Consider the following 228288-nt stretch of genomic DNA (forward strand, 5'->3'; position numbering starts at 1 on the left):
GGGGGGGAAGGAGCTTGTCGTGGCCAGCGCCGGGGGCGGCAAGGTCGGCGGCGAACTGCTCGCCGCGCTGCTCGCCGCGGCACGGGATTCGCCGCGCCTTTCCCGGGCGGCCGTGCGCGTCTTTTCCGGGCCGTTTTGCCCGGACGACGTTTTCGCCGGGCTTGTCGCGGCCGCGGAGATGCTGCCCGATGCGCGCGTGGCCCGGTTCGCCGACGCCTTTCCCGATGTCCTGGCCGCCTGCGACCTGTCCGTGAGCCTTGCCGGTTACAACACCGTCATGGCGCTGCTCGCCGCCGGGGCGCGGGGGCTGGTCCTGCCTTTCGACCAGAACCGGGAGCAGCGCATGCGGGCGGAGAGGCTTGCCGAACTGGGGCTCCTCGGCATGCTGGCGCCGGACGCGCTTGCCCCGGCGGTCCTTGCCGCGCGCTGCGTCGCCGCCCTGGACGCGCCGCGCCCGCCCAAGGCGGCCATCGACCTGGGCGGCGCGCGGGGCACGGCGGCGATCCTGGCCTCGTTTTAAACGCGGCGAAACAGCGCGTCCCCGGAAACGATCCTGCCTCCCGCGTCGCGGAAGAAATCGTACATCCCGTCAAGCCTGAAGCCGAATGCCTTGAGAAACGCCTCCAGTTCCGGCAGCAGCGCCTGCCCGGCGTAGAGCGGCAGCAGCGCCGCCTCGGCGACAACGACCGAAACGCCCGGGAGGAGCTTCGTCGCGCCGCGAAGCGCCGGCAGTTCGTAGCCCTGCAGGTCGAGCTTGATCACGTCCGCGCAGGCAAGCACCGTGTCCAGGCGCGCCACCGCCACCTGTTCCGTGTCCGTGACCGCAAGGGCCTCCCCGGCGTATTTGCCGAGGATGCCGGTCGGCGGCAGCAGCGAGGACAGCGTCGGCCGGTTCATGACGGCAAGGGGCAGCATGGTTTCCGTTTCACCCAGAGCCAGGGCGTGGGCGCGCACCCGGACGTCCCCGGCAAAGCGCTTGGCGAGCTTGCGGACCAGCCGCGTCTGGGGCTCGAAGGCTTCCACGCGCGCCTGGGGGAACGCCGCAAGGAGCCGGGCCGCCACATTGCCCTTGTTGGCACCGCCGTCCACGATCACGGGCGCGTGGGGCAGGGGCAGCGCCTCCAGACGCAACAGCCAGCCTTCTCGGGTCATGAAGCCTGTCCCGGCCCGGGCAGGGCGGCCGCTTCGTCTTCCCCGGCGTCCTCTTCCTCGGCGTCGCCCTCGAACGGGGGCAGGGGTTCGCTTAGCGGCCCGAGCGGCAGCTGGACCGTGAAGGCCGCCTCTTTGCCGATCTGGGAAAAGGTCAGGGCGCCGCCCATGTTTTTGACGATGCGGTAGGAAAGCGGCAGCCCCATGCGCTCGTCGCCCTCCTGGAAGGGCAGGAAGAGCAGATCCGGTTCGCGCACCGGCAGGGAGGTGGTGAAGGCCACGTCGAGGTGGGCGAAACGGGCGTGGCGCGAGGAGGCGATTTCCACCCGGCCGCCCTCGGGCAGGTTGCGGGCGGCGAAGCGTACGAGGCTCGTGACCACCTGCGTGAGCAGTTCCGGGTCGAGCTGGAGTTCCGGCAGGGCCGGGGCCAGGTGCGTGCGCGCCGAAATGTCCCGGGTGGAGAATTCCGGGGCCAGGAATTCCAGGGCGGCGGTGACGATGGCGCTTAAGGCGCACTGGCGCGGCCGCAGGTCCACGGGGTGCAGGTAGGTGCTGATGCGGTTGAGGATGTCCTCCAGGCGGCGGGCCTCGGCCAGGATGATGGCCGCCTCGCGACTTTCCGGCATGCGGGCTTGCAGGCGGTGGGCGAAGCCGGCGATGGAGAAAAGCGGGTTCCTGATCTCGTGGGCCACTTCGGCGGAGATCGCGCCCAGGGTCTTGAGCTTTTCCTCCTGCACCACGAAACGCTCGAGCTCCACCCGGTCGGTGATGTCCACCACGATGCCTTCGATGGAGGCGGCCTCGCCGCCTTGCGTCGGCCGCGCCGAGGGGATGGCCCGCAGCAGGGCGTGGATGGTGGCCCCGTTTTTGTGCACGAACCGGCATTCCTCGGTGCGCGCGCGCTCCCTCGAGCTGAAGCCGCGGCGGCACAGGGCGCGCACGCGCTCGCGGTCCTCGGGATGGACGCAGGAAAAAAACCAGTCCTGCGCGGTGAGCGCCTCGCCCCGGGAATAGCCGAGCAGCTGGCGGCAGAACTTGTTTATAAACGCCAGGTTGCCTGCGGCGTCCAGCACGAACACGAGCAGCGGCAGGTTCTGCACGAGGTTGAAATAGCGTTTTTCGGCCAGGCGCACGGCGCGGGACAGGTGCTCGCGTTCGAGCACCGCCTCCAGGGCGTGGTCGAGCAGGTCGAAGCTCACGATGGGTTTTTGCAGGTAGTCGGCCGCGCCCATGCGGAAGGCGCGGACCACGCCCGCGATCTCGTCCTGGCCCGAAATGATGATCACCGGCGGCGGCTCGCCGCCCTCGCGCCCGAGCGCGGCCAGCACCTCGAAGCCGTCGAGCCCCGGCAGGCGCAGGTCCAGGAGCACGGCGTCGGGTTTTTCGCCGGCCACGAGCGAAAGCCCCGTGCGGCCGTCCGCGGCTTCGACCGTCGCATATCCCGATCCGGCCAGCCAGAGCACCAATGCCCGGCGGACGTCGGCATCGTCCTCGACGACGAGAATTTTGGCTTTTTTGTCGGACATGGCAGGACTCCCGGGAAGACGGGTTGCGGTCGAGCCTACTCCAATCGGGCGCGTATCGCCAGGGGCGGCGTTCGGCGGGGCGGTCATTTTTTGTTGTTGCAAAAGTGTCAACTTCCATCTAGGGGGAATTTTCGTCGTGCCGTCCTCGCGGAGCGGGCCGATACGCCGCAAGGCGTTTCGGACCACCCCGTCCGGGCGGATGGAGACACGGCGCGGCTGTGGCGCGATCGACAAAATCGTTACGAGAGGGGGAAACTCATGAACGCGGCGGATACCGCCTTTGTGCTCATTTCGGCTGCCCTGGTCATGCTCATGACCCCGGGCCTGGCCCTGTTTTACGGCGGCATGGTCCGGGGCAAGAACATCCTCGGCACGCTCATGCACTCCAACATTCTGCTCGGCACCGTCACCATCCTGTGGGCCATCGTCGGCTACTCGTTGGCGTTCGGCGGTGACATCGGCGGCTTCATCGGCAACCTGGACTTCATGTTCCTCAAGGGCGTCGGCACGGCGGCCAAGGAAGGCGTGGACAACATCCCGCACCTGGCCTTCATGATCTTCCAGTGCATGTTCGCCGTCATCACGCCGGCGCTCATCACCGGCGCGTTCGCCGAGCGCATCAAATTTTCCGGATTCGTCCTTTTCACCTGCCTCTGGCTGATCGTGGTCTACTGCCCCATGGCCCACTGGGTCTGGGGCGGCGGCTGGATGGCCAAGATGGGTGCGCTGGACTTCGCCGGCGGCGCGGTGGTCCACATGAGCTCCGGCGCGTCCGCCCTGGCCGCCGCGCTCTACCTGGGCCGTCGCCACGGCTACGGCAAGCAGGCGTTCATTCCGCACAACCTGCCCCTGACCATCCTCGGCGCGGGCCTGCTCTGGTTCGGCTGGTTCGGCTTCAACGCCGGCAGCGCCCTGGCCGCCAACGGCCTGGCCGCCTCGGCCTTCGTCACCACCCACCTCGCCGCCGCGGCCGCGGCCGTCAGCTGGATCGTGGTGGAGTGGCTGCACCGCGGCAAGCCGACCACGCTCGGCATGGCTTCCGGCGCGGTGGCCGGGCTCGTGGCCATCACCCCGGCGGCGGGCTTCGTCGAGCCCATGCCGGCCATCCTCATGGGCCTGGTCGCCGGCGCGCTGTGCTACGGCGGCGTGCTCATGAAGGGCGTGTTCAAGTACGACGACTCCCTGGACGTGGTCGGCATCCACGGCCTCGGCGGCACCTTCGGCGCCCTGGCCACGGGTCTTTTCGCCACCACGGCCGTCAACGACGCCGGGGCCAACGGCCTGTTCTACGGCAACCCCGGACAGTTGTGGATCCAGTTCGTGTCCGTGGTCGCCACCTGGGCGTTCTGCTTCGTCATGTCCCTGATCCTCTTTAAAGTCGTGGACTTGATGGTCGGTATTCGGGTAAGCCAGGACGACGAGAACAAGGGTCTCGACGTCAGCCAGCACAGCGAAGTCGGCTACCAGCTCTAACGAGGGGAGAAGGAGCGCGCCATGAAGAAGATCGAAGTCATCACCCGGCCTTACAAGCTGGACGAGATCAAGGAAAAGCTCACGAGCATCGGCATCAAGGGCATGACCGTCTCCGAGGTCAAGGGCTTCGGCCGGCAGCGCGGCCACACAGAGGTCTACCGCGGCGCCGAGTACCAGGTCGATTTCGTGCCCAAGGTCAAGATGGAGCTGATCGTCGAGGACGGCGTGGCCGCCGAGGTCATCCGCGCCATCCAGGCCGCCGCCCAGACCGGCGAAGTGGGCGACGGAAAGATCTTCGTCTCCACCATCGACGAGGTCATCCGCATCCGTACCGGCGAAACCGGCAACGCGGCCGTCTAGCCGGGCGGCGGGGAATCTTCCCCGGCCCCGTCAATCCCTCACACGTCGCCGGGGAGGAGAGCGGATACGCGCGCTCCTCCCCGGTTTTGCGTTCGCGCCACAGGAGAACGGCATGGTCCCAGCCGAAAGGCCCCAAAGCGCGGCCCGTCTCGTCGAGGGCAAGGCCCTGCTGGATACGGCCCTGGCCGACGGCAACGTGGATGTGGCCTATGTGCGCGCCCTGTCCGACGTCTACGACCGCTATTTTCGCGAACGGCTGGCCGAGTTCGAGGAGGACGGCGCGGTGCGCCCCACATTCGCCCTGGTCGCCGTGGGCGGCTATGGCCGCCGGGAGCTGTGCCCGGCCTCGGACATCGACGTGCTCGTGGTCTACGGCGGCGAGGCCCCGGGCGACGCCGCCGAGCTGGCCCGGTTCCTCTTTTTCCCCTTGTGGGACCTGGGCGTGGACCTCGGCCACGGGGTGCGCGCGATCAGCGAATGCCTGGAGCTTGCGCGCAGGGACCAGCAGGTGCTGGCGTCGTTTCTCGACATGCGCGTGGTGGCCGGCGAAACGGCCGTGGGCGAGGGGCTGCTCGACCGGTTGCGCCGGGACGTCTTTCCCGCCTGCGCCGCGGATTTCGCCCGCTGGCTCGACGCGGCCAACGCCGTGCGCAAGCACAACTACGGCGACGCCGGCGGCATGCTCGAACCGGACCTCAAAAACGGCCTCGGGGGCCTACGCGACGCGCATCAGGTCCGCTGGCTTCTGGCCCTGGACCCGGGCCGCGACGGCGACGCGCGGGTGCTCGCCAGGGAGCTCGCCGCCCTGGAAGCCGACGCCGCCTTCGTGCTCACGGCGCGCATGCACCTGCACCGCCTGTGCGGCCGCAAGAGCGACAAGCTTTATTTCGAGTTCCAGGAGCGCCTGGCCGAGGCCATGGGTTTCGGCCCACGGGGCGACCGGGCCGGGGTGGAGCGCTTCCTCTCGCGGCTGCTGCGCCGCATGGCCGACATCAAGGCCCTGCGCGCCTCGGCCTGGCCGCTTCTGGCCGGGGCCGTGGGCGCGGTGGACCTGGACGCCCCGGCCGTGCCCCTGTCCGGCGGCGTGGAGCGGGCCGCCGAGGGCATCCGTTTTTCCCCGGGGCTTTCCGACGCGGCGGCCATGGAGGCCGTCTTCGACCTGCTCGGCGCAGGCGCCGCGACCGGCGTGCCCCCCTCCCACGAAACCATGCGCCGCCTGCGCTCCCTGGCCGTCGCCCTCGGGAGGCTGGCCGACGTGTCGCCGCGCACGGCGCGGCGTCTCTACGAGGGACTTGGCGCGGTGATGCTCGCCGACACCACGGGCGCGGCCATGGACGCGGTCATGTCCTCGGGGCTCCTTCGCGCCTTGCTGCCGGAATTCGCCCGCGTCGAGGACATCGTTTCCTTCGACATCTACCACGTCCATCCCGTGGGCCGGCACAGCCTGGAGGCGGTGCGCCTGCTTGCCGCGCTGCGCGCCGGCGAGGGCGATGCGCGGTTTCGCGCGCTCCTTGCCGGCCTGCCCCGGCCCGAACTCGTCTTCTGGGGAACGCTGCTGCACGACGTGGGCAAGGGCCTTGGCGGCGGGCACGCCGAAAAGGGCGCGGCCCTGGCCGAGGAGATGCTCTCCCGCCTGTCCGCGCCGCCCGAGGCCCGGCAGGCCGTGGCCGCGCTCGTGCGCGAACACCTGCTTTTGCCCGAGACGGCCACGGGCCGCGACCTGGCCGACCCCGACGTGGTCGCCCGGGTCGCCTCGCGCGCGGCCACGGTGGAACTGCTCGACATGCTGGCGCTCATCGCCCGCTGCGACGGCCTGGCCACCGGGCCGCAGGCCTGGACCGCCTGGAAGGAGACCCTCGTCCTCGACCTCTACGCCAAGGTGCGCACGGCCATCGAGCAGGGTCGGCTTTTCGACCGCGACGACGCCCGGGTCATGCTCGCCACGCGCGAACGGCTGCGCGAGGCGGCCAAGGGCCGCCTGGACCCCGAGGCCCTGGAACGGGCCATCCTGGCCATGCCGCCGCGCTATCTGGTCGTGGAGAGCCCGGAGACCATTCTCGCCCACCTGGAACTCCTGACCCGGCTCGACGCCGCGGCGGCCGAGGAGCGGCGCATGCGCCCGAGCCCCCGGGAAGGGCAGGGCGGCCGCGACGTGGTGGCGCTTGCCCACGAGGCCCTGCCCGGCGGCGAAGGCTTCGCCGTCACCGTGGTGGCGCGGCGGGTGCGGGCGCTCTTCGCCACCGTGGCCGGCGTGCTCGCCCTGCACGACCTCTCCATCCACGACGCGGACGTGTTCGTCTTAAACGACGGCGCGACCATCCTCTCCCTGCGTACGGCCAACCCCCCCGACGTGCTCTACGCCGACGAGGTCTTCGCCCGGGTGCAGCGGGCCATCCGCTACGCCCTGACCGGCAAGCTCTTCCTGGCCTACCGTCTGGCCCGGAAGCGGGCGTCGCTGCTTTTCGGCCCCACGGTCTCCGGACCGCGCACGCCGCCGGCCATCGTGCTGGACAACCGCGCCTCGGACCTCTTTACGGTGATCGAGGTGACCTGCGACGACCGGGTGGGCCTTTTATACGACATCGCCCGCACGCTCTACGAGCTGCGCCTGGAAACGCACCTGGCCAAGGTGATGACGCCGGCCGGCCGGGTGCGTGACGTGTTTTACGTGCGCGGCTACGACGGCCGACGCGTGGAGGACCCCGAGCAGGTGCGGGAAATCAAGGCGGCGTTGCTCCACCGGCTGGCCGATGATCTGTGCGTGTTGCACTGACCGTATGACCGGGCTCGCGCGGCGCGGCGCAATGCTTTCTGCGTCGCCCGCGCTTGACGCCGGCCGTCAATGCGGCGATATATTGGACATCCGCGCCGCGCCGTGATGCCATGAAGCGGCCGGCAAGGAGTTTTCATGACGGACCGCGACGCCACGCCCCTTACGCCGCGCATCGGCGAGCCTGCCCCGGACTTCGAGGCGGAAACCACCCACGGCATCCTGCGCCTGGAGGATTTCCGGGAAAGCTGGCTGGTGCTCTTCTCCCACCCTGCGGACTTCACTCCCGTGTGCGCGACCGAACTCATCGCCTTCGCCGGGGCGCGCGAAAAGCTGCGCGCCATGCGCTGCGAACTGCTGGGCCTGTCCGTGGACTCCGTTTTTTCCCACATCGCCTGGGTGCGTTCCCTCGAATCCAGGTTCGCCGTGACCATCGACTTTCCCCTGGTGGCCGACGTCACCGGAGAGATGGCCCGGCGCTACGGCATGCTCATGTCCGCCGAATCCCCCAACGAACCGGTCCGCATGACCTATGTCATCGACGACCGCGGCATCGTGCGGGCGTTTTCGGCCTACCCCATGACCACGGGGCGGGACGTGGGCGAAATCGTGCGCCTGGTGGCCGCGTTGCAGGCCACCGACGCCCATGGGGTCGCCACCCCTGCCGGCTGGAAGCCGGGCGAGCCGGTGCTCGCTCCGCCGCCGCGCACGCAGGCCATGGCCGAGGAAAGGGCCAAGGCGGGCGGTGCGGCCTGTCCGGATTGGTATTTTTGCAAAAAGGAGACTTCATGACTTCCGATGCCCGCATCGATGCGGACGAAAGCATTGCTGCGATAAAGCCCGACGGAGCCCTGACCCAGACCGCCAAGGACATCCTGCGCGCCTGTGATCCGCCGGCCACGGAAGAAGACATCAGCCGGGCCCTGGTGCGCCACTTTTCCCAGGTGCAGCCCATGGTGCGCGACATGGTGAACCTGGGGCTGCTCGAAGAGGTCGAAGGCCGCCTCGCCCCGACGGAACTGGCCTTGGAGAAGTTGTCCCGGTAGCGCGGGTGCGCTGCCGGGAAACCGCAAGGAGGGAGACGCCGCGGCTCTCCCGACGCCCTTTACGGCCGGGGATTGGGGTATTATGTACCCCTGGCGCATCGCGGCGGACACCGGGCCGCGGCGCGCCGGGAGGTTGGGTCATGTCCATGGATCGGCCGGGGACGGCTCCCACGCCGCAGGTGACGGACATCTGCGCCCGTTGCGCCGCCGCCGGCCCCACCTGTTGCGAGTTGACCCCGGGCCACGAGGACCAGTGCTTCCCCGTTTCCGAGTCGGAGCGGCACCGCATCGTCGAACATGCGGGCCTTTCGCGCGGGGCCTTCACCGCGGAGCCCAACAGCGCCGCATTCCTGTCCGGCATGCACCGCCTGTTTCCCCGGGAACGCCAGGCCGTGGAAGCGCTTTTCCCGGCGGGCGGCCGCCATCTGCGCCTGTCGGTTTCGCCGGCCGGGCGTTGCGTGTTTTTGCGTTCCGACGGCTGCGCCTTGCCAAGGCAGGCGCGGCCGTATTATTGCCGCCTCTTCCCGTTCTGGATGGCCTCGGACAGGGTGTCGGGCTTTGCCGCCGCGACCTGCCTGGTCCATCGGGAAGGCCGCACCGTGACCGGGATGCTCGCCTTGCTTGACGTCACCGAAGCCCAGGTACGGGACTTGCATGGTCGGCTGCGGCTGGCCTGGGGCCTGCCGCCCAAGGAAGGCATGCCCGCCGTCACTCCCCCCCCAGCGAGATTTGGCACGTGAAAAAGCTTCTTATCCTTTTTGTCATTTTGCTCGTCATCGGTGGTCTCTCCGGTGCGGCCGGGCTCGTGGGCCTGTATTACTGGGCTTCGAGCGATTTGCCGAGCTTTCGGAAAATTACCGATTACCGTCCGCCGCTCGTCACCACCATCTACACCCGCGACAACAAGGTGCTGGGCTACCTCTATTCCGAAAAGCGCTTCCTGGTGACGCTTTCGGAAATGCCGGATTTTCTGCCCAAGGCCTTTCTCGCCGCCGAGGACTCCACCTTCTACCAGCACGAGGGCGTGGACATCTCGGCCATCGTGCGCGCCATGATCAAGAACCTCCAGCGCGGCGGCATCAAGCAGGGCGGCTCCACCATCACCCAGCAGATCATCAAGCGGCTGCTGCTGTCGTCCGAAAAAAGCTACAAGCGCAAGGTCAAGGAAGCGATCCTGGCCTATCGCCTGGAGAAATACCTGACCAAGGACGAGATCCTCACTATCTACCTCAACCAGATCTACCTGGGCTCCCGGGCCTACGGCGTGGAAGCCGCGGCGCGGACCTATTTCGGCGTCCACGTGGGCGATCTGACCATCGCCCAGGCGGCGCTTTTGGCCGGCCTGCCGCAAGCGCCCACGCGCTACAGCCCGTTCCGCGATTTCCAGTCGGCGAAGAACCGTCAGAAATACGTTCTCGGGCGTATGCTCGCCCAGGGCTGGATCACGCAGGCCCAGCACGACGCGGCCGTGGCCGAGCCGCTGGTGTTCAAAAGCATGCCCGACCCGTCGTGGGAGGTGGCCCCGTTCTATTTGGAAGAGGTGCGCCGGGAGCTTATCGACCGCTTCGGCGAGGACCAGGTCTACAACGGCGGTCTGCACGTGCACACGGCCGTGGACCTCAAGCACCAGGAGGCGGCCGAGCGGGCTCTGCGCGAGGGGCTCGTCGCCTCGGAGAAGCGCCGGGGATACAAGCCTACCCTGGAGAAACTCGACAAGGACAAATACGACGATTTCTACGCCCACAGCAACGTGCCCGAGTCCCTGCTCGTGCCCGGGCGCTGGGTCAAGGCGCTGGTGCAGGAGGTTTCCGGCCAGGGCGCGGTGGTGCGCTTCGGCGACAAGTACGGTTTCATCCCGGCCGAGGAGATGAGCTTCGCCAAGGGCAAGGTTGAGCCCGGCGACCTCGTCTGGGCCTCGGTGCTGGCCGTGCCGGAAAAACCCGGCGCGGAAAAGCCTGCGGCGCAGAAAGCCGCCGAGGCCCCCGCTTCCGGCAAGGGCAAGGGCGGCAAGGCGCAGGCCGCGGCCCCCGCGCCCCAGCCGGTGAAATCCGGCCGGCCCATGTGGAAGCTCGCCATGCAGCTCGAACCGCGCATCGAGGGGGCCATCGTGTCCATGGACCCGCGCACGGGCGAGGTGCTGGCCTGCGTCGGCGGCTTCTCCTTCGAGAAAAGCCAGTTCAACCGCGCGACCCAGTCCTTCCGCCAGCCCGGGTCCTCGTTCAAGCCCATCGTCTATTCCGTGGCCATGGACAATGGCATGACACCGGCCACGGTGGTCATGGACGGCCCCTTTTCCTACCGCGATCCCTGGAGCGGCCAGGTCTGGTCGCCGGGCAACTACGAAGGCGACTACGGCGGCCCCATGACCATCCGCTCGGCCCTGGCCAAGTCCAAAAATCTGGTTACGGTGCGCGTGGCGCAGCAGGTGGGCATGAAGAAGATCGTGGAGCGGGCGCGCGAGCTCGGGCTTCGCGGCGAATTCGTGCCGTACCTGCCCGTGAGCCTGGGCGCGGTGGCCGTCAATCTCCTGGACATGGTGCAGGCCTATTCCGCCTTCGCCCGCGACGGCTCCACGATCAAGCCCCGCTTCGTGCTGGACGTCAAAAGTCCCTGGGGCGAGGAGATCTTCGTCAACAAGCCCGAGATCAAGCAGGTGATTTCGCCGCAGACCGCCTACATCATGGACTGCCTGCTCAAGGAGGTCGTGCGCGCCGGCACGGCCACCGCGGTCAAGGTGCTGGGGCGGCCGCTGGCCGGCAAGACCGGCACCACCAACGATTTCCAGGACGCCTGGTTCATGGGTTTTTCGCCGTATCTGCTCTCCGGCTGCTACATCGGCTTCGACCAGCCCAAGCCCATGGGCAAGGGCGAAACCGGTGGCCGGGCGGCTCTGCCCATTTGGCTCTCCTACCGCAAGGCCGTGGAGGACGATTACCCGGTGGAGGACTTCTCGCGGCCGCCGGGCATCGCCATGGGCACGGTGGACGGGGTGCCGATGGCTTTCAAGGAAGGCACCGAGCGCGGCTCCATGGCGATCATGGACGAGGAGCAGGAAAAGGCTTTCTTCACCGACCCCAACGCGCCGCTCGGCAAGGGCGAGGACCTGCTCAAGCAGATGTTCTAGCCACTCCCGCAATAAAACGGCCCGCGTCGCCATCGGCGACGCGGGCCGTTCGCTTTTTTTCTGGGAAAATTGTCCGGTCGCAGAGCGGCGTTCGCGCCGCGCCCGACGCTGCACGGGCGGGCATGCACGGGGCGCGACGGGCTTGTGCCCTGGCACGCGCGTGCCCGGAGCCCATGGTGTGGAAAACACGAAGCCGTGGGTTGCTAAATGCGACGGTTTGCTTTCGCTGCAAAAGCAACGAAGTGATTTTTTGAAAAATGTAATGGAATAAGCGGCAGGGTCAGGCGGGATTGGCGCTTGAATGGCGATATGATTTCTTGCGCGTTGTTTGGATGCGATGTGAAGGTTGAATTGTAAAAATAAATATTGTCTCGGTATTGCTTAAGCAGTGCCTGGAAGTGCGCGGGTTATGCTTTGGTGACGTTATTTGTTGCAAAAGGTTACGGCGTAAAATTATTATTTTAACCATAAACTCCCTGGGCAGGCGTCCGATAAGGGCGGCAATGGTGCACGAAACCAAAGGAGAGACGCCATGTCCACGGACCTGATCAGCCTTAATTATTCTTCTACCAATACCCTTTCCACCCTGACCGGAAGCTCGACCACGTCGAGCACGAGTGCCTCGTCGGATTCGGATTCCACCGCGCTTACGATTTCCGGCGACGAGAAGAACTTTTCCAAGGGCGCGCAGACGATGCAAAAGCTCAACGATCTGGCAAGCTCTGACCCGGAGAAGTTCAAGGAAGCGGCCCAGAAGATTTCCGACAGTTTGAGTGAAGCCGCCAGCAATTCCTCGGATTCCAACGAGGCGAAGATGTACAGCGACATGGCCGACAAGTTCGCCGAGGCCGCCAAGTCCGGCAACATGTCGTCCCTGAAGCCGTCCCAGCCACCGAGCGGCACGGGAGCCCAGTCCGCCGCCGCCCAGGCCTACGGCAACACGGCGCAACAGTCTTCCGGCAGCAATCCCATGGAAAAGATGGACAGCATCATTTCCAGCGCCCTGTCCGGCATCAGCGCGAGCGAAGCCTAGTTTTTCACCTCCGTGCGCTTTCCTGCGGGCCGGCCGGCCCGCAGGAAAGCGCACGGCCGTCTGTACGCCCTGCGCCAATGCCGCCTCTCTCCTCTCGCCCGTTACACCCCTTGCCCCCTTTGAGGAGGTCCAGGAGGGGGGCATCCCCTCCTGGCCGCCGGAGGCATCTTCTCTTCCCCCTCTTCCTTTCCCCCTTCTCCTCTCTCCCCTACACGCCTTCCTGGTCCTTGCGGCGGCCGGGGGCGGTGTTTTCGAGACTGAGGCTCGCTGCGGGCGGGTAGCGGCCGGCCAGCACGCGCATGTCGGCCAGGTAGCGGCGGAAGCTGCTTAAATAAAACGCCAGGGCCGGCGCGAAGTTGCGGCCGACGAGGCCGTCGATGAGCAGGCGGCTGATCTCTTTTTCCCGCCGCAGCACGTCCTGGGAGAGCAGGAAGACGCGGCGTTCCTCCTGGCTCATGCCGCGCATGGTCTTGGCGAGCACAGGCCGCGCCTGGGGCTGGCACATCCAGAAATAGAGGAAATCCAGAGCGTTGACGATGACCACTTTCTCCAGGTCGGCCCGGCGCTGGCGCAGGTCGGCCATGAGCGCCTTGGGCGTCTCGAGCAGGCTTGCCGCGTCCGCGTCGGGGTAGGCGCGTTCGATCTGCGCCTGGGCCTCGTAGAGTTGGCGGCATTTGTCGCGGTAGTCGCGGATGCGCATGCGCTCGTAGCGCGCCCGGTCGGCCAGGCCCTCGATGCCGGCGGCCACGCAGTCCGAGGCGAACTTCGAGATGATGGCGGCGAAGGGCTCCAGCGCGGTTTCCGGCGATGCCGCGCCGGCGGCGCGAAGGGCCAGGGCCAGGCCGTGGTTGATGCCGAGGGCCAGGGGAATCGAGAGGATGGTGCGGAAGAGATTGCCGACGGCCGCGGCCGTGGGTAGGCCGCGGTAGAGGTTGTGGCTGGCCAGGTAGAGGCCGTTGGCCAGGGCCATGATCGTGAAAAGCGCCAGGGGATTGGTTGCGGTGGTGATGCCGAGCGCCTGTTCGAGCAGCAGCTTGCGCGTGAGGATGTCGAGCAGGGGCACGGAAAAGCCGGTGAAAAAAAGCGAATCCGCGATGCGGTCGATGCTCACGTGATCGCGCAGCGCAACCAGCGAGCCGTGCCGCCGGCCGCCGCAGCCGATGGCGGCCTGGACCACGTTTCTTAGCCCCGTGATGCCGAACCAGATGCAAGCGCCGCCGTAGGCCAGCACCCACCAGGAATTGACCGAGGCGAAGGACGCGGCGGCCACGCCGAAGCCGACCAGGATCTTGAGCGCGTTCTTGATGTTGCCGCTGACGTAGCGCAGCCGCAGCCGGGGGCGGGCCGTGGCCGCGTGGAGCCTGTCCGCGGTCTTGTCCTGGATGCCGCCCAGGGTGTGGATGTTGGCCGTCTCCGGCGTCGCCTTGTAGTAGCGGCGCGCCGTCCACGACAGCCGCCAGTGGTAGCCGGCCATGCGCAGGCCGGGCAGTTCGCGCAGGCGGCGCAACAGCCGCGTGCACGGCCCCGGGCCGAAGGCGTCGGGCAGGGCGGACAGGCGAGGGGTCACGGCCATGCCCACGGAGATGGACCGGCGCAGGCTTTCCTGCGGGGCCTTGGCGCGCCGGGCCAGATGCGCCAGGGCGCGCGCGGGCAGGGTGTCGGCCACCACCAGCCCCATGCCGTGGCAGGAGGTGGAGCGGCCCGTGGAATCCGAGCCCAGGCATGCGCCAAGCGGGGCCTGGCGGTAGATGTCGCAAAGGGCCGCCGCCTCCTGGCGCAAGGTCAGGAGCCGGTCGGCCGTGTCCTCGTCGCCTGCGTTGCGGGACCTTGCGGCAAGCAGCACGAGCAGGCGCTTGACCGCGGACACGTCGCCGGCGCTGAGGCCCGTCAGCACCTCCAGGGCGATGTCCGTGCCCTGCCCCGTGATCTCGAAGATGCGCAGGTTGAAGATTTCCAGGTGCGTGATCGCGCCCTTGCAGGCGAAAAGGGCGAGCAGCATGTCGGCCGGGGCCATTTCCGCCGCAACGAGGGTCAGGCGGTTGGGGCGGTGGAGCCGGGTCAGGCGTCTGGCCACAACGGCCGGCGGCTGCGACAGGCGTTCGGGCAGGGTCTCCCCGGGCGCGGCGGCGTCGGGTGGCGTGATGTCGGGATTGGCCGTGCGCGACAGGCAGCCACCGAGCAGGGCTTCGACCTCCAGGGCGTCGCAGGCGGCGTCCAGGGCCAGGCGCTGCGGCGCATCCGGAGGCGCGTCCGCAAGGGCTGTGGCCTGCGCCTCGAGCAGCGGCAGGGCCAATTCGTGGATGTAGCGCGCCAGATGGTAGACGCTCGGCTGGCCCGCGCCCACGAAGCGCAGGAAGGCCTCGGGATCGAGCGGCGGCAGGTTGAGGCCCGTGGCCTCGCGTAGCGCCTGACGGTGCCGGTCGTTGACCGCGTCGAGCAGCCTCAGGGCGTTGTCGCGCCAGCGCGCCGACGCGGCGCGCCCTTCCTCCATGAACCGGCGCACCTCGGGCCGGCCCAGGAAGGCCGCGAAGCTCCACGGCTCGGAAAGCCCGAGCGGCGTCCACAGGAGCTTGACCGGACGGCCGTCCTGGCGGGCCATGCATTCGATGGCGATGTCCGCCTCGATGCCCATGATGGCCGCCGCTTCCAGCAGCTCGGCCGCCGTGTCCTTGCCCACGAAATGGTAGTGGACCACGGTGAGGCGGCGGATGCCCTTGATCCAGGCGTCCATGACGAGGTGCGTGGGCGATTTGCGGCCCTTGGTGTTGGCGTCGTGGACGTGGTCGTCGAAGGCGAGCTGGTTTTGCGCCTCGGGCATCTCCAGCAGGTGGCGCTCGGCGAGCAGGCGGCGCACCACGCGGGGCTTGCCGGTCACGGCGGCGCGAAAGTCGTGGGCCAGTTCCAGGCGGCGGCGCGTGTCGCTCCGGGCGCGCACGAGATCCTTCATGATCTGGAGCAGCACCCGGGCCGTGTTTTTCTCCAGGCCCGATTCGGCCGTGGCCAGCACCTCGTCGCGCAGGGAGCGCAGGGCGGAAAGCCGGCTCTCCACCTGCCCCGCGTCCAGGGAGCCGAGCAGGCGCGCCGTGGCGTAGGCGATGCGCAGCTCGCGCGGGGCGGCCATCTCCTTGATGCCGTGGGGGTGGAGGTAGGGGGCGAGCAGCCGCCGCATGCTCGAGGAAGGATGCCCCAGCACGTCGTCCACGAGATCGAGCAGCGCCCTGTCGCGCCGGTCGAAATGCAGGCGGCCGGACAGGCCGTCCGGAGAGGGACGGGGAGTGGCCGTCTCGGGAGCCTGCGGGGGCGTGGGGGCCGTTTCCGGCTGTTCATTGGGGGAGGGCATAACTCTTTCGTATGTTACGAAAAAAAGGACTCCTTGGGAAGGGGAGCGCTGCTTCGCGCCGTGTCTTTCCGGGCGGGCCTTGGCCTTGGTGCGCGGTTTTGGTAATGAAGAATGCGCGCGGCCAGGGCATCGGCCGTGCGAGGGAGGCACGATGGGCAAACGCAAGGTTCCCGCTGCGGCGCTCGAATTGGCGCTCGAGGCGGCGGGTGAGGTGCGGCGGCTGGAGGCCGAGGCTTCGCGGGCGCTGCATGAAGAGGGCGACACCGCCGCGCACCGGGCGCGGTTGACGGAAAAATGCCTGGCCCTGGAGGCCTTGCCCGAGGAAACGGCGGGCGTGCTTAAGGGCAGCGACGCCGATGGCGCGGCGGCCTTTGCCGCGGGGCTCGAGGATTTCGCGCGCCGGGCCGGCATGGCGCTTTCCCTGGAAAGCATTTTTTTCATGGGCGCGCTGCTGTACCCGGAGGATTATCAGGACGGTGACCGCAACGACCTGGAACGGTTCCTTGACCGTTTCGAGGCGGCATAAGGACCAACCATGCAGGTTTTCACGCCCATTGCCATCAACGGCATGCGCAGCGCCAACCGTTTTGTCCGCTCGGCCACGGCCGAGGGCCTGGCCGCGCCCGACGGCGCGGTCACCGACCGCCTGGAGGCGGCCATGGCGGCCCTGGCCAAGGGCGGGGTGGGGCTCATCATTTCCGGCCACGCCTATGTGGAAAAACGCGGCCAGGCCGGCGTCGGCCAGATGGGCGTGCACGTCGCCGCCATGGAGGCGGGTGTGGCCAGGCTTGCGCGCTGCGTGCATGCCAACGGCGGCCGGTTCGTGGTACAGTTGGCCCATGCCGGCGGCCGGGCCAACCCGGCCCTGTCCGGGGAGCCGGCAGTGGGGCCGTCGGAAAGCGCGGGCGACGCCGCGGCCGGCATCGCGCCCTCCGCGGCCATGACCGCCGAGGACCTCGCCCGCCTCCAGGCGGCGTTCGGCGCGGCGGCCGCGCTTTGCCGCGACGCGGGCGCGGACGGCGTGCAGATCCATGCCGCCCACGGCTACGGCATAAGCCAGTTCCTCTCCCCGCGCACCAACCGCCGCAGCGGCGCCTACGGCGGCTCGCTGGAAAACCGGGCGCGGCTTTTGCTCGAAACCGTGAGCGCGATCCGGGGCCGGGTGGGGCGGGACTTTCCGCTCCTGGTCAAGCTCAACAGCGAGGATTTCATCGAGGGAGGCATGACCGCCGCGGAAAGCCGGCAGGTCGCGCTCTGGCTCGAGGCGGCCGGCGTGGACGCGTTGGAGCTTTCCGGCGGCGTGCTCGACGGCGGCAAACTCTCGCCCATCCGGCCGGGCAAGATCGCCATCCCGGACGGCGAGGCCTGGTACAGGGATTCGGCCAAGGCGCTCAAGGCGCAGGGCCTCTCCATCCCGCTTTTGCTCGTCGGCGGCGTGCGCAGCCTGGAAACCGCCGAGGACCTCGTGGCCTCGGGCACGGCCGACATGGTCGCCCTGTCGCGGCCGTTGATCCGCGAACCGGGCCTCGTGGCGCGCTGGCAATCCGGCGACGCGGCCCCGTCGGCCTGCGTCAGCGACAATCTCTGCTTCGTGCCCCTGCGCAAGGGCGAGGGCCTCTCCTGCCTGACCGAAGCCCGCCAGAAACGCCGCGCCGCGGCGCGCGAGAGGTAGGGGAGAGGAGAGGGGGAGAAGAATGCCTCCGGCGGCCAGGAGGGGGTGCCCCCCTCCTGGACCTCCTCAAAGGGGGGAGGCAGGGGTGTATGAAAGGGAAAGAGGCCGAGGGGAAATCAAGCGTCAGTCGGCTTCGTCCTGGATGAAGGCGATGGTCTTTTCAGGCAGGGCCTTTTGCACACTGCCGTCGCCCAGGGCGGCCAGATCCTCGGTAATGGTGAGCATGAACTGCGTGAAGCGGGCCTGCTTGTGCACGCGCTCCCTGGCATCGGGGCTGTGCCAGGCCTCCTTGAGCAGTTCCGCGGCGTGGTGGTGGATCATCAGCGCCAGCGGCCTGGGCATCGTGGCGTAATATTCCAGCATGTTGGCCTTCATCTCGTCGATGCTCGAGAGGAATTCGGCGAACTGCTCGGTCTGGCGCTCCTCTTCCATCTGCGTGCGCTTGCACTCCTCGCGAAAGCGGATTTCCATGATTTCCAGGCGCCTTTTGAGCTCGGCCGCGGCCACGAGCTTTTCCTCCTTGAGCCGGTCGAGCTCGGGCTGGTTCTCGCGCTGCCAGCTCGCGGTTTCGCCGCGGAAGGCGTTGATGAGCCTGGAAAAAAACTGCCCGATATTCTCAGGAAACGCCATGCCTACCTCGTTTGTTCGAAAAAGAGATCCATCACCAGCGGAACCTGCCCCGGGTCGGCGTCGGCAAGATACCGGTGCAGGGCCAGCAGGCCGTCGAAATCCACGACGGTGACGGTCTTTTCGATGAAGACCGACGTGCGCTGGTGCATGTAGGGAGTCATACGCAATTTGTTGGCTTCGAGCTGCTCGCGCACGATGACGGCCAGTTCGCGAATGTTGTCTCGCTGGAGCACGAGGGCCAGTTTGCGGCGTTTGGCCTGGCCCCGCGCAACAATGGCCTCGCGGATGCGCCGGTGTTTTTCCTCGCGGCGGGAAACGCGCGACTTTTTCCGGGAAAGATACACGTAAAGCCCGAGAACCGCGAGCAGGGCCGGACCGTACAGGGCTGCCACGGAAAAGGAGAAGAAGACAAGGGACATCTGGGCGGGATGGGGCGACATCTGGCGTGGCTACGTATCCGGGCAGTTGGCGGAAAAGAGGTCGCGTTGCGCGGGAACAGCCGGTGCGCAGTGCGGGCGTGCCGGCGGAAGGGGAGGGAGGAACGCGATGCGTCGCGGGAGCGCTTGTACCGTCATGACCATCATGCCGCCCGGCAAGGCCGTACGCGGAAAAAGCGTCCCGGCGTCCCGACAGCCTCGTTTTGACCTGTTAGGGGAAAGCGGCAGCGGCGTCAAGTCGGCGCGATTTTTGCAACGCTCTGGAATCACAGGCGTTACGTATATCGAATGCAACTCCCGGACGATCCGTCCGCCGGCTTCCCCCTCTTTGTCGCCCGCTCAAGCGCCGCCTGCAGCGTCGCCACGTCCACGGGCTTGGACACGTAATCGTCGATGCCGGCGGCAAGGAAGCGGTCCCTGTCCCCGCGCATGGCGTAGGCGGTCAGGGCGATGACGGGCACGCCGGCGTTGCGGTGCTCCGGAGGCAGATTGCGGATGGCCCGCGTCGCTTCCAGGCCGTCCATGACCGGCATCTGCACGTCCATGAGCACGCAGTCGACGTCCTGCTCGTCGAGGCGTTGCAGGGCTTCCTTGCCGTCCCGCGCGCACGTGACGCTGTAGCCCAGTTTTTCCAGCAGGAACTTGCCGGCGACGAGGCTGATCTCGTCGTCCTCGGCCATGAGGATGCGCGGCGGGCATGCCTTCGTGTCCCCGGCGACGGCTGCGGCGACGGCCGTCGCGGCGGCCGAAGCGGGATTGGGGAGGTGCAGGGGCAGGGAAACGTAGATCGTCGTCCCCGAACCCGGGGTGCTGTCGATGGCGATTTCGCCGTGCATGAGCCCGACGAGTTTGTGCACGATGGAAAGGCCGAGCCCCGCGCCCTGGAAGCGACGGGTAAACGAGTTTTCGACCTGGGAAAAGGGGGCGAAGATGTCCGTGATTTCCGCGTCGGAAAGGCCGATGCCCGTGTCGCTGATGCGAAAAAGCGTCCGAATCTCGCGGTCGCGGGGGCGGCAGGAAAGAGAAATTTCGATGGCCACGCCGCCGGATTCCGTAAACTTGATGGCGTTGCCGACGAGGTTGAACAGGACCTGAAGGATGCGGGCCTCGTCGCCGACGCACGTTTCCGGCAGGGCGGGGTCGATGGCGAAGGTCAGGGCGAGGTTTTTTTCCGCGGCCTTGGGCGTGAAGAGCTCGAGAATGGCCGTGCGCAGTTCCGCGACGGCGAATTCCCCGTCCACGATCCGCATCTTGCCCGCTTCCACCCGGGAAATATCGAGGATGTCCGAAAGCAGGCGCGTGAGGCGATTGGTCGATTTGATGGTCGCCGCGACGTATTCCTGTTGTTCCGGCGTAAGCGTCGTGCTTTCGAGCAGGTGCAGCATGCCGAGCATGCCGGAAAGCGGCGTGCGGATCTCATGGCTCATGTTGGCCAGGAACGCGGATTTGGAGCGGCTGGCCGCCTCGGCCTGGCTTTTGGCCTCGCGCAGGCTGTGTTCGGCCTCCAGGCGTTCGGTGATGTCCGTGTAGACGCCGAGTACGCCGGTGACCCGGCCGGAGGCGTCCTTCATGGGCAGCTTCGCGGTATCCAGCCAGATCTGCCCGCCGTCGGGCTTGCGCAGCTGTTCCACAATGTGCGCTTTGGGTCGCCCCGAGGCCATGACCGCCTGGTCGTCGGCCAGGAAGCCCGCCGTCTGTTCGGATGTCCAGGGCAGGTCGCGGTCGGTCTTGCCGACGATGTTCTGCGGGAAGGCGATGCCCGCGTCCCGGGCGAATGCGGCGTTGCAGCCCCGATAGACGGAAGCCGCGTCCTTCCAGAAAATGGATTGGGGGACGGCGTCGAGGATTTCCTGCAACAATCGCTTGTTGTCGCTGAGGTCCGCATAGGCCGTTTTGAGCGCGAGCAGCATGCGGTTGACGGACTCGACGATGTTGTCGATCTCGTCGTCGTAGTGCGCAGTTCTCTCGACGCGCAGGGGAGGGGCGTCCGTGCCCGGCGCGACCGCGCGGAAATAGCGGTCGATGGCGCCAAGCGGGGTGGCGACCATGTGCTTGAAGAAATGGAAGGTCACAAAGGACACGAGCGCCACGATGGCGAGGGAGGCGGCGAAGTTGCCGAAAGCCTTGCCGGCCGCGTCCGCAAGGAGAAACGACGTGTCCGCCTGCACGATGAGGCTCCCCAGGCGTTGCTCGCCCGTGGGCCCGGCATGGAGGATGGGGATTTCCGTCGTGAAGGCGTGGCCTTCCTGCTTCGTTCCCGCCTCCAGGGCAGGTTGCCCGTCCGCGTATACGGCGGCGAAGATGATCCGGCGGTAGTGGAGGATGCCTTCGAGCTGGGCGGAGAGCGTCTCGTTGTTGAAGTCCCAAAGCGATTCGCTGATGCCCGGGACCTGCGTCGTTTCGATCAGCTTGAGCGTCCGCCTGGTGGCGTCGAGTTCGTCCTTGTAGGAGAGCACGGCCTGGATGGCGGCCAAGGCCAGCGCCAGGGCCAGGCTTAAGAGCACAACCTGCCGCAACAGCCGGCGGCTGATGCTGTTGGTCCTGGGAGAGAGCTCTACGTGTGTGTCCATGGCGCGCGCCGCGGGTTACTCATGATCGGCAGGGGGGTGCTCCGCATAATGCCGCAAATACTTGCGCAGGAGCCGTTCCGGGACGCCTTGGGCGTCGAGCTCCTCAAGCCTTGCGCTTAGCCGTTCGAGCAGCGGCAGGCACGGGGAGCGCAGGCTGAAGCCGAAATGGATGTCCTGCTCGGAAATCGGGGGCGACAGGGCGACGACGGGATGCGCGAAGCGGTGCGTGGCCTGGTAGGCCTGGCCGGCGTAGAGGCTGGTGACGAAGTAGTCGATCCTGCCGGAATCGAGCTTGCGGAAGTTTTCCTCCATGCTGGGCGCTTCCTCGACGTGCAGCTGCGCGCGCATGTAGGCGTCGAAGCCGCCGCCGAAGGTGTCGCCGAGGCTCACGCCGCCGGTCTTGTCCCTGAGGTCGTCCCATTTTTCGTAGGGAAAGCGCCGGTCCGCCCGGACGAACGCCACGATGGGGTTGGGAAAGGCGCGGTGGCTGGTGAAGCGCAGGTATTGCGACCTCTCGGGCGTGATGCGCAGGCTCGCCAGCAGGTCGATCTTGCCTTCGCCGGCGAGAAGCAGGGCCCGTTTCCAGGGCAGGACCACGGGCTTTAAGCGCACGCCCTCGGGCGCGGCCATTTCCAGCAGTTCGATGGTGGCCCCGGCATAGGTCGCCTCGCCGATGGACCAGTCGTAGGGCGGGTAGTGCGGATTGGTCGCATAGACGAGCTCCTGGCACGCCGGGGCGTCGGCGTCCGGCGGCGTCGCCTCGGCGGCGCACTGCGCCACGGCATGGAAAATACCGAGCAGCAGGCAGCAAAACATCTGGAGGGCGATGTTTTTCATGATGCAATACGCTAGCATGGATCGCCAGGATGTTGCCAGTACTTCGAATGGGGAACGAGGAAATTCGAATGGATACGTGTGGGGATTGGTGGGGGACGCCAACCGGCGGATTTTCATGGCGTCCGGGACCGTGTGCGGCCCCGGACGCCTGGAGCGTCTAGAGGGAGTTGCGGAAAATGCGGGCAATGAGTTCTTCGCTGACCGGTACGGGGGCCAGGGGGAAGAGCATTTTGGACAGCGACGAGGCCATGGCCGTTTGCGTCAGTGCCGGGATATCGGCCTCGCTATAGTATGCGGCCATGGATGTGGCCTGCCCGACGCCATGGCACCATTGGCGCAACTTGCCGACGACGAAGTCCGTTTCGCCCGGCACGCCCTTGAGGCCGGGAATGATCGGCGCGAACAAGTCGGCCACGACTTCCGGCACGGCCGGATAGATTTCCTGGACCATGGCCGGCATGAGGATGCCCAGGCCGTCGCCGTGGGTGACGGCGGCGTTGAGGGTGCTCATGGCGTGCTCCATGGCGTGGGTGATGTGGAGCAGTCCCAGGTCGAAGCTGATGCCGGCGATGGCCGAGGCGTACATGAGCCAGTAGCGGGCGGTGAGGTTGCCCGGTTCCACGATGGCCGTGGGCAGGTAGGTGGCGACGAGGCGGATGGCGTCGCGGGCCAGGCCGATGGAATAGGGCGTGGTGGTGATGGTGGTGGCCGCTTCCAGGGCGTGGTTGACGGCGTCGATGGAGGTGGAGATCGTCTGCTTGGTCGGCATGGTCGCCGTCAGCGCCGGGTCCTCGATGGTGAAGGTCGCGTAGATGTGCGGCGAGTTGATGGCCGGCTTGTCCTCGCCATCGGACTGGGCCACGGCGAAGGCGTCGCATTCCGAGCCCGTGCCGTGGGAGGTGTTGATCAGCACCAGGGGCAGCGCGCCGGTGATGGGCTCGCCTTTCTCATAGAAGTCCACGGACTTCTTGCCGGGATGCTGCATGAGCACCGCGGCGGTCTTGGCGGTGTCCATGGCGCTGCCGCCGCCGATGGCGAGGATGGCCCCCGCGCCGAAGTCCAGGCCCATGGCCGCGGCTTCCTCGCAGTTGGCGTAGGTGGGGTTGGGGCGGACCTTGTCGTAATGTTTCCAGGCGACGTGGGCGTCGAGCGCCGGCTTGACGGTCTTCCAGGCGCCGCTTGCCGTGTAGGCGACGGCGTCGGTGACCACGAGCACCTTGCCCGTGCCCTTGGCGGCGAGCCCGGCCAGGATGTCGCCGACCTTGCCCACGGCCCCCACGCCGAAGTAGGTGGTGGGACGCGTGGGTTGCAGGACGAACACTTTGCGAATATCGATCTTCTTTTCCCAGTCAGCCATGCCGGTCCTCCTTGTGGAGCATTGTTGCGCCATGCGGCTGCGCGAGAGACCCCCTCTGCCAATAGACGCGAAGCCGCGTCATCATGCCTACATCGTTGTGGTATGAACCATGAGTTTGGGAAAGGGTAGCATGTGGCGGCGGGTTTGCAAGGGACAATTTGTCCCCGGGCCGCCGCCCGGCGCGCCGCAGTTCAGTACTTGCGCAGCTCGAACAGCTTTTTCGTCTGCGTCGAGACGATGTGGAAGTACTTGTCCTGGGGAATGAAGATGTAGGGCACGTCCTCGGCGCGGCGGAAGAGGAAATCCGAAAGGATCATGCGGTTGACCGCCTGGTGGCCGATGATCATGATGTGCTCGGAATTGCCGCTTAGGTAGATCGCCTTCTTGATGCCCCGGTAGACCCGGCCGGCCATGGTCGCGTAGCCCTCGCCGCCGGGGTAGACGAAGTTGTACTTGTTGCGGGCGCGCGCCGCGAAAAGATCCGGCATGTCCCGCTCGATTTCCGCATAGGACATGCCCTCGCAGGCACCCACGGCGATCTCGTCGAATTCCGGGAAGGCGTGGTGGATGGTCGTGCCCTTGCGCGTTTCCAGGAGCGGCTCGGCCATTTCCAGGGTGCGCGTGAGCGTGCTCGTGAAGATGTAGGGCAGCGGCGTGCCGATGAAATGGCGCGACAGCGCCCAGGCCTGTCTGCGCCCCTTTTCCGTGAGGCTCGCGTTGCCGCCCACGCGGTCCTTGACGTTGTATTCGCTCTCGGCGTGGCGCACGAGAAAGAGGTTCTTGATCCAGTCGGACATGAGCAGGTCGCGGATGCGGCCGTAGTAGGGGACGTCGCCGGAGACGTGCTCGGCGAGGATGCGGTTGTTGAGCGTATCCAGGCGCACGAGGTCGCGCACCTCGTGCGGCGGCTCGTAGATGTGGCGGTAGTAGCCGATGCGGGTGACGAAGCTGGCCTTGGCCTCGGCTTCGCTCAGGTCGGCGAATTCCGGCAGCCGGGTCTTGCGCGCCACGGACAGGGCGAGGAGTTCCGGGTCGTCGTTGATGCACTCGACGAAGAGCACCGGGTGGTTGGGGAGCTGCTCGCGCAGGGTCTCGCGGCGTTTGCGCGAGACGTTGGTCGCATCCAGGATGGCGATGTCGCCGTCCGCGGAAAGGAAGGCCTTGGCCTCGGCGAAGTTGACGGCGGCGATGCGTTCGCGAAGCGCCACCGCCTGGGCGTTGGACGGGTCGTAGAAGCCGGGGTGGGAGGTGTTGCCGGGGATCATGCGCCGGCGCACGTCACCGTTGTTGAAGATGCCGACCTTGATGTCGTCTTTTTCCAGGTTTTCCTTGATTTTGGCGGCGATGGTGGACTTGCCCATGGCCGGCAAACCCACCATGGCGATGTAGAGCTTGCGCGGCCGGGCCATGCGAATATCCTGTCCTTGGCGAGAGGTTGCTGCGGCTATCGGTTCTACTACTGGCGCATTGTTACTGTTTCCACGAAAAATGGCGACGTCTTTTTCATGGGAGGCGGCGTGAGCTTCGCTTCCCATGGAAAAGACGTCGCCATTTTCAACAAAACGCATGAACCGAAGCGGTTGCCTTCGGAGAAGGCCGGTCCGTTCCTGGAGGATACGGCGCTAGAGCAGCCCGACTTCCCAGTTGAAATGGCTGGTGCGCTCCCGCCTGGTTATGTCCTTGGGCAGCGGCTCGCGCAGGTCGGCGAACACGATATAGCCCGCCTTCTCCAGGGCGTCGCGGTGTTTGTAGAGGTCCATTTCCCAGTTGGCGTAGAGCCAGTAGGTGCGGTCGTATTTGACCGCCCACAGCCCTTCTTCCTTGGGGCTGATCACCGGCATGCAGGTCTTGACCTCGCCCGAGAGCACGCGGGAAAGCCCGAGCGGCCACGCGCCCTTGTACACGACGCCAAGGGGCAGCGGCGAAAGGGCCGGCAGCGCGAGCAGGTCCTCGCCGGAAAGCTCGGGCGTGACGAACGCGCCGGCAAAGCCCAGACGCGCCAGCTCGCCCAGGGCCAGCGGGTTGGCGATGTTGCAGAACGGCCCGGCCCAGAAATCGACGCCCTTGCCGCCCTTGGGGAAAAGCCCGGTCTGCCAGGGCGCGCCGAGCACGAAGCGCTTGCCCCCGCGCGAGACGATGGCCGCAATCAGGCTCACGAATTCGCTTTCCTCGTCGGGCCAGACGACCGGCGGCAGCCACCACCAGACCGTGGCCGCGCGCTGCAACGGCAGGTTGTGCGCCCGCTTGGTGGAGACCCAGACGCCGAAGGGGCCTTTTTCCTTGCGCATGTCCGGGTGCCGCCAGACGCTTATGGCAAGGGGCTCGACCCGGCCGGCCTTGCGGGGCTTGGGCAGCGCGGGCGAAAACTCCACAGGCTTGGCTTCGCGCTCGGGAATCTTGGCCAGCGCCGACTCCAGGGGGCCGATCTTGTCCATGAGCCCGCGTTCGCGGCGGTCGATGAGAAAGGCCGGCATGCCCGATTCCGGGCGCGGGCCGTCGGCGAAGGTGAGCGTCAGGCGGCCGCCCTTGGGCACGGCGCGCGTGACCTTGACCACGCGGTGCCCGGGCTCGTCCTCGACGCCCAGGCGCACGAGGTCGCCGGGCAGCAGCGACACCCGGGCCGAAAGGTTCCACTGGCCGGGCTTGGCGCCGCGCGTCAGCTTGCCGGCGGGCATGCCGGAGCCGGTGCGCTCCTTGGTGTCGACGGGGTTTTTCGGGCGCTGGGACAGGAAATTGTAGTTCGTGGTCGCCCGGCCGAGCGACTGCTCCAGGAAGCTCGCGGCCATCTTCTTGGCCGAGGCGTCGTCCGGGGCGTCGCGCAAAAGCTTGTAGGCGGCCACGGCGTGGTAGACGTAGTGCGGCCCCTTCTTGCGGCCCTCGATCTTCCAGGCCGTGATCTGCGGAATGGTGAGCAGCGCCTTGGTCAGCACGTCGAGGCTCAGGTCCTGGCAGGAGAAGTAGCGGCCCTTGACGCCGCGGTGCTCGTAGAGGCGGCGGCAGGGCTGGACGCAGCGGCCGCGCAGCCCGGACTTGCCGCCGAGGAAGCTGCTCCAGTAGCAGCGGCCCGAGACGTTGTAGCACAGCGCCCCGTGCACGAAGGCCTCGAGGGAGAGGCCCTCGGGCGCGGCCTCGGCCATCTCGCGCATCTCGTCCACGGACAGTTCGCGCGGCAGCACCGCCCGGGCGAAGGAGAGCCCCGGCAGCATGGCAAGGCCGGTGGGGCTCGACACGTTGGCCAGGGTGGAGAGGTGCAGCTCGCCCTTGTACCCGGCCTGGCGGGCGATCGCGGCCACGCCGAGGTCCTGGACGATGAGCGCTTCCGGGCCGACGTCGGCCACGAGGCGTTTCACCAGCCGGCCGGCCTTTTCGGCCTCGTCGGGTTTCAAAAGCGTATTGACGGCGACGTAGGTGCGCACGCCCCTGCCCCGGGCCAGTTCGGCCAGGGCGGCAAGCTCCGAGATGGAGAAATTGCGGGCCAGCATGCGGGCGGAAAAATGTTTGAGGCCGCAGTAGACGGCGTCGGCTCCGGCGGCCAGGGCCGCCAGAAAGGAATAGGGGTCCCCCGCAGGGGCCAGGATTTCAGGCTTTTTCGCCTCGGTCATAGGGATACTCGTTTGCAGGAATTTCGGCGGGAGATGCCGCGAGGCAGTTAAGATACGTCAATCCCGACCGGGAGGGAATCCTTTTTTCGCCAGCCTGCCGGCAGGCTTCCAGGGCCGCATGCCAAACCCGTTACCATATTGCAACAGTTCGGGTTTGGTGCGATGGTTCCCGGATACACTTTTCGCTGGAGGGCGGGCCGTGAAGCTGGTCACCGAGCAAATGGAGCAGTATCTGTCGGGCGGGGCCTGGATTCGCAAGATTTTCGAACAGGGCCTGGAACTGAAAAAACAATTCGGCGAAGACGCGGTCTGCGACTTCTCCCTCGGCAACCCCGACCTGCCGCCGCCGCCCGTGGTCGGCGAGTGCCTGGCCGAACTGTCCGGCCAGATGGACAGGCCCTTCGCCCTGGGCTACATGCCGAACCCCGGCTACCCCGAGGTGCGCGCCGCCCTGGCCGAACACCTGAGCAAGGAGCAGGGCGTGGCCGTGGCCCCGGGCGACCTGCTGCTCACGTGCGGCGCGGCCGGCGGCATCAACGTCTTTTTCCGCGCCGTGCTCACCCCCGGCGACGTGGTCCTCTGCCCCTCGCCCTATTTCGTGGAATACGCCTTCTACGCCGCCAACCACGGCGCGATCCTGACGCCCGTGCCGACGAAGCCCGACACTTTCGACCTGGACATCCCGGCCATGGAGGCGGCCATCACCGACCGCACCATGGTCGTCATGATCAATTCGCCCAACAACCCCACGGGCCAGATCTATTCCGTCGAAACCCTCAAGGAGCTCGCGGCCATGCTCACGCGCGTGAGCGCCGGCCGGGAGCGCCCCATCTACCTCCTTGCCGACGAGCCGTACCGCTTCCTGGCCTACGACGGCGCGGTCGTACCCTCGGTGCTGCCGCTTTATCCCTATTCCCTGGTCATCGGCTCCTTTTCGAAAAACCTGTCCCTGCCCGGCGAGCGCGTGGGCTATGTCGTGGTTTCGCCGGACATGCCCGGCCGGGAAAAGCTCGTCGCCGGCATGGTCTTCGCCAACCGCATCATGGGCTTCGTCAACGCGCCGGCCGTGGGGCAGGCGCTGTTGCTGCGCGCCCTGGGCCAGGACGTGGACCGGGAAATCTATGCGCGGCGACGCGCGGCCATGGCCCGGGTGCTGACCAACGCGGGGTATGAATTTTTCATGCCGCGCGGCGCATTTTATTTCTTCCCCAAATCGCCCGATCCCGACGAAGTGGCCTTTGTTTCGCGGCTGGCCGAGGAGCGGGTGCTGGCCGTGCCGGGACGGGGATTCGGCCTGCCGGGCCATTTCAGGCTGGCATTTTGCGTGGACGAGGCCGTCATCGACCGGTCCGAGGCGGGCTTTCGGCGCGCCAACGGCCGATAAGGCGTCCGATAAATAACTGTTGACAGGGACAGGGCGCGGGATTAACTCCCGCCCATCAACACCCGGCTAAATCTTTGTCACCGTCTCCGAGGATCTTTGCGTTTGCCAAGCTCCCGCGACCCTGAAGAATTAGCCAAATAACAGTCTGGAGCTTTAGCAGATGTCCAAGAAACTCTATGTCGGCAACCTTCCTTTCTCCACCAACGAAGACGAAATCCGCGACCTGTTTTCCGCCTACGGCGACGTGCAGTCGGTCAACCTGATCGTTGATCGCGAGACCGGCCGCCTCCGCGGCTTCGGCTTCGTGGAGATGACCACCGAAGGCGCCGACGCCGCCATGGAAGCCCTCAACGGCAAGGCTTTCGGCGGCCGCGACCTGCGCATCAACGAGGCGCAGGAGCGTCAGCCCCGCACCGGCGGCGGCTACGGCGGCGGTGCCCGTCGCAACAGCTGGTAGACCCCGGTCTGCCGGCGCCCCACCGACGTCAAGGCCCCGTCCCTGCGGACGGGGCCTTTTTTTCCCGTTCCGGCGTGCCGGGACGTCGTGTCTTGACGTCTTGCCGATTGGCGGTTAAGTAGTCAAACTTTGCCCTTTACAGAGGTACCCTGGGACCATGTTCGACAACCTGACCGACAGACTCGAAGACGTCTTCCGCAAGATCAGAGGCCATGCCCGTCTGACCGAGGAGAACGTCCAGACCGCCCTGCGCGAGGTGCGTCTGGCGCTGCTCGAGGCCGACGTCAATTTCAAGGTCGTCAAGGATTTCGTCGACCGCGTCCGCGAACGGGCCATGGGCCAGGACGTCCTCAAGAGCCTGACCCCGGGCCAGCAGGTGGTCAAGATCGTCCACGACGAACTCGTGGAACTCCTCGGCGGCCAGGCCCAGGAACTCGACCTGTCCGCTTCGCCCGCCGTCATCATGGTCGTGGGCCTGCAGGGCTCGGGCAAGACCACCACCAGCGCCAAGCTCGCGCTCAAGCTGCGGCGGGAACTGCGGCGCAAACCCTACCTCGTCCCGGCCGACGTCTACCGCCCGGCGGCCATCGACCAGCTGCACAAGCTCGCGAGCCAGCTCGACATCGAAGCCTATCCGTCCACGCCGGACATGAACCCCGTGGACATCTGCGCGAATGCCCTGGAAGAGGCGAGGCGCACCGGCCACGACGTGGTGCTGCTCGACACCGCCGGCCGGCTGCACATCGACGAAACCCTGATGGACGAGCTCGCCGCGATCAAGGACAAGACCCATCCGGGCGAGATCCTCTTCGTCGCCGACGCCATGACCGGCCAGGACGCCGTGACCGTGGCCGCGGCCTTCGACGACCGCCTCGACGTGACGGGCGTGGTGCTCACCAAGATGGACGGCGACGCCCGGGGCGGCGCGGCGCTTTCCGTGCGCCAGGTCACGGGCAAGGCCATCAAGCTCGTGGGCACGGGCGAGAAACTTTCGGACCTGGAAATTTTCCATCCCGACCGGGCCGCCTCGCGCATCCTCGGCATGGGCGACATCCTCACGCTCATCGAGAAGGCGCAGACCGACGTGGACGCCGAGGAAGCGGCGGCCATGGAGAAGAAACTGCGCAAGGCGCAGTTCACCCTGGACGACTTCCGCACGCAGATGCGGCGCATCAAGAAGCTCGGCTCCATCGAGGGCCTGCTCAAGATGATTCCGGGCATGTCGCAGATCAGAAAACAGCTCGGCGAAGTGCAGATGCCGGAAAAGGAGATGGCCCGGGTCGAGGCTATCATCAATTCCATGACCAAGGCCGAGCGCGCCACGCCCAAGATCATCAATGTCAGCCGCAAGGAACGCATCGCCAGGGGCTCGGGCACGACGGTGCTGGAAGTCGGGCAGCTGCTTAAAAATTTCACCCAGATGCAAAAGATGATGCAGCGCATGATGGGCGGCAAGGGCATGCCCTCCATGCCCAAGATGCCGCCTGGCATGAAGATGCCGGGCGGTATGCCCGGCGGGATGCCGCAGATGCCTCCCGGCATGGGCGGCATGGATGGCATGCCCCCGGGCGGCGGCGTGCCGGCCGACCCCGAGGCGGTGAAGGCTGCCCGCGCCGCGGCAAAGGCCGCGGCCAAGAAGAAGAAGGATCAACGGAAGAAACGGAAAAAGCGCTAGGCGCAAGCATCCGCGCTTTCCACAACAACGATCACGCATCGCAATAAAGGGAGATACGTCATGGCCATGAAACTGCGTCTGACCCGCATGGGTTCCAAGAAGCGCCCGTTTTACCGCATCGTCGCCATGGACTCCGCCACCCGCCGTGACGGCCGGGCGTTGGAGTACCTCGGGCATTACAACCCCATGGTTGACCCGGCGGAAATAAAAGTGGATAGTGAAAAAGTGCGGTTCTGGCTTGAGCGCGGCGCCAAGCCCACGGATACCGTGCGCGCCCTGCTGCAGAAGGCTGGCGTCTAACGCCACCGGCTTTCACCGCTTTGAAGGAGAGGTCCGGGCCGGTTGCCGCGACGTCGCCGCGTTCGTCCCCGGGTACGGCCCGGGGGCAATCCGGAAACGGAGGCGGAAGTCCTTCGCTTACTCTTACGGTTGGCCTGAGGAGGTGCGTATGTTGAAGGACTTGATCGAGTACATGGCCAAATCCCTGGTGGACAACCCGGAACAGGTGCAGGTCTCGGAAATCGAAGGGGAGCAGACCTCGGTCATCGAACTCAAGGTGGCCAAGGAAGACCTCGGCAAGGTCATCGGCAAACAAGGCCGGACCGCCCGGGCCATGCGCACCATCCTCGGCGCGGCCTCCACAAAGGCCCGCAAGCGGTCGGTTCTGGAGATCCTCGAATAGCCCGGTCGGAAATTCCGGTCGGCAGCCGTTGACCTAGCCCCGCATGGCCGAGGAAAAATACATCATCGTGGGCGATGTCGTCCGTGCCCACGGCATCCGGGGGGAAGTCTGCATCGACAGTCATGCCGACTCCCCCTCGTATTTCGCGCGGGGCGCCGTGGTGCGCCTGTCGCCTGCGCAGGCCCCGGCGCGCGGCCGCGACTTCACCGTGCGCGCCGCACGCATCCACAAGGAACGTTTCCTCGTCACCTTCGACGGCGTCCCGGACCGCAACGCGGCAGAGGCCCTGCGCGGTCTTGTCGTATGCGTGCCGGCCGCGAAGCTCGACCCGCCCGATCCCGACGAAGTCTTTCTGCACGAACTGCTCGGCCTGCGCGTGCGCCTGGCCTCGTCCGCGCCGGCCGATCCCGACTTCGGCGTCATAGACGACGTGCGCGATGCCGGGGGGGCGGAGTTGTGGGTCATCCGCGACGCCGCCGGCAACGAAATCCTCTTCCCCGCCGCGGATGCCCTGGTTCCGGAAATCGACCTCGACGCGGGCTTCGTGGTCATCGACCCGCCGCCGGGTCTGCTCGAACTCTACCAGGGCGGCTGACGCGCCGCCGACCGGGCGGATTCGCCGGCCGCGGGGCATTGCCGCTGCCGCGCATGACCTGTCATTCGGGGCGTCCCGCAAGTCTTGCGGCGCGCTAGCGCGACGGCAGGGCCTGCAACGCCAGTTCGCGTTTCTTCACGAAATCGAGCATCGCCGCCTGATAGACGGCCTGGTCGGGGCACGGGCCCTGTCTTTGGGCTTTCATGGCCTCCTGCAGGCGCATGTACGCCTTGACCCAGGCGATCTCTTCCTTCTTGAGCGCCGCCCGGCGATCCTCGGAATAGGCGTGCATGAGTTCCCTGAAACGGGCGTTGAGTGCCTCGTCCCAGTGCTTGAGCCGGGCCGCGAGGCAGGCCGCGTGGTCGCAGGGGGTCTTCGCACCCTGCAGGCACAGCGCGGCGTCGTCTTCGCTGACCCGGGCCGGTCCGGCGGGCGTGGGCACGGCATTTTCCGGCGGCGCGTTCTCCCGGCCGGCAGCCAGGGCGGCCGCGGCGGGAAGCTTGTTTTCCACGAGCGCGTCCGTGGCGATGACCTGTTGCACGTCCTTGACCAGCGTCGGCGCCAGGGCGGCGAGCTTTGTGCCGAGGGCCTTGGCGGTGAGGCCGCTTGCCGTCCTGGCGTCCATGCCGGCCATGAGGGCGTCATAAGCCGTTTCCAGGGCCAGGGAGCCGCGCGAGTCCGCATCCGCCGCGCTTGCGGGGGCGGGGAGCTTGGCCAGGCGCGCCTTGTAGAAATCGGGAAATTCGCCGGCGCGGTCCGCCCGCCATCGGCCGCCGTCGAAGACAAGCTGGCGGGCGAGCCAGGGCGCGTTGGCATGGAAGATGGCGAACGACGGTCCGTTTCCGTCCGGGGCGTAGCCCTCGAAGGGCCAGCTGCCGCAAAGGATGCGGCCGTCGTCTTCGAAGAAGCCCGCGTCGAATTCGCCGCGCCGGCCGCTGTCGAGGGTCGTGACCAGCTGGCAGCGCCCGTCCGCGTCGAGGGTGAGAAAGGCGTAGCTGTAGCAGCAGCCCGTGGCCCCTCCGGAAAAGGACGTGACGACGAGCGTCGTCATACCCGGCCGGGGGAAGTTCTCCCGGATCGCCACGTCGTCGGCGTCGCTGACAAGAGCCTTGCCGTCCAGGGAAACCCGATAGACGGACTGGCCTTCCTTGATGTCCTCGCCCGGGTACGCTTCGATGGCCAGGTCATGGACACGGGCCTTGCCGCCCGAAACCGTGATGCCGGGCACCGCCTTGCGTGCGTAGGCGTCAAGGGGCACGGCCTGGGCCGCCAGGGTCGTCCCGGGCAGGGACAGGCCGCTGAGAAGGACGGCGAGGGCATGCAGCAGGAAGCTGCGCGCGTGCAGGAAAATGCGCTTTCGGGGCCGGGCCATGGTGCCTCCTTTGCAGGACGAAGCGGACGGCGGCTCGAGCCTGCCGCGGCATGCCGAACCAAGTCGCGAGGATTGTTTTGGGAAGCCAGGGAAAAGTCAAGTCTGCGCGTCCCGTGGGCGCACAATAAAAAAGCCCGGCCGGAGCCGGGCTTTTTGCATTCCGTGGAGAAGGCGTTGCCTACTGACAAAGCTTTTCCTTCTTGGCGCTGTCGAGGAGTTCGCAGTCGCCGAGCGTGCAGGCCTTCTGGTAGTCCTGGCACATGGGGCCGTACTGCTTGAGGTGCAGATAGGTGAAGCCGCGCCCCTTGTAGTAGTCGGCTTCCTTGGGCCCGAAGCCGATGGCCTTGTTGAAGTCCTCGATGGCCAGCTGGTACTTCTCGGTCCGGGTGCGGCTTAAGCCCCGCATGGAGTAGGCCAGGGCGAAATTGGGGTTGCGTTCGATGGCCTTGGTGTAGTCGTCGATGGCCTTGTTGTACTGCTTGAGGTAGTAGTTGGCGTGGCCCCGGCTGGCGAAGTAGTCGGCGCGGTTGGGGTTGAGCTTGATGGCCTTGTCGAAGCTCTCCACGGCCTTCTGGAACTTGTTCTGCTTGCCGAATTCGATGCCCTTCTCGAAGGCGGCCTCGGCGTCGGCGGTCTCCCGGTTTTCGGGCAGGGTCGGCGTGGCGGCTTCGGGAGCGGGCTTGGCCACGGGGCGCGCCGGCGCGGCAGCGGGTTCCTCGGCCACGGGCGCGGGAACCTGGCGCTCCGGGGCTTCCTCGACAGGCTCGGCCTTGCCCTTGGCCAGGGGTACGGTCAGCTTCTGCCCGGAGTGCAGCTTTTTGCCCATGTCGGGATTGAGGCGGGCGAGTTCCTTGGCGCTGATGTGGAACTTGCGGGCCACGGAATCCACCGTGTCCTTGCGGTGGGCGGTGTAGGTCGTGGTGGCGGATTCGGGCTCCGCGACCTTGTGGGACGTTTTGGCCTGCGGCTTTTCCGCGGGTTCGGCCTTGGCCGGGGCGGCGCCGCCGGGCAGGGCGAGTTCCTGGCCCACGCCCAGGCGGTTGGCCTTGAGGCCCTTGTTGGCCTTGAGCAGATCGTCCACGGACACGCCGTGCTTGCTTGCGATGCTCCCGAGGGTGTCGCCCTTTTTGATGGTGTAGTGGCCGCCGGACTTCGCGGGTTGGGACTTGGCTTCCTTTTCCTGCTTGCGGTCCCGGGACTCGGCGGCGCGTTCCTTGGGCGAGGCCGCTTCGGATTTCTTGTCGGCCTTTTCCTTTTTCGCGTCCTTGGATTTTTCGGCCTTGGCCGGAGCGCTGCCGGGGATGGTCAGCGATTCGCCGACCTTCATTTTGCTGGGCTTGAGGCCCTTGTTGGCCTTGAGCAGGTCGTCCACGGAGATGTTGTGCTTCTTGGCTATGGACAGCGGCGTGTCGCCGGCTTGCACGGTGTAGGCCCTGGCGGAATCGGGGCAGGCGGTGGCGATCAGGCTCAGGGAGATAAAGGTTAGCAGAAGGCGAGACAAACGAGGCATAGCACCACCTTAGCGCTGACAGGTTATGAGCGGAGCCGGATGGCGGGTACGAAGCCGAAGGTTTTTATGTAGACCAGCTTGGACGATGGGGCAATGTTTTTCGGAAGTTGAAAAATTACAAGATGATGAAATGTTTGTTCATGTTTGAGCGGCGTTGCTGGCGAAAGTCGTCCGCGTTGCCGGAGGAGCCGGACGTTGCGGACGCCGCGGGGCCTGCGTCCCTCCGCAGCGTCGCGCCCTCGATGTCTGTGCAAAGCTGTTGCACAAAAAGACTCGCCGCGAAGCGGACAGAAAGAGGGCCCCAACGCCCAAAATCCTGAGGAGGGAGTCCAGAAGGCGACATCCCCTTGGCTGCCGGAGGCGACGACGCCAGCCACCACCCTGCACCTGCTCAGGCGACGGGACGGGGTGTGAAAAAGCGCAGGCGCAGGGCGTTGGTGACTACCGTGAACGAGGACAGCGCCATGGCCGCGCCGGCGATCATGGGGTTGAGCGTCGGGCCGCCGAAGATGTGGAGCACGCCCGCGGCCACGGGGATGCCGATGGTGTTGAAGGCGAACGCCCAGAAGAGGTTCTGCTTGATGTTTGCCATGACCGCCCGGGACAGGGACAGAGCGGCCGGCACCCCGCGCAGGTCGTTTCGCATGAGCACCACGTCGCAGGACTCCACGGCCACGTCGATGCCCGAGCCCATGGCCATGCCGAGGTCAGCGGCCGCCAGGGCCGGGGCGTCGTTGATGCCGTCGCCGACCATGGCCGTCTTGCGCCCGGAGCGCATGAACCGGCCGACTTCCTCGGCCTTGCGCTCGGGCAGCACCCGGGCGATCACCTGGGCGATGCCGAGCCTGCGCGCCACGGCCTTGGCCGTGCGCGCGTCGTCGCCGGTAAGCATGGCCACTTCCACGCCGTCGCGGGCCAGGGCCGCGACCACGGCCGCGGCTTCTTCGCGCGGCGTGTCGGCCACGGCGAGCACGCCCGCGAGCGCGCCGTCCACGGCCACGCGCACCGGCGTCTTGCCCTCGTCGGCCAGGCGCGCCTCGTCCGCGTCGGCGGCGGTGCCGGCGAAAACGCCCTGGGCGGCGAGAAAGGCCGCCGTGCCGACCAGCACGTCGCGGCCGCCGATGCGCGCGGCCACGCCCTTGCCCGGATGGGCCTCGAAGCGTTCGGGCGCGGGCAGGGCCAGGCCCTTGTCACGCGCCGCCGCGACCACGGCCTGGGCCAGCGGATGCTCCGAGCGCGCCTCGGCCGCCGCGGCCAGGGGCAGCAGGTCCGCCTCCGGGAAGCCCTCGGCCGCGATCGCGTCGGTCAGTTCCGGCCGGCCGTGGGTCAGGGTGCCGGTCTTGTCGAAGACGATGACGCGCACGTCGCCGGCGGTCTGGAGCGCCGCGCCGGATTTGACCAGGATGCCCAGGCGCGCGCCGCGCCCCATGCCGACCATGATCGAGGTCGGCACGGCGAGTCCCATGGCGCAGGGGCAGGCGATGACCATGACGGCCACGAAGATGCGCAGCGAAAAGGAAAAGCCGGCATGGCCGAGGAAATACCAGCCGAGCCCCGCGACCACGGCCGCGGCCATGACCGCCGGCACGAAATAGAAGCTCACGGTGTCGGCCAGGTTGGCGATGGGCGCCTTGGAGCCTTGCGCCTGACGCACGAGCGCCACGATGCGCGCAAGGGTCGTGTCCGCGCCCACGCGCGTGGCGCGCATGACGAGCGCGCCGGTGGTGTTTTGCGTGCCACCGGAAAGCGCGTCCCCCGGTTTCTTGGCCACGGGGATCGGTTCGCCCGTGAGCATGGACTCGTCCACGCGGGAGTCCCCCTCGACCACCGCGCCGTCCACGGGCACGCGTTCGCCGGGCCTTACGAGCAGCGCGTCCCCGACCTCGACCTCGTCGAGGGGCACGGTCTCCTGCGCGTCGCCGCGCACGAGGGTGGCCGTGTCCGGGGCCAGGCGCATGAGCGCGGCGATGGCCCCGGAGGTCTTGAACTTGGCCGAGGCCTCCAGGTACTTGCCGAGGCTGATCATGGCGAGCAGTACGCCGGCGGATTCGAAATAGAGGTCCATGGCCCGCCCGGCCGGGTTCGAGCCGGCCAGCAGCAGGCCCAGGTTGACCAGGCTGTAGGCCAGGGCTGCGCCCGTGCCCATGGCCACGAGGCTGTCCATGTTCGGCCCGCCGCGCAAAAGCGCCGGGATGCCGTCGAGGTAGAAGCGCCGGCCGATCCAGACGATGGGAAGCGTAAGCGCCAGTTGGGTGAGGGCATAGGTCGCCGGGGCGCTGTCCGGGTGCAGGAAAGAGGGCAGGGGCAGGCCGAGCATGTGGCCCATGGACAGGGTCAAAAGCAGCGCGCCGAGGACCATGGCCGGGATCAGTGCGCGTTTTTGCGCGGCGAGCGTTTGCAGCGCCTGTTTCTGGCGCGCGGCGAAGGCCCCGCCGCCGTCCTTGGCGGGCGACGCGCTAAAGCCCAGATCCGCGATGGCTTCCCGCAGCTTGCGCCGGGAAAGGAGCGCCGGGTCGAAGGTGAACACTCCCGTTGCGTCGGCCAGGTTGACCGAGGCCGAAACCATGCCCGGCAGCTTTCCGGTCACGCGCTCGATGCGTGAGGAGCAGGCCGCGCAGTGCATGCCGGAGATGTCGAGTTCCACCGTGGCGTTTTCCGGCGCGGGAGCCCCCAGGGAAAACCCCAGGTCCGCCACCCGCCCGCCGATGTCGTCGAGGCTGACGGTTTGCGGGTCGTAGCGCAGACGCAACGACTCGTCGGCCAGGTTGACGGAGGCCTCGGCCACGCCGGGGACGCGCGAGAGCACGCGCTCGATGCGGCTCGAGCATGCGGCGCAGTGCATGCCGGAAACGGGAAGCAGCACGGAAGTGGGGGGGGCATCGGATTTTGCCATGCCGCCAGTGATAATCATTTTCGACAAGGATGCAACCGTATCGCGGCCCTGGAGGCGGGCGAGGCTGGCAATCGGGGGCCTTTGCGAGTATGCATGGAAAAAGAGACGGCAAAGGAGCCCCGGGCATGCAATCCGACGAAATGGCTTCCTTTTGGGAAGCCCAAGGCCGTGAGCCGAACAGGTGGGAGCGGCTTCGCGACGTGTTCGAGAAGCTGCGCATGGTGCTCGACATGCCCGCGCTGTGTCCCGGCGGCAGCGGCGATCTGTTGGAACAGCTGGAACAACGCCTGCTCGAGGCCGGACAGCTGTTTCCCGAGCCGGATTGGCTGTCCGTGGATACGGCTGCTCCCGAAGGGATAGAGACGTATTGCGCGAATCATGTGGGCGCGGCGCTTTCGATACTGCTTCGCGCCGTGGAAACGCTGGCCGAGCGGCACGCGGGGGAAGCCGCCGCCTGCCCGGGCGCGGGCGGGGAGACGCCGCGCTCCTAGGACGCGAAAACGCTCCGACCACGGCCCGGGGGGCTGCGGAGGCGGCTGCAAAACGTCCGCCAGAGGCCTGATATTACACGAAAAAGGGGTTATGCTTTCGCATAACCCCTTGAAATGTCTGGTCGGGATGAGAGGATTCGAACCTCCGACTTCTGCGTCCCGAACGCAGCGCTCTAGCCAGACTGAGCCACATCCCGACGTGGAGAAAAGGCTTTTAGAGCATCGGGCGGGCTTTGGCAAGCACTAATCTCGGTTGTCAGAACGGCCGGAGTCATCTAATCATGTTCGACGGCACGGGCCGACCGGAAAACCGCCGCCTTGGCGGGACGCCGGGGCAGGCCGACAGCCCGTCAGGAGACATGCGTGATCAAGGTAGTGGTGGTCGATGATTCGGCCTTCATGCGCAAGGCCCTTGCGGCCATGCTGGGCAAGGACCCGGAAATAGAGGTCGTGGCCACGGCCCGCGACGGCGAGGAGGGGCTGGAGATGATCCGCCGCCACCAGCCCGACGTGGTCACGATGGATATCGAGATGCCGCGCATGGACGGGCTCACGGCCCTGCGGCACGTGATGATGGAGATGCCGCGCCCGGTGCTCATGGTCAGCTCCCTGACCACCGAAGGGGCGGAGGCGACGCTCAAGGCCATGGAGCTCGGGGCCGTGGACTTCATCCCCAAACAGCTTTCCAAGGTGTCGCTGGACATCGTCAAAATCGAGGACGAACTGCGGGCCAAGGTCAAGACCATCGCCCGCCGCCGCATGAGCCACCTCGCGCGGGCGCCCCTGTCCGGCCGGACCCGGCCGGCACCGGCCCCATCGGCGGGGGGCGTTTCCGCCGCCGGCGAGCGGCCCGCGCGCCCGGCCCGTCCCTCGGGCACGCAGTGCCGGGACCTCGTGGCCATCGGCGTCTCCACGGGCGGCCCGCCGGCGGTCCAGAAAATGCTTTCCGCGCTGCCCCAGGATTTCCCGGCCGGCATCCTCATCGCCCAGCATATGCCCGCCGCCTTCACCGGCCCCTTTGCCAAACGACTTGACGGCGTGTGCCGCATCACGGTCAAGGAGGCGGAGGACGGCGAACGGTTGCAGCACGGTGTGGCCTACGTGGCCCCGGGCGGGCGGCATTTGCGCATCGACCAGAAGGTCAGCCGCATCGACGTGCGGGTGGTCGACGAACCCCGGGAAGCCTTGTACAAGCCGTCGGCTTCCGTATTGTTCGATGCCGTGGCCGCGGGCGTGGGCCGGCGGGCGCTCGGGGTGGTGCTCACGGGCATGGGCAGCGACGGCCTGGAAGGCATGCGCACGCTCAAGGCCAAGGGCGGCCGCGCCCTGGCCCAGTCCGACTCCACCTGCGTGGTCTACGGCATGCCCAAGGCCATCGTGGACGCGGGGCTTGCCGACGAAATCGTGGATATCGACGACATGGGCGAAGCCATCCTCCAAAACCTCTACAAGTGACCGGCCCGCGGGCCGGGTGAGGACGCGGCATGGTGGACTGCAACGAACTTTGCCGGAGACTGGGCAGCGACGACACGGACGTGCTGCGCGACGCCGCGTACGAGGCCGGCGAGAACGGCTGCGTGGAAGCCGTGGGCCTGCTGGCGGGGCTTTTGTGCTCGCGCAACATGGGCGTGCAGGAGGCGGCCGACCGGGCCTTGCGCAAGATCGGCGGCAAGGAGGTCGTGGACGCGGTCAAGCCGCTTCTGCGCTCCGACGACGCGCCGACGCGCAACGCCTCCATGGATATCCTGCGTGCCGTGGGCGCCCAGGACTTCCCCACGCTGATCGCACTGCTGCACGACGCCGACCCGGACATCCGCATTTTCGCGTCGGACATCCTGGGCTCCACGGACTCCAGGCTGGCCGTCGCGCCCCTGTGCGAGGCGCTGCTCAAGGACCACGAGGTCAACGTCCGCTACCAGGCGGCGGTGAGCCTCGGCGAGTTGGCCTTCGCCGACGCCGCCGCATGCCTGGGCAAGGCGCTCGACGACGACGAGTGGGTGCAGTTCGCGGTCATCGAGGCCCTGGCCAAGATCCGCGACGCCTCCTCGGTGGGGGCGCTGGTCAAGGCCCTGGACAAGAGCTCCGACCTCGTGGCCTCCATGATCGTGGACGCCCTGGGCGAGATCGGCAACATCAAGGCCGTGACCATGCTGCTCAAGCGCATGGACGCCTCGCCCGAGGTGTTGCGCAACAAGATCGTCAAGGCCGTGGTGCGCATCCTCGGCGGCAAGGCGCTGAGCCTGCTGTCGCCGGCCGAGCGCGAGCGTTTCCGCGACTACCTGCTCGCGGCGCTCGGCGACGACGAGGAGGACGTGCAGGACGCGGCCGTGTCCGGGCTCGGATCCGTGGGCGGCGAGGCCGCGGCCGCGGCGGTGCTCGCCCATGCCGCCCATCTCGACCGGGAGCGGCATCCGGAGCGCTACGAACACGCCGTTGCCGCGTTGCGCGAGATCGGGCTGACCGAGGCCCTGGGCCGGGCGCTGCGCGAGGGCGGCGACGCCAAGCGGCTGGCGGCCCTGGACGTGCTCGCGGGCCTGCCCTGCCCGGACTGCGCCGGGCTCATCATGGACGCCTTTCCCGAGCTGCCGGACGGGGCGCGCCCCCTGGCGGCCAAGGCCCTGGCGGGCATCGCCGGGGAAGAGGCCAGGGACTTTTTCATGACGTTGCTCGACGGCGACGACGAGGCGCTGCTGCTCGAAGCCGTGGCCTTCCTAGGTGGCAAGCTGCGGCTTGCGGATGCCGGCGAGGCGATTTTCGGCCTGCTCAGCCATCCCTCCGACGCGGTCAAGGAGGCGGCGCTCGACGCCTGCGTGTCCATCGGAGGCGCGGGGCTCGACGCCCGCTTCCGTGAACTTTTCGCGAGCGAGGAGCCCATGGACCGGCTCATGGCCGTGTACGCCCTGGGCAAGATGGGCGTGCGCGATCACATGGACGTCATCCGGGCCGCCCTGGCCGACGAGGTGCCCGACATCCGCAAGATCGCCCTGGAGGCCCTGGCCGAGATGTGCGGCCACGAGGAGGGCGGGCTGCCGCTGATCGTGGCCGGGCTTTCCGACGAGAACCGCGACGTGCGTCTGGCCGTGGTGGAGCTTTTGGGCGGCTGCGACAGCGACAAGGTCTATCCGTACCTGGAGCAGGCCCTGGCCGACCCCGACGACTGGGTGCGCATCCGGGCCCTGGAGGCGATAGGCAACCGCGGCGAGCGCGACGCCGTGCCGCGGTTGCTCGAACTGGCCGGGGAACCAAGCAAGCTCGTGGCGCTCAAGGCCGTGGAAGTGCTCGGCGAACTGGGCGGGCCGCAGGCGTTCGAAGGGCTCCTGCGGTTCGGCGGCGGCGACGACCCGGAACTTGTCGACGCCGCGGAAGCGGCCATCGCCAGGCTGCGGGACGAGCAAGGGGAGCGCTAGTCCATGACCTCGCTTTTTTCCAAGACCATTTCGCTGCGCAAGGATCTCAAGATCAGCGACGCGGAATTCGCCCAGTTGCGGGACTTCATTTATGCCCAGTCCGGCATCTATGTGGCCGACAACCGCAAGTACCTGGTCGAGAACCGCCTCGCGACGCGGCTGAAGGAACTCAACCTCAAGAGTTTCTCCGAGTACCACGCGTTCCTGCAATACGACGCCGGCCGCCGCCAGGAGCTCAACCGGCTGTTCGAGGTCATCACCACCAACGAGACGAGTTTTTATCGCAACCCGCCGCAGCTCAAGGTTTTCCAGGACATGGTGCTCAAGGACGTCCTGGACAAGCTGCGGGCCGCGCGGCAGAAACGGCTGCGCATCTGGTCCGCGGGCTGCTCCACCGGCGAGGAGCCCTACACCATCGCCATCATCCTTCACGAAGTGCTGCGCACGGAACTGGCCACCTGGGACATCCGCATCACGGCCAACGACCTCTCCGAAGCCGTGCTGGCCCAGGCCAAGGAAGGCGTCTACACCGACTACAGCCTGCGCACCACGCCCAAGGAGATCGTGCCCCGCTATTTCACGCCGGACGGCCCGAATTTCAAGATCAAACCCGAGGTCAAGCGGCTGGTCTCGTTTGGCCAGATCAACCTGAGCGACCGTATGATGCTCAAGCGCGTGGAGCGCTCGCACATCGTCTTTTGCCGCAACGTGATCATCTATTTCGATGACGAGATGAAGAAGAACGTCATCACGGCCTTTTACGACAACCTGCTCCCCGGCGGCCAACTGCTCATCGGCCACTCGGAATCCTTGCACAACATCTCCCGGGCCTTTCGTCCGAAGCATTATCCCGGCGCCATCATCTACGGCAAGGAGGAGTGAGGGGACATGACGGCGGACGTCGATGACGGGACACACAGGCGTTGACGCCACGCGTACTGGCCATAGCGAACCAGAAGGGCGGGGTGGGCAAGACCACCACGGCCCTGTCCCTGGCGGCAGCGCTGGCCATGACGGGCCGGCGGATCCTGGTCATGGACCTCGATCCCCACGGCTGCGCCTCGGCGCATGTGGGCATCTTTCCCGAGGCCGTGGCCGCTTCGTCGGCGGAAGTGTTTTGGGCCGCGTCTCCCGGGGCCGTGCCCTGGGAACGCGTGGTGACGCGGCCGGAGAAGGCGGCGTTCGATCTGGCTCCGAGCCATGCCCGGCTGGCGGACATGGAATGGGACCTGCGGGAACGCAAGGGGAAAGGCGTGCTGCTGCGTGAAGCTCTGGCGTCGGGACCGGCGTACGACCATGTGCTGCTCGACTGCCCGCCCCATACCGGGGTGGTGCTGGTCAACGCCCTGGTGGCCGCGGACCTGTGCGTGATCCCCATCCAGACGGATTTTTTGGCCCTGCACGGCGTACGCAACCTTTTCGACACCATGCGCGCGCTCAACGCCGCGCTGCCGCGCCCGGTGCCCTTCCGCGCCCTGGCCACCATGTGCGACCGGCGCGCCAGGGCCTGCCGACGGGTGCTCGCGCTTTTGCGCGAGAAATTCGTCGGCCGCATGTTCGAGACGATCATCGGCCTGGATACCAAGTTCCGCGAGGCCAGCGCCGCCGGGTGCGTCATCCAGGACATCGCCCCGGACAGCCGCGGCGCGCGCGAGTACGATGCCCTGGCCCAAGAGGTGCTTTCTCTGTGAGCCCGACCCTGGAAGAATACTTCAAGGACTCCGTGTCCCTGCCCGAACCGCATGCCGGCGGCTTCACCGATGCGGAGCGGACTTTTCTCACGCGCTACGTGGGCGCGGATTTCGAGGCCGTCCTCGCCCGGGAAGGGCTGTCCCGGCCGTCGGCCGTCACCTCGGTCACCGGGCTCCTGCCGCCGCCCGCCGCGTCCGGCAACGGGAGCGCGCCGGCCGCGCCCCGGACCGATGCCGCCGACGCTGCGCCCGCGCCCGCGTCCGTGGACGAGGAAGCCGCCCTGGAAGAAGCGATGCACGAGGCCCGGGAGCTCAAGCTCGTCGGCTTCCGGCTGGCCGGCCAGGAACTGGCCGTGCCCATCGCCCGGGTGCAGGAGGTGCTGCGGGCCATGCCCGTCACCCGCCTGCCTGCCGCGCCGCCCCACGTGAAGGGCATGCTCAACCTGCGCGGCCGGGTCGTGCCCATGATCGATCTGGCCGGCATCATGGATTTTTCCGGTGCGCGCGGCGAGGACCGCTTCATCATCGTGTGCCGCTGCCGCGGGATGCTCGTGGGGCTGCTCGTGGAGGCGCTGACCACGATGCACCAGGCACGGGGGGAGGATGTGGAGTGGGGCCTCGAGGCCCGGGCGGGCGTGGCTTCGGAAATGGTTTCCGGACTGCTCAAGGTCGGCGACCTGCTCGTGGCCATCCTCTCCGTTGACAGTCTTTTTCAAAAGGTTTTGAAGAGTTGAGGAGGTAGGTCGATGCCCAAGCATATCCTCATCGTGGATGACTCCAAGACCGTGCGCAACCTTGTGGCGTTCATCATGCGCAAGGAAGGGTTCAAGGTGACCGCCGCCGAGGACGGCCTGGACGGGCTGGAGAAGCTGTACACCGATCCGCAGGTGGATCTCATCATCACCGACATCAATATGCCGCGCATGGATGGCATCACCTTCATCAAGACCGTGCGCGAACAGGACGCCTACCGCGATACGCCGATCGTCGTGCTTTCCACCGAGGGCGAGGAGCGCGATATCCATGCCGGCCTTTCCATCGGGGCCAATCTGTACATGGTCAAGCCCGCCCAACCCGAAGTGATGGTGCGCAACGTCAAGATGCTGCTGGGATAGGACGCGAACGCCGTCGACAGCCGCGAGGTGCTTTGATGAGCCAGGATTTCATGGATCCGGAACTTTTCGCCGATTTCATCGTGGAGGCCAGGGAGCATCTCGAAACCATCGAGCCCAACCTCCTCGAGCTGGAGCGCAACCCGGGAAACTTGAGCCTCCTCAACGACATTTTCCGGCCCATGCACTCCCTCAAGGGAGCCTCGGGATTCCTCGGCTTAAACGCCATCAACGGCCTGGCCCACAAGGCGGAAAACATCCTCGACGAGCTGCGCAAGGGCAACATCCCCGTCAACCCCGAGATCATGGACGTGATCCTCGCGGCCACGGACCTCCTGCGCACCATGATCGAGAACCTCGAGCAGACCGGCGGCGAGGGCGAGGTGGACACCGCCCCGGTCATCGCCCGCATCGCCGCCCAGCTCGAAGGCAGCGGGCCAGCCACCCCGGCCGCGCCGCCGGTCACCGGAGCCGGGGATTTCCCGGCCGAGGACACGCTGCCGCCGCCCGATCCCGCGCCCGTGGCCGCGCCCGAACCGGAACCCGAACCCGCGCCCGCCGCCGCAGCGCCCACCCATTCCCAGGCCGCGGCCAAGATCGCCCGGATTTTCGAGGAACTGCCGCCGTTTGCGCCCGAAGCCTACGCGCTGACCTCCATCGGCGAAGGCCATATGGCCGATTTTCTGGAAGAAGCCCGGGAAATCATCGAACGCCTCAACGCCGCGCTGCTCGAACTCGAATCCGCGGGCGACGGCCGTTCGGAAAGCATCAACGACATCTTCCGCTATTTCCACAACCTCAAGGGCAACAGCGGCATCATCGGCCACAAGGAGCTCAACAGCCTCACCCACGAGGCCGAAACCCTGCTCAACCGCGTGCGCAAGGGCGAAATCACGGCCACACCGGCCATGGTGGACCTGCTGCTCGCCGTCGTCGATCAGGTCGAAGCCCTGGTCAGCCACATCGAGCCGGCCACGAGCGTGGCCACGCCCCAGGACATCCGCCCCCTCGTCGCCCGCCTCAAGCAGGCGAGCGAAGACGGCGTGGTGGCCGAACCCGAGCCGGAATCGCACGCCGAGCCGGAACCGAAACCCGAACCCGAGCCGGAACAGGAGCCCGAACCCGTCGCGGCATCGGAACCCGAGCCCGAGCCACAGCCCGCTCCCGAGCCCGAACCGAAATCCGCGCCGCAACCCGGACCTGCCGGCGAGGAGCCAAGACCCGGCACGGGCTACGACCCCGAAGACGTGGCCGTCTTCGAGTCCACCATCGACCAGCAGATCGTCTACATGAGCCAGGCCCTCGCCGGGCTGGCCGAGAATCCCGAATCCAAGGACATGGTGGACGGCCTCTACAGGGCCCTGGTCACCATCCAGAATTCCTCGGGCTACATGGGCTTGGCCGACCTCAAGGTCCAGGCCGAACGCACCGCCGGCATCGTGGACCAGGCCCGCAAACAGGGCATCTCCTTCGAACTGCTCGTGGACATGTTGCGCCAGGAATGCTCCATCCTGACCGACATGCTCACCGCCGCCATGGCCACCCTGCGCTCGGGCAAGGCCGCCAAGGCCCCGGCCGCCGTCTCCCTGCCCGAAGCCCCCAAAGCGGTCGCCCCGGCCCCCGAACCCGCGCCCAAACCGGAACCGAAGCCCGCGTCCAAGCCCGAACCGGTACCCGCGCCCAAGCCGGAGCCCAAGCCGGAACCGAAGCCTGCGCCCAAACCCGCACCGGTGTCCAAGCCCGCACCGGCTCCCAAGCCCGCCCCCGCGCCCAAGCCCGAAGCCAAGCCCGCCGCAGAGCCCGCCGCCGATGCCGGCAAGCCCAAGGTTTCGGCCACCATCCGCGTGGACCACGAAAAGCTCGACCACCTGATGAACCTGATCGGCGAGCTCATCATCAACCGCAACCGCTTCGCCATGCTCGCCCGGTCCCTGGAAGAGGGCAAAAACGACGTGGCCCATATCGGCCAGCAGCTCACCGAGACGACCTATTCGATGGCGCGCATCTCCGACGACCTGCAAGACACCATCATGAAGGTGCGCATGGTCCCGGTCTCGACCGTTTTTTCCCGCTTTCCGCGCCTCGTGCGCGACCTCTCGCGCAAGTCCGGCAAGGAAGTGCACCTCATCACCGAAGGCGAGGAGACCGAACTCGACAAGTCCGTGGTCGAAGTCATCGGCGACCCGCTCGTGCACCTCATCCGCAACTCCGTGGACCACGGCATCGAAACCGAAGCCGAACGCGTGGCCGCTGGCAAGCCGCCCGTCGGACGCGTCTGGCTGCGCGCCTACCACCGCGGCAACTCCGTGGCCATCGAGATCGAGGACGACGGCAAGGGCATCGACCCGGTGAAAATGCGCGAAGTGGCCGTCAAGAAAAACCTCATGACCCCCGAAGAGGCCAAGGCCCTCGATGACCGCGACGCCATCGACATCATCTTCATGCCGGGATTTTCCTCCGCAGAAAAAATCACCGACATCTCCGGTCGCGGCGTCGGCATGGACGTCGTGCGTACCAACATCAAAAACCTCAAGGGCACGGTCAACGTGACCAGCGAAGTGGGCAAGGGCACCAAGTTCACCCTGGCCCTGCCGCTCACCCTCGCCATCATCGACGCCCTCATGGTCGTGGTCGCCGGCCAGACCTACGCCCTGCCCCTCGACTCCGTCTCCGAAACCACGAAAATCGAACTGAAGCGCATGACCGAGGTCAACAAGCGTAAATGCGTCACCTTGCGCGGCGAAGTGCTCGGCATCGTGGAACTCGCCGAAGTCCTCGACCTGTCCATGGAACAGGGCGACCGCGACATCGTCCCCATCGTCATTCTCCAGGACAACGAACGCCGCCTCGGCCTTATCGTCGACCGGCTGCTCGAACGCCAGGAAATCGTCATCAAACCGCTCGGCACCTATCTCTCGGAATTCGATATGCGCGGCATCTCCGGCGCGACCATCATGGGCGACGGTTCCGTCGTGCTCATCCTCGATCCGCACGAGATATACATGATGTCCACCCCCGGCGGCCGCTCCAAGGCGTAGCGGAGGGGAGAGCGGAGGAAGACGGGAAGATGCCTCCGGCGGCCAGGAGGGGGTGCCCCCCCCCGGCCGCCGGAGGCATCTTCCGCTTTCGCTTGCGCCTCTTTTCCGACATCCTCCGTTCCCGCCTTTGCTCCGTAACCGCTTTTCATGTAGGGGGGAGGCATGAACAGGAGAGGAGTCCCGTGACGGAGCACGCCTGTAACGCCGCCGCGCGACCGAACGACCGCGTCGCTGCGCTGATGCGCTGTTTCGCCTTGTCGCGTCTGGTGACGGAGTCGCTGGAGCTTTCCGAGGTGCTCGAGCGCATCATGACCACCTCGCGCCAGGCCCTTTGCGCCGAGGCGGCGAGCCTGTTGCTGGTGGACGAGGCTCCGGGCCCGGGCCAGGGCGAGCTCATTTTCACCGTGGCCCAGGGGCCGGCCTGCGGCGACCTGCGCACGGGCTTCCGGCTTGCGCCGGGCGAGGGCGTGGCCGGCTGGGTGGCGCAGGAGGCCGAGCCCGTGCTGCTTGTCGACGTCTATACCGACCCGCGTTTCAATCCCGAGGTGGACCGGCTTACGGGGTATCGCACGCGGACCATGGCCTGCGTGCCGCTGCTCTATCGCGGCCGGGTCATCGGCGTGGCGCAGTGCATCAACAAGGAAGACGGCGGGGTGTTTACCGCCGACGACATCGAGGTGTTTTCGCTTTTGGCCGCGCAGGCCGCCGTGGCCATCGTCAATGCGCGGCTGCACGGCGAAGCGCTCGCCAAGCAGCGCATGGACTTTGAAATGGAGTTGGCGGCCGGGGTGCAACAGAGCCTGTTGCCGCGCGGCTTGCCGCCCGTGCCCGGGTTCGAGGTGGCCGGGTTGACGCTTCCCTGCGACGCCACGGGCGGGGATTATTATGATTTTTTGCACCCCGACGGCGCGCAGGGCGGGAAGACGCTGCTTGCGGCCGTGGGCGACGTGACCGGGCACGGCATCCAGGCGGCGCTGCTCATGACAACGGTGCGGGCTTTTTTGCGCGCGCGGCTTCTTGCCCCGGGCGAACCGGCGGCCATCGTCAGCGACGTCAACCGGCTGTTGACCGAGGACATGGGCGACAGCGGCCGGTTCATGACCCTTTTCCTGCTGGAGCTTGACGGCGCGCGCCGTACGATGCGTTATGTCCGGGCCGGGCACGACCCGGCCCTGCTGTACGACCCTGCGGTGGATAGGTTTACGGAACTGGCCGGCCGGGGGATTCCCCTTGGGATCGACGCCTGCTGGCGTTATGAAGCCCATGTTCTGCCGCGGCTGCCCGCCGGAGCGATTCTGGCGCTCGGCACCGACGGCATCTGGGAGGCCCGGGGGCCGGACGGCGGGATGTACGGCAAAGAGCGGCTCAAAAGCGCCGTTCGCGCCGCCGCCTCCCGCGACGCCGCCGGTATCGTCAGGGCCGTCCTGGACGATCTCGAGACATTTCTGGCCGGCGAGGCGCGTCATGACGACGTGACCCTCGTCGTGGTCAAAGCGTCGGCGCTGGTCGGCGAAAAGGAGGATGCATGACATACGGGAAGAAGCTGGCCCTGGCTTTGGCGCTCGGACTGGCCCTTGGCGGTTGCAGCAAGGAGGACCCCCAGTCCTTCGAGAAGGTCGATCACAACAAGGACGGCAAGGTCATTTTCGAGGAGCTCATCGTGGTCTTTCCGGACCTGACGGTGGAGGAGTTCCTGGCCGCCGACGCCGATCACAACGAATCCCTGGACGCCAAGGAATACCAGCGGCTGCGCGAAGCCCGGGCCGCCGGCAAGAAGCTCGACGCCAGTTCCGCGCCGCCCGCGTCCGCCGCCCCGGCCAAGGCCCCGGAAGCGGCCAAGCCCGCTGCGCCGGAAAAGGCCCCCGAGCCGGCAAAGGCTCCCGAACCCGCCGCCCCGGCCAAGGCCCCGGAGAATGCGCCCGCCGCCGCTGCGGCCGCGCCGCCTGCCGTCCCGGCTCCCGCCCAGGCCCCGGCTCCCGCACAAGCCCCGGCGACCGACCAGCCGGCCGAGGTCGTGGAAACCGTGGAAGTGGGCACCGTTTCGCCGCCGCCCGCCCAGGAGCCCGCCCAACAGACCTACACCGTGGCCCGGGGTGACAGCCTGACGCGCATCGCCAAGAAGTTCGGCGTGTCCGCCAAGGACATCATGGCCGCCAACAACATGAAGAACGCCGACCACCTCGAAGCCGGCGCGGAGATCGTCATTCCCGGCAAGGCCGGGGCCGCTCCCGCGGCCGCAGCGGCCACACCGCCGGCCGTGGCGGACCTCGTGAAGGGCTTTTTCGAGAAAAGCGTTTCCGGCGACGTCAACGGCCTGCTCGACTATTACGGCGAACGCGTGGACTATTACAAGAAAGGAAAGAGCGGCAAGGACATCGTGCGCCAGGACAAGGCGGACTATTTCCAGCGCTGGCCCGAACGCACCTATACGCCCAAGCCCGTGTCCGTGGAAAAAATGCCGAACGGCGACCTGCGCGTTACGGTGCCGACGACGTTTTCCGTCAAGAACGGTGGCAAGAGCGTTCGCGGGCAGGCGAAGTTCACGTTCCTGCTGCGTCCGGCCGGCACGGGTTACCGCATTGTCGGCGAGCAAAGTGTGGTGACGGAAAAGCAGTGACCTGCATGAAGTGAGAGCGTATGCAGAAAGCCGGAAGGTGTCGCCTTTCGGCTTTTTTGCGTTCCAAGCGCTCGCGGAGAGAGACCGTGCTGCGAAAAGTCCAGGTCGCCGAACTTGCCGTCGGCATGTACGTGATGGACACGGGCCTGTCCTGGCTCGAATATCCCTACCTGTACAGCCGCGAAGGCGTGATCGAGAACGCCGGGACGTTGCGTGAGATCGTCGAGGCCGGATACGAGGAAGCCTTCGTCGACACCGAGAAGGGGGCTTTCGGCTCGGCCCGGGCGGCGCTGGACAGCCGGCTGGCCGCGCCCCTGGGGGCTGCCGCGACCGCGTCCGGGGATGCGCCTGCGCCGCGCACGTCCGGGGCCCCGCCTGCGCCGCGCACGTCCGGGGCCCCGCCTGCGCCCGGGAAGTCCGGGGAGCAGATACCCCTGGCCCAGGGGCTGGCCGAAGCCAAGACCCTTTACCGGGACTGCCTGGCCATCGCCCGCGACGTGCTGCGCGAGGTGCGAAATGGCGGCGAGGTCAATGTCGCCGCTTCCGAAACCCTCATCGACGACGTCATCACCAGCGCCGTGCACAACCGCGACGCCCTGGTGGCCCTGGCCAAGTTGCGCGTGCACGATGCCTACACCTTCACACACGGCGTCAACGTGGCCGTGCTCGCCGTGGCTTTTGGCGCGGCGCTCGGCATCTCGCCGCAGGGGCTCAAGCAATTGGGCCTGGCCGGGCTTTTTCACGACCTGGGCAAGACCGGCGTGCCCGACGCCATCCTCAACAAGCCCGGCCCGCTCTCGGCCCAGGAGTTCGAGCGCATCCGCGAACACCCGGCCCACGGCTGCCGCCTGCTGGCCGGGAGGGGGTTGCCGGAAGCGGTGCTGCGCGGCGTGGGCGAGCACCACGAGAAAGCGGACGGCTCGGGCTATCCGCGGGGGCTCGTGGGCGAGGACATCCATCCCTTCGGCCGCGTCCTCGGCGTGGCCGACGTCTTCGACGCCCTGACCAGCCGCCGCTCCTACAAGGAAGCCATGCTGCCCACACGGGCGCTCGGCGTGCTCTACGGCATGCGCGGACGGGATTTCCCCGCGCAGTTGGTCGAACGCTTCATCAAGTTCCTGGGGCCGTACCCCGTGGGCAGCTTCGTGCGCCTGGCAAGCGGCGAATACGGCTTCGTGCGCCGGGGCAATCCCGGCCGGCCGCTTTTTCCCGAACTGCTCCTGGTTCTCGACGCCTCGGGGCGGCCGTGCTCCCAACGGCCGCTCGACCTGGGGGGCTGGCAGGAGGGCGGGCCCTCCATCGCCCAGGCCCTGGACCCGGAAGCCTTCGGCCTGGACCCGCTGGACTTTCTTTCGCAGCCCGGTCCCGAAGACGCTTCGCGCTGACGGGGTATCGGCCGTGAGAAGGCGGATGCCGCGCGACGCGACGCGGGGCAGGCGGCAGGTTTTTCCTGGAATCATTCTTGCTATGTCCCTGGCGGCCACAGGAGGGCGTCATGGACATCACCACAAGCTACGACAGCCTGAACCGGCAGCTCACCATCACCCAGGGCGCGACCGCCGGCATCGCCGCGGGGTCGGCCTCCGGCAACACGACCACCAGCGACACGTCGAGTTCGAGCAAGGCCGACGCAGCCACCTGGTCGAGCATCGCCAAGGCCCTGTCCCAGAGCGATTCGGACTACATCAGCCCGATCCTTTCGCTCAAGAGCCAAAACGAAGCCCTGCAGCAGCAGCTGACCCAGACGCTCGCCAGCAAGTTCGAGGAACTCGGCATCGATACGAGTCAGGCCATCACCCTCAAGCTCGGCAGCGACGGCAAGGTGACGGTGGCCAACGACCACCCGGACAAGGACGCCATCGAATCGCTTTTCGCCGACACCGACGTCCTCACCGAGGCCTTCACGTCCCTGGCCCAAAATAGCGCCTCGCTCCAGAACATGACCGCAAGCCAGGCCAATGCCCGCCTGCGCACGAACGGCTACGCCGCCTACCTCAATCAGCTCAACAGCGACGTCGATGCCTCCGATTTCACCATGAGCTTCCTCGGCGACGCCGTGGCCACTACCTTCGGCTGATCCGTCAGCCCGTGGCGACAAGCCACGTCAGCGTGCCCTGCGGCCGCACCAGGGATGCCGGCACGTCCGGGTCCGTCGCGTCGGCCAGGGCCCTTTCCAGCGCTTTTTCCTTGCCCTTGGCCGCCGCCAGGAAAAGCACCCGGTGCGCCGCGTTTACAAGCGGCAGGGTGAAGGTCAGCCGCGGCACGTGGGGCTCGACCGCGGTCGGCGCGGGCACGGCCGCAACAAGCTTGCGCGTTTCGGCAAGCGCCGGGCTGCCCGGAAAAAGCGACGCCGTGTGCCCGTCCGGGCCCATGCCGAGCAGGATCAGATCGAATCGGGGGATTTCCCCCGGCTCCGCGCCGAGGGCCTCGCGGATTTCCGCCTCGTAGGTCTCGGCGGCAAGCTCCGCAGGCCGGATCTCCACGGGCATGGGCCGGATGTTGCCCACGGGAACGGGCGTTGGCGTGAAGAGGATGGGAGCCACCGTGCCGAAGGTGTTGCGCCGGTCCGCCACGGGCACGAGCCGTTCGTCGCCGAAGAAGAACAGCGTGGCTTCAAACGGCGCGCCGTAGCCTTCCCGCGCCATGGCGGCGTAGAGCGTAAGCGGCGAGGAGCCGCCGGAAAGCGCCACGGCGAAACGGCCGCGCTGCGCCATGGCCTCGCGCGCGGCCACGCGCACGACGTCGAGCGCCGCGGCGGTCAGGGCGTCCATGCCGGCGAAGCGGCGGATGTCCCGGTTCATGGCGTCAGCCCGTGGCCGGTCAACAGCTTGCCCGCCTCCTGCGGCCCCCAGGTGCCGGCCTTGTAGAGGAAAAGCCGCCCGGGATCGGGATCGCCGAGCATGGGCGCCAGGAACTTCCAGCACAGCTCCACCCCGTCCTGACGCCAGAAAAGCGTCTGGTCGCCGAGCATGCAGTCCAGCAGCACCTTGGCGTAGGCCGGCAGCTGCGGTCCTTCGTACCCCTGGTAATAGTTGAAGTTCATGGTCACAGAGCGCAGGCACATCGGCCCCGGGGCCTTGGCCTGGAAGGTCAGGCTCACCTGCTCGTCGGGTTGGATGCGCAGCGTGAGGCGGTTGGCCTTGATGTGGTCGCCGAAGATTTCCCGGAACATGGAGAAGGGCACGGGCTTGAACTGCACTGCGATCTCCGTGCGCTTCTCCGGCAGGCGCTTGCCCGAGATCATGTAAAACGGCACGCCCTGCCAGCGCCAGTTGTCCACGTAGACCTTCATGGCCGCAAACGTGGGGGTCAGCGACTCGCCGGGCACGCCTTCCTCGTCGAGGTAGGCCGGGGCCTTGACCCCGGCGCACACGCCCGAGGCGTACTGGCCGAGCACCAGGTTTTCGGCTAGGTCGGCGGTGCTGAAGGGGCGCAGCGCCCGGAAGACCTTGGTCTTCTCGTCGCGCACGAGCTCGGCCTCGAAAAGCGAGGGCGGTTCGATGGCGCAAAGCGACAGCAGCTGCATCATGTGGTTCTGGAACATGTCGCGCAGCACGCCGAAGTGGTCGTAGTAGGAGGCGCGGTGCTCGACGCCGATGGATTCCGCGGCGAGGATGCTTACGTAATCCACGTAGCGGCGGTTCCAGATCGGCTCGAAGATGGCGTTGGCGAAGCGCAGCATGAGGATGTTCTGCACGGTCTCCTTGGCCAGGTAGTGGTCGATGCGGAAGATCTGGTGTTCGGAGAAGCGGGTGTGCAGGGCCTGTTCCAGGACCCGCGCCGTGGACAGGTCGCGGCCGAAGGGCTTTTCGATGACCAGGCGCGCGTGGCCCTTGGTTTCGTCGGCCAGTCCCGCCATGGCCAGGTTGACCGCGATATCCTCGTAGGCCGTGGGCGGCACGGCGAGGTAGAAGATGCGGTTGCCGCCGAGGTTTTTTTCCGCGGCCAGGGCGTCCAGCGCCGCGCCCAGCGCCGTGAACGAGGCCGGGTCGTCGTAGTGGACGCGGATGTAGGACATGCGCGGGGCGAGGCCCTCCCAGGTTTTGGGCTCCACGCCGCCGAATGCCTCCAGGGCGGCGCGCATGCGCTCGCGGAAGGTGTCGTCGTTTAAGTCCGTGCGGCTGGCCCCGACGATGGCGAAGTTTTCGGGCATGTTGCCGCCGGCGTAAAGCGCGGCCAGGGCCGGCAGGAGCATGCGGCCGGCGAGGTCGCCCGTGACGCCGAAGATGACGATGGTCACCGGCTCCTCGACCTGGTCGAAGCGGCAGGTCGCGTCCGGCGCGGGGTTTTTCGGGCGGCCGAGCACCACCTCGGCCAGGGCCGGATCCTGGGCGTCAGCCATCAGCCTTCCCTCCTTTTCACGGCGTGGCCGCCGAACTGGTTGCGCAGGGCCGCGAGCACCCTGTCCTGGAAGGAGTTGTCCTGGCGCGAGCGGAAGCGCTCGAAAAGCGACAGGGTGATGACCGGGGCGGACACGGCCGTTTCCACGGCGGCAGCAACCGTCCAGCGGCCCTCGCCGGAATCGTCCACGTAGGGCTTGAGGCTCTCCAGGCGCGGGTCCTCGGTGAAGGCGCGCTGGGCCAGTTCGAGCAGCCACGAGCGCACCACCGAGCCGTGGTTCCACAGGTCGCAGATGGCCGGGAAGTCGAGCTTGTCCCCGAACTGTGAGGCGGCCAGGATCTCGAAGCCCTCGGCGTAGGCCTGCATCATGCCGTATTCGATGCCGTTGTGGACCATCTTGGTGAAGTGCCCGGAGCCGATGGGACCGGTGTGCAGGTTGCCGCCCGGGCCGGTCAGCACGTCCAGGGCGGGTTTGATGGGCGCGACCACCTCGGGTTCGCCGCCGATCATGATGCAGTAGCCTTCGGCCAGGCCCCAGATGCCGCCGCTGACGCCGGCGTCGCAGTAGCGGATGCCGCGCTTGCCCGCGGCCTCGTGACGGCGCAGGTCGTCGCGGTACATGGTGTTGCCTCCGTCGACGATAGTGTCGCCGGGGGCGAGCAGGGGCAGCAGTTCCTCGATATGCTCGTCGGTCGGCGCGCCGGCCGGGAGCATGAGCCAGACGACGCGCGGGGCGGGCAGGGCCGCGACCAGGGCGGCCAGGGTTTCGGCCGCGCTGGCTGTTGCGCCTTCCTCGGCCGCGAAGTCCTTGGCTTTTTGTACGGTGCGGTTGTAGGCCACGACCTCGATGCCGCCCCGGGCCAGGCGCCGGGCCATGTTGAGCCCCATGCGACCGAGGCCGATCATACCGATTTTCATGACGTTTCTCCGCGAGTGGTTGGGCCCTTGCGGGCGTTTCGGGCGCGCCGCGCCCGGGCCAGGGCGACGGCCTTTCTGGCCGCCAGGGGAAAGACACCGAGCAGCGCGAAGGATACGAGCAGCGTCGGGGAGACGATGCCGGCCAGGGAATCCAGCCGGCCGAGCTGGGCCCCGGCGTTGACGTAGACGACCGTGCCCGGGAGCATGCCGAGCTGGGACACGGCGTAGAAGGTTTTTAGCGGCATGGCGGTAAGCCCCATGGCCGCGTTGACCACGAAAAAGGGGAACAGCGGGATCAGGCGCAGCGTGAAGAGGTAGAACGCGCCTTCGCGGCGGATGCCGTCGTCGATGGCCTTGAGCTTGCCGGTCAGCCGGCGGGCGATGGCCTGGCGAAAGAGCGTGCGCGCCAGGGCGCAGGCCGCCGTGGCCCCGATGGTGCTGGCGAAGGAGACGACAAGAAGCGTGGTCCAGAAACCGAACAGCGCGCCGCCGGCGAGCGTCAGCACCGTGGCCCCGGGCAGGCTCAGGGCGGCCACGAGCACGTAGAGCGCGAAATAGCCGGCAAGAAACCGCGCCGGCGCGGCGGCGTAGGCCGTGGCCAGCGCCTCGCGCGACTGCTTGAGAAAGGACAGCGTCAGGTACTTGTCGAAGCCGAAGCCGAAGAACGCGGCCACCAGGGCCAGCGCCATGGCCACGAGCAGGATCTTGCCCAGGGTGCCGCGCGTCATGCGCATTTCTCCTCGGAATAGCGGTCGATGTAGGCGTCCACGTCGAATTTGCGCCGGCAGCCGCGTTCGTTCATGTAGCGCACCTGCCCGAACACGGGTCTCTTCGCCCAGGGGCGGTCGTGCAGGCCGCCCACGGACCAGAGCACGCCCGTGACGCCGCTTGGGTCGCGGCCGTCCAGGGCGTAGCGGTCGTTGAGCGCAAGGGCCGTGGCAAGCGCCTGCCGGGGCGTGGGCGACCATTCCAGGATCTTTTTCGCCCAGTACATGCGCATGTAGCCGTGCAGGCGGCCGGTGCGCGTCAATTGGCGCTGGGCGGCGTTCCACAGGGCGCTGTGCGTGCGCGCTTCCTCGAATTCGCGCGGCGCGTAGCTTGCGGGCCGCGCGTCGCCGGCATGGGCGGCCAGGGTTTTTCGCGCCCAGTCCGGGAGCGCCTCGTAGAGGTCGCCCCGGGGCGCGTAAAATTGGAAATTTTCCGCAAGCTCCCGGCGCACCACCAGTTCCTCGAGAAAGGCGTCCGCGCCTTCGGGCGCGCCCGGCCTGGCGTCACGGGCGTCCAGGGCCGCGCGCTGGGGCGCGAGCTGGCCGAAGTGGAAATAGGGCGAAAGCCCGGACGTGGCCCCGGCGTTGGGGTCGTTGCGCCGCGCGGCGTATTCGGGAAGCGTGTCGCGCAAAAACGCCCGCAGGCGCTCGCGTGCGGCGGCCGCGCCCGGGACGATGTCCGGCACGGGCCTGACTGCCGGATCGGCCGTGACGGTCGCGGCGGCGGCGGTCCAGTCCACGGGCGCGAAGCCTGCGAGGTTGGTTGCCGGAAACACGGGCAATTCGGGAAAGGGCGTGAGGAATTCGGGCAGCAGGCGGTGGATTTTCGGGCGCAGTGTGGCCGCGGCGTACTCGCGTTTGCCCGAGGCACGGCGGCAGGGCACCACGTTGTGGGCGTCCACCTCGGTCAGCGCGCAGACGCCCGATGCGGTCACGGCGGCCAGCCAGTCGCCTTTGACCGGCATGGGGTCGAAGTCCGTCACGCACGCGCCGGCTTTTCTCTCCCGGAGAAACACCGGTACCACGACCGCCGGGTCGCCCGGCAGCAGCACGAGGGGGATGTGCGCCGCGCGAAGGCCGGCCTCGGTCTCGGCCAGGCCGCGCAGCATGAAGTCGTAGTGGCGCAGGGTCGCCCCGGGAAAGGTCGGGGCCAGGGCGAAGGCGACGCAAAGCGGTGCGCCGGATTCCCGCGCAAGGTCCGCGGCGGCGAGCAGCGCCCAGTTGTCCGCGGCGCGCTGGTCGCGGTGCATCCAATAGACGACCGGCCCGGACTGCCGGGGCGCGGCGGCGGCAAGGGGCGTCACGCGGGCGGGATGGACCAGCATTTAGCCGTTGTAGGCCGCCGGCCGGTTCAAGGCAAGCCGCAAGTGTTTTTCGCCTTGCCTTGCCCCGGGCGCGGCTTTCGACGTAGAAAGGGGACAGTCGCCCTGGTCGCCACCGGTTGGCGGCCCATCTCAAAGCGGAGGGTTTCTCACCATGTCTGAACTGCTGTTGGCCCTTTTGGCCGCCGTCGCGGTCGCGGCGGCGCTGCTGGCCGGTCCCGCGAACGCGCAGGCCTGCACCCGGGCCGTCTACCTCGGCGAGGACGGCGTCGTCATCACCGGACGCACCATGGACTGGTCGGAGGACATTCGGTCCAACCTCTGGGCCTTTCCCCGCGGCATGCAGCGGGACGGGGCGGCCGGGCCGCATTCCGTGACCTGGACCTCGAAATACGGCAGCATCATCGCCTCGGGCTACGACGTGGGCACCGCCGACGGCCTCAACGAAAAGGGGCTGGCGGCCAATCTGCTCTATCTGGCCGAGTCCGACTACGGCACGCCCGGCCCGGGTGACAAGCTCCTCAACATCGGGGCCTGGGCGCAATACGCCCTGGACAATTACGCCACCGTGGCCGAGGCCGTCGCGGCGCTGTCCCAAAACCCTTTTGTCGTGGTCGCCCCGCACCTGCCAAACGGCAAGGCGTCCACCCTGCACCTGTCGCTTTCGGACGCGGGCGGCGATTCGGCCATCTTCGAATACGTCGCCGGCAAGCTCGTCATCCACCACGACAGGAAATACCAGGTGATGACCAACTCGCCGACGTTCGACCAGCAGCTGGCGCTCGACGCCTACTGGAACACCGTGGGCGGCGGCTTTCTGCCGGGCACGTCCCGGGCGGCGGACCGCTTCGTGCGCACGTCGTATTATCTCGCCACCCTGCCCCGCACGGGCGATGCGAAACTGGCCCTGGCCGGCGTCGCGGGACTTATGCGCAGCGTGTCCGTGCCGCTCGGGGTCTCCTCCCCGGGCGAGCCCAACATCTCGCCCACGCGCTGGCGGACCTTCAGCGACCAGAAAGACCTGATCTACTTTTTCGACAGCGCCATGAGCCCGTCGCTGTTCTGGGTCGAACTGGCGCGCCTGGATTTCTCGGCTGGCGCGCCGGTCAAGAAGCTGCCGCTGACGGACGGTGGGTATTTCGCCGGCGACGCGGCGGACAAGTTCGTCGCGGCCCCTCCCTTTGCCGTCCTGCCCTACGACGGCAAATAGGCCACCCGGAGCCCGCAACGCAAACGGCCCGCCGACGCGCATCCGGGCGTCGGCGGGCCGTTTGCCCTGGAGCGGGGGCGGGTCAGGCTTTCTTGACCTCTTCCCACAGGGCGTTTTTGGCCGCCATGTCCAGGGCGTCGAGGGACAGGCCGCGCTCCCGGGCCAGGCGTTCCATGGCCTTGTAACGGGTAAGGAACTTGTTGTTGGCCACATCCAGGCAGGCGTTGGCCTTGAGCCCCAGCCGCCGGCCGTATTCGGTCAGGGTGAAGAGGTAGTCGCCGAATTCCTCGGCCATGGCGTCGGCGTCGCCCGAGGCGACCGCCGCCTCGAATTCGCCGCGTTCGGCGTCGAGCCCGGCCTTCATGGCCGCGTCCGTCTCCCAGGTGAAGCCCGAGCGCGCCGCTTTGGAGTGGATGCGGTAGGCTTTCAAAAGCGAAGGCAGGCCCTTGGGCAGCGAGGCGTACAGTCCGGTGTCCTTGTCTTTTTCCGCCCGCTTGATGCGCTCCCAGTTGCGCAGCAGTTCCTCGCGGTCCGCGACCTTGAGGTCGCCGAAGACGTGGGGGTGGCGGCGGATCATCTTGGCCGCGGCCGTATCCAGGGCCTCGGCCAGGGAGAACTCCTCGCGCTTTCGGGACAACGTGGCCACGAAGAGCAGCAGGAACATGACGTCGCCGAGTTCCTCGGCCGTGCCCGGCGCGTCGCCGGAGCGGATGCAGTCCACGAGTTCGAAGGATTCCTCGATGATGTAATCGCACAGGGTTTCGGGCGTTTGCGCCTTGTCCCAGGGGCAGCCTTCCGGTCCGAGCAGGGTGTCGAGGACGTCTTGCAGTTTTGCCAGGGCCTCGGCCGGGGAATTCGCGTTCATGGTTTCTTCTCGGTGTTCTCGGCCTTCGCGGCCGTCTTGTCGGGGGAAGCGGCCTTGGGCTTCCCGCCGGTTGCGGCGTGGTGTTGCTCCTTGGCCGGATCGGCCTTGGCGCTCTTGGCCGCGGTCTTGTTGTCCGCCTGGGGTTTTGGGGCGTCGGCCTTGCCTTTTTCCGGGGGCGTCTTGGCCTGTCCAGACTTCTTGTCGTTTTCGGGTTTCTTTTCGGTTTCTGGCTTGGCGGGCTCGGCCGGTTTTTTCTCGGGCGCGCCTTTTTTCTCCGTGGCCGCCTTGACCGGATCGGTCGCGTCCTTGTGGCTGAATTTGCGCAGCTTCTCGTTGATGTCCGGGGGGATGTAGCGGGAGAGTTTGGCGCTTACGCGGTCGAGCACCGGCACGAGCAGGGACCCTTTCAGGAAATCGGGATGCGGCGAGGCGAGGTGGATGAGAAAAAGCAGCGCGGCCGTCAGGACCACGCCCTTGGCCACGCCGAAAGCGCCGCCGAAAAAGCGGTCCGCCCACTGCGTCATGGTGATCTTGACCATGCCCGACACGGCCAGCGCCAGAAACCAGACGCCGAGCAGCGCGACCGTGAAGATGAGCAGGTACGCGGCGGTGCCGGCGTAGTTGCCGGAGATGTATTCGGTCAGGTGCGGGGCCAGGGTCTTGTGGTAGGCCCCGGCGCAGTAGAATCCGAGCACGATGGCCGCCAGCGACCCGGCCTCCTTGACCAGCCCGCGCAGATAGCCCCGGATGCCGAAATAGAGCCAGATGATGGCGAGCGAAAGGTCGGCGATGTTGAGCGTGGGCATGGAACTCCGGGGGGTTGCGGTTGGCGGATCGCGCCGTGCGCCTCCAGGTCTTAGCAAATGGCTCCCCAAAAACCAAGGGAACGCCCCGGAGCCTCCCCGGCCGGGTTGTGGCGCGGCGGCGAAGCGGGTACGACAGCCGAAAACACAGGATGGACGCATGGAAAAGCCGCTTCTCCCCGTGGACATCGACGCGTTTCTGGCCAAGCGCGTGCTCGGACAGCCGGACCTGCTGCGGCGCATCAGCGTTTCGCTCTACAAGCACATCCACGGCCTGCCCGCGCCGAACGTCCTGCTTATCGGCAATTCCGGCACGGGCAAGACCACGCTCATGCGGGCCGTCACCGATTTCTACGAAGCGCATCAGGAGCTCGCGCGGTTTCGGGTCATGGTCATCATCAACGCCAACACGCTGTCTGCCGAGATCGAAGGCGAGGACCGCACCACGCGGCTTTTCCGCAAGCTCGAGGCCCAGGCCAAGGTGCTCTTCGGTTCGGCGCTCTCGGCCAAGGAGCTGGTCGATTACCTGGAAAACGCCACGGTGTGCGTGGACGAGGTGGACAAGATTTCGGGCCGGGTGTCGGGCAAGCCCAATGTGGAGGGCATCACAACGCAGTATGCGCTGCTCACGCTGCTTGAGGGCGAGAAATTCCTCTACCGCGCCAAAGTCGTGGAGGACGGACGCGAAGTGGAGGCGGAACTGACTCTCGACACGGGCCGGCTGCTTTTCGTCTGCGGCGGGGCGTTCGAGGAGCTCTACGACCAGGTGTACGCCTGCCTGGTCAACCGCCGGGACGACAGGCGTCTCAAGGAAGTGTCCGAGGTGGAGCGCAAGGCCGACGGCACGGTGTCCGTGCGCACGGTGACGAAGTTCAAGCTGCGCGACTACCTGCGCCTGGGCGACCTGTTCGCCTACGGCATGATGCCGCAGTTCGTTTCGCGCTTCGGCTCCATCGCCATGCTCGACGACCTGGGCAAGGAAGAGCTGCTCCAGATCTTTTTGAGCGCCCCCAATTCGCCCCTGCGCCTGTGCGTGGACTATTTCTGCCACATGGGCATCACGCTGCGCCTGACCAAGGAAGCGGCCGTGGCCGTCGCCGAGGCCGCGGCGAAAAACAGCCGCATCGGCGCGCGGGCGCTGCGTGAAATCTTCAACGGCCTCATCGCGCCCCACGAGTTCGATCCCTACCATTCGCCGCTGTTGCAGCAAACCGAGACAGGGCCGTCCCTCGTCCTCGACGCCCAGACCGTGACCCAGTACCTGACGCGCATGGATTAGGCCCTGTGGGCAGAGACGACGCTTCGGCGGGGCGGGCGCGGGTCGGCTCGGGAGGGGAGGGAATGCGACGGCGTGACCGGCGGGTCAGCGCCGCACGGGCAGGGGGCCTGGGCGCGTGGGTCGGGCGCGCACGAGCAGGTCCTCGCCGCACCGGCTTGCCTCCAGCAGGCGGAAGGACGCGGCGTCGGCCATGTGGGCGATATCCCGGCCGCGGAAGGCGGGCAGGGCTTCGGCGTCGCCGAGGATCTTGGGCGCGTAGAAAAGGGCCAGTTCGTCGGCCAGCCCCTGGGTCAGCAGGCTGCCGGCCAGGCCGCCGCCGCCCTCGCACAGCACGGTGTAGACGTTCGCTTGCTCGCGCAACCGGACCAGCCCCGGCAGCAGGTCCAGGGAGCCGTCCTCGTGTTCGGGCAGGCCCCAGACGCGGATGCCCAGTTCGGCCAGCCGCTCGGCGGCCACGCCCTTGACGTTGGGCATGCCCGTGAGCAGTACGAGGTCCCCGGGCCGGTCGGTCAAGAGATGCAGCGGCGCTTCGGCCGCGGGCAGCCGCCGGGTCACGACCACGGCCAGGGGTTGCGGATTACCCGCCAGGGGACCTTCCACGCTTCGGTGGGTGAGGCGCGGGTTGTCGGTGTAGAGCGTGCCGCCGCCGACCATGACGGCCTGGGACGCGGCGCGCATGACATGGACCCGGGCCCGCGACGTCTCGCCGCTGACCCAGGACGAGTCGCCCAGGCGCGTGGCGATGTGCCCGTCGAGGGTCAGGGCCAGCTTGAGCGTGACAAAGGGCCGGCCGCCCGTCTTCCAGACCACGAAATCGGCGATGGCGTCGCGGCATTCCTGCTCGAGCACGCCCACGGCCACGTCCACGCCGCCGGCGCGCAGCAGCTCCGCGCCGCCGCCGGCCACGGGATTGGGGTCCAGGCAGCCGATCACCACCCGGGACACGCCCGATTCCAGCAACGTGCGCGAGCACGGCGGCGTCTTGCCAAAATGGTTGCACGGCTCGAGTGTCACGTACATCGTCGCCCCGGCCGGATCGATGCCGGCGGCCTCGGCCGCGCGCAGGCATTCCACCTCGGCGTGGGGGCCGCCGAAGACCTTGTGCCAGCCCTCGGCCAAAATCTTGCCGTCGCGCACGAGCACCGCGCCGACCCGAGGATTGGGCGTGACGCTTCCCCGGCCGCGTTCGGCCAACTCCAGGGCCCTGGCCATGAACTCCGCATCAGACGGCATGTTCGCCCTCCAGCAGGTCGAAGCCGATGCCCGCTTCGGCGATCATCTTGGCCGAGAGGGGATCGGGATAGCCCTGGCTGAAATAGATGTGGTTGACCTGGCAGTTGATGAGCATCTTCGTGCAGATCAGGCACGGCTGGGTGGTGCAGTAGATGTCCGCGCCGACGATGGGCACGCCGTGCAGGGCGCACTGGATGATGACGTTCTGCTCGGCGTGCAGGCCCCGGCACAGTTCGTGGCGTTCGCCCGAGGGAATGCCGAGCTCCTCGCGCAGGCAGCCGATGTCCAGGCAGTGGGCGGTGCCCGAGGGGGAGCCGTTGTAGCCCGTGGCCAGGATGCGGCGATCCCTGACCGCCACGGCCCCGACCTTGCGGCGGCGGCAGGTGCTGCGCTCGGCCACGAGGTAGGCGATGCGCATGAAGTAATCGGGCCAGGGCAGGCGTTTGTCCATGACGGCTCCATCAAGATGAATCGGCGATGGGCGCAGAGTGGACCATGCCCGCGGCGGCGTCAAGGCGGGGCGTGGGCAGGGCGGGAGGCATCTTCATCCTTCCTCCTGCATCCCTCGTCTGCGTCCCCGTCCCCGCTACTGACCGCCGATGATCCGCATGATGTCCGCGGGCGGCCGGTTGTTTTCCAGGGACAGTTCCCCGAAGGTCATGTCGCCGAAGGCGGTGATGCGGTGCCTGCCCAGGCGTTGCACGGCCACGGACAGAGGAATGTCGTATTCGCGGCAGAAGGTTTGCAGCATCATTTTCTCAAGGCCTGGCGGCGGCGTGGCCGGCAGGACGGCGGTTTGCGGCGCGGGGGCCTGCTGCGGCGGCTGGAAAGGCTGGGCACCCTGGTACGGCTGGCCGGAGGGCGGGGAGTAGGGCGCGGCCGGTTGCGCGCCGTGGCCGTATGCGGGCACGGGCTGCGCGGGCTGGCCGGGTTGTTGCGGTGTCTGGGCCGGGGCGGCCTGCGGCGCGGGGGGGACGGGCTGGATGACGACGGGCGCTTGCGCGGCCGGGGCTGCGGGCGTGGCGGCTTGCGGCGCGGGTGTCGGGGCCGGCTGCTGGGGGGCCGGTTCCACGGGCGTGACGGGCTGGGCCGGTTCGACGACCACGGCCGTGGCCGGTTTTTCGCCGCGCAGGGCTTCGTAGACGGCGATGGGCAGCACGCCGTTGGCCTTGGCGACCTCGGTCAGGGTCTGGGCCGGCTGGGCCTTGAGGCCGGCGGCCTGGAGGCGGTCCAGGACGTCGGCCTGCTTGAGGCCGTACTCCTCGCAGATGTCCGAGAGCTTGCGCCGACCGAGCCCGGGCGGCGGGTCCTTGGGCAGGCCGGCGGAGGCGGCCGCGCCGCCCGAGGGTTCCATGACCATCTTGAGGGCTTCGAACACGCCGGCCGGGGCCACGCCGTTTTGGCGGGCGATTTCGGCCAGTGTGAGGTCGGCGTTGTCGGCCTTGATGTTTTTTAGCCGCAACAGGGCGAGCGCCTTGTCGCCGTCCATGCCCATGCGCCGGGCGAGGTCGGCCAGGGTGGAGCGCTCGGCCAGGGCGAAGGGCGGTTCGCCGTAGGTCTCGACGGCGCGCGTCTTGAGGTAGCCCGAGAAGGCCACGAGCTGGCGCACGGGCGGCAGTCCGGACAGGGCCCAGACGAAGACGGCCACGGTCAGCAGGAATCCGGCGAAGAAGGGACGCGTGAAGACGACCACGATGCCGTCGTCGTCGCGCAGATGGTCGAGCAGGCTGTCCCAGTTGCAGCCGAGGTGCACGAGGCTTGTGACGCAAAAAAGCATGCCCATGCCCAGATGCGCGCCTTGCCAGCGCGCCAGCGAAAGCCCGAGGAAGGTCCAATTGGACCAGGACGCCACGCGGTCGGCAGGAGCGACGTAGACGACCAGGGCGGTCAGCATCGTCAGGAAAAGGGAGAAGAAAAGGACCAGGGAGACGATTTTCTTGAGCATCCGGGACTCCATCCCCGGCGCGGCGGCCGGGCATGTCAGGTTGCCCGCCCTCTAGCATGCCTTGGCCGCTTTGCCCATCCCCGGCGGGGGCGCTTCCCGAACGGACGCGGCCCTGTTGACGCCGCATCCCAAAGACGCTACCTCCCGGCCCCAAGGCCGGCGGCATCCGCCGGCGACTGCCAAGGAGCATACGATGCGAGAGAAGATCGAAGCCGCGCTGGGCAAGATCCGGCCTTCCCTGCAAGCCGACGGCGGCGACGTGGAGCTGGTCGAGGTGACGGCCGGCGGCATTGTCCGGGTGCGCCTGACCGGGGCCTGCAAGGGCTGCCCCATGTCGCAGATGACGCTCAAAAGCGGCGTCGAGCGCATCCTCAAGCAGGAAGTGGCCGGCGTCAAGGCCGTGGAATCGGTCTAGACGCCCGCAAGCGTCGCCGATCCCGCCGCCGCCCGCATCCGCCGCGGCGCGCCGGCCCGTTTTTCCCGCCCTTTTCCGGGAGTTCCTTGCGGGACTCCCGTTTTCGCCTTGGAGCCCGACATGAGCACCATCGTCACCCGCTTCGCCCCGAGCCCGACCGGCTACCTGCACATCGGCGGCGCGCGCACGGCCATCTTCAACTGGCTGCTGGCCCGCCACCTCGGCGGCAAGTTTCTGCTGCGCATCGAGGACACGGACCTCGTGCGCTCCAACGCCGACATGACCCAGTCGATCCTGGACGCCATGGAATGGCTGGGGCTTTCCCACGACGGCGAGATCACCTACCAGAGCAAGCGGTTCGACATTTATAATGAATATATCGACAAACTCCTGGCCAGCGGCAACGCCTACTGGTGCTCGTGCACGCCCGAGGAAGTGGAGGCCATGCGCGAGGAAGCGCGGGCCAAGGGGCTCAAGCCCAAGTATTCGGGCCGCTGCCGCGAGGCCGGCCTGGGGCCGGGCCCCGGGCGCGTGGTGCGGCTCAAGGCCCCGGTGACCGGGGCCACGGTGGTGGACGACATGGTCAAGGGCTCGGTGTCGGTCGACAATGCCGAGCTCGACGACATGGTGCTGCGCCGCACGGACGGCTCGCCCACCTACAACCTGGCCGTGGTGGTGGACGACGCCACCATGGGCGTGACGCACATCATCCGCGGCGACGACCACTTGAACAACACGCCGCGCCAGATCCTGATCTACAAGGCCCTGGGTTTTCCCCTGCCCAAGTTCGGCCATGTGCCCATGATCCTCGGCCCGGACAAGAAAAAGCTCTCCAAGCGCCACGGGGCCACGGCGGTCATGGAGTACGAGACCGAGGGTTTCTTGCCCGAGGCCATGTTAAACGGCCTCGTGCGCCTGGGCTGGGCCAGCGGCGACCAGGAGATTTTTTCGCGCGAGGAGCTGGTCCGGCTCTTTTCCACGGAGAACCTGGGCAGCTCGGCGGCGGTCTTCGACAAGGCCAAGCTCCTGTGGCTCAACGCCCACTACATCAAGGAGAGCCCGGCGTCGCGGCTGGCGGTGCTTGTCAACGCGTTCCTCGAGCGCAAGGGCTATCCGCCCCAGGATCTGGAATACCTCGCCAAGGTCGTGCCGCTGCTCCAGCCGCGCGCCCAGACCGTCGCCGAAATGGCCGAGAAGACGGAATGCTTCGTCACGCGCACGGACGACCTCGTCTACGACATGGCGGCGGTCAAGAAGTTCTTCACCGATGAGGTGCGCGGGCACTTGGAGGCCGTGCGGGGGATCCTGGAAGGCCTTGCGGCCTTCGACCAGGCGTCCATGGAGCAGGCGGTGCACGCCTACATCGAGGAAAAGGGCATCAAATTCAAGCTGCTGGCCCAGCCGGTGCGCGTGGCGATCACCGGCGGCACGGCGAGCCCGGGCCTGTTCGAGACCATGGAGGTCATGGGCAGGCGGCGGGTGCTGGCGCGCATCGACCGGGCGCTGGCGCTGTAATCGCGACAACGGTGAGCAAGCCCCCGACTGCGGCGCAGGATGCGCGGCAACCGGGGGCTTTTCATTTGCCCCCATCCAAGGGCCGGCCACGTCACGGTGCGACGGCCGCCGTCAGGAAGGGCTTTATAATAGGGGCTACTTCCCTCCGCTGATGATCGCCCTGGCCCGGTCCTGCTGGTTGGGCGACAGGTCCGGGGGCACGCGTTCCCGGCCCAGGGCCGCAAGCACCATGTGGCGCGCGCAATTGGCGTTGTCGCCGCGACAGAACCGCTTTTTCAGGGAATTGGCCGCGGTGGGCATGTTTTGCAACTTGTCGTTGAAAAACAGGCAGCCGGCCAGGCATTCGCAATCCGCCATGGAATCCTCCCGAGCTTTGGTTACAGACTGCATCCCTATGAAACCCCGGACGTATAGCTGACGGTAACACATCTGGCATGTATTGCAACGCCTTATGACAACCCTCGTGCGCACGGTGCCGCCGTTGTGTCGCCGCCGATCCCGACGTTCCCTCTTCCCGCAGCGGGAACGCCGGTGCTATCCTGCTGACAACACGGCGCGCCCGCGCCGCAACCGGAGTCCGTATGTCTTCCGTATTGCTCGAACTGGCCGCCGTACTGGCGCTCATTCTCGTCAACGGCTTTTTCGCCATGGCCGAAATGGCGCTTGTGGCCGCGCGCAAGCCGCGTCTGACCGCACTGGCCGAGGCCGGCAGCGCACGGGCAAAACTGTGCCTGCGCCTGCTCGCCGCGCCCGAAACCTTTCTTTCCGCCGTGCAGATCGGCATCACCCTGGCCGGGGTGCTGGCCAGCGCCTACGGCGGCGCGACGCTCGCCGCCGAACTGGCCGCGTACCTCCACACCGTCCCGCTCCTTGCGCCCTACGCCCACGCCCTGTCCCTGGCCGCGGTGGTGGTCCCCATCGCCGTGGCCACGCTCGTGCTCGGGGAGCTCGTGCCCAAGCGCCTGGGGCTTTCCCGTCCGGAACCGCTGGCCATGGCCGCCGCACCGGTCATGCACGGGCTCATGTACATCAGCCGCCCCCTGGTTTGGGCCTTGGGGCTGGCCACGCAGGGGCTGTTGCGCCTTTTCGGCCTGGGGCACGGTGGCGAGGCGGCCGTGACCGAGGAGGACATCCGGGGGCTTTTGCGCGAAGGCGCGCTGCACGGGGCCATCGAGCACGCCGAGCGCGACATCATGGAGCGGCTCTTGCGCGTGACCGACCGGCCGCTCGACGTCATCATGACGCACCGTTCGCGCATCGATTGCATCGACGCCGACGCCGACGAGGAGGCAATCACGCGCGTGATGCTCGAAAGCCCGCACACGCGCTTTCCGGTGGTGCGCGGCGATTTCCACGAAGTGCTCGGCATCGTGCGCGCCAAGGACGTGCTGGCCGAGCGCCTGCGCAGCGGCGCGATCGACCTCAAGGCGCACCTGACGCCGCCGGTCTTTTTGCCCGAGACCATGCGCGGCCTGGACATCCTGTCGCGGTTTCGCCAGTCGCCGCGCGTCCATCTGGCGCTGGTCGTGGACGAATACGGCGACGTGGTCGGCATGGTCACGGCGGCGGACGTGTTCGAGGACCTGGTTGGCGACCTGCCGGGGCTGGCGGGCTATGACGAGCCTTCGGTGGTGCGGCGGGCGGACGGATCGTTTTTCATCGATGCGGCCACGCCCATGGACGAGGTGGCGGCGGCGCTGTCGCTGCCCGCGCCCTGGCCGGTGGAATTCGCGGGCGCGACCCTGGCCGGCTTTCTGCTCTCCCGCCTGGGCCGCATCCCGGCCATAGGCGACACGCTCACGGCCCACGGCGCGACCTTCGAGATCGCCGACATGGACGGCCGGCGCATCGACCGGGTGCTGGTGGCGCCGCAACCGGCCGGGGAAGCGGCGGACTAGCGGGAATTCGGGAAGGGGACAGGGAGCGGAGAAGCTCCGAGAGCACAAAAGAAAAGGGCGATGCGCCACGGCGCGTCGCCCTCCACAACAACAGGAAAAGGGAAAAATTAAGCGGTTTTCGCGACCGGCTTGGTCACCGCGCCGGAGCGCAGGCAACGGGTGCACACGGTCATGGTGGTCACTTCGCCGGACGGCAGCTGGGCGCGGACCTTGACCAGGTTGGGCTCGAAGCGGCGCTTGGTCTTGTTGTTGGCGTGGCTGACATTGTTGCCGGTCTGGGGCTTCTTGCCGCAATGCTCGCAAATCTTGGCCATTTTGAGGTTCCTCCCGGAAACATGATTCGCGTCGCCCGCCCGCCGGATGGGGGTTTTCGGACCGGCGGCGGCCGCGCGTTTTTCGCAGTGACGCAAAGAATTTTGTGAGGTACATGGGAAGGGGAGCCTTGGCAAGCTTTTTCTTGACAACGCCCGGGGCTCGGACTAGCACTCACTGTCTCGCGAGGAACCCCATGCCCGAACTTTGGCTCGACATCACCGACATCCCGGCCGAGGGCCGGGAGTTTTCGTTTTCCGACCAGGCCATCTGGACCGGGCCCGTCGCGGAATTCTCCCTGGGCCACGTCCTGGACGCGCCGGGACTGGGCATCGAGGCCGCGTTTTCCGTGCTGCCGCAAGGCCGGGGCGCGCTCGTGCGCGGGAAGATCTCCGGCAAGGTCGTGGTTCCCTGCGACCGCTGCGCCGAGGACGTGACGCTTGCCGTGGACAGCGATTTCGAGCTGTTCGAGGAAGCGCCCCTTGAAGGCGAGGAGGCGATGGAACCGGGGCTGTTGCGCCGCCGGGGCAAGGTGCTGGAACTGGACGTGGGCAGCCTTTTGTGGGAACAATATCTGCTTGCCTTGCCGGTGAAGCCGCTTTGCGACGAAAACTGCCCGGGCCTTTGCCCGCGTTGCGGCGCGCCGCTGCGCGACGGCCCCTGCGGTTGCGCCGAGGAATCCGGCGACCCCAGGCTCGCCGTGCTCAAAAATTTGAAGGTCCCGCGCGGCTCCAACTGAAGCGGCCTTGCCGCCAAGTTGCCGCGCGATCGTCGATACCTGACCGTAAACCCTTTAGCGAGGTAATCGCCATGGCCGTCCCCAATAGAAAAATCTCCAAGTCCCGCAAAGGCATGCGCCGCGCCCACGACCACGTGCCGGTTCCCGCCGTGGTTCTTTGCTCCTGCGGCGAGCCCACGCTGCCCCACCGCATCTGCCCGAGCTGCGGCACCTACCGCGGGCGTCAGATGCTGCGGAAGGACGATGACGAATAGAAAGCCGCGCATCGCCGTGGACGCCATGGGCGGGGACTTCGGTCCCCACGTGGTCGTTCCCGGCGCGTTGCACGCCGCCAGGACCGGCAAGGCCGAGGTCATCCTGGTCGGCGACCAGGACGCCATCGCGGCCCAGCTGGCGCGCTACGACGCCAAGGGGTTGCCGGTGTCCGTGGTCCACGCCTCCCAGGTCGTGGAGATGGAGGAAAAACCTTCCGAGGCGCTACGCCGCAAGAAGGATTCCTCCATCCAGGTGGCCTGCAACCTCGTGCGCGACGGCGAGGCCGACGGCGTCATCTCCGCCGGCCATTCCGGCGCCACGCTGGCCTGCGCCATGTTCACCATCGGCCGCGCCCCGGGTGTGGACCGGCCGGCCATCGCCACGTTCATGCCCACGGAGAAGTCCCACTGCGTCATTATCGACGTCGGGGCCAACGTGGACTGCAAGCCGTTCCACCTGCTCCAGTTCGGCGTCATGGCCTCGGTTCTGGCCGAGACCATGCTCGGACGGGAAAACCCCGCCGTGGCGCTGCTGTCCAACGGGGAAGAATCGGGCAAGGGCAACCTGCTGGTCAAGGAGACCTTCGACCTGCTGCGCCTGTCCTCGCTCAACTTCGTCGGCAATATCGAAGGCCGCGACCTCTTCACCGGGAACGTGGACGTGGTCGTGTGCGACGGTTTTGTCGGCAACGTGGTGGTCAAGCAGGCCGAGGGTCTGGCCTCGTCGCTGGGGCGCCTGCTCAAGGGCGAACTGCGTCGCGGCTTTTTCGGCAAGATCGGCACCATGCTGGCCTTAAACGCCCTCAAACGCTTCTCGCGCCTGGTGGACTACGCCGAATACGGCGGCGCGCCGCTGCTGGGGCTCAAAGGCATCTGCCTGATCTGCCACGGCGCTTCCAACAGCAAGGCCATGTCCAGCGCCGTGCGCATGGCCGCGCGGTTCGTGGACATGGAAGCCAACACCCACCTGTCCGAAGCCGTGGCCAAAAACATCGACCTGGCGGGCCCACGCCGGCACGCCGTCAACGAACAGCGCTGACGCGCCAACCTTCCCCCACTGCATGAAACACGAAGCCTACATACGCGGCATCGGCTACTATGCACCCGAAAAGGTGCTCACCAACGCCGACCTGGAAAAGATCGTCGAGACCTCCGACGAGTGGATCACCACCCGTACCGGCATCAAGGAACGCCACATCGCCGCGCCCGGAGAAGCCGTCAGCGACATGTCCGCCGCCGCCGCCAAGGCCGCCCTGGTCGACGCGGGCATGGACGCCGACGAACTCACACACATTTTTCTCTACACCGTCACCCCCGACTTCTACACCCCGTCGGCCGCCTGCCTGATGGAAGAAAAGCTCGGCATCCGGCACAAGGTCGTGCAGGACGTAAACGCCGCCTGCACCGGCTACATCTATGGTCTGGAGATGGCCCGGGCCGTCCTCGCCCTGCACCCCGAGGCGAAGGTGCTCGTGGCCGCGGCCGAGGTACTGACCTCGCGCACCAACTGGGCCGACCGCCGTACCTGCGTGCTTTTCGGCGACGCCGCGGCCGCGGCCGTGGTCACTTCCGAGGAATCCGGAGCCCAGGCCCGGATCATGGACACCCGCCTGTCGAGCGACGGTTCGCTTGGCCACCTGCTCACCATCAAGGGCGGCGGCTCCGGACACCCCTACAAGCTCGGCGACGCCGTGGACGAGGATTTCTTTTTGCAGATGAACGGCCCCGAGGTCTTCAAGCATGCCGTGCGCTCCATGGCCGCCATCTGCGAGGAGCTCATGACCGCGCAAGGCCTCGGCAACGATGACATCGTGCTTTTCATTCCGCATCAGGCGAACTGGCGCATCATGGAAGCCGTGGCGAAAAAGCTTTCCCTGCCCGTGGATAAGGTCATGTCCACCGTGGCTCGCTTCGGCAACACCTCGGCGTCCACGGTCGGCATCGCCCTGGTCGAGGCGCGCACCGCAGGACGCCTTCCCGCCGGCGGCAAGGTCCTGCTCGGCGCGTTCGGCGGCGGCTTCACCTGGGGTTCGGCCCTGCTCCAGTTCTAGGGGTGGCGCCGGAAAATACGGCAGGATTTTTCGGTAGGAAACTTCACGGATTGGACCGTGGGCGGAGACGGTCCGCTGCCGTTTTCGGCCACGGGCCAGGGTCCCGGGCGGAAATCGCATTTGCCGAGGCGAACCGTTTCGGCTAGGGTGTCGCCCTGCCCGCCCCCGGGCGGGCCCGCAGCGCCCCCCGGACCTCGCGAAACTTTCCCGGCAGCGCGCGCCGGAACCGTAGAAAAGCGCGACAAGGAGCTTGCTCATGCGTACGGCCTTGGTCACCGGCGGGTCTCGCGGCATCGGCGCGGCCGTTTCCAAACGGCTTGCCGCCGACGGCTTCGACGTGGTCCTGACCTACGTCAGCAAGCCCGACGCGGCTGCGGCCGTGGCCGAGGGCATCACCGCCTCGGGCGGCTCGGCCCGGGCGCTGGCGCTCGACACTTCCGATCCGGCCGCCGTGGCCGCCTTTTTCGCGGAGCACCTCAAGGGCGCGGACCTGCACGTGCTGGTCAACAACGCCGGCATCACCCGCGACGGGCTGATCGCGCGCATGAAGGACGAGGATTTCGCCGCCGTCATCAATGTCAACCTCGTCGGCGCGTTCACCTGCCTGCGCGAGGCGGCGAAAATCATGATGAAGCGCCGCGCCGGGCGCATCGTCAACATCACCTCCGTGGTCGGCCAGTCCGGCAACGCCGGCCAGGCCAACTACGCCGCGGCCAAGGCGGGACTGATCGGGCTCACCAAGTCCGCCGCCCTGGAGCTGGCTTCCCGCAACATCACGGTCAACGCCGTGGCCCCGGGCTACGTGGAGACCGACATGACCGCCGGCCTTGCCGACGCCGTCAAGACGGCGTTCGCCGAGCGCATCCCCCTCAAGCGCGCCTGCTCCCCCGAGGAGATCGCCGCGGCCGTCGGGTATCTCGCCGGCGACGCGGCCGGGTACGTCACCGGTCAGGTGCTCGGGGTCAACGGCGGCATGTACATGTAATCGCAACACCACTCGGAATATAAATACGCCCACCCTTTGGAGGAAACCATGTCAGTCGCGGAAAAAGTCAAAGAAATCATCGTGGATCAGCTCGGCGTGGACGCCGGAGAGGTCAACCCCGAAGCCAAGTTCGTCGACGATCTGGGCGCGGACTCCCTGGACCTGACCGAGCTCATCATGGCCATGGAAGAGGAGTTCGGCGTCGAGATCTCCGACGAGGACGCCCAGCAGATCCAGAAAGTCCAGGACGCGATCTCCTTTATCGAAAAGAAAAAGGGCGAGTAGCCCAAAACGCCCTGCCGGTCCCGGGCGCAGCGCGTCTTCGCCCGGGACCGCGGACGGAAGCGCCATGACCTTACACCGGGTAGTCGTCACCGGCCTTGCGGCCATCACCCCCATTGGCAACGATCTGGCTTCGAGCTGGACCAATCTCGTGGCCGGCGTCTCTGGCGCGGGCCCCATCACCCGCTTCGACGCCGCTGCGTTCGACACGCGCTTCGCCTGCGAGGTCAAGAACTTCGACGAGAAGCCGTATGTCGCGGCCAAGCTCGCCAAGCGCCTGGACCGTTTCACCATCTTCGCCGTCTCCGCCGCCATGATGCTCATGGAGGACGCCGGCTGGAAGATTCCCCCCGAGGAGGCGGCGGACGTCGCCGTCATCATCGGCTGTGGCCTGGGCGGCCTCGAGACCCTCGAAGCAACCCATACCAAGCTGCTGGCCCAAGGGCCTTCGCGGGTGTCGCCCTTTTTCATCCCGACCATGATCGCCAATATGGCCGCGGGCCAGGTGTCCATCGCCGTCGGGGCCAAGGGCCCCAACCTGTGCACGACCTCGGCCTGCGCATCGGGCCAGCACGGCATCGGCTGCGCCTACACGGACATCAAGCTGGGCCGGTCCACGGCCGCCATCTGCGGCGGCGTGGAATCGACCATCACGCCCCTGGCCGTGGGCGGCTTCAATGCCCTCAAGGCCCTGTCCACGCGCAACGACGAGCCGCAGAAGGCCTCGCGCCCCTTCGACGCCGACCGCGACGGCTTCGTCATCGGCGAGGGTTGCGGCCTGCTGCTGCTCGAATCCCTGGAACACGCCAAGGCGCGCGGCGCGCGCATCTACGCCGAGGTGGCGGGCTACGGCGCTTCGGGCGACGCCTTCCACATGACCGCGCCCCCCGAGGACGGCGAAGGCATGGCCCTGGCCATGCGGGCCGCCCTGCGCGAGGCCGGCATGGCTCCCGAGGAACTCGTCCACATCAACGCCCACGGCACGTCCACGGCCCTTAACGACGCCTGCGAGACGATGGCGATCAAGACGGTGCTTGGCGGGCACGCCAAAAACGTGATCCTCACGGCCAACAAGTCCATGATCGGGCACTGCCTGGGCGCGGCCGGCGGCATCGAGTCGGCCATGAGCGTCAAGACCATCGCCGAGGGCATCATTCCGCCCACGATCAACCTGGACAACCAGGACCCGGCCTGCGACCTGGACTGCACCCCCAATGCGGCCCGCAAGGTCGCCGTGCCAAACGTCCTGTGCAACTCCTTCGGTTTTGGCGGCACCAACGCCTGCATGCTGTACAAGGCGTACGCCGAATAGGTTTCGGCCGGGACGGCCCGGCGCGCAAGGCAATCATCAACAGGGGGGGCGACCGGTAACGGTTTTCCCCCCCTTGCGCTTTACGAGGTTTTCCCATGGAAGAACTGCTTATTTCCGATCCCGAAGTCGGGCGCGCCGTGTGCCTGGAGATCGAACGCCAGACCGGCAAGCTCGAGATGATCGCCTCCGAGAACTTCGTGTCCGTGGCCGTGCGCCAGGCGCAGGGCAGCGTGCTCACGCACAAGTACGCCGAGGGCTATCCCGGCAAGCGCTACTACGGCGGTTGCGAGTACGTGGACCTGGCCGAGAACCTCGCGCGCGATCGCGTAAAGACGCTGTTCGGCTGCGAGTACGCCAACGTCCAGCCCCATTCCGGCTCCCAGGCCAACATGGCGGTCTATTTCGCGGCCCTCAAACCCGGCGACACGCTGCTCGGCCTCGACCTTTCCCACGGCGGCCACCTGACCCACGGCTCGCCGGTCAACTTTTCGGGCCGCCTCTACAACATCGTGTTCTACCACGTGAAAAAAGAGACCGGCACCATCGACTACGAGGAAGTGGAGCGCCTGGCCAAGGAGCACAAACCCGCGGCCATCGTGGCCGGAGCCAGCGCCTATCCGCGCATCATCGACTTCCCGCGTTTTCGGGCCATCGCCGACGAGGTCGGGGCCAAGCTTATCGTGGACATGGCCCACATCGCCGGCCTCGTCGCGACCGGCCACCACCCCTCGCCGATCCCCCACGCGCACTTTACGACCTCGACCACGCACAAGACCCTGCGCGGCCCGCGCGGCGGCCTGATCCTCTCTTCCGAGGAGTTCGGCAAGTCGCTCAATTCGCAGATTTTCCCGGGCATGCAGGGTGGCCCGCTCATGCACGTCATCGCGGCCAAGGCCGTGGCCTTCGGCGAGGCGCTCAAACCCGCGTTCAAGACCTACCAGGGCCAGGTGATCAAGAACTGCCAGGTGCTGGCCAAGGGCCTGCTCGACGCGGGCTACGACCTGGTTTCCGGCGGCACGGACAACCACCTCGTGCTGGTGGACCTGACGAAAAAGGACGTGACCGGCAAGGACGCCGAGCACGCCCTGGACGAGGCCGGCATCACGGTCAACAAGAACACGGTGCCTTTCGAGACGCGTTCGCCGTTCGTCACGTCGGGCGTGCGCATCGGCACGGCGGCGCTGACCACGCGCGGCATGGTCGAGGCGGACATCGAAAAGATCGTCGGCTGGATCGACGCGGCCATCAAGTCCACGACCAACGAGACCAGGCTCGGCGAAATCCGCAAGGACGTCGAGCGCTTCGCCAAGAGCTTCCCGCTGTTCGCCTGGTAGAGCGGATCGGGGCGATGCCACCGGTTCGTATGGATACCTATCGGGCCGCGAGACGCCAGCGTCTCGCGGCCCGATGCGTTTGCGGCCCTGACCGCGTTCCCAAGCGACATGCTGGCCTTGCTGAAAGCCTAAGCGGCTGTAATCCGCTCCCTCGTCGTGCCGATATGCCCCCTGTTGCAGGAAAGAACAATATGTGCAATGCTACCTGGATATGACTCCGACAGCGAAGCCGGAATCCGAAATCCCGGGCCGTAGTATATGGTTGCGCCCCGAAGCCGATTCCCCTTTATTCGTCAACATTTCTTTCTCCCCCTTCCCGGTCCGTGGCCTCTTCGCAGTCCGCGACCACGCCTTCTACGATTCCGTGCGGGAAACCCTGCACCAGCAATAAGCGCCGGCATGTCCATCAAGGCCAAACTCCTGGCGCTTCTGATCGCGCCCATCATTGTCCTTTCCGCCATCCATATCCTGGAATTGCAGCGTGTGATTTCCGGGTTGGCGGAAACCCTGGCCGCCCACAAGGAACAGGCCATGGCCGCCGTCGCCCACAATATCGAGGGCGCGATCGTCTCGACAAACCGCATCACGTTAAACCTCGCACACCCCAAGGAGATCGCGCACGCCGTGCAGGCGGCGGACAACGAGGTGCTCTACGACTGGAGCCATTCCTTCACCGCCCAGGGCGCGACCGTCCTTTTTGCCGACGCGCGGGGCATGGTGCTCTCCCGGGCCCCGGCCGAATTCCGTTTCGGCGACGATATTTCCCGGTCCGCGTGGTTCGCGCGGGCGCTGCGCGACGGCGCGTTCGTCGGCCTGGCCGAGATGGACGGCGCGCTGCACCTCGTCAGCGCGCGCTGCGTGCGCAAATACGACGACCTGCCCGTGGGCGTCGTCGCCGCGTCCGTGCCGCTCACCCCGCAGTGGCTCTCGCAATTCACCGACGACCGGCAGGTCCTGCGCGTGGTCGCCGCGGGCCGCAGCATCCAGAACGCGCCGACGCCGCCCGGCAACGCGGACTTTTTTCGCCTCGACGTCGCCGCAGCAGGATTCGCCGACCCGGACGCCTTTTCCGTGGCATTCCTTCCCGATCCCCAATACCGGCAACTGGTGGCGCTCAAACACGCCACCCTTATGACCGGATGCCTCACGGCCGTTGTCACCATCGTGGCCCTTGCCTTGCTGCTCGCCAGCCAGTTGCGCCCCTACGCGGCCATCGTTGCGAGCCTGCGGGACTACGCCCGCAACGCGGCCAGCCTCGAAACCGTACGCGAACGCCTGACGCGCCTGACCCCCGCCCGCCGCAACGAACTGCACGACATCATCGACGCCCTGGTCCGCATGATCGACGCCGTGCGCACCCAGCTCGACCGCGTGCGCGCCTACGCCGGGCAGCTCGAAACCCTGGCCGCAACCGACGCCCTGACCGGTCTGCACAACCGTATGTCCATAAGTGCCATCCTCCAGGCTGAAAAAAAGGACTTCGACGCGCATGGCATCCCCCTCACCGTGCTCATGCTGGACATCGATTCCTTCAAGGCCATCAACGACACCCACGGCCACCAGACGGGCGACGCGGCGCTCATGATCGTGGCCAAGGCCCTTCGCGGCGCGAGCCGCAAACAGGATAGCGTGGGGAGATGGGGCGGGGAGGAATTCCTGCTCGTCGCGCCGGGCATCGACGCCGCGGCGGCTCCGGCCCTGGCCGAACGGCTGCGTGCCGCCGTCGCGGCCGAGGACTATCCCGACGGGCTGCGCGTCACGGCGAGCATCGGCGTGACGCAGTCCCGGCCGGGCGACACCGTCGACACGCTCATCGGCCGGGCCGATGCGGCGCTGTACCAGGCCAAGGCCGACGGGCGAAACACCGTGCGCGAGAGGTGACCCCGCGGCGTCAGACGCAACAACTCCTCCCGCAGCGTACTGCCTGCGGGAGGTCTGCGACAGCGTACATGCCGCCCTTGCCGGCGGCGGGAGAGGTTATTGCACGAACGGACTGCCGAAGCCCGTGCTGTCCAGGGGCTGCGGCTGGGTGCCGTCGCCGAAGCCGAGTCCCAGGCCAAGACCTGTTTCCGTGCCGTCGCCCAGGCAAGACCCGGACAAAAGACCCTGCCCGCCCTGCGAAGCCTCGTCGCCGTCCATCCACCACGCGCCCGTACCATAGCCGTTACCTGCAAAGGCGAAGCCGGCCAGCAACACAAAAGCCGCCAACATCGTTCCCATCACATTCTTTTTCACAATCCCTCCTTTGCCAAATCGTACACACCGTAAAGCAAAAGAGGTGCCAGCTACAACAGGTCATTTATTTCTTGTGGTTAGCGCCAGACAGTCATGCCGCCATGGTTATTTTTCATACGCAACGCGTAGGATGCTGCTAATTTTTTGTACAACTGTATTGTTTTAATATTTCCATTAATTTAGTATACAATAGATGCCGTGTCTTTCACGCGGCAAAACCGCCATTTTAGATCGAAGCCCTATGAACCTGTCGTCCGACAACGACAGGTCCCGCCGCCCGAGTCATGCCTGGTCGGACTTTCCGGATGCCCCGGTCGGATCGAGGTTTTCCTGAAAGAGCGTGAGCAGATCGGTGAGGGTTCTCTGCACGGCGCTTCCCGCTTTTTGCGCGGCGGCGTTCCAGCGGGCGTCGGCCTCGACGAGCGTTTCCGACAGCTTGGCGTGGGTGTTGCGCACGGCATGGCCGGAGCCGGACGACGCGTCGACGTGGGTCTTGGTGCTGGTGACGCCGCGCGCGTCGTCTTCGGCGGATTCCCGCATTTCCACGGCGGACTGCGCCACGAGACGGCCGTCCTGGTACGTTTCCACACGGTGGCTGGTGCTGCGCAGATACTTCGGGTCCTTGTCCTCGGACAGGCCCGTCAGGGTGTGAAACCCGGTCGTGTCGGGAAGGGTGTTCTCTTCCACCGTTTCGGTGTCCACTTCCCGCAGGGCCACCTTGCCGTCCTTGTAGAGGGTATCCTCCCAGCTGACGCTGCCAGGAACAGCCCCGGCCCGACTGCGGGTAAAGGCCTGGGCCGGGTCATATCCGCCCGCGGCGATGTCGGTCAGCGCCGCGCTGAGCAAGGATCCCGATTCCGCGACGCGCCCGCCTTGCCCGTCGCCGAGCAGCGACTGCGCATCGAGAGGCGTCGTTGCGCCATAGCGCCCTTCGGACAGGGAAAGCGTCCCGAGCATGTCCGGGTGTTCGCCAAGGCCTCGGCCCTTTGCCTGCTTCTGGAGGATTTCGGCGCTGCTGTGCCTGACAAGCTGCCCGTTGTCGTACCAGCTGGCCTCGAACTGCTGTTGCTCGAACGTGCCTTCCTTGAAGGAATCCCGAAAGGACGCCTGGAAGGTAACATTGCCCGCATCGTCGTACATCTCCTGCGTGATGGAGAATTCCGTCTGCCGCGAAAGTTCGACCGTGTCGTGTGCCTCGATGCCGTTTCGCATTTCGCTGCCGCGATTGGTCCTGTTCTCGGTCGTAACCGCGTGGGCGATGGAGGTCTTGCGGAAGAGCTTTCCCCCTGCGCCGTATTCGATGATGTCGCCGACATAATCGCTCGCCAGGTCGTCCCGCGTGAGCGTCCCGGCGAGTTCGTCCAGGCTCTGCGCGTCGCTGACGTCCTTGCCGTTGACGATGTCGGAGGAGGTATAGCTCGCCTTGACGGACATGGAATCGTGCAGTTCCTTCGAGACTTCGCCGTCCTTGTACCATGCGATGTCGCGGCGCAGGTACGCATGGCTGGTCGTGCCTGCGTCGCCGGAGGCGGCGAGTTCGGAATGGACGCGCCGGGTCAGTTCTCCGCGCTTGTCGTATTCCTCGATGTCCTTGACGACGCCGCCGGCGGCGATGCTGCCCGTTTCTTTGCGCACGAGTCTGTTGCCGTCGTATTCCAGAATCTCCATCTTGTTGCCGTCGATGGCGGTCGTCTGCTTATGCCCGTTTTTCAGGGTCACGGTACCGGCCTCAAGGCCGTATCGCGTCAGCCAGAGGCTTTCGCCGGCCTCATCCTCCGGCTGCGTGGAAAGGGTCTCGTCGGTTACGCGCGCATTGCTTTTGGCCACAGCCTCTTCAGAAAACGAAACCGTGTCGCCCGTCGCGGCGGCGGAGGCCGCGGAGCCTGCATGCAGTCCTGCGGAAAAAGGCACAGTGGACGCCTTCAATAACGACGTTGCAATGCCCTGGAACATGCTGCCCTCCAGGAATCAATAATTGGACGCGCCATTCTATACTATCGGCTATGCGAAGCGAATCTTTAGCAATATGTTGCATAAATCACGAGTTCATTATGACTGTGAGATTCCGGCATGTTGCAAAAATAGATTCCCCCACCTCAGCCCCGCAGGTGCGACAGGCCTGCGAGGTTGGAATCGGTCGCACGACCGTACCCTCACCCGCCTCCCATCCTCCCGAATCACCATCGAGGGGGCCGCGGGGCAGCATGCCCCCGGAGGAAACATGCAAGGCATCTTCCTCTCTTCTCCCCCCTTCCTCCTTACGCCTTCACCCGGGGCAGGCGGGCGAGGGTAGCGGCGAGGGCGGCGGCTTCCACGGGTTTGGCAAGGTAGTCGTCCATGCCGGCGGCGAGAAAGCGTTCGCGGTCGCCGGCCATGGCGTGGGCGGTCAGTGCGATGACGGGGGTGCGGGCCTTGTTGCCGTGGATCGCGGGGTCGCGCAGCAGGGCAAGGGTTTCGAGGCCGTCCATGCCGGGCATCTGGATGTCGAGGAACACGGCGTCGAAGGGTTCGCTGGCGAAGATTTCCAGGGCATCCGTACCGGCGGCGGCTTCCACGACGACATGGCCTTGTTTGCGCAGGAGCGTGCCGACGGCGAGGCGGTTGATGCGTTCGTCTTCGACGAGCAGCAACCGCAGTCCCGGGGTGACGGATTGCGGCGTCAGCGGCTCGAGGTTGGCCGTTTCGGGGTCGGCTTTGGCGAGAGGCAGGGAGCATAGGATGCAGGTGCCGACGCCGGGTTCGCTGTCGATCCAGATGCTGCCACCCATGAGGTGCACGAGACGGTCCACGATGGAGAGCCCGAGGCCGGCCCCCTGGTGAGGGCGGGTATTGGAGGCGTCCACCTGGGTGAAGGTGTCGAAAACGGCGTCGAGCTTGTCGCGGGGGATGCCGATACCGGAATCGCTGACGCCGAAGACGAGGCGGAGCTTGTCCTGATCCTCAAGAGGGTAGCAGGCGGCTTCGAGGCCGATGCCGCCGCATTCGGTGAATTTGATGGCATTGCCCACGAGGTTGAGCAGGATCTGGCGGATGCGCCCCTCGTCGCCGCGCAGGCGAAGGGGGACGTTGGGGGCGACGGCAATGCCGAGGGAGAGACCGCGTTGTTCCAGGGCCACGGCGAAGATGCTTTGGATGGAGGCGAGGAGCGCACGCGGGGCGAAGGGGGCGATTTCGAGGTTCAGCTTGCCGGATTCGACGCGCGAGAGGTCGAGGATGTCGGTGAGCAGGCGTGTGAGGCGGCGGCCCGAGTCCAGGGCCGTGGCCACGCAGTCTCGCTGCTCTTCATCGAGGGTGGTGTCTTCGAGGATTTGCAGCATGCCGAGCAGGCCGTTTAAGGGCGTGCGGATTTCGTGGCTCATGTTGGCGAGGAATTCGCTTTTGGCTTTGTTGGCGGATTCCGCGGCGGCCTTGGCGCCGGCGAGGCGCGTTTCGGAAAGGCGCAGGGACTCTTCGGCGTGTTTGCGTTCCGTGATGTTGGTGAACATGCCGACCGAGCCGGCAAAACGGCCCGAGGCGTCGTATTCGCTACTGACGGCGATGAGCATCCAGATTTCCGCGCCAGTCGTGCTTTTGAGCCGCCGCTCGTAGAGTCCGCCGCCGGGAGGCAGGGCTTCGCGGCGCAGCATGGCGCGGTGGAGTGCGGCGTCCTCGGCGAAGAGGAAATCGGTGACGGAGCGGCCGGCCAGCTCTTCGGGCGTCGCGCCGAGCATCACGGCCATGACCGCGTTGACGTAGGTCGTGCGCCAGTTGGCGTCCACGGCCCAGATGCCTTCGTTGGCGGTTTCCACGATGCGGCGGTAACGGCTTTCGCTTTGGGCCAGCGCCCGTTCCGCTTGCTTGCGGTTGGTGATGTCGCGGATGACGCCGACCACGTGCCTGTTGCCCGCGCCGTCGATGTGGAGGGTTTTACGCGTCATGAAGGTGCGCCGGCGGTCGCTGGCGTCGTAGGCCGTTTCCTCGGCCACGTCCTCGTAGCCGCAGGCCAGGGTCATGGCGTCGTTTTTGAGCGAGGCCGCGCCGTGCCGGCCCGGGAAGACCTCCTCGGCATCCCGGCCGAGGATTTCCTGGCGCGCGCGGCCGGCCAGCATGCACAGGGCGTCGTTGACGCGCACGAACCGGCCGTCGGGACCTTTGACGTAAAAGGGGTCGGGCATGGTTTCGACGATGCGTGAAAGCAGGGGATCCTCGTCGCGGTCGCGATGGGAGGCGCGTCGCTTCATGGCGAGGAAGGCGGATAGCAGCAGGAGCAGGAAGGCGATGCACGTCGTCGCGAGGAGGAGGGCGTTCATGGCGGCGGCTCCAACGGCTCCTTGCGCGCTCGCTACGGAGCGCCGGGAACAGCCATGCCGTTTCCGGCGGCCATGGCTGTCACAATGGGGCGTGGAAACACGACGCCCTGTCAAGCCTAAGGGAAGTTTTGCCGTCTGACAAGGTCGCAGCCCCTGTCGTCCCGCACTGGCGTGCCCGTGGGAGCGCGGCGGATGGCGCGCCGGCCCGGAACGCCTCGTCCGCGACCGCCGCGGCAGGGGCGGATGCCTTGCGGACCGCAGCCCGGCGGGTGCGTGGCCGTCGTAGCGTCTGGCCGCGCCGGGTTCAGCCCAGGGCGGCCAGGGTCTTTTCGATGGGACGGCGTTCGGGCACCACGGGCAGGGGAGCCTTGCCGTCGCGCACCGCGGCCGAGACGTAGAGGCCGCAGAAACAGGCGCCGAACTCGGCCACGTCCGCGTCCCGGTACTGGCAGGGGCAGACCACGTCCCGGTCCAGCTCGAATTTCCCGGCGGCGAGCCGGCACGGGCAGGCCATATAGCCGTAGCGCTCCTTGTTGACGAGCAGGTTGCCGAGCAGGTCGAGGGTCATGCCCATGTCCGGGTTGAAGGAATGCCCCTTGGCTTCCTGGAGGGGGCGCAGGGTGTCGTAGAGCGCCTGCGCGTTCATTTCTTCTCGCATTGGTCGATCGCCTGCTCGATCTCGTCCTGGCGGAAGCCCACGATGACCTTGTTGCCGATGACGATGGTGGGGAAGGACAGGGCGGGATTGAGCTTGCGCACGATGTCCATGACCTGCGCGCGCTCCTCGCCGGAGAGGAAGTCGACGTGGACGCAGTCGTAGGGGATCTTGTGTTCTTCCAGATATTCCTTGGCGTGCTTGCAGTGCACGCAGGTGGACAGGGCGTAGACTTTGATGTCCGAACTCATGGGGCGCTCCTTGAATAATGTTAGCGCGGCAGGGAAGCGACTCCGTTTCGTATTCCTTTTTCCAGCCTGCCGGTCAAGTGCGAAAGGGGCCAGGTGAGCAGCAGGTAGAGCAGGGCCAGGGGCAGGTAGGCCTCGAAGGTCCGGTAGGTGGTGGCGTTGACCACTTCCGCCGCCTTGGTCAGTTCCCGGACGCTGATGACCGACAGCAGCGAGGAATCCTTGATGCAGGAGACGAACTGGCCCGTGACCGGGGGCACGATGCGCCGCAGCGCCTGGGGGAAGACGACATAGAAAAGCGCCTGCCGCCTGGTCAGCCCCGAGGAGAGCGCCGTCTCCCACTGGCCCCGGTCCACGGACTCCACCCCGGCCCGGACCATCTCGGAGATGTAGGCCCCGGAGAAGAACCCGAGCGCCGCCGTGCCGATCACGTAAGGGCTGTCCAGGTGTACGACCACGCCGACGCAGAAGTAGAAGATGAGGATCTGCACGAGCAGCGGCGTGCCGCGAAAGGCTCCGACGTAGAGTCCGGCCAGTTCCGTGAGCCAGACGTTGCCCGAGACCGAAGCCAGGCCCGAAGCCAGGCCGCAGGCCAGCCCCAGGGCGATGGCCCCCACGGACACGGCGAGCGTCATGCAAAATCCCGCCAGGAAGATGTCGCGGTAGGCCCAGACTGCGTCGAAGTCCCAGTGGTAGCGGATGTGCGCGAGAACGTACCACAATGCGCCGCCAAGAACCGCGAGCAGGAGCAGGCGGACCGCCCGCGGCGAGGGCGGCCGCCTCATTTGACGAACCGGTCCGCCGGAAAGACCAGGACGTAGGGCATGCGTTCGCCGAAATCGGCGGCGAGGCGCGCGGCGATGTCCTTGGAAAAGTCCCGCGCCGCCGTGACCAGGTAGACGATGTTGCCCTGGGTTTCGAGCTGGCCCTGTTCGTTCTTCCAGCCGCCGTCGCCCGCGCCGAGGCGCGTGTAGCCGCCGTAGGATTCGGTCAGCCAGGCCTCCAGGGCCGGGAGTTTCGCCGCGGCATCGCCGCCGCCCGGCAGGTCCGTCGGCACCGCGAACAGGTGGGCGAAAACCTGTTTGGTTTCGGCTTGCGCCGCGCCGGACAGGCAGGCGGCGGCCAGCAGCAGGCAGCACAGCAGGCGCATCGTGCGTCGCGTCATGGTCTCTTCTCCCCTGTCCGCCGCCGGGACGGCCGGCTGTCTCCGCAAGCGCCACGGACGGGCGCGCGGATCGCGCTGTCGCGCCGGGCATTCCCGGTGATCGCGCGGCCGTCGGCGGCGGGTTGCGGGCCTGCGCCGCGCCCGTGCCCCCGTGTTCGCGGCGGCCCGGGCGCATGCCGCTATTTGCCCAGGATATCCTTGAAATACTTGGCGCGCAGCGTTTCCAGCGTGCCATCGGCCCTGATCGTTGCCAGATACATTTCCAGCCACTGCCACCAGTCGAAATCGCCTTTCTGCAAGGCGATGCAGTAGGGTTCGTAGGTGAACGGCGTGAGAAGCGCCTTGGTGGTCTCGGCATTCTGCTTCTGGTGCTTGGCGATGGAGATCTGGTCGTAGAAGAAGGCGTCGGCCCGGCCGGCGGCCACTTCCTGCACGCAGGCGGTCTCTTCCTTGTAGCGGTTGATGGTCGCCTTGGGGAAGCGCTTGCTGGCCACGAGATCGGCGGTGGTGCCGGTCTTGACCGCGAGCACGCGCCCGGGCGCGTTGAGCTGCTCCACGTCCGTGACGTCGGCCGCCTTTTTGACGCTAAGGAGCGTGCACAGGCCGGTGGTGAAGTAGGGGGAGGTGAAGGTGATGGACTTGGCCCGCTCGAGGGTGCCGGTGATGCCGGAGATGATGAGGTCGATCTTGCCGGCGCTTAAGGCCGGGATCAGCCCGGTCCACTCCATGTCCTTGATTTCCAGCTTGACCCCGAGCCGGTCGGCCAGGGTCTGGGCGATCTCCACGTCGTAGCCGACGGGCTTGCCCTGTTCGTCCACGTACTCGAAGGGCCAGAATTTGAGTTCCATGCCCACGACGAGGGTGCCGCGCTCAACGATTTTGCGCAGGTTGCTGCCCTCGTAAATGTCGAAAGGCGTCGTGGCGGCGGACGACGTGCCGCAGCACATCGTCAGCGCCACGAAGGCGAGGCTCACGATGCGGATGAAACGGACCATGGGGCTTCCTCCTTGCGAAACGGGGTTGCGATTCGTGCAAAGCCTACCCCATCGCGACTGGCACGGCCACCAAAAATGCGCGTTGGCCGGTACCTAGGCCCGCTCTGCCGCGGCCCGACCCGAGGCGAAGGCCCAGTGGAGGTTGAACCCGCCCAGGCGGCCGGTCACGTCGAGGAGCTCGCCGATGACGAAAAGTCCCGGGACGGCGGTTGCCTCCATGGTCTTGGAGGAGATGGCGGCCGTGTCCACGCCGCCGCAGGTCACTTCCGCCTTGGCGTAGCCCGCGGCCGCGGCCGGGGTGAAGGGAAAGGCGCGCAGGGTGGCGGCAAGCTCCCGCCGGGGCTCCGCGGCAAGTCCGGCCACGGGTCCGGCGAGCCCCAGGCGGGCGCAAAGCGCCGTCGCCAGCCGCCGGGGCAGGTGGCGGGCCAGGGCGTTTTTCACCTCCTGCTTCCCGGTCCCGGCGAGGATGGCGGCGATGTCGCGCCCGGGCAGGAGGTCGATGGCCAGGGCCTGGCCCTCGCGCCAGAAAAGCGAGGCGTCGAGGATCACCGGGCCGGAGAGTCCCTGGTGGGTGAAGAGCATGTCCCCGGACAGGGCGCACGGTCCGCCGACGGCCACGGGCAGGGACACGCCGGCCATGTCGCGGCAGAGAGGCAGGTCGCCTGGGCCGGCCAGAAGCGGCGTGAGCCCGGGGCGCAGGGGCGTGACCGCAAGGCCCAGGCGCGCGGCCAGGGCGTAGCCGAAGCCCGTTGCGCCAAGCCCGGGCCAGGACTTCCCGCCGAGCGCCAGCACCAGGGAGGCGCAGGCAATGGGGCCGGTGCCGGTTTCCACGATGAAGCCGCCTGCCTCCCGGCGCGCGCCGGTCACGGTCGCGCCAAGGCGCAGGCGCGCCCCGGCCTCCTCGGCCTGGCGCAGGAGGAAACGGGCCATGGCCGGCGCGCCGTCGCGGCAAAAGACCTTGCCGCCCGCCTCGACGACCGTGGCCACGCCCGCGCCGTGCAGGCGCGCGCGCAGAGCGTCCGGCGTCAAACGCGCCAGGGCGGATTTGACGAAATGGGGGTTGGCGCAGACGTAGTCCGTGGCGGCGACGTCGGTGTTGGTGACGTTTGCGCGCCCGCCGCCCGAGGCGAGCACTTTTCGCGCGGCCTTGGCCCCGTGGTCGAGCACGACGACCGTGCGCCCGCGCGCGGCGCAGGCGGCGGCGCAGAATAGCCCCGAGGCCCCCGCGCCTATAATGACGACATCGACGTGCATTGCTTCCTCAATATGGGGGGGTGAGAGTGGGGGGGAAGGACGCCTCCGGCGGCCAAAGGGCTTGCGTCCTCCGGACTCCTTTTATGGAGTGCACGGGAACGCTTCGCCGGATTTTCGTAGGGATGTTCATGGTCGCGTTGTCATGGAAAAGGCATGGTGTTGCAGCGTACCGGCAGCGATGCGGTTTCGCCGACAGGGAAAAGGCCTATTGCGGCCCCAGAGCCATCCAGGTGTCGAGCGTCTCCAGGAGACGGCGCTTGGCGATGGGCTTGACCTGGAAATCGTCGCAGCCGGCGGCCAGGCTCTTTTGGCGGTGCTCCTCGAAGGCGTGGGCGGTCAGGGCGACGACGGGGACGCGCGGCCGGCCGCGCTCGTCTTCCAGGCGGCGCAGGGCCTCGGTTGTCTCGTAGCCGTCCATGCCGGGCATTTCCATGTCCATGAGCACGACGTCGTAGGGGCGCTCGCGCAACAGCGTGAGCCCGGCCTCGCCGCTCGGGGCCCAGGTCAGGTCGTAGGGCGTACCGTCGAGCATGAGCCGGATGACCTCGGCGTTGCCCGGGCTGTCCTCGATCAGGAGCACCGCGCCCCGGCGCGTCGACGGGAACGCGGCGACGCGCGCGTCGCCTGCGGGAGCGGCGGCCGCGGCCGCACGCAGGGGCAGGGTGACGGTAAAAAGCGAGCCTCCCCCGGGCCGGCTGTCCACACGCAGGCGGCCGCCCATGAGATCCACGAGTTTTTTGCAGATGGCCAGCCCCAGGCCCACGCCGCCGAATTTGCGGCCGGTCCCGGCATCGACCTGGGTGAAGCGCTCGAAAATGACCTCGCGCTTGTCGAGGGGGATGCCGATACCGGTGTCGCGCACGGCCAGACGCAGGAGCGGACCGGACGCGGGGTCTTCCTCACGCCCGAGTTCCAGGGCGACGCCGCCGGTTTGCGTGAATTTGATCGCGTTGCCGAGCAGGTTGACGAGCACCTGGCGCACGCGGTCGGGGCTTACGATCAGGCGCGGCGGCAGTTCCGCCTGGATGTCGAGGGTGATGTCGAGGCCCTTGCGCGCCGCGTCGGGCCGCAGCATCTCCACGAGGTCGGCGGCGAGCGCGGCCACGTCGCAGGGCTTCTCCTCCATGATGAACCCGCCGGCCTCGATCTGCGACAGGTCCAGGATGTCGCCCAGAAGGCCCATGAGGTTCGTGCCTGCGATCTTGATCGCGGCGAGGGCGCGGGTCGCCTCCGGGGGCAGGTCGGCCGCGGCGAGGGTGGCGGTCATGCCGAGGATGGTGTTCATGGGCGTGCGGATCTCGTGGCTTATGGTGGAGAGGAATTCGCTCTTGGCGCGGTTGGCGGCCTCGGCCGCGTCCTTGGCGCGGCGCAGGGCCTGTTCCATGGCCTTGCGCTCGGTGATGTCCACGAGCACGCACAGGATGCAGGGTTCGCCGCCCGTCTGGATGGGCACGGCCGAGAGCAGGGTGACGACGAGGGTGCCGTTTTTATGGCGCAGCGCCGCTTCCTTGGCCACGATGGCGCCGGTGCCCGTCAGTTCCTCCACGAAGGCCTGCCGCTCCTGCGGCGAGGGCCACAGGTCGATCTCGAGGCTCGAGCGCCCGACGACGTCGCTTGCGCGGTAGCCGAACATCCGTGCGCCGGCTTCGTTGGCGTCCACAATGCGGCCGTCGCGTCGGGATGAGACCGTGATGCCGACCAGGGCGTAACGGAAGATTTTCGCGAGCAGGTCCTGGCTTTCGCGCAGGGCGTCCTCGTCCCTCTTGCGGTCGGTGATGTCGGTGATGCCGCCGGCCATGCGCACCACGCGGCCGGAGGCGTCGGCGAGCCCCGCGCCGCGCTCGCTGATCCAGCGGAATGCGCCGTCGGTGTGGCGCAGGCGGTACTGCGCCGTGTAGGCGGCGGCTTCGCCGTCCGCGCAACGCTTGTGCGCGCGGATGGCGGCTTCGGCGTCGTCCGGGTGCAGTCGGGTGGTCCAGGCTTCGGGACGCAGCGGCGCGTTGCCTGGGGGCAGGCCCAGGATTTCGCGGTAGCGCGGGGAGAAATAGACCGTATCGGTTCGCAGGTCCCAGTCCCAGACGCCGTCGTTGGTGCCCCGCACCACGAGGGCATAGCGGGCTTCGCTGGCGGCCAGGGCCTCCTCGGCCTGCTTGCGTTCGGTGATGTCCGCGCCGACGCATAGAAACGCTTCCCCGCCTCCTTGCGTCGTGGCCAGCTGGCGTATGGTCCAGGCGATCCAGACGCGGTGCCCTTCGGGACCTTGGTGCCGCCTGTCCAGGGTGCCCGCGCCGCCCGGGTCGTCGGCGATGCCGGAAAGGATTTCGCGCCAGGGCGCTTGCGGGGGCTGCGCCGCCGGGTCGTCGAACAGGCCGAGGTCGCGGCCGAGCAGGCGCGGCTGGGGCTGGCCGAACACGCGCTGGGCGAAGGAGTTGCAATACACCACGCGCCCCAGGACATCGAGGCGCACGATGACCACGCCTGCGCTTTCCACCAGTTCGCGGTAGCGCTCCTCGCTCTGGCGCACGGCGGCGAGCAGTTCGTTGAGGGTTCCGGTCTGGCGGCGCACGACGCGGCGCAGCCAGGCGGCGGCGGCGAAAAAGAACGCGGCGGCGAACCCGAGCCCTGCCACGGCCCAGAGGGCGTGGCGCAGTCCCTTGGACGGAAAGAGCTTTTCCCCGCGCCATTTGTCTTCGATGGCGGCGTACTGTCCGGGGGTGATGCGGGAAAATCCGTCTTCCACGAAGCGCAGCAACTCCTCGTCGCCCTTGCGCACCGCCCGGTGGAACTGGCCGGAATAGAGCACGAAGGCCAGGCGGAAGTCGCCGGCCAGGCCGAACTTGTAGAGGTAATAGAGGGCCGGGGGCCGGTCCACGCAAAAGACCTTGACCTTGCCGTCGCCGGCGGCGCGCACCACGGCCTCGTAGCCCTCGAAAGGAAGCAGCGGCCCGACGCCCTGGGCGGTCAGGCGCGCGACGCTGGCGTCGCCCTGCTTGACGCCCACGGCGAACCCGCGCAGCGAAGCGGCGTCGCGGATGCCGCCAAGGTCTTTATGCACGAAGACCGGGACTTCGATGGTGGCGTAGGGCTTTGAAAAAAGGTAATATTTCCGTCTCTCCGCATTTTCGAACAAGGTGTCGATGACGTCGGCCTTGCCGCGCAACATGAGATCCTGGGCCGCGTTCCAGTCCTGGAGGATGAAGGTCACGGGCACGCCGGTGACCCGCTCCCACAGCTGCCAGGTGTCGATGAGGATGCCCTGGGGCGCGCCTTGCGGGGTTTGGAACACGTAGGGCGGGTAGTCGCGATCGAGGACCACGGACAGGGTCTTGGGCGGCGTGGGGGGCGTCGTCGCGGGGGAGTTCTGGGCCGGGGCGGAGCCGGCGAGGAGGCACAGGGCCGCAAGCACGGCCAGGAGAAGGCCGCCCGCCGGGAGGCAACGCCGCAAACGTGCGTGTGTGCGGGACGCGATGCCGGGCATGGGGCGCAACCGGACCATCCGCTAACGCAGGCCGGAGTTGTGGTGTCGGAAGCGGGCCTGTCGGCGCGCACCGCGCGAAGCGGGGACGCGTTCGACGGATGCGAACTGGCTGGCCCGGCGTGCGAAGTCGCGGCAGGAGTCGGTCACGAAAAAATCCTCGGCGGTTTTTTGCATAGGTCCGCACGGCGGCACGGTCTGGCGTGCTTACGGTCGGAACACGCGTTTTTCACCTATACCCCCGAGCCCCGGCAAGGGGCAAGGGCTCCCTGCCTCCGCCGGGGACAGGAATATTCCATGAAAACGCAGGGGCATCTTTTCTTCCTTCCTTGGTCACGCTATCCTGCGTTTATACCAGGAGTCGAGATACCGTCACGGTGTGTCCGCCGACGTGCACTGTCTCGTCCTGAAACGGTTCCATTGGCTGGTTGTGTCGCAAGGTGAAGTCCGCGCGATGCAGCGTCGGTGCAAGCGTCAACAAGAAGGGGAAAGCAATGCCGCCATCCAGGACAAGGACACTGTTCGGCCGATTGGGGTTCCGGCTCGGCGCCAGCTACGCCATCCTCGTCGTCGCCATCGCCGTGGTCGGGTATACGGGCTATTACGCCGCGCGCACCATCAGCGACAACCTGGACACGCTTTTTACCCGCTTCCTGCCAAGCGTCGATTTCCTGATCGAGGCCGACCGCGATCTGCACCAGCTGCTTGTGGCCGAGCGGACCATGATGTTCACGCCCCCTGGCAGCGAGGCCTTCAAGGCCCTCGAGGACAGCTATGCGCAGAACCTCAAGCAGGCCAAGGACCGTTTCGGCTCGTTTACGGCCCTGGCCACCACGCCCGAGGAAAAGCAGCTCGCCGGCCAGTTCGAGCAGGCGCTGCGCCAGTGGGAGGGAACCTCGGGCAAGGTCGTCAAGGAGCGCCAGCTGGGCACGGACGAGGCGACCGCGGCGGCCATGGCCCTGACCAAGGGCGAGGCCAACGAGAAGTTCGAGTTCGCCCGGGGATTCATCAACAAGCTGACGGAAGTGGAGCTCGGCTACGCGGACGCGAAGAACAAGCAGTCCGCCGCGCTCTATGCGCAGTCGCGCCTGATCATCATGGGGCTCACCACCGCCATGGCCTTTTTCGCGGTGCTCACGGGCTGGCTGATCGTGCGCGGCGTGCGCAGGAGCCTCGGCGGCGAGCCCGACGAGATCGCGGCCATCGCCCGGCGCGTGGCCGTGGGCGACCTCGCTCTCGAGTTCCATGAATCCGCGCACCCGCAAAGCATCTACGAGGCCATGCGGGCCATGGTCCGGTCCTCGGCCGAGGTGGTCACGGCCGTCACCAAACTGGCCCAGGGCGACCTCGAGGTCATCGTCGCCGCCCGCTCGGACGCGGACGCGCTCATGCGCGCCCTGGCCACCCTCATCGCGGCGGAAAAAAACATCGCGGACATGGCCGGCAAGCTGGCCATCGGCAACCTCGACGTGACCGTGGCCAAACGCTCGGAAGGCGACGTGCTGCTGGCTTCGATCGAACGGCTGGTCGCGGCGGAAAAACACGTGGCGGCCATCATGGAGCGCCTCAGCCAGGGCGATCTGACCTTCCGCGTGCGCGCCCGCGACGCCGCGGACACGCTTATGCAGTCCCTGGACGCCATGATCGCCAAGGTCGGCGGCGTGATCCGCGAGGTGCAGGGCGGCTCGATCAACGTGGCCTCGGGCAGCGAGGAGCTGAGCGCCTCGTCGTCATCCCTGTCCCAGGGATCCACCGAACAGGCCGCGGCCATCGAGGAATCCTCGTCGGCCATGGAGGAAATGGCCGCGAGCATCGGCCAGACCGCTGACAACGCCAAACAGACCGAAGCCATCGCCGTCAAGGCCGCCAAGGACGCCCAGTCCTCGGGTGAGGCCGTGGTCCAGACCGTGTCCGCCATGAAGGCCATCACCGGCAAGATCTCCATCATCGAGGAGATAGCCCGGCAGACGGACCTGCTGGCCCTCAATGCCGCCGTGGAGGCCGCCCGGGCCGGTGAGCACGGGCGCGGTTTCGCCGTGGTCGCAAGCGAGGTGCGCAAGCTCGCCGAGCGCAGCCAGGCCGCGGCCTCGGAAATCACGAACCTGGCCGCCACCTCCACGGACATCGCGGAAAAGGCCGGGCACCTGCTCGAGCGGCTCGTGCCGGACATCCAGCGCACGGCGGACCTCGTCCAGGAAATCAACGCCGCAAGCCAGGAGCAGAGCCAGGGCGCAAGCCAGGTCAACCAGGCCCTGCAGCAGCTCGACCAGGTGATCCAGCAAAACGCGGCCGCGGCGGAGGAAATCGCCTCCACCTCGGAGGAACTTTCGGCGCAAGCCGCGCAGTTGCAGCAGACGAGCGCCTTTTTTCAGCTGCCCTCCGAAGCGGGGGAGGGGATGTCGCCGCGGGCCATGCCGTCGCGCCGGGGCGGCGGCGCGTCCCTGCCGGGCCGCCGCGCGCTTCCCGGGCAGCCGGGCGCGGGCGGACCCGGCACGATCATCCGCATGGAGGACGACGAGAAAGGGGATTTCGAGGCGTATTAGTCCCGGCGGCGCGGGACCTGCCGGGGAGCCGCCGCTTCGCCGGCACGAAAAAACGCAGGCGCGGTCCGTCGGGGAGACGGGCCGCGCCTTTTGGCGTCGAGGACGCCGGAGGCGCTCAGGACTCCAGGTTGCCGGCGGCGTCGCGGTAAAAGCCGATGTGTCCGTTCGTGGCGATGCCGTGTCGCCTCATGTATTCCTGGCATTGGAGGAGCTTTTCGTTGCCAAGGACGCGCCATTGCCTGCTGGCGGCCAGGGACTGCCCGGGCGTGTCGCTGATGTGCTGGAAGTGGAACACGTTGCAGCCATATTCTTCGTGGGAAATACGCAGCGTGTCGTACAGGGTGGCGACGGTCAATTGCATCAGTACGACCGAGCAGCCGTACTTGAAGTCGGGATAGGCCGTGGCCGCCAGCTGCTGGACGGTACGGAGGTTTTTGTCCGCGACGGCGAAATCGAAGCCGCGGATGATCTTATGGATCGTCCGGTCGATGGAGTCGATGGAGAAAAGCACTTGGTTGTGGGCTTCCATGACCGCCCGCCAGAGCTTTTCCGGGACGCGCAGGCTGCCGGCCGTGGTCGTCGTGGTGATCGCGTCGTGGCCTTTGGGACGGTGTTCCTTAAGCAACCGCAGGAAGTCCCGCAGCTGCGGGTAGAGGAACAGTTCGCCGAAGCAGTTGCTGTTGACGATGTCGGCTTTCGGGAAATGGTGGACGGCGAATTCCCGGCAATAGTCCAGGGGCAGGCGGTCGGCGTGCCGCTTCCGGTTTACCCCTTCGTACTTCCTGGCGATGCCGCACATGAAGCAGTGCAGGTTGCACTGGTCCGTCAGGCCGAAGGAGATGACGGGGATTCTCTCCTGGCGCACGGGAAGGGACTGGCGCTTGTGCTGCCGGACTTCCGTATTGCGCAAGGTGCCATGGAAGACGCAGCCGGTGCATATGCCGAATTCGAAGCTGTTGTTGAGGTTCTCGCGGTATTGCAGGACCGTCGGGTTGTTCCAGAGGTCCTTTATCTCGGACGGGTCACGTATCTTTCCGACAGGCGGGCCGCCGCAACATATCGTATATTCGCCGTTGGGAAAGACGACGAGCTCCTCCCAGGGCTTGGTGCACAAATTGACGTATGACCGGTGCTGCATGCTGGTTGACGGCGGGGTTCGAAGTTGCGCGGACACGGGAACGGATGGCGCTTGCCGGATACACGCCACACCGTTGCGGTTGTCAAGGGTATTGCCGCGCGGACGGCTTGCGCTTCGCCCCTGCGGCGGCCGGCTTATTTGCCCTTGCTGGCCTTGATCGCTTCCTCGAGTTCCTCGAAGCTCGGGCGCTTGTGGATGGGGATGGCGCGGCGGCCGGCCTCCAGGGCCACGGGCGGCGGGTTGCCTCCGACGAAGGCGGTCAGCGACGCCTTGGCCACGAGCAGGATGGCTTCGGTTTCCTTGGCCCGGTGCTCGATGTTGGTGGCGATGGGCGCGACGAAGCCGTAGGCGGCCAGAACGCCCAGGAATGTGCCGACCAGGGCCGCGCCGATGCTGTGGCCGAGCACTTCGGCCGGCTCGTTGATCTTGCCCATGGTCAAAACGACGCCGAGCACGCAGGCGACGATGCCAAGCCCCGGCAGGGCGTCCGCGGTCTTGGAAATGGCGTGGGACGGGACGAGCGCCTCGTGGACCGTGGCCTCGATGTCCGCGTCCATGATGGTCTCGAATTCGTGGGCCTCGATGTTGACCGTGGAGAAGATGCGCATGGTGTCGCAGATAAACGACAGCACTTCATGGTTCTTCTTGTTTTTGGCGAAGTTGCTGAAGATCGGGCTTTCCGCCGGCCGCTCCACGTCTTTTTCGATGGCGACCAGGCCCTCGCGGCGGATTTTCATGTACAGCCCCGAGAGCGTGGTCAGAAGCTCCAGATAATAGGGCTTGCTCGTGATCATGCTGCCGAAGATGGAGAGCGCCCCCTTGAAGGTGGCGCCGAGCACGTCCTTGGGCGCGCTGATGACGAGCTGCCCCAGCGCGCCGCCGAGGATCATGAGCATTTCCGGGGGGGCGGCCGAGATGAGCAGGTCGAAGTTGCCCTTCTCCAGGATGAATCCGGCCAGGATGCAGCCGATGACGATGACGAAGCCGATAATCGCGAACATAGCCTTGCCGGGAGCCGCCGCAGCCTAGAACTGGCTGTCGGTCGACTTGTCGTAGAGGTTGTTTATCTCCTGCTCCAGGACGTCGCCCACGTTCGGGGTCTTGGGCGTGACCACGGCGCCGCCCGAGCCCTGCTCCGCGCCGCCGGCCGGCTTTTCGCCGGGCTTCGGCTGGCGGTAGAGCAGGAGGCTGATGCGCCTGTTGCGCGGATCGTACATGTTGCCGGGCACGTAGGGCCGCGTGTCGGCGAACCCCGTCACCGCGGCCACCTGGTCCGGGGAGAGCCCCTGCTGGATCATCAGCCGCCGCGCCGCGAGCGCCCGGCCGGCCGAAAGGTCCCAGTTGGTGTAGGTCCCGGAATAGCGGTAGGCGTCGGTGTGCCCCTCGATGGCCACCTTGACCCCTTCCTTGCGGATCACGTCCGTGACCGCGGCCAGGATGCGCTGGGCGTCCGGGGTCAACGTCACGCCGCCGAGGTCGAAAAGCGGCCGCTCGGCCTTGTCCATGATCTCGATGCGCACACGGTCTTTTTCCTGGGTGACCGACACCTGGCCGGCCAGCTCCGGCACGGCTTTGGTCAGGGCCGCCTCGACCTGCTGTTCCAGGGCCTTGGCCTGTGCTTCGGCCGCCGCCTTGGCTTCCGCCGCGTCCTTGGCGTCGGGATGGCGGCCGCCGTCGAGGTCGCCCGTGCCCTGGCCCTTGCCGCCCGTAGGGGCCTTGCCGCCGCGGTCGATGGCCACGTCGGGCCGTTCGTCCTGGCTGCCGACGATGGCCCCGGGCGGCCCCAGGCCGCCGGAGTCGAGAAGCTGCGCCGAAGGGCCGGGATTTTGGAACAGGCTGAAGTCGTTGAAGTAGGCGGCGAGCTGTTCCTTCTTTTCCTGGGGTGTCATGTTGAGCAGCCACATGAGCAGGAAAAAGGCCATCATGGCCGTGACGAGGTCGGCGTAGGCGACCTTCCACGAACCGCCGTGGGCGCCGCCGGCGACCTTCTTCACGCGCTTGATGATGATGTTGGCCTTGTGCCCCTGTTCCGCCATGGCTCCTCCGCCCTGTGCCTATCGGCCGGAAAGCCGGCCGGTTTAGGGAGACGGGCGTGTTTTGCGTTAGTTACGCATCCACGGGACAAAGGGCAACAGGAAGCGGCGGGACGGTTGCGCGCATGGAACACGAAAAGGGCGAAGGGAGGACTCCCTTCGCCCGGGTGCGGCTGCGTGACCGGAACCGTGGGGCACGGCGTCCGACAAAAAACTACTGCGTGGTGTCGGAAGGCGCGGGAATGACCAGGATGCGGGTCTTGACCTTCTTGTTGCGCATGTACTTCTCGAACTTGACCACGCCGTCGACCAGGGCGAACAGCGTGTAGTCGCGGCCCATGCCCACGCCCTCGCCGGGGTGGAATTTGGTGCCGAGCTGACGCACGAGGATGTTGCCGGCCAGGACCTGCTGCCCGCCGAAGCGTTTGACCCCGCGCCGCTGCCCGGCGCTGTCGCGGCCGTTTCTGGAACTGCCGCCCGCTTTCTTATGTGCCATGTCGGGACTCCTTCAAAATCTTGCTAGGCCTGGATGGACTTGACCTTAAGCTGGGTATAGCTCTGGCGATGGCCCTGCTTCTTGTGCGAATCCTGCCGCCGGCGCTTGTGGAAGACCATGATCTTCTTGCCTTTGACGTGACCGGCCACTTCGCAGGCCACGGTCGCGCCGGAGACGAAGGGCGCGCCGACCTTGACCTCGGGGCCGCCGACGAGCAGCACCTTGTCGAGCACGTATTCCGAGCCGGCCTCGGCGGACAGAAGGTCCACGGTGATGGTGGCCCCTTCCTGGACCTTGTATTGCTTGCCGCCAGCCAAAATGATTGCGTACATGGATATGACCTCCGATAGGGAAGAGGCGTCATTTACTCCGACGGGGCTTCGGAGTCAAGCGCTTTTTCTTCGTCGCAAGCCGCTCCGGCGGCCCGGCGCGCCAGGCGTGCGCGCAGCACGTCGAGCACCGAAATGTCCACGCGCAGGTTGCCGCGCCCCCGGCCGAGCTCCACGTCGGGCTTGGCCGCGCCGTGGAAGTCCGAGCCGCCCGTGACGGCGAGGCCGAAACGCCTGGAGAGCGCCAGGTATTCCAGGGTCTGCGCCTGGGAATGTTCGGTGTAGAGCGCCTCGATGGCGTCGAGGCCCGCGTCGCGGTAGCGGCCGACGGTTTCGGTCAGCGCCGCGCCGGCCAGGCCCAGCATGTAGGGGTGGGCCAGGGCGGCCAGGCCCCCTTCGTCGTGAATGAGCGCCACGGCCCGCTCGAAGGTGAGCTTGTCCTTGGGCACGTAGGCGCGGCCGTGCGCGCCGAGGTAGCGGCTGAACGCCTCCTTGAAGCTCGTGACCGCGCCCATGGCCAGCATGGCCTGGGCGATGTGCGGCCGGCCCACCGCCCCCTTGGCAAGGGCGGTGACGGCCTTATATTCGAGGGGCACGCCCAGGGCGCGCAGCTTGTCGAGGATCAGCCGGTTGCGGTTGTGGCGGCGTTCGCGCAGGTAGGCCAGGGCTTCGGCCAGGGGGCCGGGGCGTTCGGGCAGGAAAAGCCCGAGCAGGTGCACGCTGCGTTCGCCGTCGGCCACGGAGAGCTCCACCCCGGCGATCACGTCGATGTCGTGGGCCTGCCCCGCGGCGCGGGCCTCGGGCAGTCCGTCCAGGGTGTCGTGGTCGGTGAGCGCCAGGGCGGCGAGGCCTTTTTTCGCGGCCATGTCCACGAGTTCGCCCGGGGACAGGCTGCCGTCGGAAGCCGTGGAATGCGTGTGCAGGTCGATAAGCGCCATGGGGACAAGCCTAGCGCGCCGGGCGCGGCTTGTCGAACCCCCATGCGGGCCTTTCTTGCGCGCCGGCCGCGATTTGGCTATCACATGTCCACAGTGACGCAACCAAGGAGACCCTTCGTGACCATCCATCCCGATCTGCTCGCCATCCTGGCCTGTCCCAAATGTAAGGGCGAACTGAGCAAACCCGCCGCGGGCGAAGGGCTTGCCTGTCCGGCCTGCGGCGTGGTCTATCCCGTGCGCGACGACATCCCCATCATGCTCGTGGAAGAGGCCGTTCCGGCCGCGGACTGGGACGCCGGCAAGCGTTCGGTCAAGGAGTAGGCGCTACTTTCGCGCCAAGGAGCCGCGCATGGCCAAACTGCATTGGACGCCGTGGATGGCGTTGTCGGAGCTGGCCCAGGAGGCGGAGCATCTGATCGCCGAGGGCGGTCTCGCCCACGACACGGGCTACGCCTGGCAGCCCGTGGCGGATGTGCTGGAGACGGCGGCGGCTTTCCGCCTCACCCTGGAACTGCCGGGCGTGGCCCGGGAGGACGTGCACATAGAGGCCCGGGGCCGCGCGCTCGTGGTTTCGGGCCTGCGCCGCTTCGTCCGGGAGCCGGGCGGGGTGTACCAGGCCGTGGAACGTTCCCACGGCCCGTTCGCCAGGCGCTTCGACCTGCCCAAGGGCGTTTCGCGCGCCGAGATCACCGCGGTGATGAAGGACGGCCTGCTCGTGGTGGTCGTACCCAAGCTCGGCCCGGAACGCCTGCGCCGCCGCATCCCCATCAGCTGACGGGCACCGCCCGTTTTCCCCTTACTTCTTCCCCAAAAGGAGACGCGACATGGGACGTCTCGGCCTGTGGGCCTTGTGCTGGCTGCTGCTTTGCTGCACGCCGCTTTCCGTATTTGCCGCCGCCGGACGCGAGGTCCGTATGACGCCCGTGGTCACTGCCGTGCGCGCCGTGGCCCCGGCCGTGGTCAACATCACCTCAGCGCGCACCGTGGAACGCCGCGCCGGGCGGGGACCGTTTTTCGACGACGAATTCTTCCGCCAGTTCTTCGGCCCGGGATTCGCCCCGGGGCCTGCCGCGCCCCAGCGCGAAACCCAGGAAAGCCTGGGCTCCGGGGTCATCATCGACGGGGCCAAGGGGCTCGTGCTCACCAACGCCCACGTCATCGCCGGCGGCGCGGCCATCACGGCGCGGCTCCTCGACGGCCGCGAGCTGCCCGCGAGCCTGGTCGGCTCGGACCCGGACTTCGACGTGGCCGTGCTGCGCCTGGAAACCGGCGGCAAGCCCCTGCCCCAGGCGGCCATGGGCGATTCGTCGGACATCATGATCGGCGAGACGGCCATCGCCATCGGCAACCCCTTCGGCTACACCAACACCGTGACCACGGGCGTCGTTTCCGCCGTGGGCCGCTCGCTCAAGCACGAAGGCGGGGCCTACGCGGGCCTCATCCAGACCGACGCGGCCATCAACCCCGGCAACAGCGGCGGGCCGCTGGTCAACCTCGCCGGCGAGGTCATCGGCATCAACATGGCCATCCAGGCCCAGGCGCAGGGCATCGGCTTCGCCATCCCCATCGACAAGGCGCGGCGCGTGGTGGCGCAGATCGTTTCCGGCGGCGGCGTGACCCCGGCCTGGCTCGGGCTTTCCGGCCAGGACGTGGACGCCCGCACGGCCCGCTACTTTCACCTGGACCGGCCGCGCGGGGTGCTGGTGACCGAGGTGGCGGCGGGGTCGGCCGCGGCCAAGGCCGGACTGCGGCCGGGGGACCTCATGCTTGGCGTCGGCAACACCGATCTCGACGACAAGGACCAGCTCCTGGGCGTGCTGCGCACCTCGCCCGTGGGCGAACCCCTGGCGCTGCGCCTGCGCCGCGGCGGGGAGGACCTGAGCGTCACGGCCGTGCCCACGGCGTTTGCCGACAAGGAAGCGGCGGAAGTGGCCGGGAAGCGCTGGGGCTTGAGCGTGGCCTTTTCCCGGGACGCGGCGACCGTGGCCGGGGTGACGCCGGGCTCGCCGGCGGCGCGGCTCGGCATCCGGGCCGGGGACGTGCTCGTCCAGATCGGCGGCGAAAAGCTCAAGGGACAAAAGGACTTCACCCGCGCCGTCTACCTCAGCCGCATGCACCGCACGGTGCTCGTCATGATCGAGCGCGGCGGCCGTGGCTACTACGCCCGCATGGGCGTGGACTGAACCGGCGGGACGCAAGGGGCAAAAAAGCCGGGTGCGGCGGCCATCCGCCGGCCCGGCGACGCTGGGAGCCCCGGCTCGCGCGAGGCTCCCTAGCCTCCTGTGCGCAACAGGTGCAGTTCGCCGTTTCCGGCCGGGGCGGGGCAATTGCGCTTGGCGGCCGTGCCCGTGAAGTCCTGCATGTAGCGCCAGACCTCCTCCAGGGAGACGTGGGAGCGCAGGTAGTCCTCGCACTTGGAGAAGCTGTAGTGGTGGGCGAGGCTCCTGCCGAGCACCGCCACCTTCATCTTGCCCGCGGCCAGGGCCAGGTTGAAGGCCTTTTCGTCGGTGGTGGGCTGGCCGGCCGTGGGCGCGGTGGGGAAGGGCAGCACCCGGCGCATGATGCGGCCGTCGAAGATGACGCAGTTGATGGTCAGGTAGCCGACGTAGCCGTATTTGGCCGGCGCTTCGCGCAGGTAGACCTCGGCCAGGTTCTCGTACAGGAGCTTTTCCCACATCCAGCGGTGGTAGACCCAGTTCTCCTCGATGGGAGGGCCGGAATACATCTGACGTTCCGAGGGGTAGGCCACGCGCAGGAAGCGGTTGAGCACGTGGCGGCCGGGCGGGCTTATTGGCACGAGCGGCATGACCAGCGGCACGTCGGGGCGGTCGGCGTGATCCAGGTAGCCGTCCACCAGGTGTTCGAGCCAGTGGGGCGTGACGAAGAGGTCCTCGTCGATCTTGATGACCACGTCGTCGATGTGCGCGCCGAGGATTTCGTTTTGCGCGGCGTGCACGGCCGGCACAAGGCCGCGCGGCCCCCTTTCGACCAGCGTGGCGTTGGCGTGGCGGGCCACGAAGTGCTTGGCCACGGCCGCATGGTCGGGACTCACGGCATTGGCGAGCACGTAGATGTGCTTGAGGCGCGAAAAGTCCGTGAACCGTTCCAGGCAGCGTATGCAGATCAGGAAGCAGTCGAGTCTGTGCGAGGTGAGCAACAGCAGAACCGGCCGAATGTCTCCGCGACGCGGGCGTAGATAGGTCAACTTGCCCATGGCCGTCCCTGGCTTTCAGGCATCCCTGCGTAAAAGGTTAAACTCCGCCTACATCCCCCTCTTCGGCAAATCGCTCCAGGAACTTTAGTCCCGAAATTGTTTTTTTTCTTCTTTTTTTCAAAGGGGATAGAGAGACGAAACAGCCGCGTCCAGGTTACATGCCCCTGCCGCGCCCCTGCGCGAGGCAAAAAAAACGGCATATCCGATTGCCGGATGCAAGCGGGCGGGCACCGCCGGGCGGCGGCGGAGCCCGCTTTCCCCCGTCGCGGAGGCCCTCCCTTGACACGCCGTCACGCCGGGGCTAAGCCTGCGTATGCCTTCGGAGGCGTATTTTCGTTTTGTCCTGCTATGTTAGGTGGATGGGACAAAAGCTTCCGACAGGCGACGTGCGGAGGTTCGCTATGGGATACAAAGTGATCGTCGACGCGCAGAAGTGCATCGGCGACGGCGAATGCGTGGATGTGTGCCCGGTGGAAGTCTATGCGCTGCGCGACGGCAAGGCCGTGGCCGTGAACATGGAGGAATGCCTGGGCTGCGAATCCTGCGTCGAGGTCTGCGACCAGGATGCCATCGTCGTCGAAGAAGAGTAGATATTTCAAAATATTAACCGGCAGCGGGAGCGGGCGGTCGCCGTCCGCTCCCGCTGCCGTCTCCGGCCCGGGCCGCTTGACCCTGCGCGGGGCCGCGTCATGGGGGGCGGGCAGGGCCGGTCGCGGAGTCCTTCGATGCCCCCGGATTTTTCCCCTGCTTTCGCCCGCTACGAAGCCATCGCCGCCGAGGCCGACGCCGTCTTCGCCAAGGTTGCCGCCGCCTGTCCGGGCATGGTGACCTGCGGCCAGGGGTGCAGCGACTGCTGCCACGCCCTGTTCGACCTGACCTTCATCGAGGCGCTGTACCTCAACCACCGCTTCAACGAGGCTTTTCCTCCGGGCCCGGCGCGTGACGCCATCCTGGAGCGGGCCAACGCCGCCGACCGCGAGCACTACAAGCTCAAGCGCAAGGCCTTTCGCGCCAGCCAGAACGGCGTGTCCACGGCCGAGATCCTGGCCGACATCGCCCGCGAGCGCATCCGCTGCCCCCTGCTCGGCGAGGACGACCGCTGCGTGCTCTACGCCTTCCGGCCCGTGACCTGCCGTCTCTACGGCGTGCCCCAGGAAGTCGGCGGCGAAACCCACATCTGCGGCAAGGCCGGCTTCGAGCCGGGCGGGCGCTATCCCACGGTCAAGATCGAAAAGCTCCAGGACCGGCTCATGGAGCTGTCCCAGGAGGTCGTTGCCGCGCTGCCCACCAAGCAGCCGCTCATGGGCGACATCCTCGTGCCGGTGTCCCTGGCGCTGATCACCGACTATGACGACGAATACCTCGGCATCTTCACCGAGGACGACCTCGTGCGGTTGCCGCCTGCGCCGGCCACGCCGCCGGCTGCGCCCCTCGGCGCGTCTTGCGGCTCCTGCGGCGAGCAGGCCGGCTCTTCCGCCTGCGCCTCGTGCGCCAGCGGACAGACCACCTGGGTGCTGCCCGGCCCGGACGGCGCTCCTGGCGACGACGACAAATAAGGAGGCGCGCGTGGCCCATTCCCCCGAGGAACTGGCGCAGCTTAAGCGCGCCATCTACGAAAAGCTCAAGCCGCGCCGCCGGCGTTTCATCGACAAGATGGGCTACGACGCCTGGGACCCGTTCCAGGAGCCCAACGATCCGCTGGACATGCGCGAGGACGCCTCGCGCCGCACCAGCCAGCAGCTGGTCGCGGAATTCCTGGCGACCCAGCCCGGGGCTTCGAGCGAATTCGGCAAGGGCGCCTGGGAAGTGTGCGCGGGCGTCATGAGCGGTTCGGAAAAGCACCGGGGCATGTACGCCTTCTGCAAATGGTACAAGGAACTGCTGGCCCGGGAAGGCATCGACGCCGAACTCGGCCCGACCAAATAAGCCCGCGAGGAGCATGCATGGAATCGAGCTATACCGCACAGACCCCCGACGAGTTCATCGCCGAACTGAAAAAACGCCTGTCGCAGAATCCCGGCTGCGGCGTGTCCCACTACAACCTGGGCACGGCCTACGTGGCCAAGGGCCGGTTCATCGAGGCCGAGGCGGAATTCCTCCAGGCCGTGGAATGCTCGCCGAACCTGGCCGAGGCCTACGTGCAGCTCGGCGGCCTGGCCATGAACAAGGGCAACATGGACGGCTGCCTGGAGTGGAACGAGAAGGCCAGCCGCGCCAGGCCCCTGTTCGCCGTGCCGTTCGGCAACATCGGCTTCGTGCACATGCAGCGCGGCGAGCTGGACAAGGCCGAAAAATCCTTGCGCCGGGCCATCAAGATCGACCCCAAGTACGTGCAGGCCATGGCCACCCTCGGCAACTGCCTGTTCATGAAGGGCGAGCTCGATACGGCGGAGTTCCACAGCACCAAGGCGCTCGAGGTCGAGCCCATGTTCGGCCCGGCCATGAACACCCTGGCCCTGATCGCCATGGAGCGTGGCGATTTCGCCAAGGCCAAGGAACTCGTCGCGCGCGCCCGGGAGACCGGCTTCGAGCCCCATCCCGACATGGTCCGCGAAATCGAGGCCGCCCTGGCCAAGTAGACGGGGGGAGGAATCGGGGCTCCGCCCCGGGCCCCGCCGGGGGGCATGATGCCCCCCGGACCCCCTCGAAAGGGAAGGAAGGTGGGCGTTATGCCGTCACGCAGGCACTTGCTCGGGGAGATGCGCGACGTTTTGCGCGGGGACGGCCGCGAGGCGGCCCTGGCCGCCTTGGCCGCCACGCCGGCCAAGACGCGCCTGGGACCGCTTTTTTCGCTGCTGCTCGACAGGGATTCGCTCGTGCGCTGGCGCGCCGTCACGGCCTTCGGCGCGGCCATGGCGGAGATCGCCGCCGCGCGCCTGGAAGACGCCCGCGACGTCTGGCGCAACCTCATGTGGCGCGTCAACGAGGAGTCGGGCAACATCGCCTGGGGCATCCCCGAGTGCATGGGCGAGACCCTGGCCGTGTGCCCGCCGCTTGCCCGCGAGTTCCACCGCATTCTCCTTTCCTACGTGCAGGACCTGTCCGGGGACTGCACCTTCATCGACCACGCGCCGCTGCGGCGCGGAGCCTGGTGGGCCATCGCCCGCCTGGCCGGGGCCGCGCCCGAGCTGTGCGCGCCGGCCCTGCCCGAAATCGTCGCGGCGCTTGGCGACTGCGACCCCGCCGCGCGCGGCCTGGCCTGCCTGGCTGTGGCTCGCATGAGGCCCGATCCCTCGCGCACGCTGCTGGATGCGCTCACCGCCCTGGCCGGGGATAGGGCCGCATTCGACCGCTACGACGGCTGGGCGCTTGCCTCCGCCACCGTGGCGGACGTGGCCGCGCAGGCCCTGGCCGCGTGTCGCAGCTGCATGTAACCGCCTGTTCACATCCCGCGACCTCCCTTGCAGCAAACGGGGACACCGTCCCCTTGGAGGTTCGCCATGCGCGCCACACCCTTTCTCACCGTATTGCTCATTCTCGCCGTGCTCGCCCTGGCGGCGGCCACGGGCCATGCCGCCGACGTCTCCACCGGAGCGGCCGATTCTCCCGAACACCAAGTGGACGCCTACCTGCGCGACTTGAGCGCGCATATTGCGCTTTCGCCCGAAGAAACGGCCGCCATGCGGCCGATCCTGATCGTCCAGGCGGCGAAACGGCAGGATCTGGCCCGGGCGCGGCTGGCCGCCAACCCCGGCATGGCCGGCATGCTCGCCCTGCGCGAGGACATGCGCGCCGTGACCCGGGAAACCGACGAAAAGCTGGCCGCCGTATTGTCCCCGGAAAGAATGGAACAGTTGCGCAACGACCGCGCGGCGCGCCTCGCCGCCTCCCGCGCGCAGGCCCGGCAACTGGCCGAGGTCCGGCCCGCCGACTGACCCCCATAAAGCTCTCCAGGCTCACGTCCCTCCCCTCAAGGCAGGGCGCGGCTTCCCCCCCCCGGCCGCGCCCTTTTTTATTGCGCGGGAAGGGGGGAATGAGGGGGGAGGGGAAGATGCCTCCGGCAGCCATGAGGGACCGAGGGTCCCTCATGGACCACCCCGAGAGGGGGAGATGGTGGGGTGGGTGGGAATATTTTTGGTGGGAAACAAGGGTGTTGCTGAGGAGATTGGGAAAAGGAACAGGGAAAAGTCGATTTTGTGCTTGACCGAAAAACTAAAAGGATTAAATTTGTCCTACATCAATGCACGCACCATATGCCGCGGCAGCGACCGCACGATGGAGGAATTGCCATGCAGACGCAGACGCCGATCGATTTGTCCGGACTGGTCATCGACTGGAACATGACGCCCGAGGACGCCGTGACCCTGTATCTGGAATGGGGCAACAACTCCTGGCATGCCGAGCATAAGCCCGTGACTTCGAAGAACGATTTCGCCACCTATTTCGTGGTCAACACGTGGTCGGGCCGGCCGGAACTGTCGCTTGTGCGGCGCAATTCCGAAGACTGCGTGGAACTGGCTTCCTTCGATCTGCCGGAGGATCTGGCCCGGGCGTTCATGGAGGAAAACGGCGGCAACAAGGGCGTCTACGCGCCGAACGACGCCATCAAGAAGTGGCTGCAGGACACGCAGTTCAACTAGAATTTCCCGCAAACCCTCACACAACCCCCGCACCAGACCCCTCACGCCATGGCGCGGCCCCGGGTGGATAGGCCCCGGAGCCGCGCCTTTCTTTTCGGTGCCGCACGGCCTTGCCCTTGCCCGGCGAAGCTGCGAAAATGCCCCCATGCTCCTTGCCGTCGTCGCCGACATCCACGCCAACCTCGAAGCCCTGGACGCCGTTTTGGCCGACATCGACGCGCTCGCGCCGACGGCGGTGGTGAGCCTCGGCGACAACATCGGCTACGGTCCCGATCCGGTCCTGGTGCTTGCGCGGCTCGCCGCGCGGGGCATCCCGAGCGTGCGCGGCAACCACGAATGGGCCGTGGCCGACCCGGCGCGCGAGCGGCTTTTCAATCCGCAGTCCCGCGAGGCGCTGTGGCGCACGCGCGAACTGCTGCCGCCGGAGCTCCTCGCCCGCGTGGCCGCCTATCCGACATCGCTTTCGCTATACGGCTGCCGGTTCGTCCACGGGCTGCCACCCAACGACACGGCCACCTACCTGTTCGAGGCCGGCGACGTGACGTTGCGCCGGGCGTTTGCCCGCACGGCCGAGCGGATTTCGTTCGTGGGGCACACCCACATGCTGGAGGCCGCGGCGCTGCGCGGCCGCGACGTCCTGCGCTACGAATTGGGCCTTGGCGACAATCCCCTGGACGCGCGCGAGCGCCACATCGTCAACGTCGGCTCCGTGGGCCAGCCCCGCGACGGCGACACGCGCGCCAAGTACGGCCTCTATGACGACGCGCGCGGCGTGCTGACCATTCGCGCCGTGCCCTACGACGCGAAGGCAACGGCCGCCAAGATTGTCGCGCGCGGCCTGCCGCGCCGCTACGCCGACAGGCTGCTGTGAGTACGGCTACCCCTAACCCCGTTGAAAGTTTTTGAAAGGTGGTCCGGGGGGAAATTTTTTTCAAAAAGTTTCCCCCGGCCGCCGGAGGCGACTCCCTCTATGCGTACCATCGGCAAGTATCCGCTGCTCGGCGTTCTCGGACGGGGCGGCATGGGCGCGGTGTTCAAGGCGCAGGTGCCGGTCGTCGGGCGCATCGTCGCCCTGAAGCTCCTGCGCCCGAGCGAGTTGACGCTCGGGCTGTGGGGCCGCGAGCGCGTGGTGCGGGCCTTTCGCGAGGAGGCCGCGCGCCTGGGCGGGCTGCGCCACGAGAACGTGGTCGGTGTGTTCGATTATGGCGAGATCGGCGACTGGCCCTATTTCGTCATGGACTTTTACGGCGAATCCCTGGGTTCGATCATCGGCGAGACGTACCGGGTGGAGGCGCGAAGCCGCCGCCTGCCCGTGCCGCGCGCCGCGGGCTACGCCGCGCAGCTGCTTGCCGGGCTCGCGCGGCTGCACCATGCCGGCATCGTCCACCGCGACGTCAAGCCCTTCAACCTGCTCGTCACCGACCGCGACGTGGTGAAAATCACCGACCTCGGCCTCTCCAAGGCCCGGGGCGAGCGCTTCGACGGTCCAACCAACCTCAAGGTGGGTTCGCCGTATTACGCCGCGCCCGAGCAGGAGGACGACCCCGACGCCGCAGACGCGCGGGCCGACCTGTTCGCCGCCGGGGTGACGTTTTTCCGCATGCTGACCGGTCGGCTGCCCGAGCCGGGCACGGACGCCGTGGACGATCCGGCCGTAGCCGCCGGGGAGGTGTTCGACGGCTTTTTCGCCAAAGCGCTTGCCGTTTCGCCCAAGGCCCGTTTCGCAAGCGCCCGGGAGATGGCCGAGGCCCTGGCGGCCTGCCGCCGGGAATGGGAGCGGCGTCTCGCCGGGGTGTGCGCCGGCCTGGGAGAGGCCCTTGCCGCGCCGCACACGCCGCCCGGGGCGGCGCATCCGCGCCGCGCGCCCGTGCGGGTCGGGCTGCATCAGGCCAGGGCGGCTTTCGGGCTCGACGCGTTGTGGCGGCCGGCGGCCTACTGGCCGGCGCGGCTTGCAGACGAAGGTGGGGAGACGCTGTGCGACCCCGCCACGGGCCTGTGCTGGCTGCGCGAGGCCACGCCCTATGCCGTGACCTGGCAGGAGGCCCGCGCGTACGTGGAAGCGCTTAACGCCGCGTCCCACGGCGGGCACGCCGACTGGCGGCTGCCGACCGTGGCCGAACTCGTGACGTTGCTGCGGCCCGAGCCCACGGGCGAGGGCTATTGCCAGCCCGCGTCGCTGACCCAGCCCGTGCGCCGCGTCTGGAGCGCGGATACGGCCAACTACGCCAGCGCCTACACGGCGGATGTGGAGCTCGGCTACGTGACCCGGGCGGATTTCTGCTGCCCGGTGGCGGCGCGGGCCGTGCGCGCGGCGTGAGGCCTTTCCGCTACAGCGGGCATTTCCCCTTGGCCGGGAGCTTGTTGCCGGTCAGGCGCTTGTAGAGCGCCTCCTCCACGGGCTTGTCTCCGAACCTGGCGAGTTCGATCTCGGCGCGCGCCGCGCCGCGGTGCCCGCCGGCCGAACCGATGTCGCCGAACATCTTGGCGGCCATGGTGCCCATGTTGCGGCCGATGCCGTCGCCGCGGAAAATCACCACCACCTGTTTTTTGACGATGCCCGAGAGCATGTTCCAGGACAGGCCGTGCACGCGGGTGAAGAAATCCGCCAGCATGACCAGGATGTCGGCGCTCTCCAGGCTGTCCATGTATACGAACAGGCCCCTGTTGCCGACGAAGCGCATCTTGCGGAAGGCCTTGGAGAAGAATTTCAGCCAGCGGCGATGGTATTCGCTGTGGATGATCTTGCGCACGAGCACCATGTCGCCGAATTTCGTGAGGTAGCTGAAGGCCTTGACGTCGGCCTCGATGAAGTGGCGCTCGAAGCTCTGGGTGTCGGCCTTGATGCCGTAGACCAGCGCCGTGGCCAGGAGTTTCCCCGGCCGGATATTCATGTTGTAGAGGTATTCCGTGAGGATGGTGCTCACCGAACCGTAATCGGGCCGGATGTCCACGAACGAGGCCGTCACCGGGCTGTCGGGTTTGATCGGATGGTGGTCGATGACGATGCTGAACGAACAGGCCTTGAAACCGGGATGGTGGTGGGGCTGGGAATCGACCATGGCGAAATGGTCGTAATGCGCCCGGATTTCGTCGGTAAGCGGCTGGGTGGGGATGCGCAGAAAACGCATCATGGCCAGGTTGTCCGGCCGCTTGACCTCGTTGACGTGGGCGATGCCGACCTCGGCCACCCGGTGGACCATGATGCGCCGCAGGGCCATGGCCGAGGCCATGGCGTCGGGGTCGGCGTTTATGACGATGAGCCACTTGTCCTCGCGCCCGAGCATCTGGGCCAGGCGCGTGGTTTCCAGGGTCAGCTTGCGAAAATAGCTCATGAGGCGGTTCCCTTGAGCGGCATGGCGCATCCGGCGACGACGAGGCGCACATCTCCGGCCAGGCCGGCCACGGCCTGGTTGCAGGTTCCAAGCAGGTCGGCGAAGCGGCGCATGGCGGCGCTTGCGCCGATCCCTCCCAATCCGACTTCGGTGCTCACCACGATCAGTTCCGGCCCGTCCGCGGCGGCGTAAGCGGCCATTCCCGTAGTAAGGATTGCAGCGGGCGGTTGCATTACGGTTTTGCCATGGCAGGCGAAAAGCCAAAAGTCCAGGCTGTCGAAGAGCAACGTGCCCCCGCGCGCAGCCTCGGCGCAAAGGACATCCATGGCCGTGATGCCGGCCTCGATGACGGCCACGCCTGCCGGGCGGGCGCGCTTGTGCGCGGCGATGCGCTCGCGAAAAGCGAAGTCGAGCGCCCGGCCCGTGGCCAGTACGCGGTGCGGGGCTTTCCCGGCCAGGAGCAGCCGTTCGGCCAGGGCCGATTTCCCGCTGCGCACGCCGCCGAGCAGCAGTCGGATCACGAGTCCTCCGCCGGGCAGGCGTGCGGGGCGTCCCGGCCCGTGGCCACGGCGTCGAGGACGTGCAGGCTTTCCATGAACGGCGCCGGGGCGAAGACCTCGACCACCACGGTCTCAGGGCGCAGGTTGCCGAGCATCCACACGAGCGCGTCCCGGCCTTCCGGCGCGAGGCAGCCGAGCGCGCGGTGGACGTGGCTGCGGCCCGGCGGCGGCCCCTCGGCCCCGAAGGGCGAATAGACGTGGAGCATGCGGGTGCGCCGCGCAAGTTCCGGGTCGCCCGTGGGCAGGGCGTGGCCCATGGCCAGCATGTGGCCGAGGTCGATGCAGACGGAACAGCCCGTGGCCGCGGCCATGCCCAGGACGTCGGCCGGGGACGCGTCCTCGGTATTTTCCAGGAGCACGGTTGCCGGGTCGCGGCCCGTGTCCGCCAGGGCGGCGAGGAAGGCTTCCAGGGCGGCAAGCGTCGCCGGCGGATGGAGCACCATGCCCCAGGGCCGCAGCCGCGCCGTTTTTTGCAGGAGCGGCTCCATGGCGAAAAACGCGGCGTCGCCGCCGTGGGCGAAGGGCAGGTCCAGGGGCAGATGCAGGTGGTAGCGCAGGCCGTAGTCCTTTTTGGGCAGGTCGTCCGGACCGTAGGCCAGGCAGCTTTCGAGTTCGAGCAGATACAGGCCCACTTCGTCCACGCTGCGGGAGAGCAGGCGGCAGTTGGCGGCGGCGGTGTCCGGCCAGACGCAGCTCGGGGCCGCGACGCGCCAGGGAACGGAAGGATTGCTTTTTTTTAACATACCAAAATCGTTTGAAATAAAAGTTGCGATGGGAATCTTGAGGAAAGGCTCAGTCGGGAGTAAGGAATGCCGGTTGTCGGGAATTCAGGGCGATATTTTCAGGTCGCCGGTTTTGTCGCCGGGTACTCCCGGCAGTGAGAAGTGGTAGCGTCATGCGACAAATTCGTAATTTCATGCAGCATTTTTTCAATCCGCTGCACGTGTATTGCCGACTCAAGGACATGGGCGTCAAGACGCCCACGGCCCACAAGATGAGCAAAGCCTACGAGCGCTATCTTTGGCGCTTCATCTGGTAGGTTCCTCGACCCCGAACAGCGGCAGCTGCCGCGCCTGGCTGACGGTGCGGGCCACCAGGGCCGAGCGCCGAACCCCTCCGAGATCAAGGTTCTCCAGAAAGCGCGAGCGTTTGAGCATGAGCCGGCGGCCGAACAGGTCGCGGCGCACGGCGTGGGACAGGTACAGCCGGTGTTTGGCCCGGGTGATGCCCACATAAAGCAGGCGTCGCTCCTCGTCCTCGTCCATCTGCCCTGCCAGATGCCCGGGTTTGCCCGTGAGGAAGTCCGTGCCGGCGAACGGCAGGATGCCGTCCTCCAGGGCCGGCAGGAACACCGCTGCGAATTCCAGGCCCTTGGCCGCGTGCAGGGTCATGATGCGGACCTTTTCGGCGCGTTTGCCCACGAGTTCCAGTTCGGTCTCGCCGGCGACGAAGTTGAGCAGGCCCGCCCAGCCGCCGTGGGCGTCGAAGGCCCGGCACAGGGCGCGAAATTCCGGCCCCTGCCAGAACAGCCTGTCGAAGGGCGGGATGTCGCCGAGGAAGGCGGATAGCCCAAGAGGCCCCTGGGCCAGCACCCGGTCCGGCAGGGTCGGGGGCTTTTGCGCGTCGTCCGGCAGGGGCAGCCCCAGCAGCCGGCCGGCCGCGGCCAGGAGCAGGCGCACGCGCGGCTCGTTGAAAAAGGCGTCGGCCTCGGGCGCGGCGCAGGGGATGCCGAAGCGTTCGAGGCTCTTGCGGATGGGCACGATGAGCGCGGAGACGCGCACCAGCACGGCGATGTCCGCCGGGGAAAGGGTCTCGGCCGCGAGGTCCCGGGCCAGGGTGAGCGAGGTGCCGCCCAAGAGCGCGCTGATGCGCTCGCCCATCCAGCCGGCTTCGCCCGCGGCGGTCGGGGCCTCGAACAGCTGGATCTCCGTGGTCGCGGTGGTGTCGCGGCTGACGCGCGACACGAGCGGCGCGCGGCCCGGAAACAGGCCGGCGGCGAGGGTCAGGACCGGCTGGGTGGAGCGGTAGTTCTCCGCAAGCGTGGTCGTGGCGAGGTCCGGCCAAAACGCCGCGAGTTCCGCCTGCGCCGCGCCCGTGGCCCCGCGAAAGCCGTAGATGGCCTGGTCCGGGTCGCCGATGGCGAACAGGCTCGCGCGGTTTTCACCAACGAGCGCCGCGACCACGGCCAGTTGCAGGGCGCTCAGGTCCTGCACCTCGTCCACGAGCACGTGGGAATAGGGCGGGCGCAGGCCGCCGGCGGCGAGCTTTTCCAGCCAGAATTCGAGCAGGTCGGTAAAATCGAGCAGGTCCCAGTCGGCCTTTTGCCGGGCGTAGCGCGCGGCGTAGAGTCCGGGGCCGACGGTTACGGCGTCGGGTGGGGCTTGACGCCGTTCCCGGGCCAGGGACAGGTCGCGCCAGGCACTTTTGCACTTCGCGCCGGCAAGTTCGGGATTGGCCGCGGCGAAAAGCCGCCTGGCCGCGTCTTCGGAAAGCAGCACCGGCTCCTGGCCGCCGGTCTGCGTCCAGGCCTCGAGCGCCAGGGCATGCAGGGTGTCGGCCCGGGGCAGATGTGTCGCGGCAGCCGCGCCGTCGCCGAGGCGCTGGCGCAGTTCCTCGGCCGCGCGGCGGGTGAAGGTCACGGCCAGGATGTCGCCGGCCGGGATGCCGGCGGCAAGCAGGGCGCGGATTTTGGCGAGCAGCGTATGGGTCTTGCCCGTGCCCGGACCGGCCACCACGAGCACGTGGCGGCTGCCGTTCTCGATGGCCGCCTGTTGCGCGGGATTGAGCCGGCGCGGCGCGGGCGCATCATCCTGCGCGGGCCGGGGCGCAGCGGGGGGAGGCTCGGCGGGCGGGTCGTCGCCTGCGGCGGGTTCGCGCGCCTTGGCCGCCTTGGCCGGCGGCGGCACGGCGAGGTAGCGGCCGCTTTTGAGCTCGCGCTGCTCCTGGGGCGTAAAAACCGAAATGCGGCCGTACTGGCCGTCGAAGCCGGGCCGCCGCAGCACGCGGCCGGCGCGCATGCGCGCCACGGCCTCGCCGAGGATGGCGTCCACGCGGCCGATTTCCTCGACAGGCGCGTCGCGCAGCACCGTAAGCTCCGCGCCGAAACGGGCGAGCAGCCGGGCGACGAGGCCGTGCGCCTTGGCCGTTTTCGGCCCCACGCCCATGACCTCGCCGGCGAGTTCGTCCAAGGGGATCAGCGACGTGAAGCCGGGCATGCCCTCGGGCCGCGCCGGTTCGTCGCGGTCGGCGAGCTCCAGCACCCGGTGCAGCACGCCGAGCGTGAGTTGCTTGCCGCACACCGGGCACAGCCCGCCGCGCGCCTTGGCCTCGGCCGGCTCCATGACCACGCCGCATTCGCGGTGGCCGTCCAAGTGGTATTTGCCCTCTTCCGGAAAAAACTCCACCGTGCCGCAGAATTTCGGCCCCACGCCCTGGCCGCGCAGCGCCCGGTAGATGCCCTCGTAGGAGGGGTCGCCGGAAAAGAGGTTGCATTCGCGGCCGAGCTTTTCCCCGGAGTGGGCGTCGGAATTGGAGATGAGCCGGAAGCGGTCCAGGGCGGACAGCGTCCAGTTCATTTCCGGGTCGGACGACAGCCCGGTTTCCAGGGCGAAAATTTCCTTGGCAAGCGACCCGTAGCATTCCTCTACCGAGTCGAAGCCGGATTTGGAGCCGAACAGCGAAAACCACGGCGTCCAGATATGGGCCGGCACGAGGTAGGCCAGGGGATCGGTCTCGAGCACCATTTCCAGCAGGTGGCGGCTGTCGAGGCCGAGGATCGGCCGGCCGTCCGAGGCGAGGTTGCCCACCTTGGCCAGCTTGCGGTTGAGGCTTTCGGCGGCCGCGAACGTGGGCACGTAGACGAGATTGTGGACTTTGCGGACCTTGCCGCCACGTTTGTAGATGGAGCTGATTTCCGCCGAGAGCAGGAAGCGTACGCGCCCGCTCGGGGCGGCGTCGGGCAGCCAGGGGAGTTCCCGGCCGAGGTGGGTCGGGTCTTTGAGGCGAAAGAGCCCCGAAGCGTCCGGGGCGAGGGCTTCCTCGAGTTCGCCGAGCCAGCCCGGGTGGGTGAAGTCCCCCGTGGCCACGACGGTAAGTCCTTTGATTTCGCCCCAGGCGGCGAGGTTGCGCGGCGTGAGCCCCTTGCTCGTGGCCCGGGAATAGCGGGAATGGATATGCAAATCGGCGAGATACTGCTCCATGGCCTTTCGCATACAGGGACTTTGCAGGCGCGGCAAGGCCCGAAGCCGACGCGGGCGTACCGTGGACCGTATCCCTTGTGTCTGCGGCGCGTTAGAGCCGCAATTTGCGCTTGATGGCGTCGCAGGCCGATTGCGGGAAAAATTTCTCCATGCGGCGCGGGACGTCGAGGAGCATGCCTTTGCTGAAGAAGCGCACGATTTCGAAATGTTTGCCGTCGATGGCGGCTGCGACCGCCGCGCCTTCCTCGATCTCGCGTCCGCCGGCGCATACGCGCATTCAGAGGTAGTATCCGGGGAAGCCGATGCCTGCCTGCGTCGGGCCATCGCGGAGAAAATCGTATTGTACGGTGACCGGCTGTCCTTTCATGTCCGCGAAATAGGTCTGCGCATCTCGCGTGGGTAAGGCATCGAAGTCGGCTTCGTTTGGGGTGTTCGCCGCAACGTGCGCGAGGCCGATGAGAACCAAAAGGAGCAGCGGTAGGACAGTGAAAATGGCGAAGGTGAGAGCGGCGGCATGGATGCGCTGCATACGCAGCTCGGTGAAGAATCGCAGCGAATGGTAGCAAGGGTACTGGGCGTTGTCGCATGCGGCAAGGCCGGTATCCGGCTTGGTTCCGCAAAAAATACGGTCCCGAAAGCGCACTGCCGCTTCCGGGGCCGTACACTTTCGGCGTCGCTAGGGCGCTGCCGGCGCGGCGGCCTGGCGGATGGCGGCGTAGACCGCGACCGGGGTCTTGCCGTTTTTCTCGGCGATGGCCTTGAGCGTCTCGCCCGGCGCGGCCGCGATGCCCTGCTCCGCCAGGGCGGCGACGACGGCGCTCGGGGAAAGGCCGTAGCGGCGGCACAGCTCTTCCAGGGCAAGGCTGCCGGTGCCGGGCGGCGGGGTTTGCGGCAATTCCCCGGACGACGTCGCCGGAAGCACGCGGGCGAGGATGCGCTGGGGCGAGGTGTGGCGGCTGCGGGCCAGGGTGAGCAGGGTCGCGTCGGGCGCGGCGTCGGAAAAGCCGGCTTGCCGCAGGGCGGCGACGAGGGCCTCGGGCGTCATGCCCACGGCCGGGGCGAGCAGGGTCAGCGGCGCGAGCTCGGCATGGCCGAAGGGCGGTTCGCCGTGGGCGCGCGCGGCGCGGTCCTTGAAATACGTGCCGCCGTCGAGCACCCAGGAGAAGGGCGGCGTCAGACCGAGCGTCCCCAGGGCCGTGAGGGCGACGATTGCAAACGCCGCGGCCGAGGCCGGCGTGACCAGTACGAGGTGGCGCGCCCGGCTGCAATAGGCCAGGATGGCCTTCCAGTTGTAGTACGCGTGCAGCGCAAGCGAAAGGAGGAACAGGAAGCCGAGGTTGATGTGCAAATTGCCCCACTGCGTCTTGTCCATGCCCCAGAGCGTCCAGTCCGACCAGTAGGCGACACGCCCTTGCGGGGCGATGTAGAGGATGATGCTCGTGACGGCCGTCAGGATAAAGGACAGGAAGGCGACGAGGGAAGTGATTTTGCGGGTCATGGCTTCTCCGTTGGGCGCAATGTTTACGACAATCGCCGCAGGATCTGGCTTTTGCATGTCGCGTCGCGGGCAAGATCGCCAAGTATGCGCAGTCCCGCGGAAGCGCTTGCGCGCAGTGCGTCAAGCTACAACCGGGCCAAAACGTGCATACGGTGTTGGCCGGTTTTTACAAGGCGCACCAGGCGTGAGGCGCATTTTTTCCATACGCCTGTATGGAAAAAATGCGTATTCCAGAGCGGAACACGAGAGAATGCGGGGCAGGGCGGCGGCGCAAAAAAGGGGGGACGCTTTCGCGCCCCCCCTTTGGCAATCGAACGATTGCGCGGATGCTTATTTGGCGGATTCGCCGGAAGCAGCGCCGTGCATCTTGATCTCGACCTTCTCGGTGAGGCCTTCATAGTACTTGCGCAGGATGACCAGGACTTCTTCGCGACCGAAGTGATCCGGGATCTCGCCGCCCTCGGACAGCATCTTGCGCAGCTTGGTGCCGGACAGGATGACGCGGTCTTCCTTGGTGTGCGGGCAGGTGCGCAGGGAGGCCATGCCGTCGCACTTGTAGCAGTAGAAGGTCCAGTCGATCTTCAGCGGCTGGCAGAGCAGGGCCTTGCCGGGAGCGGGGCAAGCCTCGTTGACGTAGGGAATGCGGTCGAAGATTTCCTGGGCTTCGAACATGCCGTAGAAGTCGCCGACGCCGGCGTGGTCACGGCCGATGATCATCTTGTTGACGCCGTAGTTCTGGCGGAAGGTGGCGTGCAGCAGGCCTTCGCGGGGACCGGCGTAACGCATGTCGAGGGGGTAGCCGCCCTGGACCACGTTCTTTTCCACGAAGTAGTGCTTGACCAGGGTGTCGATGCACTCGACGCGGACCTCGGCCGGGATGTCGCCGGGCTTCAGGTTGCCGATCAGGGAGTGGATGATGACGCCGTCGCACACTTCGATGGCGATCTTGCACAGGTACTCGTGGGAGCGGTGCATGGGGTTGCGCAGCTGCAGAGCGGCGACGTTGGCCCAGCCACGCTCGTCGAAGATGGCGCGGGTTTCGGCCGGGCGCAGGTAGACACCCTTGTACTTGGTCGGATACTCGCCCTCGGACAGGACGTTGACCGGACCGGCGAGGCAGACGTCCTTGCGGGCCATGACCATCTTGACGCCCGGGTGGTCCTCAAGGGCGACCTTCCAGAACTTGTCGTCGGCGGAGTCGTCGCCGGCGCCTTTGTAGACCAGCTCGGATTCCCACTTCTTGTCGGCTTCGGTCAGCTCGAACTTCTCCGTCACCTTCATGGTGGCGTAGACTTCGCCGTTGCGCTCGAGGGTGATCTCCTCGCCTTCCTTGATCCCGGCGGCTTCTTCCTTGGTCACCGCCAGCACGACGGGAACCGGCCAGAAGGTGCCGTCGGCCAGGGTCATCTTCTCGACGACGCTCTTCCAATCGGCCTTGGTCATGAAGCCGTCCAGGGGCGAGAAGCCGCCGATGCCGATCATGATCAGGTCGCCCTTTTCCTGGGCGGTGATCTGCACTTTCTTGAGGCCGGCGGCCTTCTTCAGCTCGGCTTCCTTGGCAGCGCCCTCGAGCAGGCGAATGACCAGACCTTTGCCTCCATGCGGCGGAACCAATTTGGACATGTAGCGCCTCCTTACCGGTGATTTTGTTGGAGTTTCCGCGTATCACCTGGGTGGTCGGATGCTATCCGGAGCCGACCGTCCCCATGAATGGAGCCGGTATACACCAGGGCCAGGGGAATACCAAGTGAAAAATGTATCAAACCCCACGAAATTGTCCCCCGCCCGCCGCTCCACGGGGCGATTTTCGTGTCCGGCCCCGCCGCGCGACGCCTCGCATTGACCTCGGCGCTTCCTTCCATTATGTGCGTTGCCGACTCCAAGCGGCGTTTCGCCAAAGGCTCCCCCACGAATGGATATCTCTCGCATCAGAAATTTCAGCATCATCGCCCATATCGACCACGGCAAGTCGACGCTCGCCGATCGCATCCTCGAACTGACCGGCGTCATCACCGCCCGTGAGATGCGCGAGCAGTACCTCGACCGCATGGATCTCGAACGCGAACGCGGCATCACCATCAAGGCGCAGACCGTCCGCATTCCTTATAAGGCTGCCGACGGACGCGAATACATTTTAAATTTGATCGACACCCCGGGCCACGTGGACTTCTCCTACGAGGTCTCGCGCAGCCTCGCCGCCTGCGAGGGCGCGTTGCTCGTGGTCGACGCCACGCAGGGCGTGGAGGCGCAGACGCTCGCCAACGTCTTTCTCGCCCTGGACAACGACCTCGAGATCATCCCGGTCCTCAACAAGATCGACCTGCCGAGCGCCGATCCCGAAGCGGTCAAGGCCGAAATCGAGGAGGCCATCGGCCTGCCCTGCGCCGACGCCGTGTCCGTCTCGGCCAAGACCGGGATCAACGTCGGGGCCGTGCTCGAACAGATCATCGCGAAGATTCCCCCGCCCAAGGGGCACGCTGACGCGCCGCTCAAGGCCCTGATCGTCGATTCCTACTACGACTCCTACCAGGGCGTGGTGGTCCTTTTCCGGGTCATGGACGGCACGGTGCGGCTGGGACAGCGCATCCGCATGATGTCCAACGGCGTGGAATTCGAGGTCATCCGCCTGGGCGCCTTTTCCCCCGGCCCCGTGGATATCGCCTCCTTCGGCCCGGGCGAGGCCGGTTTCCTGTGCGCCAACATCAAGACCCTGACCGACGCCCGCGTGGGTGACACCGTCACGTCCGCCGAGTCGCCCGCCGCCGAGGCCCTGCCGGGCTTCAAGGAAATCAAGCCCATGGTCTTTTGCGGCCTCTACCCGGTGGACGCCGCCGAATACGAGGTTTTGAAAACCGCCCTGGAGAAGTTGCGCTTAAACGACGCCGCCTTCACCTACGAGCCCGAGACCTCCCAGGCGCTGGGGTTCGGCTTCCGCTGCGGCTTTCTGGGCCTGCTCCACATGGAGATCATCCAGGAGCGTCTGGAGCGGGAATTCGGGGCCAACCTCATCGCCACCGCGCCCTCGGTCATCTACAAGGTCGAGACGCTCGCCGGGAAGACCATTTCCATCGACAATCCGAGCAAGCTGCCGAAGACGCAGGAGATCGTCGCGCTCTACGAACCCTATGCGCGCCTCGAGATCCACACCCCCAACGAGTACGTCGGCGGCGTGTTCAAGCTGTGCGAGGAAAAGCGCGGCATCCAGAAGGACGTGCGCTACCTGACCGCCACGCGCGTCATCATTACCTACGAACTGCCGTTTTCCGAGATCGTCTACGACTTCTTCGACCGGCTCAAGTCCGCCACGCGCGGCTACGCCTCCCTCGACTACGAGATCATCGACTACCGCGCCTCGGACCTCGTCAAGCTCGACATCATGATCAACGGCGATCCCGTGGACGCGCTGGCCGTCATCGTGCACCGCGACAACGCCTACCATTACGGCCGCGCCCTGGCCCTCAAGCTCAAGCGCGTCATCCCGCGCCAGCTCTTCGAAGTGATCATCCAGGCCGCCATCGGCACGAAAATCATCGCCCGGGAGCGCAACGCGCCCATGGGCAAGAACGTCACCGCCAAATGCTACGGCGGCGACATCACGCGCAAGCGCAAACTCCTGGAAAAGCAGAAGGAAGGCAAGAAGCGCATGAAGCGCATGGGCAACGTCGAACTGCCCCAGGAAGCCTTTCTCGCGGCGCTCAAGGCCGGGGACGACTAGCCGCCCCGTTTCGCCAACTCCCAACCCGCCGCCACGGCCGCGCCCCGCGCGGACCCCCGCGCCACGCCGTCCGGCCGATCCAAACGACAAGGAAACCACGCCCATGAATCCGAGATGGCAAAAAATGCTGCTGGAATATCTGGAGGCCCTGGCCGTCGCCCTGGTGCTCGCCTTCGTCATCCGTACCTTCGTGGTCCAGGCCTTCAAGATTCCCTCGGGCTCCATGCTCGACACGCTGCTGATCGGCGACCACCTGTTGGTCAACAAGTTCCTCTATGGCACCCGCATCCCCTTCACCGACAAGGTGATTTTGCCCATCGAGGAGCCGGCCGACGGCGACGTCATCGTCTTCGAGTTTCCCGAGGACACCTCCAAGGACTTCATCAAGCGCATCATCGGCGCGCCCGGCGACGTGCTGGAGATGAAGGACAAGGTCGTCTACCGCAACGGGCAAAAGCTCGACGAGCCCTACGTCAAGCACACCGACCCCAACATCCAGGCGCGCCGCGACAACTTCGGCCCCATCACCGTGCCGCCGGGCAAGTACTTCGCCATGGGCGACAACCGCGACGAATCCTACGACTCTCGTTTCTGGGGCTTCGTGGACAAGGACAAGATCCGCGGCAAGGCCTGGGTCATCTACTGGTCCTGGGACGGCCCCGCCGACATCCGCTGGAGCCGCATCGGCAATTTGGTGCGATAGAGACGGCGGGGGCAAGATGCCTCCGGCGGCCAGGAGGGGCAGCGGCCCCTCCTGGACCTCCCGAAAGGGGAAAGCATTCTAGGCGGCCGCAAGGGCCATGGAGAACGTGGATGACCGCGAGAAGCTGGCCCTGGCTGGCGTTGACGGTCGCCACGCTTTTTTTTACGGCCGGCTTGTGGCACCTGCACCTGCCGGCGGCGCTTCTCGTCGGGCCGATGCTCGCAGGCATCGGCGTCGCGCTTTCCGGCGGCGGCATCTCCTTGCCGCGTCCTCCCTACATCCTGGCCCAGGCCGTGGTCGGCTGCTACATCTCCCGGGCCGCCACGCCGGACATCGTGCCGTCCTTCGCCCGGGGCTGGCCGCTTTTCCTGGCCGTGGTCCTGGCCACCATCGCGGCAAGCGGCGCGCTCGGCTGGCTGCTCTACCGCCACCGCGTCATGCCCGAGACCACGGGCATCTGGGGCACCTCGCCCGGCGGGGCCACGGCCATGGTCGTCATGGCCGAGGCCAACGGCGCGGACGTGCGCCTGGTCGCCTTCATGCAGTACCTGCGCGTCATCTGCGTGGCCCTGGCCGCGTCGCTGGTCGCGCATTTCTGGCAGGGCGGCGAACCCGTGTGGGTGGAGGCGGTCTGGTTCCCGGCCCCGGTCTGGGACACGACCCTGCCCACGCTCGGACTCGTGGCGCTTGGCGCATGGGTGGGGCTGAAGACCCGCATCCCTTCCGGGGCCATGCTCGCGCCGATGTTCGTCGGCGGCGCGCTGCACCTGTCCGGCCTCGCCGTCGCCGACGTGCCGGCCTGGCTGCTCGCCGCGACCTACGCCGCCATCGGCTGGCGCATCGGCCTGGGGTTCACCCGGCGCGTGGCCTTCCACGCCGCGCGTTCCCTGCCGGCCATCCTCGCCAGCATTCTGGCGCTCATGGCCTTTTGCGGCCTGCTCGCTTGGATCGTGGTCCGTTTCGCCGGCGTTGGCGCGCTCACCGCCTATCTCGCTACCTGCCCGGGCGGCATGGACACCGTGGCCATCATCGCCGCCACGAGCCCCGTGGACCTCTCCTTCGTCATGACCTTGCAGACGGTGCGCTTTTTTCTCGTGACCCTGCTCGCCCCGCCCATGGCGCGGTTCCTGGCGGCCAAGGCCGCCCGGCGCGCCTAAAGGGGACCGCGCACTCCCGCCCGCCCCCCCCCCCCCCCCCCCCCCCCCCCCCCCCCCCCCGGGGGGGGGGGGGGGGGGGGGAGGACCCCCCCCCGGCCGCCGGAAGCCTCTTCCTCGGAGGCATCTTCCCCTTGACAACCACCCTGGCCCCCGGTAATTTTCACGTCAGAGAACTTCGGAGGAATCCTTGCCATGCCTGCTTCCATGACCAGCGCCATGCTATCCCTGTCCTTCGCGAAGAGCGCGGTCGTAGTAGGCGTCGCCATAGCGGCGCCTTAGCGGGGATTCTTTAGTTTAGAATTTTTCAAAGCCCCCGCCGGCGCGCCGGCGGGGGCTTTTTGCGTTCTCCGCCGCGCGTCCGGGGCACACTGACGGAGGTCAGCCATGATTGAGACGACCGGAGCGCGCATCATCGCGCAGAGCATCGTGCGCCATGGCATCGATGTGGTGACGGGCATCCCGGGCGGGGCCAACCTGCCGCTTTTCGACGCCATTGCCGAAACCCCCGTCCGCATCGTGCTGGCCCGCCACGAGCAGGGGGCGGGGTTCATCAGCCAGGGCATGGCCCGGGTGACGGGCAGGCCGCAGGTCTGTCTGGCCACGTCGGGCCCCGGCGCGATGAACCTGCTGACGGCCATCGCCGACGCCAAGGCCGATTCCGTGCCGTTGGTGTGCATCACGGGCCAGGTGCCGCGCGGGCTGATCGGCACGGACGCCTTCCAGGAAGTGGATGTGTACGGCCTGACGATCCCCATCGCCAAACACAACATGCTGGCGCGCCGGGCGTCGGATCTGCCGCGCATGATGACCGAGGCGTTTCGCATCGCGGCGTCGGGGCGGCCGGGACCGGTGGTCATCGACGTGCCGCGTGACGTGCAGACCGAGGCGGTGACGCTCGAGGCCTGGCCTGAGCCGGCGCGGACCGAGGCGTCGTCCATGCCGCATCCGGCGGAACTGGCCAAGGCGGCGGCGCTGCTGGCGGGCAGCGAGCGGCCGGTGCTTTTGTGCGGCGGCGGCGCGGCGCGCGGCGGCGCGGGTGCGGCTGTGCTCGCGCTTGCCGAGGCGCTCGACGCGCCCGTGGTGACGACGCTGATGGGCCTTGGGCTTTTGCCCCACGACCATCCGCGAAACGCCGGCATGGTGGGCATGCACGGCCGGCCGGCGGTCAACCATGCGCTTGACGGCTGCGATCTGCTCGTGGCCATCGGCGCGCGTTTCGACGACCGGGCCACGGGCGACGCCAAGCGTTTCTGCCCCGGCGCGGCGGTGGTGCACATCGACATCGACCCGGCCGAACACCACAAGAACCGCCGCGCCCACGTGGCCCTGGCCGGCGATGCGGCGCGGGTGCTGGACGCCTTGCTGCCGCTGGTGCCGGCGCGGCGGCGGCCCGACTGGGACGGCCATCGCGCGGCCCTGCGGCGCGAGCACGCCTTTCTGCCGCCGGGGCTTGGCGATCCGAAAAGCCCGTACGGCATGCTGGTGGCGGCGGCGGAACTGCTTGGCCCCGACGCCCTCGTGACCACGGACGTGGGCCAGAACCAGATGCGCGCGGCCCAGGTCTGGCCCTGCCGCAGGCCCGGGAGGTTCCTCACCTCCGGGGGGCTTGGCACCATGGGCTTCGGGTTGCCTGCGGCCATCGGCGCGGCGCTCGCCGCGCCGGGCACGCCGGTCGCCTGCGTCACGGGCGACGGCGGACTGCTCATGAACATCCAGGAAATGGCGACGCTTGCCGAGCTCGGGCTGCCGGTCAAGATCCTGCTCATGGACAACGGCGTGCTCGGGCTCGTGCGGCAGCAGCAGGCGTTTTTCGTGGGGGGCCGCTACACCGCCTCGACGTTCGGGGCCCGGCCCGATTTTCCGGCCCTGGCCGCGGCGTTCGGCATGGCCTGCGTGGACCTCGATCATTGCCGCGATGCCCGGGGCGCGCTGGCCGCCGCCTTGCGCGCGCCCGGCCCGGCCCTGGTGCGCCTGGCCGTGGACCCCGACGCCCACGTCTATCCCATGGTGCCGCCCGGCGCCGCCAACAACGAAATGATCCTGGAGGGAAGCCATGCAAAAGCGTAGCGCGCAACCGAGCGGAGCCGCGGCCGGGGCCGTGTTGGAACTTTTCGCCACGGACGCCATGGATGCCGTGCGCCATGTGGCCGCCTGCCTGGCCAGGCGTTCCCATGCGCTGCTCGGACTGTTGTGCCTGCCGGGCACGGACGGGGAAGGGCGGCTGCTCGTCGCCCTTCCCGACGACGGACGCATCCCGCGGCTGCTGGTCGAACTGGGGGCCCTGCCCGGAGTGCGCGAGGCGCGGCGCGGCGCGGGGGATTGCCTCGGCTGCTTCGGCCTTGCCGCGACGGGGCTTGCCGCCTGAAAGAGGTTTACGGGTCGCATACCCATGCGCTATGAATCCGGGGCTGCGTTTTTGCCGGGAGGTTTCGTTTGTGAACGCCGGATTCGTACCCTTGTTGCCGGCCGAGCGCCTGCCTTTGGATACCGTGAAGCGTCAGGCGTCGCTTTTCGCCGCGAGCCCGGCGGCGGGCGTGCTCGATCGCCTGCCGCTCGGCGTCGCGGTGTGCAACAGCGCGCGCCAGATTGTCTATTCCAACGAAAAGTTTCGTGAGCTTGCGTCCCTGGAGTGCGAAAGCGCGCTGCTCGTGGGCAAGCGTCTTGGCGAAGCCTTGTCGTGCCTGGGCGCGGGCCTGGAGGTGGGAGGCTGCGGCACGAGCGAATTGTGCCGTTCGTGCGGCATGGCCAAGGCGCTGCTTGCGTCCCTGACCCAGCCGGGCATGACCCACGGCGAATGCTCCGTGGCGCGCCAGGGGAACAACAAGCTGGAGAGCCTGGATTTCCGCATCTGGATCTGGGCCATGGCCTATGGCGGGGAGTCGTTTCACGCCGCCATCCTCACCGACATCCGGGCCGAGAAGCGTCTGGCGCTCATGGAGCGCATCTTCTACCACGACATCCTCAACATGGTCTCGGGCATGCGCGGCATCTGCGAGCTGATGCGCGAGGAAGAGGAGTGCGCGCGCAACGCCGAGCTGGAACTGCTCACTTTCGCCGCCGAGCGCATCAACGACCTCATCCTGTCGCAGCGCGACTTCAGCCTGGCCGAGCACGGCGAGTACGACGTCGCGTCCAACAAAATGGGCACGCTGTCGCTTTTATCCGACGTCACCGGACTCATGCGCCGCGAGCCTTCCGCCCGGGGCAAGAACCTCGTCATCGACGGCGACAGCGCCGACGTCTTTTTCATCTCGGACCGCAAGCTCGTCACGCGCATCCTGGTCAACATGCAAAAAAACGCCCTGGAGGCCACCAAGGCCGGCGAGACGGTCACGGTCGGCTGCGACCAGGATGGCGGATTCGTGCGGTTTTGGGTGCGCAATCCCGGGCTCGTGCCTGACGAAGCCCGGCCGCAGATTTTCCGTCGCGCCTTTTCCACCAAGGGCGTGGGCCGGGGCCTTGGCACCTACGGCATGAAGCTTTTCGCCGAGAACTACCTCGACGGCGAAGTCGGCTTTACGAGCGACGCGGCTTCGGGAACCATGTTTTTCGTGCGCCTGCCGGCGGCGAACAAGGCCTAGCGCCGCATTTCCCTACGTCGGCCTGCGGGGCGCGGCTCACTCACTACACGCGCCGCCGTCCCCCCTTTCGGGAGGTCCAGGAGGGGCAGTGCCCCTCCTGGCCGCCGGAGGCATTTCTTTCTTCCTCTCCCTTCACAGCTACGGCGTCGTCCCGGCGGCCGCGAGCAGGTCGCGGTAGGCGCCGGCGATGCGCGCGTCCGGGTCGAGGCCCAGCCGGGCGCAGAGGCCTTCGGCGATGGCTTCGCCCTGCGCCGCGCTCTGGCCTTCCCGCAGCAGCACTTCCAGTTCCAGGAAATCGCCGAGCCCCGTAACGCGATCCAGATGGATGCGCGTCTGGCCGCAAAGCAGGAGCAGGCGGCGCTTGATCACCCGTCCCGTGACGCCGAGCGCCTGCGCCAGCACCTCGCGCAGCGTGGCCGGGTCGGGCGTTTCGAAAATGGTGTAGTCGCTTTGCTTGGGGCCGGTCGTGTCGGGGCGGGTATAGTGAATGAGCTGGCCCGTGCCGTCGCCGAGCACGCGCAGCTTGAGCCGGCCGTCCCGGCAGGTGAAAAAAGTGTCGTCCTGGAGAATTTCCACCGGCGGCCCGTCGGCGAGCGCCCGGGCGGGGCCGAGCAGCGCCTCCACGCTCGGGATGCGGGCCTTGATCTCGATGTTTCGCGCCATGGGTCGTTTCCGCGGGGATGTCGCCTGGTCATCCGGCGGCCCGGTTTGCGGCGGGCCGCCGGAGGGGCGGGTCGCCCTAGAAACCGGGCATCTCGGCGAAGAGCTTGACGCTCATGGGTTCGGCCAGGAGTTCGGACGCCTTGGCCTTGAAGCCGTTTAAGTGCGGGGTGTCGAGGTGGCTGGCCAGCAGTTCCTTGCTCTGCCAGGCCTCGATCAGGACGAATTCCCCGGGGCGCGCCGCGGCCTCGTAGAGGTCGTAGGCGATGTAGCCGGGGTCTTTTTGCGTGGGCGCGACGAGGGCCGTCAGGGCGGTTTTGAGTTCCGCCTCTTTTCCGGGCTTGGCCACGAATTTGGCCACCACGTTGACGATGCCGTCTGCCATGGGCATTGCTCCTTCGTTGGGGTTTGCCGCAAGGATGATCCGGGCTAGGATGTTTCGGCGGCAAGGTCAACGCATGTCGGAAAAAAGGATGACAAAGGCGTAACCGTCGGCGCTCCTCCCGGGAAAGTATTGACCGGTCTGGGGATCGTCCATAAATTCACTTTGAACGCGTTCGCGAAAGGCGGTCTGATGACGGGCAACGGTCGCGAGGACGAAACCCGGATGCGGCTTCTCGACGCCGCCGGTGAAATCTTCTCCAGCAAGGGCTACCAGGCCGCCACGGTCCGCGAGATCACCAAGTTGGCCAAGGCCAATCTGGCCGCCATCCACTACCATTTCGGCAGCAAGGACCGCCTCTACCAGGCCGTGCTCGAGCACGCCCACCGCGAGGCGAGCCGCCGCTTCCCGCCGGACCTGGGTCTTGCGCCCGGTGCCGACGCCAAGGCGCGGCTTTACGCTTACGTCCGCGCCCTGCTGCTGCGCCTCGAGGACAAGAGCCGCCATGCCTGGCTCTCGCGGCTCATGGCCCGGGAAATGGCCGAGCCGTCGCCAAACCTGACCCTTGTCGTGGAGCGCTGCCTGGCTCCGGCGAACGTGGTCTTGTGGGGTATCGTGGCCGAACTGCTGGGCCCGGACGCCGATCCGCTCGCCGTGGCGCGCCATTCCCAGAGCATCGTCGGCCAGTGCCGCCATTTCGTCCTGGACCGGCCGGTGCTCTCCCGCCTCTATCCCGACTGCGATCCCGGCCAGGGCGGCGTGGACGCCGTGGCCCTGCATATTGTCCGGTTTTCCCTGGCCGCCCTCGGTTGCGCGGGCGGCCGGGACTACCGACCCCCGAACCTTGTATCCGGAAGTGGAGACGCCTCGTGAGCCGCATGTCGTTTACGCGCGCCGTCGTCCTGGCGCTTTCCGCGTTTGTGCTCTGGTCCTGCGGCGAAAGCGGCGACAAGGGCCGCAAGGGTGCCGCCCGTCCCGTGCCGGTCGTGGCCGTGCCGGCGAAAACCGAAACCCTGCCGCTGGTCGTGCGCGCCGTGGGCAATGTCGAGCCCATCGCCTCGGTCGCGGTCAAGCCGCAGGTGGGCGGGGCCATCGTCGCCCAGCTCGTGCGCGACGGGGCCGACGTGGCCAAGGGCGACCTGCTTTTCCGCATCGACCCCCGGCCGTACGAACTGGCCATCCGCGAATCCCTGGCCAAGCTCGACCGCGACAAGGCCCTGCTCGTCAAAGCCGAGGAAGACCTCAAGCGCTACGCCGAACTCAAGGCCAAAAACGTCGTGGCCCAAGGCCAGTATGACGAGACCTACTCCCAGGCCAAGACCCTGGAAGGCACCATCCGCCTCAACGAGGCGAACCTGGCCCGCTCCCGCCTGGACCTCGAATACACCGACATCCGCGCCCCAATCGCCGGCCGGGTCGGGTCCGTGCTGCTGACCGTCGGCAATGTGGTCAAGGCCAACGACGACCGGGTCATGTGCGTCATCAATCAGATAAGCCCCATCTTCATCTCCTTTTCCGTGCCCGAGCGCTACCTGCCGGCCATCCGCGCCCAGGTGGCCAAGGGCGGGCTGACCGTGACGGCCACCGCAGCCGGCGAGGAGAGCTTCCCGCCCGTGTCCGCCGCGCTTGCCTCGGTGGACAACGCCGTGGATTCCAAGACCGGCTCCATCCGTCTCAAGGCCATTTCCCAAAACGCCGACCACCGCCTCTGGCCCGGCCAGTTCGTGCGCGTGGGGCTCAACCTTGCAACCATTGCCGACGCCGTGGTCATTCCCACCCGGGCCGTCATGGACGGGCTCAAGGGACCCTATGTGTATGTGGTCGGGCCCGACGGCGTGGTGGACGCGCGCGTCATTACGTCCGGGGCCATCGTGGACGACCAGACGGTCGTGGAAAAGGGTCTCGCCGCCGGGGAAATGGTGGTGGTGGACGGCCAGGTGCGCCTGTCCCCCGGGGCCAGGGCCGAGGTCAAGCAGCCGGCGGGCGGGGCCGCGCCAAAGGACGCCGCGGCCAAGGCCAAGGCGGAGGCGGCGCAGTGAACCCGGCCGCGATTTTCATCACCCGGCCCGTCATGACCACCCTGGTCATGGCCGCGCTGCTCATCTTCGGCGTCATGGCCTACCTGAAACTGCCTGTTTCGGATCTGCCCAACGTCGATTTCCCCACCATCGAAGTCCGCGTCTCCCTGCCCGGGGCCAGCCCCGAGACCATGGCCAGCGCCGTGGCCAACCCGCTGGAAAAGCAGTTCTCCACCATCGCCGGCCTCGATTCCATGACGTCGATCAACTCCGTGGGTTCGACGCGCATCACCCTGCAGTTCGCCCTCGACCGCAACATCGACGCCGCGGCCCTGGACGTGCAGTCGGCCATGACCACCGCCGGCAAGGATCTGCCCGACGACCTGCCGTCGCCGCCGTACTTCCGCAAGGTCAACCCGGCCGACGCGCCCATCCTCTACCTCGCCATCTCCTCCGAGGTCATGCGCCTGTCCGACGTGGACGAATACGCCGAGAACATGATGGCCCAGCGCATCTCCATGGTGCCCGGCGTGGCGCAGGTCTCGGTCTACGGCTCGAAGAAGTACGCCGTGCGCATCCAGCTCGACCCCGAGGCCATGGCCGCCAAGGGCATCGGCGTGGACGAGGCGTCCGAGGCGGTCGCCAAGGGCAATGTCAACCTGCCCGTGGGCACGGTGTCCGGCCCGTCCAAGGAATACACCGTGCGCTCGAGCGGCAAGCTGCTCTCGGCCGCGGGCTACAAGCCGCTCATCGTCGCCTGGAGAAACGGCTCGCCGGTGCGGTTGTCGGAAATCGCCAATGTCACGGACTCCGTGGAGGAGACCCGGCGCTTCAATTGGTTTTCCGGCACCCCGGGCCTCGTGCTCGCCATCCAGCGCCAGCCCGGCACCAACACCGTGGAGGTGGTGGACGCCGTCAAGAGCCTGCTGCCACGCTTCCAGGCCCAACTGCCGGCCTCGGTCTCGCTCAAGGTGCTCTACGACCGCTCCGTGTCCATCCGCGAATCCGTGGCCGACGTGAAGTTCACCCTCGTGCTCACGGTGTGCCTCGTGATCATGGTCATCTTCCTTTTCCTGCGCAACATCCCGGCCACGGTCATCCCGAGCCTGGCGCTGCCCATGTCCGTGGTCGGCACCTTCGCCGCCGTGTACGTGCTGGGGTTCAGCCTCGACAACATCTCGCTCATGGCGCTCACGCTCTCCGTCGGCTTCGTCGTGGACGACGCCATCGTCATGCTCGAAAACATCGTGCGCCACATGGAGATGGGCAAAACGCCCCTGGCCGCGGCCATGGAAGGCTCGCGGGAGATCAGCTTCACCATCGTCTCCATGACCATCTCGCTCGCCGCCGTCTTTCTGCCGGTCTTTTTCATGGGCGGCATCGTGGGGCGGCTTTTCCACGAATTCGCCGTGACAATCATGGTCGCCATCCTCATCTCCGGCTTCGTGTCCATCTCGCTCACCCCCATGCTGTGCAACCTGGTGCTTTCGCCCCACGCGCACGTGCGCCACGGCGCGCTCTACAACGCCGTCGAACGGGGTTTCGACGGCCTGCGCGATTTCTACGAAACCACGCTGCGCCTGGTGCTCAGGCACCATTTTCTGACCTTTTGCGTCTCCGTGGCGCTGCTGTTCGTGACGGTCTGGCTCTTCCGGATCATCCCCAAGGGTTTTCTGCCGAGCGAGGACACGGGCCAGCTTCTCGTCACCACCGAAGCCGAGGAAGGCGTCGCGTTTTCGGCCATGATGGAGCGGCAAAAGCGGCTCAACGACGTGCTCCTCAAAGACCCGGATGTGGAGGAGTTCATGTCCGTGGTCGGTTCCGGCGGCCCCAACAACACCAACAACAACGGCCGCATGATGCTTTCCCTGAGGCCCCTGCACGAACGCAAGGACAGCGCGGATGCCGTCATGCAGCGGTTGCGCCGCGAGTTCGCCGAGGTGCCGGGGCTGCGCTCCTACCTGCAAAACCCGCCGCCCATCCGCATCGGCGGCCGGGCGAGCAAGGGCCAGTACCAGTTCACGTTGCAGGGGCCGGACACGGAAGAACTGTTCCGGGCCTCGGCCGCCTTTGAACAGAAAATGCGCGATGTCCCCGGCATCCAGGACGTGACATCGGATTTGCAGATAAAAAACCCCGAACTGCGCATCGACATCGACCGCGACAAGGCCTCGGCGCTCGGCATTTCGGCCTACCAGATTGAAAACGCCCTGGCCACGTCCTACGGCAACAGACAGATCTCGACGATCTACGCCACCGACGACACCTACCAGGTCATCATGGAGCTGGCCCCGCAGTATCAGGCCAATCCCGAGGCGTTGGCGCTCCTTTATGTGCGCTCCGCCGACGGCCAGCTCGTGCCCCTCGATACGCTCATTAAACGCGAAGTCGCCGTGGGGCCGCTTTCCGTGAACCATTCCGGGCAGTCGCCCGCAGTGACCATTTCCTTCAACCTGCGCCCGGGCGCGTCGCTCGGCAACGTGGTCGCGGCCGTGGAGGAGCTGGCGCGCCGGGAGCTGCCCGGCTCCCTCTACACGAGCTTCCAGGGCGAGGCGCAGGCGTTCCAGAGTTCGCTCACGGGCCTGTCGCTTCTGCTCGGCATGGCCGTGCTCGTGATCTACATCGTGCTCGGCATCCTCTACGAGAGCTTCATCCACCCGCTGACGATCCTCTCGGGCCTGCCTTCGGCCGGCGTCGGCGCGCTGGCCACGCTCATGCTCTTCGGCATGGACCTCAACATCTACGGCTTCGTCGGCATCATCATGCTGATCGGCATCGTCAAAAAAAACGCCATCATGATGATCGACTTCGCCCTGGAGGCCCAGCGCGGCCAGGGCCTGCCCGCGCGGCAGGCCATCTTCGACGGCGCGGTCACGCGTTTTCGCCCGATCATGATGACGACCATGGCGGCGCTCATGGGCACATTGCCCATCGCCCTGGGGTTCGGGGCCGGCGCGGCGGCGCGGCGGCCGCTCGGCCTTTGCGTGGTGGGCGGGCTCGTGGTGTCGCAGTTGCTCACGCTCTATTTCACGCCGGTCTACTACATCTACCTCGACGGCCTGCAGGACTGGCTCAAGCGGCGTTTGGGCCGGCGCGAGGCAAAGGCGGCGCGGGCGACATAGGGCGCCTGGGCGGGGGGTGAAATGGCCGTAGATATCATGCTTGTTGCGGCCGTTGCGCTCGGCGTCGGGATCGTCTTGTGGCTGGTGTTGCGCCGGGAGCGCGAATCGCCTCCCGAGTGGCGCGCCCCTGCCGGTTTCGGGGCCGATGCGCCCGAGACTCCCTCCGTTGCGGCGTACGGAGGCGCGGAGCAGTTCGAGGCCCGGCGATCGGCCGCCGCGCTCGATGCGTTGCTTCGCGAGGAGGATGCCGAGGCCCCCGGCGCGCCGGAACTCTTTGCCCTGCCGGGGCCGCCGTTGCCGCCACAGCTGGTCGCGGGACTCAAGCGCCTTTCGGCGGGAGCCGCCGGCGGCGAGGCGCTGCGCCGCCTGCAGAACCCTGACGTCAGCGCCCTGCAGCTTGCCGACGCCATCGCCGCCGATCCCGTGCTCACGGGCCATGTCCTCAAAATCGCCAACAGCCCGCTTTTCGGCCTGCGCGCCTCGGTGTCGAGCCTGCAGCAGGCCATCGGGACCATGGGTTTGACCAACCTGCGCATGCTCCTTTTCAGCGAGCTGCTGGAAAGCGCCGGAGCCAGGGCCGGGCTGGCCGCACCCCTGCGGCGGGAACTCTGGCCCCATCTCGGGGCCACGGCCGTGCTCGCGCGCCACATCGCCCCGGCCTTCCCCGGCCTGGACGCCGGAGCGCTCTTCACGGCCGGCATCCTCCACGACATCGGCCGGCTGGCGCTTTACGGCCCGGGCGATACGGCCTTTCTGGACGATCTCCGCGCGGAGACGGCGCGGTTCGGCGTCAACCATGCCGTGGCCGGCGGCGTCGCCTGCCGGGCGTTCGAACTGCCGCAAAGCCTGTGCGAAGGCGTGCGTCTGCACCATGTCGCGTTTTTCGTGGAGATGGAGGACCTGGACGCCGCCGTGGACGACATCCGGCTGGCCCTGGCCCTTGGCCTGGCCGACCGGCCCATTCTCTGGGAGAAGGCGGCGGGGGCATCCTGGACGAAGCGCCCCGGGAAACGATACCGCCCGTACTGGCGTCCTACCGTTTCCTCGTCCGTCCGGCGGTGTTGGGGAGTTGCCTGCGGGATCCCCGGCTCTACGCGGACCTTGCGCGCACGGACTCCCTGTTGCGCATGGGCACGCTCTGAAAAGCGCTTTTGCCGCAGGGGCGGTGGCGCGTCAGGGCAGGGCGGACAGGACTCCGGGGAAAAAGATCGCCGTGAGCCCGGCCAAAAGGCCGGTTGCGGCCATGATCGATGCGGCGAAGGCCCCGACGAGCATGAACTTGTGGCGCAGGGCGTTTTCCTGGGGCATGACCACGGCCGCGAAAAGCAGGGTGAGCAGGCTCCCCGTGCCGTAGAGGGCCACGGCGATGCTCAGGCGCGCGGACAGTTCGCCCACGAGCGGCAACAGCCCCACCACGATCCAGCCCATGGCGGCCAGGGCCAGGACCTGCCCGACGAAAGTCACGCGGGCCGCGAGGCGCAGGGTGAAGTTGTAATAGTCGCGGCCGAAATCGTCCTTGTTGCGCCGCCAGACCAGCCAGGCCCCGGTGTAGGCCCCGGCGAGGCTCAGCGACAGGGCGACGCCCTCGGCCAGGAAGCGCCAGAACAAGGAATTGCCGGGCGGCAGGAGAAAAAGCGCGTCCGCCGGGGCGGGCAGGCGCAGGGACAGGGGGCGCAGCATGGCGAGCCCCGCGTAGAAGGCGAGCCACAGGCAGGCCGTGGCGGCGAAGCCGATGCCGCCGTGCAGGGTTTTTTGCGTCTTGAGCCGCTGCCACAGCCCCCGGTAGCTCAAAAAGACCGCCGCGCCGGCCAGGATAGGCGCGGCAAGGGCGGCGGCGGGCCAGGGGATGGCGAGGAAGTACGGGGCCGCCGCAGGCGCAAGGCCATGAAGGGCGGCCAGGGCGGCGCACAGGACCACGAAAACCCACAGCCCCCCGAGCAGGGCGAAGGTCGCGGACTGCTGGCCGAATTTGTCGATGAAGATCTTGAGCCGCTTGACCTTGGCCAGGCCTGCGGCAGCGGTGATGGTGGGCACGCCGGCCACGGCCAGTGCCAGGCCGAGATGCGCGGCGCAAAGGATCATGACCGCCCAGAAAGCGGCGATGCGGGTGGCCTCGGGCATGGGGAGCATTCTCCTTGGGTCCACGGGGTTGGCGGCAAGGGCGCAGGACGCCTTGCCGACGGTTTTTGCCCTAATTCGGCCGTGGATGCAACAAAGCGGCCGCGCGCGGCGAGAGAGCGAGAATCGGCTTGCGCAAACAGGCCCGCTGACGTAATCTCGTTGGAAGTTGAAAGAGTTGGCATACGCTTCCACACCTTGGCGTCCATGATGGGAAAACGGCTCCATACTGCGGCGGTCCTTTGCCTCACCTGCCTGCTTTGCGCATGCGGGCCGGGCAATACGTTGCGCACGCCAAGCAGCGGCAGCGATGACTTTCGCCTCAAGGGCGTGGAATCCAACCTGGAGAAAACCCAGGACGAACTGAAGGAACTCAAGCGTCAGCAAGGGCAAAACGAGGCCGCCCTGGCCCGGTTGCAGCGCCAGGTCGGCGCGTTGGCCGCGGCGCTCAAGGCCAAGGGCCTGCCCGTTGCGGCCACGGAGCCCCAGGGCAGCGCCCTGGGCGTGGGGTTCGCCCACCCCGGCGCGACGGTCGGAGCCGAAACGCCGCCTGCCCCGGCCGGAGAGCCCGCGCAACCGCCGCAACTCGCGCAACCGCCCGAACCGCCCGTTGCCTCCCGGCCCGAGCCTCCCGCTGCGCCGCCCACCGGACCGGAAGCGGTGCACGGCATCCCCATGCCGGCGCCCGCCGTGCGCAGCGCCGAAGCGCCCCCCGCCGCCGCGCGGGCGCAAGCCGCGCCCGTGCCGCCCAGGGACCGGCGCGCCATGGGCCGTGTCGCCCCGGCCACGCCCGAGGCGGCCATCGCCGCCGACCGCGCCGCCACGCCGCCCGCCCCGTCCGGGCCGTCCGCCACGGCCGCGCCGACGCCGTCGCCCGAAACTGCGGCGACGCCCGCTTCTGCCGAAACGCCACCAGCCGCGGCCAAGGCCGAGGCCGGCAAGGGCGGCCGTCCGGGAAGCCCGGCCGAAACCGCTTCCCCGGCCGAGAAAGAAGAATACAACCTGGCCCTGCAACAGGCGATCAACGGCAACGCCAAGGCGGCCAAGGCCGCTTTCGAGGCGTTCGCGACGGCCCATCCGACGAGCCCGCTCGCCCCGAGCGCCCTCTACTGGATCGGGGAGAGCGCCTACGCCGCCGGCGATTACAAGACGGCCACGGCGGATTTCGACAAGGTGGCCAAGGGCTGGCCCGGGCACAGCAAGGCCGCCGATGCCCTGTACAAGATGGCCATGGCCCAGGAAAAGGCCGGCGACGTCCCCGCCGCCCGGGTCACGCTCGAACGTTATCTCAAGGACTATCCCGACGCGGAGCTGGCCTCCGTGGTGCGCCAGAAACTGCAAACCCTGCCCAAATGACCACGGATGCCGTCGCCCCGCCCCCTGTCGCACCGGTCGGCCCTGTCGGCTGGACGGGCGATGCGGCCTTTCTGGCCGAACTCGAAGCCAGCCTGCGCCTGCGTCATGCCCCGGGCATCGGCCCCCGGACCTGGAAGCGCATTTTCGAGCGCTACGATTCGGCCGTGGCCGCCCTGGACGATGTCCGTTCCTTCGGTCCGCAGGGCCTTTGCGACGACGCGGCCGCCGGAGCCCTCGCCCGCGGCGCGTCCACGCCTGCGGCGCGGCGCGAAATGGAGGCGGCGGCCCAAAAGGGCCTGCTCCCCATTCCCTATTTCCATCCCGCCTATCCGGCGCGGCTGCGCGAACTGCCCGACCCGCCGGCGGCGCTTTACGTCGTCGGCGACGCGCGCCTGCTCTCCGGGCCGTGCGTGGCCATGGTCGGGGCCAGGCAGTGCTCGCGCTACGGCTTCGCCCAGGCCCACGAGATCGCCGCCGGGCTGGCCGCGGCCGGCATCACCGTGGTTTCGGGGCTGGCCTTCGGCATCGATCGCCAGGCGCACCTGGGCGGCCTGACCGGCCCCGGACGTTCCCTTGCCGTGTGCGGCACGGGGCTCGACCTGGTCTATCCCGACGCCAACCTGGACGTGTGGCGCGCGCTTGCCGCCTCCGGCGCGGTGGTCAGCGAATTCGCGCCCGGCACGCCGCCCCAGGCGCAGAATTTCCCCATCCGCAACCGCATCATCGCCGGGCTGTCCCTGGGCGTCCTGGTCGTGGAGGCGGCGGCCCGTTCGGGCAGCCTCATCACCGCGCGGGCGGCCCTGGAGCAGGGCCGCGAAGTGTTCGCCATGCCCGGGCCCGTGAATCTGCCGAGCTTCGCCGGCTGCCATGCGCTGCTCGCCCAGGGCGCGCGGCTGGTGCAGACGGCGGACGACATCGTGGCCGCCCTGTCCCGGGAGCTCGCCGGCTTCGTGGCCGCGCCCCGGGCCGCGCCGCCCGTGGCCGTACGGCCGGCGGCCCGCCCCGCAAGCGGCTCCCCGCCGTCCGCGCCGCCGCCTCGCCCCCCGAAAGAGCCCTCGCCGCCGCAAGCGTCCGCGCCGCCGCCGGACGCCTCCGACCTGGGGGGGCTGGAGGCCGACGTGTTCGCCCTGCTCGGCGAGTCCGGCCGGCTGCACATCGACGCGCTGACCACGCGCCTGTCCGCCGCATCCGGTGCGGTAAGCCGCGCCCTGGTCCTTTTGGAACTCAAGGGACTTGTGCGGAAATTGCCGGGCATGTACTACACGAGGGACGCGTAAGGACAGGCAGCCCATGCAGAAAATCCCCCTCGACCTGGCGCGGCCGGGCATGATCCTGGCCAAGCCCGTGGCCCGGCCAGACGGTATCGCCGTGGCCGCGGCCGGCTCCGAACTTTCCGAAAGCCTGCTCGACCGCTTCGACTCCATGGGCGTGACCCACCTCGTGGTCGAGGGCGAGCCCGTGGCCCTGGACGGGCCGGCCGGTTCCTCGTCCTTCGACAAGCGCCTGGAGCGGCTGGACTACCTTTTCCGCAAATTTCCCGACGACAAGTGGATGGTCCAGATCCGCCGGCTGCTCGACCACTATTTCCGCATGAAGGCCGCGGCCAGCGCGGCCATGGTCGAGGCGGCCAAGGCTGCCAAGGTCGCCGCCGCGGCAGCAGCCGAAGCCGAGGCCGCCCAAGGGCCGCAAGGGGTCGAAGCGCCGGCCAAGGCCAGGGAGGCCGGACGATGAGCGAGGACCTGCGCACCGAGCGCAAGAACCGCATCCTGGCCGTGCGCGACCTGCCGACCCTGCCCAAGGTTCTCGACGAGGTCAGCAAGCTCGTCGAGCGCCCGGATTCCACCACCGAACAGGTGGCCAAGCTCATCAGCATGGACCAGGTGCTCTCGGCCAAGGTCCTCAAGATGGTCAACTCGCCGGTCTACGGCTTTCCCGGCCGCATCAGTTCCATCGGCCACGCCCTCGTGCTGCTCGGGTTCAACGTCCTGCGTTCGATTATCGTGTCCACCTCGGTCTTCGAGGTCATGACCGAGAACATGGTCGGGCTGTGGGAGCACAGCCTCGGCTGCGCCATGGCCTGCGGCGCCACGGCGCGCATGCTCGGCTTCAAGGACGCCGAGGAATATTCCGTGGCCGGGCTGCTCCACGACCTCGGCAAGGTCGTGGCCACGGTGCAACTGCCCGACCTCAAGCTCGAAATCGAGCGCGTGGTCACCGCGCGCGACCTTTTCTACCTCGAAGCCGAACGCGAGGTGCTGGGTTTCGGCCACGACCGCATCAACGCCTGGCTCGCCGACCACTGGAAGCTGCCGGCCAACATCAAGGAGGGGCTTTCCTACCATCACAAGCCCCATCTTGCTTCGCTGTATCCCGAGATGGCGAGCGTCGTGCATCTGGGCGATTTTCTGGTGCGCTCCTTCGAGTACGGCTTTTCCGGCGACGTCGGCGTGACCTACCTGCGCCCGGAAGCCCTGAAAGTCCTCAAGATCAAGCCGGCGGATTTTGAAAAGCTCCTGGACCAGTTATGCGGCCAGTTCGTGGAGATCGCCGACCTGTCCTTCGCCTGAGCCCATGCCCGAACGCCCTCTTTGCCTGTTCACCAGGCCCCAAAAAATCATGGTCCTCAGCCCCGGAGAGGAGTTGGCCGCGCTTTTCGCCGTCGCCTTTTCCCCGGCCGAGGTCGAGGTCATGGCCCTTGCGCGCGGTCGCGGGGCCGTGGAGACGCTTTTCATCGACCCGCCCGACCTGCTGGTGGTGGACGCCGCCCTTGCCGACCTCCCGGGGCTCGAACTCGTCGCCATGGTCAAAAGCGAAAACGTCTACCGCCAGTTGCCCGTGGCCTTCGTCATGGACGAGGCGGCGCTCGTCGAGGACATCGACTGGTGTGCGGCCGAGGTGGACGAGCTGCTGACCCGCCCCCTGACCGCGCCCATGCTGCGCGCCCGCATCAGCCTGACCCTGGCCCGGGCCTCGCGTTCACTGGACGCCAACCCCCTGACCAAGTTGCCGGGCAACACCTCCATCATCGGCCGCATCCAGGAGCGCATCGAGCGCAAGGAGGATTTCGCGCTGGCCTACGCCGACCTCGACTATTTCAAGTCCTTCAATGACAAGTACGGCTTTTCCCGGGGCGACGAGGTGCTCATGATGACGGCGCGCATCATCGTCAACACCGTGCGCGCCGTGGGCGGGGCCAAGGCCTTTGTCGGACACGTGGGCGGCGACGATTTCGTCTTCATCCTGCCTGTCGACCAGGTGGAAGCGGCCTGCCAGGCCGTGGTGCGGAGCTTCGACGACATCGTGCCGCATTTCTACGACGCCGACGACCGCGAGCGCGGCTTCATCCAGTCCGTGGACCGCGAAGGCAACCGCCGTTCCTTTCCGCTCATGGCCATTTCCATCGCCGTGATCTTCAACCGGGACGGGCGGTTGACGCACTACGGCGAGGCCTCCCAGATGGCCATGACGCTCAAGAAGAAAGCCAAGGAAAATCCCCGGAGCTGCTATGTCCTCGACAAGCGGCAGTACTGACGCCGCCGCGCCCGTCCGTCCGGCAACCGTGGCGGCCTACCTCGACCATCTCGCCGTGGCCAAGGGCTACGCGCCGGCGACCATCGCCGCCTACGGCGAGGATCTGCTCCAGTTCGAGGCGTATCTCGCCCGTAGCGGCCTGACGCTCGCCCGGCCCGGCGAGGTGACGCGCGTGGAGGCCCGGGGCTTTCTCGCCGAACTGCACCGTCGCCGCGAGGCCAAGACGTCCATGGGCCGCAAACTCTCGGCATTGCGGGGTTTTTACGTCTTCATGCGCCAGAAGAAGCTGGCCGCCGCCGATCCCCTTTCGGGGCTTAAAAATCCCAAGCCGGAAAAGCGCCAGCCCCGGGCGCTCAATGTGGACGAGGCCGTGGCGCTCGTTTCGCCCAAGGCCGCGAGCCCCCATGCCGACGGCTCCATCGCCTCCTGCCGCGACCTGGCCCTGGCCGAGCTGCTCTACGGTTCGGGGCTGCGCGTCAGCGAAGCGGTGGGACTTGATGTCAATGACGTGGACCTGTCCCAGGGCATCGTGCGCGTGCTCGGTAAGGGCTCCAAGGAGCGCCTCGCGCCCGTCAGCGACGCCGCGAGAAAGCGCCTGCGCGAGTACTCCATGCGCCGGGGCGAGCTCGTGACCGCGCCGGCGGAACAGGCCTTTTTTCTGGGCGCGCGCGGCGGCAGGCTCGACCGGCGTCAGGCGGCGCGCATCCTCGACGCTATGGCGAGGGAGGCGGGCATTGCCCAGCACACGCACCCGCACATGCTGCGCCACAGCTTCGCCACCCACCTGCTCGAGTCCGGGGCAGACCTGCGCAGCGTCCAGGAACTGCTTGGCCACGAACGCCTGAGCACGACCCAGCGCTACACCCACCTGGAACTCGCCCGCATCATGCGCGTCTACGACAAGGCGCATCCGCGCTCGGACGAGTCGAAGTCCTAGAGGCCTTTGGCGAGAGGACGGCCCTGACATCGGGCAGAGGATCGACCTACGCCAGAAATGCAAGGCTATTGCGGCGTCGTTTCTTTTATGACACCTTGCCGCCGGGTGTGTTTCCATATAAGAACAGGGACGCCAGCGCTTCACAAAACACAGCCACGCCCAGGGGGACTTCATGATTCGCCGCATGCTGCCAGTCGTCTGTCTGCTCGTTCTTTTATGCGCCGCAACGGCCGTCGCTGGCGGCTTCGATTGCGTCAAACCGCCGTACGGCGCACCGATGGACTCCATCAACGACAATGACTACTTCGTGAAGTTCATGGAGAAGAGCGGGGTCGCCTATTACAATTACACGGGCCCCTGCAAGCTCGGCGTACACGAGCGTCTGGCTCCGGTCATCGTCTACGGTGTCGTGGACGGCAAGCTCTACAGCCGCATCATGAAGACCGAGCACGACGACATCGAGATCATTAAGACCGTCACGACCAAGCTCGCCGGCACGCCGCAGACGGCCCATGAAGGCGAATGGCTGGTCATGAGTTGGGATTTTCCGGAAAAGAAGATCAAGATGAAGCTCAAGTACGACGAGAAGACCAAGGCCACCAAATCGGCCATCTACTACGAGCCCCTGCGGCCCAAGGCCGTCGCCGCTCCCGAGGAATCCCTCGAGAAATAGCCGTCTCCCGTCATTACGACCTCCGCGAGCTTCTTCCCCCCCCTTTGGGGAGGTCCAGGAGGGGATCATCCCCTCCTGGCCGACGGAGGCATTCTCCCCTCTCTCCCTCTCCCTTCTTCTCCTTTCTCCCCCCCACCCTCAGCGCATGGCCGCGCCGCAGGCGGGGCGGTAGTCGCAATAGGCGCAGCGCCGGGGTTCCGGGCGGGGCGCGAAGGATGTCGCCGTGGCGAGGTGGCGCAGCAGGAACGTGAGCAGCTCCGGGATGCGCCGGGCGATGGCCTCCTCGCGCAGGGCGGGGTCGCAGCGCGGTCCGAACAGCGGTTTTTCCTTCCCTGTTTCGCGCAGTTCCACGAACACCGCATCCGCCGGGGCTTCGCCGCGCGAGGCGGCGTAGAGCCAGCAGTAGAGCGGCAGTTGCACGCTCGGGAAGCGTACGGCGGCTTCTTCGAGCAACTCCGGCGCGTCGGGCGTGCCGGGGGTGCCGTGGTATTCGCCCAGGCGCGCGAAAAACGCCGCGTCGGCCCAGACGTCCGCGGGCACGCCCGAGACGCCGCCGGTCTTGTAGTCCACGATGACCACGCCTTCCTCGCGCCGGTCCACGCGGTCGGCCCGGCCGGTGAGCAGGCAGGTGCGGCCGCCGCTGTCGAGGCTTGCCGCCAGCTCCGTCTCGAGGAAAAGCGGCGTGGTGCGGGGCAGCGCGCCGGCCATGGCCCCAAGGCGCGCCCGGGCCGCGCGCACGAGGAGCAAGCGGCCGTCCGGGGGCAGGGCGGCGAAGGCCGCGTCGCCCTGCGCGCGCGCCTCGAACAGGTCGCCGAGCGCCGTGGCGCTTAAATCCGCCGCGTCGATGTCGCGCCCGAGCAGGGGCGTGAAAAATTCCCGCAACGTCTCGTGCGCGAGCACGCCAACGGCCGCCGGGTCGCCTTCCTCGGCCACCTCGGCCAGGGGGGCCAGCGGCGTCAGGTACTTGTAGAAAAAGCGCAGCGGGCAGGCGAGGTAGGCGTCGAGGAACGTGGCCGAGATTTTGCCCTCCAGGCAGGCGGCGCGCCGCGCGGCCACGGCCGGGGTGACGGGCATGGCCGCATCGGCCTGGGGGATGGGGCAAAGGGGCAGGTGAATGAGCGAAACCGGTGGTTCACCCGGGGCGAGCACCCGGCCCAGGCGCTTTTCTTCCTCCCAGAGCAATTGTTCCACGTAGCGGCTGCGGCTGGGCTTGGCCTCTTCGAACAACCCCGCCCCGGGTGCGCCCGTGCGGTAAAGGAGCGTGATCTCCTCGGCTCCGAAAAAGAGCCGGTAGATGTTGTAGGCCGCGACGAGGTCGCGCTCCCGGGCGTCGGGCAGGGAGAGCAGCCGGCGCAGGGGGTCGGGCAGCAGCGGCTCGTAGGGAGCGCTTCCCGGCAGTTTGTCCTCCACGGCGTCGAGGACGTAGATGCGGCGAAAGGACAAGAGCCGTGTTTCCAGCACGCCGAGCACCTGCAGGCCGGTGAGCGGCTCGGCCTCGAAGGGCGCGCGCTCGTCGGCGACGAGGCGGCGCAGCAGGGAAAAAAGCGTGTCGCGGGGCAGGACCGCGTCGGCCAGGCGGCCGTCGGTGAGCGCCGGGACCACGGCGCTGGCCAGGCGGAAGAGGCACTCGGCGTCGATGAGGAAGCGCTCCCAGGCGTCGCCGCAACGCCCGGGGTCGAGCAGCAGCGCGCACAGTCCGGCCACGGCGCGGCCCAGTGCGCGCGGCGTTTCCACGTTCTCGAAAGCGGTGAGGCACGTTTCGAGGGCGAGGCGGCACAGTTCCTGGGCTTCGGGCGTGGGCGGCGTGCGCGGCTCGCCGGCGGCCTCGGGCGAAAAGGGATCGACAAAGGCCCCGCCCTGGCGCAGCGCCGCCTCCATGTCGTGGAAGAGGGCCCGCAGCGGTGCGTCTTCGCCTACGCGCAGCATTTTGAGGTAGGGGTGGCGCAGCAGGGCGACGAGTTCCTTCCAGTGGTAGCGGCCCGGGCGCAACGCCGTTTCCTGGAGGGTGAGGATGTTTTCCAGAAGCCGCGCCAGGGCCGAGCGGGAAAGCGGATAGCCCATGGAGATGTTGACGTCCTTTCGCGGCAGGATGTGCAGCACCGGGGAGAGCAGGCCCGTGTCCGGCAGGATGATGGCCGTGTCCTCGAGGTCCGGGGCTTCGGTCAGGCAGGTTTCCAGGGCCATGAGCTGTGCGTGGAGGTCGTGACCTTCGAAGAACCGCAGCTTTTTCGAGGAAAGGTTGGCGGCATCGGCGTCGAGCACGAGGGTCGGGCGGTCCCGGCCGGCCTTGGCGCGCGTGCGCTTGGGGCGGCCGTCGGCCAGGACCACGGCGCGGGCGCTCAGTTCCCCGAGCCAGCGCCGCTGCTCCAGGCAGGCGAAATGCACCCGTCCGGCGGGATCGGCCAGGGCCGGGTCGCCGTGCCAGAGCATCTCCAGGTTGCCCTGCCGCCACAGGGCGGCGAAGAGCGCCTTTTCCGCGCCCGAGGGAATGGCGAAGCCGCAGGCGAAAAGGGTCTTGTCCGCGAACCGGGCCGCGGCCTCGCGCGCGTTTTCGGCGGCAAGGGCCAGGCACAGTCCGGGCGTGGCCAGACCTTCGCGCATCAGGCGCTCGCGGTAGCGGGCGTGGATGGTCCCCAGGCGCGAGAGCAGGGCGGCGGCCGGCGGCATGACCTGCCCTTCCAGGTGGGCGAGGTCGCGGCCGGGCACGTTGTGGCGGAAAAGTTCCTCCATGCGTTCGGAGAGTTCCATGCCCCAGGGGAAAAAGCGGGCCATGTCCGCGGGGAAGTCCCCGGGCTTGTCCGTTTCCGCGGTGATTTCGCGCACGATGTCGTAGAGGATGGCCACGCGGTCGAGCACGTCGAGCATCACGGGCGGGGAGGGGGCGAACGATGCGCCGATGCCCGCGGCCCAGTCGCCGACGGCGGCGATTTCCGGCAGCAGCAGCGGTTTGTCGAGCCCGGGCATGGCCGCGAGCCGGTCGCAGAGGTGCCGGGCGGCCCGGCGCAGGGGGAAGATGACGAGCGTGTTCGAGAAGTCGCCGTTCGTTGCGGCCACGAGTCGCCGGGCCACGGCGCCGAAGAATTCCTCGGTCCAGGGGATGACGCCGACGGGCTTCACGAGGCGGCCTCCACCGGGCGGCAGGCCCGTCTGTCGAGATAGAGGAGATAGCCCCGGGCGGGCAGGGTGGCGCGGCCGGGCAGGGCGCGGGCCAGGGCGAGATAGCGCCCGACCTGGGTTGCGTGGGCCGGGTCTTCGTGGCCGGTCTTGAAGTCGAGGATCACTGTTGCTTCCTTGCCGCAGTAGAGGAGGTCGGGCCGGTGGCGGCCGCCTTCGGCGTCGAGCAGTTCGCGTTCGGGCAACCCCCACGCCAGGGCGTCGCGACATTCGGGCAGCCCGGCCAGCCACAGGAGCATGTCGGTGAACTGCGCGGCGAGGGTTTCCCGGTGTCCGGCCGGCAGGCGCGCGCCGCCAAGGGCCGCGAGCACCGCGCGCTGCGCCGCCGGGGCAGGATCGCCGGCATCAAATCCCGCACGCACGAAGGTCTCGGCGGCCAAGTGGGCCAGTTCCCCGCGCCTCGCGTCACTCAGGGCCATGGAGGCCAGAATGTCGCGGGCCATGTTGCGATAGACCTTGAGGCGCGGCAGCCAGGCCATGGGCGCGTCCGGATGCACGTTTTCCGCCGCGTCCCGCGCGCCCGGGGCCGGCGCGGGGCAGGCGGGAGGCGGCGGGGGCGCGGCGGCGGGCAACTCGCCCAGGCGGAGGGGGCCGGCGTCGGCCGGGTCGTGGCCGAAGGCGGCGAACAACACGGCCAGCGCCCGGGGCAGGGGATAGCGGGCGTCCTCGCGCAGCTTGCCGTGGCCGGGCACGAAGGCGTGCAGCTCGATTTCCGGCCGCGTCCAGGCGACGTAGAGCAGATGCACCTGCTCGGCGAGCTCGCGCGCCCGGCGCAGGGCGTGCTCCGGTCCCAGTCCCGGCTGGTCCGGGGCCAGGATCGCGCCCTCGTCCATGGTCGCGGCCATGAGCTCGCCCGGCCCGGCGCGGCCGGCGAAATGATGGAAGGGCACGACCACGGCCGGGAACTGGAGACCCTTGGCCTTGTGGATGGTCATGATGCGCACGGCGTCCACGTTTTCCGGCTGCGGCACCTTCTCGTCGTCGCCGAGCGTGTTCCAGAAATCCAGGAAGGCTGAAAGGGAGCCATGCCCCCGGCTTTCGGCCAGGTGGGCGATCTCCAGGAAACGGCGCAGGAAGGCCGCGTCGCCGGGGCGGCGGGAGAGCAGGCGGTATCCGGTCACGATTTCGCGCAGCATGTCGTAGGGTCCGGCCAGGCCCGTCTGGCGCAGGTAGGGCTTTATCAGCCGTTCCCAGGGCTCGGGAAAACGCGCGGCAAAGGCCAGGGACAGGGAGGCGCGCGGCGGCAGCGTCGCCACCCAGTCGGCCAGGGCTTCGCGGGAGACGCCCGAGACGTCGCCGAAGAGCTCCTTGCCGGAGACGAAGGCGAAAAAGGAAAGGTTGTCCGGCGGATAGTCCAGGAAGGCGAGCATGGCCGCGAGCTGGCGGATGAGCGGATGCGCGGCCAGGCGGAGGCTGTTTTCCGTGACCACGGGCACGCCGGCCTCGATCAGCCACGAGGCCACGCGGCCGGCCTGGGTGTTGGAGCGGGTGAGCACGGCCACGCCGCCCGCGCCGTGGCGGGGGAGCAGTTCGTTTGCAAGGAGCGCCAGCAGTGTTTCCCGCGCCTCTTCCTCGTAGGCCCCGGGCGAGGCGGCATTGAGCGCCGTGACGCGCACGTGGCCGCCCGCGCCGGGCTTGTCCGGCGGGAGCTTTTGCGCGGTGTCGGCAAAGGCGCGGGACAGGCCCGCGGCAAGGTGCGGCACGGCCTCCTCGAGGGCTTCCCCGAGCAGGGCCGCGGCCGCGTCCCGGGCGACGTCGGGATCGGCCAGGGCGGAAAAGAAACGGTTGTTGGCCGCGACCACTTCCCGGGAACTGCGCCAGTTGACGGGCAGGGTCTGGCGGAACACGTCGGCCATGCGGCACAGTTCGGGGTCCTCCGGGGCGGCGTCGAACAGGGCGGCGTCGCCGCCGCGCCAGCCGTAGATGGCCTGCTTCACGTCGCCGACGAGGTAGAGGCTGCCGCCGCGCGCCAGGCATTCGATGGCGAGCAGGCGCAGGACGTCCCATTGCTCGGCGGCCGTGTCCTGGAATTCGTCGATGAGGATGTGCGCGAGTCCAGCGCCCAGGCGGCACCAGGCGTCGGGCACGCCCTCGTCCCCGGCGAGCCGTCCGGCCACGAGGCGCGGCCACAGCACGTGGGGCAGCACGCGCATCTGGGTGAGGTAGGCCGGGAAATCCTCGGCGAAGCGCCCGGCCAGGCCGATGAAGGGCGTGAGCCCCATGGCCGCGCGCAGAAGCGGCAGCTCGCGCAGGCACGTGGCGTGGGCCGTGCGCAGGGCCGCAAACAGGGCGTCGAGCTCGGGCGTGACCGCGTCGCGGCTGGTCTTGAGCACGCAGGCGGCGAGTTCGGGTTTGGCGGCGAAGGCAGAACGCGGCGGCGCGTCGGCCTGGTCGCCCTCGCGGCAGCGGCGCAGGAAGGTCGTGAAATGGGACGAGCCCTGGACGCCGGCCGCCTGCATGGCGGCCAGAAGCGCGCCCGCGGCCAGGGACAGCTCGCCCAGGCGGCGCTCGAGGCCCAGGCGCAGCGCCTCGGGAGCGGCGGCTTCGCCGGGCAGCGGCGCGGCGAGCAGCTTGCCGGCCACGGCCTTGGCCCGCTCCCGGAAGCGGCGCAGGGGGAAAAAGCCCGGGGCGTCGCGCAAAAGCGTCGCGGCCGCGTCGGCGAAGCCCTTGGCCAGGGCCGGGTCCTCTGGCAACTGCGCGGCCAGGCGGTCGTAGAGGGCGTCGAGGATGTCGGAAAGGTCGAAGGCCGGCTCGAAATCCGGGCGCAGGCCCAGTTCCAGGGCGAAGACCCGGGCCAGCAGGAACAGCAGGCTGTCGATGGTGCGGATGTTGAGGCGCTCGGCGTGGATGAGCAGGTCTTCGAGCTCGTCGCGCGCCTTGCCGCGCGAGGCGGCGTCCGCGCCCCCGAGCCCGAGCGCCAGGGCCTTGAGCCGGCCGAGCACGCGTTCGCGCATCTCGGCGGCGGCCTTGTTGGTGAAGGTCACGGCGAGGATCTCGGGCAGGGCGTAGCCGGATTCGAGGCTGTCGGCGCAGGCGCGCGGCAGGTCGCGTGCGGCCCGCAGGGCCAGGGAAATGAAGCGTTCGGTCAGGGCGTGGGTCTTGCCCGAGCCGGCCGAGGCCTTGACCTGGATCAGCATGGGGAGGCTCCTTTGGGGCGTATGCCAGGGTACCTCCGGCGCGCCCGGCCGGCAACCGTTTCGAGGACGCTCTTTTGGCAGGATTTTTGCTTTGAAGGGAATGCCCCGCCGTGTCTCCCCGGCGGCCCGGAATCGCGATGCGGCGGATCGGCCCGGCAGACGCGGGCGATCCGGCTTCCGGGCGCGGAGCGCGGATCGGGAAGGGACGGGGAGGAGTAACACCGTTTAATAAAGTTGCATGCGCCGTGCATCCGGCGTCCCGGGAAAAGGGGGCGCGCAGGGCGGAGGCCCCATGAAGTCCAAGGCGATACCGCACATGATTCTGGCCGTGATCCTGGCCCTGGTCGCCGGGGGGCTGACCATCCGCTGGCTCGCGTCGTTTCGCGGCCAGGCCGGGCCGGCCAAGCCCGCGCCCGTGACGCGCAAGGTCGAGGCCCTGGTGGCCTCCCGGGCCATTCCCAAGGGGGCGCGCCTCGATGCCGGCATGGTGCGGCTCAAAGGCTTCGAGGCCGACGCCGTGCCCACCGGCGCGTTTCGCGAAGCCTCCGACGCCGTGGGCCGGATCACGGCCCGCGAGATTTCCCCGGACGACCCCATCACCCCGGACAAGCTCCTGCCCAAGGGAGCCACGAGTGGCGGCCTTGAAGCCGTGGTCGAGCCCGGCAAACGCGCGCTGACCGTCAAGGGCTCCAAGATCATGGGCTCGGGCGGGCACATCACCCCGGGCAGCCGTGTGGACGTGCTGGTCACCTATTCCCAGCCCGGCAAGACCGACGCCAAGATCAACAAAGTCATCCTGGAAAACGTGCTCGTGCTGACCGCCGGCGCGGAGCTCGAGGCCAGGGTCGGCAAGGACGGCCGCGAGGAACTGGCCAACACCGATTTCTTCACGCTCATGGTCACTCCCGAGGAGGCCGAGCGTCTGGCCCTGGCCGCCGACCTCGGCAGCATGCACCTGGCGCTGAGAAAGCCCGGCGACGAGGATGTGGTGCAGACTCCCGGCGCGGACGTGGAAAAAAGCCTCGGCGCATTCTCCGCCGCGCCCGCAGAAGCCGCCGCGCCCGAACCGGAACCCGGGCCCGAAGGCGCGGGCTATACCGTGGAAATCATCCGGGGCACCGAGCGGGAGCGCGTGAACCTCGACAGCCTGTCCCCCCCCCCGGCAAAGGAGAATCCCCATGGCCAGCCGTAAATTCGCCTGGAGCGCAAAGGCCCTGGCGTGCCTGCTGGTCGTCACCGTCACCGGCCTGGCCTACGCCGCGCCGGGAGGTGTGGCGCCCGTGGCCGTCAAAAGCGCGCCGCGGCTTGCCCTGACCATCGGCAAGTCCGTGATCCTGCGCAGCGACGCCGACATCGCCCGCGTGTCCGTGGCCCAGCCCGAAGTGGCCGATTTCGTGCTGCTCTCGCCGCGACAGGTCTACGTCACCGGCCGCGCCCCGGGCGTGACCAACTTGACGCTCTGGGACAAGGGCGACAAGATCCGCGCCGTCTACGACCTGGACGTGGCCCCGGACATCACGCGCCTTAAGCGCATGCTCCACGACATCATGCCCGGCGAGCCCGGCATCGAGGTCATGGCCAGCCAGGACTCCATCGCGCTCTCCGGCACGGTGCGCGACGCCGACAACCTCAAAAAGGCCCTGACCCTGGCCGAGGTCTACGCGCCGAAAAAGGTGCTCAACCTCATGTCCGTGGGCGGCGTGCAGCAGGTCATGCTCGAGGTGCGCGTGGCCGAAATGGCCAAGTCCGTGGTCAACCGCATGGGCATCAACTTAAATGCCGTGGGCGACGGCAATTTCGCCTATACTCTCATCGGCAGCCTCTCCTCCGTGGCCTCGGGCATGTTCAACGTCGATACCGTGAGCAACGCCTACCAGTACGTGACCATCAACAGCTCCTCCTCTTCCGACGGGAGCAGCAGTTCCTCGAGCTCTACCAGCGCGCCGATCCAACTCACCTACCGCGAGTTCAGCCCCTCCACCAACAAGGCCACGATGACCATGAACCAGGGCACGGCCGTGGCGCGCTGGAATACCAACTGGGGCGGCGCGGGCAACACCGCGATGACCGCCGTGCTCGATCTGCTCAAGGAAAACGGGCTGGTGAAGATACTGGCCGAGCCGAACCTCGTCTGCCTCAACGGCCAGAGCGCGGACTTCCTGGCCGGCGGCGAGATTCCGGTGCCCGTTTCCGCGGGCCTCGGCACCACCTCCATCGAATGGAAGAAGTTCGGCGTGCAGCTCAACTTCACACCGACCCTTACCGGCGGCGACCGCATCAACCTCAAGGTCAGCCCCGAGGTGTCCAACCTCGACTACTCCCGGGCCATCACCATCAACGGCTCCACCGTCCCGGCGATCAACACCCGCCAGACCTCGACCACCATCGAGCTCAAAAACGGCCAGACCTTCGCCGTGGCCGGCCTTTTAAGCGAACAGTCCCGCAACTCCATGGACAAGTACCCCGTGCTCGGCGACATCCCGGTGCTCGGCAACCTGTTCAAGAGCTCCCAATTCCAGAAGGACCAGACCGAGCTCGTCATCCTCATCACCGCCCATCTCGTGAAGCCGCTCGACAAGAAGTCCGTGGTCCTGCCCACGGACTCGGCCCACGATCCCGACGATCTGGAGTTTTTCCTGGGCATCACCCGCGACGACGCCTCGAAGGCGTCCGCAGCGCCGCTCGTGACCGGTGCGGCCTCGCTGGACGGCGATTTCGGCCATGCCGTGCCCGTGGCCGCCGTGGGCAGGCCTCGGAGCGCGCAGTGAACCCGTCGCCCCGTCGCAAGAAGGAGACATCCATGAAACGCGTGCTGCCCGCCCTCGCCCTGGCCCTGGCCCTTTTTACCTGCGCCCTCGCCGGCTGCCAGGCCGAAAAGGAACGCACTTGGGATTACGGCAAGTCCTTCCACGCGATTTTCGAAAAACAGAAGCTCGATCCCGCCGCCGGCGACGATTCGCCCGTGGTCGGGCTTGACGGGACCAAGGCGGCCATGGCCTATGAACGGTACGAGCAGGCCAAGCCGTCGGAGAAGGACACGACGCCCAAACCCATTGTCTCCATAGGCAAGTGACCGGGGCGCGGGACGACAAGCGGGCACGGGGGCGCGCATGAGCATAAGCGACAAGATCACGGCCTTCCTCGACATGGACGCCTCGCCGGCGAGGCGTGCGTTCGAGGAATGCCTGTCCGAGGACGGCGATTTCGAGGTGCTCGGCGACGGCGAGGAGTTCGCCGATCTGCTTGTGCGCGAGCTCGACCCGGCACGCGGCGAGGAGGAGCTCGAAGCCGTGGCCGAAGTCGTGGCCCGCCGGGGCGAGCGGGAAGTCTTTCTCACGGCCGGGGAGTACGACACCGAGGTGCTCATGCGGCTCATGCGCCAGGGCGTGCGCGAGTTTTTCCCCCAGCCCGTGAGCCAGGAAGAGGTCCGCATGGCGCTTTGGCGCTTCAAGGCCCGGCGCGAAGGCCGCCTCGGCCAGCGCGGCAGCAAGCAGGGCCGCATCATCAACGTCTTCGGGGCCAAGGGCGGGGTGGGCACCACCACGGTCGCCGTGAACCTGGCCGCCGCCTGCCTCGGGCACAAGGCCGGGGCCAGCGTGGCGCTCATGGACATGAACCTGCCCTTCGGCGAGGCCCAGCTCTTTTTGGACATCGCCCCCAAATACCACTGGGGCGAAGTGCTCGGCAACATCAGCCGCCTGGACGCCACCTACCTCATGAGCGTCATGTCGCGCCACGCCTCGGGGCTTGCGTTGCTCGCCCCGCCAAGCCGCCTGGACGACCTGCAGATGGCCACGCCGGAAAACATCTCGAGCCTGCTCGCCCTCATGCGCCAGATCTTCGACACCGTGGTCATCGACCTCGGCATGTACCTCGACGAAATCACGCTCAAGGTCATGGACATCTCCGACGCCATCGTGCTTGTCAGCGTCCAGAACCTGCCCTGCCTGGCCAACGTGCGCCGCTTCTTGGACAACATCCGCCAGGCGCAGGCGGGCCTGGAGGAGAAACTCAAGATCGTGGTCAACCGTCACCTGGGCGAAAGCGAGCTGACCGTGGAAGACATGGAAAACGCCCTGGGACTGCCGGTCTACTGGCGCATCCCCAACGACTACAAGACGACGCTGGCCGCCATCAACCAGGGCAAGACCCTGCTCGAGGCCGCGCCCAAGGCCCCGGTCACCCGGGCCATCGCCGACCTGGCCAAAAGCCTCGCGCCGGCCCCGGAACCGGAACAGAAACGCAGGTTGTTCGGGCTCAAGCTCCTGACGGGCCGCGGTTAGGCCTGCAGGCCGGGAAGCATGATGCCCCCCCGCCCCCCTCGACGGGGCGGGCGGGGGAGATGCGGGAACGTCGGGCGCCAGCGGTGAAGCGGCGCAGGGGAAAGACAGGCGCATTTTTTGCTAGTCTTTACTGGAAGCCCTTGTGGGGTGGCCGGGGGGGCTTATTCCCCCCGGCCGCCGGAGGCACTCATACTATGGAACGCGGAAGGCCGCCGCTGATGCGGCAGGGCCCCCGGATGGGGGCGGGCGGGACGTCGTCCGAGCGCAAGGAGGCGGCCGGCGTCGCCGCCGACGAGTATTACGAGATCAAGACGCGCATCCACGACCGGTTGATCGACCTGATCGACCTGTCGCTGCTCGACACGCTGGACGGCGCGTCGCTGGGGCTCGAGATCGGCAAGCTCGTCGAGCGGCTGTTGCGCGACGAGTTCGCCCAGACGCCGCTCAATCTGGTCGAGCGCGAGCGCCTCATCAGCGAGGTCAAGGACGAGATGCTCGGCCTTGGCCCGTTGGAGCCTTTTCTCAAGGACCCGAGCGTCAACGACATCCTGGTCAACTCCTACCGCCAGATCTACGTGGAGCGCTCGGGCAAGCTCGTGCTCACCGAGTCGCGCTTCAAGGACAACGACCACTTAAAGAAGATCATCGACCGCATCGTGTCCCGGGTGGGCCGGCGCGTGGACGAGTCCTCGCCCATGGTGGACGCGCGCCTTCCCGACGGCTCGCGCGTCAATGCCATCATCCCGCCGCTGGCCATCGACGGCCCGGCGTTGTCCATCCGCAAGTTCGCCAAGGAAAAGCTGACCATCGAGGACCTGATCCGCTTCCGGGCCATGACGCGCGACATCGCCGAGGTGCTCCAGGGCATCGTGCTGGCGCGGCTCAACATCCTCATTTCCGGCGGCACGGGCACGGGCAAGACCACCATGCTCAACTGCCTGTCGGGGTTCATTCCCCACGACGAGCGCATCGTGACCGTGGAGGACGCGGCGGAGCTGCAACTCAAGCAGGACCACGTGGTGCGCCTGGAGTCGCGGCCGCCCAACATCGAGGGTCGCGGCGAGGTCACCCAGCGCGACCTCGTGCGCAACTGCCTGCGCATGCGCCCGGACCGCATCATCGTCGGCGAGGTGCGCGGCGCCGAGGCCCTCGACATGTTGCAAGCCATGAACACCGGCCACGACGGCTCGCTGGCCACCTTGCACGCCAACACCCCGCGCGACGCTCTCATGCGCCTGGAGACGCTCGTGGCCATGGCGGGGCTGACCATTTCGCCCATCTCCCTCAAGCGCTACATCGCCTCGGCCGTGGACGTCATCATCCAGATTTCGCGCTTTTCCGACGGCAGCAGAAAGCTCGTCAGCTTCCAGGAGATCACGGGCATGGAAGGCGAGGTCATCACCATGCAGGAGATCTTCGCCTTCGAGCAGCGCGGCGTGGCCGGAGACGGCAAGGTGCGCGGGGTGTTTTTGGCCCGGGGCATCCGGCCCAAGTTCGCGTCCAAGTTCGAGGCCAAGGGCATCCGCATGCCCGAGGGCGTGTTCGATCCACGAAACGTGGTCGAGACCTGAGGAGGCCGCCATGACGCCGCCGTCCGCCGCCGTGCCGCCCATCCTCTCCCTGGCCCTGCTGTTGTCGCTGGTCTATTTGTTCCTGGCCGTGGTGTTCGTCATCCGCCGCGCCACGGACAAAAGCGGCAAGGAGCTGGCCCGGCGCATCGAGGAGGTGGCTCGCGGCAGGGGGCTTGCCCCGGACGTTTCCGCCGATCTGGTCAAGCGCCACGAGATGAGCAGCCTGCGCTGGCTCGACGTGTTCCTCTCGCGCCATGCCTGGAGCCAGCGCATGAACAAGGTGCTCGACCAGGCCGACATCAGGGCGCCGCTTGGCATCTTCGTCCTGCTTTCCCTGGTGTTCATGGCCACGGGGTATCTGGCGGCGTCGCTGTACGTCTCGAATTTCCTGGTGCGGCTGGCTGTCGGCGCGGGGCTCGGCGCGCTGCCGTTCAAGTGGATCGCCATGCGCAAGGCGGCGCGCATGAAGGAGTTCGAGCGCCAGTTGCCCGAGGCCCTGGAGCTCGTGGCCCGCGCGCTCAAGGCCGGGCACACCTTTTCCAGCGGCATGGGCATGGTCGAAAGCGAATTCGCCGACCCTATCCGCGTGGAGTTCCACAAGACCCTGGAGGAGATCAATTTCGGCGTGGGCGTGACCGTGGCGCTCGACAACCTCATGGACCGCGTGGATTGCCCGGACCTCAACTTCTTCGTGGTCTCGGTCAAGATCCAGAACGAGACCGGCGGCAACCTGGCCGAGATCGTGGAAAACATCTCCTGGCTCATCCGCGAGCGTTTCAAGCTCAAGGGCCGCATCCGCGTGCTCTCGGCCGAGGGCCGCATGGCCGCCTGGGTGTTGTGCCTGCTGCCGTTTTTCGTCTGTGGCGCGGTGCAGATGTTAAACCCCGGCTACCTGGCCCTGCTTTTCAACGAACCGATCGGCCACATGCTGCTCTACCTCGTGGGCGGGCTCATGCTCATGGGCATCCTCGTTATCCGCAAGATGGTTCGCATCGAGGTCTAGGAGGCGGTCATGGAGATGCTTTTCATTTCCCTGCTCGTGGCGGCAAGCGTGGGTTTCGCGGCCTACTCCGTGGCCATCCTGCGCGAGGAGCGCAGGCAGCGCCGGGAAATGGCCGATCGCGCCATGGCCGTGGTCAATCCCGGCGGCTCGGGCGGGGCGGCGCGTCCGGGCGTGCTCGGCTGGCTACTGGGGCTCGCGCGGGGCACCGCCGCCCGTTTCGGCGAGACGGTCAAGCCCAAGGAAGCCAAGGAGCTGACCAAGACCCGCACCCAGCTCGTGCATGCGGGCTTCCGCCAGCCCGGCGCGGTGGAGATCTACTGGGGACTCAAGGTCGGCGCGGCCCTGGTCGGGCTCACGCTCGGGGCTTTGGCCGCCTTTTCCGGCCGCGTGCCCACGCAGTACAAATTGTTCGTGGTCCTCGCCTGTGTGGCCGGGGCATTTTACCTGCCGGGCGTGCTGCTCGACATGCGGGTGAAAAAGCGCCAGAAGGCCATCCAGCACGGCCTGCCCGACGCCCTGGACCTGCTCGTGGTCTGCGTTGAGGCCGGCATGGGGCTCGACGCGGCCATCTACCGCGTCTGCATGGAACTGGCCCACAAGGAGCCGATCCTCAGCTCCGAACTGCGCCTGCTCACCCTCGAGCTGCGCGCCGGCAAGTCCCGCCGGGAGGCGCTCAAGAACCTATCGACCCGGGTGGGTCTGGAAGACCTGGGCAGCCTTGTCGCCATGCTCATCCAGACGGACATGTTCGGCACCTCGATCGCCCAGACACTTCGCGTCTACGCCGATTCCATGCGCACCAAGCGTTTTCAGCTGGCCGAGGAACTCGCGGCCAAGCTGCCGGTCAAACTGTTGTTCCCGCTCATTTTCTTCATCTTCCCGACGCTGCTCATCGTGATCCTCGGGCCGGCGGGCATCAGCCTCATGAAGATGTTCGGCGGGCTCAACAAATAAGGAGTCGCGGTATGCCCGGCGCGGACGATGTGGCGCGCTCCGTGGGGGAGCTTTCCAAGGGGCAGGGGCAGGCCCTCGACGCCCTGTCCGGCGCGGCCGCCGGCGCGGGGAGCGCTGCGCATGGAATTGCGGATTTTTTGAGGAGCACGGACAACCTGCTGGCCCTTGTCGTGTGCCTGCTCGCCGTGGCCGGCATCTACCGGCTCCTGCGCGCGGAAAACATCATTCCCGCCCCGTCGCGCGGGGCCGGAGGGAGCGTGTTCGCCGCGTTCCTCGCCCGGCGGCTGGCGCTTAGGCTGGTCGGCTTCGCGCTGCTTGCGGCCCTGGCCCTGGTCCTTGCCATGGGCCGTCTGCCGGGGCTCGTTGCGGCGCTGCGCGGGCTTTTCTGAAAACCTGCGGCAAAAAACAAGGATGCCCGGCTGCGCGTCGGACATCCTTGTCGCGGACTCCCGCCGGGGGGACGGCGGGTTATTCCTGATAGGGTTTGTACTGTTCGAGAATCTTGTCCTCCACGGCCTTGCGCAACGCCGCCACATCGCTGTCCGCGGCGTAGGCGTCGCCGGTGGCCAGGGCCGCGGCCGCATCCTCGAACCCCGCGTTTTGCGCGGCGGCGTCGAACTTGGCGTCCCAGGTTTTCGGCTGGTCGCGTGAGAGCGTCACGTAGTCGCTGGCGCTGACCATGCCGAGGTACGCCTGATAGAAGGCCACGACCTCGGGCTTGCCGGAGGCGAGCGCGCCCGTCGGGGCCGCCACGGCCAGGCACAGGGCCCATGCGGCGAGGATGCCGGCGCGTCTTTTCATGATTCTGCTCCTTCCGGGGCCTTGCCCGGGCGTCAGTTGCCAAGGCTCGTGCCCGAGTCGGGCTCCGAGGTCCGCTTGGCCGAGGCGGAAAGGGTCAGCCCCTCGAAAAACGGCGTCATGATCGGGGACAGGGGCGTATAGGTGTAGTTGATGGTGATCAGAAACGGCGTGCACGGCGTTTCCTCGCAGGCCGGCTTGCTTGAGGGCGACATGGAGAGTGCCGGCGGGTCGGAGGCGTCCTGCTGGTCCTTGTTCTGCTGCACCGAGGGCACCAGCTTGTCCAGGTGGCTGTTGAAGTAGCTCTGCGCGCCGGATTCGCTGGTGATGGTGGTGTCCTGGGACACCGTGCGCGCCATGACGGCCACGGCGCTCTCGAGCGTCATCTGCAGGCGCAGGATGTTGGCCACCTCGATGATGCCGAAGAGCAGCAGCAAGAAGGCGGGCAGCAGGAGCGCCATTTCCACGGTGGTGACCCCGCGTTCCCGGTTGCGCGACGGCGGCGCTATGTGACGCATCCCCGACATGGCGATTCCCTCGCGCGTCCTCACGGCGTGCCCGTGGTCGCTTCCTTCTTGGTCATGAGGCGCTGGCCGAGCTGCTGCCCGATCTTCTTGAACATCTCCTGGATGTCCGAGTCGTTGGGCGCATCGTAGTAATGGTCGGTCGTGTCGGTCTTGGACGAAGCGACCTGCTGCATGAGGCTCTTGTCCGTGGAATCCGAATCGCCGAAGCGGATGGTGAAGATTTCCACCGGGTAGTTGGCGTCGTTTTTTGCCGCAGCGGCCTCGTCGAGGACGTACTGGTTGAGCAGGCCGCCGTCCACGCAGCTCGGGATTTGCGCGAGCGTGGCCGTGGCCGTGGACAGGGTCGCGTAGGGCGAGGTCGCGGTCGTCGGCGTAAGCCCCATGCCGAAATAGGCGTTGGTCCAATAGGTGTTGATGGTCTTGGAGCCCGAGGCGTAGTTGCCGCCGCAACGTCCGTCCTCGGTGTCGCCGTCGGTGAGCAGGATCATGATCTTGCGCACCTTCTTGTCCGTGCTGCCCTCGGTGTAGGGCGCATCGGGCGAGAGCACCCTGTGGCCCCACTTGATGCCCTCGGAAATGAGGGTGCCGGAGGTGACCGCGCCGGCGTTGATCGCGTCGATGTTGTCGAGGATCGTCGCCTTGTCCGAGGACAGGGCGCGTATGGGCGACATGCCGGAGCAGGTCTTGTCCTGGGAGGTGCTCACGCCGCTTATGGTGTAGCCGTAGAAGATGGAGCTGCGCGAACGGGTGTCGCTGTATTCGGTCTTGAGCTTGCCGTTGTTGAGGGAGCCGTCGGCGTTGCGGCAGCCCGTGCCCACGCCGTCGGGGTTCTGTTCCGCCGTGACCGGGTCCTTGCCGTCGATGCGCACCTTGCCCTGGAAGGGCACGAGCCCGATCTTGGACCGGGTGTTGGCGGCGTTGTCCGAGGGCATGATCAGCTTGACCAGGTTGGTGGCCGCTTCCTTGACGTTGGCGATGGGCGTGCCCTTCATGCTGCCCGTGGCATCGAGGACCATGACCAGTTCGATGTCGTTGTAGCCGGCGCAGGCCTCGGCCGAGACCGTCTGCGCATCCACGCCGACGACCTTGGTCAGGGTCATGTCCACCACGGCGTCGGCGTCCACGCACACGCTGCGCGTCGCGCCGCCCGAGGTCACTTCCACGTTGATGGCGTCGGGGTCGTTTTGGGCCAGGTTGGCCTTGACCGCCGTTTCCACCGTGCCGTTGTTCACGTCGGGGTCGTCGGCCAGTTGCAGGCTGCCGGCCAGGGCCGCTGCGTCCACGGCGTTTTGCAGCTTGTTGCGTGCCACGTACACCCGGCTGAGGTCCATGGCCACGCCGGCCGCGGCGATGGCCCCGACCAGGGTCGCGGCCAGAAGCACGCTCGACGCGCCGCGCGCGTCGCCGTTAATTCGCCTCAGGCAGGGCCATGGTCGAACGGGCGGAAATAACGAGCGTATCCTTGCCAAAGGTGAACGTGCTCGCCTCGCCGGACTGCGTGGTGAAAAGGGGAGAGTAGGCATGGTTGACCTGCACTGTTACGTTGTTGTCGTCGTCGCGGGGGGTGATGGCGACCGTTGGGTTCGCGCCGCGCAGCACGGAGTTGCCCGAGGCGTCGGTGAGGATGCTGTTCTTGATGAAGTCTTCCACGCCCGAGGTGTCGCCGTTTTGCCGCGCGAGCATCCGTGCGCCTTCCATGGCCGCGTTTTGCAGCTGGGCGTATTCCGAAATCGCCGTGGTCGCCTCGACCAGGATGAGCAGCAGCGGGACGAGGAACAGCATCCCGATGGCCATTTCCACGGCCGCGCTGCCGCGTGCGTCTGTTTTTTTGCGTTGCATGGTGTCCATCCCCCTTGGGGGCATTCCCCGGAGGCCGGGGGGTTTCCCCTAGTCTGGAAGAATCATGCCAGGGAAGGCGTGGGGACGACGCCATGTCCCCAAGAGTAACCGGCTGTCGACGCAGGATTCCCGTTGCCGCCCGAAGCGGGATGACGGGTTTGTTCCACGAATCGTGGAGAGGGGCCCGCCTTTCGGACCACGGTTTGGGGATCGGACGTACGGCGGTGGGCCTGTGCATCGCGGCGGTGTCGCGGATGCGTGTTTACCCCTCGCGCGGGCTCTGCTATGTCCAGCGGCAGGACATGGGGAGGGAGCGAGGTGAAGGGACGCTTGCGTTTGGCCTGCGCGCTGTTGGCGCTGGCCGTTTGCCTGTCCGGGCTCGCCGGTTGTGGCGGTTCCGGGGCCAAGGGCAAATCGGGGCTGGGGACCGGGCAGGGGGCCGCCGCCCTGGCCGCCGGCGACGCCGCCCTGGCCCACGGCCAGCCCCAGGAGGCCGGCCGGCTCTATCTGGAGGCGCTTGCTGCCGGGGCCGCCCCCGCCCAGGTGCATACCCGCATGGGCGACCTGTACCTGGGCATGGGCGAGTATCCCAAGGCCGCCCTGGCCTACAAGGAAGCCCTCAAAAGCGATGCCAAATTCGCCCCGGCCCTGCAGGGCCTGGGCTTTGCCCTCTATCTCGGCGGCAACAGAAGCGAAGCCGCCGCCGTCCTGGCCAAGGCCCTGGAACGCGAGCCGGGCCTGTCCCGGGCCGCGGCGCTGCTCGGGGCCATCGAGGCCCGCGAGGGCCGTCCCGAGGCCGCCCTGGCCGTCTACGACCGCTCCCTGGCCGTGGCCTTCGACCCGGACGTGGAGAACAACCGGGGCCTTGCTCTCCTGTTGCTCGGCCGCACCGAAGATGCCGTGGCCGCCTTCCGCAAGGCCGGCGCGGCGAAGAAATCCGCCAAGATTGCCAACAACCTGGGGCTCGCCCTGTGCCGCCTCGGCCGCTACGACGACGCCTACGCGGCCTTTGCCGGCGTCGGCTCGGAGGCGACGGCCTTCAACAACCTCGGTGTGTGCTACATGGAGGCCGGCAACAAGGCCAAGGCGCAGGAGTATTTCGAGCGCGCCATCGCCGCCAATCCGAAGTTCTACGCCGTGGCCCAGGAAAACCTGAGCCGCCTGTCGGCCTCCGAGGAGGTCAGCCTGCCGAGCGCCGTGACGCCGCAGCCGTCCGTCGCACCGGCCCCGGCGGCGTCCGTTCCGGCCGCGACGCCGGCCTCGTCCCAGGCCGCCCAGCCTGCGGCCAAGCCGGCCCGGCCCTTGCAAGAAACCCCGACCAAGGCCGCGGTCCCGTTTACGCCGCGCAAACCCTCGGCCGCCGAGCGCCTGGACCGCTCCGAAATGCCCTGAGCCGCGCAAGGGAGGCGGCGTCACATGGCAGGCACGACAACGACCCCTGCGCCCATGCGCCTGCTGGTAGCCGACGACGAGCCGCGCATCCTCGACCTTTTCACCGAGATACTGGCCCCGGAGGACGATCTTCTCGACGGTCTCGACGGCCTGGGCGGCACTGCCGCGTCCAAAACCGAAACGGGCTTCGAGCTGACGCTGTGCCGCCAGGGCGAGGCCGCCGTGGCCGCCGTGGCCGCGGCCCTGCGCGAACACCGGCCCTACGCCGCCGCCTTCCTCGACGTGCGCATGCCGCCCGGCCGCGGCGGCCTGGTCGCCGCGGAAGAGATCCGGGCCATGGACCCCTGGGTGCAGATCGTGGTGATCACGGCGTTCACCGACCTCGACGCGGACGCCATCGCCGCCCGCGTACCGCCGGCGGACAAGCTGCTCTACATCCAAAAACCCTTCCATCCCCAGGAAATCCGCCAGTTCGCCACCTCGCTTTGCGCAAAATGGCGCGCCGAGCGCGATTTCACGGCGCTCAAAAGCCGCCTGGAAACCCTCGTCTCCGAGCGTACCGCCGCCCTTGCCGGCGCGAACCGCAAGCTCACCCGGGAAATCGAGGAGCGCGAACGCGTCACCGGGCTCATCGCCGCGGCCAAGCGCGAATGGGAAGGCACGTTCGATTCCGTCCAGGACATGGTCGTGGTCATCGACCGCGACCGCCGGGTGCGCCGCCTCAATCTCGCCATGGCCCACCGCCTGGGCTTGCCGCCCAGGGACGTGGTGGGCCGGGAATGCACCTTTCTCTTCGACGCGCCCGAACGGCCCGGGGAACGCTCGAACGAAATCCTGGCCATGACCGACGGCCGCTACCACTCCAGGGAACTGTCCATCCCCAGGCTTCGCGGCGAATTCCTCGTCACGGCTTCGCCGCTGTCCCAAGCCGACGACGCGCCCATCGGCACGGTCTTCGTGGCCCACGACATCACCGAACGTAAAAACCTGGAAAACCGCCTGCGCCAGAGCCAGAAGATGGAAGCCATCGGCACGCTCGCCGGCGGCATCGCCCACGATTTCAACAACATCCTCGGCATCATCATGGGCTTTGCCGAAATGATCGAAGGCGACGCCGCGCCGGATTCCAGCCTGGCCCGGCGTGTGGGACACATCCTCTCCGCCTGCCGCCGCGCCCGCGACCTCGTGCTGCAAATCCTCTCCTTCAGCCGCCAGAGCGAACCCGGCGCGAGCTGCCTGCGCGTGGGGCCGCTGGTCAAGGAAACGCTCAAGCTCATCCGCGCCACGGTGCCCAATTCCATCGCCATCAAGGAAAACATCCGACCCGGCCGAGACGCCGTGCTGGCCGAACCCTCCCAGATCCAGCAGATCCTCATGAACCTTTGCTCCAACGCCGCCCACGCCATGCGCGAAACCGGCGGCGTGCTCGAGGTGGGCCTCGAGGAAGCTCCGCGCGGCGCATGCCCCATCCGCGGCAACGCCCTCGCCGACGAGTGCCTGCACCTCTGGGTGCGCGACACCGGACCCGGCATTCCCCCCGAAATCCAGGAACGCATCTTCGACCCCTTCTTCACCACGAAGAAACCCGGCGAAGGCACGGGCATGGGGCTCTCCGTGGCCCACGGCGTGGTGCGCAAATACAACGGCGACATCAAGGTCAAAAGCACGCCCGGCGCAGGCGCGACCTTCGACGTCTATCTGCCTCTTGCCGCCGAAGCCGACGAGGCGGCGGCGGACACGCAGGCCGCGCCGTCCATGGGACGCGGCCGCGTGCTGTTCGTGGACGACGAGGAGGCGCTGGCCGAAATCGGCCGCGAACTCCTCGAATCCCTGGGCTACGCCGTGCACGCGGAAACGGACTCCCGCCGCGCCCTGGGACTGCTGCGCGCCGACCCCGCCGCCTTCGACCTGCTCGTCACCGACCAGAACATGCCGGACCTGACCGGCGCGGACCTGGCCAAGGGAGCCCTCGCCGCGCGGCCCGACCTGCCCGTGCTCATGCTCACGGGCTTCAGCGAAACCATGAGCAAGGAAAACGCCCGGGCCATCGGCATCCGCGACCTGCTCCTCAAACCCGTCCTGCGCCGCGACCTCGCCGCCGCCATCGAGGCGGTGCTGCACGGCGGGGATGGGGGAGGGGAGAGGAAGGGATAAGGGCGCAGAGGCCTCCGGCGGCCGGGGGGCATGATGCCCCCCGGACCCCCTCGCCGGGGGATGGGTAAGCGGGTGGGAGGACGGTAGGTGGGCGGTGCGTCGGGGTCTGTGGTCGCGGAAATGGGGCGGCCCCGCAGGCCGCAAAGCCGGCCGGCACGGCCGCCCCCATTTCCGCGACCACGGGCACCAGCGTCGAAGCGCCGCATGGGAAAGGCATTGAAGACGTTTTGAGTTTTCCTGGAACCCCCATCAAGGGGGGCCGGGGGGGATTATCCCCCCGGCCGCCGGAGGCACTCTTCCACATGATGATGCAACGCAAACACATCGGCTACGTATCCGCCATCGAAGGCGCGGAAGTGACGCTGGTCCTCGATGCCGCCGTGGCCGGCGAGGTGCGCGTCGGCGAGATGGTGGTGTTGCCGTCGCCGCGTTCCATGGTGTTCGGTCTGGTGCAGTCGCTGACGATTCCCGCGCCGGCGGCCAGTCCCGGGGAAAACGACCGCCATTTGGCCAGGCTTGCGCTGCTTGGCGAGAGCCTGGGGCCGGAGCGTGACGACTTCATTTTTACACGCGGCGTCTCCGTGAGCCCCTGCCTGGGCGGCGCGGCGCAACTGGCCGCAACGGGCGACCTGGCCCGCATCTATGCCAAGCCGACGAAATCGAGCGTGCGCATCGGCAGCCTGCACCAGGACCCCGAGGTGCCGGCCTTCATGGTGGTGGACGATTTCCTGGGCAAGCATTTCGCGGTGCTCGGCACCACGGGCTCGGGCAAGTCCTGCACCGTGGCCGTGCTGCTGCGCTCGGTGCTCGCCGCGCACGGCAACGGCCACATCGTGCTGCTCGATCCCCATGACGAATACGCCGCGGCCTTTGGCGACATGGCCGAATCGGTGACGCCGGACAACCTCGTCCTGCCGTACTGGCTCCTCGACTTCGAGGAGATGGTGCAGGTCTTTTGCAGCGGCGGCCAGCCCTACCGCGAGGTGGAGGCCAACATCCTCAAGGAATGCGTGCTGGCGGCCAAAGCCGAGTACTGGCGCGGGGCCGGCGGCGATGAGGGCGGGCTGACCATCGACACGCCGACGCCCTACCGCCTGGCCCGGGTGACGGAGCTGCTCAAGACCGGCATGGGCCGCCTGGACAAGCCCGAGAGCGCCATCCCCTACCTGCGCCTGACGGCGCGCCTGGACGCGTTGCGCCGCGACCGCCGTTTCTCCTTCATGTTCGGCCAGCTCACCATCGAGGACAACATGGGTATGGTCCTCGCGCGCTATCTGCGCCTGCCGGCGGACGGGCGGCCGCTGACCATCTTCAACCTGGCCGGCGTGCCGGCGGAGATCGTGGACGTGGTCGTCTCGGTGCTGTGCCGGCTCATTTTCGATTTCGCCTTGTGGGCCGAGCGGGGCAGGGGACGGCCGGTGCTGCTGGTGTGCGAGGAGGCCCACCGCTACGTGCCGCGCGACGCGTCGGCGGCGTTTGGCCCCACGCGCCGGGCTCTGGCGCGCATCGCCAAGGAGGGCCGCAAGTACGGCGTGTCCCTGGGGCTCGTCACCCAGCGGCCTTCGGAGATTTCCGAGACCGTGTTGTCCCAGGTCAACACGCTCGTGTCGCTGCGCATGAGCAACGAACAGGACCAGCTGTTCGTGCGCCGGGCCATGCCGGAAAACGCGGCGGGCCTGCTTTCCGCCCTGCCGGCGCTGCGCACGCAGGAGGCCGTTGTGGTGGGCGAGGGCGTGCCCGTGCCCATGCGCATCCACATGCGCGAGCTCGCCGCAAACGAGCGGCCGCGCAGCGATACGGCCTGTTTTTCCGCGGCCTGGGCCGAGCCGTGTAACGACAAGGGCTTTATCGACGACACCATCGACCGCTGGCGGCGTCAGGTCCGTTGACCCCTTTCTTGTCAATCCCTGGCGAAGGGGGTAGGGGGCAGGGGTATGTCGCCAAGGAGCCTTGTCCGATGCGCGTATTGACGCCGGCCGTGTTGGCCGGCCTTTTCCTGTTTGCGACCGTGCCGGGGATCGCCGCCGGGCCGAAGATGGCGACCGCGCCCATGCCGGCCACGGAAATCCACGGAATCAGCCTGCCCGATCCCGTCGCCGCGGCCAAGCGCGATGCGTCCCTGCGCCAGGCCGGCCGGCGACTCGAGGGCGGCGCGCGCGCCCTGGCCTGCCGCTATCCGGCCCTTATCGAAGACAAGAAACTGTTGCGCCTTGTCAATATCCACAGCCGCAAGAACGGCCTGGACCCACGCCTCGTCTACGCGCTCATCGAGCAGGAATCGCGCTTCAACGCCTGCGCCGTCTCGCCCAAGGGCGCGCAGGGGCTCATGCAGATCATGCCCGACACCCAGAAGTTCCTCGGCCTCAGCGATCCCTTCGACCCCGAGCGCAACATCGCCGCCGGCACGCGCTACCTCAAATCCATGCTGGACCGTTTCCAGACCGAAGTCATGGCCCTGGCCGCCTACAACGCCGGCCCCGGGGCCGTGGCCAAGGCCGGCGGCGTGCCTCCCTTTGACGAAACCCGGGATTATGTGCTCAAGGTGGTGGACCGCTATTTTTATTTGCGGCAACGCTATCCCGTGGAAGACATCGATTCGATCCACAAGAAACTGGCCGCGACGGAACTGCCGCCCGCCAGGATGGAGCAGCCATGAGCGACGAACCCTGGCCCAAGCCCGGGGACCCGGCCCCGGGGTTCAGCCTGCCCGACGCGGCCGGCAAGGCGCATTCGCTGGCCGATTTCAGGGGCCGCTGGCTGGTGCTGTATTTCTATCCCAAGGACCTGACCTCCGGCTGCACCACCGAGGCCGTCGAGTTCTCCACATTTTTGCCGCGCTTCGCCGCGCTCGGCGCGGCCGTGGTCGGGGTCAGCCGCGACAAGCCGGCCACCCACGCCAAATTCATCGACACGCACGCGCTGACGGTCCTTTTGCTCTCCGATCCCGGGCTCGTTGCCCACAACGCCTACGGGGCCTGGCGGATGAAGAAGATGTACGGCAAGGAGGCCATGGGCACGGTGCGCTCCACGTTCCTTATCGACCCCGAGGGCGTCGTGCGCCAGGTTTGGCCCAAGGTGGCCAAGGCGGCGGGGCACGCCGAGGCAGTGCTTTCCGCCCTGACCTCCCTGGCGGGAGGCTGACGGTCCATGACTCTCGCCGTCACGCGCCTGCAATCCGGCGGGCTTGTCGCCACCTACCAGTGCCAGAGCGCCTGTCCGCATTGCCTCTATCGCGGCGGGCCGTCCCGCGCGCCGGAATACATCGACCAGGCCACGGCCGCGGCGCTTTTCGCCAAGGCCCTGTCCCTGGGCGCGACGGCCATGCACGTGGGCGGCGGCGAACCGCTGGTCGATCCGTTCTCCCTGGCCGGCGTGCTGGCGGCGGCGGAGGAGACGGGCATGCCCATCGAGTACGTGGAAACCAGCGGCTCGTGGTTTGACGACATGGACGAAGCGGTCGGGCTGCTCACCGAACTGCGCGGCATGGGACTCACCCGGCTGCTCGTGTCCATAAGCCCCATGCACAACGGCTTCGTGCCCCTCAAAAAGACCTTGGGCACCATCGAGGCGGCCCGGATCGCGGGCGTGGACGTCTTTCCCTGGCAGGAACATTTCCTCAAGGACCTCCGCGCGTTCGACCCGGAGACGACCCATCCTTTCGCCGAATACCTGCGCCATTTCGGCCCGGACTATCCGGCGCGCATTCTCGAGCGCGCCTGGATCCACCTGGGAGGGCGGGCCTTCGATCTGTTCGCGCCGGCGCTCGGCCGCCGGCCCGTGGAGGAAGTGCTGGCCGGCGCGTCCGCCGACTGCCGCGGCGAGCTCACCGACGCCAGCCATTTCCACATGGACCTCTACGGCGACTACGTGCCCGGGCTGTGCTCGGGTCTGGCCATCCGCGCCATGGACCTCGGCGGCCCGCTCGACCCCGAGCTGTACCCGATCCTCTCCACCCTGGCCGAATCCGGCATCCGCGGCCTCTACGACTACGCCGCCCATCTCGAGGATTTCACGGCCAGCCCCGCCGGCTACGTCAACAAGTGCGAACTGTGCCAGGACATCCGCCGGCATCTGTCCGAGCGCGGCTGGTTCGAATCCACGGAACTGGCCCCGGCGGAATTTTACGCCACGCTCTAGCCTTTTCTTTCCGTAAGCCTCCACGGCGTTTCGCGCTTCTTCCTTGACACGCTCTGGCTGCGCCATGGATACGTGGGCGACGTACTCGCATATGTCCGGGCTGCGCCCGGGAGGGAAGGCCGTATGGCGCTTGCTGGCAACGCGTCCACGTTTCTCCTTTTTTCCGACGTGCACTTCGATCCTTTCGCCGACCCGTCCCTGGCGCAGGCCCTGGCGGCCGCGGACGTTTCCGCCTGGAAGGGCATCCTTTCCTCTTCGAGCCAAACCGCCTACGCGGCCTACGGCAGCGACAGCAACTACGCCCTGTTCGAATCCGCCCTTGATGACATGGCCGCAAGGGCCGGCGGCGTCTCCCTGATCCTCTATCCCGGCGACATCCTGGGCCACGATTTCCCGGAGGACTACGCAACGCTCACCGGCGACACGAGCCAGGCCGGCCTCGACGCCTTCGCGCAAAAGACCGTGCAGTTTTTCGTCAGCGAAGTGGACGCCCGCTTCCCGAACGCCACGGTGCTCGTGGCCGACGGCAACTGCGACACCGACAACATGCTCGGCAGCATCGGCGCGCGCCCCGGCGACGCCTACCTGGCGAACTCGGCCCCCGTCATCGCCCAGGCCTTTTTCAACAACGACGCGGATCGGGCGGCCTTCGCGACCAGCTACGCCATGGGCGGCTATTACGCCGTGGAGACCGACGGCCCGACAGGGATCAAGTACGTCGTGCTCAACGACAACCTCTGGATCACCGAATACGACGATCCCGGCCCGGGATTGGTGGAACTGGCCTGGTTTTCCTCGCAGCTCGCCGATTCCGCGCGGGATTTCCAGAAAGTCTGGGTGGTCGGCCACATTCCGGTCGGCGCGGCCGACGGCAGCGTGGCCGAAACCTACGGCCAGACCGGGCAGATGACCTACTCGGGCATGCTGGAGGACGGCTTCAACAACGCCTTCACGGCCTTGGAACTGGCCTATGACGGCACCATCGCCGCCACCTTCACCGGGCATACGCACAACGACGATTTCCGGCTCATCACCGCCGTGGACGGCTCGGGCGCGGCAAACCTCATCCGCATCGCCCCTTCGATTTCCCCGGTGTTCGGCAACAATCCCGGCTATCAGATTTACACTTACGATACCGGGACCTCTGCCCTGCTCGATGAGACGACCTACACCCTCGATCTCCAGTCGAGCGCGCCCGAGTGGAGCAAGGAATACGACTACGTCGAGACGTACGGCCAAAGCCTGGCCACGCCCCAGGAATGGCAGGCTGTGTACGGCGAAATCCTGACCGATCCGCTTCTCCAGTCCGCCTACTTCGATTTCATGAACCAGGGCGCGACGAGCCAAAGCGCGGTCACGGCCGCGAATACGCCGGTCTACCTGCTCGCGCCGGGCTTCACCACGCCGGCTTCCTTCAATGCCGCCGCCGCGTTGCTGGCGGGGTAGGAGGGGGGTGTGAGTGTGAGAGGGGGAGGTGTGAGAAAGTGGGGGGAGATGCCTCCGGCGGCCAGGAGGGGCTAAGGCCCCTCCTGGATCTCCCAAGAGGTGGAGAGCGGGTGCTGCTTCGCGGGGAGCGCTAGGCGGTCTTTTCCTTTTTCCAGTACGGATGGGCGAGGTCCTCGAAGGCCGAAAGCGCGGCGGTCGAGCCGTCGCCCACGGCCGTGACGATCTGGCGCGCGCCGCCCGTCACGTCGCCCGCGGCGTAGATGCGCGGAATCGACGTGCGCTTTGCCCGGTCCGTCTTGATGAAGCCGTCGGCGTCGAGCGTCAGCCCCAGTTCCTCGGCGATCTCCGTGTTGGGCGTAAGGCCGATGGCCACGAACACCGCGTCGGTCGCAACGACCTGCTCGGTCTCGTCCACGGCGTTTTTGACCTTGACGCCCGTCACCTTGTTGTCCTCGCCCAGGATCTCCACGACCACGGCGTTTAAAAGCGTCTTGACGCCTTCCTTGGCCACGGCGTCCACAAGGTGTTTCTCGGCCCGGAACTCCCCGCGGCGGTGGATCACCGTCACGTCCACGCCGAGGTTTTTGAGGTGCAGCGCGTCGGTGAGCGCCGTGTTGCCGCCGCCGACCACCATGGCCTTCTTCTCGCGGTAGAGGTACCCGTCGCAGGTCGAGCAGTAGCTGACGCCGAAGCCGAAATAGCGGTCCTCGCCCGGCACGCCGAGCTTCTTCCAGGCCGCGCCCGTGGCCAGGATGAGCGCCCGGGCCACGTACACCGCCTTGTCCGTGTAAATCTCGACGTGCTTGCCGACCTTGACCTCCTCGATGCCCTCGCCCTCGTGCACGTCGGCATAGGCGCGCGCCTGTTTGGCGATCATCTCCATGAGCTGCTTGCCCGGCACGTTGGCGAACCCCGGGTAGTTCTCCACCACGGGCGTGAGCGCCACCTGGCCGCCGATGACGTTTTTCTCGAGCACCACCGCCGATAGCCCGCTGCGCACCGCGTACATCGCCGCCGTCAACCCCGCCGGCCCGGCCCCGGCCACGACCACATCCACTTCCTGGACGTCCAGGCCATCCTGCGCGCTCATGCCCATGCCGCGCTGCTGCGCCAGGAATTCCTCGGCACTCTTGAGCGTCACGAGCTCCACCACGAAGCGCTCCTCGGGCAAGAGCCCGAGCATCTGGAAATCGTCGTTGACGAAGGTGTGGGGCACCGAGCCCACCTGGAACTTCGCGGCCAGCTCGGTATGCTGGGAAATGTCCACACAGGCCGCCGACACGAGGTCCGGCCGCTCGATGGCACAGTGGAAGGCATGGCTCACCTGGCCGGGGCAATACGGACAGGACGGGCTGACGAACACCTTGACGTCGCGCTTCTCGTCGAGCTCCCCGAGCAGTTGCCGCGAAATCTGCCCCAGCCCGCTCTTGCCCACGGACAAACGCATGATCGTCTCGATCAGCGTGCGCGCTTCTTCCCCGAGCGGCGCGCCCAGGTAGCGGATGCGGTAACGGTCCGGAGCCAGCAGCAACGTCGGCGAAAAATCCACGCCATAGAGCTTGGCCACGTCGCCGTCCAACGGTTCGGAACGCACCGTGATCTTTGGCGTCAGTTCCGCAAGTTCCCGGCACAATGATTCCATGAACGTGTTGTATGGCACATTCCGCTTGGGATCGGTAAAAACGACAAGCTCGACCGGCTCCTGCATCGGTTCGAAAAATTTGGTCAATTCCGCAAGGTTGTCTTCGGGGATCAGGCGCTTGGGCTTCTGCTCTTCCGCCTTGTTCGCATCCTTGGACTTTTTGTTCTTGTCACTGCCGAAAAGGGCCATGATGGCGCTCCTTGAATTCGTTTCCCGGACAGGGTCGTCCATTGTGTAGCCCAAGGCGCACCGCAGCGCAAACCATGCGGGTGCCGCCGCTGCGATTTCCCTTGCCGGGCGGGGAAAAAAGATTAGAACAAATGACAGGGAACCAGGGAGTCCGGTCCGGGGGGGCCGGAAAAGTCAGGGGGAGACAGCCATGAAAGATGCGCTCATCGCAGCCGCATTGGTCTTTTTCGCCGCCATCATGCTTTTGTTCCCGTCCGCATGGGAACCCGTCACCGACGCCGAAGCCAGATTGCTCGACGAGGAGAAGTAAGGGAAAGGGACAGGGCAGGGGCAGGGGAGAAGACGCCTCCGGCGGCCGGGACGCTGTCCCGGACCCTGCTGGGGCTCTGCCCCAGACCCCGCCGGGGGGAGTCACTCCCCCCGGTCCCCCCGTTCGGTGTCGTGGCGCGGGACGGGCTACGGGCACCGGGAGGGCGGGGGGAGGCGGAACGAAGATGGGGCCGGAATTTTCCCTGCCGCTGCCGCCGCTTGCGCGGCAGGCTCGGCAGGAAAAATTCCGGCCCCAGGCCGTCGCCCCTTGCGGGGCGAATTCTTTGGAATTTTGCGTCGAAAGCCTCTGAAGACAAAAAAACTTAAAGGAAGTTTCCCAAAATGCGGCGCTTCGCCGCTGGCGCCCACAGACCCCGACGCACCGCGCACCGACCGTCTCGCCATCCGCTTGCCGATCCCCCGCCCAGGGGGGACCGGGGGGGATGATCCCCCCCGACCTCCGGAGGCATCTTCCCGTCTTTCCTCCTCAGTCCCCCCTATGCTGTCCGCTTTTCCCAGTCTTCCGGCACGTCGGCCTTTTCCTCTTCCCAGCCCGTGATCATGGCGCGGACGTGGGCGAAGGGGGTATGGCCGGTGGTGGTCATGTAGATATGCACCACGAGGAAGATGAGGATGGCGAATGCGCCGATGAGGTGGGCGAGCGCCACGGCGGAGAGGCTTAAGCCCCCCAGTCCCAGTCCGGTCCAGTCGTTGTAGACGTAGTAGAGCAGCCCGGTGACCATCATGAACGGGAGCAGGATGGCGGCCAGGGCCAGGTAGGTCAGGCGCTGGAGCGGGTTGTGTTTGGCGTCGGGGGTCTTGGGGCAGGGGTGTGGCCAGCCCATGAAGATGCCGTAGGCGTAAAAGCGCATGACCTCGAACATCTTTTTGGTGGTGGGTACGTATTGCTTCCATTCCCCGGTGGTGGCGACCCAGAAGACGAAGAAGGCGAAGGCGATGAGCCAGGCGACGCCGACCCAGGCATGGACGGTCACGGCCCGCTTGTAGCCGAGCAGGGTGAAGGAACCGTGGACTTCGAAGCCCGTGACGAGGAGGCAGACGATGAGCGCCGCCTGGAGCCAGTGCCAGAAGCGTTCGTAGCGGGTGTAAAGGTAGAACATGCTCATTTTTCCGTTGGGTTGGTCGCTCATTGTCCATTCCTCCTCTTGCGGGAAATCAGGCGCACGAGGCCGTGGCCGCACACGATGACGAAGGCCGCGCCCACGCCGAACCAGCCCACTGAGGTGACGGCGGCGTGCACGTCGCGTCCGGGGATGTAGACGCCGGGCAGGCCCTTGAGGCGTCCTTCCACGGCGTGGCACTGCTCGCAGGGCACCACCTTGTCCTTGGGTGCGACCATGTGGGTGATGGGGAAGAAGTATTCGGTTTCGACGAAACCGACCTCGCCTGAAAACGGCAGGTCCACGTACTGCATGCCGGCGGTGACGGCGGCCTTCCAGTCGTAGCCGGTCCAGTAGGCGGTGGGATCCTTGGGTCCGAACAGGTGCGGAATGACCAGGGTGGCGCTGACCGGATCGAAGGGTTGTTTCCCGGTGTGGCGCTTGAAGGGCATGATGCGGGCGTGGGGATCGTCCGGCGCGCCCGCGGGCTTGTTGACGGATACCATGTGCGTCGGGTCCAGGGTGTCTGTGACGAGCATGTTGCTCATGGCCCCGTTGAACCAATAATAGGTCGGGACGACGTTTTTCTCCCAGACGAAGTCGCCCTTCTTGGTGTCGTAGACGGGCTTGCCGTAGGGACCTTCCTTCTTGAAGGGTTTGCCTTCGGCGTTCATCTTGCCGGCGGTGGACCAGTCCCAGGACATCTTGGTCGGCAGCACGCGTGCGAATTCGGGGATGTGGCAGGACTGGCAGGCGACCTTGTCGGTGTGGTCGTTGGCCTTGGCGTCCTTTTTGTGGGGCTTGGGGCCATGGCAGGATTCGCAGGCGATCTTGGAGGCCAGGTCCGCCTCGGTGAGGCTGATGCGTTCGGGTGCGGCCGGCGAGGTGTAGAGGCGGCCGGCGATCTGGTGTTCCTTGGTGGTATGACAGCGCTGGCAGGTGAAATTGAGGCCCTCGGTGTCCATGTGCACATCCAGGGACTTTTTGGGCATGCCCATGGAACTGTCGAGGTCGCCGTGCTTCACGCCGTCGCCACCGCCGCCGTAGAAGTGGCAGGCGCCGCAGTTGAGGCGGTCGGGGCGGCCGACCTTGCCCACGATGGTCTTGTAGTCCGGGGGCAGATAGGTGACGCCGTCTTCCGGAAACAAGGTGGGTTCCGTGACCGGGTAGCCGGCCTTGGTGGGGAACTTCTTATAGGTGTGCGTGGTGTCGTGGCACACCAGGCAGTCGATGCGGTCGTTGGAGGAGAAGTCGAAGTTCTTGTCCTTCCAGCCGTAGCCGATGTGGCAGGAGGTACAGCGCGGCTCGTTGGAGGGCACGGCGATGCAGAAGTTGTTGATGGTCTTGCCGTATTTGCCCATGGACTTGCCGTCGCCGCAGGTGGGGCAGATCCAGGTCCAGTGGATGGAGTGGTGGATCTGGTCGGCGGCCAGGTCGTGGCAGGACAGGCAGGCTGCCGTGACGTCCTCGGGTTTGGCGAAGTCCTTTTTGAGCGCGTCGAATTTCGAGTGGTCGGCCGTGGTCCAGCGCGCACCCGGGGCGGAGACGGCACTGCGGGCGAGTTTGCGTCCCGGGGCCTTGTCGGGTTCTTCTTCGGCCGCGGGCAGCAGGGCCGGCAGGCCGCACAGGACGGCCATGGCCAACAGGGCCAGGGTGCCGATGATCGTGCGTGGTCGCGTGAGCTGTCGCATGTTCCCTCCTCGCTTCCCGGCCGGCGTGGCTGCCGGACGGGCGGACGCGCCGCCCGCGAACGGCGGCGCGTCCTTGTTTCGTGAACAAAAGCACAGAGTATGCCAGGACACGGATGGAGGCCAACCCATAGCATGGATTGAAATGTTTGGGGAATAGTTTGGCGGGACAGGAGGTGGGAATAATATCCCTGGCAGGTGCGCAAATTTTTTGCACACCTGATTAAACACTTGTGCAGGCAATGCCGAAACGTCGCGCCGACCGGCCGGGACGGCGCAGGGGGACACCGCATGCCGCAGCAAGGCGTAGTGGAAGAAAATTCGCGTACGGGCTAGGATTGCCTTGTCGCCAGGCGATGCCGGCGACTCCCACGCGCCCCGGAAACGCCTTCGCCTGTGCGATCCACATGCGCGCGTGCGGCAATCGAGAAGACGGGAGAAAATGCAGTGGCGATATGTTTTTTGGGGACGATGTTCTTTTTGCTTCTGGAAACGCTGCTTGTGCAGGAAAGCGCTTTTGCTTCGGGTGAGGCGGACTGCGTCAACTATGCGGTTGCGTTCGGCACGCCCCTGACGCAGCGATTCGATTCCGTCTATCTGGATGATGTCGTCATCGGCAGGGTTGACAGGCAGGAGTCCGTGCCCGATGGACGGGCAGAGGTGTTTGTGTGCATCGACCGGGCGTACAAAAAATACATGGAACAGGGGACAGTTGCGTATCTGGCGGACAACAAGATAAATATCTATAACGTCTGGGCCTCTGGAGAACCTCTTGCCGCACAGGCGCGCATCGAAGGTTTTTCAAGCAAGTTTGCGCTCTATCTTCATGAATTGAAATCTCTTGCAGGGTTGTTCTTGCGATTTCTGCATTGATTGCGCCGAGGCGCGACAGGACGACTGCGAAGGGCCGGCGCATAAGCCGCCGGCCCGGGAATACGAGGGGGAATGCGGCCTGTTGAGCGCGCATTCCCCCGTTGTGCCGGCGGCGTCGCGAGCCCGCGTCGCTTCCGGCAAGGCTTTAGTAGCCGCGCTTTTCCTGTTCGTGGCCGATCAGGCCGCCGGCGATGCCGCCGAGCGCGCCGCCGAGGCCCGCGCCGATGCCGGCATTGCCGCCGGCAATGGCGCTGATGGCCGCGCCCGCGCCCGCGCCGATGGCCGCGCCGGAAAGCGCGCCCTGCTGTGTCTTGGTCATATTGGTGCAGCCCAGAGCGCCGACGAGCATGACGGCGGCGGCGAGCAGACTCAACTTCTTCATGGTGTCCTCCTTGGGTACGACAGCTCCGGGCGGCCACGCCGCCACGGAGGGGAACACGCCTTTCATAATAAGATAAGGCCGAAAGACGTCCCGTAAACGATGCGCTACTGCTGGTCGGCCTCTTGCGCCTTGGCCTTGGCTTTCGCCGCCGCCTTGGATTGCGCCTTGGCCGCCGCGCGCTTGTCCTTGAGGACGTCGGTGGGATCGGCCTCGCCGATGGTCGTCTTGCCGATGTTGGGCTGGGCCAGGTCGTACCACATCACCTCGACCACGGGCCGGCGCAGCTTGTCGGGATGCTCGGCGTACCATTTGTCCACAGCCGCGACCATCTGGTCGAACGTGTACGGGGCAAGACCGCGGGCCCAGGCGTCGATGGAGCTGTTTCTTGCCGGCGCCTCGCCCTGGATCTCCTGGTCGAGCTCGATGATGGTGGCCGCGCCGACGAGGAACGCCTTGCGCTCCTGGGGTGTGGATTGGGTCCAATGTTCGCCGGTCACCACCGGCATCTGGTAATCCGCGGCCAGGGCCGGTGCGGACAGGACGAGGGCCATAAAAAGCCCCAAGGCAAGTCGTCTGATGCTTGTGCGCATACCGTCGGTCTCCTTCGGCAAAGCTCGCCTCGTATCGCGCTTAAGGATGCAATCGCCTCCCGTCGCTCCCCCCAACGGAGACCGACGAAGACGCCATTCAAAAGATATGGGGAATATCTTCCAAGAAATCAAGGGAAGTCGGCGTGTTTCCGGCCCCTTGCCCAAATTCGCGTGCGGGACTATGGCGGTTGCCCAAGATGACTCCCACACATGCTGCACGCCTTGTCCGCGAATTGTCGCAACCGCTCGTTTCCGGCGCGTTCCTTGCCGCCCGCGACCGCGAGCGGTTGCTTGAAGTCCTGCCCAGTGCGACGGGCGAAACCCTCGACGCCTTTGCCGCGGCGGCGGTGGCCGTGCGCCGCGCCCGCATCGGCGACGCCGCGTCGCTTTGCGCCATCGTGAGCGCCAAATCAGGCCGCTGCGGCGAGAACTGCGCCTTCTGCGCCCAGTCCGGCCACTACGCCACGAACGCGCCGCAACACCCGCTCCTGCCCCCGGAGCGCATCGTCGCGGCGGCTGCGGCCATGGCCCGCCGGGGCGTCACCCGTTTTGGGGTGGTCGCCTCGGGCAAGGCCCTGCCGGACGCGGAACTCGAAAGCGTCGCAACGGCCCTGGCCGGCATCGCCGCCTTGCCCATGGCCGCGGACGCGTCCCTCGGCGTGCTTTCGGAGGACGCCCTGGCGCGGCTCAAGGCCGCCGGGCTCGCCGCCTACCACCACAATCTCGAGACCTCGCGTGCCTTCTATCCTTCCATCTGCACCAGTCGCACCTTCGAGGACAATCTGGAGGTGCTGCGCGCCTGCCGCAGGAGCGGGATTCCGGTCTGTTCCGGCGGGCTGTTCGGCATGGGCGAGACCTGGGCCGACCGCGCCGACCTGGCGCTCACCCTGCTTGAGGCCGGCGTGTTCTCCGTGCCGGTCAATTTCCTGAGCCCCATTGCGGGCACACCCCTGGCGAACCGGCCCGTGCTCTCCCGAGACGAGGCCCGGCGCATCGTCGTCCTGCTGCGCTTTCTGCTGCCCGACCGCCATATCCGCATCTGCGGCGGCCGTCCCACGGTCTTTGGGCGCGACGCGTCGCTCGCTCCCATGGCTGCCGGGGCCGACGGGCTCATGGTCGGCGACTACCTGACCACGTCCGGCGGCATGCCGGACGCGGATCGGCAGGGGCTCAGACGCCTGGGATTTGTGGTGGCCCAGGCCGGTTAGGCGAGTCGCGCGTCCTGGCGCTGTTGCGGCAAGGATGACGCAACAGCATCATCGAGGGGATGTTTTTTTCGGGTACGACTCTTCTCTTTATATTCGCGTGCTGCCCCGCAGGGGTTGTCCGGAAACGCTGCGTCGTTTTATGAACGGCCAGTTTCATGGGGCCTGAGCGCGTCCGCTTCTTTTCACAGACTGTCAACCTGCTCCCTCTAAGAAGTGAACATCCTGTGTTTGCGCAACGATCATGTCGTTGCACAGCTTTTCGACGTGACGTTAGTGGAAAAATGTTGTCTATTTTTTGAGTGATATAGTCGGCTTTTTAAACGGCATGCGCAATGTTTCAATGCCGACGAAAAATATAAATATTGCCTGAGAGTTTTTCTTGTGTTTAAAGCCAAAAGCTAATATCGATCCTACAAGTCTCTTGCAGCGAGTCGCGATATAAACAGATGTATTATATATTTGCATGGATTTGTCTTGTGTTGCTACGGCTTGTCGTTTGGGTACGTTAATTCTGTAATACATATTGTAGCGATAATGAGGGGTGTGTTATGGCTTCCGCTGGTGACTCTTGTTGGTATGAGATTGGGGAGCTAAAGTTTCATGTCGCAACAGTCACTTTTGTTATTGTTTGGTTATTTGCTGTGCATGTTTTGTTCTGTAGAAACGTGTACGCAGGAACTATATATGAAACCGATAGCAATGCTAATGTGTTGGCAAGCGAAAAGATTTCAATAAATAAAAATGGTATTAATAGTAGTAATAATGAAATTAGATATGGTTATAATGGTTGCAATGGTGAGTATAGTGCCACGCTGGATATGCAGATAACGTCTGTTGAGCCTTCAGTCCCTTCGATAGGAGAAGATGTTACGGTTACAGGAGTATTGAATTACTCAATCCCGACAAGTATTCCTCTGGAATATGCAGGCCAGAAAAGGTTCGGCATTCAGATATCGATTAATACGCTCCAGTATTATATGAAAGAGAGTTGGACAAGCAAGTATACTGATTCAATTCCCTTCAGCATTACGGTTCCAGTCCTGCCTCCTTCGTATTGGTATCAATACAACAGTGAAAGTATTGATATCCGCGGACAACTTCGTATCAGTAATATGGATGGAATCTGCGAACAAGTGGTAGATTTCGCACAACCAATGAATATCTCGGATATTAATGAAAAGAAAATAATCATCAGTCCGGACATGTCACAAACATATGCCGGCGTTCCTGTAGGGACGCCAGTCAATGTTTCATTCAGCGTGCTTGGGAGTGATGGGCAAGTCGATACGTCGTTTAATGATTATGTCGCATTGAGCGCTCCTGTACCTCTTTCCCCGAGCCGTATCAAACTGACGCACGGCGCTGCGCAGGAAAACATCACCTTCTATGAACCGTTCAGACGCGTGCAGATAGAAGCCACGTCGCCGACGCTTTCGGGAAAGTCGAATCAGTTTGCCGTAACCTCCGACAACGATACCGGCTCCCTTGCGGGCGTGATCCGGGACAGTAACGGCGCGGTTGTTGCCAATGCCACCGTCGTCCTCTCGCAAAAGGAGGACGACACGACAGTGGCCATGACGCAAACGGATGCCAACGGCGAGTATAAATTCGCGGCTGTTCCGGCGGGTGAGTATTACATCGACTCGTACGCTTCGGACGCGAACGCCGTGAGGGGCGCTTCCGTCGATACTTCACGCGAGAGCGTCATTATCCCCGTCGGGCATATCAGCGACCATAATATTGTCTGGAGCGATCTCTCCGGATTGCATCCTGTCGTCATTGTGCCGGGCATCATGGGGTCGACGCTCAGTACGGCTGAGTGGATTTATCCTGAGTTGCCGAAGGAAACCATCTCGTGGACAAAGTTGAAGATACTCAATCCTTCCTATACGTTGTTCGGCATCGGTGTTGATGATCCTGTCGGGATCAATGCTTTGTATGCGGCGATGGGGAATGGTTATTTGTTTATGGAGTGTCCCTATGACTGGCGTGATGATATTACGGGGGCACCCCTCAAGGCTGTAAAAGACTGCATTAATGCAGCAAGAAAGTGGACAAACCAATCAAAGGTTGACATTGTTGCCCATAGTATGGGTGGAATTGTTTCGAGGCTTTATATAGAGTCATACAATCTTGATAGTAATAGCCCAAGTGTAGATCGGTTTGTTATGGTTGGTACTCCAAATAAAGGCTCCTCTAATGTTTATTCCGTATGGGAGGGGGGCGATCCTTTTACTGGAGATTTGCTGGCTGAGGATTCATTGTATTTTCAATCAAATACGTTTAATAATTTGTGGAAAAGCGCTTTTGGATCATCACTTTTCGAATTTGAGTTCATTAAATTCTTGAAACCAAAGAAATACAATGCAAGTTTGTCCGATGTTCGTGACTTTACACATGGTCAAATCCCCTCTTCGCGAACTTTGATGCCTATCAGCCTTTCGCAAGGAGGTGCTTGCGTAAATTGTTTAACGAGTTCTGGCGGGGGAACCTTTCCTGTGCAAGCGGTAGGTATGGACAATATTACGCTCTCCCGGATGAATATGAGTCAATATATTCACAATAATAAAGTTGTGCTTGATTTCAGTAAATTGACCAGCTCAGTGAAAACCAAAATTTTCGGAGCAAATGTCGCCAATTCCACAATCGCAAGACTCAATGTGTCCGCTGCGCAGGGGGCCTCAAATCTCTTTCCGGATGGCGTTGCAAAGAGTGTTGCCATGAAAGGTGCAGGCGACGGTACAGTGCTTTACGACAGTGTGTGTCTGCCTGGATTTGATTGTAGTTCAAAAGGTGAAGGAACACATTCCGGATTGATCAAAGTGTTTGCCTCGGATATCGCCGCTTATTTATCAGCGAACAGAAGCAGCAGGCAAAGTGCTCCCTCGAAAGTGTTTCGCGCAGGCCATGTGCAAAGTGTATCCCGAAGAACTGCTACGCCCGCGCAAACATTGACGGCAACGGTAAATGGTGGGGCAGCTGTCAATATCGCGGACGGCCAAAGCCAACGCCTCGGGTATGATGACACTGCCGATACAATCTATCATGGGATAGCAAACGGTTCCATGGTCCGCACTGGGAATACAGCTTCTATTTCCCTGCCTGTGTCAAATGGAAACTATACTATAGACGTTGAAGGGCACAACAGTAAAATCATGTCATTATTGCTTAATTATAAGGATGATTCTGTATATACGACCAAAATCGTCAACCTGTACAACTCAGGATCGCCAGTATCCTTGGGCGTGACGGTTGCGCTTGAAGCTACGGAAAAGTTGGTCGTGAACACGCCGGCGGCGAATAATTTTGAACTCTCGGGTAACGCCAAAAACAATAAATTTGTCTTATCCTGGCCGAGCCAGGGAACTGGCGGCAGCTACAAAATATTCATGAAAGACGATACGTTCCCATACTATCAGGAGATTGCCTCTGTAGGTGGCGATGCTACCACGTATTTAGTCGGCGCAACAGGTGTCGAGAGCGCCATTCGATCGTATGTAGTCACTTATTGTACAACAGAAAGTTCGTGTATCTGTTCCACGACGACGCAAAGCCTCTCCGCTGCACCCCCTGTAGGCGTGGTGGGTGTGCTCAATCTGTTGTTGCAATAGTACGTCTTCTCCCTCCGCTGCGTGACACATCCGTGTTTCGCTATGCGTTGCCAGGAGAACAAAAGGGCTTCCTTAGGGAAAACAAAGCCCGGCGACAGGTTGTCGCCGGGCTTTTCGCACACATGAGGGCGGAGTGCGCCTCCGAAGAAATGGAAGTCAATCGGTGGTATCACGACACGGGCAGCGTCTCCACTACAGGGTTGAAATAGCCGAAGCGCAGCCAGGGGCAGGCCTTGCGCAAGCGCTTGCGGAAGTTCTTGAAGCCCATGGAGGCGTGGCGGGCCGGATCGGCCAGCGCGCCGCTGCCCCGGGCCACGGAAAGGTAGAGCTCAGGGTCCAGGTTCAGGTTGCGCAACTGCACAAAGTCCACGCGGTGTGTGGTGATCAATTCGCCAAGAGCCGCAAGCTCCGCCTCGGTGTCCGAGATGCCCGGGAAGAAGAGAAAATTGAGCGAGATGAAAAGCCCGGTCGCCCGCGCCCGGGCAAGGCTCTCGCGCACGTCGGCGAAGGCGTAGCCCTGGGGCCGGTAGTAGGCTGCGTAGAGGTCCGGATCGGCGCTTGAGAGGCTGGCGCGGATGGAGGTGCCGCCGGCGGCGGCAAAGGCCTCCACGGCGTCCGGCAGGCTCGCGTTGGTGTTGACGTTGACCGTGCCCGTGCCGCCGTTTTTGCGAAAGCGCGCCACGGCATCGCTGATGACGCGGATTTCCGTCAGCGGCTCGCCCTCGCAGCCCTGGCCGAAGGAGAAGACCGGCCGCGCCTCGTGGCGGCCGTGCTCGGCCATGACTTCCACGACCTCCTGGGCCGTGGGGCGAAACGCAATTCGGTTCTGGGTCGAGGGAAAGCCCGAGGACGGGTCCTGGAGCGACAGGCAGCCGATGCAGCGCGCGTTGCAGGCGCGGGAGGTGGGAAGCGGCGCTTCGAAGCGCCCGAGCGCCAGGTTTCGCGCCGCCGGGCAGCACGACGTCAGCGCGCAGCCCGAAAGGTGCTCGATGAGGCGGTTTTTCGGGTACTTGTTGCGCAGCGCCCGCGCGCCCTTGACGATGCGGTCCCTGCTGATGCCGGTAAACACCTGTCGCCGGTCCTCGTCCACCTTGGCCGCGGCCACGACGAAGCGGTCCCCGGAAAATCCCACCGCGCCATAGGCGAAAAGCGGCAGCACCGGCGCGCCCGGATTGGTCGCATAGGCCGCCGTGGCCGAAAGCGTGTGCCCCGGGCAGACGAACGCGGCCACGGCCCGGTCCTCCAGGCGCTCGATCTCCCCGGATTCGGGATCAAATCCCAGGGCGTCACGGCCGGGAAGCAGAAAGAGTTCGCTTTCCGGGGGCAGGGGGATGATTTCGTCCGGCCGCGGCGGTTCGAGCCTGTCGCCCCGGCGCACGAGCATTTCAAGCTCCGGGTGATCGTAGATGTTGCCGTCGTCGTCGGCGAAAACGAGCTTGGGGGCGGGCTTGTGCTCGGCCATGGCGTACTCCTGGGCAGAGGGCTTTGAAGGGGCCGGATGTTCCGGTAGGAATGGGGTGGCGTGCCTGCCGCCGCGCCCCGGGCAAGCTTGCTCGCTACCGGCGGCCGTCCACGGGGGACGGCTGGGGGATACCCGGGAAGAGCGCTTGTGGCAAGGTCTGGCGGCGCTCGCGCCTAGTGTGGTGTACTGTAAAAAATGTGGTAATATTTTTACAGAAAAATAATTAATTCTAACTATTGTTCTCGAAATTCGGACGTACGAATTTCGAGAACACGACACGAGCGGAGTTCCGCCGCGCGGCCGTGTGCGGGAGGGGCCATGTTCAATATTTGTTTCGCCAGCCGGGAATCCGTGCCGTATTTCGCCGAGGTCGCGCGGTTGTTGCAGTACAGCCTGGATGACCTGGGCCATTCCTGCCGCGTTTCGGTGGGCGAGGTCGCGCACGGGGCCGTCAACATCCTGCTCGATTACCATAAGATCCGCAACGGGGAAGTGCTGTACGGCTACCGCTACGTGCCGTTTCAGCTGGAACAGCTTGCGGACGCGGCGTTCTCCCTGCACGAGGAACGCCTCGAGCTTTTGCGCAATGCGTTTTGCATCTGGGAATACTCCGCCGTCAACATGGCGCATCTGCAACCCTACGGACTGCCCGTGCTGCATCTGCCCGTCGGCTGGCATCCCCGGCTGGATATGCTCGACCACGACGCGCCGAAAGACATCGACGTGCTTTTCTACGGGTTCGTCAACGAGCGGCGTAAGCGGGTTCTGGACGCGCTTGCAAACGCCGACGTCAACCTGCGTGTGCTGCAAGGGGTATTCGGCCGGGAGCGCGACGCGTGCATCGAACGCGCCAAGCTTGTGCTCAATCTGCATTACTACGAAACTGGCATCCTGGAGACCGTGCGCCTTTCCTACCTGCTCAATAATGGCGTGTGCGTGCTGACCGAACAGGCGCCGGACAATCCGCTTGCGCGCCTGGGGTTGGCCACGGCTCCCTTCGGGAAGCTCGTGCCCGCCTGCTTGCGGCTTTTGGAAAAAGACGACGCGCGCCGGGAAATCGCCAGCCGCAACAGCCGGCGCTTCGCCCGGGAATGGGACATGCGCCGTCTGCTGCGCCCCGTGCTCGCGGCCATGGCGGCCCGAGGGTAGCGCGACCAGGACCGTATGGGAAAAGCCCCCAGGCGTAGCTGACAGCAGGACGGCGAGGCGGGGGGAGAGAGAAACGGCGGGGCACCGAAGGGCCTGGAACGCGCGCGAAGCCGTGCGGCCGGTCGGCGCAAACGACAAAAAGCGGGACCGCCAAAGCGGCCCCGCCGTAGATGCGTTGGTATCCCCGCGCGGATTAACGCTTCGAGTACTGGAAGCGGGCGCGGGCGCCGCGCTGGCCGTACTTCTTGCGTTCCTTCTCGCGGGAATCGCGGGTGAGCAGGCCGGCTTTTTTGAGCACGCCGCGCAGCTCCGGGTCGAGGGAGCACAGGGCGCGGGAAATGCCGTGGCGCACGGCCTCGGCCTGGCCGGTCATGCCGCCGCCGGCGACGTTGACCTTCACGTCCACCCGGCCGTCGAGCTTGGCCAGCACCAGGGCCTGGCGCACGATGGAAAGCAGGGTGGGACGGGGAAAATATTCCTCGAAAGGACGGTCATTGACCAGGATGCGGCCATTGCCCTTGTACAGGCGGGTGCGGGCCACGGCGGACTTGCGGCGTCCGGTGCCGTAGTAGAATTCGTCGCTCATCGTTTGTCTCCGCGTGGCGGGTTACACGTCGAGGGTTTCAGGCTTCTGAGCCTCGTGGGGGTGGGCCTCGCCGGCGTAGACCTTGAGCTTTTTGAGCATGGCCCGGCCGAGACGGTTTTTCGGCAGCATGCCGCGCACGGCCTTGCGGATGACCTCTTCGGGCTTCTTCGCCAGCATGTCGCGCAGGGAAGTTTCCTTGAGGCCGCCGATCCACCCGGAATGACGATAGTATTTCTTCTGGTCCAGCTTGCGGCCGGTGGTGAGCACCTTGGCGGCGTTGACCACGACGATGCAGTCGCCGGTGTCCAGGTGGGGGCAGTATTCCGCCTTGTGCTTGCCGCGCAGGCGCACGGCCACGGCCGTGGCCAGACGGCCGAGGATCTTGTCCGAGGCGTCGACCACGAACCAGTTGCGGGTAATATCTTTGGGCGTCGGGCTAAACGTTTTCATGACGGCTCCTCTGAGTTGCTCGAAAGAGGAACCGTATAAGCGGCGTGGGGGGGATAGTCAAGACTTTTTTCCGATTGGAACGTCCGGGCAGCCGTCCGCGGATGCTCTGCCCATGCGCGGGCCTGCCGTCAGGGCGCGGTCGTCCGGGGAGGTGCCCAGGGAGGTTGCCCACGGCCGCGGGGCGGGCTAGACTGCCGGGCACGCCGCATCGCCAGGGAGCCCTCATGGTCAGCGTCCGCAAAAGCCTTCTCCAACTGCTCTTCGCCGGTTCCTTCATGAAACGCTGGAACGACAAGCACCGTTCCATGGACCTTGTGGAGGTGGACAAGCAGGCCCATAAGATGATGGTCGCCTGGATGCTCTACGAGCGCAACAGCGCCCATTTGAGCCTGCCGGAAAAACTGGGGCTGGGGCTCGAGATCGTCGAGGGGGGGCTGTTCGAATACCTCTACCGGCTGGTTATCACCGACATCAAGCCACCGGTTTTCTACAAGATCAAGGCCAATCCCGACCATTATGCGCAGCTGACGGCCTGGGTGCTCGGGCAGCTCGAACCGCGCGTGCGCGAACTCGGCGACGACCTCTGGGGCAGGCTTGCGGCCTATCTCGCCGTGCCCGAATCCGACGCTCCGGCGCGACGCATCCTCGACGCCGCCCACCTCTATGCCAGCGGCTGGGAATATTCGCTGATCAAGCGTGACAACCCCTGGGACGACGAACTGCTCGACATCGAGTCGTCGTTCACCGGCGGACTGGCCCGGTTCGCGGACCTTTCCGGCGTGCCGGACCTGGCTGACGGGCTTTTCGCTGGCAAGAAGACCGCGCTCGGGCATTTCGCGAGGCTCCTCGGGCAACTGCGCTTCCAGACTCGCTGGTCCCAGACGCCGCGCATCCCGGAAACCTCCGTGCTCGGGCACATGTTCCTGGTCGCGGCCTACGCCTACTTCTTCAGCCTGGCCGTGGACGCCTGCCCGGCGCGCCGGCTCAACAACTTCTTCGCCGGCCTCGTTCACGACATGCCGGAACTGCTCACCCGCGACATCATCTCGCCGGTCAAGCAATCCGTGGCCCCCCTGGGCGGCATGATCAAGGCATACGAGCAGGCGGAACTGGAGCGGCGCGTCTTTTCCGTGCTGCGCCGTGGCGGCTGCGCCGACCTCGCCGACCGGCTCGGCTATCTGCTCGGCATGGACGTGGGCTCGGAATTCCACGAATCCGTGCGCGAGGCGGACGGCGCGCGGCGCGTGAGCCCGCAGGAACTCCACGAGCGTTGCAACCTGGACGCGCTCGACCCCAAGGACGGCGAGCTGCTCAAGGTCTGCGACAGTCTGGCCGCCTTCATCGAAGCCTATACGGCGCTGCGAAACGGTATCAACTCCGACCAGCTCCAGGGTGCGGTCTGGCGCCTGCGCAACAAGTACGCCAGCACCGTGCTCTTCGACCGCGTGCACGTCGGCGCGCTGCTGGCGGATTTCGACTGAGCCGCTTTCCCGGACGCCGCGCTACGCGCTGCCCTGGTTTTGCGCCATCTGCTGCGCGAGAAATACCGCGCGGGCCTGCTTGAGCTGTTCGAGTTCCGCGTACCGCGGGTCCCTTCGCATCGCCGCGTCATCGACCGTCACTTTGGGCTGGGGAACGGCGTTGAACGCACTCTGCGACATCGCCGTCGACGCGGTGACGATGGACCCGTGCACGGCTGCGGCAATTTTTTCAGCCCGCGCCCGGGCGAGCAACGGGCCGCTTGTTACGCCGGCGCTGGCGTCGGCGCTTTCGATGGCGTCGGCGCAGGCATCCCCCATCGCGTTCGAGGTCTCGACGAAGCCGTGGTTGTCGATTGTGGCGATCACCTTTCCGTTCACGACGATGTCCGCGTATTTCGCATACGTCGGATTACGCGACGTGTCCGGATGTTGGGAATATTCCAGTTCGAGCATCTCCTTTTTCGCAGTCATGATCTGTTGGAAAAGGTCTTCGGGCGCTTCGGCAAGCGGCACCGCTTCGAGTGTGGCGTTTATGGGACGTACGGAGGAAAGATCGATGCGATTACCAGCGTCGGACATGGCAAAATACTCCCTTGCTTTGTGTCTATGCAATACGCCTAGCAAAGGGCATGCCTTGTCCGCGATGCATGGGGGTATCCCTGAAGGGATTGCGCCGGAGATGCCGCAGGGCTCGTCTGCTCGGATGCCGGACGGCCAAAATTCCCCCCGTAGGGGGCCGCCAGCCTGGAGGAATACGCAACAAGCAGGACTGCGTCATGCCCGCGGCGAATGAGAGGGCAAACGAGACGGGATTTACGCCAACGACGTGGCGGCGGTGCTGCTGCCCCTGATCTGAAGCGGGGGTTCGAGGCGGACGCCCCGGCGCGGGAGAACGCGCCGGAGCATCCTTTCTGACCGCGTAGCGGCGTCGCGGTTAGAAATCGTAGTTGTAGGTCGCGACGTAGGCGTCGATGCGCTTGTGCGAAGCGTCGATGCGGGCGCGCAGGTCCTTCTTGTACTGTTCCAGGTCGATGGCGTGCTTGGCCACGCCGGTGTCCATGGCGGCCTTGGCCACGGCCGGGGCCTCCCATTCGAGCATGCGGAAGTCCAGGGCCTTGGGGATGATGTAGTCGATGCCGAACTTCACGTCCTTTTCGCCGTACATGTCCATGACCTCGGACGGCACCGGCTCCTTGGCCAGCGCGGCCAGGGACTTGGCCGCGGCCAGCTTCATCTCCTCGTTGATCTTCTTGGAGCCGACGTCGAGGGCGCCGCGGAAGATGAACGGGAAGCCGGAGACGTTGTTGACCTGGTTGGGGAAGTCCGAGCGGCCGGTGCCCATGATGGCGTCGGGACGGGCTTCCTTGGCCTCGTAGTAGCCGATCTCCGGATCGGGGTTGGCCATGGCGAAGATGATCGGGCTTTTGGCCATGCTCTTGACCATGTCCGGGGACACGAGGCCCTTCTTGGACAGGCCCAGGAACACGTCGGCGTCCTTGAACGCCTCGGCCAGGGAGCCGAAGGCGTGCTTCTGGGCGAACTGGGCCTTGGTCGGATGCAGGCCGGTGCGGCCGGTATTGATGTGGCCCTTGGAGTCGAACATGGCGATGTTGGCCGGATCGACGCCGAGGGCGACGTAGAACCGGGAGCAGGCGATGGCGGCCGCGCCCGCGCCGGAGACCACGATCTTGAGGTCCTCGATCTTCTTGCCGGCGATCTCCACGGCGTTCAATATGCCCGCGCCGGAGATGATGGCCGTGCCGTGCTGGTCGTCGTGGAAGACCGGGATGTCCATCATCTCGATCAGGCGCTGCTCGATCTCGAAGCACTCGGGGGCCTTGATGTCCTCGAGGTTGATGGCGCCGAAGGTCGGCTCGAGGAGCTTGACCGTCTCAATGACCTTCGCCGGGTCCTTGGTGGCGAGGTTGATGTCGTAGACGTCGATGTCGGCGAAGATCTTGAACAGCACGCCCTTGCCTTCCATGACCGGCTTGCCGGCCTTGGGGCCGATGTCGCCGAGGCCGAGGACGGCCGTGCCGTTGGAGACCACGGCCACCAGGTTGCCCCGGTTGGTGTACTTCCACACATTTTCCGGATCGGCGGCGATCTCGAGGCACGCCTGGGCCACGCCCGGGGAATAGGCCAGGGAGAGGTCCTTCTGATTGCGGCAGGGCTTGATCGGCACGGTCTCGATTTTGCCGGTGCGCCAGACGGAATGGTATTTGAGCGCTTCTTCCTTGGTGAAAAGGGCCATGTGTGGTCTCCTCGTATTGGGTTGTGCTCTATGCGTCGGCGGGATCATCCGCCGTTTGGGCCGAGGGCGGGTCGGCCGCGGCCGCGCCGAGCAGGCGTTCGGCGATGGCTTTGGCCGCGCGGCGGCCGGCGCCCATGGCCGAAATGACCGTGGCCGCGCCGGTGACAATGTCGCCGCCGGCGAAAACATTGGGAATCGAGGTTTCGCCCGTGGCGGCATCGGCGACGATGTAGCCGCGGCGGTACGTTTCCAGGCCCGGCGTGGTCTGGCTGATGAGCGGATTGGCCCCGGTGCCGACGGCCACGATGGCCATGTCGGCGTTAAGGACGCAGGTGTCGCCCTGGCAGGCCACGGGCGCGCAACGCCCGGAGGCGTCGGGCTCGCCGAGCATCATTTTCTGCATCACGATCTGCTTGAGCCGGCCGTTTTCGTCCCCGATAAATTCCAGGGGGGCGTTTAAGCACAGGATCTCGAGCCCTTCCTCCTTGGCGTGGTGGAGTTCCTCCAGCCGGCAAGGCATCTCGTGTTCCGTGCGCCGGTAGGCGAGCGACACCTTTTCCGCGCCCAGGCGCATGGCCGTGCGGGCCGAATCCATGGCCACGTTGCCGCCGCCGAAGACGACGACGTGCCTGGCCGGGAAGGTCGGGGTGTCGGCGGCCGGGAACTTGTAGGCCCGGCCCAGGTTGACGCGCGTCAGGTACTCGTTGGCCGAGAACACGCCGATCAGGTTTTCGCCGGGGATGCCGAGAAAACGCGGCAGCCCGGCCCCGACGCCGATGAAGACGGCATTGTAGCCCGCTTCCAGCAGTTCCGGCACGGTGATGGTCTTGCCGCCGACCCAGTTGGTGCGAAATTCCACACCCAGCGCCTTCATGGCGTCGACTTCCTGGCGCACCACGGCCTTGGGCAGCCGGAATTCCGGGATGCCGTAGACGAGGACGCCGCCGACTTCGTGCAAGGCCTCGAACACCGTGACCGGGATGCCGCGCGCGGCCAGGTAGCCGGCGCAGGTGAGGCTCGACGGTCCCGAGCCGATGCAGGCGACCTTCAGGTCGTCGCGGGCCATGGCGCAGGCCGGCCCGCCGGTGACGGTGTCGCAGGCGGACTTGGCCAGGTAGGTGTCGGCCACGAACCGCTCCAGGCGGCCGATGGCCACAGGCTCGCCCTTCTTGCCGAGGATGCAGGAACCCTCGCACTGGTTTTCCTGGGGACAGACCCGGCCGCAGACCGCGGGCAGGGAGTTGGTTTCGCGCAATACCGCGTAGGCGGCGTCGTGGTCGCCGGCCGCAATCTGTTTGATGAACCCCGGGATGTCGATCTCCACGGGGCAGCCCTTGCGGCAGGCGGGTTTCTTGCATTGCAGGCAGCGCGCCGCCTCGGCCGCGGCCATTTCGGCCGTGTAGCCGAGGGCCACTTCCTCGAAGTTGCGCGCGCGGACCCCGGGGTCCTGTTCCGGCATGGCGGTGCGGGGGGTCTTCGCTTTCTTACTTGGAGCATTGGCAGACATGGCTTTTCCTGAACTCCTCGTAAGAGATGCGTTCTTGTTCCTTGAAGGACGTAAGCCTTGCCGCAAGGCCGTCGAAGTCCACCAAGTGGCCGTCGAATTCCGGGCCGTCCACGCAGGCGAATTTCGTCTCGCCGCCCACGCCCACCCGGCACGCGCCGCACATGCCGATGCCGTCGACCATGATCGAGTTGAGGCTGACCGTGGTCTTGACCCCGAACGGCCGGGTGGCCTCGGCCACGGCCCGCATCATGGGCACGGGGCCGATGGCCACCACTTCGGCCACGGTCTTGTCCTGCGTCAGGCGCTCGACCAGGAGGTCCGTGACGAACCCCTTGCGGCCGCAGCTGCCGTCGTTGGTGCTGATGAGGACCTCGGGACAGAAGGAGCACAGTTCGTCGCGGAACAGCAGCAGATCCTCGCAGCGCGCGCCGATGATCGTCACCACATGGTTGCCGGCCAGATGATGGCCCTTGGCGATGTGGTGCATGGCGGCGATCCCGGTGCCGCCGCCGACGCAGATGACGGGCCCGGAGAGCTTGTGGATCTCGGTGGGACGGCCCAGCGGTCCGCACACGTCGAGGATCTCGTCGCCGGCTTCCAGGGTGTCCAGATGGGCGGTGGTCTTGCCCATGATGAGGTACACCAGGGTGATGCTGCCGGCCGACGTATCCGCGTCGGCGATGGTCAGGGGAATGCGTTCCCCGTCTTCCCAGACACGCAGGATCACGAAGTTGCCCGGCTTCGCCTTGGCGGCGATGTGCGGGGCTTCGATGACCAGTTCCGTGGTCTGGCCCGGGATGAGCCTTCGTTTGCGCAGGATGCGGCTTGACATGACAGGTGCTCCGCTGCGCGCCGAATCGGCGCGGCTTAGCCGAGGTTTGGCTTCACGTACAGCTCCCCGCCATGACAGTCGTTTATGACCAGAAGCGGGAAGTCCTTGACCGTCAACTCCCGTATGGCCTCTGGGCCGAGGTCCTCGTAGGCGAGGACCCTGGCGTCGGTGATGCGCTGGGACAGCAGTGCGCCGGCGCCGCCCGTGGCCCCCAGATACACCGCCTTATGCTCGCGCAGCGCCGCCTTGACGGCGTCGTTGCGCTTGCCCTTGCCGATGGAACCCTTAAGCCCCAGGGAGTGAAGCCTGGGAGCATAGGTGTCCATACGGTAACTGGTGGTGGGTCCGGCCGCGCCAATGGGACGCCCCGGAGGCGCGGGGGAGGGACCGACATAGTAGATGAGCGCGCCTTTCAGGTCAAAGGGCAGGGCGTTTCCGGCGTCAAGGGCCTCCACGAGACGCTTGTGGGCGGCGTCGCGGGCCGTGTAGATGTGGCCCGAGATGAAGACCACGTCGCCGGATTTGAGCTGCTCCACATCCGCGTCGGAAAGCGGGGTGGTCAGATGGTATTCGGCCATTAGAAGATGACCTCCTTGTGGCGGGCGCTGTGGCACTGGATGTTGACGGCAAGGGGCAGGCTCGCCAGATGGCAGGGCGCGACCATGATCTTGACGCCAAGGCTCGTGGTCTTGCCGCCAAGGCCCATGGGGCCGATGCCCAGCATGTTGATCGCTTCGAGCAGCTCGTCCTCGAGCTTGGCAATCTCGGGATCGGGATGCCGGTCGTCGAGGGCGCGCATGAGGGCCTTTTTGGAGTTGATGGCCGCGAGCTCGAAGTTGCCGCCGATGCCGACGCCGACGATGGTCGGCGGGCAGGGGTTGGGGCCGGCCTCGGCCACCCTTCCCACCACGAATTCCTTGATGCCCTTCCAGCCCTGGGCCGGGGCGAGCATGGTCACGCGCGACATGTTCTCGGAACCGCCGCCCTTGGCCATCATGCAGATTTTGAGCGCGTCCCCGGGCACGACGTCGAAGTGGATGATGGCCGGGGAGTTGTCACCGGTATTTTTGCGCGTGAAGGGGTCGCAGGAGGACTTGCGCAGGTAGCCGTCCTTGTAGCCCTTGACCATGCCGTCGTTGATGGCCTGCCTGAGGCTGCCGCCCTCCACCTTCACGTCCTCGCCGACCTCGACGAAGAAGACGCCGAGTCCGGTGTCCTGGCACAGCGGCAGGTTGGTGGTGCGGGAGAGTGCGGAGTTTTCCAGCAACTGGCGGAAGATCTCCTTGGCCGCCGGGGCTTCCTCGGCGGCGCTTCCGGCCTCGAAGGCGGCCTGGACGTCGGCGGGAAGCTCGTGGTTGGCCGCGATGCACATGCCGGCCACGGCTTCTGTGATATCGGATGCCTGGATCGTCTTCATGCTAGAAGTCCTTTTTGAGGAACTTGGGCAGGATGTTTTTGACGGCGGCCAGGGCCATTTTGCGGCGCAGCTTGCCGAGCTGTTCCTGGAGCGGGATCTCCTTGGGGCAGACGTCCTCGCAGGCTAAAAGGCCCATGCAGCCGAAGATGCCCTCGTCGGTGCCGACCACGTCGAAGTAGTCCTTCTCGGTGCGCTGGTCGCGCGGGTCGAGGATGAAGCGGGCGAGGCGATTGAGGGCCACCGCGCCGAGGAAGTCCTCGCGCATGAGCGCCGTGCCGCAGGCGGCGACGCAGCAACCGCATTCGATGCAGCGGTCGAGCTCGTAGATCTGCTCGGCCAGGGCGTTGTCCATGCGTTCTTCCTGGGCCTTGGGGTCGAAGACCTTGTCGGTGTGCACCCAGGATTCCACCTTCTGGTACATGCCCCGGAACCAGGTGCCGGTATCGACGGAGAGGTCGCCGACCAGCTTGAAGACCGGCAGGGGCATGAGGGTGATCTCGTCCGGCAGGTCCTTGGTCTTGGTGTGGCAGGCCAGGCCCGGGCGGCCGTTAATGACCATGGCGCACGCGCCGCAGATGCCGGCGCGGCAGCAGAAGTCGAACATGAGGCTCGGGTCGAGCTCTTCGCGGATGCGGTTGAGCGCGATGAAAAGTGTCATGCGCTCGGTCTCGTCCAGGGTGAAGCGGTCCATGTGCGGCGACGAGGCCGTGTCCGCGGGGTTGTACCGGAATATATTGAATGTCAGCGTTCTGCCCATCTTCGTATTCTCCTTACGGTCTTTCGCGCTTGCCCCCATCCCCTATCGGGGAGGTCCAGGAGGGGCACCCCCTCCTGGCCGCCGGAGGCATCTTCATCTTCCCTCTTCCCCTCTCCCTTTACGCCTCCTTGGGCGCGTCCATGGGGATGATCTTGCCGCCGCCGTAGCCGCGGTCGCCGGGGGGCATTTCGAAGACCGAGGTTGCCGGTTCGTAGTTGAGGGTGGGCAGGTCCGCGCCCGGGGCCCAGGTGGCCAGGGTGCGCGTGAGCCAGTCGCGGTCGTTGCGCGCGGGGAAGTCCTCGCGGGTGTGCGCGCCGCGCGATTCGGTACGCGTAAGCGCGCCGTAGGCCACGCACAGGGCGAGCTTGACCATGCCTTCGATCTTGAGCGCCATGGCCAGCTCGGGGTTGGCCCCCTTGCCGCTTGAGCGCAGGCCGACCTTGCGGGCGCGCCCGAGGATTTCCTGGAGCTCGGCCACGCACTTCTCGAGGTCCTTGCCGTTACGGAAGATGCCGGCTCCCTTCATGATGGAGTCGAACATGGCGTTGCGCACGGTGTAGGGGTTCTCGCTGCCGTTTTTGCAGGCGATGAGGTCCGCGATGCGGGCTTCCTGCTTCTGCATGGCGTCACGGATGGCGGCCGTGGAGAAGGTGGTCTCGGTGCCCTTGAGGAATTCCACGACCTTGCCACCGATGAGCATGCCGGCGACGACGGTTTCGGCCAGGGAGTTGCCGCCCAGGCGGTTGAAGCCGTGCATGTCCCAGCAGGAGGCTTCGCCCGCGGCGAACAGGCCCTTCAGGCCATAGGCCGCGCCGTCCTTGTTCGTGCGCACGCCGCCCATGGAGTAGTGCTGGGTGGGGCGCACCGGGATGAGCTGATGCACCGGGTCCACGCCGAGGAAGGACTGGCAGATCTCGTCCACCTCGCGCAGCTTGGTGCGGATGTGGTGTTCGCCGAGGTGGCGGATGTCGAGCCAGAGGTGGTCGCCGTAGGGGGACGGGACGCCGAGGCCCTTGCGCATGTGCTCGGTCATGCGGCGGGAGACCACGTCGCGCGAGGCGAGTTCGGCCTTTTCCGGCTCGTAGTCCGGCATGAAACGGTATTCGTTCTTGTCGAGCAGCGTGCCGCCGTCGCCGCGGCAGCCTTCGGTAACCAGGATGTCCGTGGGCACGATGCCGGTCGGGTGGAACTGCACGGCTTCCATGTTGCCAAGGGAAACCACGCCGGTGTCGAGGGCGGTGATGAGGCCGCCGCCGTCGCAGATGACGGCGTTGGTGGACTCCCTGTAGATGCGGCCGAAGCCGCCCGTGGCGATGAGCGTGGCGCGGGCGACGTAGGCGGTGAGCTTGCCTGTTTTCAGGCAGCGGGCGATGGCGCCCATGCAGGTGTCGCCGTCGTGAATCAGCGCGATGGCCTCGATCTTGTCCACGACGTTGACGCCCATCTGGGCCGCCCTGTTATCCAGCGTATAAAGGACGCAGTGTCCTGTCCCGTCGGAAGTGTAGCAGGTGCGCCACTTGGCGGTGCCGCCGAAGTTGCGCGAGTGGATCAGCCCCTCGTTTTCGGGTTTTTCAAAGGCGGTGAAGGGCTTGCCGCCCTTGTAGTAGGTTTGTTCGCCGGGCACGACGCGGTTCCAGGGCACGCCCCAGAAGGCCATCTGGCGCATGGCGATGGGCGCGGCGTTGACGAACAGGCGGGCGACCTCCTGGTCGCAGCCCCAGTCCGAGCCCTTGACGGTGTCGGCGAAGTGGACGTCGGGGCTGTCGCCCTCGCCCATGGCCGAGTTGCCGAGGGCCGCCTGCATGCCGCCCTGGGCGGCCGAGGAGTGGGAGCGCCGCGCCGGGACGATGGACAGGCAGATGACGGAGAAACCATTGTCGGCCGCTTCGATGGCCACGCGTTCGCCGGCCAAGCCCGCGCCGATGCACAACAGATCGGTTTGAATGATATTCATGGTCAGGCGTCCCCCTCTAGTGAAGCGGCAGGAAGTAGTAGCGCAGAAGCGACAGCAGGCCGATGACGATGAAGATGGCGGTCAGAAGATTTTCCTTCTTCTTGATCACCCAACGCCCCGGCCGGTCGAGGAAGCCCCACTTGACCAGGATGCGGTAGAAACCGATGCCCACGTGCAGTTCGACCATGGGCAAAAGGAACAGGTAGAAGACGAACCAGAACCCGGTCTGGATGCGCGCGGCGGATTTTTCGGCGGTGATCGGCAGGTTGGTGAGGACCACCCACATGTGGATGCCGCCCATGATGAGGATGCCCATGGCCGTCGTGGCCTGGATCACCCAGAGCCAGGTGTCGGTGTGGCGCATGCGCTTGGCGTTGGCGAGCATGATGCGCTGCTGGCCGGTGGCGAAGGGAATCTTGCGCGCGGCCAGGACGAAATGGAGCAGGAAGGCCAGGAAGATGAGCGGGCCGCCGACCTGCGCCATGTAGGTGGCCTCGAAAAACCAGGCCAGGGCGTTCATGACCCTGGGCCCGAGCAGGATGCTCGACACCAGGATCAGGTGGCACCACATGAAAAGGATGAGCGCCGCGCCGGTGAGCATTTGCAGCCAGTCGAGATAGGCCGACAGCTTGCCGACGGGCAGGCCCTCGTGGGTCGCCGTGCTGGGTACGGACATCGTTTCCCCTCCGTCCTGTTAGGGTTTGGTGTTGGCGGCGACAGTAGCAGCTTCCGCCGACTCTTCAAGAATGAGCATATCTTCCGGGTCGTCGGCGTACTCGTCGTCGTTGCCGGAGAGCACGGCCGCGAGCTTGCGTTCGTCCAGGGCGTTCTCCCACTTGGCCACGACGATGGTGGCGATGCCGTTGCCGATCATGTTGGTGATGGCCCGGGCCTCGGACATGAAGCGATCGACGCCGAGCAGCAGGGTGAGCGAGGCGACAGGAATGTGCCCCACGGTTTGCAGCGTGGCGGCAAGCGTGATGAAGCCGCCGCCCGTGACCGCGGCCGCGCCCTTGGAAGTCAGAAGCAGAATGCCCAGCAGGGAGAGCTGGTGGCCGATGTCGAGCGGCGTGTTGGTGGCCTGGGCCAGGAACACGGCGGCCATGGTCAGGTAGATGCAGGTGCCGTCGAGGTTGAAGGAGTAGCCCATGGGCAGGCACAGCCCGACCACGGACTTGTCCGCGCCGGCGTTCTCGAGCTTGGCCATCATGCGCGGCAGGGCCGCCTCGGACGAGGAGGTGCCGAGCACGAGGAGGATTTCCTCCTTGATGTAACACAGGTAGCGCCACAGGGAGAAGCCGGCCAGCCTGCAGACCACGTAGAGCACGCCGAAGATGAAGATGATGCAGGTCGAGTAGACGCCGAGCATGAGGTAGAGGAGCTTGAGCAGCGCGTCGGCTCCCTGGGAGGCCACCACGTAGGCGATGGCCCCGAATGCGCCAAACGGCGCGAAATACATGATGTAATGGACGACCTTGAATAATCCCCTCGAGAACTCGTCTATGATCTTTACGAAATTCTTGGCTTTCTCGCCGAGGTTGGCCAGGGCGACGCCGAAGAGGATGGAGAAGAAGAGCACTTGCAGGATATCGCCCTTGGCGAAGGCGTCCACGACCGAGGTCGGCACGATGTTCATGAGGAAGTCCACGGTGGACATCTTCTTGGCCTTGCCGGCGTAGGCCTCGACCTTGGCCACCTCGGTCTGGTTGGACTGCATCTTGGCGGCGTAGTCGTCCATGCCCGCGCCGGGCTTGTACAGATTGACGATGACCAAGCCGATGGCCAGGGCGAAAAGCGTCATCGTCCAGAAGTAGAGCATGCACTTGATGCCCACGCGGCCGACCTTGCCCATGTCGCCCATCTTGGCGATGCCCGTGACCACGGTGCAGAAGATGATCGGCGCGATGATCATCTTGACCATGCGGATAAACGCCGTGCCGAAGGGCTGCATGCTTTCGGCGAAGCCCTTGGTCGCCGGGACGAGGCCGAGGATGATGCCGGCGACGATACCGAAGATGACCCAGAAATAGAGGGATTTGTAAATGGCTTTGTGGCCGCTCATGGAGGCTGCTCCTTCCTCGGGGCCCCGCGGTCAACATGGCCGGGGGGTCGGTTTCGCGCCCTTCGGGGGCGTTGCCGTTTGCGCCCGTACGCCACCGTCGTCGGCGCGTCCGTGTGACGCCGCCGCGCGGGGCCAGGCGAGCCCGTGTGCGATGGCCGACTAAGGGCAATGATCGTGCCAAACGCAATATTCGGCTTCGACTTTATTTTCTGTTTTAAAACGGAATGTTGGAATGGAGAGTCGCGCCAAAGCCCGAGGGAGGTGTGGCGGAATAGTGTGGCGTTTGCGCCACATATGGGGCGTAAGACTGTGGCGCACGCCACACTTTGGCTCAGGCGACGCCCAGACGCTCCATGTTGCGATAGAGCGTGCGGCGGTCCACGCCGAGCAGCCGCGCCGCCCGCGACCGGTTGTCGCCGGCCTCGCGCAGGGCGCCGAGCACCGCCTCGCGCGTGAGCCCGCCCCGGCGCGGCGGGGCAGGCGCGTCGACGTCGCGCCGGGGCGCGGGCGCGAGCAGGTCGGGCGGCAGGTGCCCGGGCTCGATCTCGCCTGCGCGGCACAGCACGCAGGCATGTTCCATGGCGTACTTGAGCTCGCGCACGTTGCCCGGCCACGGGTAGGCCATGAGCACGCCCATCACTTCCTCGGACAGGCGCGAGATGGTCTTGCCGAAGCTGGCCGCGAACTGGCGCATGAAGTGCTCGGCCAGAAGCGGGATGTCCTCGGTCCTGTCGCGCAGCGGCGGCAGGCGCACCTCCACCACCTTGAGCCGGTAGTAGAGGTCGGCGCGGAAAAGCCCGGCCCGGATGCGTTCGGGCAGGTCCACGTTGGTCGCGGCGATGACGCGCACGTCGGCCTTGCGCGATTTGGCCTCGCCCACGCGCTCGAACTCCTTGCTTTCGAGCACGCGCAGGAGCCCGAGCTGGAGGCGCGGCGAGATGTCGCCGATTTCGTCCAAAAAGATCGCGCCGCCCTGGGCCGCCTCGAACCGGCCGACCTTGTCGCGGATGGCCCCGGTGAACGCGCCGCGCACGTGGCCGAACAGCTCGCTGCCGAGCAGTTCGTCGGAAAGCGCGGAGCAGTTGACCTTGACCAGCGGCTTGCGCGAGCGCGCCCCGCCGTAATGGATGGCCTCGGCGGCGAGCTCCTTGCCCGTGCCGGATTCGCCCGTGACGAGCACGGTGGTGTCCACATCGGCGAGCTGGTCGAGCACGGTGTAGATGTCGCGCATGGCCTTGGATTTGCCGATCATGCCCCGGTGGCCGTGCAGGTCGGTCAGGCGCTTTTCCAGGTCGGCCAGGCGTGTGATGTCGCGGATGATGAGCACCGCGCCGTCGAATTCCCCTGTTTCGCTGGTCAGCGGCATGGAGTTGATGACCACGACGCGGCCCGGGTTTTGCCCCTTGCACTCCACGCGGTATTCGATGACCGGCTTCTGGGTGGAAAGCGTCTCGCGAAGCGCCGCGAAGCAGCCCCGGCGGCAGGCCCCGGCCACCACCTGCTGCCCGCCCGGGCCGGTCTTGATGTCGCCGACGAAACAGACGTCGGTGAGCGGCCGGTTGGTGCGGATCACGCGCATGCGCGTGTCCACCACCACGAGGGCGTCCGGGATGGCGCGAAAGACCGCTTCGAGGTTTAAGCGCAGGGATTCCTTTTCGGCCAGAAGCGCGCGCATGCCGGCCTCGGCCTTGACGCGCTCGGTCACGTCCTGGACCATGGGCATGAAATAGAGCGGCCTGCCGGCCACGTCGCGGATCAGCCGCACGGACAGGTGCACCCAGACGATGCCGCCGTCGCCGCGCACGTAGCGCTTGTCGATCTCGTAGCGGTCGAATTCCCCGGCCAGCAGCCGCTCGGCCCAGGCGATGGTCTCGGGCACGTCCTCGGGGTGGGTGACCTCGAGCATGGACTTCTCGAGCAGCTCGCTCTGGGCGTAGCCGGTGATGCGCGCCAGGGCGTCGTTGACGCGCAGGAAACGGTAGTCGAGCGAAAGGATGCTCGCGCCGATGGGCGACTGGTCGAAGGTGCGGCGGAACTTCTCTTCGGATTCGCGCAGCACGTCCTCGGCCCGCTTGCGGTCCGTGACGTCGCGCACGATCCACACGCCGTGGTCCGGGCCGCCCTTGTGCGGGAAACCGCTGGCCGAGACCTCCAAGGGGATGCGCGTCCCGTCCGGGCGCAGGCCCGAAAGCTCCCCGCGAAAGCGGCCTGTGGCCCCGAGGCAGGCCAGCGCCCGGGCCAGGGCCCGGTCTTCGTCGTCGATGACGCCCGAAAGCCCGGCGAGGGCGAGTTCGGACTCGGACAGACCGAAGATGCGTTCGGTTTCGGGGTTGGCCGTGAGGATGTTGCCGGCCGCGCCGCACAGGATCACGCCGTCGATGCTGCCGGTGACGATGGAGCGGTAGCGCTCCAGGATGTCGTTGTAGGCTTCCTCGGCGCGTTTTCGCGCCGTGATGTCGATGTTGAGCCCTTCGATGTAGCGCACCGCGCCCGTCTCGTCGCGCACCACGCGGGCGGCCTGGGAGATCCACTTGACCGTGCCGTCCTTGCGGTAAAATCGCGTCTCGAGTCCCGTCACCTGGCCGTCTCGGGCGAGCCCCTCCAGGAGCTTGTCCCGGTCGGCCGGGTCCACGTAGAGTTCCTCGCGCAGGTCGGTGAGCGCCGTGATCATGTCCTCTGGGCCGGTGTAGCCGAGGATGCGGGCCAGGGCCGGGTTGACGGACAGGAAGCGGCCCTCGGGGCTCGACTGGAAAATGCCTTCCACCGCGTTGGTGAAAAAGCCCTCGTATTTGTCGAGCTCGCCGACGAGCCCGGTCATGTCGGCCAGGCTGAAGACGTAGAGCGGCTCGCCGCCGAGGCGCAGCGGCCGTTTGGACAGGAGGAACCAGCGCGGCGAGCCGTCCGCGGCGTCGCGGCGCACGAGGCGGCCCTGCCCGGCCGGCGGGCTGTGGATGGACTCCGAAAGCCCCAGGGCGCGCCATTTCGGCGCGCTTTCGCCGGCCAGTTCGAGGTCGAGCATCCGGCGGGCTTCGATGTCGGCTTCGACCACGAGCCCGTCGTCGTCGACCAGGACCACGCCGACGGTTACGGGATCGCGGCTGGACATGGGGCGCGGCGCGTTAGCGGATGACCACGGTGGAGATGGAGTTTTTGGGTGAACCGGACACGATCTTGCGGCTCACGGCTAAGTAGATCAGCGCCTTGCGCTTTTCGTCGAAAAAGCGCGTGACCTGGGTGTCCTTGAACAGCACCGAGGTCCCTTCGGAAAACACCTTCTTTTTCTTGGGGAATTTTTCAGGAAGGACCACCGCGCAAGTCTGGCGGCAATCCAGAGAGAACTCCGAGGGATCCTCGGCCAGGCCCACGGCCCCGGAGATGCCGCCGGTGCGCGCCTGGCTCATGTAGCAGGTCACGCAGGGCACTTCGGGGTCGTCGAAGGCGTTGACGCAGACCTTGTGGTTGGCGCCGAGCAGCTTCCATTCGGTGGTGACGCAGTCGATTTCTTCGGCAAAGGCCGGCAGGGCGGCCAGGGCGAGCAGCGAAAGCAGGGCGAAAAACGTGAAAAGGGCGCGGGCGCGCATGGGAAACCTCGCAGGTTGGCGGATACGGACATCGCGTGGCAAGATACGGCAAAACGGCCCGCCGCGCCAGAAAAAGCCGGCCGCTTCCCTTTCCAATCCGGGCGAAGCCGGGTACCCTTGGCGCACCACGCCAGCCGGAGAGAGCCCATGATAAGCAAACGCGCCTTTGACGCCTTGCGCACCGATGTCGTTGCCGTCGATGCCGAGGAGGAATTGTCCGCCGTGGCAGACAAGCTGCGGGATCATTTGAAGAAAAGCCCGGATATGGACGCCGTGGCCGTCATGCGCCGGAGCCGGTTCTGGGGCGTGGTCAGCCTGCGCACGCTGCTTGCCGACATCAACGACTGCGCCCTGGAGGCGAGTCTGCGCACGAGCCTCGGCGACGACGATTTCGAGGAAACCTACCGCGCCGCCTGCCGCCACTGCATGTCGCGCAAGGCCGCCGAGGCCGCCCGCCGCGACATCCCCCGCGTCGCCCCGTCCGATCCCCTGCACCTCGTGCTCGACGCCATGATCAAGGCCGACAGCCGCTTCGCCGCGGTCATCGAGGGCGAAAGGCTGCTCGGATTCGTGCCTCTGGGCGAGATCTTCCGCGAACTGCGCCTCGAGTGCGCGCCTGCCGGCTGAGGTCGCAGAGACCGTCTGCGCCGGCCGACATGCCGCGAAACCCCGGGGTCTGTCCGGAGTTTCTTTTTGCATGCGAGCGCCCGTTGCCGCCGCTGTTCCCTGAAGGCCCTGGCGGACCCGGTGGGAGAATGTGGGAAAAGTGGGAAGCAGGTGGGAAGGCGGCCCTATTTCGTCCCGGCCAGGAACGCGAGCAGCCGTTTGATGTGGTCCGCCGGGTAGCGCCGGCTTTCCTCCAGCAGCTTTTTGGCCGCGGCGAGCGGCTCCATGGCCGGGGCGTAGATGCGCTTGCTGGTCATGGCGCAGTAGGAATCGACCACGCCGGCGAGCAGCCCGGTCTCGGAAATGTTTCCCATGCTCAGCTTCTGCGGATAGCCCGAGCCGTCCAGGCGCTCGTGGTGTTCCGACACGCAGCGCTCCATCTCCGGGAACTTGATGTCGAGCCGGGAGAGCATCTCGTAGCCGGACATGGTATGACACCGGATTTTTTGAATTTCATCGGGCAAAAGGGGTTTCGTCTTGTCCCGGATGAGGGCCGGCACCCGCGTCATGCCGAGGTCGTGCAAGAGCAGTCCCAGCACCGTGCGGTCGAGAACGGTGCGGGCGTTTCGCGCGTCGCGGAAGCCGTCCGCCTGGGCGGCCAGGAACAGGTGCAGGCCGAGCAGGGTACAGTTGACCGCGTGGTTGGCCAGGCTGTGCGTGCCGTAATGCCGCTTGGCCAGGGCCTTGGAACGGTGGAAGTCCTGCCAGACGTATTCCGTCAGCACCAACGCGTCGTCGCGCACCTTGTCGTAGACCAGGCGCACGGGCTGGTCGAAGAACGCTTCCATGCGCCGCGTGAGCGCGATCTGGAAGATGTCCGCGATTTCGGATTCGGTCAGGTGCTTGTCGAGAAGCACCAGGTCGAGCTGGTAGCTGATGTGCTTGACATAGACGGGATGGTCGTCGCGAGAGACAAAGATGACGCCTTCGGCGACGAGGTCCGCCAACTCCTGCGTCTGTTCTTTTGAAAGCCGGTCGCCGACCTTGTAATAGGACGTTATCCGCCCGACGTTTTCCAGAAAACGGTAGATGTTCAGCGGGGGACGAAACTTGCTGAAACTCTGCAGGATGTCCGGACTGATCTGATAGTATTCTTCTTCCAGTCCGGCCGGAATGTCCAAACTCGCCCTGTCGCGCATGCTGCCCTTCCGTGGGTGCTTCTTGACGTCCACACCATGCCCGCGCTCCCTACGCCGGCTTCCGCAACGCGTGTCCCTCCAACGTCTTACCCCTAACGACTGCGGCAGCCTTCTGGCAAGGCTTGCGCCTGCCGACAACCGAACCCCTTTTCCCCTATGCCCGCTTCCTGATTTTTTATCCAGTTTTTTCGAGGAGTTTTTCGGCGGTCCGGAGCGGCGAACCCAGGTTTTGCGCGGATTTTGGGGCGTGGGTGGTTTCTTCTTGACACTCCTGGGCTATTGATGGAGAAAATGTGGGAAAAGGTGGTAAGAAGTGGTGAGCCGCCGTAGCGAGGACGCGTGTTCCGAGGCCATTCCTACCGCAGCCTGGACCCCAAGGGGCGCTTGATGCTGCCGCCCGAGTACCGGGAGGAGGTCTTGTCACGTGTCGAAGACGGCCGGATCATGCTCACAAACAACTTCGACGGTGCCGTCACCGGCTACCCCATGGACGTCTGGGTGCAGGTGGAGGCCAGCTTCGCGGAGGGCAACAAGCTCGACCCGCGCATCCGCGACCTGGAGCGGTTCCTCATCTCCGGGGCCATGGAGGTGACGCTGGACAAGCAGGGGCGCATCCTGGTGCCGCCGTACCTGCGCACTTACGCGCAGCTGGACAAGGATCTGGTGCTCGCCGGCGTGGGCGAGAAGTTCGAAATCTGGAACCAGACCAAGTTCGAAGAGCGGCGGCGGCAGGTGGGCCTGCGCATCGACGCGGATCTGGCCGCCCTGGCCGACCTGGGCGTCAAGATCAAGCTCTAGGCCCGCCGATGTTGTCCGCGCCCGTACACGTCCCGGTCCTGCTCAAGGAGGTCCTGGAGTTCCTGGCCATCCGGCCGGGCATGAAAATTTTGGACGCCACCACAGGGCTTGGCGGGCATTCTAGGGGGATGCTCGAAGCGGCCGGGGGCGATGCCTGGCTGCTCGGGCTCGACAGGGACAGGGAGGCCCTGGACGAGGCCGGGCGGCGCCTTACGGCATACGGCGAGCGGGTGCGCCTCGTGCGCGCGCCGTTCAGTCGGTTCCCGGCGGCCCTGGCGGAGGCGGGGTGGGAGAAGGTCGATGCCGCATTGCTGGACGCGGGGGTGTCCTCCTTGCAGCTCGACGACCCGGAGCGCGGCTTCGGGTTTTTGCACGACGGCCCCCTGGACATGCGCATGGGGGCCGAGGACGGCGGGGAGAGCGCCGAAGGGCTGGTCAACCTGGCGTCCTTTGCGCGGCTTCGGGACCTCATCCGGGAGTACGGCGAGGATCCGCAGGCCGGGCGCATCGCCCGCGCCATCGTCGCCGCCCGGGAGGAAGCCGCCATCACCACCACGGCCCGTCTGGCCGAGATCGTGGCGGCGGCCTACCCGGCCAAGTGGCGGGCGACGGCCAGGCAGCATCCGGCCACCCGGACGTTCCAGGCCCTGCGCATGGCGGTCAATGACGAGCTTGGGGAGTTGAAGGAGTTCTTGCGGGCCATTCCCGACCATCTCGCCCCGGGGGGGCGGGTGGCTGTGATCTCCTTTCATTCCCTCGAGGACAGGATGGTGAAGCACTCCTTTCGCGCGGAGGCCACGGACTGCGTGTGCCCGCGCGAACAGGTGGTGTGCGTGTGCGGCCACAGGGCGCGCTACCGCATCCTGACGAAAAAGCCCGTCATGGCCGGCGAAGAAGAAGTGGCGGCCAACTCGCGGGCGCGAAGCGCCAAGCTGCGGGTGGCCGAGCGGCTGCCGGACGCCTGAGGGGGGCGTGCGGCGCGACGCCGACGCTGGAGACCGAGGAGGGGAGATGGGCACGCTTTCGCGGGAATGGGCGATATCCATGGCGTTTAGCCTGGTCTTGCTGCTGGTCTTCGGCCTGGGGCTCGTCTGGCTCAACATCGAGCGGGTCGATCTGGCGTACGAGCTCAACAAGATGCAGCGGCAGATCGACGAGGTCGAAGCCCTGGCCGCCAAGCTCGAAGTGGAGCGCAACACGCTCATCACGCCCTCGCGCCTGCGCGAGGTGGCGCGGGATTACGGCCTGGGGCCGGCGCGGCCGGGACAGATCCGCCGCGTGGGGCCGGACGGCGCGGTGGAGGCATCGCCGCTCGTGGCCATTTCGGACGATTCCCGGCCGAAGGGCCAGGCCAAGGCGTCGCCGGATGCGCCGCCTGCCGCGAAAACGAAGCCCAGGGAGAAGTCCCGGGCCAAAGCCGTCGGGACGCCGTAAGGGACGCGGGAGCAGGCATGCGCGCTTCGAAGGTCGATCGCCAGCAACAGACCGTCCGGGATTGGAGCCGGGTCAAGCTCACGTGCGTGGGTGTTTTTTTCTGTCTGGCCTGGCTCGGGCTGTGGACCCGGGCGGGCTATCTCCAGATCGTGGCCGGCCCGGAGCTGGCGGAAAAGGCCATTCGGCAGCATCTGGCCTCGGAGGTGGACAAGGGGGCCAGGGGCGAGATCTACGACCGGGGCGGCAGGCTGCTCGCCAAAAGCGTCGAGGTCGAGGCCCTGTTCGTGCGGCCCAAGGAAATCGAGGAACCGGAAAAGACCGCCGCCTTCCTGTCAAAAGTGCTGCACATGAAGGAACAGCGGGTGCTCAAGAAGCTGCAAAGCTCTTCCTCCATGGTCTACGTTTCCTGGCGCGTGGGCGACCGTACCGCCGCCCGCATCCGCGAAGCGAAACTGCCCGGTGTGTATTTCACCAAGGAATTCGCCAGGTTTTATCCCAACGGCCATCTCGCCAGCCAGCTCATGGGCTTCGTCGGCGTCGGCGACGTGGGCCTGGAAGGCATGGAAAAGGCCTTCGACGAGCGCCTCACCGGCCGCCAGGCCAAATACGTGGTGCAGCGCGACGCCTCGGGCCGCCGCTTCTTTTTCGATTCCCAGGGACGCGAGCTCAACGATGTCAACGGCAAGGGCGTGCGCCTGACCATCGACTCCCAGATCCAGTTTTTCGCCGAGGAGGAGCTGGAAAAGGCCGTCACCGCCAACAACGCCAAGGCCGGCACGGCCATCGTGGTCCACGTGCCCACGGGCGAGATCCTGGCCATGGCCAACTACCCCTTCTTCAACCCCAACGTAGGGCGCGGCATCAGCCCGCGCATCGCCCGCAACCACGCCGCCCTGGACGTGTTCGAGCCCGGCTCCACCATGAAGCCCCTGCTCGTGGCCGCGGCGCTCCAGGAGCGCGTGGTCAAGCCCACCTCGACGTTCAATTGCGAAAACGGCAAGTTCTCCTTCGCCAGCCGCGTCATCAAGGACACGCACTCCTACGGCGTGCTGCCCGTCAGCATGATCGTGCGCGTTTCGAGCAACATCGGCGCGGCCAAGATCGGCCTCCAGCTCGGCGCGACGCGGCTGCATTCCTATTTCGAAAAGCTCGGCTTCGGCCGCCCCACGGGCCTGCCCATCTCCGGCGAGGGCAAGGGGCTGCTGCGTCCGCTCAAGTCCTGGTCTCCCCTGGACGTGGCCACGCAATCCTTCGGCCAGGGCGTGGCCGTCACCCCGGTCCAGCTCGCCCAGGCTTTTCTCATCCTGGCCAACGACGGCGTGTACAAGCCGCTGAAGCTCGTGGCCGACCCCGACGACACCATGCCCAAGCGTGCGCCTTACCGCGTCTTCGACGTCGACGTCTGCCGCTCCGTGGAACGCATGATGCGCGACGTGGTCAACGAGGAACACGGCACCGGCAAAACGGCGCGCATCGCGGGCCTGGAGATCGGCGGCAAGACCGGCACCGCCCAGAAGGCCGCGGCCCACGGCGGGTACGGCAACAAATATCTCGGCTCCTTCGTCGCCTTCGTGCCGGCGATCACGCCGGAGTACATCGTCATGGTCATGGTTGACGAACCCGAGCCGAGCCACTACGGCGGGGTCGTCGCCGCGCCGGCGGTGCGGGAGATGACGCTGCGCACGTTGTCCTACCTCGGCCGCATGCCCGAGACGGTCCAGGCTTCCGCCGCGTCGGCGGGCCCGGCCCAGACCGCGCCGGCCGTGCCGGCAGGCCAGGCGGGCCAGGCGGCCCGCGCCGAACAGGCCAAGGGGCCCACGAGCGCCGACAAGGAGATCATGGAGATCGCCCAGTCCACGCCCACGGAGGTCAAGGCCGTCGAGGTCCACTCCGTACCCAATTTTTCCGGCATGCCCCTGCGCAAGGCCGTGGAAATCCTCATGCAAAAGGGCATCGTGCCCAAGCTCGAAGGGCAGGGGCTCATCGTCAACAAGCAGAGCCCGGCCCCGGGCGCGCCCTGGCCGGGCGAGAACAAGAACGATTTCGTGTTGTGGCTTTCCAGGCCCTCCTAAGGATGGCGCAGCAATGATGACGACAGCAGGCGACGCGGCGTTCGCCGCCCTGGTGGAAACGGTGCGGGCCGGCGGGGTTCCCGTGGCCGCGCATTCGGCCAAGGTGCTGCCGGGTGGCGTGTTCGTGGCCATGGCCGGCAACGCGGCCGACGGTGCGCGTTTCGTTCCCGACGCCGTGGCGCGCGGTGCGGCCTGGGTGGTCGGCGTGCCCGGCACGGCGCTGCCGCAAGGCGCGGCCGCGCGATTCGTTCCCGTGGACGACCCGCGCGTCGCGTTGGGAACGCTTGCCGGCGCGCGCTACGGCACCGACCGCATGGCCATGCCCGTGGCCGCCGTGACCGGCACCAACGGCAAGACCACGGTCAGCTACCTGCTTGAATGCCTGGGCGCCGCCGCCGGTAAAAAGGTCGGCGTGCTCGGCACCGTGGCCTACCGCTGGCCCGGCTTTTCCCGCGACGCGTCGCTCACCACCCCGGACTGCCTGACCATCCACGAAAACCTCGCCGCCATGGACCGCGCCGGTTGCGACCTCGCCGTCATGGAGGCCTCCTCCCACGCCCTGGACCAGGACCGCCTCGCCGGCCTTGCCTTCGCCGCCGCCGCCTTCACCAACCTGACCCAGGACCATCTGGACTACCACCGCGACATGGAGACCTATTTCGCGGCCAAGGCCAAGCTGTTCCGCGCCTACCGCGTCGATCCGGCGAGGGCCGTGCTCAACTTCGACGACCCCTTCGGCCTGCGGCTTTTGCGCGAATTTCCCCAGGCCATCGGCTATGGCCTCGGCAAGCCGCCACACGGGTTTTCCCGGCTGCTCGCCGGCGGCATCCGCGAACACGGCCGCGACGGCTTGGTGCTCGGCGCGACTTTCGGCGACGAGGCCTTCGAGGTCGCCTCGCCCATGCCCGGCCGCCATAACGCCGCCAACCTGCTGGCCGCCATGGGCCTGGCCCTGGCGCTCGGCCTGTCGGCCGAAACCTTCGCCTCCCTGGCCGATTGCCACGGCGCGCCGGGCCGCCTGGAGCGCATCCCCAACCCGGCCGGACTCACGGTGCTGGTCGATTACGCCCACACCCCGGACGCCCTGGAAAACGTGCTCTCCGCCGCAAGGGAGTTCACGCCCGGCAAGCTTTACGCCGTGTTCGGCTGCGGCGGCGACCGCGACCGCACCAAGCGGCCGCTCATGGCCGCGGCCGTGGCGCGCCACGCCGACGTGGCCGTGCTCACCTCCGACAATCCCCGCCACGAGGAACCGCTGGCCATCATGGAGGACGCCAAGCCCGGGCTCGCCGGAGCCCGCCGGGCCATCCTCGAACCGGACCGGCGGCGGGCCATCGAACTGGCCCTTGGCGCAATGCGGCCCGAGGACGTGCTGGTCATCGCCGGCAAGGGACACGAAACCTATCAGCAGATCGGCGACGTGAAGTACCCGTTTTCCGACGCCGCCGTGGTCAGGGAGCTCACCGGATGCGCATGACCCTGTCTGCTATCCTCGCGGCCACCGGGGCCGTCGGCGACGTGGGGGAGCGGGGCAATCCCGTCATCGAGGCCGTCCGCATCGACAGCCGGGCCGTGATCCCGGGCTGTCTGTTCGTCTGCGTGCCGGGCGCGCGCCTGGACGGCCACCATTTCGCCGCCGAGGCCGTGGCCAAGGGCGCGGCAGCCGTGCTGGCCGACAGGCCCCTGTCGGGCCTGCCCGAAGGCACGCCGGTGCTCCTCGTGCGCGACACCGTGGCCGCGCTCGGCAAGCTCGCCCGCGCCTGGCGCGAGAGCGTCGAGGCCAAGCTCGTGGCCGTCTCCGGCTCGGCCGGCAAGACCACGGTCAAGGAGCTTTGCGCCGCGATCCTGTCCCGGGTCGGGCCAACGGCCAAGAACTATAAAAATTACAACAACCGCATCGGCCTGCCGCTGTCCATGCTCGAGGCCGCGGCCACGGACCGCTTCTGGGTCATGGAGCTCGGCATCTCCGCTCCCGGCGAAATGGCCCCACTGGCCGCCATCGCCGAGCCGGACATCGCCGTGATCCACAACGTCGGCCCGGCCCATCTCGAGGCCCTTCGCGACGTGGCCGGCGTCGCCGCCGAGAAGACGCGGCTTTTTGGGGCGCTGCGTCCGGGCGGCGTGGCGCTCGCGTCCATGGACTATCCCGAGCTCTGGGAAGCGGCCCTGGCCGTGTACCCGCGCGTGCGGGGCATGTCCGTGAGGGGCCAGGGCGCGGGCCACGCCGCCCCGTATCGCGCCAAGTACCTGGGCGCGCTCTCCGAAGGGCGCGGCCGCTTTTTCCTCAAGCTCGGCGATCTCGAGCTCGAGGCCGTCACCCCCCTGACGGGCGGGCATTTCGCCGAGAACATCCTGGCCGCCGCCGCCGCCGCCCATATCCTGGGCGCGGGCGAAAAGCAGATCGTCTCCGGGCTCGAGACGGCCGTGATGCCCGAGCAGCGTTTCCTGTGCCGCCGCCAGGGCTGCTTCACCATCATCGACGACACCTACAACGCCAATCCGCTGTCCATGCGCCGCGCCATCGCCTCGGCCGCCGAGGCCGCAAAGGACAAACCCCTCGTCCTCGTGCTCGGCGAGATGCGCGAAATGGGCGCCCATGCCGCGGACGAACACGCGCGCCTCGGCGAGATCGCCGGGTGCAGCGGCGCGAAGGCCGTCTTTTTTCACGGCAACTACGCCGACGCCGTGGCCGAGGGCCTGACCCGTTCCGGCTTTTCCGGCCGTTTCGCCGTGGTCGACACCCCGGACGCCTTTGTCGAGGCCGCAACGCCCCTGGGCCTCGACTGCGGGGTGCTGCTTTTCAAGGGTTCGCGTTCCATGCGCATGGAGGAATACCTGGCAGCCTTCACCCAGAGCCTCCAGAAGGATGCCTCGGCATGATCTATTACCTGCTGGTGCCGCTTGCGGCGCATTTAAGCGCCCTGAACGTCTTCCGCTACATCACGTTCCGGTCGATCGCGGCGCTTCTGACCGCCCTGGTCCTTTCCATCGTCTTCGGGCCGCGGTTCATTCGCTGGCTCACGCGCCTCAAGTACGGCCAGTACATCCACGAGGATGTGGCCGCCCACCAGCGCAAGGCCGGCACCCCGACCATGGGCGGCCTGCTCATCGCCTTCTGCATCCTGGTCAGCGTGCTGCTCTGGGGCGACCTGGCCAACGAATACGTCTGGATGACCATCTTCGTGTACCTGGGATTCGGCGCGCTCGGCTACGTGGACGACCACGCCAAGGTGGTGAAGAAGCAGAACAAGGGCCTCTCCGCACGGGGCAAGCTCCTGGGGCAGCTCATCGTCTCGGGCGTGGCCGCCGCCGTGCTGCTGTCCGACCCCGAGTATTCCACGCGCCTGGCCGTGCCCTTTTTCAAGCACATCAATCCAGACCTCGGCTGGGGCTACTATCCCTTCGCCATGCTGGTCATGATCGCGGCCAGCAACGCCGTGAACCTGACCGATGGCCTGGACGGGCTCGCGATTGGCCCCATGATCGTCAACGCGGCCATGTTTTCGCTGTTCATCTATGTGGCCGGCCACGCGCAGATGGCGCGCTACCTGCAAGTCATGCCCGTTTCCGGCGTCGGCGAGGTCACGGTGTTCTGCGGGGCCATGGTCGGCGCGGGACTCGGGTTTTTGTGGTTCAACGCCTACCCGGCGCAGATTTTCATGGGCGACGTGGGTTCGCTCTCGCTTGGCGGGGCGCTCGGATTCCTCGCGCTTTTGTGCAAGCAGGAGCTGCTCCTCATCGTCGTCGGCGGCCTGTACGTGGCCGAGACCGTCTCGGTCATCCTCCAGGTCGGCTACTTCAAGATGACCGGCGGCAAGCGGATTTTCCGCATGGCCCCGCTGCACCACCATTTCGAGCTCATGGGCGTGCCGGAATCGAAGATCATCATCCGGTTCTGGATCCTCTCCATCCTGTTGGCGCTTGTCGGGCTTTCCACCCTCAAACTGCGTTAGGCGGCCGAAAGTTATGTCCGATCTCCTCCATGCCGATCAGCTGCGCGGACACCTCGCCGTGGTGGTCGGGGCCGGCGCGTCCGGTCGTGCGGCCGCGCGGCTGCTTTCCCGCCTGGGCGCGTCCGTGCGCTTTCTGGAGAAAAACGCCAAGGCCGTGGCCGACGCCTTTCGCGAGGAAGCCTCCGAAGCCGGGTATGACCTGCGCCTGGGCGCGCACGGCCCGGCCGATTTCGCGGGCGCGGACATGGTGGTGCTCTCGCCCGGCATCCGCGCCGCGGGCCTTGCCGACTGCCTGGCCGCCTGCCCCGGCGCGCAGGTGCTTTCCGAACTGGAGCTCGCCTCCTGGTTCGTTTCCGAACCCATGGTCGCGGTCACGGGCTCCAACGGCAAGACCACGACCGTGATGCTCGTCAGCCACCTGCTGGAGGCGGCGGGCAACAAAGTCTTCACCGGCGGCAACATCGGCACGCCGCTGTCCGAATACGTGCTCTCCGGCGACCCCGCCGATGTGGTCGTGCTCGAGGTGTCGAGCTTCCAGTTGCAGCTCACGCGCACCTTTCGCCCCCGCGTGGCCGTGCTGCTCAATTTCGCCCCCAACCACCTGGACTGGCACGCGGACCTCGCCGAATACCTCGAGGCCAAGCTGCGCATCTTCGCCGCCCAGCGCCCGGACGACCTCGCCATCGCCCCGGAAGAGATGCGGGACGCCCTGGCCGGCCGCGCTTTCACCAAGGCCGAGGTCGTCTGGTTTTCGGGCACGGACCGCTTCACCTGCCCGAGGCTCATTGGCGCGCACAACCGCCAGGACATGGAGGCCGCCTTCCTCGCCGCCGCGCCGTTCGGCGTCAGCGAGGAACTCGCCGGGAAGGCGTTTGCGACTTTCGTGCCCGCGCCACACCGTCTGCAGGTCATCGGCGAGAAGGGCGGGGTGCTTTTCGTGGACGATTCCAAGGCCACCACGGTCGCCGCCATGGAGGCGGCCATCCGCAGCTTCGAGCGCCCGGTGCGGCTTTTAGCCGGCGGCGTGTTCAAGGGCGGCGACCTCGCCGCGCTGACGCCGCTCGTGCGCGAGCGCGTGGCCGCTGTCGGGCTTTTCGGAGCCAACCGCGAGGTGTTCGAGGCCGCCTGGGCCGGGCAGGTGCCCCTTTTCCACGAGGCGACCCTGGAAGCGGCCATGACCCGGCTTTTCGCCGAAGCAAAGCCCGGCGATGTGGTGCTTTTGTCCCCGGCCACGGCCAGTTTCGACCTCTACGACGGCTACAAGGCCCGGGGGCGGGATTTCCAGCGGATTTTCGCCGCCTTGCCCATGAACAGGGACGCGGGGGAGCGGACATGAGCGCGGTGCGCGTGGCCACGGCCGAAAACAAGCTGCCCGGCCGTTTCGACCTCTGGCTTCTGGGCGCGGCCCTGGTCCTGGCGGGCCTTGGCCTCGTCATGGTCTTTTCCTCGAGCGGCGTCATGGCCGAGCGCTTAAACGGCAACCGCTACTTTTTCTTCCAGCGCCAGGCCCTTTTCGCCCTGGTCAGCGTCGGGCTCATGACGATTTGCGCCTACATGCCGCGCAAGGTGCTGCACGGCCCGGTCTACCTCTGGCTGTTCGCCATCATCGGCCTGCTCGTGCTCACCCTCGTGCCGCCCTTTTCCGTCAAGGCCGGCGGCGCGCGGCGCTGGATGCACCTCGGGCCGGCCACGTTGCAGCCCATGGAGCTGGCCAAGGTGGTGTTGGTCATGTACCTCGCCTATTTCTTCAGCCAGAAACAGAAGCTCGTCCGTTCCTTTTCCGTGGGATTCATCCCGCCGGTCATGGTCACGGGCTTTCTCGGGCTCATCCTGCTGCTCCAGCCCGACTTCGGCGGCGCGGTTTTTCTCGGCATGCTCTTTTTCCTCATGAGCCTCGTCGGCGGCACGCGCATCACCTACCTCGCCGTGTCCATGATGTTCGGCATCGGGGCCATGGGCCTGCTCATCGCCTCCTCGCCCTACCGCTTCAAACGCTGGTTCGCCTTTCTCGATCCCTTCAAGGACCCGCAAAACGTCGGCTACCAGCTCGTCCAGTCCTTCTACGCCTTTGGCTCGGGCGGCATCGTCGGAGCCGGTTTCGGCGCGGGCAAGCAGAAGCTGTTCTATCTGCCCGAGGCCCATAACGACTTCATCATGGCCGTGCTCGGCGAGGAGTTGGGCTTTATCGGCGTGTCGCTTGTGTTTCTGTGCATCGGCATCCTGTTGTGGCGCGCATTCAAGGTGGCGCTCGCCCAGGACGACCTGCGCGACCGTTTCACGGCCTATGGCATGGCCCTGGTGCTCGGGCTCGGCTTCGTCCTCAACCTCGCGGTGGTGCTCGGCTGCGTGCCGCCCAAGGGCGTGGCCATGCCTTTTTTGAGCTACGGCGGCTCGAATCTGCTCGCCTGCTTCCTGTGCGTGGGCATCCTCCTCAACCTTTCCCGGAGCGCCAGGACATGACACGCATCGTGTTGACCACCGGCGGCACCGGGGGCCACATTTTTCCGGCTTTGGCCGTGGCTGAGGCCCTTCGCGAGCGCCGCCCGGACGCGGATATCCTCTTCGTCGGCGGCCAGGGGCCCGAGGGGGCGCTCGCGGCCAAGGCCGGCCTGCCCTTTGTCGGCCTGCCGGCGAGCGGCGTGTTCGGCAGGGGCCTGCGCGCCCTGGCCGCGCCGTTCTGGATGGCCAAGGCGTTCGGGCTGGCCGTCAAGCTGTTCTCCCGGCAGCGCCCCGCCGTGGTGGCCGGATTCGGCGGCTACGCCGGGTTCATGCCCGTGGCCGTGGCCCGACTTATGGGCATCCCCACGGCCATCCAGGAGCAAAACAGCGTCCCTGGCGTGACCAACCGCATCCTCGGCCGCTTCGTGGACCGCGTCTTCATCACCTATCCCGACGAGGGGGGGGCGTTTGCGGCGAGAAAGACCGAGCGCCTGGGCAATCCCATCCGGGGCGGCATCGCCGCGGGCCGCGACCGTGCGCGCGAAGGGGAGGGCAGGCGTCTGCTCGTGCTCGGCGGCAGCCAGGGAGCCAGGGCGGTCAACGACGCCGTGGCCGACATCCTGCCGCGCCTGCTCGACGCCGGGATCACCGTGCGCCTCCAGGCCGGCCGGGCCGATTTCGAGCGCATGCGCGAGCGTACCGCCACGATCATGGCCACGCGGCCGGACGTGCCCGGCGCACCGCGCGTGATCCTGGAAAATTTCATCGAGGACATGGCCGAGGCCTACGCCTTCGCCGATCTCGTCCTGGCCCGGGCCGGCGCGACCACGCTCGCCGAGGCCACGGCCGCGGGCAAGCCCTGCCTGCTCATTCCCTTTCCCTTCGCCACCCACGACCACCAGTCCGTCAACGCGGCCTATCTGGCCAAGGCGGGCGCGGCCGTGGTCGTGGCGCAAAAGGACCTGCCCGGCACGGACCTGGCCGGGATGTGCATCGACCTTTTAAATGACCCGCGTCGTCTGGAAGCCATGGCCCGGGCCTCGGCCGCCGCCGCCCTGCCGGACGCCGCCGCCGCCGTGGCCGAGGCGCTGTTGCGGCTCGCCGCGTCCGGGGGAGGCGCGCAATGAACATGCGGCAAGCGACGCGAAACGGCCCCGGGGCCATGCAGAGCAAGGTGCGCAAGATCCACATGATCGGCATCGGCGGCTCGGGCATGAGCGGCATCGCCGAGGTGCTTTTGAACCTCGGCTACGAGGTCTCGGGCTCGGACATGGCCATGGGCGCGGCCGTCAAGCGCCTGGGCGGCCTCGGCGCGAACATCGCCATCGGCCACGGCCGGGAAAACCTGGGCGAGGCCGACGTCGTGGTCAAATCCACGGCCGTGACGAACGACAACCCCGAGGTCGTGGCCGCCAGGGAACGCGGCATTCCGGTCATCCCGCGCGCGGAGATGCTTGCCGAGCTCATGCGCCTGCGCACCGGCATCGCCGTGGCCGGCACCCACGGCAAGACCACCACGACGTCGCTTCTGGCCACTATTTTCACCGAGGCCGGCTTCGACCCCACGGTCATCATCGGCGGACGCCTCAACGCCTACGGGGCCAACGCGCGCCTGGGGCAGGGCGAGTACCTGCTCGCCGAGGCCGACGAATCCGACGGTTCGTTTCTGTGCCTGTCGCCCATCGCCTCCGTCGTCACCAACGTGGACGCCGACCACCTGGATCATTACGCCGACCTCGCGGCCATCGACGACGCGTTCGTGGAATTTTTAAATCGCATTCCCTTTTACGGCGTGGCAGTGGTCTGCCTGGACGATCCCGGGGTGGCGCGCATCCTGCCCCGCGTCAACCGGCCCGTCTTGCCCTACGGCTTCGGGGAAAAGGCTAGGCTTCGCGGCACGGTGCTCGAAACCGGCGACGGCAGCCGCTTCCGGGTCAGCCTCGACGGGGCCGACCTCGGCGAAATGCGCCTCAACCATCCCGGCCGCCACAACGTCCTCAACGCCCTGGGCGCGATCGGCATCTCGCTCGAGGCCGGCATTCCCGTGCCCGTCATCGCCGCGGCCCTGGCCAAATTCGGCGGCGTGGGCCGGCGCTTCGAGCGCAAGGGCGAGGCCGGCGGCGTCACGGTCATCGACGACTACGGCCACCATCCGGCCGAGATCAAGGCCACGCTGGCCGCGGCCAGGACCGTCTACCCGGACCGCAGGCTGGTGGTGGCGTTCCAGCCGCACCGTTTTTCGCGCACCAAGCTGCTTTTCGGCGATTTTTGCACCTGTTTCGCCGGGGCGGACCAGCTTCTGCTCACGGAGATCTACCCGGCCTCGGAAGCGCCGATTCCCGGCGTCAGCGGCGAGAGCCTGGCCCAGGGCATCCGCCAGGTGAGCAAGACGGAAGTGTCCTACTACCGCGATTTCGCGGCCATGGAGGAAGCCCTGCCCGGCATCCTGCGCCCGGGCGACGTGCTCATGACCCTTGGCGCGGGCAGCATCTGGCAGGTGGGCGTACACTACCTGGAGGCGCATGGTGACGCTTGAGGTCAGGCCCGGACCGCTTTTCGCGGACCGGACCACCTTGCGCCTGGGCGGACGCGCCCTGGCGGAAATCGTTTTCACGCGGCCCGAAGAGGCTGCGGGGCTGGAAGACAGGCTCACGGGCCTTGGCGGCGCGCCGTTCGTCCTTGGCGGCGGCAGCAACGTCCTGGCCGGGGACGGCGAACTGCCGTTCGTGGTCGTAAGCCCCCGCATCACGGGGGAGCCGGTGATCTTGCACGAACGCCCGCAGGGGAAAATCCGCGTGCGGGTCGGCGCCGGGGTCAAACTGCAACGCCTGGTCGCCTGGCTCGCCACACAGGGGCTTTCCGGCCTTGGCGGGCTCATCGGCGTGCCTGGGTCCGTGGGCGGGGCCGTGGCCGGCAATGCCGGCTCCTACGGCGACGCCATGGGCGACGTGCTGGCCCGGGTGCAGGTCTGGTCGCCCGGGACGGGGCTCGCCTGGGTTGCGCGCGAGGGGTTTGCGGCGGCCTACCGCCGCTTCACCGTGACGGGCGTCGCAGGGTTTTTCGTGGTGCTTGCGGCGGAGATCGACTGCGAGGTGGAGGAGCCCGTCGCCATACGGGGGGCGATGGTGGCCAACCTCAAACAGAAACGGGCCAGCCAGCCCATCACCGCGGCCACGGCCGGGAGTTTGTTCAAGAACCCGCCGGGCGAGGCGGCCTGGCGGTTGCTCGAGGCTGCGGGATTTCGGGGAAAACGGTTCGGCGGCATGGGGCTTTCCGAAAAACACGCAAACTTTTTGGTGAATTATGGCGGAGGGACGTGCAGCGAGGCGTTTGCGCTCATCGATGCGGCAAGGGAGGCCGTGCGGGAGCGAAGCGGCCATGAACTGGAACTGGAAGTGAGGGTGGCGCCATGAATGTCAGGGTAGGAACGCTTTCCGGGCTCGGAATGGGAGGCGCGGCCAAGAAACGCCGCAACGGGTACGCGGGCTCTCCGCCGCGCGTGACCGTCAAGAGCCGGGTGGTCAAATCCAAGGGCAACCGCAACCGCAATTCCCGCAGCTGCGGCTACTCCGTGCACATGCCTACGGTGAGCCTCGGCGGCATGGGCAAGCTTTTCACCCGTGCCGTGTCCATGGCCTTCATGGGCGCCATTTTATTGGCCGTGAGCGTGGCGCTTCTGGCCGGATACCGCTGGTTGACCACGGTCAATTACTTCGCCCTGCAAAACGCCACGATCACGGGGTGCTCCCGGCTGTCCGAGGAACATATCCGCCAGGTGGCGGGACTGGCCCCGGGTGTCAACGTACTATCGCTTTCCATGGACCGGATGCGGGCCGATTTGGCCCGCGAACCCTGGGTCGACACGGTGACGGTCAAACGGGTGCTTCCCGGCTCCGTCGTCGTGGAAGTGAAGGAAAAGGCCCCTTCCTATCTTGTGCAGTATCAGGGAACCCTCTATTACGCCGACGAGGTTGGGCGCATCATCGACAAGGTCGAGCCGGGGCAGTTCGTTTCCCTGCCCCAGATCGAGGTCGAGGCCGGCATGGAAAAGCACCTGGCCCTGCTGGCCGATCTGCGCCGGGCCGTGGCCGAGCACCAGGTTCCCTTCGATTTCGGGCAGATCGCGTGGTTGCGCCTCAGTTGGGGCCGGGGCCTGGAAATCCGCCTCATGGATCCGGGCATCCTTTTGTGTCTGGGCTCCAAGGAATGGCGCCGCAACCTCTCGCGCATGAATCTTGTCTGGACGGACTTGCGCCGGCGGGGTGAACTGGACAAAGTCGGTCTCATCACCGCCGAAGGCGACAAGGTCTGGGTGGAAAAGCGCGGCAATTCGGGGGAACTGTCGCAAGGCTAGGGGAAGGGCGCAACGGCGACGGCGTTTATGGGGGGCCTTTCGCTCCGGGGGGGGCGAAATAGGCAATGAAATCGTCGCGTGTTTGACGTAGAACCGTGCGCGGGCGGCACCGACGCCGCGAGTGGAAACGTTCAGGGAGCGGTTTATGGCCAGGTCGGAACTTATCGTCGGACTCGATATCGGCACCACCAAGATTTGCGTGGTCGTCGGCGAACTCTCGCCCGAGGGCGTGGACGTGGTGGGCATCGGCACCAGCCCCTCCACGGGCCTGCGCAAGGGCGTGGTCGTCAATATCGAGCAGACCGTGCAATCCATCAAGAAGGCCCTGGAAGAGGCCGAGCTCATGGCCGGGTGCGAAATCCGCTCGGTCTACGCCGGCATCGCGGGCAGCCACATCAAGGGCTTCAACAGCCACGGGGTCATCGCCGTCAAGGGCGGCGAGGTCGGCCCCCGGGACATCGAGCGGGTCATCGACGCGGCCAAGGCCGTGGCCATTCCGCTCGACCGGGAAGTCATCCATATTTTGCCCCAGGAATTCATCGTCGACGACCAGCGCGGCATCGCCGACCCGCTCGGCATGGCCGGCGTGCGTCTGGAAGTGCGGGTGCACATCGTCACCGGCGCGGTCACCAGCGCCCAGAACATCATCCGCTCCTGCCACCGGGCCGGGCTCGACGTCTCCGACATCGTGCTCGAATCCCTGGCCTCCTCCAAGGCCGTGCTCACGGGCGAGGAGCGGGAGATCGGCGTGGCGCTCGTGGACCTCGGCGGCGGCACCACGGACCTGGCCATTTTCGCCAATGATTCCATCAAGCACACCGCGGTGCTCGCCCTTGGCGGCACCAACCTGACCAACGATATCGCCTTCGGGTTGCGCACGCCCATGGCTTCGGCGGAAAAGATCAAGATCAAGTATGGTTGCGCCCTGGCCGAGATGGTGCCAAAAGACGAGGTCATCGAGGTCATGAGCGTCGGGGGGAGGGAGCCCCGCCGACTCTCGCGACAGGTGTTGGCCGAAATCTGCGAGCCTCGCGTGGAAGAGATGCTGGCGCTGGTCGACCAGGAGCTCATCCGCTCGGGCATGAAGAACCAGATCGGCGCGGGCGTCGTCCTCACGGGCGGCACGGCGCTGATCGAAGGCATCCAGGAACTGGGAGAACAGATTTTCAACCTGCCCACGCGCATAGGCTACCCGGACAAGGTCGGGGGCCTCAAGGACGTGGTCAACAGCCCCATGTACGCCACCGCCGTGGGGCTGCTCATGTTCGGCGCGGAAAAGGAAGGCGTGGAGCAGCGCTTCCGCATCCGCGACGAAAATGTGTTCAACCGCATTCTGGGGAGGATGCGGAAATGGTTCGTGGACGTGAAGTAGGTCCGCGAGAGGCCGCTTTTTCGGGGGATTTTCAGGGAGATCCGCTAGGGGGAGACAAGAAGATGGAATATTTGGAACTCGACCAGGGCTCCAACGCCCGCATCAAGGTCGTCGGCTGCGGCGGCGGCGGTGGAAACGCCGTCGAGAACATGATCTGCTCGGCCATGTCCGGCGTGACCTTCATTACGGCCAACACCGATATTCAGGCCTTGCAGAAGTCCCAGGCCGAATACCGCATCCAGCTCGGCGAAAAGCTCACCAAGGGCCTCGGCGCGGGAGCCAATCCCGACGTCGGCCGCGACGCCGCCCTGGAGAGCATCGACGCCATCCGCGCCGCCATCGGCGATTGCGACATGGTCTTCGTCACCGCCGGCATGGGCGGCGGCACCGGCACCGGCGCGGCCCCCGTGGTCGCCCAGGTGGCCAAGGAAGCCGGCGCGCTCACCGTGGCCGTGGTCACCAAGCCGTTCTATTTCGAGGGCAAGAAACGCCTGCTCTCGGCCGAAAAGGGCGTGCAGGCCCTTCGGGACGTGGTGGACTCCATCATCACCATCCCCAACGACCGCCTGCTGTCGCTTGCCTCCAAGAAGGCCACCTTCATGGAGATGCTCAAGAAGGCCGACGAGATCCTTTACTACGCCGTCAAGGGCATTTCCGACCTCATCATGGTCCCGGGCCTGATCAACCTGGACTTCGCCGACGTCAAGGCGGTGATGAGCGAGATGGGCCTTGCCATGATGGGCTTCGGTACCGCGCGCGGCGAATCCCGCGCCCGCGAGGCGGCGCTCAAGGCCATCACCAGCCCGCTGCTCGAGGACGTCACCATCGACGGCGCGCGCGGCGTGCTCATGAACATCACCTGCGGCCCGGACCTCACCATCGAAGAGGTGGACGAAGCCGCCTCCACCATCACCGAAGCCGTGCACGAGGACGCCAAGGTCTTCTTCGGCACCGTCTTCGACCCCGACGCCACGGACGAGATGCGCATCACCGTCATCGCCACGGGCATCGAGTCGGCCATGCAGCGCGATGCCGCGCCCGCGCAGAAACGCGAGGAACAGCAAAAGCCCGTCGAAGTCATCACGAGTCTCAACCGCCAGAAGCCGGCCACCCCGCCCATGGGCGGCGGCGGAGGCGGCGGCGGGGGCGGCATGCAGAGCCCGCGCAGCATGCGCGTGCTCTCCAGCCAGCAGGCCAACGACTACAACATCCCGGCCTACCTGCGCAAAGGCGGCAAGAAGGGCAACCCCGAGGCCGCCCTGTCCCAGAACCCGATCAAGGCGCAGCCCGCCGGAGAGGAAGAGTTCCTCTTCGACGAGGAGGAATTCGAAATTCCCTCTTTCATCCGCATGCAGGCGGATTAGCGGTGTGCCCCTTAAAAGATACGGCAGTATTTTTTAACAAAAGGAATCGGCGCGCGACGGCTGCGCGGGGGCATTCCCCCTGCGTCCCTGACCCGTCGGGGGGCCGCGAGGCCCCCGGCGGTTGGAAGGCTTCTTGAGCGAAAAAACGCGGGCCAAGGTGTATTTCGGGCTGGACAGGCCCGAGACGCGGGACTTCGGGGGACGGCTCCCCATAGCCCTGGCCGTCCCCGGCGACGCCGCCCTGGCCCTCTCGGCGCTCGGCTGGCAGGCCGCCTGGCGGCTGCTCGCCGAAAACCCCGCCCTGGCCGTGGAACGCGTGTTCTGCCGCCCGGGCCGGCCACCCGTGGCCGAGGATTCGGGCCTCCCCCTGGCCCGCTTCCCGGTGGTCGCCTTTTCGCTGTGCTACGAAGAAGACTACCTGCCCGTGGCCGCCGCACTGGCCGCGGCGGAAATCCCCCTCACGTCCGAGGCGCGGCCCGACTTTCCCATCGTCATGGGAGGCGGGCCGCTCTCTTTTATCAACCCTGCGCCCATCCTGCCGGTGCTCGACCTGCTTTTCGTCGGCGAGGCCGAGGCCGGGCTCGCCGCCGTCATGGACCGGCTGCGCCGTGAGGCCCTGGCCGGCGCGGACAAGGCCGCCTGCCTCGCCGCCGTGGCCGACATGCCGGGCGTGCTCGTGCCCGGGCGTACGAAAACCCCGGTCGCTCGCGTCGTGGCGCACTGCGCGGACGCGCCGGGACTGCTCGCCGACCCCGTCCATTCCTGCTTCGTCTCCGGCCACGCCGCCTTCCGCGACATGTTCCTCGTCGAGGTCAACCGGGGCTGTCCCTACGGCTGCCGCTTCTGCGCCGCGGGCTACGTCTACCGCCCTCCCAGGCAGGCGCGCCTTCGTGATTTGCAGGCGCTTGTCGAGGACGTCTCCCCGCGCAAGGTCGGGCTCGTGGGCACGGCGCTCACGGACTGGCCCGACCTGCTGCCCTTTTTGCATTGGCTGAGAAAGCGCGGCACGAAATTCTCCCTGTCCTCCATCCGCGCCGACGGCGTGACCCCGGAGCTGCTCGCCGTCCTGCGCGAGGCCGGCCTGCGCACCCTCACGCTCGCCCTCGAAGCCCCGAGCGAACGCCTGCGCCGCGCCGCCAACAAGCATCTGTCCGTGGAGGCTCTGTTGCGCGCCGTCTCCCTGGCCGGCAAACACGGCGTGAACCACCTCAAATTCTACCTGATCGTCGGCTGGCCCGGGGAAACCGAAGAGGATTTCACATCCCTTGCGCCGCTGCTGCGCGAAGTCGCCGCGTCCGCCTCCATCGGTGTGGGCAAGCGCGGTGTGGCCCACGCCACGCTTTCGGTCAATCCCCTCGTCCCCAAACCCTTTACGCCCATGCAATGGGCGCCCATGGCCTCCGAAGCGGCCATCGAAGCGGCCTACGCCTCTGTGCGCGCCGCGGCCAAGCCGCTCAAGGGCTTCAAGGTGGAAGTGGAAAACGCCTCCGCCGCGCGCATGCAAGGCCTCCTCGCGCGCGGCGACGCCGCTCTTTTCCCGCTCATCGAACAGGCCGTCGCCGCCGGGAGCTTCCGCCGCGCGCTCAAATCCTGGGACGGCGACATCGCCGCCTACCTCGACCGCGAACGCCCCCGTGACGAGGCCTTCCCCTGGGACGTCGTCGATATTGGCGTCTCGCGCGACTTTCTCTGGCGCGAATGGGAGCGCTACCGCGACGGCGTGCCCACGGCCAAATGCCCGCCTGCCGGTTGCGGCGATTGCCGGCGCTGCGGGATTTACGCCTTCCCGGGGAAAGGATAATCCGGCGGCAAAGGAGTCCGCCATGACGCTTCCCCTCTACCTCGCCTTCGTCGCGGCAGCGTCCCTGCTGCTCGTTTTCCCCGGCCCCACCGTGCTCATGGTCATCGGCTACGGCCTCGCCGAAGGCCGCAAATCGGTCTGGTCCCTCGTGGCCGGCGTGTGCCTGGGCGATGCCGTGGCCTGCGCCGGCTCCCTGGCCGGACTTGGTGCGGTGCTCTCCGCCTCGGCCGCCGCCTTCACCATGGTCAAGGCCGTGGGCGCGCTCTACCTCGTCTGGCTCGGCATCGGCATGCTGCGCGCCGGTGACGCCTCGGCCGTCGCCCCGGCCTCGTGCCCGGCCGGACGCAAATTCGTCCACGCCTTTACCGTGACGCTGCTCAATCCCAAGACCATCCTCTTTTTCGTCGCCTTCCTGCCCCAGTTCGTCAGCCCCTCGGCCCCGGCCCTGCCGCAACTCCTTCTTCTCGGTGCGACCTTTGTCATCCTCGGTGCGTGCAACACCGCCGCCTACGCGACCCTCTCCGGCAGCGTCGGCGGCCGTATCCGCGACCCGCGCTTCGTGGGCCGCCTGCGCCGCGTGGGCGGCGGCGCGCTCATCGGCGCGGGGGTCATGACGGCGGTCGCGACGAGGCGGTAGCGGGGGCGTTGAGGGGAGAGTGGGAGCGGAGAGGGGGAGAGAACGAAGGGGAAGCTGCCTCCAGCGGCCGGGAGGGGATCATCCCCTCCCGGACCTCCCGGGCGGGGGGAAGTGGCAAGCGGGTAGGAGGGCGGTCTGTGGGCGAAGCGCCGCATACTAAGAGACTTCCTTTAAGGGCTTCTTTCTCCTCTCTCCCTCACCGGTACCCCTCAGCCGCGATGCCCAATCGCCGCAGGATCTTCTGGAGCGACACCCGTTCCAGCCCGGACAGCCGGGCGGCTTCGGAGACGTTGCCGCGCGTCTGGCCGAGCAGGCGTTCGACGTAGCGGCGGGTGAAGGCGTCGACGACGCGGGCTTTGGCTTCGAGGTAGGGCGCGGCCATGCCGGCTTCGTCGTCGCCGTCGATGGGGTCGGACTGGTCGGGGTCGGCGGTGGCCACGGCCTTGGGGCCGATGACGTCGCCGCGGCAGAAGACGGTGAGGCGGCGCACGAAGTTGAAGAGTTCGCGCACGTTGCCGGGCCAGTCCCGACCGGCGAGGGCGGCGAGGGCTTCGGCGGAGAATTCCTTTTCGCCGATGCCTGTTTCGCGGCAGGCGCGCGAGAGGAAGGCCGTGGCGAGCAACGGGATGTCTTCGCGGCGTTCGCGAAGGGGCGGCATGCGCACGGTGAGCACGTTAAGGCGGTAGTAGAGGTCTTCGCGGAAGGATTTGTCGGCGATCTTGGCTTCGAGGTCCTGGTTGGTGGAGGCGAGGATGCGCACGTCGATGGGCGTGGATTTGCTCGAGCCCACGGGGCGGACTTCGCGTTCCTGGAGCACGCGCAGGAGTTTGGTCTGCACGCTCATGGGGATGTCGCCGATTTCGTCGAGCACGATGACGCCGCCGTTGGCGGACTGGAACAGGCCGCGCCGGTCGCGTTCGGCTCCGGTGAAGGCCCCGCGCACGTGGCCGAAGAGTTCGCTTTCGAGCAACTGGTCCGGGATGGCCGGGCAGTTGACGGAAAGAAACGGGCCGGCGGCACGCCGCGACAGGCTGTGTATGGCCCGGGCGGCGAGTTCCTTGCCCGTGCCGGATTCGCCGCGAATGAGCACGGTGTAGTCCGAGCCGGCCACGGCGGCGATGGCTTCCTTGACCTGCGCCATGGCCGGGGATTCGCCGAGGAGCCCGACGCTTGCGCCGCAGGCTTCGACCGCGGCGCGAAGACGCTGGTTTTCGCGAAGCAGCTCCGCCCGTTCCAGGCCCTTGGCGATGACCCGGGCCAGATGCTCGGAGTCCACGGGTTTGGTGAGGAAATCGTAGGCTCCGGCCTTGAGTGCGGCCACGGCCGTGTCGATGTCGCCGTGGGCCGTGAGGAGCACCACGCCCAGGCGCGGTTCCAGGGCGAGCGCCCGGGGCAGCAACTCCAGGCCTGAAATCCCGGGCATGCGCAGGTCCGTGACGAGCACGGCGCAGGGGCGCGCGGCGAGGTCTTCCAGGGCTGCCTCGCCGGAACAGACGTGGTCGAGCCGGGCTTCGGGGATTTTGGGCGCGAGCAGCCGGGTGAGCCCGCGGGCGAAGTCCGGCTGGTCGTCGACGATGAGCACGCGCGGCGCGGTTTCATTCATGGGATTTCCTCCTGGCAGTCGCGGCCGCAGGCCGGCAGGGTGACGGTGAAGACCGCGCCGCCGGCATTTTCCACTTCGATCCGGCCGCCCATGTCGCGCAGCAGCCCGTAGACCACGGCCAGCCCCAGTCCCGAGCCGCGGCCGGCCTCCTTGGTGGTGAAGAAGGGGTCGAAGATGCGCGAGAGGTCTTCGGGCGCGATGCCCGGCCCGTTGTCGGACACGCGGATGCGCACCGCGTCTTCGTCCGGGGCCTTGTCGGCCTTCATGACGATCTCGCCGTTTCCGGCCGCGACGGCGTCCAGGGCATTGAGGAGCAGGTTGGAGAGCACCTGTTCCAGTCCCGAGGCGTCGGCCTTGGCCAGGGGCAGGGACGGGGCGGTGCGCGTGACGAGGCGGACCTTGCGCGCCTGGGCCTGGACCTCGAAGATGCGGGAGAGGCTCGCGAGCAGGGTCGCGACGTCGCAGGGGCCGGGCGTGGCCGGTCGCGGCCGGGCGAAGTCGAGGAGGTCGCGCAGCACCTTTTTGGCCATGACGGCGTGGCGCTCGATGACGGCGAGGTCGTCCAGGGCCTGCGGGTCGGCGATGTTGCTGCGCAGCAGTTCCGCGTAGCAGCTGATGACGCCGAGGGGGTTGTTGATTTCGTGGGCGAGCCCCGCGGCGAGCTTGCCCACGGCCACGAGCTTTTCGGTCTGGCGCATCTGTTCGCGCATGCGCCTCTCGGCGGTGTTCTCGCGGGCGTAGACCACCATGCGGCCGGTGGTGCCGGTGGAGGCGTCCAGCGGGTAGCGGGTGACGGCGAAGGAGCGGCCGTCGGGGAGGGTGACCGTGGAGACGGAGCCCTTGCCCTGTAAGCGGGCTGGCGCGTCCGCCGCCGTCGGGATCGGCGGGCCGAAGATCTCCGGCGGCAGGGGCGGCGCTTGCCGCGTGCCGGCCGGCGGCGCGGGACAGTGGCGGCGGACCAGATCCTTTTGCAGCGCCTGGGCCAGTTCCCGGGCGGGTTCGTTGGCCAGGATGACGCCGAAATTGGCGTCGAGCAGGGCCAGGGGGTCGGAAATGCCCTCGAAGATGGAGGCGAGCAGGGCGTTTTGTCCGAGCAGGGAGTTGATCGCGTCGAGGTTTTCGAGCGCGATGCCGAGCTGCTGGCCGATGGCCCGGTAGAGGTCGGCCGCCTCGGGGTCGGGGCCGGGGCCTTCCGGCGGAAAATACAGGCGCAGCAGGCCACGGCTGACGTCGGTGGTGCGTACGGGAATGAGCGCCGCGTCGGCGTCCAGGCGTAGTTCGTTGCCGGCCACGAGCTTGCGCCATTCCGCCGGGGGCGGGGGCGCGGTCGTGCCGGGCGGCCAGGACACGGAGCCGCCTCCGGAAAATTCGCATTCGTAGGCTGCCGTGCGCGCGCCGAAGCGGTCGGCGATGCGGGCCAGGGCACCGGAGAGCAGCTCGGCCCGCGTCTGGGACATGTTGAGGATGCTTAAGAGTTCGACGAAAAGGGCCACGTCCGAGCGGCGCTCGTCGGCCTCGTGGGCGAGGTCCAGGGTGCGGTCCGCGACTTTGCGCTCGAGGTTTTGCGCATGGTCCTCGATCTTGCCGCGGGCTTCCTTGAGGCGGGCGGCAAAGGCCTCGATGCCGGCGTAGATTTCGTCGATCTCGCCTTCGCCCTGGGGTTCCCGGGGCTCCTCGCCGACTTCCTTGGGGAAGTAGCGCCGCATCACTTCCGTGACCCGGCGCAGGTTGACGACAACCAGCCGGTCGAAAAAAACTTGCATGGTCAGGTAGAAAACGCCGAGTCCCAGGGCGAACAGGCCCATGAAGCTGATGGTCGCGCCCTTGATCTGCCCGAGCGCCCCGGCCACGGGCATGGTCACGGCGTCCACGCCCACGAGTTCGCCGTCGTGTCGCCAGAAGCCGCGCTTGTCACCGTAGCGGGCGAGGAGTTCCCGGGGGGCGGCGGCCGGGTCGCCGTGGCAGTGCAGGCACGAGGCGTCCAGGCGCACCGGCCGCGCCGCCACGTACACTTCCTCGCCGTCGCGCTCGGTGATCTCTTCGATGCGTGAAAGCTCCGGTTCCCGCTGGAAACGCTCCATGAGCTCGCGCTCGAAGGCGTCGGCCTCGTAATCGGGGTTGCGCGAGCCGATGGCCACCCGCCGGTACTTGTACTGGTCACCCTGGATGTTGAAGTCGCTCATCACCCGCCGTGTGACGAAGGAGGTGGACATGGCTTCGAGCAGAAAGTCGTCCGCCGGCAGCAGGTGGTACATGGACGGGCGCAAGACCTGGCGCACGTAGGCCTGCACGGCCTCGGCCTGGGACAGGACCAGGGAGGCCTTGTGCTCGGTGTCGGTGACGAGCTGGTTGCGCAGGTTCATGGAGATGATGACGGCGAAGAAGACGCCGAGCAGCGCCATGATGACCGAAAGGCCCACCACGAAGCGATGTTTGATGGTGCTGGGGTGCTGTCTGGCCATGGCCCCTCCCCTTACCTTCTTTTTGGTGCGGAAGCGTGGAAAACGCAATGCGAACGCCGGGATGCGAGGTGCTAACTCGAGTTTGCACCTCTGGTCGAGCCTGAAAAAAACATCTTGTTATCCCGGCATGTTGCTCTCTCTCGTAAAAGTGGTCCCGGACTTGCTTAAAGGGGCAGCGGGGACACGGGTCCCTGCGGCGGCGTCGGTTTCGGGGAGGGAATTCCCGGGCGAAGCGCCGGCCGGACTGACAAGGGAGGACGGAGCGAACGCGGGCCGCCGCCGTGGCGCGGCCTTGCGGGAGCGATCGGCGCGGCATGGCGGCCGTCCCGACGGGCCTTGGGAGAGCGCCTGCGGGAAGGGCGCGCGGTGCGGGCGGTCGCGGCACGGCTGCGTCATCGTCAACGCAAAAGGAGGGAGTCATGGCGGAAAAAAAATGGCTTACGGAAGACAAGCTGGCCCTTATCCTGGGGCTTGTCCTTTTCGGCTTGTCGCTATTCAACTTCGGCGGCGTGGATCCGCTCGGCTGGGCCGTCAAGTCGAACGTCTGGATCGAGCCGGGCCAGATGTTCTCGGCGGCCACGGGCGCCTATAAGGGCATGTCCGGGGTGCTTTCGCTCATCCTGACCTGGATTTTCGTCACCGTGATCCTGGCGTTCGGCATCAAGGCCCTGGGCGGCGATCCGAAACGTTTCATGGTGAGTTTTTCGCTGGTGTTCTTCATCGGCTTTTTCTGCTTCGCCCTGGGCCACTACGCGACCATCGCGGCCACGCCCAACCAGCTCGCGAAGTACAACCTCAAGTGGGCCATGGGCCTGACCGGCGAGGCGGGATTCATCATCGCGCTTTTGGTCGGCATCTTCATCGGCAACTTCATGCCGGGGCTGGCCGAAAAGCTGAAGCCCGCGCTGAAGCCCGAGATGTTCGTCAAGATCGCCATCGTCATCCTCGGCGCGGAACTCGGCGTCAAGTCCGTGGACGCCCTGGGCCTGGCTTCCTCGGTCATCTTCCGGGGCCTTTGCGCCATCGTCGAAGCGTACCTGATCTACTGGGCTCTGGTTTATTACATCTCCCGGAAATACTTCAAGTTCAGCCGTGAATGGGCGGCTCCGCTCGCTTCCGGCATTTCCATCTGCGGCGTTTCCGCCGCCATCGCCACCGGTGGCGCGATCCGCGCCCGGCCCATCGTCCCGATCATGGTTTCCTCCCTGGTCGTCGTGTTCACCTGCGTGGAAATGCTGATCCTGCCCTTCGTCGCCCAGCACTGGATGTACGGCGAGCCCATGGTGGCCGGCGCGTGGATGGGGCTGGCCGTCAAGTCCGACGGCGGCGCCATCGCCTCCGGCGTCATCACCGACGCGCTGATCCGCGCCCAGGCCCTGGCCGCGGACGGCATCAAGTACCAGGAAGGCTGGGTGACCATGGCGGCCACCACGATCAAGATCTTCATCGACGTCTTCATCGGCGTGTGGGCCTTCATCCTGGCCGCCATCTGGTGTACGATGATCGAGTGCAAGCCCGGCGAGCGCATGAAGTTCGGCGCGATCCTCGACCGCTTCCCGCGCTTCGTGCTCGGCTACGTCATCACCTTCATCATCATGCTGGTCCTTTGCGCCAAGGGCGGCGATATGCTGAAGTTCGGCAAGACCGCCATCGGCGACACCGGCCCCTTCCGGGCCATCTTCTTCGTGCTGACGTTTTTCACCATCGGCGTGGTGTCCAACTTCAAGAAGCTGTGGGATGAGGGCATCGGCCGTCTGGCCCTGGTCTATATCGTGAGCCTTTTCGGCTTCATCATCTGGATCGGGCTGTTCATCTCCTGGCTGTTCTTCCATGGCGTCAAGCCGCCCCTGGCTTCCTAGCACAGCCGGGTCAAACCATACGCAAGGAGGCCTGCATGGAACCTGAAAAGAAAGACGCGACGTTTTCCGAAGAGCTCTCGAAAATGGAATGGGAACCGCTCATGCCCATCGAGAAGAAGCTCATCGCCTGGAGCCTCGGCCTGGGCACGGCGCTGCTGTTCATCCTTTACTACGTCAGCGGCGTGTTCTTCCCCGGCGCGCACGGCTAGGCGCAACGACCACGCGAATAACGAACGGGCGGTCCGAAAGGACCGCCCGTTTTGCGTGTCTGGCCGGTGAAATAATCCTGTCTTCCAAATTCCTTCGTTCCCCCGTCCAGGGGGCCCGGGGGGATGATCCCCCCGGCCGCCGGCGGCATCTTCTCTCCCTCTTGCCGTACCCCGCTACGGCCGTACGGCGTTGCGGCCTGCCGTATAGACCAGCGCCTCGCCCCAGGGCGCGCGCGTGCGCAGGGCCGGCTTTTGTCCGGCCAGGCAAGTCTCCGCCTGTTCGTTTTCCATGACGACGGTGACGTCGAAGCGCGTGACGGCCTCGCGAAGCATCTGGCAGTCACGGATGTCGTATGCCTCGTCGCCAAGCGCCGCCACGGGCGCGTCCGGGCCGGCCACGACCCAGTCCTGGGCGCGGGCGTAGAAGAGGATCGGGTAGATCACGCTGTCCTTGCCGGTCACGAGCAGACCCTTGCCGCCGGGATAGATGCCGCCCGCGAGATAATCGAGCAGGAGCGGGGCGTTGAAAAAGGCGGCGTAGGCGTCGCGCCGCGTGCCCGGCCGGTCCAGGATCGACGGCGCAAAGGGCGGGTCGGCCTCGGGCAGGTATCTGGCGTCCAGGAGCGGCCGGTCCTGGTTGGCAAGGACGGCTGCCGCAAGCGTCGCGGCGGCGACGGCGAGAATCGGCAGGCGAAGCGGTCGCCGATCGTGCCAGACGCGCCGCGCCGCGACGAGGCAGGGTGCGCTCGCGGCGAAAAAAAGCGTGAAAAACCGGTTGTTGTAGCTGAACCAGGTGATCTTGTAGGCCACCAGCAGCGCGAATGCGGCAAGGGACGCGGCCGTGAGGCGGCACAGCAGGTCGTCCCGGCGAAAAAGCCCCGCCGCGACGCAGGGGACCACGAGCAGGCCCCCGAGCAGGCCGAACCAGGCCGCGTCCTCGCGCAGGGCGTTGCCCGGGGCGTAGGCGGGGTGAAAATCCATGGATGCGCCCGGTCCCTTGCCCGGGCCGAAGAGTGCGCCGTGCAGGTCGCGGCGCGCCGTGAACCAGGCGCGCCCGGGGATGTCCAGCACGTCCAGGGCGTAGCGCGTGAGGTTCGCCGCCGCGCCGCGCAGGCCGTCGGCGTTTTCGTGCAGGGCCACGGCCGCGCGCGGACCGAAGGGGTCGCCAAAGCGCGTGAGGTTCACCCACTGGCTGAACAGGCACAGGCAAAGCATGGCCGCAAGCAGCAGCGACGCCCCGGCGAACCTCGGCCGCGACGCCGCCCAGGCACGGGCCAGCGCGGCGCGCAGTTCCCTGCGCCGGACCCAAAGGACGAGCGCGACGCAGGGACCGCCGAAGAGCGCGAAATGGCTTTTGGTGGAGATGCCGTAAAAGGCGAAGACGAGCAGCAGGGCAAGCCGGCCGAGGGCGGGGCGATCGAGCAACCCTCCCGCGGCCACGAGGCAGGCCACGGCCATGGCCGCCGCGCCGATGTCGTTTTTGGTGGAGACGGCCTCCAGAGGCAAAAGCGTGAGCGAAGCGACGACAAGGGCCGTGCGCAGGGCGAAGGCCGTGTCCCCGCGTCGCCTGGCCAGGGCGAACGTGCCCGAGAGGGTGGCGAGATAGGCCGTTAGCGAGAAGGCGGCGATGGCCCGGTCCGTGCCGTAGCGCAGGAAAAACCAGTGGAGCAGGTCGAATCCCGGGCTGAAGGACAGCTGGCGAAACGTCGCGTAGTGCGCGGGGGCCAGCGTGTTCTCGCGCATCATGACCAGCACCCGCGCCAGATTGTAAGTCATGGAGTCCCAGTTGGTCGGCGGCGCGACCCAGACCGTGACGCCGAGGCCGGCGATGGCCGCGCCGAGAAGCCAGGCGACGGGCAAGGACGCGGCCAGGCGCAGGGCTCGCCACAGTTCCGGCAGGAAGCGGCGTTCGCCCCGGGTAAGCCCGGCCGAGCACAGGCCGCAGACGGCCGCGTCGAGCAGCCAGGGGAAGCGGGCGAGGCGCAGGGCGAAAAGGAGTTGTATCGCGATGCCGAGGCTGGCGAGCGTCAGCGCCAGGGCGCGGCACAAGGCCTCGCCAAAGGGGATGGCCGTCGGTTGCAGGCGGTATAACACCGCGACGCAACAGGCGAGTTCGCCGAGCAACAGCAGGGAAAGCAGTCCGTCGGGCATGGACCTCCGGGACGTTGTCGGCCCAAAAAAGCCGTCCGCGTCATGGAACATACAGGAAAATGCCGCCGGAAAAAGCCTTGCCGCCGCATGCCGCATGGGGCATTGCAGGCGCAGGAGCCGGCGCCTACGCGCCTTGGCCAAGCCTTGCCAAACGCCGGCTTCGGCATTATCTGACTCCCTCCCTCATTTCAACCCTCGCCGGAAGCGCCCAATATGTCGGAGCGAACGCCTCATATATCCCTGCCCCTCGAACGCCTTGTGCCGCGGGTCCTCGACATCAGCCCCGAGGAACTCGATTCCTGGCCCGAGGACGCGCGAAACCTCGCCGTGGCCGTGGCCGCCGAACTTTTTCTCGTGCGCGCCAATCCCTTCATCAAGCCCGACGACGTCAAGGCCTCGGTGGAAAAACGCCTCGCCGAAGCCAACCCCAAGGCCTGGGGCGACTATCCCCGCACCATTCGCAGGGCCTACAAGGCCTTTTGGGACGTGTTCGAGGCGGACAAGCGCTTTCGCGACAATCTGGTCGAACGCCTGCGCCAGTTCCTGCCGGCAGAGGATGTGGTCACCGCGGCGCACTCCCTGGTCGAGTGTTCCACGGACGCCACGGACCTGCGCATGGAGATCCCGCTGTGCATGCTCCTGCCCGAGTCGGCCGAGCATATCCGCCATATTCTGCGCCTGGCCAACGAGCTGGAATTCGCCGTCATCCCGCGCGGCGGCGGTTCGGGCCTGACCGGCGGCGCCGTGCCGGCGCACCGCCGCTCGGTGATCCTGAGCCTTTCGAAATTCAAGAAGATCATTTCCGTCGACACGGAAGCCAGGACGCTTTGCGCCCAGACCGGCGTCATCACCATGAAGGCCATCAAGGCCGCCGAGGCCAAGGGCCTGCTCTTCACCGTGGACCCGGCCTCCAAGGCCGCGTCGTCGCTTGGCGGCAATATCGCCGAGAACGCCGGCGGACCCTTCGCCTTTGAATACGGCACCACGCTCGACAACATCATCAGTTACAAGATGGTCGAGGCCACGGGCGAGATCATCGAGGTGCGCCGGGTGGACCACCCGCGCCACAAGATCCGTCCCGACGAGACGGCCGTGTTCGAGGTGCTCGACGGCGAGGGCGCGGTGCGCGACGTCATAAGCCTGCCCGGCGACCAGATCCGGGCGAAGGACCTGGGCAAGGACGTCTCCAACAAGTACCTCGGCGGCCTGCCCGGCGTGCAGAAGGAAGGCGTGGACGGCATCATCACCGAGGCCTGCTTCGCGCTTTATCCGATCCCCAAGTATTCGCGCACGCTGTGCCTGGAATTTTTCGGCCGCTCCATGAAGAACGCCATGTGCGTCATCCGCGACGTGGTGGGCCTGCGCAACCGCATCCGCGAAGAAGGCGACGCGGTCAAGATTTCCGCGCTGGAGGAGTTCAACTCCAAGTACGTACGGGCCATCAACTACGTGAAGAAGTCCTCGCTCTACGAGGGCGACCCCATTTCCGTGCTGCTGCTCCAGCTCGACTCCGACGACGAGGACGCGCTCATGCGCGCCGCGGCCGACATCGTGGACATCGTCGATCCCTACGACAATGTGGACGTGTTCGAGGCCAAGGACGCCAAGACCGCGGAACTGTACTGGGAGGACCGGCACAAGCTCTCGGCCATCTCCAGGCGCACCTCGGGCTTCAAGATCAACGAGGACGTGGTCA

At 66.9% G+C, this 228288-nt stretch carries 197 protein-coding genes, 1 tRNA gene and 1 pseudogene (2 of these 199 running past the window's edge); 115 read left to right on the forward strand and 84 right to left on the reverse strand.

All coding sequences use genetic code 11. From position 1 onward, the window contains the following. Positions 1 to 520, forward strand: the 3' end of a protein-coding gene (locus Q368_RS0103740) for a glycosyltransferase family protein (RefSeq protein ID WP_029457419.1). 623 nt of this gene lie to the left of the window's left edge; only the last 520 of its 1143 coding nucleotides appear in the window; its start codon lies off the left edge, out of view; the stop codon is at positions 518 to 520. Here the strand turns inward: Q368_RS0103740 and Q368_RS0103745 are convergent. After that, the gene (locus tag Q368_RS0103745) at positions 517 to 1152 is read right to left on the reverse strand and encodes an FkbM family methyltransferase (protein WP_029457421.1); all 636 of its coding nucleotides are present in this window, start codon (positions 1150 to 1152) and stop codon (positions 517 to 519) included. The two genes, Q368_RS0103740 and Q368_RS0103745, sit on opposite strands and share 4 nt — an antisense overlap. After that, positions 1149 to 2675, reverse strand: coding sequence for an ATP-binding response regulator (locus Q368_RS0103750; protein ID WP_029457422.1), 1527 nt, complete (start codon positions 2673 to 2675; stop codon positions 1149 to 1151). Before Q368_RS0103750 ends, Q368_RS0103745 begins: the two co-directional genes overlap by 4 nt. A 258-nt stretch (positions 2676 to 2933) precedes the next feature. Here Q368_RS0103750 and Q368_RS0103755 point away from each other — a divergent pair, with 258 nt between their 5' ends. The 8 genes from Q368_RS0103755 (at position 2934) to Q368_RS0103790 (ending at position 12481) form a co-directional block, all read left to right on the forward strand. Next, positions 2934 to 4148, forward strand: a complete 1215-nt coding sequence (locus Q368_RS0103755) for an ammonium transporter (RefSeq protein WP_029457425.1) — start codon at positions 2934 to 2936, stop codon at positions 4146 to 4148. Positions 4149 to 4169: 21 nt separating this feature from the next. Continuing rightward, positions 4170 to 4508 (forward strand): P-II family nitrogen regulator, encoded by a 339-nt coding sequence (locus Q368_RS0103760; RefSeq protein WP_029457427.1) that lies wholly within the window; start codon positions 4170 to 4172, stop codon positions 4506 to 4508. 112 nt (positions 4509 to 4620) lie between these two features. Continuing rightward, complete coding sequence (locus tag Q368_RS0103765; protein WP_029457429.1) at positions 4621 to 7281, forward strand: [protein-PII] uridylyltransferase family protein; 2661 nt, start codon at positions 4621 to 4623, stop codon at positions 7279 to 7281. A 135-nt stretch (positions 7282 to 7416) separates the two neighbouring features. Further along, positions 7417 to 8070 (forward strand): peroxiredoxin, encoded by a 654-nt coding sequence (locus tag Q368_RS0103770; RefSeq protein ID WP_029457430.1) that lies wholly within the window; start codon positions 7417 to 7419, stop codon positions 8068 to 8070. Continuing rightward, entirely contained in the window at positions 8067 to 8324 is a 258-nt protein-coding gene (locus Q368_RS0103775) for a hypothetical protein (RefSeq protein WP_029457432.1), read from the forward strand. Before Q368_RS0103770 ends, Q368_RS0103775 begins: the two co-directional genes overlap by 4 nt. 140 nt (positions 8325 to 8464) lie before the next feature. Beyond that, positions 8465 to 9064 (forward strand): hypothetical protein, encoded by a 600-nt coding sequence (locus tag Q368_RS0103780; protein WP_029457434.1) that lies wholly within the window; start codon positions 8465 to 8467, stop codon positions 9062 to 9064. Next, entirely contained in the window at positions 9061 to 11448 is a 2388-nt protein-coding gene (locus tag Q368_RS0103785) for a penicillin-binding protein 1A (protein ID WP_029457435.1), read from the forward strand. Before Q368_RS0103780 ends, Q368_RS0103785 begins: the two co-directional genes overlap by 4 nt. Positions 11449 to 11980: 532 nt before the next feature. Then, entirely contained in the window at positions 11981 to 12481 is a 501-nt protein-coding gene (locus Q368_RS0103790; RefSeq protein WP_029457436.1) for a hypothetical protein, read from the forward strand. A gap of 208 nt (positions 12482 to 12689) precedes the next feature. On the opposite strand, the gene Q368_RS0103795 is transcribed toward Q368_RS0103790, so the two are convergent. Further along, positions 12690 to 15821 carry a hypothetical protein gene (locus tag Q368_RS0103795; protein WP_211249761.1) on the reverse strand — a complete coding sequence of 1044 codons (3132 nt, stop codon included), beginning with the start codon at positions 15819 to 15821 and terminating at the stop codon, positions 12690 to 12692. Positions 15822 to 15972: 151 nt separating this feature from the next. On the opposite strand from Q368_RS0103795, the gene Q368_RS0103800 reads away from it, so the two are divergent. Then, positions 15973 to 16347, forward strand: a complete 375-nt coding sequence (locus Q368_RS0103800) for a hypothetical protein (RefSeq protein WP_029457438.1) — start codon at positions 15973 to 15975, stop codon at positions 16345 to 16347. Between the two features lie 9 nt (positions 16348 to 16356). Continuing rightward, positions 16357 to 17493, forward strand: a complete 1137-nt coding sequence (locus Q368_RS0103805) for an NADH:flavin oxidoreductase (RefSeq protein WP_029457439.1) — start codon at positions 16357 to 16359, stop codon at positions 17491 to 17493. A gap of 123 nt (positions 17494 to 17616) precedes the next feature. On the opposite strand, the gene Q368_RS0103810 is transcribed toward Q368_RS0103805, so the two are convergent. From Q368_RS0103810 to Q368_RS0103840, 7 genes are all read right to left on the reverse strand, one after another. Then, on the reverse strand, positions 17617 to 18123 hold the full coding sequence (locus Q368_RS0103810; RefSeq protein WP_029457440.1) for a hypothetical protein: 507 nt from the start codon (positions 18121 to 18123) through the stop codon (positions 17617 to 17619). Positions 18124 to 18125: 2 nt separating this feature from the next. Continuing rightward, positions 18126 to 18563, reverse strand: coding sequence for a hypothetical protein (locus tag Q368_RS0103815; protein ID WP_029457441.1), 438 nt, complete (start codon positions 18561 to 18563; stop codon positions 18126 to 18128). Positions 18564 to 18835: 272 nt separating this feature from the next. Beyond that, the gene (locus tag Q368_RS23720) at positions 18836 to 21130 is read right to left on the reverse strand and encodes a response regulator (protein ID WP_084158670.1); all 2295 of its coding nucleotides are present in this window, start codon (positions 21128 to 21130) and stop codon (positions 18836 to 18838) included. A 15-nt stretch (positions 21131 to 21145) separates the two neighbouring features. Further along, complete coding sequence (locus Q368_RS0103825) at positions 21146 to 21967, reverse strand: substrate-binding periplasmic protein (protein WP_052360017.1); 822 nt, start codon at positions 21965 to 21967, stop codon at positions 21146 to 21148. Between the two features lie 157 nt (positions 21968 to 22124). Further along, a complete protein-coding gene (locus Q368_RS0103830) occupies positions 22125 to 23324 on the reverse strand; it encodes an iron-containing alcohol dehydrogenase (RefSeq protein WP_029457444.1) in 1200 nt (399 codons plus the stop codon). A gap of 191 nt (positions 23325 to 23515) precedes the next feature. After that, positions 23516 to 24733 carry a bifunctional nucleoside/nucleotide kinase/histidine phosphatase family protein gene (locus Q368_RS0103835; RefSeq protein WP_029457446.1) on the reverse strand — a complete coding sequence of 406 codons (1218 nt, stop codon included), beginning with the start codon at positions 24731 to 24733 and terminating at the stop codon, positions 23516 to 23518. Positions 24734 to 24946: 213 nt separating this feature from the next. Then, positions 24947 to 26926, reverse strand: a complete 1980-nt coding sequence (locus tag Q368_RS0103840) for a peptidase U32 family protein (protein WP_029457448.1) — start codon at positions 26924 to 26926, stop codon at positions 24947 to 24949. 199 nt (positions 26927 to 27125) lie between these two features. On the opposite strand from Q368_RS0103840, the gene Q368_RS0103845 reads away from it, so the two are divergent. From Q368_RS0103845 to rimM, 6 genes are all read left to right on the forward strand, one after another. Beyond that, positions 27126 to 28310, forward strand: coding sequence for a pyridoxal phosphate-dependent aminotransferase (locus tag Q368_RS0103845; protein ID WP_029457450.1), 1185 nt, complete (start codon positions 27126 to 27128; stop codon positions 28308 to 28310). Between the two features lie 160 nt (positions 28311 to 28470). Beyond that, positions 28471 to 28767, forward strand: a complete 297-nt coding sequence (locus tag Q368_RS0103850; protein WP_029457451.1) for an RNA recognition motif domain-containing protein — start codon at positions 28471 to 28473, stop codon at positions 28765 to 28767. Between the two features lie 157 nt (positions 28768 to 28924). After that, on the forward strand, positions 28925 to 30442 hold the full coding sequence (gene ffh / locus Q368_RS0103855) for a signal recognition particle protein (RefSeq protein WP_029457453.1): 1518 nt from the start codon (positions 28925 to 28927) through the stop codon (positions 30440 to 30442). Between the two features lie 60 nt (positions 30443 to 30502). Continuing rightward, positions 30503 to 30742: a 30S ribosomal protein S16 gene (rpsP, locus tag Q368_RS0103860; RefSeq protein WP_029457454.1), complete on the forward strand. Its 240-nt coding sequence runs from the start codon at positions 30503 to 30505 to the stop codon at positions 30740 to 30742. A gap of 148 nt (positions 30743 to 30890) precedes the next feature. After that, a complete protein-coding gene (locus Q368_RS0103865; protein WP_029457456.1) occupies positions 30891 to 31124 on the forward strand; it encodes a KH domain-containing protein in 234 nt (77 codons plus the stop codon). Between the two features lie 43 nt (positions 31125 to 31167). Then, a complete protein-coding gene (gene rimM, locus Q368_RS0103870; RefSeq protein ID WP_029457459.1) occupies positions 31168 to 31719 on the forward strand; it encodes a ribosome maturation factor RimM in 552 nt (183 codons plus the stop codon). Between the two features lie 94 nt (positions 31720 to 31813). Here the strand turns inward: rimM and Q368_RS0103875 are convergent, their stop codons facing one another. The 3 genes from Q368_RS0103875 to Q368_RS0103885 all read right to left on the reverse strand — a co-directional run bounded on the left by Q368_RS0103875 (position 31814) and on the right by Q368_RS0103885 (position 37494). Further along, positions 31814 to 33091 (reverse strand): lysozyme inhibitor LprI family protein, encoded by a 1278-nt coding sequence (locus Q368_RS0103875; RefSeq protein WP_029457461.1) that lies wholly within the window; start codon positions 33089 to 33091, stop codon positions 31814 to 31816. Between the two features lie 178 nt (positions 33092 to 33269). Next, on the reverse strand, positions 33270 to 34601 hold the full coding sequence (locus Q368_RS0103880; RefSeq protein WP_029457463.1) for a LysM peptidoglycan-binding domain-containing protein: 1332 nt from the start codon (positions 34599 to 34601) through the stop codon (positions 33270 to 33272). Between the two features lie 391 nt (positions 34602 to 34992). Continuing rightward, positions 34993 to 37494 carry a heavy metal translocating P-type ATPase gene (locus Q368_RS0103885; RefSeq protein WP_029457465.1) on the reverse strand — a complete coding sequence of 834 codons (2502 nt, stop codon included), beginning with the start codon at positions 37492 to 37494 and terminating at the stop codon, positions 34993 to 34995. A gap of 125 nt (positions 37495 to 37619) precedes the next feature. Here Q368_RS0103885 and Q368_RS0103890 point away from each other — a divergent pair, with 125 nt between their 5' ends. Beyond that, the gene (locus tag Q368_RS0103890) at positions 37620 to 37985 is read left to right on the forward strand and encodes a hypothetical protein (RefSeq protein WP_029457466.1); all 366 of its coding nucleotides are present in this window, start codon (positions 37620 to 37622) and stop codon (positions 37983 to 37985) included. A gap of 119 nt (positions 37986 to 38104) precedes the next feature. Here Q368_RS0103890 and Q368_RS0103895 read toward each other — a convergent pair. Next, positions 38105 to 38182 (reverse strand) — tRNA-Pro (locus Q368_RS0103895). 166 nt (positions 38183 to 38348) lie between these two features. Between Q368_RS0103895 and Q368_RS0103900 the strand changes: the two genes are divergently transcribed. From Q368_RS0103900 to Q368_RS0103950, 11 genes are all read left to right on the forward strand, one after another. Continuing rightward, positions 38349 to 39440, forward strand: a complete 1092-nt coding sequence (locus Q368_RS0103900) for a protein-glutamate methylesterase/protein-glutamine glutaminase (protein ID WP_029457468.1) — start codon at positions 38349 to 38351, stop codon at positions 39438 to 39440. A 29-nt stretch (positions 39441 to 39469) separates the two neighbouring features. Further along, positions 39470 to 41392, forward strand: a complete 1923-nt coding sequence (locus tag Q368_RS0103905; protein WP_029457469.1) for a HEAT repeat domain-containing protein — start codon at positions 39470 to 39472, stop codon at positions 41390 to 41392. A gap of 3 nt (positions 41393 to 41395) precedes the next feature. Next, a complete protein-coding gene (locus Q368_RS0103910) occupies positions 41396 to 42274 on the forward strand; it encodes a CheR family methyltransferase (RefSeq protein WP_029457470.1) in 879 nt (292 codons plus the stop codon). 41 nt (positions 42275 to 42315) lie between these two features. Continuing rightward, positions 42316 to 43083, forward strand: a complete 768-nt coding sequence (locus Q368_RS0103915) for a ParA family protein (protein WP_029457471.1) — start codon at positions 42316 to 42318, stop codon at positions 43081 to 43083. Then, positions 43080 to 43817, forward strand: coding sequence for a chemotaxis protein CheW (locus Q368_RS0103920; protein ID WP_029457472.1), 738 nt, complete (start codon positions 43080 to 43082; stop codon positions 43815 to 43817). The genes Q368_RS0103915 and Q368_RS0103920 overlap by 4 nt, the downstream gene beginning before the upstream one ends. 12 nt (positions 43818 to 43829) lie before the next feature. Continuing rightward, a complete protein-coding gene (locus tag Q368_RS0103925; protein ID WP_029457474.1) occupies positions 43830 to 44198 on the forward strand; it encodes a response regulator in 369 nt (122 codons plus the stop codon). A 35-nt stretch (positions 44199 to 44233) separates the two neighbouring features. Further along, positions 44234 to 47233 (forward strand): chemotaxis protein CheA, encoded by a 3000-nt coding sequence (locus Q368_RS0103930; protein ID WP_029457476.1) that lies wholly within the window; start codon positions 44234 to 44236, stop codon positions 47231 to 47233. A gap of 182 nt (positions 47234 to 47415) precedes the next feature. Then, the gene (locus Q368_RS0103935; RefSeq protein ID WP_029457477.1) at positions 47416 to 48762 is read left to right on the forward strand and encodes a PP2C family protein-serine/threonine phosphatase; all 1347 of its coding nucleotides are present in this window, start codon (positions 47416 to 47418) and stop codon (positions 48760 to 48762) included. Then, on the forward strand, positions 48759 to 49850 hold the full coding sequence (locus Q368_RS0103940) for a LysM peptidoglycan-binding domain-containing protein (protein WP_029457479.1): 1092 nt from the start codon (positions 48759 to 48761) through the stop codon (positions 49848 to 49850). The genes Q368_RS0103935 and Q368_RS0103940 overlap by 4 nt, the downstream gene beginning before the upstream one ends. Before the next feature lie 86 nt (positions 49851 to 49936). Continuing rightward, positions 49937 to 51235, forward strand: a complete 1299-nt coding sequence (locus Q368_RS0103945) for a cyclic di-GMP phosphodiesterase (protein ID WP_029457481.1) — start codon at positions 49937 to 49939, stop codon at positions 51233 to 51235. 110 nt (positions 51236 to 51345) lie between these two features. Continuing rightward, positions 51346 to 51927 carry a hypothetical protein gene (locus Q368_RS0103950; protein WP_029457483.1) on the forward strand — a complete coding sequence of 194 codons (582 nt, stop codon included), beginning with the start codon at positions 51346 to 51348 and terminating at the stop codon, positions 51925 to 51927. 4 nt (positions 51928 to 51931) lie between these two features. On the opposite strand, the gene pgl is transcribed toward Q368_RS0103950, so the two are convergent. From pgl to phrB, 5 genes are read right to left on the reverse strand one after another with little or no spacing between them, the layout of a single operon-like run. Next, a complete protein-coding gene (gene pgl, locus Q368_RS0103955; protein WP_029457484.1) occupies positions 51932 to 52651 on the reverse strand; it encodes a 6-phosphogluconolactonase in 720 nt (239 codons plus the stop codon). Further along, the gene (gene zwf / locus Q368_RS0103960) at positions 52648 to 54192 is read right to left on the reverse strand and encodes a glucose-6-phosphate dehydrogenase (RefSeq protein WP_029457486.1); all 1545 of its coding nucleotides are present in this window, start codon (positions 54190 to 54192) and stop codon (positions 52648 to 52650) included. The genes pgl and zwf overlap by 4 nt, the downstream gene beginning before the upstream one ends. Continuing rightward, on the reverse strand, positions 54192 to 55109 hold the full coding sequence (gene gnd, locus Q368_RS0103965) for a phosphogluconate dehydrogenase (NAD(+)-dependent, decarboxylating) (RefSeq protein WP_029457488.1): 918 nt from the start codon (positions 55107 to 55109) through the stop codon (positions 54192 to 54194). The genes zwf and gnd overlap by 1 nt, the downstream gene beginning before the upstream one ends. Continuing rightward, a complete protein-coding gene (locus tag Q368_RS0103970) occupies positions 55106 to 55837 on the reverse strand; it encodes a TVP38/TMEM64 family protein (RefSeq protein WP_029457490.1) in 732 nt (243 codons plus the stop codon). Before Q368_RS0103970 ends, gnd begins: the two co-directional genes overlap by 4 nt. Further along, a complete protein-coding gene (phrB, locus tag Q368_RS0103975; RefSeq protein ID WP_029457491.1) occupies positions 55834 to 57201 on the reverse strand; it encodes a deoxyribodipyrimidine photo-lyase in 1368 nt (455 codons plus the stop codon). The genes Q368_RS0103970 and phrB overlap by 4 nt, the downstream gene beginning before the upstream one ends. 151 nt (positions 57202 to 57352) lie before the next feature. Between phrB and Q368_RS0103980 the strand changes: the two genes are divergently transcribed. Further along, the gene (locus tag Q368_RS0103980; RefSeq protein ID WP_029457493.1) at positions 57353 to 58408 is read left to right on the forward strand and encodes a linear amide C-N hydrolase; all 1056 of its coding nucleotides are present in this window, start codon (positions 57353 to 57355) and stop codon (positions 58406 to 58408) included. 82 nt (positions 58409 to 58490) lie between these two features. Here the strand turns inward: Q368_RS0103980 and mazG are convergent, their stop codons facing one another. Then, positions 58491 to 59273, reverse strand: a complete 783-nt coding sequence (gene mazG, locus Q368_RS0103985) for a nucleoside triphosphate pyrophosphohydrolase (protein WP_029457494.1) — start codon at positions 59271 to 59273, stop codon at positions 58491 to 58493. Continuing rightward, entirely contained in the window at positions 59270 to 60079 is an 810-nt protein-coding gene (locus tag Q368_RS0103990) for a CvpA family protein (RefSeq protein WP_029457496.1), read from the reverse strand. Before Q368_RS0103990 ends, mazG begins: the two co-directional genes overlap by 4 nt. 157 nt (positions 60080 to 60236) lie before the next feature. On the opposite strand from Q368_RS0103990, the gene Q368_RS0103995 reads away from it, so the two are divergent. Next, positions 60237 to 61355: an AAA family ATPase gene (locus Q368_RS0103995; RefSeq protein WP_029457498.1), complete on the forward strand. Its 1119-nt coding sequence runs from the start codon at positions 60237 to 60239 to the stop codon at positions 61353 to 61355. A gap of 84 nt (positions 61356 to 61439) precedes the next feature. Here the strand turns inward: Q368_RS0103995 and ribD are convergent, their stop codons facing one another. From ribD to Q368_RS0104015, 3 genes are all read right to left on the reverse strand, one after another. Continuing rightward, positions 61440 to 62588, reverse strand: coding sequence for a bifunctional diaminohydroxyphosphoribosylaminopyrimidine deaminase/5-amino-6-(5-phosphoribosylamino)uracil reductase RibD (gene ribD / locus Q368_RS0104000; protein ID WP_029457500.1), 1149 nt, complete (start codon positions 62586 to 62588; stop codon positions 61440 to 61442). Continuing rightward, positions 62578 to 63039 (reverse strand): deoxycytidylate deaminase, encoded by a 462-nt coding sequence (locus Q368_RS0104005; protein WP_029457502.1) that lies wholly within the window; start codon positions 63037 to 63039, stop codon positions 62578 to 62580. The genes ribD and Q368_RS0104005 overlap by 11 nt, the downstream gene beginning before the upstream one ends. Before the next feature lie 135 nt (positions 63040 to 63174). After that, positions 63175 to 64533, reverse strand: a complete 1359-nt coding sequence (locus Q368_RS0104015; protein WP_029457504.1) for a DUF4405 domain-containing protein — start codon at positions 64531 to 64533, stop codon at positions 63175 to 63177. Positions 64534 to 64726: 193 nt separating this feature from the next. Between Q368_RS0104015 and Q368_RS0104020 the strand changes: the two genes are divergently transcribed. Further along, positions 64727 to 64948 carry a NifU family protein gene (locus Q368_RS0104020; protein ID WP_029457506.1) on the forward strand — a complete coding sequence of 74 codons (222 nt, stop codon included), beginning with the start codon at positions 64727 to 64729 and terminating at the stop codon, positions 64946 to 64948. Positions 64949 to 65068: 120 nt separating this feature from the next. Next, positions 65069 to 66463: a glutamate--tRNA ligase gene (gltX, locus tag Q368_RS0104025; protein ID WP_029457508.1), complete on the forward strand. Its 1395-nt coding sequence runs from the start codon at positions 65069 to 65071 to the stop codon at positions 66461 to 66463. A 135-nt stretch (positions 66464 to 66598) separates the two neighbouring features. Here the strand turns inward: gltX and Q368_RS0104030 are convergent, their stop codons facing one another. After that, positions 66599 to 66820 (reverse strand): hypothetical protein, encoded by a 222-nt coding sequence (locus tag Q368_RS0104030; RefSeq protein WP_029457509.1) that lies wholly within the window; start codon positions 66818 to 66820, stop codon positions 66599 to 66601. A 224-nt stretch (positions 66821 to 67044) separates the two neighbouring features. Between Q368_RS0104030 and Q368_RS0104035 the strand changes: the two genes are divergently transcribed. After that, a complete protein-coding gene (locus tag Q368_RS0104035; protein WP_029457510.1) occupies positions 67045 to 68361 on the forward strand; it encodes a hemolysin family protein in 1317 nt (438 codons plus the stop codon). Between the two features lie 107 nt (positions 68362 to 68468). On the opposite strand, the gene rpmB is transcribed toward Q368_RS0104035, so the two are convergent. Further along, positions 68469 to 68675: a 50S ribosomal protein L28 gene (gene rpmB, locus Q368_RS0104040; RefSeq protein ID WP_029457512.1), complete on the reverse strand. Its 207-nt coding sequence runs from the start codon at positions 68673 to 68675 to the stop codon at positions 68469 to 68471. Positions 68676 to 68869: 194 nt separating this feature from the next. On the opposite strand from rpmB, the gene Q368_RS0104045 reads away from it, so the two are divergent. The 9 genes from Q368_RS0104045 to Q368_RS23725 all read left to right on the forward strand — a co-directional run bounded on the left by Q368_RS0104045 (position 68870) and on the right by Q368_RS23725 (position 77511). Then, positions 68870 to 69412: a YceD family protein gene (locus Q368_RS0104045; RefSeq protein WP_029457513.1), complete on the forward strand. Its 543-nt coding sequence runs from the start codon at positions 68870 to 68872 to the stop codon at positions 69410 to 69412. A gap of 71 nt (positions 69413 to 69483) precedes the next feature. Beyond that, a complete protein-coding gene (gene rpmF / locus Q368_RS0104050) occupies positions 69484 to 69666 on the forward strand; it encodes a 50S ribosomal protein L32 (RefSeq protein WP_029457514.1) in 183 nt (60 codons plus the stop codon). After that, positions 69656 to 70705: a phosphate acyltransferase PlsX gene (gene plsX, locus Q368_RS0104055; RefSeq protein ID WP_029457515.1), complete on the forward strand. Its 1050-nt coding sequence runs from the start codon at positions 69656 to 69658 to the stop codon at positions 70703 to 70705. Before rpmF ends, plsX begins: the two co-directional genes overlap by 11 nt. A 22-nt stretch (positions 70706 to 70727) precedes the next feature. Next, the gene (locus tag Q368_RS0104060) at positions 70728 to 71717 is read left to right on the forward strand and encodes a beta-ketoacyl-ACP synthase III (RefSeq protein ID WP_029457516.1); all 990 of its coding nucleotides are present in this window, start codon (positions 70728 to 70730) and stop codon (positions 71715 to 71717) included. 256 nt (positions 71718 to 71973) lie between these two features. Further along, on the forward strand, positions 71974 to 72702 hold the full coding sequence (gene fabG / locus Q368_RS0104065) for a 3-oxoacyl-[acyl-carrier-protein] reductase (protein WP_029457517.1): 729 nt from the start codon (positions 71974 to 71976) through the stop codon (positions 72700 to 72702). 48 nt (positions 72703 to 72750) lie between these two features. After that, positions 72751 to 72987: an acyl carrier protein gene (locus Q368_RS0104070; protein WP_009181243.1), complete on the forward strand. Its 237-nt coding sequence runs from the start codon at positions 72751 to 72753 to the stop codon at positions 72985 to 72987. A gap of 64 nt (positions 72988 to 73051) precedes the next feature. Continuing rightward, complete coding sequence (gene fabF / locus Q368_RS0104075) at positions 73052 to 74296, forward strand: beta-ketoacyl-ACP synthase II (RefSeq protein WP_029457519.1); 1245 nt, start codon at positions 73052 to 73054, stop codon at positions 74294 to 74296. A gap of 95 nt (positions 74297 to 74391) precedes the next feature. Then, a complete protein-coding gene (gene glyA, locus Q368_RS0104080) occupies positions 74392 to 75630 on the forward strand; it encodes a serine hydroxymethyltransferase (RefSeq protein ID WP_029457521.1) in 1239 nt (412 codons plus the stop codon). A 399-nt stretch (positions 75631 to 76029) separates the two neighbouring features. Then, positions 76030 to 77511 (forward strand): GGDEF domain-containing protein, encoded by a 1482-nt coding sequence (locus Q368_RS23725; RefSeq protein ID WP_052360018.1) that lies wholly within the window; start codon positions 76030 to 76032, stop codon positions 77509 to 77511. Positions 77512 to 77607: 96 nt separating this feature from the next. Here Q368_RS23725 and Q368_RS0104095 read toward each other — a convergent pair whose 3' ends face one another. The 10 genes from Q368_RS0104095 to Q368_RS0104145 form a co-directional block, all read right to left on the reverse strand. Then, positions 77608 to 77865: a hypothetical protein gene (locus Q368_RS0104095; protein ID WP_029457524.1), complete on the reverse strand. Its 258-nt coding sequence runs from the start codon at positions 77863 to 77865 to the stop codon at positions 77608 to 77610. A 282-nt stretch (positions 77866 to 78147) separates the two neighbouring features. Next, complete coding sequence (locus Q368_RS0104100) at positions 78148 to 79692, reverse strand: hypothetical protein (protein ID WP_156955634.1); 1545 nt, start codon at positions 79690 to 79692, stop codon at positions 78148 to 78150. A 431-nt stretch (positions 79693 to 80123) separates the two neighbouring features. Continuing rightward, positions 80124 to 82154 (reverse strand): PAS domain S-box protein, encoded by a 2031-nt coding sequence (locus Q368_RS22940; protein WP_084158673.1) that lies wholly within the window; start codon positions 82152 to 82154, stop codon positions 80124 to 80126. A gap of 304 nt (positions 82155 to 82458) precedes the next feature. Next, a complete protein-coding gene (locus tag Q368_RS0104115; RefSeq protein WP_029457530.1) occupies positions 82459 to 82800 on the reverse strand; it encodes a ferredoxin-thioredoxin reductase catalytic domain-containing protein in 342 nt (113 codons plus the stop codon). Continuing rightward, positions 82797 to 83060: a glutaredoxin family protein gene (locus Q368_RS0104120; protein ID WP_029457531.1), complete on the reverse strand. Its 264-nt coding sequence runs from the start codon at positions 83058 to 83060 to the stop codon at positions 82797 to 82799. The genes Q368_RS0104115 and Q368_RS0104120 overlap by 4 nt, the downstream gene beginning before the upstream one ends. 20 nt (positions 83061 to 83080) lie before the next feature. After that, on the reverse strand, positions 83081 to 83842 hold the full coding sequence (locus Q368_RS0104125; RefSeq protein ID WP_029457532.1) for an amino acid ABC transporter permease: 762 nt from the start codon (positions 83840 to 83842) through the stop codon (positions 83081 to 83083). Continuing rightward, positions 83839 to 84222, reverse strand: coding sequence for a hypothetical protein (locus Q368_RS0104130; protein WP_029457533.1), 384 nt, complete (start codon positions 84220 to 84222; stop codon positions 83839 to 83841). The genes Q368_RS0104125 and Q368_RS0104130 overlap by 4 nt, the downstream gene beginning before the upstream one ends. 179 nt (positions 84223 to 84401) lie before the next feature. Further along, a complete protein-coding gene (locus Q368_RS0104135; RefSeq protein ID WP_029457534.1) occupies positions 84402 to 85217 on the reverse strand; it encodes a transporter substrate-binding domain-containing protein in 816 nt (271 codons plus the stop codon). 93 nt (positions 85218 to 85310) lie between these two features. After that, complete coding sequence (locus Q368_RS0104140) at positions 85311 to 86471, reverse strand: BaiN/RdsA family NAD(P)/FAD-dependent oxidoreductase (protein ID WP_029457535.1); 1161 nt, start codon at positions 86469 to 86471, stop codon at positions 85311 to 85313. A gap of 205 nt (positions 86472 to 86676) precedes the next feature. Next, positions 86677 to 89916 (reverse strand): PAS domain S-box protein, encoded by a 3240-nt coding sequence (locus Q368_RS0104145; protein WP_245611278.1) that lies wholly within the window; start codon positions 89914 to 89916, stop codon positions 86677 to 86679. A 524-nt stretch (positions 89917 to 90440) separates the two neighbouring features. On the opposite strand from Q368_RS0104145, the gene Q368_RS0104155 reads away from it, so the two are divergent. Beyond that, the gene (locus Q368_RS0104155; protein ID WP_084158674.1) at positions 90441 to 92489 is read left to right on the forward strand and encodes a HAMP domain-containing methyl-accepting chemotaxis protein; all 2049 of its coding nucleotides are present in this window, start codon (positions 90441 to 90443) and stop codon (positions 92487 to 92489) included. A gap of 115 nt (positions 92490 to 92604) precedes the next feature. On the opposite strand, the gene Q368_RS0104160 is transcribed toward Q368_RS0104155, so the two are convergent. The 6 genes from Q368_RS0104160 to Q368_RS0104185 form a co-directional block, all read right to left on the reverse strand. Then, positions 92605 to 93627, reverse strand: a complete 1023-nt coding sequence (locus Q368_RS0104160) for a radical SAM/SPASM domain-containing protein (RefSeq protein WP_156955636.1) — start codon at positions 93625 to 93627, stop codon at positions 92605 to 92607. Between the two features lie 134 nt (positions 93628 to 93761). Next, positions 93762 to 94628: a flagellar motor stator protein MotA gene (gene motA / locus Q368_RS0104165; protein ID WP_029457541.1), complete on the reverse strand. Its 867-nt coding sequence runs from the start codon at positions 94626 to 94628 to the stop codon at positions 93762 to 93764. A gap of 24 nt (positions 94629 to 94652) precedes the next feature. Further along, on the reverse strand, positions 94653 to 95663 hold the full coding sequence (locus Q368_RS0104170) for a flagellar motor protein MotB (RefSeq protein ID WP_029457543.1): 1011 nt from the start codon (positions 95661 to 95663) through the stop codon (positions 94653 to 94655). Between the two features lie 211 nt (positions 95664 to 95874). Next, the gene (gene rpmA, locus Q368_RS0104175) at positions 95875 to 96156 is read right to left on the reverse strand and encodes a 50S ribosomal protein L27 (protein WP_029457545.1); all 282 of its coding nucleotides are present in this window, start codon (positions 96154 to 96156) and stop codon (positions 95875 to 95877) included. Between the two features lie 23 nt (positions 96157 to 96179). Then, entirely contained in the window at positions 96180 to 96488 is a 309-nt protein-coding gene (rplU, locus tag Q368_RS0104180) for a 50S ribosomal protein L21 (RefSeq protein WP_029457547.1), read from the reverse strand. 32 nt (positions 96489 to 96520) lie between these two features. Next, a complete protein-coding gene (locus Q368_RS0104185) occupies positions 96521 to 97423 on the reverse strand; it encodes a PHP domain-containing protein (RefSeq protein WP_029457549.1) in 903 nt (300 codons plus the stop codon). Positions 97424 to 97540: 117 nt separating this feature from the next. Here Q368_RS0104185 and Q368_RS0104190 point away from each other — a divergent pair, with 117 nt between their 5' ends. Genes Q368_RS0104190 through Q368_RS0104200 form a run of 3 tightly spaced genes read left to right on the forward strand, consistent with a single transcriptional unit; the run spans position 97541 to position 99606 of the window. Continuing rightward, a complete protein-coding gene (locus tag Q368_RS0104190) occupies positions 97541 to 97744 on the forward strand; it encodes a Trm112 family protein (protein ID WP_029457550.1) in 204 nt (67 codons plus the stop codon). Between the two features lie 28 nt (positions 97745 to 97772). Further along, positions 97773 to 98198, forward strand: coding sequence for an Hsp20/alpha crystallin family protein (locus Q368_RS0104195; RefSeq protein WP_029457551.1), 426 nt, complete (start codon positions 97773 to 97775; stop codon positions 98196 to 98198). Positions 98199 to 98247: 49 nt separating this feature from the next. Beyond that, complete coding sequence (locus Q368_RS0104200) at positions 98248 to 99606, forward strand: trypsin-like peptidase domain-containing protein (RefSeq protein ID WP_029457553.1); 1359 nt, start codon at positions 98248 to 98250, stop codon at positions 99604 to 99606. An 89-nt stretch (positions 99607 to 99695) separates the two neighbouring features. Here Q368_RS0104200 and Q368_RS0104205 read toward each other — a convergent pair whose 3' ends face one another. Next, positions 99696 to 100637, reverse strand: coding sequence for a glycosyltransferase family 2 protein (locus Q368_RS0104205; RefSeq protein ID WP_029457555.1), 942 nt, complete (start codon positions 100635 to 100637; stop codon positions 99696 to 99698). A gap of 401 nt (positions 100638 to 101038) precedes the next feature. Between Q368_RS0104205 and Q368_RS0104210 the strand changes: the two genes are divergently transcribed. The 9 genes from Q368_RS0104210 to Q368_RS0104250 all read left to right on the forward strand — a co-directional run bounded on the left by Q368_RS0104210 (position 101039) and on the right by Q368_RS0104250 (position 107534). Further along, positions 101039 to 101227, forward strand: a complete 189-nt coding sequence (locus Q368_RS0104210) for a ferredoxin (protein WP_009109377.1) — start codon at positions 101039 to 101041, stop codon at positions 101225 to 101227. A gap of 135 nt (positions 101228 to 101362) precedes the next feature. Beyond that, positions 101363 to 102193: a YkgJ family cysteine cluster protein gene (locus Q368_RS0104215; protein ID WP_029457557.1), complete on the forward strand. Its 831-nt coding sequence runs from the start codon at positions 101363 to 101365 to the stop codon at positions 102191 to 102193. Positions 102194 to 102203: 10 nt separating this feature from the next. After that, entirely contained in the window at positions 102204 to 102563 is a 360-nt protein-coding gene (locus Q368_RS0104220; protein ID WP_029457559.1) for a hypothetical protein, read from the forward strand. A gap of 17 nt (positions 102564 to 102580) precedes the next feature. Next, positions 102581 to 103216: a tetratricopeptide repeat protein gene (locus tag Q368_RS0104225; RefSeq protein ID WP_029457560.1), complete on the forward strand. Its 636-nt coding sequence runs from the start codon at positions 102581 to 102583 to the stop codon at positions 103214 to 103216. Positions 103217 to 103306: 90 nt separating this feature from the next. Further along, positions 103307 to 104011 (forward strand): DVU0298 family protein, encoded by a 705-nt coding sequence (locus Q368_RS0104230; RefSeq protein WP_029457562.1) that lies wholly within the window; start codon positions 103307 to 103309, stop codon positions 104009 to 104011. A 66-nt stretch (positions 104012 to 104077) separates the two neighbouring features. Next, positions 104078 to 104512 (forward strand): hypothetical protein, encoded by a 435-nt coding sequence (locus Q368_RS0104235; RefSeq protein ID WP_052360020.1) that lies wholly within the window; start codon positions 104078 to 104080, stop codon positions 104510 to 104512. A gap of 354 nt (positions 104513 to 104866) precedes the next feature. After that, positions 104867 to 105217, forward strand: coding sequence for a DVU0772 family protein (locus Q368_RS0104240; RefSeq protein ID WP_029457565.1), 351 nt, complete (start codon positions 104867 to 104869; stop codon positions 105215 to 105217). A gap of 145 nt (positions 105218 to 105362) precedes the next feature. Next, entirely contained in the window at positions 105363 to 106088 is a 726-nt protein-coding gene (locus Q368_RS0104245; protein WP_029457566.1) for a metallophosphoesterase family protein, read from the forward strand. 99 nt (positions 106089 to 106187) lie between these two features. Then, the gene (locus tag Q368_RS0104250; RefSeq protein ID WP_029457567.1) at positions 106188 to 107534 is read left to right on the forward strand and encodes a protein kinase domain-containing protein; all 1347 of its coding nucleotides are present in this window, start codon (positions 106188 to 106190) and stop codon (positions 107532 to 107534) included. Positions 107535 to 107544: 10 nt separating this feature from the next. Here the strand turns inward: Q368_RS0104250 and Q368_RS0104255 are convergent, their stop codons facing one another. Genes Q368_RS0104255 through cbiR form a run of 3 tightly spaced genes read right to left on the reverse strand, consistent with a single transcriptional unit; the run spans position 107545 to position 109852 of the window. Continuing rightward, complete coding sequence (locus tag Q368_RS0104255) at positions 107545 to 108549, reverse strand: DHH family phosphoesterase (RefSeq protein WP_029457568.1); 1005 nt, start codon at positions 108547 to 108549, stop codon at positions 107545 to 107547. Continuing rightward, positions 108546 to 109070 (reverse strand): bifunctional adenosylcobinamide kinase/adenosylcobinamide-phosphate guanylyltransferase, encoded by a 525-nt coding sequence (locus Q368_RS0104260; RefSeq protein ID WP_029457569.1) that lies wholly within the window; start codon positions 109068 to 109070, stop codon positions 108546 to 108548. Before Q368_RS0104260 ends, Q368_RS0104255 begins: the two co-directional genes overlap by 4 nt. After that, positions 109067 to 109852, reverse strand: coding sequence for a cobamide remodeling phosphodiesterase CbiR (gene cbiR / locus Q368_RS0104265; protein ID WP_029457571.1), 786 nt, complete (start codon positions 109850 to 109852; stop codon positions 109067 to 109069). The genes Q368_RS0104260 and cbiR overlap by 4 nt, the downstream gene beginning before the upstream one ends. 152 nt (positions 109853 to 110004) lie before the next feature. Between cbiR and Q368_RS26580 the strand changes: the two genes are divergently transcribed. After that, the gene (locus Q368_RS26580; protein ID WP_169740588.1) at positions 110005 to 110148 is read left to right on the forward strand and encodes a hypothetical protein; all 144 of its coding nucleotides are present in this window, start codon (positions 110005 to 110007) and stop codon (positions 110146 to 110148) included. Here Q368_RS26580 and Q368_RS0104275 read toward each other — a convergent pair. The 5 genes from Q368_RS0104275 to sat form a co-directional block, all read right to left on the reverse strand. Beyond that, the gene (locus Q368_RS0104275) at positions 110138 to 113308 is read right to left on the reverse strand and encodes a UvrD-helicase domain-containing protein (RefSeq protein ID WP_029457573.1); all 3171 of its coding nucleotides are present in this window, start codon (positions 113306 to 113308) and stop codon (positions 110138 to 110140) included. The genes Q368_RS26580 and Q368_RS0104275 overlap by 11 nt on opposite strands. 91 nt (positions 113309 to 113399) lie before the next feature. Continuing rightward, positions 113400 to 113585 (reverse strand): hypothetical protein, encoded by a 186-nt coding sequence (locus Q368_RS0104285; protein WP_029457575.1) that lies wholly within the window; start codon positions 113583 to 113585, stop codon positions 113400 to 113402. Continuing rightward, positions 113586 to 113951: a hypothetical protein gene (locus Q368_RS0104290; protein ID WP_029457577.1), complete on the reverse strand. Its 366-nt coding sequence runs from the start codon at positions 113949 to 113951 to the stop codon at positions 113586 to 113588. It abuts the gene before it with no gap. Between the two features lie 33 nt (positions 113952 to 113984). Then, positions 113985 to 114806, reverse strand: coding sequence for a DUF4405 domain-containing protein (locus Q368_RS0104295; protein WP_029457579.1), 822 nt, complete (start codon positions 114804 to 114806; stop codon positions 113985 to 113987). 330 nt (positions 114807 to 115136) lie between these two features. Further along, positions 115137 to 116429, reverse strand: coding sequence for a sulfate adenylyltransferase (gene sat / locus Q368_RS0104300; RefSeq protein WP_029457581.1), 1293 nt, complete (start codon positions 116427 to 116429; stop codon positions 115137 to 115139). A 289-nt stretch (positions 116430 to 116718) separates the two neighbouring features. Between sat and lepA the strand changes: the two genes are divergently transcribed. From lepA to Q368_RS0104335, 6 genes are all read left to right on the forward strand, one after another. Beyond that, positions 116719 to 118521: a translation elongation factor 4 gene (gene lepA, locus Q368_RS0104305; protein WP_029457583.1), complete on the forward strand. Its 1803-nt coding sequence runs from the start codon at positions 116719 to 116721 to the stop codon at positions 118519 to 118521. Between the two features lie 103 nt (positions 118522 to 118624). Further along, positions 118625 to 119224 (forward strand): signal peptidase I, encoded by a 600-nt coding sequence (gene lepB / locus Q368_RS0104310; protein WP_029457585.1) that lies wholly within the window; start codon positions 118625 to 118627, stop codon positions 119222 to 119224. A gap of 110 nt (positions 119225 to 119334) precedes the next feature. Next, positions 119335 to 120381: an AbrB family transcriptional regulator gene (locus tag Q368_RS0104315; protein WP_029457586.1), complete on the forward strand. Its 1047-nt coding sequence runs from the start codon at positions 119335 to 119337 to the stop codon at positions 120379 to 120381. Between the two features lie 384 nt (positions 120382 to 120765). Beyond that, positions 120766 to 122448, forward strand: coding sequence for a biosynthetic-type acetolactate synthase large subunit (ilvB, locus tag Q368_RS0104325; RefSeq protein WP_029457590.1), 1683 nt, complete (start codon positions 120766 to 120768; stop codon positions 122446 to 122448). Further along, the gene (locus Q368_RS0104330; protein ID WP_029457591.1) at positions 122435 to 122746 is read left to right on the forward strand and encodes an ACT domain-containing protein; all 312 of its coding nucleotides are present in this window, start codon (positions 122435 to 122437) and stop codon (positions 122744 to 122746) included. Before ilvB ends, Q368_RS0104330 begins: the two co-directional genes overlap by 14 nt. Before the next feature lie 70 nt (positions 122747 to 122816). Next, the gene (locus tag Q368_RS0104335) at positions 122817 to 123962 is read left to right on the forward strand and encodes a sensor histidine kinase (RefSeq protein WP_029457593.1); all 1146 of its coding nucleotides are present in this window, start codon (positions 122817 to 122819) and stop codon (positions 123960 to 123962) included. A gap of 138 nt (positions 123963 to 124100) precedes the next feature. Here the strand turns inward: Q368_RS0104335 and Q368_RS0104340 are convergent, their stop codons facing one another. Together Q368_RS0104340 and Q368_RS0104345 are read right to left on the reverse strand one after the other, a co-directional pair. Next, a complete protein-coding gene (locus tag Q368_RS0104340; protein WP_029457595.1) occupies positions 124101 to 124625 on the reverse strand; it encodes a class IV adenylate cyclase in 525 nt (174 codons plus the stop codon). 76 nt (positions 124626 to 124701) lie between these two features. Beyond that, positions 124702 to 125007: a putative quinol monooxygenase gene (locus Q368_RS0104345; protein ID WP_029457597.1), complete on the reverse strand. Its 306-nt coding sequence runs from the start codon at positions 125005 to 125007 to the stop codon at positions 124702 to 124704. Positions 125008 to 125196: 189 nt separating this feature from the next. Between Q368_RS0104345 and Q368_RS0104350 the strand changes: the two genes are divergently transcribed. From Q368_RS0104350 to Q368_RS27375, 4 genes and pseudogenes are all read left to right on the forward strand, one after another. Then, positions 125197 to 125877 carry a CerR family C-terminal domain-containing protein gene (locus tag Q368_RS0104350; protein WP_029457599.1) on the forward strand — a complete coding sequence of 227 codons (681 nt, stop codon included), beginning with the start codon at positions 125197 to 125199 and terminating at the stop codon, positions 125875 to 125877. Positions 125878 to 125882: 5 nt separating this feature from the next. Beyond that, on the forward strand, positions 125883 to 127043 hold the full coding sequence (locus Q368_RS0104355) for an efflux RND transporter periplasmic adaptor subunit (RefSeq protein ID WP_245611292.1): 1161 nt from the start codon (positions 125883 to 125885) through the stop codon (positions 127041 to 127043). Beyond that, complete coding sequence (locus tag Q368_RS0104360) at positions 127040 to 130144, forward strand: efflux RND transporter permease subunit (RefSeq protein WP_029457603.1); 3105 nt, start codon at positions 127040 to 127042, stop codon at positions 130142 to 130144. Before Q368_RS0104355 ends, Q368_RS0104360 begins: the two co-directional genes overlap by 4 nt. Before the next feature lie 36 nt (positions 130145 to 130180). Next, positions 130181 to 131020 (forward strand): annotated as a pseudogene (locus Q368_RS27375) (HDOD domain-containing protein); the annotation flags it as partial. 297 nt (positions 131021 to 131317) lie between these two features. Here the strand turns inward: Q368_RS27375 and Q368_RS0104365 are convergent. Beyond that, the gene (locus Q368_RS0104365) at positions 131318 to 132265 is read right to left on the reverse strand and encodes a hypothetical protein (protein ID WP_029457605.1); all 948 of its coding nucleotides are present in this window, start codon (positions 132263 to 132265) and stop codon (positions 131318 to 131320) included. A 207-nt stretch (positions 132266 to 132472) separates the two neighbouring features. On the opposite strand from Q368_RS0104365, the gene ybgF reads away from it, so the two are divergent. From ybgF to Q368_RS0104405, 7 genes are all read left to right on the forward strand, one after another. Continuing rightward, positions 132473 to 133618, forward strand: coding sequence for a tol-pal system protein YbgF (gene ybgF / locus Q368_RS0104375; protein WP_043785142.1), 1146 nt, complete (start codon positions 132473 to 132475; stop codon positions 133616 to 133618). Further along, positions 133615 to 134895: a DNA-processing protein DprA gene (gene dprA / locus Q368_RS0104380; protein WP_029457608.1), complete on the forward strand. Its 1281-nt coding sequence runs from the start codon at positions 133615 to 133617 to the stop codon at positions 134893 to 134895. Before ybgF ends, dprA begins: the two co-directional genes overlap by 4 nt. Positions 134896 to 134908: 13 nt before the next feature. Continuing rightward, complete coding sequence (locus Q368_RS0104385) at positions 134909 to 135349, forward strand: hypothetical protein (RefSeq protein ID WP_029457610.1); 441 nt, start codon at positions 134909 to 134911, stop codon at positions 135347 to 135349. Further along, positions 135346 to 136185, forward strand: coding sequence for an HDOD domain-containing protein (locus tag Q368_RS0104390; protein ID WP_029457611.1), 840 nt, complete (start codon positions 135346 to 135348; stop codon positions 136183 to 136185). The genes Q368_RS0104385 and Q368_RS0104390 overlap by 4 nt, the downstream gene beginning before the upstream one ends. Positions 136186 to 136189: 4 nt before the next feature. Continuing rightward, entirely contained in the window at positions 136190 to 137149 is a 960-nt protein-coding gene (locus Q368_RS0104395; RefSeq protein ID WP_029457613.1) for a GGDEF domain-containing protein, read from the forward strand. Further along, positions 137124 to 138086 (forward strand): tyrosine recombinase, encoded by a 963-nt coding sequence (locus tag Q368_RS0104400; protein WP_029457614.1) that lies wholly within the window; start codon positions 137124 to 137126, stop codon positions 138084 to 138086. The genes Q368_RS0104395 and Q368_RS0104400 overlap by 26 nt, the downstream gene beginning before the upstream one ends. Positions 138087 to 138258: 172 nt before the next feature. Further along, entirely contained in the window at positions 138259 to 138759 is a 501-nt protein-coding gene (locus Q368_RS0104405; protein ID WP_029457616.1) for a hypothetical protein, read from the forward strand. 138 nt (positions 138760 to 138897) lie between these two features. On the opposite strand, the gene Q368_RS0104410 is transcribed toward Q368_RS0104405, so the two are convergent. After that, entirely contained in the window at positions 138898 to 141876 is a 2979-nt protein-coding gene (locus Q368_RS0104410; RefSeq protein WP_029457618.1) for a PD-(D/E)XK nuclease family protein, read from the reverse strand. Continuing rightward, on the reverse strand, positions 141873 to 145070 hold the full coding sequence (locus tag Q368_RS0104415) for a UvrD-helicase domain-containing protein (RefSeq protein ID WP_029457620.1): 3198 nt from the start codon (positions 145068 to 145070) through the stop codon (positions 141873 to 141875). The genes Q368_RS0104410 and Q368_RS0104415 overlap by 4 nt, the downstream gene beginning before the upstream one ends. A gap of 292 nt (positions 145071 to 145362) precedes the next feature. Between Q368_RS0104415 and cpaB the strand changes: the two genes are divergently transcribed. The 8 genes from cpaB (at position 145363) to Q368_RS0104455 (ending at position 153270) form a co-directional block, all read left to right on the forward strand. Next, positions 145363 to 146262, forward strand: coding sequence for a Flp pilus assembly protein CpaB (gene cpaB / locus Q368_RS0104420; RefSeq protein WP_029457622.1), 900 nt, complete (start codon positions 145363 to 145365; stop codon positions 146260 to 146262). After that, the gene (locus Q368_RS0104425) at positions 146249 to 147838 is read left to right on the forward strand and encodes a type II and III secretion system protein family protein (protein WP_029457623.1); all 1590 of its coding nucleotides are present in this window, start codon (positions 146249 to 146251) and stop codon (positions 147836 to 147838) included. Before cpaB ends, Q368_RS0104425 begins: the two co-directional genes overlap by 14 nt. 32 nt (positions 147839 to 147870) lie before the next feature. Further along, complete coding sequence (locus tag Q368_RS0104430; protein ID WP_043785026.1) at positions 147871 to 148143, forward strand: hypothetical protein; 273 nt, start codon at positions 147871 to 147873, stop codon at positions 148141 to 148143. A 37-nt stretch (positions 148144 to 148180) separates the two neighbouring features. Beyond that, positions 148181 to 149353 (forward strand): CpaE/TadZ family protein, encoded by a 1173-nt coding sequence (locus Q368_RS0104435; protein WP_245611279.1) that lies wholly within the window; start codon positions 148181 to 148183, stop codon positions 149351 to 149353. Positions 149354 to 149547: 194 nt separating this feature from the next. Beyond that, a complete protein-coding gene (locus Q368_RS0104440) occupies positions 149548 to 150924 on the forward strand; it encodes a TadA family conjugal transfer-associated ATPase (RefSeq protein ID WP_029457627.1) in 1377 nt (458 codons plus the stop codon). Positions 150925 to 150934: 10 nt separating this feature from the next. Further along, positions 150935 to 151927 (forward strand): type II secretion system F family protein, encoded by a 993-nt coding sequence (locus Q368_RS0104445; protein ID WP_029457629.1) that lies wholly within the window; start codon positions 150935 to 150937, stop codon positions 151925 to 151927. Between the two features lie 9 nt (positions 151928 to 151936). After that, entirely contained in the window at positions 151937 to 152881 is a 945-nt protein-coding gene (locus tag Q368_RS0104450) for a type II secretion system F family protein (RefSeq protein WP_029457631.1), read from the forward strand. A gap of 11 nt (positions 152882 to 152892) precedes the next feature. Then, positions 152893 to 153270 (forward strand): hypothetical protein, encoded by a 378-nt coding sequence (locus Q368_RS0104455; RefSeq protein ID WP_029457632.1) that lies wholly within the window; start codon positions 152893 to 152895, stop codon positions 153268 to 153270. A 79-nt stretch (positions 153271 to 153349) separates the two neighbouring features. Here Q368_RS0104455 and Q368_RS0104460 read toward each other — a convergent pair whose 3' ends face one another. Genes Q368_RS0104460 through Q368_RS0104475 form a run of 4 tightly spaced genes read right to left on the reverse strand, consistent with a single transcriptional unit; the run spans position 153350 to position 156045 of the window. Beyond that, positions 153350 to 153682 (reverse strand): hypothetical protein, encoded by a 333-nt coding sequence (locus Q368_RS0104460; RefSeq protein WP_029457634.1) that lies wholly within the window; start codon positions 153680 to 153682, stop codon positions 153350 to 153352. Positions 153683 to 153714: 32 nt separating this feature from the next. Next, positions 153715 to 154206 carry a TadE/TadG family type IV pilus assembly protein gene (locus Q368_RS0104465; protein ID WP_052360021.1) on the reverse strand — a complete coding sequence of 164 codons (492 nt, stop codon included), beginning with the start codon at positions 154204 to 154206 and terminating at the stop codon, positions 153715 to 153717. 20 nt (positions 154207 to 154226) lie between these two features. Continuing rightward, the gene (locus Q368_RS0104470; protein WP_245611280.1) at positions 154227 to 155588 is read right to left on the reverse strand and encodes a pilus assembly protein; all 1362 of its coding nucleotides are present in this window, start codon (positions 155586 to 155588) and stop codon (positions 154227 to 154229) included. A 25-nt stretch (positions 155589 to 155613) separates the two neighbouring features. Continuing rightward, positions 155614 to 156045, reverse strand: coding sequence for a TadE/TadG family type IV pilus assembly protein (locus tag Q368_RS0104475; RefSeq protein ID WP_029457640.1), 432 nt, complete (start codon positions 156043 to 156045; stop codon positions 155614 to 155616). A gap of 318 nt (positions 156046 to 156363) precedes the next feature. Here Q368_RS0104475 and Q368_RS0104480 point away from each other — a divergent pair, with 318 nt between their 5' ends. From Q368_RS0104480 to Q368_RS0104510, 7 genes are all read left to right on the forward strand, one after another. Beyond that, positions 156364 to 157437, forward strand: a complete 1074-nt coding sequence (locus Q368_RS0104480; protein WP_052360022.1) for a tetratricopeptide repeat protein — start codon at positions 156364 to 156366, stop codon at positions 157435 to 157437. 24 nt (positions 157438 to 157461) lie between these two features. Further along, the gene (locus Q368_RS0104485) at positions 157462 to 159591 is read left to right on the forward strand and encodes a hybrid sensor histidine kinase/response regulator (protein WP_043785032.1); all 2130 of its coding nucleotides are present in this window, start codon (positions 157462 to 157464) and stop codon (positions 159589 to 159591) included. Positions 159592 to 159893: 302 nt separating this feature from the next. Beyond that, positions 159894 to 161480, forward strand: coding sequence for an ATP-binding protein (locus Q368_RS0104490; protein WP_245611281.1), 1587 nt, complete (start codon positions 159894 to 159896; stop codon positions 161478 to 161480). Between the two features lie 68 nt (positions 161481 to 161548). Continuing rightward, positions 161549 to 162247, forward strand: a complete 699-nt coding sequence (locus Q368_RS0104495) for a lytic transglycosylase domain-containing protein (protein ID WP_029457651.1) — start codon at positions 161549 to 161551, stop codon at positions 162245 to 162247. Then, complete coding sequence (locus tag Q368_RS0104500; protein WP_029457653.1) at positions 162244 to 162732, forward strand: peroxiredoxin; 489 nt, start codon at positions 162244 to 162246, stop codon at positions 162730 to 162732. The genes Q368_RS0104495 and Q368_RS0104500 overlap by 4 nt, the downstream gene beginning before the upstream one ends. Before the next feature lie 6 nt (positions 162733 to 162738). After that, on the forward strand, positions 162739 to 163728 hold the full coding sequence (locus Q368_RS0104505; protein ID WP_029457654.1) for a radical SAM family protein: 990 nt from the start codon (positions 162739 to 162741) through the stop codon (positions 163726 to 163728). Positions 163729 to 163851: 123 nt separating this feature from the next. Beyond that, a complete protein-coding gene (locus tag Q368_RS0104510) occupies positions 163852 to 165174 on the forward strand; it encodes a metallophosphoesterase (RefSeq protein WP_029457656.1) in 1323 nt (440 codons plus the stop codon). A gap of 130 nt (positions 165175 to 165304) precedes the next feature. On the opposite strand, the gene Q368_RS0104515 is transcribed toward Q368_RS0104510, so the two are convergent. The 3 genes from Q368_RS0104515 to Q368_RS0104535 all read right to left on the reverse strand — a co-directional run bounded on the left by Q368_RS0104515 (position 165305) and on the right by Q368_RS0104535 (position 170126). Next, positions 165305 to 167005, reverse strand: a complete 1701-nt coding sequence (locus Q368_RS0104515) for an FAD-dependent oxidoreductase (RefSeq protein WP_029457658.1) — start codon at positions 167003 to 167005, stop codon at positions 165305 to 165307. Positions 167006 to 167811: 806 nt separating this feature from the next. Further along, the gene (locus Q368_RS0104530) at positions 167812 to 168465 is read right to left on the reverse strand and encodes a cytochrome b/b6 domain-containing protein (RefSeq protein ID WP_029457660.1); all 654 of its coding nucleotides are present in this window, start codon (positions 168463 to 168465) and stop codon (positions 167812 to 167814) included. Next, the gene (locus Q368_RS0104535; RefSeq protein ID WP_029457662.1) at positions 168462 to 170126 is read right to left on the reverse strand and encodes a tetrathionate reductase family octaheme c-type cytochrome; all 1665 of its coding nucleotides are present in this window, start codon (positions 170124 to 170126) and stop codon (positions 168462 to 168464) included. Before Q368_RS0104535 ends, Q368_RS0104530 begins: the two co-directional genes overlap by 4 nt. A 444-nt stretch (positions 170127 to 170570) precedes the next feature. Between Q368_RS0104535 and Q368_RS0104540 the strand changes: the two genes are divergently transcribed. Continuing rightward, positions 170571 to 170996 carry a hypothetical protein gene (locus Q368_RS0104540; RefSeq protein WP_029457663.1) on the forward strand — a complete coding sequence of 142 codons (426 nt, stop codon included), beginning with the start codon at positions 170571 to 170573 and terminating at the stop codon, positions 170994 to 170996. A 145-nt stretch (positions 170997 to 171141) separates the two neighbouring features. On the opposite strand, the gene Q368_RS0104545 is transcribed toward Q368_RS0104540, so the two are convergent. Further along, the gene (locus Q368_RS0104545; protein ID WP_029457665.1) at positions 171142 to 171378 is read right to left on the reverse strand and encodes a glycine zipper domain-containing protein; all 237 of its coding nucleotides are present in this window, start codon (positions 171376 to 171378) and stop codon (positions 171142 to 171144) included. 104 nt (positions 171379 to 171482) lie between these two features. Further along, positions 171483 to 171968, reverse strand: coding sequence for a hypothetical protein (locus Q368_RS0104550; RefSeq protein WP_052360023.1), 486 nt, complete (start codon positions 171966 to 171968; stop codon positions 171483 to 171485). A gap of 197 nt (positions 171969 to 172165) precedes the next feature. On the opposite strand from Q368_RS0104550, the gene bioB reads away from it, so the two are divergent. Beyond that, positions 172166 to 173176 carry a biotin synthase BioB gene (gene bioB, locus Q368_RS0104555; RefSeq protein WP_029457669.1) on the forward strand — a complete coding sequence of 337 codons (1011 nt, stop codon included), beginning with the start codon at positions 172166 to 172168 and terminating at the stop codon, positions 173174 to 173176. 548 nt (positions 173177 to 173724) lie between these two features. Further along, a complete protein-coding gene (locus tag Q368_RS24390; RefSeq protein WP_084158677.1) occupies positions 173725 to 176787 on the forward strand; it encodes a carboxypeptidase regulatory-like domain-containing protein in 3063 nt (1020 codons plus the stop codon). A 169-nt stretch (positions 176788 to 176956) separates the two neighbouring features. Here the strand turns inward: Q368_RS24390 and Q368_RS0104560 are convergent, their stop codons facing one another. Then, the gene (locus Q368_RS0104560) at positions 176957 to 178249 is read right to left on the reverse strand and encodes a radical SAM family protein (protein ID WP_029457670.1); all 1293 of its coding nucleotides are present in this window, start codon (positions 178247 to 178249) and stop codon (positions 176957 to 176959) included. A gap of 318 nt (positions 178250 to 178567) precedes the next feature. Between Q368_RS0104560 and Q368_RS0104565 the strand changes: the two genes are divergently transcribed. Further along, a complete protein-coding gene (locus Q368_RS0104565) occupies positions 178568 to 179398 on the forward strand; it encodes a hypothetical protein (RefSeq protein ID WP_029457671.1) in 831 nt (276 codons plus the stop codon). 193 nt (positions 179399 to 179591) lie between these two features. Here Q368_RS0104565 and rpsI read toward each other — a convergent pair whose 3' ends face one another. After that, complete coding sequence (gene rpsI, locus Q368_RS0104570; RefSeq protein WP_029457673.1) at positions 179592 to 179984, reverse strand: 30S ribosomal protein S9; 393 nt, start codon at positions 179982 to 179984, stop codon at positions 179592 to 179594. A gap of 21 nt (positions 179985 to 180005) precedes the next feature. Continuing rightward, complete coding sequence (rplM, locus tag Q368_RS0104575; protein WP_029457674.1) at positions 180006 to 180434, reverse strand: 50S ribosomal protein L13; 429 nt, start codon at positions 180432 to 180434, stop codon at positions 180006 to 180008. A 224-nt stretch (positions 180435 to 180658) separates the two neighbouring features. Here rplM and Q368_RS0104580 point away from each other — a divergent pair, with 224 nt between their 5' ends. Continuing rightward, positions 180659 to 181915, forward strand: coding sequence for an HD domain-containing protein (locus Q368_RS0104580; protein WP_029457676.1), 1257 nt, complete (start codon positions 180659 to 180661; stop codon positions 181913 to 181915). A gap of 21 nt (positions 181916 to 181936) precedes the next feature. On the opposite strand, the gene Q368_RS0104585 is transcribed toward Q368_RS0104580, so the two are convergent. From Q368_RS0104585 to Q368_RS0104640, 12 genes are all read right to left on the reverse strand, one after another. Then, positions 181937 to 182494 carry a hypothetical protein gene (locus tag Q368_RS0104585; RefSeq protein ID WP_029457677.1) on the reverse strand — a complete coding sequence of 186 codons (558 nt, stop codon included), beginning with the start codon at positions 182492 to 182494 and terminating at the stop codon, positions 181937 to 181939. A 355-nt stretch (positions 182495 to 182849) separates the two neighbouring features. Continuing rightward, the gene (locus Q368_RS0104590) at positions 182850 to 184169 is read right to left on the reverse strand and encodes a malic enzyme-like NAD(P)-binding protein (RefSeq protein ID WP_029457679.1); all 1320 of its coding nucleotides are present in this window, start codon (positions 184167 to 184169) and stop codon (positions 182850 to 182852) included. Between the two features lie 28 nt (positions 184170 to 184197). After that, positions 184198 to 185676 (reverse strand): NADPH-dependent glutamate synthase, encoded by a 1479-nt coding sequence (gene gltA / locus Q368_RS0104595; RefSeq protein WP_029457681.1) that lies wholly within the window; start codon positions 185674 to 185676, stop codon positions 184198 to 184200. Next, positions 185654 to 186508 (reverse strand): sulfide/dihydroorotate dehydrogenase-like FAD/NAD-binding protein, encoded by an 855-nt coding sequence (locus Q368_RS0104600; protein ID WP_029457683.1) that lies wholly within the window; start codon positions 186506 to 186508, stop codon positions 185654 to 185656. Before Q368_RS0104600 ends, gltA begins: the two co-directional genes overlap by 23 nt. A 35-nt stretch (positions 186509 to 186543) precedes the next feature. After that, positions 186544 to 187086 (reverse strand): Fe-S-containing hydro-lyase, encoded by a 543-nt coding sequence (locus Q368_RS0104605; RefSeq protein ID WP_029457685.1) that lies wholly within the window; start codon positions 187084 to 187086, stop codon positions 186544 to 186546. Further along, complete coding sequence (locus Q368_RS0104610; protein WP_029457686.1) at positions 187086 to 187925, reverse strand: fumarate hydratase; 840 nt, start codon at positions 187923 to 187925, stop codon at positions 187086 to 187088. Before Q368_RS0104610 ends, Q368_RS0104605 begins: the two co-directional genes overlap by 1 nt. Position 187926: 1 nt before the next feature. Further along, complete coding sequence (locus Q368_RS0104615) at positions 187927 to 188682, reverse strand: fumarate reductase iron-sulfur subunit (protein ID WP_029457688.1); 756 nt, start codon at positions 188680 to 188682, stop codon at positions 187927 to 187929. Positions 188683 to 188800: 118 nt separating this feature from the next. Beyond that, positions 188801 to 190636, reverse strand: coding sequence for a fumarate reductase flavoprotein subunit (locus tag Q368_RS0104620; protein ID WP_029457690.1), 1836 nt, complete (start codon positions 190634 to 190636; stop codon positions 188801 to 188803). Between the two features lie 16 nt (positions 190637 to 190652). Beyond that, the gene (locus Q368_RS0104625; RefSeq protein ID WP_029457692.1) at positions 190653 to 191312 is read right to left on the reverse strand and encodes a succinate dehydrogenase/fumarate reductase transmembrane subunit; all 660 of its coding nucleotides are present in this window, start codon (positions 191310 to 191312) and stop codon (positions 190653 to 190655) included. 18 nt (positions 191313 to 191330) lie between these two features. Continuing rightward, a complete protein-coding gene (dctA, locus tag Q368_RS0104630) occupies positions 191331 to 192698 on the reverse strand; it encodes a C4-dicarboxylate transporter DctA (protein WP_029457694.1) in 1368 nt (455 codons plus the stop codon). 331 nt (positions 192699 to 193029) lie between these two features. Next, positions 193030 to 195804, reverse strand: a complete 2775-nt coding sequence (locus Q368_RS0104635; protein WP_029457696.1) for a PAS domain S-box protein — start codon at positions 195802 to 195804, stop codon at positions 193030 to 193032. 13 nt (positions 195805 to 195817) lie between these two features. After that, on the reverse strand, positions 195818 to 196279 hold the full coding sequence (locus tag Q368_RS0104640) for a CreA family protein (RefSeq protein ID WP_029457702.1): 462 nt from the start codon (positions 196277 to 196279) through the stop codon (positions 195818 to 195820). Positions 196280 to 196426: 147 nt separating this feature from the next. On the opposite strand from Q368_RS0104640, the gene Q368_RS0104645 reads away from it, so the two are divergent. After that, positions 196427 to 196906 carry a CBS domain-containing protein gene (locus Q368_RS0104645; RefSeq protein ID WP_029457703.1) on the forward strand — a complete coding sequence of 160 codons (480 nt, stop codon included), beginning with the start codon at positions 196427 to 196429 and terminating at the stop codon, positions 196904 to 196906. A gap of 164 nt (positions 196907 to 197070) precedes the next feature. Here the strand turns inward: Q368_RS0104645 and Q368_RS0104650 are convergent, their stop codons facing one another. Continuing rightward, positions 197071 to 198084: an HD-GYP domain-containing protein gene (locus Q368_RS0104650; RefSeq protein WP_029457705.1), complete on the reverse strand. Its 1014-nt coding sequence runs from the start codon at positions 198082 to 198084 to the stop codon at positions 197071 to 197073. Between the two features lie 339 nt (positions 198085 to 198423). On the opposite strand from Q368_RS0104650, the gene mraZ reads away from it, so the two are divergent. The 17 genes from mraZ (at position 198424) to Q368_RS0104735 (ending at position 218308) form a co-directional block, all read left to right on the forward strand. Beyond that, positions 198424 to 198882 (forward strand): division/cell wall cluster transcriptional repressor MraZ, encoded by a 459-nt coding sequence (gene mraZ / locus Q368_RS0104655; RefSeq protein ID WP_029457707.1) that lies wholly within the window; start codon positions 198424 to 198426, stop codon positions 198880 to 198882. An 8-nt stretch (positions 198883 to 198890) separates the two neighbouring features. After that, positions 198891 to 199847: a 16S rRNA (cytosine(1402)-N(4))-methyltransferase RsmH gene (gene rsmH, locus Q368_RS0104660; RefSeq protein WP_029457708.1), complete on the forward strand. Its 957-nt coding sequence runs from the start codon at positions 198891 to 198893 to the stop codon at positions 199845 to 199847. A 46-nt stretch (positions 199848 to 199893) separates the two neighbouring features. Beyond that, on the forward strand, positions 199894 to 200316 hold the full coding sequence (locus Q368_RS0104665; protein WP_029457709.1) for an FtsB/FtsL family cell division protein: 423 nt from the start codon (positions 199894 to 199896) through the stop codon (positions 200314 to 200316). Between the two features lie 17 nt (positions 200317 to 200333). Beyond that, positions 200334 to 202388 (forward strand): penicillin-binding transpeptidase domain-containing protein, encoded by a 2055-nt coding sequence (locus tag Q368_RS0104670; protein WP_029457710.1) that lies wholly within the window; start codon positions 200334 to 200336, stop codon positions 202386 to 202388. Between the two features lie 13 nt (positions 202389 to 202401). Further along, entirely contained in the window at positions 202402 to 203865 is a 1464-nt protein-coding gene (locus Q368_RS0104675) for a UDP-N-acetylmuramoyl-L-alanyl-D-glutamate--2,6-diaminopimelate ligase (RefSeq protein ID WP_029457711.1), read from the forward strand. Next, positions 203862 to 205268, forward strand: a complete 1407-nt coding sequence (locus tag Q368_RS0104680) for a UDP-N-acetylmuramoyl-tripeptide--D-alanyl-D-alanine ligase (RefSeq protein WP_245611282.1) — start codon at positions 203862 to 203864, stop codon at positions 205266 to 205268. Before Q368_RS0104675 ends, Q368_RS0104680 begins: the two co-directional genes overlap by 4 nt. Next, positions 205265 to 206341 carry a phospho-N-acetylmuramoyl-pentapeptide-transferase gene (gene mraY / locus Q368_RS0104685; RefSeq protein WP_029457713.1) on the forward strand — a complete coding sequence of 359 codons (1077 nt, stop codon included), beginning with the start codon at positions 205265 to 205267 and terminating at the stop codon, positions 206339 to 206341. Before Q368_RS0104680 ends, mraY begins: the two co-directional genes overlap by 4 nt. Before the next feature lie 13 nt (positions 206342 to 206354). Beyond that, positions 206355 to 207677, forward strand: coding sequence for a UDP-N-acetylmuramoyl-L-alanine--D-glutamate ligase (murD, locus tag Q368_RS0104690; RefSeq protein ID WP_029457714.1), 1323 nt, complete (start codon positions 206355 to 206357; stop codon positions 207675 to 207677). Beyond that, the gene (ftsW, locus tag Q368_RS0104695; protein WP_029457715.1) at positions 207674 to 208801 is read left to right on the forward strand and encodes a putative lipid II flippase FtsW; all 1128 of its coding nucleotides are present in this window, start codon (positions 207674 to 207676) and stop codon (positions 208799 to 208801) included. Before murD ends, ftsW begins: the two co-directional genes overlap by 4 nt. Continuing rightward, positions 208798 to 209907, forward strand: coding sequence for an undecaprenyldiphospho-muramoylpentapeptide beta-N-acetylglucosaminyltransferase (gene murG / locus Q368_RS0104700; protein ID WP_029457716.1), 1110 nt, complete (start codon positions 208798 to 208800; stop codon positions 209905 to 209907). The genes ftsW and murG overlap by 4 nt, the downstream gene beginning before the upstream one ends. Before the next feature lie 35 nt (positions 209908 to 209942). Further along, the gene (gene murC / locus Q368_RS0104705) at positions 209943 to 211316 is read left to right on the forward strand and encodes a UDP-N-acetylmuramate--L-alanine ligase (protein WP_029457717.1); all 1374 of its coding nucleotides are present in this window, start codon (positions 209943 to 209945) and stop codon (positions 211314 to 211316) included. Continuing rightward, the gene (murB, locus tag Q368_RS0104710) at positions 211303 to 212193 is read left to right on the forward strand and encodes a UDP-N-acetylmuramate dehydrogenase (protein ID WP_029458098.1); all 891 of its coding nucleotides are present in this window, start codon (positions 211303 to 211305) and stop codon (positions 212191 to 212193) included. Before murC ends, murB begins: the two co-directional genes overlap by 14 nt. After that, a complete protein-coding gene (locus Q368_RS0104715; protein ID WP_029457718.1) occupies positions 212190 to 213134 on the forward strand; it encodes a cell division protein FtsQ/DivIB in 945 nt (314 codons plus the stop codon). The genes murB and Q368_RS0104715 overlap by 4 nt, the downstream gene beginning before the upstream one ends. A 145-nt stretch (positions 213135 to 213279) precedes the next feature. Next, on the forward strand, positions 213280 to 214506 hold the full coding sequence (gene ftsA / locus Q368_RS0104720; RefSeq protein WP_009109895.1) for a cell division protein FtsA: 1227 nt from the start codon (positions 213280 to 213282) through the stop codon (positions 214504 to 214506). A gap of 62 nt (positions 214507 to 214568) precedes the next feature. Then, a complete protein-coding gene (gene ftsZ / locus Q368_RS0104725) occupies positions 214569 to 215870 on the forward strand; it encodes a cell division protein FtsZ (protein ID WP_029457719.1) in 1302 nt (433 codons plus the stop codon). Between the two features lie 133 nt (positions 215871 to 216003). After that, positions 216004 to 217671 (forward strand): radical SAM protein, encoded by a 1668-nt coding sequence (locus Q368_RS0104730; RefSeq protein WP_029457720.1) that lies wholly within the window; start codon positions 216004 to 216006, stop codon positions 217669 to 217671. A 22-nt stretch (positions 217672 to 217693) separates the two neighbouring features. Then, the gene (locus tag Q368_RS0104735) at positions 217694 to 218308 is read left to right on the forward strand and encodes a LysE family translocator (RefSeq protein ID WP_029457721.1); all 615 of its coding nucleotides are present in this window, start codon (positions 217694 to 217696) and stop codon (positions 218306 to 218308) included. 196 nt (positions 218309 to 218504) lie between these two features. Here Q368_RS0104735 and Q368_RS0104740 read toward each other — a convergent pair whose 3' ends face one another. Both Q368_RS0104740 and Q368_RS0104745 read right to left on the reverse strand, forming a co-directional pair. Further along, entirely contained in the window at positions 218505 to 219911 is a 1407-nt protein-coding gene (locus tag Q368_RS0104740) for a sigma-54-dependent transcriptional regulator (RefSeq protein ID WP_029457723.1), read from the reverse strand. Beyond that, positions 219908 to 222373: a c-type heme family protein gene (locus Q368_RS0104745; protein WP_029457725.1), complete on the reverse strand. Its 2466-nt coding sequence runs from the start codon at positions 222371 to 222373 to the stop codon at positions 219908 to 219910. The genes Q368_RS0104740 and Q368_RS0104745 overlap by 4 nt, the downstream gene beginning before the upstream one ends. A 419-nt stretch (positions 222374 to 222792) precedes the next feature. Between Q368_RS0104745 and Q368_RS0104750 the strand changes: the two genes are divergently transcribed. Continuing rightward, the gene (locus tag Q368_RS0104750; RefSeq protein ID WP_029457727.1) at positions 222793 to 224232 is read left to right on the forward strand and encodes a putative sulfate exporter family transporter; all 1440 of its coding nucleotides are present in this window, start codon (positions 222793 to 222795) and stop codon (positions 224230 to 224232) included. A gap of 35 nt (positions 224233 to 224267) precedes the next feature. Next, positions 224268 to 224441: a hypothetical protein gene (locus Q368_RS26585; RefSeq protein WP_169740589.1), complete on the forward strand. Its 174-nt coding sequence runs from the start codon at positions 224268 to 224270 to the stop codon at positions 224439 to 224441. 174 nt (positions 224442 to 224615) lie between these two features. On the opposite strand, the gene Q368_RS0104760 is transcribed toward Q368_RS26585, so the two are convergent. Continuing rightward, on the reverse strand, positions 224616 to 226592 hold the full coding sequence (locus Q368_RS0104760) for a hypothetical protein (RefSeq protein WP_029457729.1): 1977 nt from the start codon (positions 226590 to 226592) through the stop codon (positions 224616 to 224618). Positions 226593 to 226805: 213 nt separating this feature from the next. On the opposite strand from Q368_RS0104760, the gene Q368_RS0104765 reads away from it, so the two are divergent. Further along, on the forward strand, positions 226806 to 228288 hold the 5' end (the start) of the coding sequence (locus tag Q368_RS0104765; protein WP_029457731.1) for an FAD-binding and (Fe-S)-binding domain-containing protein. 2042 nt of this gene lie beyond the right edge of the window; only the first 1483 of its 3525 coding nucleotides appear in the window; it begins with the start codon at positions 226806 to 226808; the stop codon falls past the right edge of the window.

It is taken from the genome of Solidesulfovibrio alcoholivorans DSM 5433, from assembly GCF_000702665.1.
In the GTDB taxonomy this organism is placed as follows: Bacteria; Desulfobacterota; Desulfovibrionia; order Desulfovibrionales; family Desulfovibrionaceae; genus Solidesulfovibrio; species Solidesulfovibrio alcoholivorans.

Bases quoted from the DNA above. Each gene is read 5' to 3' on its own strand.
- Q368_RS0104515 (WP_029457658.1), bottom strand. From the start codon at position 167,005: ATGGCCCTTTTCGGCAGTGACAAGAACAAAAAGTCCAAGGATGCGAAC.
- Q368_RS0104445 (WP_029457629.1), top strand. From the start codon at position 150,935: ATGACGCCGCCGTCCGCCGCCGTGCCGCCCATCCTCTCCCTGGCCCTG.
- Q368_RS0104140 (WP_029457535.1), bottom strand. From the start codon at position 86,471: ATGCACGTCGATGTCGTCATTATAGGCGCGGGGGCCTCGGGGCTATTC.
- Q368_RS0103810 (WP_029457440.1), bottom strand. From the start codon at position 18,123: ATGGCGTTTCCTGAGAATATCGGGCAGTTTTTTTCCAGGCTCATCAAC.
- Q368_RS0104200 (WP_029457553.1), top strand. From the start codon at position 98,248: ATGGGACGTCTCGGCCTGTGGGCCTTGTGCTGGCTGCTGCTTTGCTGC.
- Q368_RS0104590 (WP_029457679.1), bottom strand. From the start codon at position 184,169: ATGGCCCTTTTCACCAAGGAAGAAGCGCTCAAATACCATTCCGTCTGG.
- Q368_RS0103980 (WP_029457493.1), top strand. From the start codon at position 57,353: ATGTCTGAACTGCTGTTGGCCCTTTTGGCCGCCGTCGCGGTCGCGGCG.
- Q368_RS0104750 (WP_029457727.1), top strand. From the start codon at position 222,793: ATGGCGGAAAAAAAATGGCTTACGGAAGACAAGCTGGCCCTTATCCTG.
- Q368_RS0103815 (WP_029457441.1), bottom strand. From the start codon at position 18,563: ATGTCGCCCCATCCCGCCCAGATGTCCCTTGTCTTCTTCTCCTTTTCC.
- Q368_RS0103995 (WP_029457498.1), top strand. From the start codon at position 60,237: ATGGAAAAGCCGCTTCTCCCCGTGGACATCGACGCGTTTCTGGCCAAG.
- gltX (WP_029457508.1), top strand. From the start codon at position 65,069: ATGAGCACCATCGTCACCCGCTTCGCCCCGAGCCCGACCGGCTACCTG.
- Q368_RS22940 (WP_084158673.1), bottom strand. From the start codon at position 82,154: ATGAACGCCCTCCTCCTCGCGACGACGTGCATCGCCTTCCTGCTCCTG.
- Q368_RS0104505 (WP_029457654.1), top strand. From the start codon at position 162,739: ATGACTCTCGCCGTCACGCGCCTGCAATCCGGCGGGCTTGTCGCCACC.
- Q368_RS0103830 (WP_029457444.1), bottom strand. From the start codon at position 23,324: ATGGCTGACTGGGAAAAGAAGATCGATATTCGCAAAGTGTTCGTCCTG.
- Q368_RS0103795 (WP_211249761.1), bottom strand. From the start codon at position 15,821: ATGCCCTCCCCCAATGAACAGCCGGAAACGGCCCCCACGCCCCCGCAG.
- Q368_RS0104495 (WP_029457651.1), top strand. From the start codon at position 161,549: ATGCGCGTATTGACGCCGGCCGTGTTGGCCGGCCTTTTCCTGTTTGCG.
- Q368_RS0104510 (WP_029457656.1), top strand. From the start codon at position 163,852: ATGGCGCTTGCTGGCAACGCGTCCACGTTTCTCCTTTTTTCCGACGTG.
- sat (WP_029457581.1), bottom strand. From the start codon at position 116,429: ATGTCCAAATTGGTTCCGCCGCATGGAGGCAAAGGTCTGGTCATTCGC.
- ybgF (WP_043785142.1), top strand. From the start codon at position 132,473: ATGGGAAAACGGCTCCATACTGCGGCGGTCCTTTGCCTCACCTGCCTG.
- Q368_RS0104400 (WP_029457614.1), top strand. From the start codon at position 137,124: ATGTCCTCGACAAGCGGCAGTACTGACGCCGCCGCGCCCGTCCGTCCG.
- Q368_RS0104345 (WP_029457597.1), bottom strand. From the start codon at position 125,007: ATGGCAGACGGCATCGTCAACGTGGTGGCCAAATTCGTGGCCAAGCCC.
- Q368_RS0103775 (WP_029457432.1), top strand. From the start codon at position 8,067: ATGACTTCCGATGCCCGCATCGATGCGGACGAAAGCATTGCTGCGATA.
- Q368_RS0104415 (WP_029457620.1), bottom strand. From the start codon at position 145,070: ATGCTGATCCAGGTCAAGGCCTCGGCCGGCTCGGGCAAGACCCACGCC.
- Q368_RS0104235 (WP_052360020.1), top strand. From the start codon at position 104,078: ATGCGCGCCACACCCTTTCTCACCGTATTGCTCATTCTCGCCGTGCTC.
- Q368_RS0103780 (WP_029457434.1), top strand. From the start codon at position 8,465: ATGTCCATGGATCGGCCGGGGACGGCTCCCACGCCGCAGGTGACGGAC.
- rpsP (WP_029457454.1), top strand. From the start codon at position 30,503: ATGGCCATGAAACTGCGTCTGACCCGCATGGGTTCCAAGAAGCGCCCG.
- zwf (WP_029457486.1), bottom strand. From the start codon at position 54,192: ATGGCTGACGCCCAGGATCCGGCCCTGGCCGAGGTGGTGCTCGGCCGC.
- Q368_RS0103910 (WP_029457470.1), top strand. From the start codon at position 41,396: ATGACCTCGCTTTTTTCCAAGACCATTTCGCTGCGCAAGGATCTCAAG.
- Q368_RS0103755 (WP_029457425.1), top strand. From the start codon at position 2,934: ATGAACGCGGCGGATACCGCCTTTGTGCTCATTTCGGCTGCCCTGGTC.
- Q368_RS0104215 (WP_029457557.1), top strand. From the start codon at position 101,363: ATGCCCCCGGATTTTTCCCCTGCTTTCGCCCGCTACGAAGCCATCGCC.
- mazG (WP_029457494.1), bottom strand. From the start codon at position 59,273: ATGAACGCGAATTCCCCGGCCGAGGCCCTGGCAAAACTGCAAGACGTC.
- Q368_RS0104535 (WP_029457662.1), bottom strand. From the start codon at position 170,126: ATGCGACAGCTCACGCGACCACGCACGATCATCGGCACCCTGGCCCTG.
- Q368_RS0104045 (WP_029457513.1), top strand. From the start codon at position 68,870: ATGCCCGAACTTTGGCTCGACATCACCGACATCCCGGCCGAGGGCCGG.
- ftsA (WP_009109895.1), top strand. From the start codon at position 213,280: ATGGCCAGGTCGGAACTTATCGTCGGACTCGATATCGGCACCACCAAG.
- Q368_RS0104170 (WP_029457543.1), bottom strand. From the start codon at position 95,663: ATGGCGGAACAGGGGCACAAGGCCAACATCATCATCAAGCGCGTGAAG.
- Q368_RS0104635 (WP_029457696.1), bottom strand. From the start codon at position 195,804: ATGTCCAGCCGCGATCCCGTAACCGTCGGCGTGGTCCTGGTCGACGAC.
- rsmH (WP_029457708.1), top strand. From the start codon at position 198,891: ATGTTGTCCGCGCCCGTACACGTCCCGGTCCTGCTCAAGGAGGTCCTG.
- Q368_RS24390 (WP_084158677.1), top strand. From the start codon at position 173,725: ATGGCTTCCGCTGGTGACTCTTGTTGGTATGAGATTGGGGAGCTAAAG.
- ftsW (WP_029457715.1), top strand. From the start codon at position 207,674: ATGAGCGCGGTGCGCGTGGCCACGGCCGAAAACAAGCTGCCCGGCCGT.
- Q368_RS0104680 (WP_245611282.1), top strand. From the start codon at position 203,862: ATGACCCTGTCTGCTATCCTCGCGGCCACCGGGGCCGTCGGCGACGTG.
- Q368_RS0104665 (WP_029457709.1), top strand. From the start codon at position 199,894: ATGGGCACGCTTTCGCGGGAATGGGCGATATCCATGGCGTTTAGCCTG.
- Q368_RS0104250 (WP_029457567.1), top strand. From the start codon at position 106,188: ATGCGTACCATCGGCAAGTATCCGCTGCTCGGCGTTCTCGGACGGGGC.
- Q368_RS0103950 (WP_029457483.1), top strand. From the start codon at position 51,346: ATGGACATCACCACAAGCTACGACAGCCTGAACCGGCAGCTCACCATC.
- Q368_RS0104740 (WP_029457723.1), bottom strand. From the start codon at position 219,911: ATGAATGAAACCGCGCCGCGCGTGCTCATCGTCGACGACCAGCCGGAC.
- Q368_RS0104585 (WP_029457677.1), bottom strand. From the start codon at position 182,494: ATGTCCGACGCTGGTAATCGCATCGATCTTTCCTCCGTACGTCCCATA.
- lepA (WP_029457583.1), top strand. From the start codon at position 116,719: ATGGATATCTCTCGCATCAGAAATTTCAGCATCATCGCCCATATCGAC.
- motA (WP_029457541.1), bottom strand. From the start codon at position 94,628: ATGTTCGCGATTATCGGCTTCGTCATCGTCATCGGCTGCATCCTGGCC.
- mraY (WP_029457713.1), top strand. From the start codon at position 205,265: ATGATCTATTACCTGCTGGTGCCGCTTGCGGCGCATTTAAGCGCCCTG.
- Q368_RS0104460 (WP_029457634.1), bottom strand. From the start codon at position 153,682: ATGAAAAGACGCGCCGGCATCCTCGCCGCATGGGCCCTGTGCCTGGCC.
- Q368_RS0103990 (WP_029457496.1), bottom strand. From the start codon at position 60,079: ATGCCCACGCTCAACATCGCCGACCTTTCGCTCGCCATCATCTGGCTC.
- Q368_RS0104440 (WP_029457627.1), top strand. From the start codon at position 149,548: ATGGAACGCGGAAGGCCGCCGCTGATGCGGCAGGGCCCCCGGATGGGG.
- Q368_RS0104115 (WP_029457530.1), bottom strand. From the start codon at position 82,800: ATGAACGCGCAGGCGCTCTACGACACCCTGCGCCCCCTCCAGGAAGCC.
- phrB (WP_029457491.1), bottom strand. From the start codon at position 57,201: ATGCTGGTCCATCCCGCCCGCGTGACGCCCCTTGCCGCCGCCGCGCCC.
- Q368_RS0104230 (WP_029457562.1), top strand. From the start codon at position 103,307: ATGCCGTCACGCAGGCACTTGCTCGGGGAGATGCGCGACGTTTTGCGC.
- Q368_RS0104675 (WP_029457711.1), top strand. From the start codon at position 202,402: ATGATGACGACAGCAGGCGACGCGGCGTTCGCCGCCCTGGTGGAAACG.
- ffh (WP_029457453.1), top strand. From the start codon at position 28,925: ATGTTCGACAACCTGACCGACAGACTCGAAGACGTCTTCCGCAAGATC.
- Q368_RS0104035 (WP_029457510.1), top strand. From the start codon at position 67,045: ATGTCTTCCGTATTGCTCGAACTGGCCGCCGTACTGGCGCTCATTCTC.
- Q368_RS0103765 (WP_029457429.1), top strand. From the start codon at position 4,621: ATGGTCCCAGCCGAAAGGCCCCAAAGCGCGGCCCGTCTCGTCGAGGGC.
- Q368_RS0104005 (WP_029457502.1), bottom strand. From the start codon at position 63,039: ATGGACAAACGCCTGCCCTGGCCCGATTACTTCATGCGCATCGCCTAC.
- glyA (WP_029457521.1), top strand. From the start codon at position 74,392: ATGGAAGAACTGCTTATTTCCGATCCCGAAGTCGGGCGCGCCGTGTGC.
- Q368_RS0104465 (WP_052360021.1), bottom strand. From the start codon at position 154,206: ATGTCGGGGATGCGTCACATAGCGCCGCCGTCGCGCAACCGGGAACGC.
- Q368_RS0103760 (WP_029457427.1), top strand. From the start codon at position 4,170: ATGAAGAAGATCGAAGTCATCACCCGGCCTTACAAGCTGGACGAGATC.
- Q368_RS0104485 (WP_043785032.1), top strand. From the start codon at position 157,462: ATGGCAGGCACGACAACGACCCCTGCGCCCATGCGCCTGCTGGTAGCC.
- Q368_RS0104185 (WP_029457549.1), bottom strand. From the start codon at position 97,423: ATGGCGCTTATCGACCTGCACACGCATTCCACGGCTTCCGACGGCAGC.
- Q368_RS0103770 (WP_029457430.1), top strand. From the start codon at position 7,417: ATGACGGACCGCGACGCCACGCCCCTTACGCCGCGCATCGGCGAGCCT.
- Q368_RS0104425 (WP_029457623.1), top strand. From the start codon at position 146,249: ATGGCCAGCCGTAAATTCGCCTGGAGCGCAAAGGCCCTGGCGTGCCTG.
- Q368_RS0103880 (WP_029457463.1), bottom strand. From the start codon at position 34,601: ATGCCTCGTTTGTCTCGCCTTCTGCTAACCTTTATCTCCCTGAGCCTG.
- murC (WP_029457717.1), top strand. From the start codon at position 209,943: ATGCAGAGCAAGGTGCGCAAGATCCACATGATCGGCATCGGCGGCTCG.
- Q368_RS0104255 (WP_029457568.1), bottom strand. From the start codon at position 108,549: ATGAGCTATTTTCGCAAGCTGACCCTGGAAACCACGCGCCTGGCCCAG.
- ilvB (WP_029457590.1), top strand. From the start codon at position 120,766: ATGATTGAGACGACCGGAGCGCGCATCATCGCGCAGAGCATCGTGCGC.
- Q368_RS0104365 (WP_029457605.1), bottom strand. From the start codon at position 132,265: ATGCCCGAGGCCACCCGCATCGCCGCTTTCTGGGCGGTCATGATCCTT.
- Q368_RS0104560 (WP_029457670.1), bottom strand. From the start codon at position 178,249: ATGGCCGAGCACAAGCCCGCCCCCAAGCTCGTTTTCGCCGACGACGAC.
- Q368_RS0104135 (WP_029457534.1), bottom strand. From the start codon at position 85,217: ATGGTCCGTTTCATCCGCATCGTGAGCCTCGCCTTCGTGGCGCTGACG.
- Q368_RS0104405 (WP_029457616.1), top strand. From the start codon at position 138,259: ATGATTCGCCGCATGCTGCCAGTCGTCTGTCTGCTCGTTCTTTTATGC.
- Q368_RS0104390 (WP_029457611.1), top strand. From the start codon at position 135,346: ATGAGCGAGGACCTGCGCACCGAGCGCAAGAACCGCATCCTGGCCGTG.
- Q368_RS0104355 (WP_245611292.1), top strand. From the start codon at position 125,883: ATGTCGTTTACGCGCGCCGTCGTCCTGGCGCTTTCCGCGTTTGTGCTC.
- rpmF (WP_029457514.1), top strand. From the start codon at position 69,484: ATGGCCGTCCCCAATAGAAAAATCTCCAAGTCCCGCAAAGGCATGCGC.
- Q368_RS0103875 (WP_029457461.1), bottom strand. From the start codon at position 33,091: ATGGCCCGGCCCCGAAAGCGCATTTTCCTGCACGCGCGCAGCTTCCTG.
- Q368_RS0104195 (WP_029457551.1), top strand. From the start codon at position 97,773: ATGGCCAAACTGCATTGGACGCCGTGGATGGCGTTGTCGGAGCTGGCC.
- Q368_RS0104295 (WP_029457579.1), bottom strand. From the start codon at position 114,806: ATGACCCGCAAAATCACTTCCCTCGTCGCCTTCCTGTCCTTTATCCTG.
- Q368_RS0104615 (WP_029457688.1), bottom strand. From the start codon at position 188,682: ATGGGCAGAACGCTGACATTCAATATATTCCGGTACAACCCCGCGGAC.
- dprA (WP_029457608.1), top strand. From the start codon at position 133,615: ATGACCACGGATGCCGTCGCCCCGCCCCCTGTCGCACCGGTCGGCCCT.
- rplU (WP_029457547.1), bottom strand. From the start codon at position 96,488: ATGTACGCAATCATTTTGGCTGGCGGCAAGCAATACAAGGTCCAGGAA.
- Q368_RS0103745 (WP_029457421.1), bottom strand. From the start codon at position 1,152: ATGACCCGAGAAGGCTGGCTGTTGCGTCTGGAGGCGCTGCCCCTGCCC.
- Q368_RS0104530 (WP_029457660.1), bottom strand. From the start codon at position 168,465: ATGAGCGACCAACCCAACGGAAAAATGAGCATGTTCTACCTTTACACC.
- Q368_RS0104395 (WP_029457613.1), top strand. From the start codon at position 136,190: ATGCCCGAACGCCCTCTTTGCCTGTTCACCAGGCCCCAAAAAATCATG.
- murG (WP_029457716.1), top strand. From the start codon at position 208,798: ATGACACGCATCGTGTTGACCACCGGCGGCACCGGGGGCCACATTTTT.
- Q368_RS0103800 (WP_029457438.1), top strand. From the start codon at position 15,973: ATGGGCAAACGCAAGGTTCCCGCTGCGGCGCTCGAATTGGCGCTCGAG.
- Q368_RS0104500 (WP_029457653.1), top strand. From the start codon at position 162,244: ATGAGCGACGAACCCTGGCCCAAGCCCGGGGACCCGGCCCCGGGGTTC.
- Q368_RS0104550 (WP_052360023.1), bottom strand. From the start codon at position 171,968: ATGCGCACAAGCATCAGACGACTTGCCTTGGGGCTTTTTATGGCCCTC.
- Q368_RS0104275 (WP_029457573.1), bottom strand. From the start codon at position 113,308: ATGGAGCAGTATCTCGCCGATTTGCATATCCATTCCCGCTATTCCCGG.
- rpmA (WP_029457545.1), bottom strand. From the start codon at position 96,156: ATGGCACATAAGAAAGCGGGCGGCAGTTCCAGAAACGGCCGCGACAGC.
- Q368_RS0103850 (WP_029457451.1), top strand. From the start codon at position 28,471: ATGTCCAAGAAACTCTATGTCGGCAACCTTCCTTTCTCCACCAACGAA.
- Q368_RS0104600 (WP_029457683.1), bottom strand. From the start codon at position 186,508: ATGTCAAGCCGCATCCTGCGCAAACGAAGGCTCATCCCGGGCCAGACC.
- bioB (WP_029457669.1), top strand. From the start codon at position 172,166: ATGACTCCCACACATGCTGCACGCCTTGTCCGCGAATTGTCGCAACCG.
- Q368_RS0103940 (WP_029457479.1), top strand. From the start codon at position 48,759: ATGACATACGGGAAGAAGCTGGCCCTGGCTTTGGCGCTCGGACTGGCC.
- Q368_RS0104490 (WP_245611281.1), top strand. From the start codon at position 159,894: ATGATGATGCAACGCAAACACATCGGCTACGTATCCGCCATCGAAGGC.
- Q368_RS0104640 (WP_029457702.1), bottom strand. From the start codon at position 196,279: ATGCGCGCCCGCGCCCTTTTCACGTTTTTCGCCCTGCTTTCGCTGCTC.
- Q368_RS0104340 (WP_029457595.1), bottom strand. From the start codon at position 124,625: ATGGCGCGAAACATCGAGATCAAGGCCCGCATCCCGAGCGTGGAGGCG.
- Q368_RS0103925 (WP_029457474.1), top strand. From the start codon at position 43,830: ATGCCCAAGCATATCCTCATCGTGGATGACTCCAAGACCGTGCGCAAC.
- Q368_RS0104125 (WP_029457532.1), bottom strand. From the start codon at position 83,842: ATGAGGCGGCCGCCCTCGCCGCGGGCGGTCCGCCTGCTCCTGCTCGCG.
- murD (WP_029457714.1), top strand. From the start codon at position 206,355: ATGTCCGATCTCCTCCATGCCGATCAGCTGCGCGGACACCTCGCCGTG.
- Q368_RS0104060 (WP_029457516.1), top strand. From the start codon at position 70,728: ATGAAACACGAAGCCTACATACGCGGCATCGGCTACTATGCACCCGAA.
- Q368_RS0104645 (WP_029457703.1), top strand. From the start codon at position 196,427: ATGATAAGCAAACGCGCCTTTGACGCCTTGCGCACCGATGTCGTTGCC.
- Q368_RS0104285 (WP_029457575.1), bottom strand. From the start codon at position 113,585: ATGCGCGTATGCGCCGGCGGACGCGAGATCGAGGAAGGCGCGGCGGTC.
- rplM (WP_029457674.1), bottom strand. From the start codon at position 180,434: ATGAAAACGTTTAGCCCGACGCCCAAAGATATTACCCGCAACTGGTTC.
- Q368_RS0104435 (WP_245611279.1), top strand. From the start codon at position 148,181: ATGAGCATAAGCGACAAGATCACGGCCTTCCTCGACATGGACGCCTCG.
- ribD (WP_029457500.1), bottom strand. From the start codon at position 62,588: ATGCCGTCTGATGCGGAGTTCATGGCCAGGGCCCTGGAGTTGGCCGAA.
- Q368_RS0103840 (WP_029457448.1), bottom strand. From the start codon at position 26,926: ATGACCGAGGCGAAAAAGCCTGAAATCCTGGCCCCTGCGGGGGACCCC.
- Q368_RS0104070 (WP_009181243.1), top strand. From the start codon at position 72,751: ATGTCAGTCGCGGAAAAAGTCAAAGAAATCATCGTGGATCAGCTCGGC.
- Q368_RS0104450 (WP_029457631.1), top strand. From the start codon at position 151,937: ATGGAGATGCTTTTCATTTCCCTGCTCGTGGCGGCAAGCGTGGGTTTC.
- Q368_RS26585 (WP_169740589.1), top strand. From the start codon at position 224,268: ATGGAACCTGAAAAGAAAGACGCGACGTTTTCCGAAGAGCTCTCGAAA.
- Q368_RS0104015 (WP_029457504.1), bottom strand. From the start codon at position 64,533: ATGCTCAAGAAAATCGTCTCCCTGGTCCTTTTCTTCTCCCTTTTCCTG.
- fabF (WP_029457519.1), top strand. From the start codon at position 73,052: ATGACCTTACACCGGGTAGTCGTCACCGGCCTTGCGGCCATCACCCCC.
- Q368_RS0104610 (WP_029457686.1), bottom strand. From the start codon at position 187,925: ATGAAGACGATCCAGGCATCCGATATCACAGAAGCCGTGGCCGGCATG.
- Q368_RS0104760 (WP_029457729.1), bottom strand. From the start codon at position 226,592: ATGCCCGACGGACTGCTTTCCCTGCTGTTGCTCGGCGAACTCGCCTGT.
- Q368_RS0104625 (WP_029457692.1), bottom strand. From the start codon at position 191,312: ATGTCCGTACCCAGCACGGCGACCCACGAGGGCCTGCCCGTCGGCAAG.
- Q368_RS0104160 (WP_156955636.1), bottom strand. From the start codon at position 93,627: ATGCAGCACCGGTCATACGTCAATTTGTGCACCAAGCCCTGGGAGGAG.
- Q368_RS0103930 (WP_029457476.1), top strand. From the start codon at position 44,234: ATGAGCCAGGATTTCATGGATCCGGAACTTTTCGCCGATTTCATCGTG.
- Q368_RS0104330 (WP_029457591.1), top strand. From the start codon at position 122,435: ATGCAAAAGCGTAGCGCGCAACCGAGCGGAGCCGCGGCCGGGGCCGTG.
- Q368_RS0104245 (WP_029457566.1), top strand. From the start codon at position 105,363: ATGCTCCTTGCCGTCGTCGCCGACATCCACGCCAACCTCGAAGCCCTG.
- Q368_RS0103750 (WP_029457422.1), bottom strand. From the start codon at position 2,675: ATGTCCGACAAAAAAGCCAAAATTCTCGTCGTCGAGGACGATGCCGAC.
- Q368_RS0103825 (WP_052360017.1), bottom strand. From the start codon at position 21,967: ATGAAAAACATCGCCCTCCAGATGTTTTGCTGCCTGCTGCTCGGTATT.
- Q368_RS0104455 (WP_029457632.1), top strand. From the start codon at position 152,893: ATGCCCGGCGCGGACGATGTGGCGCGCTCCGTGGGGGAGCTTTCCAAG.
- plsX (WP_029457515.1), top strand. From the start codon at position 69,656: ATGACGAATAGAAAGCCGCGCATCGCCGTGGACGCCATGGGCGGGGAC.
- Q368_RS23725 (WP_052360018.1), top strand. From the start codon at position 76,030: ATGTCCATCAAGGCCAAACTCCTGGCGCTTCTGATCGCGCCCATCATT.
- dctA (WP_029457694.1), bottom strand. From the start codon at position 192,698: ATGAGCGGCCACAAAGCCATTTACAAATCCCTCTATTTCTGGGTCATC.
- Q368_RS26580 (WP_169740588.1), top strand. From the start codon at position 110,005: ATGCGACAAATTCGTAATTTCATGCAGCATTTTTTCAATCCGCTGCAC.
- Q368_RS0103905 (WP_029457469.1), top strand. From the start codon at position 39,470: ATGGTGGACTGCAACGAACTTTGCCGGAGACTGGGCAGCGACGACACG.
- Q368_RS0104120 (WP_029457531.1), bottom strand. From the start codon at position 83,060: ATGAGTTCGGACATCAAAGTCTACGCCCTGTCCACCTGCGTGCACTGC.
- Q368_RS0104565 (WP_029457671.1), top strand. From the start codon at position 178,568: ATGTTCAATATTTGTTTCGCCAGCCGGGAATCCGTGCCGTATTTCGCC.
- rpsI (WP_029457673.1), bottom strand. From the start codon at position 179,984: ATGAGCGACGAATTCTACTACGGCACCGGACGCCGCAAGTCCGCCGTG.
- murB (WP_029458098.1), top strand. From the start codon at position 211,303: ATGGTGACGCTTGAGGTCAGGCCCGGACCGCTTTTCGCGGACCGGACC.
- Q368_RS0103885 (WP_029457465.1), bottom strand. From the start codon at position 37,494: ATGGCAAAATCCGATGCCCCCCCCACTTCCGTGCTGCTTCCCGTTTCC.
- Q368_RS0104225 (WP_029457560.1), top strand. From the start codon at position 102,581: ATGGAATCGAGCTATACCGCACAGACCCCCGACGAGTTCATCGCCGAA.
- Q368_RS0104735 (WP_029457721.1), top strand. From the start codon at position 217,694: ATGACGCTTCCCCTCTACCTCGCCTTCGTCGCGGCAGCGTCCCTGCTG.
- Q368_RS0104545 (WP_029457665.1), bottom strand. From the start codon at position 171,378: ATGAAGAAGTTGAGTCTGCTCGCCGCCGCCGTCATGCTCGTCGGCGCT.
- ftsZ (WP_029457719.1), top strand. From the start codon at position 214,569: ATGGAATATTTGGAACTCGACCAGGGCTCCAACGCCCGCATCAAGGTC.
- Q368_RS0104650 (WP_029457705.1), bottom strand. From the start codon at position 198,084: ATGCGCGACAGGGCGAGTTTGGACATTCCGGCCGGACTGGAAGAAGAA.
- Q368_RS0104130 (WP_029457533.1), bottom strand. From the start codon at position 84,222: ATGACGCGACGCACGATGCGCCTGCTGTGCTGCCTGCTGCTGGCCGCC.
- Q368_RS0103790 (WP_029457436.1), top strand. From the start codon at position 11,981: ATGTCCACGGACCTGATCAGCCTTAATTATTCTTCTACCAATACCCTT.
- Q368_RS0104350 (WP_029457599.1), top strand. From the start codon at position 125,197: ATGACGGGCAACGGTCGCGAGGACGAAACCCGGATGCGGCTTCTCGAC.
- Q368_RS0103865 (WP_029457456.1), top strand. From the start codon at position 30,891: ATGTTGAAGGACTTGATCGAGTACATGGCCAAATCCCTGGTGGACAAC.
- Q368_RS0104745 (WP_029457725.1), bottom strand. From the start codon at position 222,373: ATGGCCAGACAGCACCCCAGCACCATCAAACATCGCTTCGTGGTGGGC.
- Q368_RS0104315 (WP_029457586.1), top strand. From the start codon at position 119,335: ATGACCGCGAGAAGCTGGCCCTGGCTGGCGTTGACGGTCGCCACGCTT.
- Q368_RS0103970 (WP_029457490.1), bottom strand. From the start codon at position 55,837: ATGACGCGCGGCACCCTGGGCAAGATCCTGCTCGTGGCCATGGCGCTG.
- Q368_RS23720 (WP_084158670.1), bottom strand. From the start codon at position 21,130: ATGGACACACACGTAGAGCTCTCTCCCAGGACCAACAGCATCAGCCGC.
- Q368_RS0104580 (WP_029457676.1), top strand. From the start codon at position 180,659: ATGGTCAGCGTCCGCAAAAGCCTTCTCCAACTGCTCTTCGCCGGTTCC.
- Q368_RS0103890 (WP_029457466.1), top strand. From the start codon at position 37,620: ATGCAATCCGACGAAATGGCTTCCTTTTGGGAAGCCCAAGGCCGTGAG.
- cpaB (WP_029457622.1), top strand. From the start codon at position 145,363: ATGAAGTCCAAGGCGATACCGCACATGATTCTGGCCGTGATCCTGGCC.
- lepB (WP_029457585.1), top strand. From the start codon at position 118,625: ATGAATCCGAGATGGCAAAAAATGCTGCTGGAATATCTGGAGGCCCTG.
- Q368_RS0104155 (WP_084158674.1), top strand. From the start codon at position 90,441: ATGCCGCCATCCAGGACAAGGACACTGTTCGGCCGATTGGGGTTCCGG.
- Q368_RS0104605 (WP_029457685.1), bottom strand. From the start codon at position 187,086: ATGGCCGAATACCATCTGACCACCCCGCTTTCCGACGCGGATGTGGAG.
- Q368_RS0104210 (WP_009109377.1), top strand. From the start codon at position 101,039: ATGGGATACAAAGTGATCGTCGACGCGCAGAAGTGCATCGGCGACGGC.
- Q368_RS0104385 (WP_029457610.1), top strand. From the start codon at position 134,909: ATGCAGAAAATCCCCCTCGACCTGGCGCGGCCGGGCATGATCCTGGCC.
- rpmB (WP_029457512.1), bottom strand. From the start codon at position 68,675: ATGGCCAAGATTTGCGAGCATTGCGGCAAGAAGCCCCAGACCGGCAAC.
- Q368_RS0104020 (WP_029457506.1), top strand. From the start codon at position 64,727: ATGCGAGAGAAGATCGAAGCCGCGCTGGGCAAGATCCGGCCTTCCCTG.
- Q368_RS0104670 (WP_029457710.1), top strand. From the start codon at position 200,334: ATGCGCGCTTCGAAGGTCGATCGCCAGCAACAGACCGTCCGGGATTGG.
- gnd (WP_029457488.1), bottom strand. From the start codon at position 55,109: ATGAAAATCGGTATGATCGGCCTCGGTCGCATGGGGCTCAACATGGCC.
- Q368_RS0104620 (WP_029457690.1), bottom strand. From the start codon at position 190,636: ATGAATATCATTCAAACCGATCTGTTGTGCATCGGCGCGGGCTTGGCC.
- Q368_RS0103805 (WP_029457439.1), top strand. From the start codon at position 16,357: ATGCAGGTTTTCACGCCCATTGCCATCAACGGCATGCGCAGCGCCAAC.
- Q368_RS0104240 (WP_029457565.1), top strand. From the start codon at position 104,867: ATGCAGACGCAGACGCCGATCGATTTGTCCGGACTGGTCATCGACTGG.
- pgl (WP_029457484.1), bottom strand. From the start codon at position 52,651: ATGAACCGGGACATCCGCCGCTTCGCCGGCATGGACGCCCTGACCGCC.
- Q368_RS0104430 (WP_043785026.1), top strand. From the start codon at position 147,871: ATGAAACGCGTGCTGCCCGCCCTCGCCCTGGCCCTGGCCCTTTTTACC.
- rimM (WP_029457459.1), top strand. From the start codon at position 31,168: ATGGCCGAGGAAAAATACATCATCGTGGGCGATGTCGTCCGTGCCCAC.
- fabG (WP_029457517.1), top strand. From the start codon at position 71,974: ATGCGTACGGCCTTGGTCACCGGCGGGTCTCGCGGCATCGGCGCGGCC.
- gltA (WP_029457681.1), bottom strand. From the start codon at position 185,676: ATGTCTGCCAATGCTCCAAGTAAGAAAGCGAAGACCCCCCGCACCGCC.
- Q368_RS0104715 (WP_029457718.1), top strand. From the start codon at position 212,190: ATGAATGTCAGGGTAGGAACGCTTTCCGGGCTCGGAATGGGAGGCGCG.
- Q368_RS0104205 (WP_029457555.1), bottom strand. From the start codon at position 100,637: ATGGGCAAGTTGACCTATCTACGCCCGCGTCGCGGAGACATTCGGCCG.
- Q368_RS0104475 (WP_029457640.1), bottom strand. From the start codon at position 156,045: ATGCAACGCAAAAAAACAGACGCACGCGGCAGCGCGGCCGTGGAAATG.
- Q368_RS0103835 (WP_029457446.1), bottom strand. From the start codon at position 24,733: ATGGCCCGGCCGCGCAAGCTCTACATCGCCATGGTGGGTTTGCCGGCC.
- Q368_RS0104030 (WP_029457509.1), bottom strand. From the start codon at position 66,820: ATGGCGGATTGCGAATGCCTGGCCGGCTGCCTGTTTTTCAACGACAAG.
- cbiR (WP_029457571.1), bottom strand. From the start codon at position 109,852: ATGTTAAAAAAAAGCAATCCTTCCGTTCCCTGGCGCGTCGCGGCCCCG.